At 30.1% G+C, this 230686-nt stretch carries 196 protein-coding genes and 4 pseudogenes (2 of these 200 running past the window's edge); 91 read left to right on the forward strand and 109 right to left on the reverse strand.

Annotated features, from left to right (window positions below; translation table 11 throughout):
• From BLT88_RS06305 to BLT88_RS06320, 4 genes are all read right to left on the reverse strand, one after another.
• Nucleotides 1–87, reverse strand: partial view of a T9SS type B sorting domain-containing protein gene (locus BLT88_RS06305; RefSeq protein ID WP_157691151.1) — the 5' portion only. 4515 nt of this gene lie to the left of the window's left edge; 87 of the gene's 4602 nt are visible here — the first part of the coding sequence; it begins with the start codon at nucleotides 85–87; the stop codon falls past the left edge of the window.
• A 44-nt stretch (nucleotides 88–131) separates the two neighbouring features.
• Complete coding sequence (locus BLT88_RS06310) at nucleotides 132–977, reverse strand: ABC transporter permease (protein ID WP_036785733.1); 846 nt, start codon at nucleotides 975–977, stop codon at nucleotides 132–134.
• A 19-nt stretch (nucleotides 978–996) separates the two neighbouring features.
• Nucleotides 997–1896: an ABC transporter ATP-binding protein gene (locus tag BLT88_RS06315; protein WP_091953729.1), complete on the reverse strand. Its 900-nt coding sequence runs from the start codon at nucleotides 1894–1896 to the stop codon at nucleotides 997–999.
• Between the two features lie 161 nt (nucleotides 1897–2057).
• Nucleotides 2058–2558, reverse strand: a complete 501-nt coding sequence (locus tag BLT88_RS06320) for a hypothetical protein (protein ID WP_091953731.1) — start codon at nucleotides 2556–2558, stop codon at nucleotides 2058–2060.
• A gap of 72 nt (nucleotides 2559–2630) precedes the next feature.
• On the opposite strand from BLT88_RS06320, the gene BLT88_RS06325 reads away from it, so the two are divergent.
• Nucleotides 2631–3047 carry a PaaI family thioesterase gene (locus BLT88_RS06325; protein ID WP_091953732.1) on the forward strand — a complete coding sequence of 139 codons (417 nt, stop codon included), beginning with the start codon at nucleotides 2631–2633 and terminating at the stop codon, nucleotides 3045–3047.
• A 1-nt stretch (nucleotide 3048) separates the two neighbouring features.
• Entirely contained in the window at nucleotides 3049–4107 is a 1059-nt protein-coding gene (locus BLT88_RS06330) for a chorismate-binding protein (protein ID WP_231960105.1), read from the forward strand.
• Between the two features lie 118 nt (nucleotides 4108–4225).
• Here the strand turns inward: BLT88_RS06330 and BLT88_RS06335 are convergent, their stop codons facing one another.
• Both BLT88_RS06335 and BLT88_RS06340 read right to left on the reverse strand, forming a co-directional pair.
• Nucleotides 4226–4588, reverse strand: a complete 363-nt coding sequence (locus BLT88_RS06335; RefSeq protein ID WP_036785745.1) for a PUR family DNA/RNA-binding protein — start codon at nucleotides 4586–4588, stop codon at nucleotides 4226–4228.
• An 80-nt stretch (nucleotides 4589–4668) separates the two neighbouring features.
• The gene (locus tag BLT88_RS06340; RefSeq protein WP_091953734.1) at nucleotides 4669–6423 is read right to left on the reverse strand and encodes an ABC transporter ATP-binding protein; all 1755 of its coding nucleotides are present in this window, start codon (nucleotides 6421–6423) and stop codon (nucleotides 4669–4671) included.
• Between the two features lie 151 nt (nucleotides 6424–6574).
• Between BLT88_RS06340 and nusB the strand changes: the two genes are divergently transcribed.
• The 8 genes from nusB (at nucleotide 6575) to BLT88_RS06380 (ending at nucleotide 13076) form a co-directional block, all read left to right on the forward strand.
• Nucleotides 6575–7513, forward strand: coding sequence for a transcription antitermination factor NusB (gene nusB / locus BLT88_RS06345; protein WP_091953735.1), 939 nt, complete (start codon nucleotides 6575–6577; stop codon nucleotides 7511–7513).
• A 51-nt stretch (nucleotides 7514–7564) separates the two neighbouring features.
• Nucleotides 7565–8041, forward strand: a complete 477-nt coding sequence (locus tag BLT88_RS06350) for a DUF1573 domain-containing protein (RefSeq protein ID WP_036785756.1) — start codon at nucleotides 7565–7567, stop codon at nucleotides 8039–8041.
• Nucleotides 8038–8358 carry a preprotein translocase subunit YajC gene (gene yajC, locus BLT88_RS06355; protein ID WP_036785760.1) on the forward strand — a complete coding sequence of 107 codons (321 nt, stop codon included), beginning with the start codon at nucleotides 8038–8040 and terminating at the stop codon, nucleotides 8356–8358. Before BLT88_RS06350 ends, yajC begins: the two co-directional genes overlap by 4 nt.
• A 103-nt stretch (nucleotides 8359–8461) precedes the next feature.
• Nucleotides 8462–9394 carry a CdaR family protein gene (locus BLT88_RS06360; protein ID WP_091953737.1) on the forward strand — a complete coding sequence of 311 codons (933 nt, stop codon included), beginning with the start codon at nucleotides 8462–8464 and terminating at the stop codon, nucleotides 9392–9394.
• A 3-nt stretch (nucleotides 9395–9397) separates the two neighbouring features.
• On the forward strand, nucleotides 9398–9994 hold the full coding sequence (gene coaE, locus BLT88_RS06365) for a dephospho-CoA kinase (protein WP_091953738.1): 597 nt from the start codon (nucleotides 9398–9400) through the stop codon (nucleotides 9992–9994).
• A gap of 104 nt (nucleotides 9995–10098) precedes the next feature.
• Complete coding sequence (locus tag BLT88_RS06370) at nucleotides 10099–11667, forward strand: sensor histidine kinase KdpD (RefSeq protein WP_091953740.1); 1569 nt, start codon at nucleotides 10099–10101, stop codon at nucleotides 11665–11667.
• A gap of 12 nt (nucleotides 11668–11679) precedes the next feature.
• Nucleotides 11680–12381 carry a response regulator transcription factor gene (locus BLT88_RS06375; RefSeq protein WP_036785771.1) on the forward strand — a complete coding sequence of 234 codons (702 nt, stop codon included), beginning with the start codon at nucleotides 11680–11682 and terminating at the stop codon, nucleotides 12379–12381.
• Between the two features lie 74 nt (nucleotides 12382–12455).
• A complete protein-coding gene (locus tag BLT88_RS06380; protein WP_091953742.1) occupies nucleotides 12456–13076 on the forward strand; it encodes an L-threonylcarbamoyladenylate synthase in 621 nt (206 codons plus the stop codon).
• A gap of 107 nt (nucleotides 13077–13183) precedes the next feature.
• Here BLT88_RS06380 and BLT88_RS06385 read toward each other — a convergent pair whose 3' ends face one another.
• Nucleotides 13184–14182: a glycosyltransferase family 2 protein gene (locus BLT88_RS06385; RefSeq protein ID WP_091953744.1), complete on the reverse strand. Its 999-nt coding sequence runs from the start codon at nucleotides 14180–14182 to the stop codon at nucleotides 13184–13186.
• Nucleotides 14183–14248: 66 nt separating this feature from the next.
• The gene (locus tag BLT88_RS06390) at nucleotides 14249–14692 is read right to left on the reverse strand and encodes a type I restriction enzyme HsdR N-terminal domain-containing protein (protein ID WP_091953745.1); all 444 of its coding nucleotides are present in this window, start codon (nucleotides 14690–14692) and stop codon (nucleotides 14249–14251) included.
• 17 nt (nucleotides 14693–14709) lie between these two features.
• Between BLT88_RS06390 and holA the strand changes: the two genes are divergently transcribed.
• Nucleotides 14710–15711 carry a DNA polymerase III subunit delta gene (gene holA / locus BLT88_RS06395; RefSeq protein WP_091953747.1) on the forward strand — a complete coding sequence of 334 codons (1002 nt, stop codon included), beginning with the start codon at nucleotides 14710–14712 and terminating at the stop codon, nucleotides 15709–15711.
• 72 nt (nucleotides 15712–15783) lie between these two features.
• On the opposite strand, the gene BLT88_RS06400 is transcribed toward holA, so the two are convergent.
• The 3 genes from BLT88_RS06400 to BLT88_RS06410 all read right to left on the reverse strand — a co-directional run bounded on the left by BLT88_RS06400 (nucleotide 15784) and on the right by BLT88_RS06410 (nucleotide 20269).
• Nucleotides 15784–17556: a long-chain fatty acid--CoA ligase gene (locus tag BLT88_RS06400; protein ID WP_036785785.1), complete on the reverse strand. Its 1773-nt coding sequence runs from the start codon at nucleotides 17554–17556 to the stop codon at nucleotides 15784–15786.
• 76 nt (nucleotides 17557–17632) lie between these two features.
• Entirely contained in the window at nucleotides 17633–19396 is a 1764-nt protein-coding gene (locus BLT88_RS06405) for a long-chain fatty acid--CoA ligase (RefSeq protein ID WP_091953748.1), read from the reverse strand.
• A 78-nt stretch (nucleotides 19397–19474) separates the two neighbouring features.
• Nucleotides 19475–20269 carry a pentapeptide repeat-containing protein gene (locus BLT88_RS06410; RefSeq protein ID WP_091953750.1) on the reverse strand — a complete coding sequence of 265 codons (795 nt, stop codon included), beginning with the start codon at nucleotides 20267–20269 and terminating at the stop codon, nucleotides 19475–19477.
• 286 nt (nucleotides 20270–20555) lie between these two features.
• Between BLT88_RS06410 and ppdK the strand changes: the two genes are divergently transcribed.
• The gene (gene ppdK, locus BLT88_RS06415) at nucleotides 20556–23285 is read left to right on the forward strand and encodes a pyruvate, phosphate dikinase (protein WP_091955684.1); all 2730 of its coding nucleotides are present in this window, start codon (nucleotides 20556–20558) and stop codon (nucleotides 23283–23285) included.
• Between the two features lie 260 nt (nucleotides 23286–23545).
• Here ppdK and BLT88_RS06420 read toward each other — a convergent pair whose 3' ends face one another.
• Both BLT88_RS06420 and purL read right to left on the reverse strand, forming a co-directional pair.
• Nucleotides 23546–24349, reverse strand: a complete 804-nt coding sequence (locus BLT88_RS06420) for an AraC family transcriptional regulator (protein WP_091953751.1) — start codon at nucleotides 24347–24349, stop codon at nucleotides 23546–23548.
• Nucleotides 24350–24521: 172 nt separating this feature from the next.
• Nucleotides 24522–28226 carry a phosphoribosylformylglycinamidine synthase gene (gene purL, locus BLT88_RS06425; RefSeq protein WP_091953753.1) on the reverse strand — a complete coding sequence of 1235 codons (3705 nt, stop codon included), beginning with the start codon at nucleotides 28224–28226 and terminating at the stop codon, nucleotides 24522–24524.
• A gap of 195 nt (nucleotides 28227–28421) precedes the next feature.
• Here purL and BLT88_RS06430 point away from each other — a divergent pair, with 195 nt between their 5' ends.
• Nucleotides 28422–29819 (forward strand): cytochrome c peroxidase, encoded by a 1398-nt coding sequence (locus BLT88_RS06430; RefSeq protein ID WP_091953755.1) that lies wholly within the window; start codon nucleotides 28422–28424, stop codon nucleotides 29817–29819.
• An 84-nt stretch (nucleotides 29820–29903) separates the two neighbouring features.
• Here the strand turns inward: BLT88_RS06430 and BLT88_RS06435 are convergent, their stop codons facing one another.
• From BLT88_RS06435 to BLT88_RS06445, 3 genes are all read right to left on the reverse strand, one after another.
• A complete protein-coding gene (locus BLT88_RS06435) occupies nucleotides 29904–31982 on the reverse strand; it encodes an endonuclease (RefSeq protein ID WP_091953756.1) in 2079 nt (692 codons plus the stop codon).
• Nucleotides 31983–31985: 3 nt separating this feature from the next.
• Nucleotides 31986–34175, reverse strand: a complete 2190-nt coding sequence (locus BLT88_RS06440; protein ID WP_091953758.1) for an endonuclease — start codon at nucleotides 34173–34175, stop codon at nucleotides 31986–31988.
• A 79-nt stretch (nucleotides 34176–34254) separates the two neighbouring features.
• Entirely contained in the window at nucleotides 34255–35466 is a 1212-nt protein-coding gene (locus BLT88_RS06445; RefSeq protein ID WP_036785796.1) for an RsmB/NOP family class I SAM-dependent RNA methyltransferase, read from the reverse strand.
• A gap of 76 nt (nucleotides 35467–35542) precedes the next feature.
• Here BLT88_RS06445 and recG point away from each other — a divergent pair, with 76 nt between their 5' ends.
• On the forward strand, nucleotides 35543–37639 hold the full coding sequence (gene recG / locus BLT88_RS06450) for an ATP-dependent DNA helicase RecG (RefSeq protein WP_091953759.1): 2097 nt from the start codon (nucleotides 35543–35545) through the stop codon (nucleotides 37637–37639).
• A 183-nt stretch (nucleotides 37640–37822) separates the two neighbouring features.
• Here the strand turns inward: recG and BLT88_RS06455 are convergent, their stop codons facing one another.
• From BLT88_RS06455 to meaB, 7 genes are all read right to left on the reverse strand, one after another.
• On the reverse strand, nucleotides 37823–38587 hold the full coding sequence (locus BLT88_RS06455; protein ID WP_091953761.1) for a CDP-alcohol phosphatidyltransferase family protein: 765 nt from the start codon (nucleotides 38585–38587) through the stop codon (nucleotides 37823–37825).
• A gap of 459 nt (nucleotides 38588–39046) precedes the next feature.
• Nucleotides 39047–41314, reverse strand: coding sequence for an LruC domain-containing protein (locus tag BLT88_RS06460; protein WP_157691153.1), 2268 nt, complete (start codon nucleotides 41312–41314; stop codon nucleotides 39047–39049).
• 740 nt (nucleotides 41315–42054) lie between these two features.
• Nucleotides 42055–45201 (reverse strand): glycosyl hydrolase, encoded by a 3147-nt coding sequence (locus BLT88_RS06465; RefSeq protein WP_091953764.1) that lies wholly within the window; start codon nucleotides 45199–45201, stop codon nucleotides 42055–42057.
• Nucleotides 45202–45317: 116 nt separating this feature from the next.
• Nucleotides 45318–48455 (reverse strand): glycosyl hydrolase, encoded by a 3138-nt coding sequence (locus tag BLT88_RS06470; RefSeq protein ID WP_091953765.1) that lies wholly within the window; start codon nucleotides 48453–48455, stop codon nucleotides 45318–45320.
• 414 nt (nucleotides 48456–48869) lie between these two features.
• Nucleotides 48870–49157 carry a hypothetical protein gene (locus BLT88_RS06475; protein WP_368086553.1) on the reverse strand — a complete coding sequence of 96 codons (288 nt, stop codon included), beginning with the start codon at nucleotides 49155–49157 and terminating at the stop codon, nucleotides 48870–48872.
• A gap of 282 nt (nucleotides 49158–49439) precedes the next feature.
• On the reverse strand, nucleotides 49440–50306 hold the full coding sequence (locus tag BLT88_RS06480) for a DUF1295 domain-containing protein (protein WP_197675657.1): 867 nt from the start codon (nucleotides 50304–50306) through the stop codon (nucleotides 49440–49442).
• A 689-nt stretch (nucleotides 50307–50995) separates the two neighbouring features.
• Nucleotides 50996–52063, reverse strand: coding sequence for a methylmalonyl Co-A mutase-associated GTPase MeaB (gene meaB, locus BLT88_RS06490; RefSeq protein ID WP_091953768.1), 1068 nt, complete (start codon nucleotides 52061–52063; stop codon nucleotides 50996–50998).
• A 498-nt stretch (nucleotides 52064–52561) separates the two neighbouring features.
• Here meaB and cysS point away from each other — a divergent pair, with 498 nt between their 5' ends.
• The 4 genes from cysS (at nucleotide 52562) to BLT88_RS06510 (ending at nucleotide 55548) form a co-directional block, all read left to right on the forward strand.
• On the forward strand, nucleotides 52562–54040 hold the full coding sequence (cysS, locus tag BLT88_RS06495; protein WP_091953770.1) for a cysteine--tRNA ligase: 1479 nt from the start codon (nucleotides 52562–52564) through the stop codon (nucleotides 54038–54040).
• Between the two features lies 1 nt (nucleotide 54041).
• Nucleotides 54042–54278 (forward strand): membrane protein insertion efficiency factor YidD, encoded by a 237-nt coding sequence (yidD, locus tag BLT88_RS06500; RefSeq protein ID WP_091953771.1) that lies wholly within the window; start codon nucleotides 54042–54044, stop codon nucleotides 54276–54278.
• Nucleotides 54279–54374: 96 nt separating this feature from the next.
• A complete protein-coding gene (gene lgt, locus BLT88_RS06505) occupies nucleotides 54375–55244 on the forward strand; it encodes a prolipoprotein diacylglyceryl transferase (protein WP_091953773.1) in 870 nt (289 codons plus the stop codon).
• Nucleotides 55237–55548, forward strand: coding sequence for a DUF6787 family protein (locus BLT88_RS06510; protein WP_091953774.1), 312 nt, complete (start codon nucleotides 55237–55239; stop codon nucleotides 55546–55548). The genes lgt and BLT88_RS06510 overlap by 8 nt, the downstream gene beginning before the upstream one ends.
• On the opposite strand, the gene BLT88_RS06515 is transcribed toward BLT88_RS06510, so the two are convergent.
• Nucleotides 55545–55826 carry a hypothetical protein gene (locus BLT88_RS06515; RefSeq protein WP_091953776.1) on the reverse strand — a complete coding sequence of 94 codons (282 nt, stop codon included), beginning with the start codon at nucleotides 55824–55826 and terminating at the stop codon, nucleotides 55545–55547. The genes BLT88_RS06510 and BLT88_RS06515 overlap by 4 nt on opposite strands.
• Before the next feature lie 92 nt (nucleotides 55827–55918).
• Here BLT88_RS06515 and BLT88_RS06520 point away from each other — a divergent pair, with 92 nt between their 5' ends.
• Nucleotides 55919–56545 (forward strand): CoA pyrophosphatase, encoded by a 627-nt coding sequence (locus BLT88_RS06520; RefSeq protein WP_091953777.1) that lies wholly within the window; start codon nucleotides 55919–55921, stop codon nucleotides 56543–56545.
• Nucleotides 56546–56602: 57 nt separating this feature from the next.
• The gene (locus BLT88_RS06525) at nucleotides 56603–57421 is read left to right on the forward strand and encodes a 1-acyl-sn-glycerol-3-phosphate acyltransferase (protein WP_036785839.1); all 819 of its coding nucleotides are present in this window, start codon (nucleotides 56603–56605) and stop codon (nucleotides 57419–57421) included.
• A 138-nt stretch (nucleotides 57422–57559) separates the two neighbouring features.
• Here BLT88_RS06525 and BLT88_RS06530 read toward each other — a convergent pair whose 3' ends face one another.
• The 6 genes from BLT88_RS06530 to BLT88_RS06555 form a co-directional block, all read right to left on the reverse strand.
• On the reverse strand, nucleotides 57560–59761 hold the full coding sequence (locus BLT88_RS06530) for a M1 family metallopeptidase (RefSeq protein WP_091953779.1): 2202 nt from the start codon (nucleotides 59759–59761) through the stop codon (nucleotides 57560–57562).
• 152 nt (nucleotides 59762–59913) lie between these two features.
• A complete protein-coding gene (locus tag BLT88_RS06535) occupies nucleotides 59914–62028 on the reverse strand; it encodes a M1 family metallopeptidase (protein WP_091955687.1) in 2115 nt (704 codons plus the stop codon).
• Between the two features lie 25 nt (nucleotides 62029–62053).
• Nucleotides 62054–62554 carry a DUF6702 family protein gene (locus BLT88_RS06540; protein WP_172824266.1) on the reverse strand — a complete coding sequence of 167 codons (501 nt, stop codon included), beginning with the start codon at nucleotides 62552–62554 and terminating at the stop codon, nucleotides 62054–62056.
• Nucleotides 62555–62584: 30 nt separating this feature from the next.
• Nucleotides 62585–63391: a hypothetical protein gene (locus BLT88_RS06545; RefSeq protein WP_091953781.1), complete on the reverse strand. Its 807-nt coding sequence runs from the start codon at nucleotides 63389–63391 to the stop codon at nucleotides 62585–62587.
• Nucleotides 63392–63722: 331 nt separating this feature from the next.
• Complete coding sequence (locus tag BLT88_RS06550) at nucleotides 63723–64100, reverse strand: hypothetical protein (RefSeq protein WP_091953782.1); 378 nt, start codon at nucleotides 64098–64100, stop codon at nucleotides 63723–63725.
• A 265-nt stretch (nucleotides 64101–64365) separates the two neighbouring features.
• Complete coding sequence (locus BLT88_RS06555; protein WP_091953784.1) at nucleotides 64366–64902, reverse strand: hypothetical protein; 537 nt, start codon at nucleotides 64900–64902, stop codon at nucleotides 64366–64368.
• Between the two features lie 87 nt (nucleotides 64903–64989).
• Here BLT88_RS06555 and pepE point away from each other — a divergent pair, with 87 nt between their 5' ends.
• Nucleotides 64990–65700, forward strand: coding sequence for a dipeptidase PepE (pepE, locus tag BLT88_RS06560; RefSeq protein WP_091953785.1), 711 nt, complete (start codon nucleotides 64990–64992; stop codon nucleotides 65698–65700).
• 25 nt (nucleotides 65701–65725) lie between these two features.
• On the opposite strand, the gene ribB is transcribed toward pepE, so the two are convergent.
• The 6 genes from ribB to tpx all read right to left on the reverse strand — a co-directional run bounded on the left by ribB (nucleotide 65726) and on the right by tpx (nucleotide 72397).
• A complete protein-coding gene (gene ribB, locus BLT88_RS06565; RefSeq protein WP_091953787.1) occupies nucleotides 65726–66871 on the reverse strand; it encodes a 3,4-dihydroxy-2-butanone-4-phosphate synthase in 1146 nt (381 codons plus the stop codon).
• Entirely contained in the window at nucleotides 66868–68319 is a 1452-nt protein-coding gene (locus BLT88_RS06570) for an LptF/LptG family permease (RefSeq protein WP_036785862.1), read from the reverse strand. The genes ribB and BLT88_RS06570 overlap by 4 nt, the downstream gene beginning before the upstream one ends.
• Nucleotides 68320–68380: 61 nt before the next feature.
• On the reverse strand, nucleotides 68381–69037 hold the full coding sequence (locus BLT88_RS06575) for an outer membrane lipoprotein carrier protein LolA (RefSeq protein WP_091953788.1): 657 nt from the start codon (nucleotides 69035–69037) through the stop codon (nucleotides 68381–68383).
• A gap of 2 nt (nucleotides 69038–69039) precedes the next feature.
• Nucleotides 69040–71478 (reverse strand): DNA translocase FtsK, encoded by a 2439-nt coding sequence (locus tag BLT88_RS06580; protein WP_091953790.1) that lies wholly within the window; start codon nucleotides 71476–71478, stop codon nucleotides 69040–69042.
• Between the two features lie 39 nt (nucleotides 71479–71517).
• Nucleotides 71518–71898, reverse strand: coding sequence for a diacylglycerol kinase family protein (locus BLT88_RS06585; protein ID WP_091953791.1), 381 nt, complete (start codon nucleotides 71896–71898; stop codon nucleotides 71518–71520).
• A 1-nt stretch (nucleotide 71899) separates the two neighbouring features.
• Nucleotides 71900–72397 (reverse strand): thiol peroxidase, encoded by a 498-nt coding sequence (gene tpx / locus BLT88_RS06590; protein WP_091953793.1) that lies wholly within the window; start codon nucleotides 72395–72397, stop codon nucleotides 71900–71902.
• A 128-nt stretch (nucleotides 72398–72525) separates the two neighbouring features.
• Between tpx and BLT88_RS06595 the strand changes: the two genes are divergently transcribed.
• A complete protein-coding gene (locus tag BLT88_RS06595; RefSeq protein WP_172824268.1) occupies nucleotides 72526–73917 on the forward strand; it encodes an MATE family efflux transporter in 1392 nt (463 codons plus the stop codon).
• A 105-nt stretch (nucleotides 73918–74022) separates the two neighbouring features.
• Nucleotides 74023–74247 carry a hypothetical protein gene (locus tag BLT88_RS06600; RefSeq protein WP_091953794.1) on the forward strand — a complete coding sequence of 75 codons (225 nt, stop codon included), beginning with the start codon at nucleotides 74023–74025 and terminating at the stop codon, nucleotides 74245–74247.
• An 89-nt stretch (nucleotides 74248–74336) separates the two neighbouring features.
• Here BLT88_RS06600 and BLT88_RS06605 read toward each other — a convergent pair whose 3' ends face one another.
• The 5 genes from BLT88_RS06605 to rlmH form a co-directional block, all read right to left on the reverse strand.
• Nucleotides 74337–75392, reverse strand: a complete 1056-nt coding sequence (locus tag BLT88_RS06605; RefSeq protein ID WP_091953796.1) for a M28 family metallopeptidase — start codon at nucleotides 75390–75392, stop codon at nucleotides 74337–74339.
• 70 nt (nucleotides 75393–75462) lie between these two features.
• Nucleotides 75463–76260 carry an ABC transporter ATP-binding protein gene (locus BLT88_RS06610; RefSeq protein WP_091953797.1) on the reverse strand — a complete coding sequence of 266 codons (798 nt, stop codon included), beginning with the start codon at nucleotides 76258–76260 and terminating at the stop codon, nucleotides 75463–75465.
• A 47-nt stretch (nucleotides 76261–76307) separates the two neighbouring features.
• On the reverse strand, nucleotides 76308–77336 hold the full coding sequence (locus BLT88_RS06615) for an iron ABC transporter permease (RefSeq protein WP_091953799.1): 1029 nt from the start codon (nucleotides 77334–77336) through the stop codon (nucleotides 76308–76310).
• Nucleotides 77337–77403: 67 nt separating this feature from the next.
• Nucleotides 77404–77985, reverse strand: coding sequence for a non-canonical purine NTP diphosphatase (locus BLT88_RS06620; protein ID WP_091953801.1), 582 nt, complete (start codon nucleotides 77983–77985; stop codon nucleotides 77404–77406).
• A gap of 56 nt (nucleotides 77986–78041) precedes the next feature.
• A complete protein-coding gene (gene rlmH / locus BLT88_RS06625) occupies nucleotides 78042–78515 on the reverse strand; it encodes a 23S rRNA (pseudouridine(1915)-N(3))-methyltransferase RlmH (protein WP_091953802.1) in 474 nt (157 codons plus the stop codon).
• A gap of 63 nt (nucleotides 78516–78578) precedes the next feature.
• On the opposite strand from rlmH, the gene nadC reads away from it, so the two are divergent.
• The 8 genes from nadC to BLT88_RS06665 all read left to right on the forward strand — a co-directional run bounded on the left by nadC (nucleotide 78579) and on the right by BLT88_RS06665 (nucleotide 91842).
• On the forward strand, nucleotides 78579–79436 hold the full coding sequence (nadC, locus tag BLT88_RS06630; protein ID WP_091953804.1) for a carboxylating nicotinate-nucleotide diphosphorylase: 858 nt from the start codon (nucleotides 78579–78581) through the stop codon (nucleotides 79434–79436).
• Nucleotides 79437–79458: 22 nt separating this feature from the next.
• Nucleotides 79459–80031, forward strand: a complete 573-nt coding sequence (locus tag BLT88_RS06635) for a pentapeptide repeat-containing protein (protein WP_091953805.1) — start codon at nucleotides 79459–79461, stop codon at nucleotides 80029–80031.
• The gene (locus BLT88_RS06640; RefSeq protein WP_091953807.1) at nucleotides 80028–80513 is read left to right on the forward strand and encodes a hypothetical protein; all 486 of its coding nucleotides are present in this window, start codon (nucleotides 80028–80030) and stop codon (nucleotides 80511–80513) included. Before BLT88_RS06635 ends, BLT88_RS06640 begins: the two co-directional genes overlap by 4 nt.
• A 17-nt stretch (nucleotides 80514–80530) precedes the next feature.
• Complete coding sequence (locus BLT88_RS06645) at nucleotides 80531–81478, forward strand: YihY/virulence factor BrkB family protein (RefSeq protein ID WP_036785908.1); 948 nt, start codon at nucleotides 80531–80533, stop codon at nucleotides 81476–81478.
• Between the two features lie 200 nt (nucleotides 81479–81678).
• Nucleotides 81679–83046 carry a histidine--tRNA ligase gene (hisS, locus tag BLT88_RS06650; RefSeq protein WP_091953808.1) on the forward strand — a complete coding sequence of 456 codons (1368 nt, stop codon included), beginning with the start codon at nucleotides 81679–81681 and terminating at the stop codon, nucleotides 83044–83046.
• Between the two features lie 108 nt (nucleotides 83047–83154).
• Entirely contained in the window at nucleotides 83155–83823 is a 669-nt protein-coding gene (gene folE, locus BLT88_RS06655; RefSeq protein WP_231960107.1) for a GTP cyclohydrolase I FolE, read from the forward strand.
• A gap of 151 nt (nucleotides 83824–83974) precedes the next feature.
• Nucleotides 83975–87022: a T9SS type A sorting domain-containing protein gene (locus BLT88_RS06660; RefSeq protein ID WP_091953811.1), complete on the forward strand. Its 3048-nt coding sequence runs from the start codon at nucleotides 83975–83977 to the stop codon at nucleotides 87020–87022.
• 65 nt (nucleotides 87023–87087) lie between these two features.
• Nucleotides 87088–91842, forward strand: a complete 4755-nt coding sequence (locus tag BLT88_RS06665; protein ID WP_091953813.1) for a glycosyl hydrolase — start codon at nucleotides 87088–87090, stop codon at nucleotides 91840–91842.
• A 396-nt stretch (nucleotides 91843–92238) separates the two neighbouring features.
• Here the strand turns inward: BLT88_RS06665 and secA are convergent, their stop codons facing one another.
• The 6 genes from secA to BLT88_RS06700 form a co-directional block, all read right to left on the reverse strand.
• On the reverse strand, nucleotides 92239–95577 hold the full coding sequence (gene secA / locus BLT88_RS06675) for a preprotein translocase subunit SecA (protein WP_091953817.1): 3339 nt from the start codon (nucleotides 95575–95577) through the stop codon (nucleotides 92239–92241).
• 147 nt (nucleotides 95578–95724) lie between these two features.
• Nucleotides 95725–95946, reverse strand: coding sequence for a DUF2795 domain-containing protein (locus tag BLT88_RS06680; protein ID WP_036785931.1), 222 nt, complete (start codon nucleotides 95944–95946; stop codon nucleotides 95725–95727).
• A gap of 167 nt (nucleotides 95947–96113) precedes the next feature.
• Nucleotides 96114–96689 carry a cob(I)yrinic acid a,c-diamide adenosyltransferase gene (locus tag BLT88_RS06685; protein WP_091953819.1) on the reverse strand — a complete coding sequence of 192 codons (576 nt, stop codon included), beginning with the start codon at nucleotides 96687–96689 and terminating at the stop codon, nucleotides 96114–96116.
• Nucleotides 96690–96746: 57 nt separating this feature from the next.
• A complete protein-coding gene (locus BLT88_RS06690) occupies nucleotides 96747–97241 on the reverse strand; it encodes a hypothetical protein (protein WP_036785938.1) in 495 nt (164 codons plus the stop codon).
• Entirely contained in the window at nucleotides 97241–98476 is a 1236-nt protein-coding gene (hutI, locus tag BLT88_RS06695) for an imidazolonepropionase (RefSeq protein ID WP_091953820.1), read from the reverse strand. The genes BLT88_RS06690 and hutI overlap by 1 nt, the downstream gene beginning before the upstream one ends.
• 94 nt (nucleotides 98477–98570) lie before the next feature.
• Nucleotides 98571–99722 (reverse strand): BspA family leucine-rich repeat surface protein, encoded by a 1152-nt coding sequence (locus BLT88_RS06700; protein ID WP_091953822.1) that lies wholly within the window; start codon nucleotides 99720–99722, stop codon nucleotides 98571–98573.
• 57 nt (nucleotides 99723–99779) lie between these two features.
• On the opposite strand from BLT88_RS06700, the gene BLT88_RS06705 reads away from it, so the two are divergent.
• The gene (locus BLT88_RS06705; RefSeq protein ID WP_091953823.1) at nucleotides 99780–100289 is read left to right on the forward strand and encodes a DinB family protein; all 510 of its coding nucleotides are present in this window, start codon (nucleotides 99780–99782) and stop codon (nucleotides 100287–100289) included.
• Nucleotides 100290–100423: 134 nt separating this feature from the next.
• Here BLT88_RS06705 and BLT88_RS06710 read toward each other — a convergent pair whose 3' ends face one another.
• The 6 genes from BLT88_RS06710 to fumC all read right to left on the reverse strand — a co-directional run bounded on the left by BLT88_RS06710 (nucleotide 100424) and on the right by fumC (nucleotide 107906).
• Nucleotides 100424–101584 carry a BspA family leucine-rich repeat surface protein gene (locus tag BLT88_RS06710; protein ID WP_091953825.1) on the reverse strand — a complete coding sequence of 387 codons (1161 nt, stop codon included), beginning with the start codon at nucleotides 101582–101584 and terminating at the stop codon, nucleotides 100424–100426.
• 19 nt (nucleotides 101585–101603) lie between these two features.
• Entirely contained in the window at nucleotides 101604–102749 is a 1146-nt protein-coding gene (locus BLT88_RS06715) for a BspA family leucine-rich repeat surface protein (RefSeq protein ID WP_091953827.1), read from the reverse strand.
• Between the two features lie 19 nt (nucleotides 102750–102768).
• Nucleotides 102769–103914: a BspA family leucine-rich repeat surface protein gene (locus BLT88_RS06720; RefSeq protein WP_091953828.1), complete on the reverse strand. Its 1146-nt coding sequence runs from the start codon at nucleotides 103912–103914 to the stop codon at nucleotides 102769–102771.
• Between the two features lie 19 nt (nucleotides 103915–103933).
• Nucleotides 103934–105079, reverse strand: a complete 1146-nt coding sequence (locus tag BLT88_RS06725) for a BspA family leucine-rich repeat surface protein (protein WP_091953830.1) — start codon at nucleotides 105077–105079, stop codon at nucleotides 103934–103936.
• 866 nt (nucleotides 105080–105945) lie between these two features.
• On the reverse strand, nucleotides 105946–106419 hold the full coding sequence (locus BLT88_RS06735; RefSeq protein ID WP_091953831.1) for a nucleoside deaminase: 474 nt from the start codon (nucleotides 106417–106419) through the stop codon (nucleotides 105946–105948).
• Between the two features lie 89 nt (nucleotides 106420–106508).
• The gene (fumC, locus tag BLT88_RS06740; protein WP_091953833.1) at nucleotides 106509–107906 is read right to left on the reverse strand and encodes a class II fumarate hydratase; all 1398 of its coding nucleotides are present in this window, start codon (nucleotides 107904–107906) and stop codon (nucleotides 106509–106511) included.
• Between the two features lie 160 nt (nucleotides 107907–108066).
• On the opposite strand from fumC, the gene BLT88_RS14240 reads away from it, so the two are divergent.
• Nucleotides 108067–108240 (forward strand): hypothetical protein, encoded by a 174-nt coding sequence (locus BLT88_RS14240; protein WP_036785962.1) that lies wholly within the window; start codon nucleotides 108067–108069, stop codon nucleotides 108238–108240.
• A 238-nt stretch (nucleotides 108241–108478) separates the two neighbouring features.
• Here BLT88_RS14240 and BLT88_RS06745 read toward each other — a convergent pair whose 3' ends face one another.
• From BLT88_RS06745 to prfB, 3 genes are all read right to left on the reverse strand, one after another.
• Entirely contained in the window at nucleotides 108479–110941 is a 2463-nt protein-coding gene (locus BLT88_RS06745) for an outer membrane beta-barrel family protein (RefSeq protein WP_091953834.1), read from the reverse strand.
• Between the two features lie 99 nt (nucleotides 110942–111040).
• Nucleotides 111041–111382 (reverse strand): arsenate reductase (glutaredoxin), encoded by a 342-nt coding sequence (arsC, locus tag BLT88_RS06750; RefSeq protein ID WP_091953836.1) that lies wholly within the window; start codon nucleotides 111380–111382, stop codon nucleotides 111041–111043.
• Between the two features lie 20 nt (nucleotides 111383–111402).
• Nucleotides 111403–112500, reverse strand: a complete 1098-nt coding sequence (gene prfB, locus BLT88_RS06755) for a peptide chain release factor 2 (RefSeq protein ID WP_091953837.1) — start codon at nucleotides 112498–112500, stop codon at nucleotides 111403–111405.
• Nucleotides 112501–112586: 86 nt separating this feature from the next.
• Here prfB and BLT88_RS06760 point away from each other — a divergent pair, with 86 nt between their 5' ends.
• Both BLT88_RS06760 and BLT88_RS06765 read left to right on the forward strand, forming a co-directional pair.
• A complete protein-coding gene (locus tag BLT88_RS06760) occupies nucleotides 112587–115007 on the forward strand; it encodes a zinc-dependent metalloprotease (RefSeq protein ID WP_091953838.1) in 2421 nt (806 codons plus the stop codon).
• 47 nt (nucleotides 115008–115054) lie between these two features.
• A complete protein-coding gene (locus BLT88_RS06765; RefSeq protein WP_091953840.1) occupies nucleotides 115055–116080 on the forward strand; it encodes a low specificity L-threonine aldolase in 1026 nt (341 codons plus the stop codon).
• A gap of 136 nt (nucleotides 116081–116216) precedes the next feature.
• Here BLT88_RS06765 and BLT88_RS06770 read toward each other — a convergent pair whose 3' ends face one another.
• On the reverse strand, nucleotides 116217–116831 hold the full coding sequence (locus BLT88_RS06770; protein ID WP_091953841.1) for a hypothetical protein: 615 nt from the start codon (nucleotides 116829–116831) through the stop codon (nucleotides 116217–116219).
• Nucleotides 116832–116833: 2 nt separating this feature from the next.
• Nucleotides 116834–117328: an RNA polymerase sigma factor gene (locus BLT88_RS06775; protein WP_091953843.1), complete on the reverse strand. Its 495-nt coding sequence runs from the start codon at nucleotides 117326–117328 to the stop codon at nucleotides 116834–116836.
• A gap of 118 nt (nucleotides 117329–117446) precedes the next feature.
• Between BLT88_RS06775 and BLT88_RS06780 the strand changes: the two genes are divergently transcribed.
• From BLT88_RS06780 to BLT88_RS06800, 5 genes are all read left to right on the forward strand, one after another.
• Nucleotides 117447–118340 carry a MerR family transcriptional regulator gene (locus BLT88_RS06780; RefSeq protein ID WP_091953845.1) on the forward strand — a complete coding sequence of 298 codons (894 nt, stop codon included), beginning with the start codon at nucleotides 117447–117449 and terminating at the stop codon, nucleotides 118338–118340.
• A gap of 62 nt (nucleotides 118341–118402) precedes the next feature.
• Complete coding sequence (locus BLT88_RS06785; RefSeq protein ID WP_091953846.1) at nucleotides 118403–119869, forward strand: NAD(P)/FAD-dependent oxidoreductase; 1467 nt, start codon at nucleotides 118403–118405, stop codon at nucleotides 119867–119869.
• A 1-nt stretch (nucleotide 119870) separates the two neighbouring features.
• On the forward strand, nucleotides 119871–120716 hold the full coding sequence (locus BLT88_RS06790) for a phytoene/squalene synthase family protein (RefSeq protein WP_091953848.1): 846 nt from the start codon (nucleotides 119871–119873) through the stop codon (nucleotides 120714–120716).
• Nucleotides 120716–121159, forward strand: coding sequence for a sterol desaturase family protein (locus BLT88_RS06795; RefSeq protein WP_172824270.1), 444 nt, complete (start codon nucleotides 120716–120718; stop codon nucleotides 121157–121159). The genes BLT88_RS06790 and BLT88_RS06795 overlap by 1 nt, the downstream gene beginning before the upstream one ends.
• Nucleotides 121160–121229: 70 nt before the next feature.
• Nucleotides 121230–122369, forward strand: coding sequence for a lycopene cyclase family protein (locus BLT88_RS06800; RefSeq protein WP_091953851.1), 1140 nt, complete (start codon nucleotides 121230–121232; stop codon nucleotides 122367–122369).
• A 27-nt stretch (nucleotides 122370–122396) separates the two neighbouring features.
• Here the strand turns inward: BLT88_RS06800 and BLT88_RS06805 are convergent, their stop codons facing one another.
• Complete coding sequence (locus tag BLT88_RS06805) at nucleotides 122397–123602, reverse strand: NADH:flavin oxidoreductase/NADH oxidase family protein (RefSeq protein WP_091953852.1); 1206 nt, start codon at nucleotides 123600–123602, stop codon at nucleotides 122397–122399.
• 199 nt (nucleotides 123603–123801) lie between these two features.
• On the opposite strand from BLT88_RS06805, the gene BLT88_RS06810 reads away from it, so the two are divergent.
• The gene (locus BLT88_RS06810; RefSeq protein ID WP_091953854.1) at nucleotides 123802–124404 is read left to right on the forward strand and encodes a sugar-binding protein; all 603 of its coding nucleotides are present in this window, start codon (nucleotides 123802–123804) and stop codon (nucleotides 124402–124404) included.
• Between the two features lie 226 nt (nucleotides 124405–124630).
• Here BLT88_RS06810 and BLT88_RS14265 read toward each other — a convergent pair whose 3' ends face one another.
• The 12 genes from BLT88_RS14265 to BLT88_RS06870 all read right to left on the reverse strand — a co-directional run bounded on the left by BLT88_RS14265 (nucleotide 124631) and on the right by BLT88_RS06870 (nucleotide 136053).
• A complete protein-coding gene (locus BLT88_RS14265; RefSeq protein ID WP_197675658.1) occupies nucleotides 124631–124876 on the reverse strand; it encodes a hypothetical protein in 246 nt (81 codons plus the stop codon).
• 287 nt (nucleotides 124877–125163) lie between these two features.
• Nucleotides 125164–126441, reverse strand: a complete 1278-nt coding sequence (gene argH, locus BLT88_RS06820; RefSeq protein WP_091953855.1) for an argininosuccinate lyase — start codon at nucleotides 126439–126441, stop codon at nucleotides 125164–125166.
• A gap of 16 nt (nucleotides 126442–126457) precedes the next feature.
• Nucleotides 126458–127525 (reverse strand): M20 family metallo-hydrolase, encoded by a 1068-nt coding sequence (locus BLT88_RS06825; RefSeq protein WP_091953857.1) that lies wholly within the window; start codon nucleotides 127523–127525, stop codon nucleotides 126458–126460.
• A 1-nt stretch (nucleotide 127526) separates the two neighbouring features.
• Nucleotides 127527–128303 carry an acetylglutamate kinase gene (argB, locus tag BLT88_RS06830; protein WP_091953858.1) on the reverse strand — a complete coding sequence of 259 codons (777 nt, stop codon included), beginning with the start codon at nucleotides 128301–128303 and terminating at the stop codon, nucleotides 127527–127529.
• A 24-nt stretch (nucleotides 128304–128327) separates the two neighbouring features.
• Nucleotides 128328–129266 (reverse strand): acetylornithine carbamoyltransferase, encoded by a 939-nt coding sequence (locus BLT88_RS06835; protein ID WP_091953860.1) that lies wholly within the window; start codon nucleotides 129264–129266, stop codon nucleotides 128328–128330.
• Nucleotides 129267–129272: 6 nt separating this feature from the next.
• Nucleotides 129273–130037 (reverse strand): glutamate 5-kinase, encoded by a 765-nt coding sequence (proB, locus tag BLT88_RS06840; protein WP_091953861.1) that lies wholly within the window; start codon nucleotides 130035–130037, stop codon nucleotides 129273–129275.
• Nucleotide 130038: 1 nt separating this feature from the next.
• Nucleotides 130039–131232: a glutamate-5-semialdehyde dehydrogenase gene (locus BLT88_RS06845; RefSeq protein WP_091953863.1), complete on the reverse strand. Its 1194-nt coding sequence runs from the start codon at nucleotides 131230–131232 to the stop codon at nucleotides 130039–130041.
• Between the two features lie 18 nt (nucleotides 131233–131250).
• Complete coding sequence (locus BLT88_RS06850; protein WP_091953864.1) at nucleotides 131251–132381, reverse strand: aspartate aminotransferase family protein; 1131 nt, start codon at nucleotides 132379–132381, stop codon at nucleotides 131251–131253.
• Between the two features lies 1 nt (nucleotide 132382).
• Entirely contained in the window at nucleotides 132383–133177 is a 795-nt protein-coding gene (gene proC, locus BLT88_RS06855; protein ID WP_091953866.1) for a pyrroline-5-carboxylate reductase, read from the reverse strand.
• 106 nt (nucleotides 133178–133283) lie between these two features.
• On the reverse strand, nucleotides 133284–134261 hold the full coding sequence (gene argC / locus BLT88_RS06860) for an N-acetyl-gamma-glutamyl-phosphate reductase (protein WP_091953868.1): 978 nt from the start codon (nucleotides 134259–134261) through the stop codon (nucleotides 133284–133286).
• A gap of 2 nt (nucleotides 134262–134263) precedes the next feature.
• Nucleotides 134264–135439 carry an argininosuccinate synthase gene (locus tag BLT88_RS06865; RefSeq protein WP_091953869.1) on the reverse strand — a complete coding sequence of 392 codons (1176 nt, stop codon included), beginning with the start codon at nucleotides 135437–135439 and terminating at the stop codon, nucleotides 134264–134266.
• A complete protein-coding gene (locus BLT88_RS06870; protein ID WP_091953871.1) occupies nucleotides 135436–136053 on the reverse strand; it encodes a GNAT family N-acetyltransferase in 618 nt (205 codons plus the stop codon). Before BLT88_RS06870 ends, BLT88_RS06865 begins: the two co-directional genes overlap by 4 nt.
• Nucleotides 136054–136677: 624 nt before the next feature.
• Here BLT88_RS06870 and BLT88_RS06875 point away from each other — a divergent pair.
• The 10 genes and pseudogenes from BLT88_RS06875 to BLT88_RS06920 all read left to right on the forward strand — a co-directional run bounded on the left by BLT88_RS06875 (nucleotide 136678) and on the right by BLT88_RS06920 (nucleotide 142770).
• Nucleotides 136678–137091, forward strand: coding sequence for a DUF2141 domain-containing protein (locus BLT88_RS06875; protein WP_091953872.1), 414 nt, complete (start codon nucleotides 136678–136680; stop codon nucleotides 137089–137091).
• 22 nt (nucleotides 137092–137113) lie between these two features.
• Nucleotides 137114–138475: a 2TM domain-containing protein gene (locus tag BLT88_RS06880; RefSeq protein WP_091953874.1), complete on the forward strand. Its 1362-nt coding sequence runs from the start codon at nucleotides 137114–137116 to the stop codon at nucleotides 138473–138475.
• Nucleotides 138475–138798, forward strand: a complete 324-nt coding sequence (locus BLT88_RS06885) for a 2TM domain-containing protein (protein ID WP_091953875.1) — start codon at nucleotides 138475–138477, stop codon at nucleotides 138796–138798. Before BLT88_RS06880 ends, BLT88_RS06885 begins: the two co-directional genes overlap by 1 nt.
• A gap of 2 nt (nucleotides 138799–138800) precedes the next feature.
• A complete protein-coding gene (locus BLT88_RS06890) occupies nucleotides 138801–139088 on the forward strand; it encodes a 2TM domain-containing protein (protein ID WP_091953877.1) in 288 nt (95 codons plus the stop codon).
• 5 nt (nucleotides 139089–139093) lie between these two features.
• Nucleotides 139094–139405 (forward strand): annotated as a pseudogene (locus tag BLT88_RS06895) (2TM domain-containing protein).
• Nucleotides 139368–139730, forward strand: coding sequence for a 2TM domain-containing protein (locus BLT88_RS06900; protein WP_231959934.1), 363 nt, complete (start codon nucleotides 139368–139370; stop codon nucleotides 139728–139730). The pseudogene BLT88_RS06895 and the gene BLT88_RS06900 overlap by 38 nt, the downstream one beginning before the upstream one ends.
• Nucleotides 139731–139734: 4 nt before the next feature.
• Nucleotides 139735–140046: a 2TM domain-containing protein gene (locus tag BLT88_RS06905; RefSeq protein WP_091953880.1), complete on the forward strand. Its 312-nt coding sequence runs from the start codon at nucleotides 139735–139737 to the stop codon at nucleotides 140044–140046.
• Nucleotides 140047–140120: 74 nt separating this feature from the next.
• Nucleotides 140121–140876 (forward strand): LytTR family DNA-binding domain-containing protein, encoded by a 756-nt coding sequence (locus BLT88_RS06910; protein ID WP_091953881.1) that lies wholly within the window; start codon nucleotides 140121–140123, stop codon nucleotides 140874–140876.
• Between the two features lie 139 nt (nucleotides 140877–141015).
• The gene (locus BLT88_RS06915; protein ID WP_197675640.1) at nucleotides 141016–141444 is read left to right on the forward strand and encodes an MBOAT family O-acyltransferase; all 429 of its coding nucleotides are present in this window, start codon (nucleotides 141016–141018) and stop codon (nucleotides 141442–141444) included.
• A 324-nt stretch (nucleotides 141445–141768) separates the two neighbouring features.
• Entirely contained in the window at nucleotides 141769–142770 is a 1002-nt protein-coding gene (locus tag BLT88_RS06920) for a bifunctional oligoribonuclease/PAP phosphatase NrnA (protein WP_091953883.1), read from the forward strand.
• 88 nt (nucleotides 142771–142858) lie between these two features.
• On the opposite strand, the gene BLT88_RS06925 is transcribed toward BLT88_RS06920, so the two are convergent.
• The 4 genes and pseudogenes from BLT88_RS06925 to BLT88_RS06935 form a co-directional block, all read right to left on the reverse strand.
• The gene (locus BLT88_RS06925; protein WP_091953884.1) at nucleotides 142859–143023 is read right to left on the reverse strand and encodes an Arc family DNA-binding protein; all 165 of its coding nucleotides are present in this window, start codon (nucleotides 143021–143023) and stop codon (nucleotides 142859–142861) included.
• Nucleotides 143024–143101: 78 nt separating this feature from the next.
• Nucleotides 143102–143602 carry a hypothetical protein gene (locus BLT88_RS14245; protein WP_172824272.1) on the reverse strand — a complete coding sequence of 167 codons (501 nt, stop codon included), beginning with the start codon at nucleotides 143600–143602 and terminating at the stop codon, nucleotides 143102–143104.
• Entirely contained in the window at nucleotides 143602–143760 is a 159-nt protein-coding gene (locus BLT88_RS14135) for a DUF4177 domain-containing protein (protein ID WP_157691155.1), read from the reverse strand. The genes BLT88_RS14245 and BLT88_RS14135 overlap by 1 nt, the downstream gene beginning before the upstream one ends.
• 43 nt (nucleotides 143761–143803) lie before the next feature.
• Nucleotides 143804–144664 (reverse strand): annotated as a pseudogene (locus BLT88_RS06935) (SPFH domain-containing protein).
• A gap of 121 nt (nucleotides 144665–144785) precedes the next feature.
• Between BLT88_RS06935 and BLT88_RS06940 the strand changes: the two are divergent.
• The 4 genes from BLT88_RS06940 to BLT88_RS06955 all read left to right on the forward strand — a co-directional run bounded on the left by BLT88_RS06940 (nucleotide 144786) and on the right by BLT88_RS06955 (nucleotide 148885).
• On the forward strand, nucleotides 144786–145568 hold the full coding sequence (locus BLT88_RS06940) for a S1/P1 nuclease (protein ID WP_091953886.1): 783 nt from the start codon (nucleotides 144786–144788) through the stop codon (nucleotides 145566–145568).
• A gap of 110 nt (nucleotides 145569–145678) precedes the next feature.
• Nucleotides 145679–146200, forward strand: a complete 522-nt coding sequence (locus BLT88_RS06945) for a redoxin domain-containing protein (RefSeq protein WP_366132455.1) — start codon at nucleotides 145679–145681, stop codon at nucleotides 146198–146200.
• A gap of 6 nt (nucleotides 146201–146206) precedes the next feature.
• On the forward strand, nucleotides 146207–146821 hold the full coding sequence (locus tag BLT88_RS06950) for a thioredoxin family protein (RefSeq protein WP_091953887.1): 615 nt from the start codon (nucleotides 146207–146209) through the stop codon (nucleotides 146819–146821).
• Between the two features lie 204 nt (nucleotides 146822–147025).
• Nucleotides 147026–148885 carry a radical SAM protein gene (locus tag BLT88_RS06955; protein WP_091953889.1) on the forward strand — a complete coding sequence of 620 codons (1860 nt, stop codon included), beginning with the start codon at nucleotides 147026–147028 and terminating at the stop codon, nucleotides 148883–148885.
• Nucleotides 148886–148888: 3 nt separating this feature from the next.
• On the opposite strand, the gene BLT88_RS06960 is transcribed toward BLT88_RS06955, so the two are convergent.
• On the reverse strand, nucleotides 148889–150745 hold the full coding sequence (locus BLT88_RS06960) for an LTA synthase family protein (RefSeq protein ID WP_091953890.1): 1857 nt from the start codon (nucleotides 150743–150745) through the stop codon (nucleotides 148889–148891).
• Between the two features lie 3 nt (nucleotides 150746–150748).
• Nucleotides 150749–151774 (reverse strand): tRNA (adenosine(37)-N6)-threonylcarbamoyltransferase complex transferase subunit TsaD, encoded by a 1026-nt coding sequence (gene tsaD / locus BLT88_RS06965; RefSeq protein WP_036786075.1) that lies wholly within the window; start codon nucleotides 151772–151774, stop codon nucleotides 150749–150751.
• A gap of 225 nt (nucleotides 151775–151999) precedes the next feature.
• Here tsaD and BLT88_RS06970 point away from each other — a divergent pair, with 225 nt between their 5' ends.
• From BLT88_RS06970 to gap, 3 genes are all read left to right on the forward strand, one after another.
• Complete coding sequence (locus BLT88_RS06970) at nucleotides 152000–156400, forward strand: translocation/assembly module TamB domain-containing protein (RefSeq protein ID WP_091953892.1); 4401 nt, start codon at nucleotides 152000–152002, stop codon at nucleotides 156398–156400.
• Nucleotides 156401–156551: 151 nt separating this feature from the next.
• A complete protein-coding gene (pfkA, locus tag BLT88_RS06975; RefSeq protein ID WP_036786082.1) occupies nucleotides 156552–157538 on the forward strand; it encodes a 6-phosphofructokinase in 987 nt (328 codons plus the stop codon).
• A 20-nt stretch (nucleotides 157539–157558) separates the two neighbouring features.
• Complete coding sequence (gene gap, locus BLT88_RS06980) at nucleotides 157559–158560, forward strand: type I glyceraldehyde-3-phosphate dehydrogenase (RefSeq protein ID WP_036786085.1); 1002 nt, start codon at nucleotides 157559–157561, stop codon at nucleotides 158558–158560.
• 81 nt (nucleotides 158561–158641) lie between these two features.
• On the opposite strand, the gene BLT88_RS06985 is transcribed toward gap, so the two are convergent.
• Complete coding sequence (locus BLT88_RS06985) at nucleotides 158642–159022, reverse strand: Rid family detoxifying hydrolase (RefSeq protein WP_036786087.1); 381 nt, start codon at nucleotides 159020–159022, stop codon at nucleotides 158642–158644.
• A 61-nt stretch (nucleotides 159023–159083) separates the two neighbouring features.
• A complete protein-coding gene (locus BLT88_RS06990) occupies nucleotides 159084–161771 on the reverse strand; it encodes a putative LPS assembly protein LptD (RefSeq protein WP_172824274.1) in 2688 nt (895 codons plus the stop codon).
• A 92-nt stretch (nucleotides 161772–161863) separates the two neighbouring features.
• Here BLT88_RS06990 and BLT88_RS06995 point away from each other — a divergent pair, with 92 nt between their 5' ends.
• From BLT88_RS06995 to BLT88_RS07045, 11 genes are all read left to right on the forward strand, one after another.
• On the forward strand, nucleotides 161864–162961 hold the full coding sequence (locus BLT88_RS06995; RefSeq protein WP_091953893.1) for an N-acetylmuramoyl-L-alanine amidase: 1098 nt from the start codon (nucleotides 161864–161866) through the stop codon (nucleotides 162959–162961).
• A 54-nt stretch (nucleotides 162962–163015) separates the two neighbouring features.
• Nucleotides 163016–163981 carry an MlaD family protein gene (locus tag BLT88_RS07000; protein WP_036786092.1) on the forward strand — a complete coding sequence of 322 codons (966 nt, stop codon included), beginning with the start codon at nucleotides 163016–163018 and terminating at the stop codon, nucleotides 163979–163981.
• A gap of 31 nt (nucleotides 163982–164012) precedes the next feature.
• The gene (locus tag BLT88_RS07005) at nucleotides 164013–165329 is read left to right on the forward strand and encodes a (Fe-S)-binding protein (protein WP_091953895.1); all 1317 of its coding nucleotides are present in this window, start codon (nucleotides 164013–164015) and stop codon (nucleotides 165327–165329) included.
• A 119-nt stretch (nucleotides 165330–165448) separates the two neighbouring features.
• The gene (locus BLT88_RS07010) at nucleotides 165449–166228 is read left to right on the forward strand and encodes a (Fe-S)-binding protein (RefSeq protein ID WP_091953897.1); all 780 of its coding nucleotides are present in this window, start codon (nucleotides 165449–165451) and stop codon (nucleotides 166226–166228) included.
• A gap of 5 nt (nucleotides 166229–166233) precedes the next feature.
• On the forward strand, nucleotides 166234–166743 hold the full coding sequence (locus tag BLT88_RS07015; RefSeq protein WP_091953899.1) for a PH domain-containing protein: 510 nt from the start codon (nucleotides 166234–166236) through the stop codon (nucleotides 166741–166743).
• Entirely contained in the window at nucleotides 166736–168235 is a 1500-nt protein-coding gene (locus BLT88_RS07020; RefSeq protein ID WP_091953900.1) for a PH domain-containing protein, read from the forward strand. Before BLT88_RS07015 ends, BLT88_RS07020 begins: the two co-directional genes overlap by 8 nt.
• Entirely contained in the window at nucleotides 168226–169155 is a 930-nt protein-coding gene (gene menA, locus BLT88_RS07025) for a 1,4-dihydroxy-2-naphthoate octaprenyltransferase (RefSeq protein ID WP_091953902.1), read from the forward strand. Before BLT88_RS07020 ends, menA begins: the two co-directional genes overlap by 10 nt.
• A gap of 9 nt (nucleotides 169156–169164) precedes the next feature.
• Complete coding sequence (locus BLT88_RS07030; RefSeq protein ID WP_091953904.1) at nucleotides 169165–169692, forward strand: SRPBCC family protein; 528 nt, start codon at nucleotides 169165–169167, stop codon at nucleotides 169690–169692.
• Nucleotides 169689–170729, forward strand: a complete 1041-nt coding sequence (locus tag BLT88_RS07035) for an o-succinylbenzoate synthase (protein WP_036786121.1) — start codon at nucleotides 169689–169691, stop codon at nucleotides 170727–170729. Before BLT88_RS07030 ends, BLT88_RS07035 begins: the two co-directional genes overlap by 4 nt.
• A 31-nt stretch (nucleotides 170730–170760) precedes the next feature.
• Nucleotides 170761–171717: a CPBP family intramembrane glutamic endopeptidase gene (locus tag BLT88_RS07040; RefSeq protein ID WP_091953906.1), complete on the forward strand. Its 957-nt coding sequence runs from the start codon at nucleotides 170761–170763 to the stop codon at nucleotides 171715–171717.
• Nucleotides 171718–172761 (forward strand): AMP-binding protein, encoded by a 1044-nt coding sequence (locus BLT88_RS07045; RefSeq protein ID WP_091953908.1) that lies wholly within the window; start codon nucleotides 171718–171720, stop codon nucleotides 172759–172761.
• Nucleotides 172762–172771: 10 nt separating this feature from the next.
• Here the strand turns inward: BLT88_RS07045 and BLT88_RS07050 are convergent, their stop codons facing one another.
• The 3 genes from BLT88_RS07050 to BLT88_RS14510 all read right to left on the reverse strand — a co-directional run bounded on the left by BLT88_RS07050 (nucleotide 172772) and on the right by BLT88_RS14510 (nucleotide 174353).
• Nucleotides 172772–173275: a peptidoglycan-binding protein gene (locus BLT88_RS07050; protein WP_091953909.1), complete on the reverse strand. Its 504-nt coding sequence runs from the start codon at nucleotides 173273–173275 to the stop codon at nucleotides 172772–172774.
• 451 nt (nucleotides 173276–173726) lie between these two features.
• Nucleotides 173727–174041, reverse strand: a complete 315-nt coding sequence (locus tag BLT88_RS14505) for a Crp/Fnr family transcriptional regulator (protein ID WP_368086538.1) — start codon at nucleotides 174039–174041, stop codon at nucleotides 173727–173729.
• Nucleotides 174042–174353: a Crp/Fnr family transcriptional regulator gene (locus tag BLT88_RS14510; protein WP_368086539.1), complete on the reverse strand. Its 312-nt coding sequence runs from the start codon at nucleotides 174351–174353 to the stop codon at nucleotides 174042–174044.
• 104 nt (nucleotides 174354–174457) lie between these two features.
• Here BLT88_RS14510 and BLT88_RS07060 point away from each other — a divergent pair, with 104 nt between their 5' ends.
• From BLT88_RS07060 to BLT88_RS07120, 13 genes and pseudogenes are all read left to right on the forward strand, one after another.
• Nucleotides 174458–176833 carry a heavy metal translocating P-type ATPase metal-binding domain-containing protein gene (locus BLT88_RS07060; protein ID WP_091953911.1) on the forward strand — a complete coding sequence of 792 codons (2376 nt, stop codon included), beginning with the start codon at nucleotides 174458–174460 and terminating at the stop codon, nucleotides 176831–176833.
• Nucleotides 176834–176835: 2 nt separating this feature from the next.
• On the forward strand, nucleotides 176836–177537 hold the full coding sequence (gene deoD, locus BLT88_RS07065; protein ID WP_091953912.1) for a purine-nucleoside phosphorylase: 702 nt from the start codon (nucleotides 176836–176838) through the stop codon (nucleotides 177535–177537).
• A gap of 7 nt (nucleotides 177538–177544) precedes the next feature.
• Nucleotides 177545–178908, forward strand: a pseudogene (gene hemN / locus BLT88_RS07070) (oxygen-independent coproporphyrinogen III oxidase).
• Between the two features lie 161 nt (nucleotides 178909–179069).
• Nucleotides 179070–179237, forward strand: coding sequence for a cbb3-type cytochrome oxidase assembly protein CcoS (gene ccoS, locus BLT88_RS07075; protein WP_081958162.1), 168 nt, complete (start codon nucleotides 179070–179072; stop codon nucleotides 179235–179237).
• An 18-nt stretch (nucleotides 179238–179255) separates the two neighbouring features.
• Nucleotides 179256–181450: pseudogene (ccoN, locus tag BLT88_RS07080) on the forward strand (cytochrome-c oxidase, cbb3-type subunit I).
• Between the two features lie 5 nt (nucleotides 181451–181455).
• Complete coding sequence (locus BLT88_RS14355; RefSeq protein WP_091953914.1) at nucleotides 181456–181623, forward strand: CcoQ/FixQ family Cbb3-type cytochrome c oxidase assembly chaperone; 168 nt, start codon at nucleotides 181456–181458, stop codon at nucleotides 181621–181623.
• A 14-nt stretch (nucleotides 181624–181637) separates the two neighbouring features.
• Complete coding sequence (locus BLT88_RS07090; protein WP_036786145.1) at nucleotides 181638–182495, forward strand: cbb3-type cytochrome c oxidase N-terminal domain-containing protein; 858 nt, start codon at nucleotides 181638–181640, stop codon at nucleotides 182493–182495.
• A gap of 72 nt (nucleotides 182496–182567) precedes the next feature.
• Nucleotides 182568–183989, forward strand: coding sequence for a cytochrome c oxidase accessory protein CcoG (gene ccoG / locus BLT88_RS07095; protein WP_091953915.1), 1422 nt, complete (start codon nucleotides 182568–182570; stop codon nucleotides 183987–183989).
• Nucleotides 183990–184001: 12 nt separating this feature from the next.
• Nucleotides 184002–184448 carry a FixH family protein gene (locus tag BLT88_RS07100; RefSeq protein ID WP_091953917.1) on the forward strand — a complete coding sequence of 149 codons (447 nt, stop codon included), beginning with the start codon at nucleotides 184002–184004 and terminating at the stop codon, nucleotides 184446–184448.
• Nucleotides 184448–185152 carry a sulfite exporter TauE/SafE family protein gene (locus BLT88_RS07105; protein ID WP_091953918.1) on the forward strand — a complete coding sequence of 235 codons (705 nt, stop codon included), beginning with the start codon at nucleotides 184448–184450 and terminating at the stop codon, nucleotides 185150–185152. The genes BLT88_RS07100 and BLT88_RS07105 overlap by 1 nt, the downstream gene beginning before the upstream one ends.
• A 519-nt stretch (nucleotides 185153–185671) precedes the next feature.
• Nucleotides 185672–187384, forward strand: coding sequence for an ATP-binding protein (locus BLT88_RS07110; protein ID WP_091953920.1), 1713 nt, complete (start codon nucleotides 185672–185674; stop codon nucleotides 187382–187384).
• Between the two features lie 157 nt (nucleotides 187385–187541).
• Nucleotides 187542–188243, forward strand: a complete 702-nt coding sequence (locus tag BLT88_RS07115) for a LytTR family DNA-binding domain-containing protein (RefSeq protein WP_036786170.1) — start codon at nucleotides 187542–187544, stop codon at nucleotides 188241–188243.
• Between the two features lie 193 nt (nucleotides 188244–188436).
• Nucleotides 188437–188889, forward strand: a complete 453-nt coding sequence (locus BLT88_RS07120; protein ID WP_091953921.1) for a glycosyltransferase — start codon at nucleotides 188437–188439, stop codon at nucleotides 188887–188889.
• Nucleotides 188890–189148: 259 nt separating this feature from the next.
• On the opposite strand, the gene BLT88_RS07125 is transcribed toward BLT88_RS07120, so the two are convergent.
• The 4 genes from BLT88_RS07125 to mnmE form a co-directional block, all read right to left on the reverse strand.
• On the reverse strand, nucleotides 189149–189658 hold the full coding sequence (locus tag BLT88_RS07125; protein ID WP_143741107.1) for a hypothetical protein: 510 nt from the start codon (nucleotides 189656–189658) through the stop codon (nucleotides 189149–189151).
• A gap of 321 nt (nucleotides 189659–189979) precedes the next feature.
• Complete coding sequence (locus BLT88_RS07130) at nucleotides 189980–190345, reverse strand: YchJ family protein (RefSeq protein ID WP_091953923.1); 366 nt, start codon at nucleotides 190343–190345, stop codon at nucleotides 189980–189982.
• A 2-nt stretch (nucleotides 190346–190347) separates the two neighbouring features.
• Nucleotides 190348–190704 (reverse strand): hypothetical protein, encoded by a 357-nt coding sequence (locus BLT88_RS07135; protein ID WP_091953925.1) that lies wholly within the window; start codon nucleotides 190702–190704, stop codon nucleotides 190348–190350.
• Between the two features lie 224 nt (nucleotides 190705–190928).
• A complete protein-coding gene (gene mnmE / locus BLT88_RS07140) occupies nucleotides 190929–192323 on the reverse strand; it encodes a tRNA uridine-5-carboxymethylaminomethyl(34) synthesis GTPase MnmE (protein ID WP_091953926.1) in 1395 nt (464 codons plus the stop codon).
• 105 nt (nucleotides 192324–192428) lie between these two features.
• Here mnmE and BLT88_RS07145 point away from each other — a divergent pair, with 105 nt between their 5' ends.
• Complete coding sequence (locus tag BLT88_RS07145; protein ID WP_091953928.1) at nucleotides 192429–192767, forward strand: DUF4870 domain-containing protein; 339 nt, start codon at nucleotides 192429–192431, stop codon at nucleotides 192765–192767.
• Between the two features lie 174 nt (nucleotides 192768–192941).
• Here the strand turns inward: BLT88_RS07145 and BLT88_RS07150 are convergent, their stop codons facing one another.
• From BLT88_RS07150 to BLT88_RS07165, 4 genes are read right to left on the reverse strand one after another with little or no spacing between them, the layout of a single operon-like run.
• Nucleotides 192942–193376 (reverse strand): DUF4268 domain-containing protein, encoded by a 435-nt coding sequence (locus BLT88_RS07150; protein ID WP_036786197.1) that lies wholly within the window; start codon nucleotides 193374–193376, stop codon nucleotides 192942–192944.
• Nucleotides 193377–193413: 37 nt separating this feature from the next.
• A complete protein-coding gene (locus tag BLT88_RS07155; RefSeq protein WP_091953929.1) occupies nucleotides 193414–193995 on the reverse strand; it encodes a tRNA-(ms[2]io[6]A)-hydroxylase in 582 nt (193 codons plus the stop codon).
• Nucleotides 193996–194000: 5 nt separating this feature from the next.
• Nucleotides 194001–196190 (reverse strand): SulP family inorganic anion transporter, encoded by a 2190-nt coding sequence (locus BLT88_RS07160; RefSeq protein ID WP_091953931.1) that lies wholly within the window; start codon nucleotides 196188–196190, stop codon nucleotides 194001–194003.
• Nucleotides 196191–197024 (reverse strand): universal stress protein, encoded by an 834-nt coding sequence (locus tag BLT88_RS07165; protein ID WP_036786205.1) that lies wholly within the window; start codon nucleotides 197022–197024, stop codon nucleotides 196191–196193.
• A gap of 128 nt (nucleotides 197025–197152) precedes the next feature.
• Here BLT88_RS07165 and BLT88_RS07170 point away from each other — a divergent pair, with 128 nt between their 5' ends.
• Entirely contained in the window at nucleotides 197153–198973 is a 1821-nt protein-coding gene (locus tag BLT88_RS07170; RefSeq protein ID WP_091953932.1) for a sodium:proton antiporter, read from the forward strand.
• Between the two features lie 183 nt (nucleotides 198974–199156).
• Here BLT88_RS07170 and dnaX read toward each other — a convergent pair whose 3' ends face one another.
• Entirely contained in the window at nucleotides 199157–200845 is a 1689-nt protein-coding gene (gene dnaX / locus BLT88_RS07175) for a DNA polymerase III subunit gamma/tau (RefSeq protein WP_091953934.1), read from the reverse strand.
• Nucleotides 200846–201072: 227 nt separating this feature from the next.
• On the opposite strand from dnaX, the gene msrA reads away from it, so the two are divergent.
• Nucleotides 201073–201723, forward strand: coding sequence for a peptide-methionine (S)-S-oxide reductase MsrA (gene msrA, locus BLT88_RS07180; protein WP_091953936.1), 651 nt, complete (start codon nucleotides 201073–201075; stop codon nucleotides 201721–201723).
• 196 nt (nucleotides 201724–201919) lie between these two features.
• On the opposite strand, the gene BLT88_RS07185 is transcribed toward msrA, so the two are convergent.
• From BLT88_RS07185 to BLT88_RS07225, 9 genes are all read right to left on the reverse strand, one after another.
• Complete coding sequence (locus BLT88_RS07185; RefSeq protein WP_091953937.1) at nucleotides 201920–202786, reverse strand: YkgJ family cysteine cluster protein; 867 nt, start codon at nucleotides 202784–202786, stop codon at nucleotides 201920–201922.
• Nucleotides 202787–202907: 121 nt separating this feature from the next.
• A complete protein-coding gene (locus tag BLT88_RS07190; protein WP_091953939.1) occupies nucleotides 202908–203426 on the reverse strand; it encodes an OmpH family outer membrane protein in 519 nt (172 codons plus the stop codon).
• 59 nt (nucleotides 203427–203485) lie between these two features.
• Nucleotides 203486–204409, reverse strand: coding sequence for a tRNA (adenosine(37)-N6)-dimethylallyltransferase MiaA (gene miaA, locus BLT88_RS07195; protein ID WP_091953940.1), 924 nt, complete (start codon nucleotides 204407–204409; stop codon nucleotides 203486–203488).
• Nucleotides 204406–205233, reverse strand: a complete 828-nt coding sequence (locus BLT88_RS07200) for an ion transporter (protein WP_036786218.1) — start codon at nucleotides 205231–205233, stop codon at nucleotides 204406–204408. The genes miaA and BLT88_RS07200 overlap by 4 nt, the downstream gene beginning before the upstream one ends.
• Before the next feature lie 321 nt (nucleotides 205234–205554).
• Nucleotides 205555–206634, reverse strand: a complete 1080-nt coding sequence (locus BLT88_RS07205; protein ID WP_091953942.1) for an exonuclease domain-containing protein — start codon at nucleotides 206632–206634, stop codon at nucleotides 205555–205557.
• Between the two features lie 24 nt (nucleotides 206635–206658).
• Nucleotides 206659–207333 (reverse strand): YggS family pyridoxal phosphate-dependent enzyme, encoded by a 675-nt coding sequence (locus tag BLT88_RS07210; protein WP_091953943.1) that lies wholly within the window; start codon nucleotides 207331–207333, stop codon nucleotides 206659–206661.
• On the reverse strand, nucleotides 207330–208283 hold the full coding sequence (locus BLT88_RS07215; RefSeq protein ID WP_091953945.1) for a D-2-hydroxyacid dehydrogenase: 954 nt from the start codon (nucleotides 208281–208283) through the stop codon (nucleotides 207330–207332). Before BLT88_RS07215 ends, BLT88_RS07210 begins: the two co-directional genes overlap by 4 nt.
• 92 nt (nucleotides 208284–208375) lie before the next feature.
• The gene (gene serC, locus BLT88_RS07220) at nucleotides 208376–209443 is read right to left on the reverse strand and encodes a 3-phosphoserine/phosphohydroxythreonine transaminase (RefSeq protein ID WP_091953946.1); all 1068 of its coding nucleotides are present in this window, start codon (nucleotides 209441–209443) and stop codon (nucleotides 208376–208378) included.
• Nucleotides 209444–209491: 48 nt separating this feature from the next.
• The gene (locus BLT88_RS07225; protein ID WP_091953948.1) at nucleotides 209492–210553 is read right to left on the reverse strand and encodes an acyl-CoA reductase; all 1062 of its coding nucleotides are present in this window, start codon (nucleotides 210551–210553) and stop codon (nucleotides 209492–209494) included.
• 70 nt (nucleotides 210554–210623) lie between these two features.
• Here BLT88_RS07225 and BLT88_RS07230 point away from each other — a divergent pair, with 70 nt between their 5' ends.
• Nucleotides 210624–210974 (forward strand): 4Fe-4S dicluster domain-containing protein, encoded by a 351-nt coding sequence (locus BLT88_RS07230; protein ID WP_036786232.1) that lies wholly within the window; start codon nucleotides 210624–210626, stop codon nucleotides 210972–210974.
• A gap of 182 nt (nucleotides 210975–211156) precedes the next feature.
• Here BLT88_RS07230 and BLT88_RS07235 read toward each other — a convergent pair whose 3' ends face one another.
• The 4 genes from BLT88_RS07235 to BLT88_RS07250 all read right to left on the reverse strand — a co-directional run bounded on the left by BLT88_RS07235 (nucleotide 211157) and on the right by BLT88_RS07250 (nucleotide 218685).
• Nucleotides 211157–213952 (reverse strand): TonB-dependent receptor, encoded by a 2796-nt coding sequence (locus BLT88_RS07235; RefSeq protein ID WP_091953949.1) that lies wholly within the window; start codon nucleotides 213950–213952, stop codon nucleotides 211157–211159.
• Between the two features lie 154 nt (nucleotides 213953–214106).
• The gene (locus BLT88_RS07240; protein ID WP_091953951.1) at nucleotides 214107–217040 is read right to left on the reverse strand and encodes a TonB-dependent receptor; all 2934 of its coding nucleotides are present in this window, start codon (nucleotides 217038–217040) and stop codon (nucleotides 214107–214109) included.
• Between the two features lie 20 nt (nucleotides 217041–217060).
• On the reverse strand, nucleotides 217061–218050 hold the full coding sequence (locus tag BLT88_RS07245; RefSeq protein ID WP_091953952.1) for a FecR family protein: 990 nt from the start codon (nucleotides 218048–218050) through the stop codon (nucleotides 217061–217063).
• Nucleotides 218051–218121: 71 nt separating this feature from the next.
• Nucleotides 218122–218685, reverse strand: a complete 564-nt coding sequence (locus BLT88_RS07250; protein WP_091953953.1) for an RNA polymerase sigma factor — start codon at nucleotides 218683–218685, stop codon at nucleotides 218122–218124.
• A gap of 126 nt (nucleotides 218686–218811) precedes the next feature.
• On the opposite strand from BLT88_RS07250, the gene ychF reads away from it, so the two are divergent.
• Nucleotides 218812–219903, forward strand: a complete 1092-nt coding sequence (gene ychF, locus BLT88_RS07255) for a redox-regulated ATPase YchF (RefSeq protein ID WP_091953954.1) — start codon at nucleotides 218812–218814, stop codon at nucleotides 219901–219903.
• 139 nt (nucleotides 219904–220042) lie between these two features.
• Here the strand turns inward: ychF and gcvT are convergent, their stop codons facing one another.
• A complete protein-coding gene (gene gcvT / locus BLT88_RS07260) occupies nucleotides 220043–221128 on the reverse strand; it encodes a glycine cleavage system aminomethyltransferase GcvT (RefSeq protein ID WP_091953955.1) in 1086 nt (361 codons plus the stop codon).
• A gap of 196 nt (nucleotides 221129–221324) precedes the next feature.
• Here gcvT and BLT88_RS07265 point away from each other — a divergent pair, with 196 nt between their 5' ends.
• From BLT88_RS07265 to BLT88_RS07275, 3 genes are read left to right on the forward strand one after another with little or no spacing between them, the layout of a single operon-like run.
• Nucleotides 221325–222950 carry an aminopeptidase P N-terminal domain-containing protein gene (locus tag BLT88_RS07265; protein ID WP_091953956.1) on the forward strand — a complete coding sequence of 542 codons (1626 nt, stop codon included), beginning with the start codon at nucleotides 221325–221327 and terminating at the stop codon, nucleotides 222948–222950.
• Nucleotides 222950–223615: an NAD(P)H-binding protein gene (locus tag BLT88_RS07270; RefSeq protein WP_091953957.1), complete on the forward strand. Its 666-nt coding sequence runs from the start codon at nucleotides 222950–222952 to the stop codon at nucleotides 223613–223615. The genes BLT88_RS07265 and BLT88_RS07270 overlap by 1 nt, the downstream gene beginning before the upstream one ends.
• Nucleotides 223616–223837 (forward strand): VF530 family DNA-binding protein, encoded by a 222-nt coding sequence (locus tag BLT88_RS07275; RefSeq protein ID WP_036786248.1) that lies wholly within the window; start codon nucleotides 223616–223618, stop codon nucleotides 223835–223837. It begins immediately after the preceding gene.
• Between the two features lies 1 nt (nucleotide 223838).
• Here the strand turns inward: BLT88_RS07275 and BLT88_RS07280 are convergent, their stop codons facing one another.
• The 4 genes from BLT88_RS07280 to lysA form a co-directional block, all read right to left on the reverse strand.
• Complete coding sequence (locus tag BLT88_RS07280; RefSeq protein WP_091953959.1) at nucleotides 223839–226187, reverse strand: type IA DNA topoisomerase; 2349 nt, start codon at nucleotides 226185–226187, stop codon at nucleotides 223839–223841.
• Between the two features lie 69 nt (nucleotides 226188–226256).
• Nucleotides 226257–228380 (reverse strand): Tex family protein, encoded by a 2124-nt coding sequence (locus BLT88_RS07285; RefSeq protein WP_091953960.1) that lies wholly within the window; start codon nucleotides 228378–228380, stop codon nucleotides 226257–226259.
• 84 nt (nucleotides 228381–228464) lie between these two features.
• Complete coding sequence (locus BLT88_RS07290) at nucleotides 228465–228977, reverse strand: GNAT family N-acetyltransferase (protein ID WP_091953962.1); 513 nt, start codon at nucleotides 228975–228977, stop codon at nucleotides 228465–228467.
• 80 nt (nucleotides 228978–229057) lie between these two features.
• On the reverse strand, nucleotides 229058–230302 hold the full coding sequence (gene lysA / locus BLT88_RS07295) for a diaminopimelate decarboxylase (RefSeq protein ID WP_091953963.1): 1245 nt from the start codon (nucleotides 230300–230302) through the stop codon (nucleotides 229058–229060).
• 223 nt (nucleotides 230303–230525) lie between these two features.
• Between lysA and BLT88_RS07300 the strand changes: the two genes are divergently transcribed.
• Nucleotides 230526–230686, forward strand: the start of a protein-coding gene (locus tag BLT88_RS07300) for a DNA topoisomerase IV subunit B (RefSeq protein ID WP_036786252.1). 1699 nt of this gene lie beyond the right edge of the window; the window shows 161 of its 1860 coding nt (coding positions 1–161); it begins with the start codon at nucleotides 230526–230528; the stop codon falls past the right edge of the window.

A 230686-nucleotide genomic window follows, 5' to 3' on the forward strand; every position in this document is an offset into this window, starting at 1 on the left:
TTCTCCAAAATACCAAAAGTTAGCTTCTTTTTGAGAAAATGTATTTAATGTAAAAAAAATTAGGAATAGCGGTAAAAAATTCTTCATTTGACGTTGTTTCATTACTTAGAGTCAAATATATTTAAAAAGTATTATAAATCCCTCTTTTTTAACAATGCATAAGACAAGTAAATAAATATAAAAGTCCAAACAGCAACTATTGCTATGTTAGAAAACTCTACAGCATAACTTTTTGTAAAAGTTTCACCCATTGTATTTGCTGCAGATCTAACAGCATTTAAGTTAGAAAAAGGTTCTTTTATTAAATTAGACATTGCTTCAAGAGGTAGAAATTGCATAATAGAATCAACCTTATCTCCAGTTTGTTCAGTTCCTTTAAATTGCCAGTATAAATATCCTTTTAGCATATTTTCTCCAATTAACCAAACTAACATTGCACCAACAGCAAAAGCAGATCTCTTTACAAGTATTCCTAGAAATAATCCAAAAGAGAAAAAACCAACAAGTTTAATAAAAAAGGCCAATAGATATTCTAAACCTGATGTAATAATTGATAGTTCATTATAATCAGAATAAGATAATCCTAAGATTAGTGAAACTACAAATACAAAAATAGTGGATATTAAAGCAAAAGCAATTACAGCATAGAATTTGGATAAAATAAATTCTTTTTTACTTAAACCATCTATTAAATTCTGTTTTAATGTTTTAAAACTATACTCATTTGCCATCATAGAAACAATGACTAGTAATAAAAAGAATTTTAAAATAGCAGCTACATAGGTGTTAAAGTGCCAGATATATGGAAAATTAAAAATACCCATTTCTGCTAAATGAAACTTTATTGGGCCAATATCAAACTTTATTGCCGCAATTAATGCAATAGAGGTTAGTAATGTAAAATAGATAATGGATAATACTTTACTGGCAGTATTGTGTTTTAATTTATAAAATTCTATCGTAAGTAGTCTAAACATGACTTTATCTTTTAGTTGATTAGTTGTTGTTGGTTAAATCTAAAAATTGTTGCTCTAAACTTGGTTTACGTTTTACCAAATGAGACAGCACAAATCCTTTATCAAACAAGTATTTATTAATTTCTGTAGATGAAATGTCACTTTTTAAAGTGGCAATTAAGGTTTCAAGCTCTTTAGTAACTTTCCCAATAGCATTATGATTTTCTAATAATTTTATGAGCTCATATTCATTTTCATCAACCTTTAGCTCAAATAAACCATTAGAAGCAGTCATTTCATCAACGCTGCCACTATAAAGTTTTATACCATTTCTAATCACAACAACATGAGAACACACTTTTTCAACTTCATCTAAAAGGTGCGATGCTAATAAAATAGTTGTTCCGCTACTTGCAATTTCTGTTATAATTTGACGAATTTCATGAATCCCTTGCGGATCCAAACCATTTGTAGGCTCATCTAAAATTAAAATTTCTGGGTCATTTAACAATGCAGAAGCAATTGCCAAACGTTGTTTCATTCCTAAAGAGAATGTTCTAAACTTACTATCTCTTCTCTCAAAAAGGTTTACAACTTTTAATTTTTCATCAATTTTATCTGCTGATATTCCTTTAATTTTACAAATTAATCTCAGATTTTGAGCAGCTGTCATGTAAGGATAAAAGTTTGGGCGCTCAATAATGGCTCCAACTTTTTTTAATGCTTCATGGGTAGATAATTTTCCGTCAAACCAAGAAAATTCGCCAGAAGTTTTGTTTACAACATTTAAAATAATACCTAAGGTGGTAGATTTTCCACTTCCATTTGGACCTAGAATTCCATAAACATTTCCTTTTTGTATATCAAAAGAAAGATTGTTTACAGCATGAACTTGTCCAAATTTTTTATCGAGGTTTTTAAGTGATAATATAGTTTCCAATGAAATTGTTTTAGTCAGTTATAAGAAGTAAGACGACTAAGCTACAATTTTGTTACATAAGAAAGTTGAATTGTGCTCAGCTTTAATTGTTAAATTGAAAGAAAAAAAAGTTGAGTAAAAGAGCGTTAAACAATTAAGTAATTTCTGTTTCAACAATTTTATTAATATTCATTATAATCGAAATCATCGAAATGACCAAATTCATCATCAATATCTTCTTCATCACCAAATTCATTATTTAATTTTTCTGCAACAAATTCTTTTTCTGGTGCATCTTCAGGGATTTCGCCTATGGATAAAATGGTTTGGGGCAAATCTTCTCTTTCGTCTAATGAAATCTCTATAATATCTACATAAAAAGTCCACATATTTAAAAAATCATAAACATAAATTAGTTTACTATTTACTTCAGGTAAAGTTTCCTCTAAAATGCAGGTTTGCATTGAAATTTCTTCACCTGCTTCTGCCATGTTAAATAAAGGAATTTCTTCTCCTTGACTCCATTCATTATCGGTTTTGTAAAAAGAAGCCATTTCTTGACCTTTAAAACCAAAAGCTTTTGTGATGATGGTATGTAAATCTTTTAGATTAATACCGTCATCAACTAAAAGAGTTCTAATTACATCTTCTTTGGTATCTAATATAACACGAATTTTATACATAAAAATTGATCAAAATATTGGCGTAAAAGTACAATAAATTATATGTATTTTTACTATTTAAATTTCATGTTGATGGATAAAATAAAAACTTTAGAAACTTTAAACAATCTCAACAAAAATACGTTGATGCAAACTTTAGAAATTGAGTTTGTAGATGTTGGTAATGATTATGTTACAGCAAAAATGCCTGTAAATTTTAGGGTTCATCAACCTTATGGAATTTTGCATGGAGGTGCAACGGCTGCTTTAGCCGAAACAGTAGGTAGTTGTGCTTCTGCTCTTTTTATTGACACAAAAACAAAAATTGTTAAAGGAATTGAGCTAAGTATTAATCACTTAAAAAGTAAAAAGGAGGGAGTTGTTTTTGGTGTTGCAAGACCAATACATAAAGGGAGAACTACACATTTATGGGAAATTAAAATTGTTGATGAGGATGACAATCTAATTTCTATTTGTAAATTAACTAACATTGTTTTAGATAAAAAGTAGCTTGAATATTTTTGAAAAAATAACGAATTCCTATCATAAGAAAACCCCTTTTGTAGCTTATAGAAAACCTAATGAAGCGGTTATCTCTGGTTTTTTTATGGATAATGACTCCTTGTTTTTTGTAGATGATTTTTCTGAAAAAGGATTTGTATTTGCGCCTTTTGATAATCAACAAAAAGCAATTTTATTTCCAATAAATAACTCCGAATTTATTTCGGAAGATCTCTCTTTTGATGCAATTAAATTTAAAGAGAAGGATTTTTGTAATAATGATAGCTCTCAAGAACAACATATAAAATTAGTTGATAAAACGATTGAAGTAATCAGTAATAATGATTTAAAAAAAGTAGTTATTTCTAGAAAAGAAGACTTAGAAATAAGTGATTTCAATCTTATTAAAACCTATCAAAAATTACTGCAAACGTATCAGAATGCATTTGTATACGTTTGGTTTCATCCTAAAATAGGTTTGTGGCTTGGTGCAACTCCAGAAACGCTATTAAATATTGAGAATAACACTTTTAAAACCATGTCTTTGGCAGGGACTCAAGTTTATGAAAATACTAAAAATATCGTTTGGAAAAGTAAAGAATTAGAAGAGCAACAATTGGTTACCGATTTTATTGAAAGTCAATTAACAGGAATTTCATCAAACTTAAAAATTGATAAAAAAGAAACGATAAAAGCCGGTAGCCTATTACATTTAAGAACTAAAGTTACAGGAGAACTAAATGAGAACTCAACATTGAAAACGTTGATTAGAGCTTTGCATCCAACGCCTGCAGTTTGCGGTTTACCAAGGGGAAATGCTAAAAAGTTCATTTTAGCAAATGAGTTTTACAGTAGAAGTTTTTATACTGGTTTTTTGGGTGAATTAAATTTACAAAAGAATAAAATTGAAACTGAAAATTCTTCTTTGTTTGTGAATTTAAGATGTATGAATATTCTTGATGATAATGTTTCACTTTTTGTTGGTGGAGGCATTACAAAAGATAGTAATCCAAAAAATGAATGGGAAGAAACTGTGTCAAAGAGTAAAGTAATGAAACGTGTTTTATAGAAAAAATCGTAAACACCTTAGCTCACGATTTTTTCAATGTAAATTGAATTTGAATTGAAATAGTTTATTTGAATGAAGATATTTTTACTAATAATTCAAATATAATGTTCTAAGATCTTTAGATATCATCAAAAGAAACATCCGTAAAACTGTCTGTTGAAGTTGTTTCTTCTGTAGAGGTTTCTTCTTTCTTATAATCTTTTTGATGACGCTCGCTAATTACTTCGTTTCCTTTTTCGTTAATAATGTAATTGGTAGCTTTACTTAACATTTCATGAAAATCTGTAAAATCTTCTTTGTATAAATAAATTTTATGTTTTTGATAATGGAAAGTACCATCATCATGTGTAAATTTTTTGCTTTCCGTTACTGTCAAGTAATAATCATCTGCTTTTGTTGCTCTAACGTCAAAAAAATAGGTTCTTCTTCCAGCTCTTAATACTTGTGAAAAAATTTCTTCTTGTTCAACTCTCTCTGCCATAATTCTTTTTAATAGTAGTTATAAATTAGTTGTAATACTTAACAAATCTAACAAAATATTTTACGTAGCCATGTTAAAGATTAAAATTCTTTTTCTAAAAGTTGCTGTTCATACAACTCTTTGTAATATCCTTCCTGTGTTATTAATTGATTGTGAGTTCCTTGTTGTGTAATTTCTCCGGCATCTAAAATAATAATTTTATCCGCATTTTTTGCAGATGAAACTCTGTGGCTGATTATAAACGTAGTTTTATTTTTAGAAATATTTTCTAAGTTTGATAGTATTTTTTCTTCAGTTTCTGTGTCTACTGCTGATAAACAATCATCAAAAATTAAAATTTTAGGATTTTTAATAATAGCTCGAGCAATAGAAACTCGTTGTTTTTGACCTCCAGATAATGTTACTCCACGTTCACCAAGAATGGTGTTATAACCATTCGTAAATTCAATAATATTATTATGAACAACAGCATTTTTTGCAGCTGCAATAATTTCTGCATCAGTGGCATCTTCCTTTCCAAATTTAATATTATTACCAATTGTATCAGAAAATAAAAAGGGGTCTTGAGGCACAAAGCCAATCTGGCTTCTAACATCATTTAAGTTAGCCTCTTTAATAGGTTTGTTATCCAATAAAATAAGTCCTTCGGTGGTATCATACAGTCTAGAAATTAGCTCAATAATAGTTGATTTTCCCGAACCTGTTTTTCCTAAAATAGCTAAAGTGTCACCCGAATTTACAGTAAAATTAATGTTTTTTAAAGCCGTAATATTTGTATCATCATACTTAAAAGTAACATTTTTAAAAGTTACTTTACCCTTAATTTCTGTAGATGCAGAGTTGTTATTTTGAATTTCAGGAACTTGTTTTAAAAATTCATTTATTCTTGCTTGTGATGCTTCTGCTTGTTGAACCATAGACGTTACCCAACCAACTACTGCAACTGGCCACGTTAAAATGTTTACATACAGCATAAATTCAACCACTACACCTATCTGGATTTCACCATTGATATATTGATTTCCTCCAATGTAAATAACCAACAAATTACTAATTCCGATTAATAAAAGCATTAAAGGGAAAAAGAGTGCATTAGCCTTGTGTAAATGAATGTTTTTGTCTTTGCTAGCGTCAGAAATTACATCAAAATCTTTAATAATAGAAGCTTCAATTCCGTATGATTTTACAACATTTATTCCAGAGAAAAACTCTTGATTAAAAGTGGTTAATTTTGATAAATACTCTTGAACCACAGTACTTCTTTTATGAATAATTTTACTTAAAATAAAAATGGATATTGATAAAACAGGAAAAGGAATTAGCGTATACAAGGTTAGTTTCAAATCAACCTGAACCATTTGTGAAAAACCAACAGCAAAGAGTACAATCATATTCATGCTATACATCACTGCAGGACCTACATACATTCTAACTTTAGAAACATCTTCACTAATTCTGTTCATTAAATCACCAGTTCTATTTTTTTTATAAAAGTTCAGTGATAATTTTTGATATTGTTGATAGATTTCGTTCTTTAAATCGAACTCAATCAATCTAGAAGTAACAATGATGGTTTGCCTCATTATAAAAGTTAAAACTCCACCCAATAAAGCAATTCCAATAATAATGAGCACATTTATTAGTAGTTGATCTTTAACAACAGCAATATCGGTAACAACATTATTATGATAATCTTCTACTACATTTAAAGAGTCTCTAATTATTTGCGGTATTTTTAAAGACAAAAGTTTAGATAAGATTGTAATTAGCAATCCTATTAAAATGCGCCATTTGTATTTAGAAAAATATTTGTTTAAATATTGTAGTGCTCTCAAAGAAAATTTGAATTAAGAAATAAAGCACGAATATACGAGTTTCATAAAGATAAATTTTCTAAAAAAAAGAATTAAAAAATGCGTGATGAAAAACTAAATTAAGACTACTTTTGCAGTGGAAAAAAAACCCAATTTATCTAAGTTCTTTACCATGATTAACAGAAGACATATTCGAGTTAAAGTAATGCAATCTGTATATGCTATGCAGCAATCTCATAATGACGATATCATTAGAGAAGAAAAATTTTTAAAACATAGTATTTTAAAAATGTTTGATTTGTACGTTTTAAACCTTCAACTTTTGGCTGAAGTTCAAAAATTAGCTGCAAAAAAAATGGCGCTAGCCAAAAATAAAATTCTTGCTACAAAAGAAGATTTAAAACCCAATACTAAATTTATAGATAATAAAGTTATTAATGCAATTGCAGAAAGCATAAGTGTTGAAAGTTATATTGAGATGAATAATCTTAAAAACTGGGAATTAAATGACGAGTATGTGAAAATTATTTTTGAAGAATTACAAAAAAGTGATTTATATAAAAAATATTTAGATACAGTTGAAGATTCTTTTAAGGTAGACAAAGCTTTTGTTATTGATTTCTTTAAAGAAATTGTTGCTCCTAATCAAAAATTAGCAGAGTATTATGAAGGTGAGATGATTTCTTGGGTTGATGATATTCCTTTTGTTAATACTTGGGTTGTGAAATCTTTAAGTAAACATAAAGAAATTGCAATCTTTGTAGTGGGAAGTTTGTATAAAGATAAAAATGATGAAGATTTTGTTTCGGCATTATTTAAGAAAACGGTTTTAAAACAGAAAACTTACGAACAAGATATTGCAGAGAAAACTCCAAATTGGGAAACTGATAGGATTGCGGATATAGACATGATTTTGATTAAAATGGCAATTTCCGAGTTTATTAATTTTCCGTCAATACCAACAAGGGTCACTATTAATGAGTATATAGAAATTTCTAAAGATTACTCTACAGAAAAAAGTAGTTATTTTATTAATGGAGTTTTAGATAAAGTGTCTAAAGAATTTATTAATAATAAAAGAATTGTTAAAATAGGCAGAGGCTTATTGTAAATTATTGTTTTAGTGAATTAATTTAGTATTTTTACCCAAAATTTAAACATCATGAAAAAATTAACGATTTTGTTTGCATTTATTATTTCTGCGAACGTATTTGTCTCTTGTGCCGATGGTAATTCAAAAGCAACAGGAAAAATTAAAAAAGAAAATTTGACTAAAGCCAATTTTAGAGATACAGAAATTAAAAAAGGTACAGCTTCTATTTCTTTTGATAAGGAGGTTTACGATTTTGGTACTGTAAATGAAGGAGACTTTGTAGAAACCGTATTTAAAGTAACCAATTCTGGTAAAACAGATTTAGTCATTACAAACGCAAAAGCATCTTGTGGTTGTACAGTTCCTTTATGGCCCAAAGAACCTATTAAACCAGGAGAAACGGGTGATGTAAAAGTAAGGTTCAATACAAGTGGGAAACCAAATAGACAACAAAAAACGGTAACTTTAACCACAAACACTGAAGCTGGAAGAGAGATTTTGACAATTAAAGGAATGGTTACACCAAAAGGAAAAAGACAAGTATGATTTCAATAATAGTATTGCAATTCGATGCCGGAAGTTTATCTTCTATGTTACCTTTTATAGCAATGATTGGCGTTTTATATTTTTTTATGATACGGCCACAAATGAATCGTCAGAAAAAAGAGAAATCTTTTCAGGCAGAAATAAAAAAAGGAACAAAAATTGTTACTTCTAGTGGTATTCATGGAAAAATTGTAGAATTAAATGCTGGGGATAACACGGTTACTATAGAAACAGGAGCCGGGAAAATAAAATTTGAACGTTCTGCAATTTCAATGGAATTAAGTCAAAAATATGTAGCACCAGCCGTTAAAAAATAAAGTATTTAAAATTTTACTAAGTGAGCTTTTCTTTAATTAGTGAAAGCTCATTTTTTTTGTTTATTACTTTTCATTAGATTGCAGATAAATTCAGAATTATTAGGTGAAAAATTTCAAAAAAATACCAAAAACCTTTATTAGTTTTTTAGTGGCTTCTTTTTTAATTTGGTTTCTAATTACTTTTTCTAAAGAGTACACTACAGTTATTACTTATGCAGTAAATTATAAAAATATTCCTCAAAATAAACTACTGCAAGAAACACCAATTAATAATATAGATATTACTGTAAAAGCATCTGGCTTTAAAATACTTAGATCTAAATTTAAAAATAAAAAGATACAATTAGAAGCCTCTAAATTAAAAAGAAAAGGACATTCTAAATTTTATTTTTTAACTAAGAGTCAAGTGACTAAAATTCAAAAACAATTACTTTTTGGAGTTGAATTGAAAGAGATTTTACAAGATACTATCTATTTAAATCTAGGAGTCTTAACTTCAAAAAGAGTAGCTGTAAAACCAAATTTAGAGATTAATTATCATGTAGGTTATGATCTTTTAAATGAAATAAAAATTTCACCAGATTCAATCGTTATTTCTGGGCCAGAAGCTCAGGTAAAAAAAATTGACTACTTAGAATTAAGTGAGTTAAAGTTAAATGATGTGAAATCTAATTTTTTAGAAGAAGTATCAGTTTTAAAATTAAATAATAATTTTAAGTATAGTGCACAAAAAATAACAATTTCGGGAAATGTAGATAAGTTTACAGAGGGTAAATTACAAATACCCTTTACAACTAAAAATCTTCCAAAAAATATTAATTTAACAACACTTTCTGAAAAAGTAGAAGTTATTTTTGTGGTTGCGTTATCAAATTTTTCAAAAATATCTGAAGCATCTTTTAAGGTAGAATGTGATTACTTAATTTCTGAAAAGAATAACTTAGGGTATTTGATTCCTAAAGTTATTTTAGAACCAGTTTTTATTAAAAGTGTTAAAATTATTCCGAAAAAAATAGACTTCTTAATTCAAAAATAGCTCATGATAGTTGGTTTAACAGGTGGTATAGGAAGTGGGAAAACCACTGTTGCAAAACTCTTTTCAAAATTTAATGATGTAGCAATTTACATTGCTGATATTGAGGCGAAAAAACTAATGAACTCCTCAGAAATTATAAAAAAAAAACTAATCAAACAATTTGGAGAATCCTCTTTTGTAAATCAAAAATTGAATAGAAATTATATTTCTGAAATTGTATTTAATGATAAAGAAAAATTATCAATTTTAAACGCAATTGTTCACCCAGAAGTTAAAAAACACTTTCAAGACTTTATTAAAAAAAATATTGATAAAACATATATTATTTACGAAAATGCCATTCTATTCGAAAGCGGAAGCAATCTACTTTGCGATTATATCATTACGGTTTATGCGAATGTAAATACTAAAATTGAGCGTGTTATTTTACGAGATTCTTCCACAAAAGAAGTAGTTGAAAGCAGAATGAAGAATCAATGGAATGATTCAAAGAAAATAGTACAATCGAACTACATAATTTGTAACGAAAATCTTGATGAAACTAAAACTCAAGTAAATAAAATTCATAATATTTTAACAGAAAAACGTAGTTCTTTTTAAATATCTTCAGTGATTTTGTTAAAAAGGTCTTAAAATTGAAGTAAATTTGCTAATCAACGTAAAAAACGTGAATTTAAAATTCTGAATAGCTTAACTTTGATATTATGGGCAAAAAAATATTTGTTCTTATTGTTTTATTAATGAGCATTTCCTTGATAGGAATTATTGCTGTTCAACTCTATTGGATTAATAATGCAGTAGAAAGTAAGAAAGAACAATTTAAGAATGATGTTCAAAAATCATTGGGAAGTGTTTCGGAAAGAATTAATGAAAAAGAAAGGGATCTTTTCAATAAAAAGTTTGAGGGGATTATTAAAAATGCAGTTTTAGCAAATGATGCTCAAATAAAAAGTTTATTTTTTCAAGAAATTGATACTACGAATAATCAAAAAATTTCTTTTGGTTCTACAATTCTAGAGGAAAATTTTGAAATCCCAGCTGATTTTTTAGGTAGTGATTCTCTTATTTTTAAAAGAGTAACTGGTAAAAAAGATTTTTTTCAATCCAGATTAATTAAAGGTCCAGATAATTTATTTTCTAATGTAGATGAAAAAAGATACTCCTTTACCAAAAGATTAACCAATATTGAAGAAAGTCAGTTTGCAGAATGGTTTAAAGATTATAACAGAATTAATCCAATTCATAAGAGATTAAACAATAGAGAGTTAAATGAGACGATAAAAGATGAATTAAAGAAAAGAGATATCAGTTTGGAGTTTAAATATGGTGTTTATAGTAAAGATGGTTTAGCAACAAAGTTAAAATCGGGTTATTACACAATAAATAAAAAAGATAGTTATCCTTATCCATTATTTTATAATTCATCCAATGAACCAGAATATTTCTTGTATGTAACATTTCCAGAGAAGAATGAGCATATTCTTGGGGGCATTTCAAATATTTTATTGTTGTCGTTATTTTTTATTTTGATAATTATTATTGCCTTTTCAAGTTCATTATACCAACTAATTCAGCAGAAAAAAATATCAGAAATTAAAACTGATTTTATAAATAATATGACGCATGAATTTAAAACGCCTATTGCTACAATTAATTTAGCTATTGATTCTATTAGAAATCCTAAAATTTTGAATAATCAAGAAAAAGTTTTACGGTATATAGAAATGATTCGTGATGAAAATAAAAGGATGCATACACAAGTAGAAAATGTATTGCGTATTTCTAGATTAGAAAAAAATCAATTAGATATCAGTAAAGAAATGATTGATATCCACGACACGATAGAGGATGCGATTAGTCATGTTAGTTTGTTAGTTAATGATAGAAATGGAACTATAGATACCCATTTTGAAGCGATCATTTCAGAGATTTCAGGTAATGAATTTCATTTAACTAATGTAATTGTAAACATGTTAGAAAATGCTATTAAATATTCAAAAGAAAACCCTAGAATTGAAGTGTATACAGAAAGTACGAACAAGTTTTTTATCTTTAAAATTAAAGATAATGGAATTGGTATGGGTAAAGGAGCACTCAAATTAGTTTTCGATAAATTTTATAGAGAACAAAAAGGAAATATACATGATGTAAAAGGTCATGGTTTAGGATTAGCGTACGTAAAAGAAATTGTAGAAAAACATCATGGAACAGTTTTTGTTGAGAGTGAAAAGGGAGCAGGAAGCATATTCACGGTAAAATTACCTTTAATTTAAAAAGTATACAAAATGGGAAGTAAAAAGATTTTATTAGTAGAAGACGATCCAAATTTTGGAACCGTTTTAAAAGATTATTTGGCGTTAAACGATTATAATGTTACACACGCAAAAGATGGCATAGAAGGTTTAATTATGTTTAAAAACAGTGATTATGATTTATGTATTTTAGATGTAATGATGCCTAGAAAAGATGGTTTTTCTTTAGCACAAGATATTAGAGGAACCAATAAAGAGGTACCAATTATTTTTTTAACCGCTAAAACATTAAAAGAAGATGTCTTAAAAGGATATTCTGTAGGTGCTGATGATTATCTAAATAAACCTTTTGACTCTGAAGTTTTATTACATAAAATAAAAGCAATTTTACAGAGAAAAGATAGTGATAAATCTAAAGAATCAGAAGAATTTGAATTTAATATTGGTTCATTTTTCTTCAATTCTAAATTACGTCACTTGTCTATTGGTAAAGATGCAGAACCAATAAAGTTATCACCAAAGGAAAGTAAATTGTTGCGGATGTTAGCGATTCATAAAAATGATTTAATGCCAAGAGAACTAGCATTAACTAAAATTTGGAGAGATGATAACTACTTTACTTCTAGAAGTATGGATGTTTATATCGCAAAGCTTAGAAAGTACTTAAAAGTTGATGAGCATGTTGAAATTTTAAACATTCACGGAGAAGGATTTAGATTGGTAGATAAGTCCTAGTAATTCAAAAATTTCTGTAAAAAAAACTCAACTTAATGTATTTTAAAGTTGAGTTTTTTTTGTATTTTTAAAATATGGCAGAGTTCATAAAACTATATAATGACAACCCAAATCAGAAGCAAATAGATAGGGTTGTTAAAATTTTAAAAAATGGTGGATTAATTATTTATCCAACAGATACTGTTTATGGATTAGGGTGTGATATTACGAACTCAAAGGCCTTAGAAAAAATAGCACTTATTAAACGCGTTAAATTAGAAAAAGCTAATTTCTCTTTTGTTTGCAATGATTTAAGCCATTTGTCTGATTATATAAAACAAATAGATTCGCCAACATTTAAACTTTTAAAGCGTGCTTTACCAGGGCCCTATACCTTTATATTGCCAGGAAGTAACAACCTTCCAAAAGCATTTAAAAAAAGAAAAACTGTGGGAATTCGAATTCCTGATAACAACATCGCAAGAGCTTTAGTACAAAGCTTAGGCAATCCTATCGTCTCGACTTCTATTAGAGATGATGATGATGTTTTAGAATATACCACAGATCCAGAATTAATTTTTGAAAAATGGAATCATTTAGTGGACGTTGTCATTGATGGTGGCTTTGGAGACAATTATGCATCTACAATTATTGATTTAACAGATGGTTATCCAGAGGTAATTAGGGAAGGGAAAGGAAGTTTAGATATCTTATAATTCCAAGAATTAGTATAAAAACTATAATTAAGTCAAAAATTATTTCATTCTTAATTGAATTCATTAGAAGTATAGATTCACAAAAATTTTTCACAAAAAAAAAATAATTACTTCAGATCTTTAAATTTGCTTCTACCTAAAACAAAATATTGCCAAACGACACTTGTATGTAGATTATAATCTTCTTTTTTTAATAATTCTTTACGCTTTATTAGAAAATTATTAAAATTTTTATAAAAGCTAAAATGTGCCTTAATAATGGCCCAAGTGTGAATTGGTCTTAATTCAACTATAAACTTTATTCCGGCAATGCCATCTAAAAGTAAACGTGAAAAAATTACAAATAAAAACCATTTTTTGGGTACATTCTTCACCACATTTAATAAACTATTTCTAAAATTTAAGAATGTTTTATGCGGATTAGCTCCTTGTAAAGTTGCACCTCCAACATGGTAAACAGTAGATTTTCCAACATATTTTATTTTGTGGCCTATATTTTGAGTTCTCCAACATAAATCAATTTCTTCTTGATGTGCAAAATAATCTTCATCAAAACCTTTCAATGTGTGATACACTTGAGAGCGTATAAATAAACAAGCACCAGAAGCCCAGAATATATCTTTTACATCGTTAAATTGACCTTTATCTGTTTCTAAATGATTAAAAACTCGTCCTCTGCAATAAGGATAGCCATATAAATCTATAAAACCACCACCAGCCCCCGCATATTCAAACTTAGTTTTATCTTTAAAGTCTAATATTTTTGGTTGAATAATAGCTACTTTTTCATCAACTTTAAAAACCTCAATAATTGGTTTCAACCAATTTTTTGTAACTTCTATATCTGAATTTAAAAGACAATAAATATCTGCATCAATAGATTTTAAAGCATCATTATAACCTTTTGCATAGCCACCATTTATAGCATTTTCAACAATTTTAATTGATGGAAAGAACGCTCTAACATAATTAATTGACGAATCTGTGGAGGCATTGTCTGCTAAATAAATATCAGCTTCTTGCGAACTAAAGTTTACCACCGATGGCAAGAACTGTTCTAACAGTTTTTGGCCATTCCAATTTAATATGACAATTGCTATTCTCAAGGCCTCAAATTTACATTTTATAAATTAGTTTACGGCTAAAGTTGTCTTAATAAAAAGGATGATTTACTATTTATAATGTGGAATATCTTTTAAGAAAATATAGGTTTCATTTTTAAAATCCATTTTACAGTAAAAATGTTCTAAACCGTTGGTAAGAATCAAATAATTGGCTCTTAATTTTAAATTATAACGAGCAATTTGATCAAAAGTATTTTGAGTTATTTTTATGGAAGGAGCTTTACATTCAACAATAATTTCAGGTTTTCCATCTGTATTAAAAATTAAAATATCACTTCTTTTTTTTAAATTATTGATGGTTAATTGTTTTTCAAGAGCAATTAAGGTAACTGGATATTTCTTTTCTTCAATTAAAAAATAAACAAAATGTTGACGAACCCATTCTTCTGGAGTTAAAACTATATATTTTTTCCTTAATTTATCAAAAATAAGCATCTTATTTTCGCTACTTTTGAGTTTGAAATTATAAGTTGGTAGATTGAGTTTTTGCATCAATCAAAAGTAAGAAAATGAACGAAATTAGAAACATTGTTTCAGAGATAAAGAAGGGAAATATAAAACCTATCTATTTTTTAATGGGTGAAGAACCTTATTACATTGATAAAATTTCTGATTTTATTGAAGAAAATATTTTAGATGAGGCAGAAAAAGGCTTTAATCAGCAGGTTATGTATGGTAGAGATTCTAGTATAGAAGATATTGTTTCTTCCGCTAAACGCTTCCCAATGATGGCGGAAAGACAGGTTTTAATCGTTAAAGAAGCACAGGATTTAAGCAGAAGTATTGAAAAATTAGTTTCGTATGCAGAAAACCCGCAACCAACAACTGTTTTAGTTTTAAATTATAAATATAAAAAACTTGATAAACGTAAAAAATTGCACAAAGCAATTGCAAAATCAGGATTAATTTATGAAAGTAAAAAGTTATACGAGAATCAAGTTTCAGATTGGATCCGAAGAGTTTTAAGTGGAAAAAAATATCAAATTGAATTAAAAGCGGCACAAATGTTAGTGGAGTTTTTAGGAACTGATTTAAGTAAAATTTCTAATGAATTAGACAAGTTAATGTTAATTTTACCGAAAGAAACTATTATTGACGATAAGCATATAGAAGATAATATTGGTATTTCTAAAGACTTTAATAATTTTGAATTGCGAAAAGCAGTAGGAGAGAAGAATATTGTTAAATCGAATAGAATTATTAATTATTTTGCTGAAAACCCTAAGAATAACCCATTGGTAATGACAATTTCTTTGTTAAATAGTTTTTTTACACAACTTTTATTGTTTCATGGATTACAAGATAAATCTAAAAGTTCTGTTGCAAAAACATTGGGTGTAAATCCTTATTTCGTAGATGAGTATTTTTTAGCTGCTAGAAATTATCCAATGCGCAAAGTTGCACAAGTTATTGCTTTTTTAAGAGAAGCAGATATTAAAAGTAAAGGAGTTGGGGCTCATCAATCTCATAAAGATATTTTAAAAGAATTACTTTTTAAAATTTTACATTAAGAGAGTTCTGATAAGAAATCTATAAAAAAAAACTCCCATAAATGGGAGTTAAATTATAAGTTCTGTTATAAATTATATATAAATCTTATCATATAAATCTTGATAAATATTTTTTATAATTGAACGTTTCATTTTCATGGTTGGTGTTAAATGTCCTCCATCAATAGACCATTCCTCTGGTGTTAATTCAAAACGTTTTATTTGTTCCCATTTCCCAAAGTTTTTGTTGCATTTGTCAACTTCTTCTTGAATCCTTTCTATTACAATTTCTGAAGCTATTATTTCGATATTTGTAGAACCAATTTCAATTTGTTTATGCTGAATCCATTCTCTTAAATATTCAAAATTTGGTTGAATAATTGCTGCTGGCATTTTTTCATTTTCACCCACAACCATCACTTGTTCTATAAATAAAGATTGTTTTAACTCACCCTCTAGTAAAGGAGGTATAACGTATTTTCCTCCAGAAGTTTTAAACATTTCTTTAGTTCTTCCAGTAATTTTTAAAAATCCATCGACGTCAAACTCTCCTTTATCACCTGTATGAAAATACCCATCTTTGATAACTTCAGCCGTTTTTGCATCATCTTTGTAATACCCTTGCATTACATTATGACCTTTTACTAAAATTTCACCAGTTTTGGCAATTTTAACATCAATATCTTTGATAATTCTCCCGACAGTTCCTACTCTAAAGCCACCATTATTTTGGTCATTTACGGATATTACTGGGGATGTTTCTGTTAAGCCATAACCTTCCATAATTGGCATTCCCGCAGCAGCAAAAACACGTGTTAATCTTTGTTGTAAAGCAGCACTTCCAGAAACCATTAATTTTAATTCGCCTCCTAAAACAGCTTGCCATTTAGAAAATATAAGTTTACGAGCTATACCCAATTGTTTTTCATACCACCAACCATTTGCACCATAAGGCTCATATTTTAAACCAAGATTTACTGCCCAGAAAAATAATCTCTTTTTTAAACCTGTTAAATCTTCACCTTTTAAAATAATTTTATCGAAGATTTTTTCATATAATCTTGGAACGGCAGTCATTACCTCTGGTTTAACCTCTTGGGCATTTTCGGTAAGTTTTTCTATTGATTCCGCAAAGTAAATTTCTACACCACAATATTGATATAAATACAAAATCATGCGCTCAAAAATATGACAAACAGGTAAAAAACTTAGGGATCTAGTATTACCATAATCTAAAGGAACTCTTTTTTGAGAATATAAAACATTTTGAACAATGTTATTATGAGAGAGCATTACACCCTTTGGTCTTCCTGTGGTTCCAGAGGTGTATATTAAAGTTGCTAAATCTTCTGGTTTTACAGCATCTTTTCTATTTTCAACTTCATTCTGGTTACTAGTGTCTTCGCCTAATTCTAGAATTTCATTCCAGCTTTTCTCATCTTTTACATCATCAAAAGTAAAAACACCTTTCAACTTTGTTTTACTTTTAATTTGATTTAGTTTTTCCAGAATAGTTACATCTGAAACAAAACAATAAATTGCTTCAGAATGGTTTAAAACATACTCATAATCTTCTTTAGAGATGGTTGGGTAAATGGGCACATTTTGTGCACCAGTTTGTAAAATTCCAATATCACAAATGTTCCATTCAGTTCTGTTGGTACTCGAGATAACTGCAATTTTATCGTTTGGTTGTATGCCTAACTTTAGTAACCCTCTACTTAATTGATTAGATTGGTTTACATAATCTTGTGTAGAAATAGATTCCCATTTTTCATTGTGTTTTGTGGAAAATGCTTTTTTAAGATTGTAAGTTTCTAATTGATAATAAGGAAAATCAAATAATCTAGTAATTTCTGTAGGCATAAGTTCTGTTTTTGTAGTATTGCAAAGTAGTACTTTTACATTGATTTTACAAATACTTATGAATAGACTTTAAGTTCTATGAATTATATATTTTTTGATGCAAATTTTTGTATTTTTCTTTAATTACTTTTCTTTTCATTTTCATTGTTGGTGTTAAATGTCCAGCTTCTATAGACCATTCATCCTGAGTAATTTCAAACTTTTTAATTTGCTCCCATTTTCCAAATTTTTGATTATGAAAATCGATTTCTTTTTGAATTCTAGAAATAATTTGTTCATCGGTAGTAACATCTGTAATTTTATATTCATGACGTTCTGCCCATTCTTCTATGAAACTAAAATTAGGCTGAATTAATGCTGCTGGCATTTTTTCTCCTTCACCAATGACCATCACTTGTTCTATAAAACGAGATTGTTTTAGTTCGCTTTCTAAGGCAGCAGGGGCAATATATTTTCCTCCTGAAGTTTTAAAGATTTCTTTTTTTCTATCTGTGATTGTTAAAAATCCTTGCTTATCAATTTCACCAATATCTCCTGTATGCAAATATCCGTCTATAATAGTTTTATTGGTCATTTCTTCATTTTTGTAATAGCCCAACATCACATTATCCCCTTTCATTAAAATCTCTCCATCATCAGCAATTTTAACTTCTATACCGTCTAAAGGTTTACCAACAGTGCCAATTTTTAAACTATTATTTCGTAGGTCATTTAAAGTTCCTCCGGGAGAAGATTCAGTCATTCCATAACCTTCAAAAATATTAATTCCGGCAGCTGTAAAAACTCTGATTAATCGATGTTGAAGAGGAGCGCTTCCTGAAATCATAAACTGTAAATTACCCCCTAAAGCTTCTTGCCATTTAGAAAATATTAATTTTCTTGCAATATTTAATTTAAAGTGATAAAAAGCACTTTTTTTATTATAAGGTTCATATTGCTCTCCCAAAGATACTGCCCAAAAGAAGAGTTGTTTTTTAATACCAGACAATTTACTCCCTTTATCCACTATTTTATCGAAAATTTTTTCCAATAATCTTGGGACCACGGCCAAATAATGAGGTTTAACTTCTCTTATAGTGTCTCCAATTTTTTCTATACTTTCAGCAAAATAGATTTCAAAACCCATGAATAGGTTGTAATAAGAAGCACTTCTTTCAAAAATATGACAAATAGGTAGGTAACTAATAATTCTATTATTTCCTTGAGTTAAATCTATTCCTTTTGCCGTTTTAAAAACGGTAAAAACAATATTTTTATGAGACAGCATAACTCCTTTCGGGGTTCCAGTCGTACCAGAGGTGTAAATAATTGTTGCTAAATCTTCTGGTTTTACATTTTGTTTTAAATCTTCAATTTTATCTTGGTAATTTTCTTTTTCTCCAATTTCCAGAAAAGAATTCCAACTATACGATGTTTGTAAATCCTGAAGAGAAAAAATATTTTTCAATTGGGTTTTACTCGCCACAGATTTAACTTTTTGATACAAGTCATCATCAGAAACAAAACAATATTTAGCATCGGAATGATTTAAAATATAACCGTAATCTTTTTCCGATAAAGTTGCATATAAAGGCACATTTTGTGCACCAATTTGTAAAATACCAATGTCTAAAATATGCCAATTTGGATTATTATTTGAGGTAATTACTGCAATTTTATCATTTGGTTGCACACCTAATTTCAATAAAGAACTACTTACTTTATTTGCATCAGTTATAAATTGTTGTGTGGAAATACTTTTCCAACTATTTCCTTTTTTGTAGTTAAAACATTTTTTTTGTGGGAAATTTTCTAATTGATGGTAACCAAAATCAAAAATTCGAGAAATTTTATGAGACATATTTACAACTTAATTTCTGACAAGTTAGTAAAATGTTGGAACAAAAAAAAAAGCAACGGAAAGTTAACCTTTTTAAACCTATAGTTTTTTACTATTTAATAGGTATTTATTAAAACTTTTTCCGTTAATTTTAGTGTATTTAGATTCAATCTCATAAGCTACTTTCATATTTGTAATGTTAAATTCTCCTGATACTTTCATGTATTTAATATTTAAGTCTTCTTCAAAATTTGTATTTTTAAAAGAAACTCCATTAAAAAAATTAGTATACTTAAATGTTGCAGAGTCTTTAAATACAGCATTAGAGAAGCTTACATTCGTGTTGAATTTGGCATATTTAAAAGTAGCAGTTTTATTAAAATTTGTATCCTTAAAACTAATATTTTCATCAAATTGAGCGTATTTAAATGTGCTGTCATTCATAAAAGAAGAACCAGAAAAATCAGAATTTCGTTCAAAACGGGAGTATTTAAACATTGCTTTTCTTTCGAAAGTACAGTTTTTAAATATAACTTCATCTTCAAAGTTAGCAGTGAATGTATAACCAGAATCTTCATCAGGAATATAAGCCAAAACATCATTTTTAAAAGTACAGTTTGTAAAAGAGACTTTAACTTCAATTAATTTTTTAATTGTATTATTTGAATCGCTATAATTCCACCAGCTGGTTTTTTTCTTTTTAGGAAGTTTCTCAATAGCTTCATCCATAAATGTAAGATCTAGCACACCCACAATAGTTACATTTTGATAAGAAATTATATTACCTGCTTTTATCTCTTGCATTATGTCTGAAGCTTCAATATTTTTTTGAGCAAAGCCCATTGTAGATATCAAAAATAAACCGGATGCTATTAGGATAAATTTATTTTTCATTTTAAAAGTTTTTAATTGGTTTATATAGTAATGACACCTCATTTTTTAAGTTGTGACACAATCTTCCTTATTTTTTACTAAAAAGTAAATTTATATCGATTTTTTGTATTTTATTTTCAGCATAAATTAAAAATGTTTGCAAGATATTTATTGTTAAACAATATTCTTTAATTATTTTGTAAAATGCTTATAACATGATTTTTATCACCTTTAATTATTTGTTTAAAATTTACCTTTAGACATGCTTTTGGTGAAGCATAGTTTAAAATTAATTAAAAATAATATTATGGAAGTATTTCAAAAGGTAAAACCCCGTGTGTATAAATTTGGCGACAAACAAGCTGACGGTAGCAGTGCAATGAAAAACTTATTAGGTGGTAAAGGAGCTAATTTAGCAGAGATGAGTGCCATAGGTATTCCTGTCCCTCCAGGGTTTACCATCACTACTGAAGTTTGTACAGAATATAATTTATTAGGAAAGGAAACCGTTGTTGAGATGATTCGAGAGGAAATGGAAACTTCTATCGAAAATATCGAAACTCTAATGGGAACAAAATTTGGTAATAAAGAGAATCCTCTTTTAGTTTCTGTGCGCTCTGGAGCAAGAGTTTCTATGCCAGGAATGATGGATACTGTCCTGAATCTTGGAATGAATGATGATGTTGTTTTAGGCTTAGCAAAGAAAACAAATAATGAACAATTTGCCTGGGATTCTTATCGTCGTTTTATTCAAATGTATGGTGGTGTGGTTTTAGGAATGAAACCTGCTTCAAAGGATGATATTGATCCTTTTGAGGAGATTATGGAAAATTTAAAAGAAAAAAGAGGTATCGAACTCGATACTGAATTTACAATTAACGATTTAAAGGATTTGGTATTTGATTTTAAAGAGGCGGTTAAAAAAAGAACTGGTCACGATTTCCCAACAAATCCGTGGGATCAACTTTGGGGAGCAATCATAGCAGTATTTAATAGTTGGAATGGTAATAGAGCCGTATATTATAGAAATATGCATGGATATCCTGCAGATTGGGGTACAGCCGTAAATGTGCAAGCAATGGTTTATGGAAATATGGGAGACAATTCTGGTACAGGAGTTTGTTTTACGCGTGATGCTGGTACAGGAGAAAATGTGTTTAATGGTGAGTATTTAATAAATGCACAAGGAGAAGATGTTGTTGCTGGTGTTAGAACTCCTCAACAAATCACAAAATTAGGTTCAGAACGTTGGGCGGAATTAGCAAAAATTGAGGAAGAAGATAGAGTGCAAAATTATCCTTCTTTAGAAGAATTAATGCCTTCAATTTATAATGAACTTAATTCTTATCAAGACATACTAGAAAAACACTATCGTGATATGCAAGATATGGAGTTTACTATGCAAGATGGAAAACTTTGGATATTGCAAACTAGAAATGGAAAACGTACCGGAGCTGCTATGGTTAAAATAGCAATGGATTTATTGAAGGAAGGGATGATAGATGAAAAAGACGCCTTAACTTCAATACAAGCTATTAAACTAGATGAACTTTTACATCCTATTTTTGATCCGAAGGCCCTAAAAAAAGCAAATGTTATTGCCCAAGGTTTACCCGCTTCTCCTGGAGCAGCGACTGGTAAAATTGTGTTTTTTGCTGATGAAGCTAACAAATATAAAAATAGTATTCTAGTAAGAATTGAAACTTCACCCGAAGATTTAGAAGGAATGAATATTGCCAAAGGTATTTTAACGGCACGAGGCGGTATGACATCTCACGCGGCTGTTGTAGCCCGAGGTATGGGGAAATGTTGTATTTCTGGTGCGGGAGCTTTAAAAATAAATTATAAGACTAGAACACTTAAAGTTGGAGGTCATGAATATCATGAGGGAGATTGGATTTCATTGAATGGTTCTACGGGTAATATTATAGAAGGTAAGGTTGCCACGATTGAACCTGAATTAAGTGGTGAATTTGCAGAAGTGATGGAACTTTCGAATAAGTACGCAATAATGAAAGTAAGAACTAATGCAGACAGTCCGAAAGATGCGAAGATAGCGCGTAGTTTTGGAGCACAAGGTATTGGTTTAACAAGAACTGAGCATATGTTTTTTGAAGTGGATAGAATAAAAGCAATGCGCGAAATGATTTTAGCGGAAACTGTTAAAGGTAGAAAAAAGGCATTAAAAGATTTATTACCAATGCAACGAGCAGATTTTGAAGGTATTTTTGAAGCTATGGAAGGTTTACCGGTAACAATTCGTTTATTAGACCCGCCGTTACATGAGTTTGTGCCTCATCAATTGGCTACTCAAAAAGAATTAGCAGATGAAATGCATATTTCATTACAATCAATAAAAAATAAAGTTTCAGAATTGGAAGAATTTAATCCAATGCTTGGGCATAGGGGTTGTAGATTAGGAAATACCTATCCAGAAATTACAGAAATGCAAACGAGAGCTATTATTGAAGCTGCTTTAAATCTAAAAGAAAGGGGTATTCATTCTAAACCAGAAATTATGGTTCCTTTAGTTGGAACTTTTAAGGAATTTGAGTTTCAAGAAGAGATTATTAGAAGTACAGCAAATAAAATTTTTAAAGAAAGAGATAATAAATTGGAGTATTTAGTTGGAACAATGATAGAAATTCCAAGAGCCGCATTAATGGCAGATAAAATTGCGGAAAAAGCAGATTTTTTCTCTTTTGGAACCAATGATTTAACACAAATGACATTTGGTTATTCACGTGATGACGCAGGTAAATTTCTACCTACTTATATTGAAAAAGGGATTTTAAAAGTTGACCCTTTTGAGGTATTGGATCAAGAAGGAGTAGGGCAATTAGTTATAATTGGAACAGAAAGAGGTAGAAGCGTAAAATCTAATTTAAAAGTAGGGATTTGTGGAGAACACGGAGGAGAACCCAGCTCTATCGAGTTTTGTTATAATTCAGGAATGGATTATGTGAGTTGCTCACCATATAGAGTACCAATTGCGAGATTAGTTTCTGCACAAGCAGCTATTAATTCAATTAAATAATATTTATATAATTTAATACGATGATAAAACCCAGAAGTTTAATACTTCTGGGTTTTTTTGCGAAGACTTTTCATCAATCATAAATAATTTTTTTAGTGTTGTAAAAGTAAAAAGACCAAATAGTTAAATTTGGTCTTTTTAAATTTCATAGCAATAAATTTATCAATTAATCCCCTAAAATAAATTAATAATCTATTGATAGATTGTTTCACAAAGATAATACGGCAATAACAAAAAGAATTGTAAAAAAACGTAAAAATTTACTGGTTTAGGTATGATTTTAATAATAAGTAATCTTTTTTTAAAAATGATTTTAAATTTTGCTTCATGAACAATTTAAAATCTTTTGCAAAATGCGAAGAGTCGTAATAGTTATATTTATAAATTAGATCTTTTAGCTCAATATCTCCGGAATAGTATTTTCTCATTAGTTGTTGAAAACGAAATAATCTTATATACCTGCCAGGAGTTAACCCTACTATTTTTTTAAATTGTACTTCCAATGTTTTTTGTGAAGTTGAAATTTCATTTATTATGTCTAATACATTCAATAGGCCCTCTTTTTCTCTAATTAGGTTAATAGCATCATCAATTTGTTTAGTATTTTTATCAATATGAAGAAATGAGTTTAAAAAAAAAGAATTTAAATTTTGAATCAATTCTTCAGGTCCTTTAGATTTTTTGAAAATTGGCAAAAGTTTATTATAAAAAGATTCATTAATTTGTGCTAATGGCAAGTGCCTACTCTTTAATTTAGATACATCAATATTCAATAATTTATGAAGTGCTGTTGGGTGAAAATTAGCTCCGATGGACTCTGTAATAGAAACGGATGAAAAATCATATGACCTAAAGTACTGACCAGTAACCATAAGGTCAGTTAGAAGTGTTTCATTACCCTTAAAAACAATTTTTTGGTTACCATCTGGAATGTATAATAAATGTGTTAATCCAATAGGTAAAATAACAGATTTAAAAGGAATGTCCTCCTCCTCAAAAGAAATGTAGAAGTATTTCTCAATTAAATGAGGAACTTCATTAGATTCAAAAAATTTATTATCCATAGCTTTTCAAATGTAGCTATGAAATTAAATAAATACTTGTAAAAAATCGTAAATAATTAAAATTTAGGCAATATGCTTAGTAGTGCAGGTTTTACAAAATGCTTTGTCATTTTTTGAACATATTTATATCTATCATAATTTTTTAAACTTATTTTTATGAAAATAAGTTGAGCTACTTTTTATTTTCTATCCATACTTTAGCATTCACAAAGGCCTCTAACCAAGGAGAAACTTCATCTTTTCTTCCCATTGGGTAGTTTGCCCAATTCCATTGGAAAGTAGAACGTTCTATATGTGGCATGGTAACCAAATGACGACCTGTTTGATCGCATAGCATTGCCGTGTTAAAATCGGATCCATTGGGATTGTTAGGATAGCCATCATAACCGTATTTCGCCACAATATTGTAATTCTCTTCAGCTTCCGGTAAGTTAAATTTTCCTTCTCCATGAGAAATCCAAACGCCTAATTCGGTGCCTGCTAAAGAAGAAAGCATCACAGAATCATTTTCTTGAATTTTTACAGAAGTAAATGAACTCTCGTGTTTCTGAGAATCATTATGAATTAGTTTTCCATGCACTTTATGTTTTGGATTAATTAGGTCTAATTCCATCCATAATTGTGCTCCGTTACAAATACCTATAGACAATGTATCTTCTCTTTTAAAGAAGTTTTTTAATGCTTTTTTTGCTTTAGGATTGTACAAAAATGCTCCAGCCCAACCTTTAGCAGAACCTAAAACATCTGAATTAGAAAAACCACCAACGGCGCCAATAAACTGAATGTCTTCTAACGTTTCACGACCAGAAATTAAATCTGTCATATGTACATCTTTTACATCAAAACCAGCTAAATACATGGCGTTTGCCATTTCTCGTTCAGAATTTGAACCTTTTTCTCTTATGATTGCAGCTTTTGGTCTTGTTATTTTTGAATTTATTTTCGGTAATTTTCCTTTAAAGTTCTTTGGAAAAACATATTGTAAAGGTTGTTTTTTATAATTATCAAAACGATCTTGTGCTAAGTTGTTAGCAGTTTGCTTTTGATCTAATAAGAAAGAAGTTTTATACCACACATCTCTCATTTCAGCAACATCAAAAGAGAAATTATCTTCATTATTTATAATGTTTACTTTTCCAGAGTTGTTTGAAGTACCAATATTGAAAAATTCAATGTTATTTTCTGATAAAATTGTTTCTACAGAGTCATCAGCTTGAAAAACAATTCCTGAATTTTCAGCAAATAAAACTTTAATAGTGTCTTCTTCATTTAAAGAAGTAATATTGAAATTTGCTCCTAAATTTACATCAGCAAAACACATTTCTAATAAAGTTGTAATGAATCCACCAGAAGCAACATCATGTCCTGCTGTAATTTTATCAGCTTTAATTAATTTTTGAATTGTATTAAAGGTGTTTTTTATAAACGCAGTGTTTTTTACGTCAGGAGCTTCATTTCCAATCGTATTTAAAACTTGGTGGAAAGAACTTCCTCCTAATTTAAATTCATCTTGAGAGATATTGATATAATAGATATTTCCTCCATCAATTTTTAAAATAGGTTCCACAACTTTACTGATTTCATTACAGTTTCCTGCAGCAGAAATAATAACGGTTCCTGGAGCAATTACTTCATCATGAGCATATTTTTGTTTCATTGATAAAGAATCTTTTCCGGTAGGAACATTAATTCCTAAATCAATAGAAAATTCTGAAACTGCTTTTACTGCTTTGTATAAACGAGCATCTTCACCTTCATTTTTACAAGGCCACATCCAGTTAGCAGATAAAGAAATTGAATCTAAATTATCTTTTAAAGGTGCCCAAATAATATTGGTTAAAGATTCAGTAATTGCATTTCTACTTCCTGCTGTAGGATCAATTAATCCTGAAATAGGAGAGTGGCCAATAGCTGTTGCAACTCCTTCTTTTCCATTATAATCCAGTGCCATAACACCAACATTGTTCAACGGAATTTGTAATGGACCCACACATTGTTGTTTGGCTACTTTACCACCAACACATCTATCCACTTTATTAGTTAACCAATCTTTACAAGCGACAGCTTCTAATTGTAAAACTTGTTTTAAATAGATTTGTAAATTTTTCGTTTTATAACGTGGATTTTTATATTTTCTTACAACAGTGTTATCTGTTAATATCGTTTTAGGAGAACTACCAAACATATCTTCTAGAGCTAAATCCATAGGTTTTTTTCCTGTAGATTTAGATTCAAAAGTAAAACGATCATCACCTGTAACTTCACCAACAGTGTACATTGGCGAACGCTCGCGCTCTGCGATTTTTTGTAAGGTATCTATATGTTTTTCAGCAATAACTAATCCCATTCTTTCTTGAGATTCGTTACCAATAATTTCTTTTGCTGATAAAGTAGGATCTCCAATAGGTAGTTTATCTAAATCGATTTTACCACCAGTATCTTCTACTAATTCTGATAAACAATTTAAATGGCCACCAGCACCATGATCATGAATAGAAACAATAAAATTCTCTTCACTTTCTACCATTCCACGAATTGCATTTGCAGCACGTTTTTGCATTTCTGGATTAGAACGTTGTACAGCATTTAATTCAATTCCTGAATCTAAAGCACCTGTATCTGCGGATGAAACTGCAGCGCCACCCATTCCAATTCTGTAGTTTTCACCACCAAGAATAACAATTTTATCACCTTCTTTTGGCGTGTCTTTTAAGGCTTGTTCTGCTTTTCCATAACCAATTCCACCAGCTTGCATAATAACTTTATCATACCCTAGTTTTCTAGGTTTAGATTCACTTGACGAGGAGTTTTCTTCGTGCTCAAAAGTTAATACAGAACCCGTAATTAATGGTTGTCCAAATTTGTTTCCAAAATCTGAAGCACCATTAGAGGCTTTTATTAAAATATCCATTGGAGTTTGGTATAACCAATCTCTTGCTTCAAATTTGTTTTCCCAATATCTTGTATTCTTAACGGCATCTATAGAAGCTTCTAAACGAGAGTAAGAAGTCATGTAAACTGCTGTTCCTGCTAAAGGTAAAGAGCCTTTTCCTCCTGCAAGTCTATCTCTAATTTCTCCGCCAGAACCAGTTGCAGCTCCGTTAAAAGGCTCAACAGTGGTTGGGAAATTATGTGTTTCTGCTTTTATAGAAATTACAGAGTTAAAGTCTTCTGTTTGATAAAAATCAGGCTTTTCGGCTGATTTAGGTGCAAACTGTACAACTTTAGGACCTTTGATAAAAGCGACATTATCTTTATATGCAGAAACAATATCGTTTGGAAATTGTTTAGACGTTTCTTTAATCATTTTAAATAGGGAAGTGGGTTGCTCTTCTCCATCTATCACAAAAGTTCCGTTAAATATTTTATGTCGACAGTGTTCTGAATTTACTTGGCTAAATCCAAATACTTCAGAGTCTGTTAATTTCCTTCCTATTTTTTTAGCAACACTCTCAAGGTAACCAACTTCTTCATCACTTAAAGACAAACCTTCCTGATTATTATATGCAGCGATGTCATCAATAGCCAAAATAGCTTCTGGCTGAATATCGATTGTAAATGATTCTTGATGTAAACCATCGAATTTCTCGGAGATCATTGGATCAAAATCAGTAAAATTTTCAGTAGAGGAAACAAATTCTTCAATTCGGATAATATCTTTGATACCCATATTTTGAGTAATTTCAACTGCATTTGTGCTCCAAGGAGTAATCATAGCCGCTCTTGGCCCCACAAAAAAAGCATCAATTGATACTTCCTCTATTTTTGGTTGATTAGCAAATAACCATGTCAGTTTAGCAATTGTAACTTTCGTTAATTCTTTTGTTGTTTGAACAGCGAATACTTTACTGTTTTTATTTCCAAAGAAATGAATCATTATCGTGTGGTGTTTTCTTGTTGTTGTAAAACGCAAATTTACTTTTTTTCAGTAGTATTTAATCATAATATGTAACTGAAGTTTTAGAGTTATTTACTTCTTTATTAACAAAAAACCTTAAATTGATATTTTATAGTACAAGTTTTCTTAATTTTAAGCATAAAAAAATACAATGAATCAGTCAAAACTATAAAAATGAATAAAAAACTACCGAATTTCGTTGCACTTTTAGGTATGACACTCCTTTTTATTAGTGCAACAATTGATTTAGATAATTTATTCAATTATGCTAATCAATCTAAACCTAATTATATTAATAAAGACAATACTGCAGATGGAAATCAAATAGATGATAAAATTGCAACTTTAGGGAGAGTGTTGTTTTATGATAAAAAATTATCTGCCAATAATACGATTGCATGCGCAAGTTGCCATAAACAAGAAAAAGCGTTTGGTGATGATGCAACTCAGAGTGTTGGTTTAAACGGTAGTTTAACAGGAAGACACTCCATGAGATTAATTAATTCGAGATTTTCTGATGAGAATAAGTTTTTTTGGGATGAAAGAGCTTCCAGTTTAGAAGATCAGACTACAAAACCAATTCAAGATCATGTAGAAATGGGTTTTAGCGGCACTGAAGGAGATCCTGATTTTAATGATTTGATTACAAAACTATCTGCCGTTGATTATTATCAAGAATTATTCAAATTTGCATTTGGTGATGAAACAATTACAGAGCGTAAAATGCAATTAGCTTTAGCACAATTTATAAGGAGTATTCAGTCTTTTGATTCTAAGTTTGATGTGGGTTTAGTTCAAGTAAATAATCCAAATAATGATTTCCCTAATTTCACGGCTCAAGAAAATTTAGGAAAACGATTGTTTAGAGATCCCCCAAACATGAATGGAGCAGGTTGTGCAGGGTGTCATAGAGGCAATGAGTTTGATATAGATCCTAATTCAGGAAATAATGGGATTATTGGTGTTGCAGGAAGCACAACAGAAATAGATTTAACTAATTTACGAGCGCCAACTTTAAGAGATTTGGTAAATCCTGATGGAAATTTAAACGGTCCTTTAATGCATGACGGAAGTATAAAAACATTATTAGACGTAATGAATCATTATGATGCAATACCTAATAATACTGCAAATACAAATCTTGATAATAGGTTAAGACCTCGAGGAACTCCACAAATATTAAATTTAACGAATGATAAAAAAGAAGCTGTAGTAGCTTTCTTAAAAACATTAACGGGTACTGATGTATATACAAATGAAAAATGGTCTAATCCTTTTGATGAAAATGGGAGTATAGTATTAACAGGTAGCGTTTTATCTACAAATGAAGAAGTGTTTGGTCAGAAAGTAAATATCTATCCAAATCCTGTTGAAAACAGGTTGTTTATTGAAATTGCTAAAGGTTCTTATGTAAGTACTGTTTATGATGTTCAAGGTAAAAAAGTGTACACAAAAAACATAAAAGATACTTCAGAACTTGATTTCAGTGCTTTAAATAAAGGTATTTATATGTTAAAAATTACAGATATAATTACTCATAAAAGTTTTGTGAAAAGGCTCATTAAAAAGTAACACTTTCATCTATGCATATAATTTAAAATTAAAAAAGACGCCTAAAATTAAGGCGTCTTTTTTAGTTTGATTAAAAATTAAGATTTAATTTTTAATCAATTTTTTAGTCAATGATATGTTATCGACCGTCATTTTTACAATGTATATGCCTTTCGATAAGTTTGAGATATCTATGTTGTTTTTTTGTGCTGTTATTTCTATAGATTTTACCATTTTACCTAATACATTGTAGATATTAACGTCTGTATTATTTGTTGTTTTAATGTAAATTGTATTTCCGTTTGCAGGATTTGGATAGATTTTAATGTCCGATAATAAATTATCAGCTAAACTGGCGGTAGATCCATTATGAGAACCAATATCATCAACAGTGTTTTGATCAAAAGCTATCCATTCACCTTGTTCGCTATAAACAATGTTTGGCCCTGTAATGTCATTGCTTCTTCTTAAAGTTATATTCGCAGCAAAGTTATCTGTACCATCTAAATCGCCAATAATATCTACTAAAACACCATCTTTAAATAACCCAACTCTGTCATCACCATTAAAAGTCATAGGTGTTGTATTGGCAATTCCTAAATCAGCTTCATCTATTAATTTTTGAATGTTTGCATCACTGTTAATAATTACATACACATCATTAGGTGCAATTGAACCTGTTAAATTTAATGCTGTTTCCCAATTACCTCCTGATTGTCTTGCAACTGAATATGGAGTTAAATCTGCTGTATTACCAGTTATGTTTGCAATTTCAATAGCTTTATTAAAGCTATTACCTTCAACGTATTCTGAGAAAAATAAATCAACTGCATTATTACTACCATCAGTAGTTGTAGCTGTAACTGCTGCAGATTGAGCAGATAAATTATTTGCTTGATCTTTTGCTAAAACACGAACACTATAAGATGTAGAAGCTGTTAAACTTGAAACATTATAGTTTGTATTTGCAGTAGAACCATGAAGAGAGCCATCTATATAAACATCATAACTTGAAACACTAACATTATCTGTTGATGCAGACCAGCTTACCTTAAAACTTGTACCAGTTTCATTTGATATAGTAAGGTTTGTTGGAACAGTTGGTGCAGAAGCATCTGTTAAAGTTGTGCCGCTTGCAGCCGCAGATTGGGCAGATTTATTACCGACTAAATCTTTTGCTAAAACGGTAATACTATAAGTTGTACTAGAGTTTAAGTTTGATAAAGAAAAATTAGTGTTCGCAGTATTTCCACTTAAATTTCCATCTACATAAACATCATAACTAGTAACAGCTATATTATCTGTAGATGCTGTCCAAGAAATATCGAAAGAATTAAAGTTAATATTATTTACAGAAACATTTGCAGGTACAGTAGGTGCTTCATTATCTGTAGATGTATAAATTCCCCATGAATCTATAGCGGCGTCACCTCCCCAAATTCTGGTTGCCAAATAGGCATTGTCTATAAATGGATTTCTGTTTCCTTGTGCATAGGTTTGATTAGAATCATGATAAGTATTTCTTTGTCTTTCAAAATCTGAAACAGGATCTTCTGCGTTCCATTTTAAGAAAAGATCAATCATAGCATCTGGAGTAGCATTAGAGCTTCCAACACCAACCACAGAAGGTAAACATTGATTGCCATAACGTATGTACATATACATCATCATCCTAGCAATATCTCCTTTCCATTCATCCCCTGGGAACCAACCACCTGAGACACTACCTGAGTTACCAGAACCATCTACAAATTTTAAATTACCACGATTGCCATTATAACCTACATCACTTGGTCGCAAATGATGGGCATCTGCTCCAGGACCAGTACTCCCTAAATTTGGATTTCCTAAAGATTTTGGATAGGTGTGTTCTCTATTCCAATCTCCTGTATTGCCACCATTCGAGTTTATATTTCTTGACCTAGCGGCTGTGCCAGAAGCAGCGTATCCATAAACTAATAAAACTTCAGAATTATTTGTAGGATTTAAATCCGTAACTTTTAAAGCTTCCCAAACACCAGGCGTATAGCTTAATAAATTTGTATGTTCATTTATTGTTTTTGTTGCTAATTTATCCTTTAGACTTAATCCTTCCGCAGATAAATCTACATCATTATAATAAACTTCTTGAGCATTACTAAGTGAACTTAAAAATAATGATATTAAAAGTAGTATTTTTTTCATAGTTTAATTTTTTACTAATTTTTTAATTTCAGATTTTTTATCCGAATCTATTTTTACTAAATAAATTCCTTTTGATAATTTAGAAAGATTAATAACATTCTTATTTTTTGTAATTTCTGAAGTGAATACTAATTTTCCTAAAATATTATATATGTTAATTGTTGTAGCTTCTGTTATACGAAAATACACTTGATCTCCATTTGTTGGATTTGGAAACATTTTAAAAGATTCAAAAGTACTATTTTTTGTGCTTAAAGCAGAGGAATGACTCCCAATACCATCAAAACTGTTTGCGCCTAAAATATCCCATTCAGCAGTATCAAATCTCGTATTTGGTTCAGTAATCGATGCTTTTCTTCTATACGTTTTATCTTTGATATGATCGCTAGAATTATCTTCTTCACCAATGATATCAATTAAGACTCCGTTTTTGAAAAAACCGATTGGGTCATTACCATTAAAATTTAAAGGAGATCCAAACCCATAGGGAGAAGTATCAACATTTGGAGGACCTGCTAAATCAGATTCCGCAACTAGAGTAGGGTCAGACACATCAATATGAGTAATAACAAATACTTCACCAGGTATAATATTTACGTCTCCTAAATTATAATCATCAACCCAAGAGCCTCCATTAGACTGTTTTTGAATAGAATACTCTGATAAATTTATAGTAGAACCTGTAAGGTTTACAATTTCAATCGCTTTGTTATTTCCTGAACTCGGTTCTACATATTCAGAAATAAACAACTCGGTAACACCAGTAGAATTGCCTGCAGTAGTTGTCGCGTTTACAGCAGCACTTTTGGAAGATTTATTATTATCGATGTCTTTAGCTAGTATTTCTACGCTATATGTGGTAGAGGTAGAAAGGCCAAATACAGTATAAGAGAGCGCTGTTGTTGTTGCATTCAAATTTCCATCGACAAAAATTTCATAACCACTTACAGCACTGTTGTCTGTTGATGCTGACCAAGAAACTTTAAATGAAGAATCTGTACTATTGCTTACAACCACATCCCCAGGTATTGTTGGTGCTTCTGAATCTTGCAAGGTTGTACCGTTTTTAGCCACACTTGCATTAGACATATTATTAATTAAATCTTTGGCAACAATAGTAAAGCTATAGGTTGTATTTGTATTTAAATCACCAATGGTGATATTTGTACTGGTAGTTTGAGCTTCTAAAACACCATCTACATATACATTATAGCCAGTTACTCCAATATTATCTGTAGAAGCCGACCAAGAAACATTTATAGAGTTTAAACTGATGTTATTCAATGTAACATTAGCTGGAGTAGTAGGTGCTTGTGTATCGCTATTTTTATAAATTCCCCAAGTATCTTCTGCCGAATTTCCTCCCCAAATTCTGGTCGCTAAATACGGGTTGTCTATAAAAGGGTTTCTATTTCCTTGTGCTGCATAATTTGAAGTGTTTTCATGATAGCTATTTCTAGTTTTTTCAACATCCGAAACAGGATCTTCTACATTCCATTGCAAGAATAAATCAATCATCTCGTCCTGGGTAAATTCTTTGCTCCCAACACCAACGGCAGTAGGTAAGCATACAGAACCATAACGCATGTACATATACATAATCATTCTTGCTGCATCACCTTTCCAATCATCTCCCGGATACCAAGCAGCAGTATTTGGGCCGTCTAAACCTTCATGAAAATCTAAAGTTGAATAATTAGAAGTACCAGTACCTCTTCCGTATTTTCTGTTATTTCTAGCTGAATTTCTAGTTCTGTCTGCAGCTCTCAAGTGATGAGCATCTGTAGACGGACCAGGTATATCGGTATCTAATTTTGGATTGGCTAAAGATTTAGGAAAAACATGCTCTCTATTCCAAACATATGTATCTCCGTCTCCAATATCTTGTAATCTGTTATCTCTAGAAATATCATTTGAAATGTCTTGATCAGAACCATTTTCCCAACCATAAAATAAAATTACATCCCCCGAAAGAGCCACATAATCATCGGTTACCTTAGTTGCATCCCAAACATCTGGACCACTACTTGTATATTCTAAGACTCTTTTATGCGTTGCTATTATTTTAGCAGCTAATGCATCTTTAAGTTGCGTTCCGTATAATGTTAAATCTACATCATTATAATATGTCTCTTGAGAGAAAGAGACCGAGTATGAAGCAATAAAAATTAAGATAAGTAGTTTTTTCATCATGTATATTAAAATTAAATTAAAAAATAGATACTCTCTTTTTCTGCAATTGAAACTTTAAATCAGCAATAAAGATAAAGTTTTATTTTCGTTCTAAAAGGGCCATATAAAAACCATCGAATCCAGAAATATGCGCCAATACTTTTTTATCTGACACAAAAGTAAACTCTTTTCCGGCTTCCGATGTTAAGAAAGTTTTAACTTGATTTTGATTTTCTGATGGTAAAATAGAACAAGTTGCGTACACCAATTTTCCACCTGGTTTTACCATCTTAGAATAACTCTGTAATATTTCTTGTTGTATTTTTTTAATATTGTCTATAAATTCAGGTTGTAATTTCCATTTAGAATCTGGATTTCTACGAATAACGCCTAAACCAGAGCAAGGAGCATCAATTAAAACTCTGTCTGCCTTGCCATGTAACTTTTTAATCGGCTTTGTAGAATCGATAACACGCATATCAATATTATGTGCTTTGTTTCTTTTCGCTCTCACTTTAAGTTTACGGAGTTTACTCTCGTAAATATCCATGGCAATAATTTGCCCTTTATTTTCCATCAAAGCGGATAAATGCAATGTTTTACCTCCTGCACCTGCACACGTATCTATTACTTTCATGCCCGGCTTTACATCTAAATAAGCAGCAACTAATTGTGAAGAAGCATCTTGTACTTCAAAAAAGCCATTATGAAAAGCCTCTGTTTTAAACACATTGGCTCTTTCTGGTAATATTAATGCGTCTGGATGCTGCGGAACAAATTCGGTAATTACGTTTTCTGCATGTAACTTTTTTTGAAGAATTTCTCGAGAAACATTTAGTGTATTTGTTCTTAAAATCACTTTAGCTTGCTGATTTAAAGCAGCAATTTCTTTCGTCCAAAGATCTTCTCCTAGTTCAGAGACACACAATTCATCCATCCAATCAGGAATAGATTCTCTATATTTCCTTGTTTTAGACAACTCTGCAAAACGACCTTTGATTCTTCTCGTGGGCACATCACCAACTTGATTCCAATCCGGTAATGCGATGCCTCTTAAAATACACCATACAGAAAACAGTCTCCAGATATTATCTCTATCATAAGGTGCCTTTACTTCGGCAATTTCTGCATACAATCTATTCCATCGTACAATATCGTAAATTGTTTCTGCAACAAACTTACGATCTCTTGCACCCCAACGTTTATCTCGTTTTAGTGCTTTTTCAACAGCTTTATCTGCATAAACGCCTTCGTTAAATATATCTCTAATGCTGTCTATAACTGCAAAAGTTAAATTTCTGTGTAATCTCATTTTTAAATTATAATAGTGGGCAAAGATACGTCAAATAAAAGGTATTTTGTATTTTCGTTATTCATATCTTTTTAAATTGAATTTAAACTATCCAATTACATATATAAAAGGAATTAGTGTACAAAGAGCAACGCTTTTGTATACGGAGTTGGGTATAAAAACATGTAATGATTTACTAAACTTTTTTCCTTTTAGGTATATTGATAAAACTGCTTTTTATAAGATAAATGAGTTGCAACCAAATTCTTCTGAAGTTCAAATTGTTGGAAAAATAACGCATGTAAAATCTGTGGCTCAAAAAAGAGGAAGTCGTCTTGTAGCCTCTTTTCAAGATGCCACTGGAACTATTGAGTTGGTTTGGTTTAGGGGACAGAAATGGATTAAAGATTCACTTAAAATAAATGAGCCATATGTGGTTTATGGTAAGTTGAATCATTATAATGGCAGTTTTAGTATGCCGCATCCTGAAATAGAATTAGTTACAGAATACAAAAAAAAGTTGCAAACTAAAATGCAACCCGTATATCCATCAACAGAAAAATTGACAAATTCTGGTGTTTCTAATAAATTAGTTAGAACATATATTCAGAATTTACTGCAACAATTTTATGATAAAATAGAAGAAACTTTATCAAATGAAATTATTGATGATTTTAAAATGATTTCGAAACGTGATGCTTTGTTAAATGCACATTTCCCTAAAAGCCAAGAAAATTTAGCCAAGGCACAAAACAGATTAAAATTTGAAGAATTATTTTTTATTCAGTTGCAATTATTAAGAAAGAAACTCATCAATAAAACAAAGATTAAAGGATTTGTTTTTGAAAATGTGGGAGAGTCTTTTAATTCATTTTACGGTAATCATTTGCCGTTCGACTTAACGAATGCTCAGAAAAGAGTGTTAAAAGAAATTAGAAAAGATGTTGCCTCTGGTGCACACATGAATCGCCTTTTACAAGGTGATGTTGGCTCTGGGAAAACAATCGTGGCTTTATTATCAATGCTTTTAGCAATTGATAATGGTTTTCAAGCAACCATTATGGCACCAACAGAAATTTTAGCAACACAGCATTTTCACGCAATTTCTGAGATGTTAAAAGACATGAATCTAAAAGTAGATCTGTTAACTGGTTCTGTAAAAATTAAAAAGCGAAGAGAAATTCATAAAAATTTAGAAGATGGCACGCTTCATATTTTGATAGGAACGCATGCTTTGTTAGAAGACAAAGTGAAATTTAAAAATCTTGGAATTGCAATTATCGATGAGCAGCACAGATTCGGAGTTGCGCAAAGATCAAAATTATGGAAAAAGAACACCACTGTTCCTCATATTTTAGTCATGACAGCTACCCCAATTCCCAGAACTTTGGCGATGTCTGTGTATGGCGATTTAGATATTTCAGTGATAGATGAATTACCTCCGGGCAGAAAAGAAGTAAAAACGGTGCATAGGTTTGATAGCAATCGTTTGTCGGTTTTTAAATTTATGAGAGATGAAATTGAAAAAGGAAGACAAGTGTATGTTGTGTATCCTTTAATTCAGGAATCTGAAACGATGGATTATAAAGATTTAATGGATGGTTATGAAAGTATTTCTCGCGAATTTCCGACTCCTAAATATCAAATAAGTATTGTTCACGGAAAAATGAAACCCGCCGATAAAGAGTTCGAAATGCAGCGCTTTGTGAAAGGAGAAACTCAAATTATGGTGGCAACAACAGTCATTGAGGTTGGCGTAAACGTGCCGAATGCAAGTGTAATGGTTATTGAGAGTTCAGAACGATTTGGGCTTTCGCAATTGCATCAATTAAGAGGAAGAGTTGGGCGAGGAGCAGACCAAAGCTATTGTATTTTATTATCGAGCTTTAAATTATCTGCAGAAGGAAAAACTCGTTTAAAAACAATGGTGGATACGACAGATGGATTTAAAATAGCAGAAGTAGATTTAAAATTACGTGGTCCAGGAAACTTAATGGGAACACAACAAAGTGGCGTCTTAAATCTGAAAATTGCAGATGTGGTAAAGGATACAAAAATTTTAGTAGCAGCAAGAAATACGGCAATTAATGTTTTGCAAGAAGATTCTAATTTATCAAACCCAGAAAATATAAACATTAAAAAAGCTTATTTAGAACTCTCTAAGACGTCTAAAATTTGGAGTAATATTAGTTAGAAATGTAAAATTATCCAATGAGTTTAGTTTTTAAAAGAAAGTAGCTTTAGAAGTAGTTATTGTTTTGGATACAGTTGCATGAACTGTTTTTTCATTTAAATGCAGAAGTTTTGGAAAAAAATTAAAAACTTTTGAAGTATTGCCTTACATTCTTGAAAAACACACCAAAGCTATTGTTTTTGTCTAAAAGAAAAATTTTCTGATACCAATAAAAATAAAAATCATAATTGTATAAATTAAGAAGAAAGGTAGAATAAATACTTTTAATCCTGCCACGAGCATAGTCGCGATAATCAATAATTGAAACCCTAAACCAAATGTTGAAATAGCCGTCATTAGCCAATTTGGGAATATTTCACCTTTATCTGCAGTACGATCTAAAGTATAAATAGTTTTATCAAAAACACCATAAAATAGTTTATATAAACGAAAAAGAATATCTACGTGCTTTTGCTTTTCGCCTTCTAAAGCTATTGGTGTTTCGTTCTCGAATACACGACTAGTAGTATCACCGTCAAACTTATTTCTTAAAATAACATAGTAGTAATTGTAAAGGGTTCCTTGCAACTGCAAACCGATGAAGGCCGCAAGGCATATCCAGACGGAACTGCTAGTAATATACCAAATAGCAATAAAAAATAAAGCATTTAGGATAATATCTGCAACAGAGTCTAAATAACGACCTGTATATGAGGGTGTTTTTTTTATGCGAGCTAATTCACCATCTGCGGCATCTAAAATAGACTTAAAGATGAGAAAAAAGGCAGCTAGCCAATAATGACCTTGAATAATACAATAAATAGCAATTAAACCAGATATAATAAAGCTAATAGTTACATGAATAGGAGTGAAAGATGTATTCCTTAAAGAGTTTGCGATAACTTTAGCGATTGGTCTTCCGTAATCAGAAAGATCAATAAATTTATGCTCTTTTGGTAATTTGGACATTTAATATCATAAAAACTGTATTGTGGAATATACCAATTTAAAGTTACACAAATATACAGCTAAATTATATCTTACAACTTTGTTTTAACGGTAACTAAATTAATAATGTTACTAATAAAATGTTTATTTCAATATTCGAAAGTATATTCTGAATTCAATGCATTAATATTTAGTCATTTGTCTTGATCGGGTTGTAAAACTAGGAATAAAATTTTCTAATTATTACAAAAGGTAATTTACAGTATCCGTCTGAATTTTTGTAAAACTAAGTTTATCTAAATTTATTTTAATGGTTTCATTATTTTTAAAGGTTTGTTTTCAGTAGATTTTTTTTAAAGATATTGACTAATTAAATCTTTCGAAATTATTTTTAATTCCATCATTTAATTAAAAAAAAACACTCAATACTATGTAATTACATAATATTGAGTATTTTGTGAACTGAATTATTTTAATTAGTTATTCAATAATTTTGGATGAAACCCTATTCCCATTGATATCTGAATACCAATCTAAACTAGGATCTGAAGTTACAAAATCATCAAAATTTGGGAATGCTTCTAAAATTGAAATACCTTCTTTTGGCCAAGGCATATCGATAGGTAGATCGCTTAACACCCAAGGAAATCCATTAGAATTTACAAAAAGGTTATTAATATCTGAAGATCTATCATCACATCTTAAAAAATTACTATCATCATTAAACTTTGAAGGTGAGTTTAAAGCAGAATAATTGCTATGCAAAGAGTTAAATAAAGGATGAACTTCTTGACCTGGTTCTCCATTTTTACGCATAAACTCGTCGTAAGCTCCATCTATATTCGTTACTGTTCCTGAGATTACCGGAATATCTGAGTAATCTATTCTAACCGTATTAATTAGGCCACCTGAGTTGCTGGTGTATATACTTTTTATATTATTAAAAACAAATAAAGTGGTATTATTCTCACTATCATGCAGTCTCTCTATTTCACTACTAGAATATTTGTCAGAACTATCCAAACTTAAAGTGGCATTATTATCTTGATCTATCACTCGTAAAACAAAGCTGTTATTGAAAGCGGCTCCTATTGCTGGAAATTTATAGTCAAACTTAATTTCAGTTATAAATGTATTTTGTCCATTATTACTAGAACCATTATTAATACCTTCTTGATAACTGTAATTATGCACTAAGTCATTTAAATCATAATCTCCCATACATGGGTATAAATCTTCGTATATCGTTGTATAAAAACTATTTTCTCCTTGAGGAAAATTATAAGAAGCTACATTAGGGTTGTTATCATCAACATCTACACCTGCTATAGAGCCATCGTTATCATTATCAACTACATTATTATACCCAAGAGAACAAGCACTAGATGAAATAAAAGTGTCGCAAGTACTAATAACATCGCTATCACCAATACTGCTGTTATAGCTATTTGAACAAATATCTAATTCTCCTTTAAACTTTTTATTTGATGACCAAAAAGTTATAGAACCAGTTTCTATAATGGAATAACTACTATCTCCCTTTATATTTCCGCCAGATGTAATACTTGCGCATTTAAATATTGAACCTTCTTTAATTTTCACCTCATCAGCGGGATTACTTAAAAAAGATCCAGTGATTGCCGTGTAAGAAGCATTTTTAAATTCTACTTTCTTATTATTTATAAAGTTACCACGAACAATCGTTTTACACTCATTTTTAAATTCACCACTATTAACAGTAAAATTCCCTTCAACGTCAAGTGTAGATCCATCTTTGTTGTGCAGTTTATCTGAAATGGTAACACTTCCACCAACATTTACAGTTCCTCCATCATTATCAAAATGTCCCTCTATCTTCAAAGATCCTGAAATATTACAAGTCCCTCCATAAATATTTATTTCATCAGAAAAGACATCAAGATCTCCATTATTAGACATGGTACCCCAATTGTTAAATTCACTCGCACTTCTGAAGATTATATTTACTCCATTAAAAGTACCCTCGTTATATATGGTAGAATATAATGCTCCATTAAGAGATAAACTCCCCCCACTAGCCACATAGATAGTAAGTTTACCACTCCAATCAGTTAACGAACTTGGTGTCCAAGAGCCTCCACTACAAATATAGATGCTTGTATTCTTATTAACAATGATTGCTTGCGTTGAATTATTTGTTATTTTAAAATTCCCATCGTCATTACCATTAAACTCACTGTAATCGCTGCAATTCCAGCTAGGAGGAGTGTAGGATGAAGATGAACTACTTGTTTTTGCAGAAGTTGAGCTTTTACTTTCGTCTGAATTATCTGTTATTTCATCCTCTATTTTAAAATTTTGTAATTCACTAGGATTTAAAATCCATTCTCTAACTCCTATTGCTAAATCAGCCTTAACAGACAATAAACTTGTATGATTTGGCACTTTAATAATACTACTAATAGACTTTTCTCTACCAATAGAACCATCATACAATAATTTTTGTTCTTCATTCTCAAGTTTAAATATTTTTATTTTCACCAAATCTGCACGAGAATTTTCAGATAAAGATATGTTAGCAGTTTGTAATGAAATTGGCCTTAAATCATGTCCATCCGGAACTACTAAATTAGCAATGCCACCTGAGACATTTTCTGAAATTTCTTCTGAGATTTCTTCCGCTATTTCTTCAATGTCTTTTTGGAATTCTGAGATGCAACTCTGAAATAATGCAAATAGAAAAAGTAGTTTGATAAATTTGATTTTCATTTTTATAGATTTTAAAATAAGAATGTATGAATAATAATTATCTTCAAAAATATGCATGAATCTTCAAAAAAATATTTTATTTGAACTGTTCAACCTTTTTGTGTCGTTCATTGGCTAGTTTGAATGGATTAACTGATTTCATCGACACTAGTTTTTGTATTATACTACTGGAATATAAATAGTTATATTTAAATGTTTAGGATTAAAAACATTGTAGGAATGGGGTTTGAAAGAGAGTTTACTAGAATTTAATAGTAAAATTACTAAAAGCAAAACTTACGTAAGTTTAAAGTAATCAAAGTGCTTTAAATTTTGATATTTTTTTTTAAAAAGAATAATGCTTATAAGCTTATTGATATAAATGTTAAATAATTTAGATCGTTTTTATAGAAGTCTAAAAAAAACTTACTCTTAATAAGTTGGAATGTAATAAATTTTTGGACAAAAAGATCAGTAAGCTTTTTAGAGAATTATTCAAATCAATAACTATTATTGAATTAGTTTAAGAGTGAATATTCTTTTTTAAGTTTCAAATTTTATAATTATACCATTTTATTCAAATTGAGATTTTTTTAAGGCAAAGATTTCACATAAACGTTTAAAAAACAAGATTTTTTGAAACATCCCCATAATTTTTAATACTAGTTTTAATAACTGCTGCGAAACATTTTATATTTAGATATTTAATTTTTTCCATGAGCCATAATTTATAAAAATGTTTAAACATTTAAAAATAGCCTTTATTCTCCATTTCTCATTATAAGCGCAGGGATGTCTAAAGACTTATAAAGTGCATTATAAGCACTCATTTCAGTTTTTATAATGGCATCTCGTTCAGTTTTGTATACTTGCCAGTCTTGCATTAAATCTTTAAACCTTTCTTTAGCTCCTGTGGTAACTTTGGGGTTAGATTGATCTAGATAACTTTTAAGTTGAATAAGTTGCGCATTAAGTTTGTTATTAAAATTAATAACATCTTGAAACGTTTTTTGCTTTGCTTGTATTAGATTTTCTTCCCAGCTATTGATGCGCTTAGTCAAAGCCTCTCCTGTTTCTATCAATGAATCTGCATTCTTTTTGCCTTTTAAAAGCTTGGCATAGTTGGTAAGCTGTGTTTTAGCAGAGCGCATTTGGTTTACAGACTCATGCATTTCTTTGATGGTAGCTTCTATTGTAACTAATATTTTTTGTTGCTCTATAAAATCTTCAGCAGAAGAATCAACTCTAGGATTTGGAAGAATTGTTGCCACGGTTTCAGAAACATCGCTTCCTAATGTCATTCTTAAAGTATAATTTCCTGGAGCAACATTTGAGCCAGCTAAGCCACCAAAAATAAAAACCTGATGTATAGAAGGGAGCGGGTCTCTTCTAAAATCCCAAGTAAAACGATTGTATCCTTTTTTAGAAGGTAAAATTTGAGGTTTAGAAGGGCCGCCAGGCCATGATTTAAGATTAGAATCTTTTTTATTAGTATACGTTCTTATTACTTCAGAGTTCTGTAAAACCTCTAATGTTAGGAGCAAAGAATCTATGTTTTTTTCTAGATAATAATCAAACGTAACACCACTTCTTGGGTTTTGTCCTTGACCAACAGCTTTAGAAGTGCCGCCAAAAATTCTATAGGTATTCTTAGGTTTCACAATTTCAATAGGTTTGTTGAGGCTACTTTTATTTTGCAACGCTCCTAAATCATCTAAAATCCAAAAGCCTCTGCCAGATGTTGCGGCCACTAAGTCGTTGTCTTGTATAATTAAATCGTTGATAGCAACTACTGGTAAGTTTAGTTTTAGTCGTTGCCAATGAGCCCCATCATCATTAGACACATACAAACCTGTTTCTGTTCCCGCATATAATAATCCGGGCTGTTTTTTATCTGCTCTTACCACCCTTGCAAATCCATTAGGATCGTCTAAACCATTCACAATTTTTGTCCAAGTTTGACCATAATCGGTTGTTTTAAAAATATGAGAGTTTAAGTCCATAGATTTGTATCTCATAATTACAACATAAGCAGTGGCTGGATCATGTTGGGAAACATCAATACTATTTATGATACCGTCTTTAATCCCTTCTGGTGTAATATTCTCCCAGCTTTCGCCACCATTTTTTGTGATATGTAAAAGGCCATCATCACTACCGGCATAGAGCACTCCCTTTTCATGAGTTGATTCTACCAAGGCAGTAAGTGTATTATAATTTTCGCCACCAGCGGCTTCATTTGTATACGGGCCACCACCTGGGCCATGTTTGGTAATTTCATTTTTAGTTAAATCTGGACTTATTACTGACCAATTAATTCCCTGATCTATTGTTTTAAAAACCACATTTCCAGCATGATACACTGTAGCTCTATGATGAGGGGAGGTGATAATAGGAGCATTCCAATTATATCTATATTTTGAATCTTTAGGAGCAATACTTAAGCCTAATTCTGGATATTCTTTAATTGATTTTTGTTCTCTTGATTTTCTTGACCAAGTGCTAATATTTCCTTGATAAGTTCCTCCGTAGACTAACTCAGGAGCATCAGGGTCGAAAGCAATAAACGCACTTTCTCCACCAGCTACAGAATACCAATCTTTCCAATCTATTCCGGAATCATTGGTTCTGCTAGCAATACCAATAGCAGAATTATCTTGCTGTCCACCATAGACATTATAGGGCACCAAATTGTCTGTAATTACGCGATAAAATTGAGAGGTTGGTTGATTTTGTTGCGTACTCCAACTCTTACCTCCATTAAAAGAGATATTGGCACCTCCGTCATTTGAATTGATAAGGTTATTGTTGTCTGTTGGATTAATCCACAAATGATGATTATCACCATGCGGTACAGGAATATTAGAAAAACTTTTACCTCCATCTATAGATTTCATTACAGGAGCGTTTAAAACATATACAATATTTTCATTTTGAGGATCGGCAAAAATTTCCATATAATACCAAGAACGTGCAATATTTACACGATTACTATTTATTTGTTTCCATGTTTTTCCTGCATCATCAGAACGATATACACCTCCTTTTTCACCTTTTGCTTCTATCACTGAGAACACACGTTCAGGGTTTGCTCTAGAAACAGAAATTCCAGATTTCCCAAAAGCTTTTGGCAATCCTTTTTTCATTTTATTCCATGTATCTCCTCCATCGATAGATTTAAACAATCCAGAATTTACACCACCAGATTCCATAATCCACGGGTATCTTTGATGCTGCCACATAGCAGCATATAAAATACGAGGATTGGTCATGTCCATAGACATAGAAGAAGCACCAGTATTGTTATTTACAGATAAGATATTTTTCCATGTTTTTCCCCCATTTGTAGTTTTGTAGATACCTCGTTCTTTTGAAGGCGCATACTGCGCTCCTTGAGCAGTAATATAAATGATATCAGAATTGGTTGGGTGAATTACAACATCAGAAATATGACGTGTTTTATCTAAGCCCAAATGCTTCCAAGTTTTTCCGGCATCCATAGATTTATATACGCCATCTCCCATTGAAGTCATAACACCTCTTGCTGCATGTTCTCCCATTCCAACAACAACAATATTAGGATCACTTTCTGAAACAGCTATAGCACCAACAGAGCCCGTTTTAAAGAAACCATCTGAGATATTTTTCCATGTAATCCCATCATCAGTAGTTTTAAAAACTCCACCACCAGTAGCACCCATGTAATAGGTATGAGGTTTTCCTATGACTCCCGTAGAGGTAACGCTTCTACCTCCTCTAAAAGGTCCAATATTTCGCCATTTTAAGCCATGAAATAAGGAGTCTGTAATTGCTATAGCAGGTTCTTTTACTTTCTTTTTTCTTTTTTGAGATTGCAGGGTTAGTGGAAAAAGAAGAAGACAAATAAGGAGCAGTTTGAGTATTTTCATGAGATTTATTTTGGGTAATTATTGTATCAGTCTTTATATAACTAAAGTTTATAATCTATTAATTTGATATTATTTTTAATACTAGGTAATAAGTTGTTTCATATTTTTATCAACTTTTACTCTATGTTAAGAGCTCCAATGCCATGATCCCACAATAGACTATTATAAGCAGGAATAATAGTATTTATAAGTTCTTCTGATCTGCTCTTAAGGATTTTCCATTGTTGGTCCAGTTCCACGCGTCTGTCCTTCGATCCTTGATTGACTATTGGCAAATCACTGTCATTTTGGTTGATGAGGAAGATGTATTCTGCTGTGAATTTATTTGGAAAATTTTCTACATCATCATAAGCTTTCGATTTACGTTGAACCATGTCTTCATCCCAAGATATAAGCTTCTTGAGTATTTTTTCACCTTTAGATCTTACCATGCTATATTTCTTTTCTCTGGGTAAATCTTTCAAAATTATAGCGATCTTATGCTGCATTTTTTTTAATTTATGAACTCTGATGTGCATATCTGTGAGATTTGCCCCAGTTTTCATTTGGAAATCATGAGTTTCTTGATATGCTTCTTTAGTACTATTATATAATGGGTTTGGTAAAATATTAAATGATACTTTAGATGATTGATTGTCTTGTTTTATGGCAGCTGTATATGCATTCGGCATCGCTTTATGACCTCTAAAAGATCCTTCAATGTAAGCAGTGGGCGCTCCAGGTAAATTATTATATCTCATATCCCAAACAAAACGATTAAGTCCAACTTTATTTGATAGTAAAGGCTCAGGTGAAGGGCCTCCCGGATATTTTATATAATTAGGATTTGGTTTCGAGCTAATGGTTCTCACCAAGTTTTCATCTTTATCTGTAATCACTAAAGTTAATTCTTGCTCTTTTGTGGCATTAGGTAAATAATAGTAAAATACAATTCCATTTGCAGGATTAACACCTTGGGAATCATCTGTACCTCGGAAACTATCTGAATTACTATTTAATTGACTTCTCCAGTTTCCGATAACAGCATTCTCTGGCTGAAGTAGCGCGAAAGCTTTATTAGTTCCTTTAAACTGGCGTATTAATCCCAAATCATCTAATATCCAAAAAGATCGACCCATGGTTGCAATGCTTAAGTCGTCATGGCTAACTTTTAAATCTGTGATTGGTGTAATGGGTAAATTTAATTGAAATGATTTCCATTGTTTTCCACCATTCCAAGATATGTACATACCTAATTCTGTGCCAGCAAAAAGTAAGTCTTTTCGCTTAGTGTCTTCTCGAACAACCCTTGTATAGGCTCCTGTTGGAATACCAGAACTGATATTGGTCCATGATTTACCATAGTTTGTAGTTTTATAAATAGAAGGGGTATAGTCGTTAAATTTGAATCGTGTTGTCGCAATATAAGCTGTTGCCTTATCGTGAGGAGAGACTTCAATCGAATTAATTAAAGTCTCGGGAAGACTTTTTGGTGTCACAATCTTCCAAGTTGTTCCGCCATCTTTAGTTAATTGTAAAACACCATCATCAGTTGCAGCCCAAATAACTCCTTTTTCATGAGGTGACTCAACAACATACGCTAATGTGCCATAATTTTCAGCTCCTACGGCTTCGTTTGTATAAGGTCCGCCACCTTTTCCTTGTTTTTTCTTTTCATTGTTGGATAAATCAGGAGAAATTTCTTCCCAATTTAGACCCTTATCTCTCGTCTTTAATAATAGTTGTGCACCATGGTAGTATGTGTCTGTTTCATGCTGTGAACGGACGATTGGTGCATTCCAATTATATCTATATTTCATATCTTTCCCATCTCTGCCCAAATACTGTATGGGAGCAGCCATAATCTGAGTACTGGCTTTAGCTTTGGTATCTAAGATTTCAATGGTTCCCAAATAACTGCCTCCTAACACGTACCTCGGATTATCAGGGTCAAAAGCTAAAAAAGCACTTTCTCCTCCGGCGGATGGAGACCAATTATGCTCATCTATACCACCGCTGCCTAGTGCAAGGCTGCTAATTTTTACGGAAGAATTATCTTGTTGGCCGCCATAAAGATTGTAAGGAAACAAGTTGTCTGTATTGACTCTATAAAACTGTGCTGTTGCCATTCTGTTTTGGGGTGACCATGATTTTGCATAATTATACGATACAGCCGCGCCACCGTCATTCGCAATTATCATATTTTTACTGTTGTTTGGATTAATCCAAAGATCATGGTGATCTCCATGTGTCCCAGTTATTGTTTTCCAAGTTTTTCCGCCATCGATTGACCTTTGAGCACTGGCATTGAGTACATATATTTTTTCATCATCATTAGGGTCAATAAACAACTCTATATAGTACCATGCCCTTTGAATTAGACTATGATCTGAAGAAACTTTAGACCATTTAGCTCCTGCATTGTTAGAAACGAATAATCCACCCAACTCTTTGTCAGAGTCACTCTCAACTAAAGCATACACTTTTTCAGAATTTGAGCGGCTCACGGCGATGGCCATTTTACCTTTCTCTTTTGGCAAGCCTTTGTGAATTTTATTCCAAGTTTTTCCTCCGTCCGTAGTTTTGTAGAGACCACTTCCGACACCTCCACTTATCACTTTCCAAGGCAAGCGCTGATGTTCCCACATTGCAGCATACATTACTAAAGGATTGTTATAGTCCATTGATAATTCTGCACAACCTGTTAAATTATTTACATAAAGTACTTTACTCCAGTTGACGCCGCCATCTACTGATTTAAAAATACCACGATCTTCATTAGGGCCATATAATGCTCCTTGTGCTGCTACGAAAAGGATATTTGGGTTTTTTGGGTGTATTACTATTCTTGATATATGCTGAGTAGCTTTTAGTCCCACATTTTTCCATGTTTTACCGGCATCAGTAGATTTATAAACACCATCTCCATAAGAAGTCATTACGGCTCTGGGAGCATGCTCACCCATTCCCACATAAATTATGTTTGGATTACTTTCAGAAACTGCTATTGCCCCAACTGAACTAGTTTTAAAATAGCCATCTGAAATATTTTTCCAGAGCTGACCACCATCCTCAGTTTTCCAAAGCCCTCCGCCTGTATTCCCCATATAATATGTCATGGGATTTCCAATTACACCAGATCCAGCTACAGATCTACCACCTCTAAAAGGACCAATATTTCTGTATTTGACAGATTTAAAAATAGAATCTATAGATTGTGCGAAGGTTGCCGAAGCTATCAAGAATATTAGAAAAGGAAGCGTAATTTTTTTCATGGTCTTAATTTTAGGTGAAGTCAGTTTTGATTTAAACAAAAGCCCTTTCAAACTTAATAAAAATTATCTAGCCTTTAATCCGAAAGAGTAATAATGTTTTACAACTTTTATTTATAAGGTTGGTAAGACTGTTAAGTTGTTTGTTGAATGCTTCATTTTACTAGTTTAATTATAAATTTCATGAAGTGTTAGCTAGCGTATTGTTTCTGTCTAGTTCAATCTAAATATTATGTACTCTATTATCTAATTTGGCGACACTATTTTAAATTAATGTTCAATTTCCCAATTCCCTTAAGGTCTATTTTATTGAAACACTTTAAGATTTGAAGTTGAAAAGAAGTTTCATGATATTTAAAATAAAACTTTACATAAGTGCTTTTAAAGCAATTGTAATTAGGTATTTATGTTTTTTATTTAATCGCCAGCAAAAGGAGTTTCAAATATGCCAACAGCTAGCTCAATCCAAATTAGTATTAAGATAATAAAAATAGCAGCTATGAGTCCCATTTTGAAATTAATGTTCTTTATTTTTCTCATTACAAATTCAGATATTAATCCCGCTGTCAATAAAAGGCTCCCTGCGATTATAAAATCCATTATTGTCCAGTTAACTTCGTCGGTAAATTGCATTGCTATTAATGGTATTAGCAATAAAGAAAATGAAATCAGCAAAATAAGGATCAATCTTATGTTTTTCATCATATTCAATTTTTTTATCGGTCTTATATTTTCACCATTGTATTTGTAAATGGCTGGTCTCAGGTTTAAAATTCTAATTTAATGAAAAGAACAAACCAAAAAAAACGTAAGATTTTCTCAGTAGACTTAAAAGAAGCAATAGACGATTTACTTTGCTACAGGCCGTCATTTTATAGTTTTGAATCTCTCAAATCATAAAATTAACAAAATTCTTTTCTTTTCCATTGGTTGATTGCATTTCTGTTTTTTGACGAGAACTTTTTTATTTTCCATATTTTATTCTCTTTATTTTCTATTGCGAAATCCAGGAAAAAACATATTTACTCTTTTTGTATAAGACTTGTAATTAGGTCTTTTTTGTAAAGAATAATACTCAGAAGGTATAGCTCCTGTAAGGTATACCAAGGTATTATACATCATTATAGAGACGAATAGCAAAGCAAGTCCCAGTAGAACCCAAATTATTAATGATTCTGAAGATCGCAATGCTAACCAAGACGGTATGGAAATAATTATTAAGGAATTCCAAATCGTCCACTCCGCAAAGTAGTTAGGGTGTCTGGTGTATTTCCATAAGCCTATTTCACAAACTTTATTCTGTAGCTTTTCAGTTTTCATTCGTCTAAGAAATCCTAACTTTTGTTTATCTGCGATGGATTCAAGGATAAATGAAGCTACCCACAATAATAAACCGACTACCTCAAAAACGGATATATTTGGATTAGGGTTAGAAGCAATAATAAAGGCAGGTAAGGCTAAATAGGAAACGTTTGCCAAACCTTGAACTAAAGCATCTATTTGCATAGCTGCTTGAATATTTGTTTTTCCTTTTCTTTCCCATCTTATTCGCTGATATCTGTATCTCGGTAATTCTTTCTGAATATATCCTTTTAACCAAAACTGAATAGCTCCAATACCCATACGAAGTCCCATGAGAATATATAAAGCACCAATACCCCAAACCCGCCACGAGTAACCTTCACCCAAAAATAAGGTCACTAATCCAATACATACTAAGCCCCAAGGCCAGCCTATATCTACATAAGATAAAGTTTCCGTTTTCCAAATGGGATAGAGTACAATTGTTCCAAAAAGAACTAATTGAATACTGCCGCTGATTACTGATATTTCAGCGAAAGATGTTGTAAACATCAAAATAATACAACCGATAATATAGGGGTATAGTGGTTTTATATAATTCATCTAACTATTTTCAGAATTTTAAATATAAGTTATTATAGTAAGACAAAAAAATAGGATAACTTAAATCAAATATTGTTTATGAATTTACTCTTTCGTATGACTGGAAACTTTTAAGTACTTCTATTTTGTTTTTTATAGGAAAAGGTCTTGTGTATAATTTCATTCCGTGAATCAGCAACTAATTGAGAATACAATTACTACTTAGAGTATCTATTCCCAAAGTTTAAGAAAAAAAGGTTATTTTTTAGTTCAGTTCTTGGTTGTAGCTTTTCGTTATTTACTAACGATATTATTCAATTTTTATAAAATTTTGTATTATTCCATTTTCAATTTTAGCAAAGCTTATTATTTTACCTTTTTCTTCATAAAAATTTAATGACAAGGGAGTTTCCTTTATGAAAAATTTATTTTTTTTATAGGGAACTATTTCAGTTTTTCTGGTGCTCTTAATATAAATACGCTTATTTTCTATTATTATATTAAGCACACTACGACCCTCTAAATAATAAGTACCAGTATACTTTTTTAAAATATCTTGTGATAGCTTTATTTGTTTATAATCCTTTTGTGGTTTATTGCTTTTTGAAATAAATTATCAAACGATTTTTTTTTTAACTTATTTATGTAATGTTAGCAGCTTATATATTCAACAATCTTTTTGCAGCGTTAAACGGGGTTGTTTTTCCGTTTTCTAAATTGTTAATTTCTTTTTCTAGTGCTTTTTTAATCTTCTTTTTTTGATAGAAATTGTCTTTTAGTTGTTGTTCTATAGTGGCTAATAACCAATATTTATTTTGGTTATTTCTTTTCAGTGTAAAATAGCCGTTCTCTTTTGTTAAAGAGATATAATCAACAATCATTTTATCAATTTTTGAAATACCTATATGCAGTAATGCACTTGCAGTGATTACTTTCGGCTGCCAGTTGCTTTCTTTTATGGGGTATAAGTGCAAAGCTCTATTAAATTCAACTTTGGCAATTTTAGCGTTCTTTTCATTATCTCCATCAGCTTTGTTAATCACAATAGCATCTGCCATTTCTATAATTCCGCGTTTAATTCCTTGCAATTCATCGCCAGCTCCCGCCAATTTTAATAATAAAAAAAAGTCGACCATGGAGTGCACAACGGTTTCAGATTGCCCAACGCCAACAGTTTCAATTATAATAGTATCAAAACCGGCGGCTTCACATAGAATGATGCTTTCGCGTGTTTTTTGCGCAACTCCGCCCAACGATGTGCCAGAAGGAGAAGGTCTAATAAAAGCATTTTTATCAGTAACCAATTCTTCCATTCTCGTTTTATCTCCTAAAATAGAACCTTTGTTTACAGAGCTACTTGGGTCTACAGCGAGTACAGCGACTTTTTTGCCTTGCGTTGTTAAATGTTTTCCAAAAGCTTCAATAAATGTGCTTTTTCCAACACCTGGAACACCTGTAATACCAATTCTTATGGAATTATTTGCAGAGGGCAAGCAGCGTTCTAAAATTTCATTTGCTTTTTGTTGATGCTTGGCATTGGTACTCTCTACTAACGTAATGGCTCTGCTTAAAAAAGTGATATCTCCTGTTAAGATTTTAGCAACAAATTCATCCACAGAATTTTGTTTAGCTCTACTGGTTTTAATTTTTTCTGCAGCAGATTTACTGGTTGTTTCTGGTTTAGAAATACCTTCTTTTTCATGTAATGCAGACGTTTTTTTAACCATTGTAAAATAAAAAATTCACAGTAAAAATAAACTATTTATAGAATAATAGGAAAGATTTTAGGTCTTAAAAATTTTATCAGCATAAAAACATTTTTAAAGAATATAAAGTCTGCAAAAGAGTCGGTTTCATAATTTTTTAAATAGGGGCGCTCTATTCTAAAATAATATGTTGGCTGCAAATAGAGTATAGGTGCATAATTAAACTAGGAGCACTGCTGTTTTTACTTCTGAATTAGGTATTATAAATAGCAAAAAGTGATGTATACAAAATAAATAAAATGTCTTATTGATAGAGAAATCCAATGTTCGTTATCAGTCAAGTAAATGCGGACTATAAAGAAAGTTGTAATTCAAGGAAAATAAAGTACGATAAACATTAAAAGAAAAAATATGTTGGATAAATAACTACTTTTAAATTTACCAAACTTCTAACAAATTCCATTTCGCTATTCTTTTTAAAGTTCCTATATTTATCCGCTGTAAATAGGCACTTTTTTAATGGAACGCTACAAAGAAAATCAACTTAAAGTATACAACTCTTTAACGAAAAAAAAGGAGAATTTTAAAACCATAACAGACGGATATGTAGGTATGTATGTTTGTGGGCCAACGGTGTATAGCAATGCTCATTTGGGGAATGTAAGAACCTTTATGTTCTTTGATGTTGTCTATAGATATTTATTGCATTTAGACTATAAAGTGCGCTATGTGCGTAATATTACAGATGCTGGTCATTTAGAAAACGATGCTGATGAAGGTGAAGATAGAATTTCTAAAAAAGCACGTATCGAAAAAATTGAACCGATGGAAGTCGTGCAACGTTACACAGTAGACTTTCATGATGTCTTAAAAAACTACAATTTTTTACCACCAAGCATAGAACCAACCGCTACAGGTCATATTGTTGAGCAGATAGAAATGATTAAAGAAATCTTGGAGAAAGGTTTTGCTTATGAAATAAATGGTTCGGTATATTTTGACGTTTTAAAGTATAATGAAAGCAGTCATTATGGTATTCTTTCAGGAAGAAAGGTTGAAGATTTAATTCATAATACTCGTTCACTTGATGGACAATCAGATAAGAAAAATCCGCAAGATTTTGCACTTTGGAAAAAAGCAGATGAGAGACACATTATGCGCTGGCCATCTCCATGGAGTGATGGTTTTCCGGGTTGGCATTTAGAATGTTCTGTAATGAGTACAAAATATTTAGGTGAACAATTTGATATTCATGGAGGTGGAATGGATTTAAAATTTCCACATCACGAATGTGAAATTGCGCAATCACAAACTTGTAGCGGAAAGACTCCAGTAAATTATTGGATGCATACTAATATGTTGTTGTTAAATAGTCAGAAAATGGCGAAATCTACGGGTAATTTTATTTTACCAAACGAGATTTTGTCAGGAGAAAATGAGATTCTTCCGAAACCATTTTCAGCGAGTGTCGTTCGTTTTTTTAATATGCAAGCCAATTATAGAAGCATTTTAGATTTTTCTGGTGAAGCATTAGAAGCCTCCGAAAAAGGACATTCAAAATTAATGGAAGCGGTTCGTCTCTTAGATAAAATTGAAGCTGGAAAAACATCAACGTTTGATGTTAAAAAGTGGAAAAAAGACTGTTATTCAGCAATGAATGATGATTTTAATACACCTGTTTTAATTGCGCATTTATTTGAAGCTGTAAAGGTGATCAATCAAATAAAAGAACAAAAAGCAAGCATAACCACTGAGGATATTTTAGTATTAAAAACAACTATTAATGGGTTTGTTTTTGATGTTTTAGGATTGATGAATGAAAATTCTGAAGACAATTCAAAAAAAATAAATGGTGTAGTAGAATTATTAATTAAGTTAAGAAAAGAAGCACGAGAAAATAAAGATTGGACACTATCAGATCAAATTAGAGATGAATTAATTGAATTGGGAATTCAGTTAAAAGACGGTAAAGAAGGCACAACTTTTTCAATCAATTAAGTTGAAGAAAATACTTTCATATCCATTTATTTTATTGGTGCGGTTTTATCAAAGCGCAATTTCACCATTAACACCAGCAGCTTGCAGATACAGTCCGACGTGTTCACATTACACTATTGAGGCTTTGCAAAAACATGGTTTATTTTCTGGTGGTTGGTTGGCAATAAAAAGAATATTTAGTTGTCATCCTTGGGGTGGAAGTGGTTATGATCCTGTTCCAAAAAAAAAGAATAAATAATTAATATCGGTGCTAGTAAGAAGATTAAAGTAATTTGATTTTTAATCAAAGATCGCCTCAGTACATTTTCAATTAAAAATAGAATATAAATAAAATATGAGTTTTTTAGCAATAGAGTGGGACCCATCCTTAGGCATTGATTTAGGTTTTTTTGTGGTACGTTGGTATAGTTTGATGTTTGTAACAGCATTTTTATTGGGTTTACATCTCATGAAAAAGATATATATCAAAGATGAAATTCCTATTGAAAAATTGGATACGTTATTCATGTACACCTTTATTTCGATGCTCATTGGTATGCGTTTAGGAGATGTGTTTTTTTATAGTTGGGATTATTATCAAAATCATTTACTAGAAATTATTTTACCTTTTAAAAAGCAATTAGGAGAGAGTGCTCTTTTTGGCATCATTAAAGATTGGAAGTTTACAGGTTTTACCGGGTTTGCAAGTCATGGAGCAGCAATCGGTATTATTTTTACCATGTATTTTTATGCAAAAAAACATTTACAGAAATCGTGGTTATTTATTTTGGATAGGTTAGCAATTATGGTCGCTTTGGCCGGTTTTTTTATTAGATCCGGGAATTTCTTTAACTCAGAGATTTATGGAAAAGAAACGGGTTCTAACTTTGGTGTTATATTTAAAGCTGCGGGTGAAACAACAGCAAGACACCCAACGCAGTTATATGAAGCTTTTAGTTATTTAATCTTGTTTTTTGTAATGTGGTATTTGTATTGGAAAACGGATAAAAAACAACAAGAAGGTTTCTTATTTGGATTATTTATGACTGTTTTATGGTCTTTAAGGTTCTTTATAGAATTCTTAAAAGAAGCGCAAGTAGTTGGAAGGGAAGATTGGGTTTTCAATTCTTTGAATACAGGTCAGGTTTTGAGTATTCCATTAGTATTCATAGGAATTTGGTTAATGTTAAAGAAAACAAATAAAGCTAAAGAATTAAATGGATAAATTAAAAGAACGTTGGGATATAGATTCCAATTGGTCCATAATCGCAATTTTTATTGTTTTTGCAATAAACGGTTCCTTTGCTGCTTGGGTAGCAAAGCCAATTACTGAGTTTTTAGGTTTATCTCCAGAAGTAATTTCAGTATGGATTTATTGGCCATTAAGAATACTATTAATATTTCCTATTTATCAACTGACATTGCCAATAGTTGGTTGGTTATTTGGGCAGTTTAAATTCTTTTGGACTTTCGAAAAAAAGTTTTTAAGTAGATTAGGACTTGGTTTTTTGTTTAAAGAAAATAATTAGGTTTTAATAATAATATTCTCTTCTTCTTGAGAATTATCTTTGCTGAAAAGATAGGTATACAACCACATAATTGTAAACGTTGGAATAATATTTGTTATAGGAATTATCTCTTCTAAAAAACTAATAATACCAGCAATTTTACCTTTTTCACCTTTATACATTTTAGTCATTAAATAACCAGAAATTGGCGCCCAAACTAAATCTAAAGGTATAATTGTTAAAAAACCAATTAGATCCAACAAGATACTTAATCCTAATTTTTTATATTTTTTATTCATACTTTTATTTGTAGAACATACGTCAAAATTCTTGCCAAAAAATGTTATTTTGTTATATAAAATTATAAGTTTGTTAAAAGTAGGTATTCAAAATGAATTTTAAAGACTTTACCCAAAAAATAGGGGATCTAAAAACAGAAAAACTCGGAGGATTAGAGGCTCAGTTTAAAATGGCGCCTAAACTTCGCTTTAAATATAATCAAGAGAAAATAGTGGCTAGTAAGCCAAAAAAAGCAGCTGTTTTAGCATTGTTTTATCCGAATATAAAAAATGAAACCTGCTTTCTATTAACAAAAAGAGCCAGTTATAAAGGCACACATTCCGCCCAAATAAGTTTTCCAGGGGGAAAAATAGAAAAATCTGACACCAGTTTACAAAAAACGGCATTAAGAGAAACCTTAGAGGAAGTGGGCGTGCAACCTTCATCTGTAGAAATTATAAGAGAATTAACGGATGTATACATACCACCAAGTAATTTTTTAGCAACTCCTTTTTTAGGTACCATTTGTAAAAAACCAGATTTTATTTTAAACCATGAAGTTGAAAAAGAAATTGAAGTTTTATTAAGTGATTTATTGAATGAAGCAAGTATAACCGCCGTGAATATGAATACTTCTTATATGAATAATATGGAGGTACCGTGCTTCAAATTAAATGATCACATAGTTTGGGGGGCAACCGCAATGATGCTCTCGGAAATTAAAGAACTCTTAAAATAGCATGTTCTTAAATTGTTTTGTAATTTTGTTTGTATAACTATAAAAAAAGCAGTAAAAATGCCTCTATTTAAAAGGAATCCGTTTGGACATTATTTATTTATAAAGAAGTGGATTATTCGCTTTTTCGGGGTTATTTCTCATAGCAGGTATCGTAATTTTAATAACCTTCAAATTGAAGGTTCACAAATATTAAGAGATTTACCAGATAAAAAAGTGCTATTCATTTCTAATCATCAAACTTATTTTGCAGATGTTGCTGCTATGTTTCATGTTTTTAATGCTTCTTTAAAAGGTAGAGAAGACTCTATTAAGAATATTGGTTATATATGGAATCCAAAATTAAATTTTTATTTTGTTGCTGCTGGCGAGACAATGAAAGCTGGCTTGTTGCCTAAAATATTTGCCTATGCGGGTGCTGTCTCTATTGATAGAACTTGGAGAAGTGCAGGCGAAAATGTTAAAAGACAAGTAAAAACTTCAGATATTTCAAATATAGGTAAAGCCATAGATGATGGTTGGGTTGTTACGTTTCCGCAAGGAACAACGACGCCTTTTAAACCGATTAGACGGGGAACTGCACATATCATTAAAACATACAAACCAGTGGTGGTGCCAATTGTTATTGACGGTTTTAGACGCTCTTTTGATAAAAAAGGATTACGTATTAAGAGAAAAAATGTTTTACAATCTATGGTCATAAAAGAACCTTTAGAAATTGATTACGAGAATGAAGATATTTCGGATATTGTAACAAAGATTGAGTTTGCTATTGAACAGCACCCATCATTTCTTAAAGTGTTATCTGTGCAAGAATTAGAAGACCTTAAAAAAGAAGAGGTTGCATTAAATAAAAAGAGAAAATTCTGGACTTCTTAGTTAAATAAGCAGACAGATATATATAAAGTCAATGATGTTTTTTTAGATTTATAAATTATAAAAAGCTTCTTATCATAAAACAAAGAAACCTCATAAATTTATGAGGTTTCTTTGTTTTACTATTTTACTAAAAGTAGTTTATCCTTTTACTTTATTTTTAAATTGGTCAAACTTGTCAGCTTGTTTCTTTGGCCAGCTATTGTTAGAAGTATCTACATCTGCAGTTTCAAAATCTGGATCAACCGTAATACTCTTAATTTCTCTTGTTGAAGCAAATACTCTTTTTACAGTTGTGTCATCTTTCATCCAAATTTGAGCAGGGAAAGTTTGTCTTTCAGTAGAACCATCTTCATAAGTCAACTCTACAATAATTGGCATTACTAAACCTCCTGGCTTCTCAAATTCGACAGAATAAATAAAAGATGGAACTTCCTTACCATTTGCATAGCTGTCCATTGCTGATGCATTGGCATCTTCTTTTTTATCTGTAATATATACTAAGTCTCCTAAACCTTCAAAATACTGCTTGTATTGTTCTTTTAACTTAGTTACTCTTTCACTTGGTTTGTCTGTTAAATATAAACTTTTTACTGCTTTAATTGCAATATCTGTTACATCTGTAGTGTAAAACCATCCTCTCCAAAACCAATCTAAGTCCATTCCTGAGGCATCTTCCATAGATCTAAAGAAATCAGCAGGGGTAGGGTGTTTAAACATCCATCTTTTAGAATACGTTCTAAATGCATGGTCAAATAATTCAGGACCCATAATAGTTTTACGTAACATGTATAAACCAGCGGCTGGTTTTGAGTATGCATTCGGACCAAATTGTTTTACATAATCTCCTTGAGACATGATAGGAGAAATATTACTTTGATCTCCACCCATATATCTTGTAATCTTTTTTGCAGGATTGGTAGCAAATAATTCTGAATCGTATGTTAATTCTGCTAAAATCTCTACAAAAGAGTTTAAACCTTCATCCATCCATGTCCATTGTCTTTCATCAGAATTTACAATCATTGGGAAAAAGTTATGTCCAACTTCATGTATAATTACACCAATCATTCCTTTTTTAGTTCTATCAGAATACGTTCCATCAGCATTTGGACGACCAAAGTTGAAACAAATCATTGGATATTCCATTCCTTGTCTTTCTGAGTGAACAGAAATAGCTTTTGGGTAAGGATAATCAAAAGTTAATTTAGAGTATTCAACAAGGGTATGTGCAACCGCTCTTGTTGAATGCTCTTCCCATAAAGGATTTCCTTCTTTTGGATATAGAGAAACGGCCATTACAGTTTTACCATTTACGTTGGTCGCCATTGCATCCCAAATATATTTTCTTGAAGATGCAAAAGCAAAATCTCTTACTCTTTGAGCTTTAAATTTCCAAGTTTTTGTGCCGCTAGCGCGTACTTTTTCAGCTTTTTCCGCTTCTTCTTGGGTTACAATGAATACTGGGTTATCAAAACTCTTTCTTGCTTTTTCCCAACGTTTGCGTTGTGTTTTAGATAAAACATTTTTTTCATTTTGTAAAACACCGGTAGCATCTACAATATGATCAGCAGGCACTGTTAAGTTTACTTCATAATCTCCAAATTCTAAAGCAAATTCACTTCTTCCCCAGAATTGCATGTTTTGCCATCCTTCTACATTGTCATAAACGGCTAACCTTGGGAAGAACTGAGCAATCGTATAGTTGTTATTTCCATCAGGAAAAGTTTCTAAACCAGAACGTCCACCATCCTTATTAATGTCATTTATTTTATAGTTCCATTTAATTCTAAATTTGAAAGATTCACCAGGAGCTAATGCTTTAGGTAAATTAATACGCATCATTGTTCTGTTGATAAAATGAGATAATGGAGCGTCATTGGTTTCTACTTTTTCAATGTTAAAACCAAAACCTTTACCTTCTTTCATGTAGGTGCTTTGAAAGTTGTTAGGTGTTATAAATGCAGCAGCACCTCCAGAAGTAGCTAAAGGAGTTTTAGAATCATCTGCTCTCATATTTTGATCTAATTGTACCCATAAATACTCTAAATGGTCTTTAGAGTTATTTTGATAGGTAATCTTTTCATCACCATAAATTATGTTCGTGCTTTCTTCTAAGCGAATATTCATTAAATAATCAACTTTTTGTTGAGAATATTGATGGCCAGGAGCACCAGAAGCTGTGTGCTGGTCATTTGGGGTTGCCAAAACATCTTTCATTTGTCTGAATTTGTTTTGATCAATGTGGCCTTGTTGTGTTTTCTTTGCTTCTTTTTTTTCTTGAGCAAAATTTGTAAACACCACAAAGAATAAAGAGAATACTAATGGGAAGATTTTTTTCATTTTGATTTAATTTTATTTGATTTAAAAATGACCTCGAAATTAACGATAACTCTTTACATACGTTAAAGAATGTTTAGGTTTTAACATATTTTTATCATAAAAAAAAGACAATCTGAATTTAGATTGCCTTTTTAGCTAATTTTCAATAAAATTTATCCTTTTATATTCTTTTTAAATTTTTCAAATTTATTTGATTTCTCTTTTGGGAAACTATTATTTGAAATATCAACATCGGCAGTCTCTAAATCTGGATCAATCTTCATACTTTCAACTTCTTTTGATGATGAAAATACTTTAGTAACTTCTCTGTCATTATATCGCCAAATTTGCGCAGGATATGTTTTTCTTTCTTTTGTGCCATCTTTATAAGTAAATTCTATAATAATTGGCATCACTAATCCACCTGGCTTATTGTAAGTAATTTCATAATGATATTTTGAATTTTCAACTTTTTTTGTAAAGCCTAAACCTTCCGATGTATCTTCAATAAATTCCACAGAACTATCTGTAGAATTTGTTTGATATTTCTTCACACCTTTTATGCCTATATCTGTAACATCTGTCGTGTAAAACCATCCTCTCCAAAACCAATCTAAATCTACACCAGAGGCATCTTCCATCGTTCTAAAGAAATCTGCTGGAGAAGGATGTTTAAACATCCATCTTTGAGAATAGGTTCTAAAAGCATGGTCAAATAATTCTTTACCCATAATAGTTTCACGTAAAATCCATAAAGCAGTTGCGGGCTTGCCATAAGCATTACTTCCAAAACTATATACATTATCTCCTTTAGACATAATTGGCGCAATTTTGGACTGATCTCCACCCATATATTTAATAATATTTTTAGGATAGCCTCTTGTAATTGGGAAATTAGGATCGTAAGCTAATTCGGCTAACATTTCCATATAAGAATTTAAACCTTCATCCATCCAAGTCCATTGTCTTTCGTCAGAATTTACAATCATAGGGAAGTAGTTATGCCCCACTTCGTGAATGGTAACTTTAATCATTCTATACTTCATTCTATCGGAATAACCACCATTTGGCAAATCTGGTCTACCTGGGTTAAAACAAATTTGTGGGTATTCCATGCCCATTTGGCCATCGACAGAAATTGCTTTGTGATACGGGTAATCAAAAGTGTATTTAGAATATGTTTTTAAAGTTTGCGCAACTGCTTTTGTAGAATGATCTCCATACAAAGGATTTGCTTCTTTAGAATATAAAGAATATGCCATTACAGTTTTGCCATTAATGTCGACAGCCATCGCATCCCAGATAAATTTTCTGGAAGTTGCAAAGGCATAATCACGCACGTTTTTAGCAACAAATTTCCAAGTTTTCGTTTTTTTAGAACGAGCTTTTTCAATCTTTTCTGCTTCTTCTTGTGTTCTAATTATTACAGGACTATCGAAAGTTTGTCTCGCTTTCGCTAATCGTTTTAGTTCTTTTCTTGATAAAACTTCTTTTTCATTTTGCAAAACTCCAGTGGCTCCTAACATGTGATCTTCTGGAACGGTAATATTTACTGTAAAATCTCCAAACTCCAAAGCGAATTCACTTCTTCCCCAAAATTGATCGTTCTGCCAACCTTCTACATTATCATACACACACAGTCTTGGATAAAATTGTGCAATTACATAATTATTATTGCCATTTTCTGTAAAATGCTCATAACCAGATCTACCACCTTGTGTTCTATGATTGTTGATGTTATACCACCATTTTATATTGAATTTAAACGTTTCTCCGGAAGCCAAAGGCTTTACAAGATTGATGCGCATCATCGTTTGGTTTAGGGTGTAAGATAATTTACTACCATCTTTATTTGTAACGCTCATAATATTAAAACCACCATCAAAACGTTCTTCAGGAAAATTTCTTTTAAAACGACGTATACTCATTTTTTTAGAAATAGAGCTTGGAGAAATATCTGGAGTTTTGGAATCTGCAGCTCTCATATTCTGGTCTAACTGAACCCATAGATAGGACAAATCATCAGCTGAATTATTATGATACGTAATAATTTCTGAACCTGTTATTTTGGTTTTATCATCATCTAAAATGATGTCCATAACATAATCAACTTTCTGTTGCGTGTATGCTTTACCTGGAGCTCCAGAGGCCGTCCTTTCTGCATTTGGCGTTGGTAGTTCTTGTTTTAATTGTTTAAATTTATTTTGATTAGTGTGGCCTTGTTTTGCTTGAGCAAAAGAGTTTGTTATTAGAACAAGGGAAAAAAGGAAAATTCCAATTTTTTTCATAAATCTGTTGTTTTGAGTGGAGTGACTATTCATATTTAAATTTAGCTAAATTTTCTTTTTTGGTCAGTAATATACTTTTGTGTTTATCTCCAAGTTTACACTTTGTTAAATTTTGTTGTTCTGGAAAATGTTTTGTGAGTATATTATTAGTAAGATCTATAGTTTTTAATTGATTGATGTTTTCTATTTCTAGATAGAAATAAACTAAATCTCCATCATATTCTTTACCTATATACTTGAATTCTTTAGGAATATTATCAACTTTAAAATGTATTTTTTCTTTTAAATACCTCTTAAAATAACTATCATTATTCTTGAATTCATTTTTTGTGGTCAATTGTAAATTAATTTTGTAATCGCTATTTAATGCGGTTTCAATATCATCCATAAAAACATTGATTACAATTTGAATAGATTTCGACTCACTTTTGTAATTTATTTGTGTTAAACTTAAATAATTCTTGTGTGCAGTAAAAGATAAAAAGGGAATGATAAATAGCAGTAAAAATGTTTTCTTAAATTTCATGAAATTATTAAAATCAAATATGAGACCAAATTACTGTTTTTTTATCATTTTAAGGTAAGACACCTTTTCTGTTCGTAAAATTTTTATCACCTCCAAAAGATTTCCATCTTTATGAAAATCTTCTATACCTAACGGATTGCAATATTCCAGAAAATGAAAGTATTTATCAATAGGAATTTCTAATTCATCAAAGAAAAATTTCTCTCCAAGTGTGGATAAAATTTTATACGGAAAAGCTTTTTTTTGAGCTAAATTTCTGCGCAAAGCCCATAAACGCGCTGAACTTTTAAAAGGCATAATTATGCCGCCACCAACACCTGCAAATTTTGCTGTTGGATCTGTTTCATTTATATGTGGTCGAACTCTACTATCGATATAATCATCGGCTTCAACAACTTGCATGTTAATTTTAGAAAAATTCATAACATTTTTTAAAAGAGAATCTCTTTTATTCGTGGGCACAGTTTTTGTGTCAACACTCAATCTACCTATTAAATTATGCCTTTTTAGTTCAAATTCATCTAAAGAATATATGTTGTATTTTATGCGTATATTCATTTTTCTGTTTTCAATAATATTTTTAGTAATGATTACTTTTTTTGAAATATGTTGAATGGAAGAAAGGCTCAAAGTGTCACCTTCAGAAACGAAAATTCGAAAAATTCCATTGTCGTTAGAAAAAGTTCCTTGATTTGTTTTTAGGTTGATGACGTTTGCATTTTTAACAATCCCTAAAGAATCTAATATTTTTCCAGTAATAATTTTATTTTTTTCTTGAGAAAAAGTGCTGAGCATACTGATAAAAAAGACGAATAATATAAGAATTTTTTTTATCATGGCTTTTTTTTAACTTTTACAAATTAAGTATTTTCTCTTTAAATTTGATGAAAATAATTTTAAAGTTCTGTTAAAAAAAGTCCCTATTTGCTAAATAATGAGGCACTGTAAGCATTTATTTTTTTTGGAAATACTCTGCTCTCGTCTATTAAAAATTTTGTGAGTATGATGTTCTTTTTTCTTATAAAATGATAAATGATATTTTTTTGAATACAATAATTTAAAAATGGGTTTACATACTCTTTTTTAATTTGTAAATCTGTAATAAAAAAATCATCTGTAAAGTATTTTCTAATTTTAGAAAGAACAATATTTTCTTGTGTAATTTTAATTAGTTCTTTTTTACGTTTAAAGAACTAATTAAATTATCAATACTTATTGCGGCATTAGATTTGAAGTTTATGACAGAATTATTAATCTTAGGTTTTGCATTTAAAGTGAGTGATTTCAGTATTTGTGGGTCGATATAAAAAATACTTTTGGGATTTTTTAGAGTAAAACTGTCTAAAGAATATGTGTTTTCTTCAAGTACTATTTTAATATTTCTTTCAGTGAAATTTTCTTTTGTTATTATAAATTGCTTACTTTTTATCTTGATGCGGGAAAACTGCAAACTATCACCCATAATAGCCGAAATGTCAAACCAACCTTTATCATTCGAAATGGTTCCTTTCTGTGTTTTTTTGTTAATTATATGCAAATCAGACATGACCGTTTCGTTAAAAAAACTTTCTCCCTAATTAGTATTCTTTTTTCCTGACGATAAGATAAAAAGGTAAAAATTAGAAAGAATAGTATTGGTTTATTTTTCATGTCAACAAAGAAAAGAGTAGACCTTCTTAAAACTATTTTAATAGAATTGTAAACTTCTGTCAAAAACCTTTTCTATGCTATGAACTTATTAGAGTAAATATTTTGTTTTTGGCTTAATAAGAAATACCTCATAAATATCCCTAATTATAAAGAAAAGTAAACTATTGCTTTTCTAAGGTTACAATAGACTTACCAAAAACATTCGAAGTGATACCGTTAATGGTTACGGTCTCATTTACATCTAATTCTATTTTCATAAAATCTCCAGTGAAATCAATAATATCAAGATCCAAACTAAGTCCACCATGCATTAAGCTCAATACATTGTCACTATAGTTCCATGCGCTTGAAGTAAAACCAAAAATATCGTTAAATATAAAAGCGTCTAAAGTATAGATGTCAACGTTAGTTTGATTATAACTTATTTCAAGCGTAAAATCTCCAGTAACATTAGCAATATCTGGATTTTCAGAAAAATTAATAAAAGCATTATAATTACTTCCACGAACATCTGCAATTATCGTTTGAGTGGGAGCAGGGTTTGTTACAAGCACTGTAGCACTCTCCATTTCAAAATTAGCCAATGCCCATGTACCTGCTAAGTCTGATTTTGTAATTTTAAAATCAGAGTCATTATTGATTATACATGAATAAAAAACTGAAATCATTAGTATTAATATTGAAATTTTGGTTTTCATAAGATTTTTTTTCTGAAGTAAGATATTAAAAGCTTTTCTTTGCTAATTTAGAAAAAATAACATTTAGTTTCTATTATTTTTTGAGATATGAAAAAATTAATCATTGCAAGTACGTCAACGATTCATGGAAGTGGCTATTTAGAATATTTATTACCTACATTAACTACTTTTTTTGTGGATGTAAAAACGGTACTTTTTATTCCTTATGCGAGACCAGGTGGTATTTCTTATAATGAATACACTAAAACTGCAGAAAAAGCATTTGCAAAAATAAATATTGGTGTTACAGGAATTCATCAATTTGAAAACCCAAAAGAAGCCATACAAAAAGCGGAAGCTATTTTTACAGGAGGAGGAAATACCTTCGAGCTTGTGAATAAATTATATAAGAATGATATAATTTACGCCTTAAAACAAGCTTTAGAGACTGGTACTCCGTATTTAGGTACGAGTGCTGGAAGCAATATTTGTGGCGTTAATATGAAAAACACGAATGATATGCCAATTGTATATCCGCCAAGTTTTACCACTTTAGGAATTATTCCTTTTAACATTAATGCACATTTTTTAGATCCTATAAAAGGCTCTAAACATATGGGAGAAACTAGAGAAACAAGAATAAAAGAGTTTCATGTGTTTAATGAAGTTGCTGTTTTGGGTTTACGTGAAGGAAGTTGGCTTGAAGTTTTCGGTGATAATATCTCTTTAAAAGGAAAGCATACAGCAAGGTTGTTTCAACAAAATTTGGAAGCAATAGAGTTAGAGAAAGGTAGTTTGAAGTGGGAAGCAGGAAAATAATTCTTCTAATTTATCACTCTAAATTTTAGTACGTTACATAATCTATAATTTCCAATCCGTACCCAATCATACCCACTCTTTTCGTTTGTTGTGTGTTGGTTACTAATTTTAATTTGCTAATGTTTAAATCATGTAAAATTTGTGCACCAATTCCAAAATCTCTTTGATCCATTGCTATTGCTGGTGCTTTTAATTCTCCTTTTTTCTGATTTTCTTTTAAAACAGATAGTCTGTTTAATAAGTTTTTGTATTGATTTTGTTGGTTGATAAATAATATAGCCCCTTTTCCCTCATCATTGATCACTTGAAACATTTGATCTAACTTCTTATCAGCATTATTCGTTAAGGTTCCCAAAATATCATTATTTACTAATGTAGAATTAATTCTTGTTAAAACGCCTTCTTCATTTGTCCAAGAACCTTTTGTTAATGCAATATGTACTTGATTATTTGTAGTTTGTTGATACGCTCTTAATCTAAAATTTCCAAAACGAGTTTCTAGCTCAAAATCATCTTTCTTTTCGATTAAGGAATCATGTTCCATTCTGTAAGCAACTAAATCTTCAATAGAAACAATTTTAATATCAAACTTTTTTGCAACTAGTAGAAGTTCTGGTAAACGCGCCATGGACCCATCTTCATTCATGATTTCTACAATAACACCCGCAGGTTTTAAGCCTGCTAAACGTGCAAAATCGATTGCAGCTTCTGTGTGTCCAGTTCTACGTAAAACACCACCTTCTTTTGCTCTTAAAGGAAAAATATGACCAGGCCTTGCCAAATCAAAAGGTTTTGTTTCAGCATCAATTAAAGCATTAATGGTGAGTGCTCTATCTGAAGCAGAAATACCAGTTGTAACACCTTTTCCACGTAAATCGACAGAAACAGTAAAACCAGTTTCCATAGGATCTGTATTGTTATTCACCATCATTCCTAAGTCTAACTCTTTACAACGTTTTTCAGTTAATGGTGCACAAATTAATCCACGACCATGCGTTGCCATAAAGTTCACCATTTCTGGAGTTACTTTTTCAGCAGCAGCTAAAAAGTCACCTTCATTTTCTCTATTTTCATCGTCAACGACAATGATAATTTTACCATTTCTAATATCGTTAATAGCAGCTTCGATTGTATTTAATTGGGTACTTTTCTGTGAAGTTTGTGTTGTCATATTTTTTTACCTTTTTTTGGTGCTAAATTTTTAAAAAAATTGGTAATAGGTTGTAAGAATGAATCTATATTAAATATTCCTTTGTCTTTGGTGGCCCTCCTGGTTAATAATATGGCAACAGGTATCATAATAATGGCAGAAATCCATGAGCCTAAAAATGCCGAAATAGTACTTTCTTCAGCTAAGTTTTTACCAAATGTATTTGCAAAAAAGTAAATAACATAAACCGCAATTGCTAATATCATGGGCATTCCAAAACCTCCTTTTCTAATGATGGAACCCAATGGAGCACCAATAAAAAATAAGATTACACAAGATAAAGAAAAAGCAAGTCTATTGTAATACTCTGTATCATAAAAATTAAGTATCTTTCTTCTCCATTTTATGGATGCAGTATTGTTTTTTAAAGTATTAAAAACTCTGCTCGTTTTTGCTATGGCAGAATTTAAAATTGTAATTTTTTCTTTCAATTGGAAGTTTTGAAGTGTGATACTATCTAAATTCTTCTTTTTTAATGAATCGGAATATGAATATAATTTTTTTGCCTTTGTGCTTATAAAAATATTTTTTGCTCTTAAATCTAGACTTTCATAATAGGTTTCTTTTAACTTTGGAATAGTATCCTTTATCTCCTTTAAACTATACATCATAGGATATCCTTTGTTGCTCAGGGAATCTAGTTTTCCTTCATCGAAACTATTACCAATATCAATATTAAATTCATATTCCTTAAAAGTAGCATTAGAAGCTGCCATTTTTTTTCGTTTTGCAGTTGTTCTTGCATTTTTTACATGTTCCTCATAGTAATTACCATCATATAAAATAAACGTCATATATCTACTACCTTCTTCAGTAACTATTTTACCTCTGTCTGCAGTAATTACTTTTTGATTTCCTCTATTACTTTTTAAATCATAAATTAAAACTTTCTTTAAAAGGTTTTCTTGTTCCCCGTATTTTTCCTCAAATTTAATTTGATAACCAGGTAAATCTGCATTAAAACTTCCAGGCACTAATGCCATTGCTGGTTGCTTTTTTTTAATATTTTGTTTTAAATTTATTTGTTTAAAAACCGCATAAGGATATACATTGTTTAAAAATAAAAAGTTAATTCCGCTTAAAAGAATGGCTAAAATACCAATAGGTCTAACCAAACGTTGCAAGGAAATACCTGCAGATTTAGCAGCAGCAAATTCGTAGTTTTCACCTAAATTCCCTAATGCCATAATAGATGATAATAACACACCTATTGGCAATGCTTGTGGAATTATCATTAAAGTTGTGTAGTAAAGAAATTTTAGTATAAAAATGAGGCTAATACCTTTACCGGCAATGTTTTCAAATGCCTGCCATAAAGCCTGCATAACTAGCACAAATAGTACAATTACAAAAGTGGCTACAAAAGGTTTAAAAAAACTTTTTAAGAGGTATTTATCTAAAATTTTCATAAAAAGCAAAAATAGCATCTTAAATATTAAGATGCTACTAATTTTCTGTTAATTGAAAGAATTAATCAATGGTATAATTTTGACTTAAGTATTTTTGTTTATCAAATTTAAAAAAGTTTTCAGACAATACTTGATTACTCTTAAATGTGGTAATAGTGAATGTTGTTTTAGAGCTATTAGAGCCAGTTTGTACTAACTTATAAATATGTTTTGTTTTTGCATCAATACCTAATTCAACTTTAACAATATCTGAATTACTATCGATAGGATTTAAGGTGACAAACTGTATTTTTCTCCCATTGATATTTTGTAGTTTTCCCATATCAAAATTGTAACCATCTTTGTAAAAAGTTAATAATTTTGATGGATAAATAAAACCATCATCACCATCTAAATCACCTTCAGTAATTGAAATTTCTTTTTCATCATTATTGATTACATATAATTTGTTGCCATCATAAATGAATTTATTACCCAAGTAATTTAAGCTATATTTTTCTTTTTGTAAATTAATGACTCCTCTTATGGGAGGTTCATCATCTTCATTAATTCCGGCATCTTCATTACTTAAAGTTTGACTAAAACCTAAATACATGTTTTCGTAAGCTCCCATTTTTGTAGAAACTTCATCTAATAAAGATTTTGCTTCTTCTGAATTCTGAGAGAAGACTATGGATGTAATACTTAAGCTTAAAAATAAAAGTATTGTTTTTTTCATTTCTATTGATTCTTTTCGTTTTCTAATAATTGTTCTAATGCCAAAAAATCGGTTACTAAAACTTGTCTTGCTTTGCTTCCTTCAAAACCACCAACAATACCGGCTGCTTCTAATTGATCTATCAATCTTCCGGCTCTGTTATACCCTAACTTTAATTTTCTTTGCAATAAAGAAGCAGAACCTTGTTGCGCGATTACTATAATTTCTGCTGCTTCTTTAAAAAGTTTATCTCTGTCTTCAATATTATTATCAATACTTGTGCCACTTTCATCATCTATATATTCGGGTAATAAATAAGCTTCAGGATATGCTTTCTGAGAACCAATATAATCTGTTATTTTTTCTACTTCAGGTGTATCAACAAAGGCACATTGTATCCTATTAATTTCATTTCCAGCAGTATATAATAAATCCCCACGTCCGATTAATTGATCTGCTCCTCCAGCATCTAAAATCGTTCTAGAATCTATTTTAGAAGTTACTCTAAATGCAATTCTTGCTGGAAAATTTGCTTTAATAATACCTGTAATTACGTTTACAGAAGGTCTTTGTGTAGCTACAATTAAGTGAATGCCAATGGCCCTAGCTAGCTGAGCTAAACGTGCAATTGGAGTTTCCACTTCTTTACCAGCGGTCATAATTAAATCTGCAAATTCATCAATAACTAAAACAATATAAGGTAAAAATCGATGTCCATCATTAGGATTTAATTTACGCTTTTTAAACTTAATATTGTATTCTTTTATATTTCTAACCATAGCTGCCTTTAGTAAGTCATACCTGGTATCCATTTCAATACATAAAGAATTTAATGTATGCACAACTTTGGTTGTATCTGTTATAATTGCTTCTTCTACATCTGGCAATTTTGCTAAATAGTGTCGTTCAATTTTATTGAATAATGTTAATTCTACTTTTTTGGGATCTACTAGAATAAACTTTACTTCTGCGGGATGTTTCTTATAAAGTAAAGATGTTAAAACCGCATTTAAACCAACAGATTTTCCTTGACCAGTTGCACCTGCCATTAAGAGGTGAGGCATTTTTGCCAAATCAACCACAAAAGTTTCATTAGAAATAGTTTTACCCAAGGCTATTGGTAACTCCATCGATGATTCTTGGAATTTCTTTGAGGAAATAACGGAATGCATCGAAACTATTGTTGATTTTTTATTAGGCACCTCAATACCAATGGTGCCTTTTCCTGGAATAGGCGCAATAATTCTAATTCCGAGAGCAGATAAAGATAAAGCAATATCGTCTTCTAGATTCTTAATTTTAGAAATTCTAATTCCAGCTTCTGGTACAATTTCATACAACGTAATTGTAGGGCCCACGGTAGCTTTTATTTCTGCAATACCAATTTTGTAGTTTTTCAATGTTTCTACAATTCTATTTTTGTTAGCCTCTAATTCTTCTGGATCTATAGAAATAGTTTCATTGTATTGTTTTAATAAATTGAAAGTTGGGAACTTAAATTTTGATAACTCTAAAGTAGGATCAAACTCACCAAAATCTTTTAATATTTTATTAGATAAATTTTCAGTAGAATGTTCTTCCTCTTCAACTTCATCAACATCAATTTCTAAATCTTCAATAACTTCTTCAACTTTTAATTCAGGTTCAGGTTCTTTTTCTATTTTTAAACTGATTTCCTGTTTATTTGATGAAACATCAGAATGTTTAGAAATGGTAGGTTTTAAATTTTCTACTGATAATTCAAATTCTGATTTTTCTTTTTTATTAGGAGTACTGGTTTCAGGTAGCATTTCATTAAGCTCTGTTACTTCTAAGACACTATCTGTTTTTTTTGCTTCAATATTTGCTGCTTTTCTCGCTAACCTTTCTTGTTTTGTTTTTTCAATGAAAGTATCTAAAGAAACTTTGTATCGAATAATTAAATAGGCAAAAAGCGAAAAAATTAAAACGATGGTTAATCCTATTTTTCCAATAAAAGTTTGTAGATAGCTATTTATTTCAAAGCCCACAACACCGGCTAAAAGAGCATGTTTTTTATTTAAAAAACCAAAAATTAAAGAAACCCATAACATGGAAATCAGACCCCAATTCCAGCTGATAATAATTTTTGAAAATTTCTTTTGAATCAGCAGGTAAAACCCCGTTAAAAAAACCTGGAAACAAATGATAAAGGAAGCCAAACCAAAACCGTCATATATAAAAAAGTGACTTAAATTAGCCCCAATTTTGCCTAAAAGGTTTTTACTTTTTACAGCTCTATCCGTTAAATGATTAAGCGTGCTTTGATCTTCCTGCCAGTTAAAGAAAAACGAAATAAAAGCAATGCATAAAAAAACAGCAAATAACATTAAAAATATTGAGAAAAGCGATTTTGCTTGTCTCGTTTTTAAGAAGGAAAAAACACTAATTTTTTCTTCTTTTTGTAAAGATGCTTGTTTGATGCTTATTCTTTTTTTGGCCATTAAATTGCAAAGTACTTAATTTAGTAAATATATTGATGTTTAAAATAATAATAAAATTTTTGGCACGTAGATGATACCTGCAACAATCAAAGATGTAAAAGCGGCAAAACTTGGTATACCTGCTGCGATATCTTTGATCAAACCTATTTTTTCATGATACTCTGGGTGAATAAAATCGGCAACTTCTTCTATCGCTGTATTTGCAGCTTCAGCGACCAAAACCAAACCAATTATAATAAATTGAATAGCCCATTCTGTAGCATTAATATTAAAATAAAACCCTAAAATAGTGGCGATTAAAGCAAAAAATAATTGGGCTTTAATACTGTCTTCAGTAGTAATTAAAATCCACATCCCTCTGAAAGCAAACTTTAAACTTCGCATTCTTCCTATTAAAAAACCATCTTTAGGATTTTTCATCTTAGATAGCTTTTAAGGCAGCATCGTAATTAGGTTCATCTACAATTTCAGAAACTTGTTCGGTATAAACTACATTTCCATTTTCATCAATGATAACAATTGCTCTAGAGTGCAAGTGGGTTAGTGGACCATTTATAATTTCTAATTGATAATCTTTACCAAATTTACCAGTAGCAAAATCAGAGAGCATTAACACATTTTCTATCCCTTCAGCCCCACAAAAACGAGCCTGTGCAAACGGTAAATCTCTTGAAATACACAATACAACTGTGTTTTCTAATTCTGCTGATTTTTTATTAAATTCTCTAACGGACGTCGCACAAGTTCCGGTATCTATACTTGGAAAAATATTTAAAATAATTTTCTTTCCTTTAAAATCTGACAAACTTTTTTCTGATAAATCTAAAGTTGTTAGTTTGAAATTGGGAGCTTTATTTCCAGTTTTTGGTAAATTACCTAATGTATTTATCGAATTTCCTTTTAATGTAATATTTGCCATTTTTTGTTTTTTTGTAAATCAAAAGTAATTAATTTTATGATAAAAAGGTAAGAAAAATTGATAAGTTCTAAAGTTATGCTTCATCTTGTAATATGTATCTTCGCAATTTAAAAAACTAAATTTAATTAGTGAACATTACGCAATATACATCAGAATTTAAATATAATTGGAAACTTGCAGCCCCTGTTATGTTAGGTATGTTAGGTCATACTTTTGTGTCTTTTGTTGATAATATTATGGTTGGTCAAATCGGAACTGCAGAATTGGCAGCAGTTTCTTTAGGAAACAGTTTTATGTTTATCGCCATGTCAATAGGTATTGGGTTTTCTACGGCCATTACACCTTTAATAGCAGAAGCAGATTCTTCAGATAATTTACAACAAGCAAGGTCTGCATACAAACATGGGTTATTTTTATGCACAGTATTAGGAATTGCTTTGTTTTTAGGAGTCTATTTTTCGAAACCAATAATGTACCTAATGAAACAACCAAAAGAAGTTGTGGAATTGGCAATTCCGTATTTAGATTTGGTCGCTTTTTCCTTAATTCCTTTAGTTATTTTTCAAGCAATAAAACAATTTAGTGATGGTATGTCTATGACTAAATATCCAATGTATGCAACATTACTTGCTAATATTGTGAATATTGTTTTCAATTATATTCTCATCTTTGGAAAATTTGGATTTCCTGAAATGGGTATTGTTGGGGCAGCATATGGTACGCTAGCTTCTAGAATTATAATGGTTATTTATTTATGGCTATTATTACGATACAAAAAGCGTTCAGCACAAATTGTTAAAAATATAAAATTCTTTATTTTAGATATTTTAATGATGAAAAGAATCATCAATTTAGGTTCTTTAAGTGCGATGCAAATGTTTTTTGAAGTTGCTATTTTTACAGCTGCAATTTGGTTGAGTGGTCTTTTGGGTAAAAATCCGCAAGCAGCAAATCAAATTGCATTAAATTTATCTTCCATGACATTCATGGTAGCTATGGGGTTAAGCGTAGCTTCTATGATAAGGGTAGGTAATCAAAAAGGATTACAAAATTATAAAGAATTACGAAGAATAGCATTTTCAATATTTTTTTTAGGAATTATTTTAGCAGTTGTTTTCGCCATTCTATTTTTTGTTTTCCATAAAATTATGCCAACGATTTATGTTGATCTGAATGACAAAACTAATTATGTGGATAATATGGAAGTAGTTTCTATTGCTTCAAAATTACTCCTTGCTGCCGCATTCTTTCAAATTTCGGATAGCATTCAAGTATTGGTTTTAGGAGCTTTACGCGGTTTACAAGATGTTAAAATCCCCACTATTCTTACTTTTATTTCTTATTGGGTGGTAGGTTTTCCTGTTTCATATTTCTTAGGAAAAGAGGAAGTGTATGGTAGTTTTGGCATTTGGTTAGGTTTGTTAGCAGGCTTAACAACAGCATCAATTTTATTATTTATCAGATTTAATAAGTTAACTTTAAAATTGATAAAAGAGAAAGAAAAATTAATATTAGAATAAACGTCAAACTTAAAATAAGTTTGAGAAACAATTAAGAGCTCATATTTTTAAAATGAGATTCTTTTGTCATTCTTCAATTAGAATGTCAAATAAAAAATAAACAAAATGGATTTACCTAAATTTTTATTAGCTGATAACAGCAAATTCCCAGAAGATATTTTTGTGTTGCATACAGAATTTCCACGTTTTATAATTAATTTAAAAGACGATTCAGTTGAGTGGTTTGAAGACTTAACTGGGGAAAGTGAAGAAGATATCGCAACAGAATTAGCTGGTTTAATGGATAAAGCAGGCGAGTTTTACGACGAAGAGATGAAAGAGTATAATTAAGTCATCCGGCTTTAATAATGTTGTATTTTTCATTCTATTAACTAAGCAATTAAATTGCTTAGTTAATAGATATCTATTTTAGATATTTTTTATTTACTAGTTTCTTCTTTTTTAACTTCTACTTTATCTGCAGTAATCCTTGTTTCTCTGTTAGCAACTTCCCAAGCTGTATGAAAAACCAAGCGGGTTCTGTTTTCTAACAATTCGTAGTTAATTTTGTCCGGAGTATCACTTGGTCTGTGATAATCAGCATGTGTGCCGTTAAAATAGAAAATAATTGGAATGTTGTGTTTTGCAAAGTTATAATGATCTGATCTGTAGTAAAACCGATTAGGATCATTTTCATCATTATATTTATAATCTATATTAATGTTGGTGTATTTTTTATTTATTTCTTCAGATAAAGTATGTAATTCTGTACTTAACTTATCAGAACCTATTAAATACACATAATTTGGGTCTTCTTTATGTCTATCATCAATTCTTCCAACCATATCAATATTTAAATCACAAACAGTATTTGCTAAAGGATACAAAGGGTTTTCAGTATAATATTTAGAACCTAACAATCCTTTTTCTTCACCTGTAACATGTAAAAATAAAACTGAACGTTTTGGACCTTTTCCTGCTTTAGCGGCCATTTGAAAAGCTTCAGCAATTTCTAAAATAGCAACAGTTCCTGAACCATCATCATCTGCACCATTATAAATTTCTCCATTTTTTATTCCTTCATGATCTAAATGCGCAGAGATAACCACAATTTCATCTGGTTTTTCTCTACCTTTAATAAAAGCAACAACGTTCTCAGAATCTTTTAAAGGTGTTTTTCTTATACGTTTGTTTAAAAAATCTGCAGGTACTCCCTGAAAATAATCATCACTACCTATGGCGGGAGCAATTCCTTGTTTTACATAAAATTTTTTTAAATATTCTACTGCTTTCTTCTGGCCAAGTTCACCTGTATTTCTTCCTTCAAATTCATCTGAAGCATAAATAAACAAATGCGTTCCTAAATCTTTTGCAGTAATTGAAGCAGCATATTTTAAAGCTTGATCTACATTTGAAGCTTCGCTATTTGAAGCATCTTTACCAGAACCACAAGCTGTAAATACGAATATACTAGCTATAAAAAATATTTTTTTCATCGATTAAAAAATTATTTAAATTAATTTAATGTTATACCAAAAGTACTAAAAAGTTGAAGGTTACTCAAAATTACTTTTTGTTTATGATAAACTGCTTTAAATTCCTGTTAAAATTAATAATTTCACTAGGAAATAAGTTGTCGAAAGAATTGTTATTTATTAATTCGTTTGGAGTTCCTGTGTAAATTTTAGCGTCTGTGAATAAAATGATTTCATCTGCAAATTTTATTGATAAATTTACTTCATGAGAAGACATAATAATGGTCTTTGAAGTTTTTTCTGTCAATTTTTTTAACAAAGAAAAAATTTTAATCGTATGATGTAAATCTAAATGCGCCGTTGGTTCATCCAAAATAATAATTTCAGTGTCTTGTGCCAAAGCTCTTGCAATTAAAACTCTTTGCAGCTGACCATCACTTAATTCGTAAAAACGTTTGTGTTTTAAATGATGAATTTCTGTTTCATCAAGAGCCCAATTTACTTTTTCCAAATCAATATCGGATAATTTATCAATCCAATTTGTATAAGGTTGCCTGCCAAGAGCAACGAGTTCAAACACGGTTAATTGACTTTCGGGAAGCCTTTCAGTTAAAACCATGCTCAAAGCGGTTGCTAGTTCTTGATACGCATATGTTTCTAAGTTCTTATTATTGATAAAAACATTACCGTTTAAAGGTTTTTGAACTTTGGCAATGGTTCTTAATAAAGTAGATTTTCCAATTCCATTTTTACCTAAAACTGTAACTAATTTTCCTTTTTCAATGGATAAATCAATATCAGAAGCTACAATATGATGTGCTTTCTTAGTTCGATAACCAATGGATAGGTTTTCAGTTGTAAGTACTTTATTTTTAGATTGGGTTTTCACGAATTAACTATTATAATATTCAATCATTTTTTAAATTAAATATTTCTTTAAACAAATATTGTCTTTTTTCTGATTAATAACCAAATAACAATAGGAGCGCCAAATAAGGACGTAATTGCATTTATCGGAAGCGTAAATTCGCTTGTTGGTAATTGTGCAATTGAATCGCAAATTAATAAAACGATTGCTCCAATAATAGCTGTTGATGGAATTAATATTTTATGGTTTGAGCTTGAAAACAACATTCTTGCGATGTGTGGTACGGCTAAACCAACAAATGCAATAGGGCCTGAAAAAGCAGTAATAACTCCTGTTAATAAACTGGTTATGAGTAAAATAATATTTCTACTTTTTTTTATATTAATACCTAAACTCATTGCATAATTTTCACCTAGTAAAAAACTATTTAAAGGCTTAATAACAGTGATTGCTCCTATAATTCCTACAAAATAAATGAGACTAAAAACAAGTAACTCATTCCAAGTTAAGTTGCCTAAACTACCAAAACTCCAAAATAAATATTGCTGAATTTGATTAGCTTCAGAAAAATAGGCTAAAACACTAATAACAGCTGATGTTAAACTACCAAACATTAATCCAATAATTAAAATTGACATGGTATTTCTAACTTTATTTGCAGCAATAATTACAGCTGATAATACTAAAAACGCACCTAAACTTGCCGCAATTGGTAAAGACCAATTGGAAAGTGAAGAGGATAATAAACAGCCTCCAAAAACAGATGAACCTAAAATTAAAATGGCAACTCCTAAACTTGCACCAGAAGAAATACCTAAAACAAATGGTCCTGCCAAAGGGTTTCTAAAGAGCGTTTGCATTAACAAACCACAAATAGACAAACCAGAACCAACTAAAATTGCTGTAATTGCCTTCGGTAACCTAAAATTTAGAATGATAGTTTCCCAACTTTCTTTGGGTGGCGTTCCACCAATTAAAGTAGTAAAGATTTCGCTAAAAGGAATTGAAACAGAACCCAAACTAATATTTACAAAAAACAAAATTATCAGCAAAAGTGAGAGGAAAATAAAGTGTTTTGTATAGCTTATTTGTTTCATTTATGATTATCAGGTTAAGAATGTTTGAAACCTTTATTATGTTTATGATGAGTTTAAAAAGATAAACTTATGAATAATTTTTATCCAAAAAAGACACTAACTTTTGCATTGCAATTCCTCTATGAGAAATCTTATTTTTTTCTTGTGATGTCATTTCTGCAAAAGATTTATTAAAACCTTCAGGTTTAAAGATTGGATCGTAACCAAAACCTTTTCCCCCTTGTTTTTCTTTTAAAATTTCTCCTTTACAAACCCCTTCAAAAAGGAACTTTTTTCCGTCTAAATTTAAGCAAATTGATGTTCTAAATTGTGCTTTTCTGTTTTCTAGGTCTTTTAAAACTGATAATAATTTTTCCATATTATTTTCAGAATTGCTAGGTTCTCCTGCAAATCTGGCTGAATAAACTCCAGGTTTACCATTTAAACTTTCTACCTCTAAACCTGTGTCATCAGCAAAACAATTGTATTTGAATTTCTGAGTGATATAAGCTGCTTTTAATTTTGCATTTCCCTCTAAAGTAGATTCAGTTTCTTCAATTTCATCAAAACAATTAATGTCTTTTAAAGAAAGCAATTCGATTGTATTAGAAAGCATTTTTTGAACTTCGGCAACTTTATTCGGATTATTGGTAGCAAAAACTAATTTCATTTAGCGAAAATAATCATTTTTCTAATCAGAATAGCATAATATTTAAATCAGCTCTTTTATTCATGATGATAAGGTTCATTCCGTAAAATTGAAAATCCTCTGTACAATTGTTCAACAATAAAAAGACGAATCATTTGGTGAGAAAAAGTCATTTTGGATAATGATATTTTTCCAGTTGACTTTTTATAAACGGCTTCAGAGAATCCATATGGTCCGCCAATTACCAAAACTAATTGTTTGATACCAGCATTCATTTTCTTTTGTAAATATTTAGAAAACTCAACAGAGGTATAGTGTTTTCCTTTATCATCTAGTAAAACTAAGCAATCTGTGTTTTGTAGTTTAGCTAAAATCAATTCCCCCTCTTTTTCTTTTTGTTGATGCTCACTTAAATTCTTCACATTTTTAATATCTTGAATGATCTCTAACTCAAACTTTATATAATGTTTTAGTCGGTTTTGATATTCATCAATTAACTGAATTAAATTTTTATTATCAGTTTTACCAATGGCGAGTAATTTAATTTTCATTTCGTAAAATTACGAATTATGAATTATGAATTACTATTTTTACACTAGAATAAAGTTTACGAAATGATATCAAAAGAACAATTTGAAAAAGAGTTAAAAATCATTATTGCAAATGCAATTAGAGAAGATATTGGAGATGGAGATCACACATCTCTTTCATGCATTCCTGCTGATGCTGTAGGAAAAGCAAAATTGTTGGTAAAAGACGAAGGAATTATTGCGGGTGTTGAATTTGCGAAACAAGTTTTTAATTATGTTGATGCAGACTTACATGTAGAAACTTTTATAAATGATGGAGAAAAAGTAAAATATGGAGATATTGTTTTTCATGTTTCTGGAAAATCTCAATCAATTTTAATGGCAGAAAGATTGGTGTTAAATGCGATGCAAAGAATGAGCGCCATTGCTACAAAAACTGCTTCTTTTGCGGATTTATTAAAAGGAACAAAGACAAAAGTGCTAGATACAAGAAAAACTACCCCAGGTATTAGAGCTTTAGAAAAATGGGCTGTAAAAATTGGAGGAGGAGAAAATCACAGATTTGCATTGTATGATATGATAATGATTAAAGATAATCACATTGATTTTGCTGGTGGAATTACAGCTGCAATTACAAAAACAAAGAAATATTTAGCAGCTAAACAACTAGATATTAAGATAATTGTGGAAGCAAGAAGTTTACAAGAAATTAAAGAGATTCTTTCAAATGAAGGTGTTTATAGAATTTTAATTGATAACTTTAATTATGCAGATACTAGAAAAGCGGTTGCTTTAATTGGTAATACTTGTTTAACAGAATCTTCTGGCGGAATTAACGAGAACACAATTAGAAGGTATGCTGATTGTGGTGTCGACTTTATTTCATCCGGCGCATTAACGCATTCGGTCTATAATTTAGATTTAAGTCTAAAAGCTTTTTAGAGTTTTAAATGCATAAAATGATATGACAGATAATTATTTTGATAGCGAAGAATATTCAAAAATTGATTTTACTAAAACCAAAATCAAGAAAGGAGAATATGATAATTGTACATTTCTAAATTGTAATTTTGAGGGAATTCACGCTTCTAATATTCAGTTTGTAGAATGTGAATTTATAGATTGTAATTTTAGTAATACTATCGTTAAGGATACTGCTTTTAAGGATGTAGATTTTATCAATTGTAAGATGATTGGTCTAAAATTTAATGAAGTAAATTTGTTTTTATTGCAAATGTCATTCAAAGATTGTCAGTTAAATTTTTCATCTTTTTATCAATTAAAAATATCAAAAACAACATTCACTAATTGTAATTTGCAAGAGGTAGATTTTACAGAAACCATTGCAACGAGTTGTTTATTTGACAATACAGATTTAAAAGGCGCTATTTTTGAGGATACGAATTTAGACAACTCAGATTTTAGAACAGCGTTTAATTTTAATATTAATCCAGAGAAGAATCATTTAAAACAGGCAAAGTTTAGCAGAGAAAATCTTTATGGATTGCTATCGGATTATAAAATTATTATTGAATGAAAAAGGTAGTTTTCTTTTCGTTATTATTAATTTTTTCATTTATTTCCTGTGATAAAATGGAAAAGAATATTCCTATTTACAGCCATTCATTGCAGACGGACAGCGTTGCAAAATTCACTTTAAATAGTGCTGAAAAAGAAGGGTTTATTATTTTTGAATACAGAAATCAAATAGATTCTCTCCTGAATTTAGATTTAAAATATAATTTAGAGGGAAATTTTTTGATATCAGATTTTGATACATTTTTAGCAACAGAAAAAGTATACAAGGCTAAAAGGTTAGCATTTCAACTACATCAAAATAAAGAAATTAAAGGCCATACTAGAACTTTGTTTTTTAATACTAAATATGGTCTTTTATCAAGTATAACTTTTGGTGGAGATTATCTTTTTTTGAAAGATTCTATTGCATTAAACACAAAAGAGTTAATTTTTAAAGAGTTATTTCTAAATTTGAATAAAATAAATATTAAGGATTTCTAATTTTTGAAAAGAAATTAATGACAAAAGAAATAGAAGACAAATTAGAAAAAGTACCCATTGTAAAAGTCTTTGTAAAATTTGGGAAGAAAATAAAAGTACCAGGTTTAGAAGGGATGTCTTTGTATGATGTTCTAGAGATGTATATTATTGGAATTGTTGAAGGTGCTTTAACCACAAGAGCAGGAGGTATTGCATTTAGTTTTTTTATGGCCATTTTTCCTTTTATGCTGTTCATACTAACCTTAATACCATACATACCAATTGAAGGCTTTCAAGATGGATTATTTTCTTTTATTAAAGATATTTTGCCACCTCAAACTTTCGAAGCTGTTAATTTTGTAATCGGCGATATTATTAATAATCAATATGGAGGCTTGTTATCTTTTGGTTTTATAGTGTCTATATTTTTAATGACAAATGGTGTCAATGCAATCTTTGGTGGATTTGAATATTCTTATCATGTAAAAGAAATACGAAATGTTTTTAGAACCTATTTTATCTCTTTAGGGGTTTCTTTATTGACGTCACTTTTTTTAATAATTACCATTACTCTAGTCATTTTGTATCAAGTAGCATTGACTAAAATAGATGAAACAGGATGGTTACATACAGACGATTTGAACTTGTTTTATTATGGTAGAGGTATTTTGTTTTTAATCATGATTTTTACGATTGTTTCACTACTTTTTAGATATGGAACAAAGCAAGGGAAAGAAATTAAGTTTTTTTCTGCGGGTGCAATACTTACAACATTACTATCATTGTGCACTTTTTATTTATTTGGAATTTACGTAGTTAAATTTGCCCAATACAATCAATTATACGGATCTATTGGTACACTTTTAATATTGATGTTATTTGTTTGGTTAAATGCCATTATACTTTTGTTAGGGTTCGAATTAAATGCTTCTTTATATAGTTTAAGGCGCAGAAATAAAAAGGATACAACACTTAAAAATTTATAACTTTTTCACGATATTTGTCCGCGCAGCGAATTTTGGAATTTTACTTTAATGAAAAATTAGCTCGTTGTGTAGTTTGCCATTTCCTAATATAAATGATGAAGAGTCTTATTTCTCTTTAATAGAGTTATCAATAAAATGAGTTTTTGTTTAAGTTTACCAGAGGTGGGAATATAAAAAAGTAATAAAAGAAAACACTAAAAATGAAACCAAGCATCCCAAAAGGAACTAGAGATTTTTCGCCTACAGAGGTAGCCAATAGATCGTATATCATGAATACGATTAAAACCGCTTTTGAAGTATTCGGATTTCAACCGATTGAAACTCCTAGTTTTGAAAATTCATCAACTTTAATGGGTAAATATGGTGAGGAAGGTGATAGACTTATTTTTAAAATTTTAAATTCTGGGGATTTTTTAGCAAAGGCAGATAAGAAGTTGTTAGAAGAAAAAAATAGCTTAAAATTAACTTCTCAAATTTCTGAAAAAGCATTGCGTTACGACTTAACAGTTCCTTTTGCAAGGTATGTTGTGCAACACCAAAATGAAATTACATTTCCTTTTAAACGGTATCAAGTGCAACCCGTTTGGAGAGCAGATAGACCACAAAAAGGACGTTTTAGAGAGTTTTTTCAATGTGATGCAGATGTTGTTGGCAGTAAATCTTTATGGCAAGAAGTCGAATTTATTCAATTATACGATACCGTTTTCACCAAATTAGGTTTGGAAGGGACAACCATCAAAATGAATAATAGAAAAATACTTTCTGGTATTGCAGAAGTTATTGGCGCGCAAGATAAATTAATCGATTTTACCGTCGCTTTAGATAAGTTAGATAAAATCGGTAGCGAAGGAGTCATTAAAGAATTGTTAGCAAAAGGAATAACAGAAGAAGCCATCGGAAAATTAACACCATTATTTGATTTTTCTGGTTCTAATGCAGACAAGTTAGCTTCTTTAGAAAATATGTTACAAACATCAAAGGAAGGAAGTAGTGGAGTAGAAGAGTTACGATTTGTAATTAACGCTATTGATGAATTAGGTTTAGAGTCTTCAACATTAGCAATAGATGTAACATTGGCAAGAGGTTTAAACTATTACACCGGAGCAATTTTTGAGGTCGCTGCTCCAGAATCGGTAAAAATGGGTTCTATTGGGGGTGGTGGAAGATATGATGATTTAACAGGTATCTTTGGTTTAAAAGATGTTTCTGGAGTAGGAATTTCTTTTGGATTGGATAGAATTTATTTGGTTTTAGAAGAATTAAGCTTGTTTAAGGAGGTTGCTTTACCAAAACCGAAAGTTATTTTTCTAAATTTTGATTCGGCTACAGATGCTGTTAAAATGAAAGCAATTAAAAGCTTGAGAGAACATGCTATAAAATCTGAGTATTATCCTGATTTAGGTGAAAGTAATAAACAGCAAAAACGACAATGGAAGTACATAACTAATAGAGAAATTGAATTCGTAGTTTCTAAAGTAGAAAATGATGTTTTTACTTTAAAAAATATGAATTCAGCAAAGCAAATAAATTGCTCTTTATCCGAAATGATAAATATGTTGAAAGCATAAAAAATTATAGTTTGATAGTTATAATTTATTATTAAACTGAAATAATACGTTGTAAACGCTTAAATTTGCATCCTAATTAAGATTGAAATGTTTGAATTGAACAGCAAGATGAATGAAGAAAGAATTGAAGAAATAGGAGAGAACCATATAGGTACATCAGCCAAAACTCCATTGAGAGCAGACGCTTTTAATATTTCTGACGAAGAAAAAATAGAAAGGATTCAAGAAAGTGTAAAAGATATTTTAAACACTTTAGGAATGGATTTAACAGATGACAGTTTACAAGGGACTCCTAAAAGAGTAGCAAAAGCTTTTGTAAATGAAATTTTTATGGGGTTAAATCCTAAAAATATGCCAAAGCCATCAACATTCGACAATAATTACAATTATGGTGAAATGTTGGTAGAGAAGAATATAGTAGTGTATTCTACTTGCGAACATCATTTATTACCAATAATCGGTAGAGCACATGTTGCCTATATTTCTGATGGGAAAGTAATTGGTCTTTCTAAGATGAATAGAATTGTAGAGTATTTTTCAAAAAGACCGCAAGTCCAAGAACGTTTAACAATGCAGGTGGTTCAGGCGATGCAAGAAGCTTTAGGAACGCAAGATGTTGCTTGCATTATAGATGCAAAACATTTGTGTGTAAATTCTAGAGGAATTAAAGACATAGAAAGTTCTACGGTCACTGCAGAATTTGGAGGGAAGTTTAAAGAAAAAAATACGAAAAGAGAATTTTTAGATTATCTAAAAATGAATACAAGTTTTGATTGATTTTTTCTAAAAAAGTATAAATATGAAAACTGTATATTTTTAATATACAGTTTTTTTAGATTATAAGAATTTGTTGTGTTTTTGTATAGGTGGAACTGTGTGGTTTATGGTATAAAGAAATTAGGTTTGTAACTTCTAAAAAACTAACTTCATGAATAAACTTTTTAAATACTTAATTTTTACTTATTTTTTTATTTCAAGCTTTTCTTTATTTTCACAAGCACCAACATCAAACGCACCAATACCAATAGATCGTGAAACTTTAGACGTTATTTCTATCTTTAGTGATTCCTATGATAATATAACTGGAGCAAATTACAATCCAGATTGGCAACAAAGTGGTCTTACCACAGCAGATACTGATTTTCAACCAACGGGTTCTGGAAATTCAGTTTTGGCTTATACAAACTTTAATTATCAAGGAATAGAATTTAATTCAGTTCAAGATTTAACTTCTATGGAATATTTACATTTAGATATTTGGACTGTAAACGGAGTAATTCCTAGTATAACGGTTATAAGTTCAGGAGCAGAAATTCCTCATACACTTTCAAATAAAGATGGTGAGTGGCAAAGTCTTGAAGTACCTGTTGTTGGTATTACAGGTGATATTTCAAAAGCAATTCAATTAAAATTTACGGGTGGTAATGGAGTTACTATGGATATATATATTGATAATATATATTTTTATAAAAATGCAACAGAAGAAGGAAAAGATGCTACTTTAAGTGCTTTAGAAGTAAATGGAACTTCAGTTGCAGATTTTTCTCCTAATACTGAATCTTATTTGATGGCTTTACCAGGAGGAACAACTCAGGTGCCCCAAATTACTTTGGCAACAACAACAGATGCCTCAGCTTCAATAGTAATTGCACAGGCATCTTCTATTCCTGATGAAGCTAGTGTTATAGTAACATCACAAGATGGTTCAACTACTAAAACGTATAATGTATCTTTCCATATTGGAGCACCAAACACAAATGCACCAACGCCACCAGATCGTGAAACTTTGGATGTCATTTCAATTTTTAGTGATTCTTATGAAAATATAACTGGTGCAAATTACAATCCATATTGGCAACAAAATGGTTTTAATACAGCAAATTCTAATTTTCAACCTTCAGGTTCTGGAAATGCAGTGCTTGCATACACTAACTTTAATTATCAAGGAATAGAATTTAATTCAGTTCAAGATTTAACTTCTATGGAGTTTTTACACCTAGATATTTGGACTGTAAATGGCGTAGCCCCAAGCATAACCGTTATTAGTTCAGGAGCAGAAATTCCTCATTCAATGCCAAATGGAGATGGTAAATGGCAAAGCATAGATATTCCAATAGGTGGTATTACTGGAAATATTACTAGAGCAATTCAATTAAAATTTACTGGAGGTAATGGTTTTACTACTGAAATTTATGTTGATAACATATATTTTTATAAAAGACCTACGGCTAATGGAAAGGATGCTACTCTTAGTGCGTTAAAAGTAAATGGAACTTCAGTTACTGGATTTTCACCAAACTCCGAAGCATATTTAATGGCATTACCTGGAGGTACAACTCAAATACCTCAAGTTACTTTAGCAACAACTGCAGATACAGCAGCTTCTAAAGTAATTACACAAGCACCTTCTATTCCTGGTGATGCTACGATTTTAGTAACATCGCAAGATGGTTCAACTTCTAAAACTTATAAAGTTTCCTTTTTTATTGGAGCACCACATATTAATGCACCAATCCCACCTGTTCGTAATTCTTTAGATGTAATTTCAGTCTTTAGTGATGCTTACAATAATATAACTGGTGCAAATTACAATCCAGATTGGCAACAAACAGGTTTTATTTCTGCAAATACTAATTTTCAACCTACTGGTTCAGGAAATGCCGTTTTGTCTTATACAAATTTTAATTATCAAGGAATAGAATTGAATTCGGTTCAAGATTTAACAGGTATGGAGTTTTTACATATAGATATGTGGACTGTGAAAGAGGTACAACCAACTGTTGCAGTTTTAAGCTCCGGAACAGAAATTCCTCATTCAATTTCAAATGGAGATGGTAAATGGCAAAGTATAGATATCCCAGTTGCGGGTATTACAGGTGATATTACAAGAGCTGTTCATTTAATGTTTAATGGAGGTGATGGTTCACCCAGTGCTATTTATGTAGATAATATATATTTTTATAAAAGTCCAACAGCAGCTGGAAAAGATGCAACTTTAAGTGCGTTAAACGTAAATGGTAGTTCAGTTTCAGGATTTAAACCAAATTCAGAATCTTATTTGATGGCTTTACCTGGAGGAACAACGCAAGTACCTCAAATTACGTTGGCAGCAACAGCAGATGCTTCCGCTTCAAAAGTAATTTCACAAGCTTCTTCAATTCCTGGTGATGCAACTGTTGTAGTAACATCGCAAGATGGTTCTGCTACAAAAACGTATAAAGTATCTTTTTATATTGGAGCACCAAATATAAATGCACCAACCCCACTAGTTCGAAATGCTTTGGATGTAATTTCTGTTTATAGTGATGCTTACAACAATATATCTGGTGCAAATTATAATCCAGATTGGCAACAAAGTGGTTTTAATTCCGCAAAAGCAGATTTTCAACCTACAGGCTCTGGAAATGCAGTACTTGCATACACAAATTTTAGTTATCAAGGTATAGAATTTAATTCTGTTCAAGATTTAACTTCTATGGAATTTTTACACTTAGATATATGGACTGTAAATGGAGTAATTCCGAGTATAGCTGTCCTAAGTTCAGGTACAGAAATTCCTCATAAAATACAAAACGGAGATGGTGAATGGCAAAGCATAGATATCCCTGTTGCAGGTATAACAGCCGATATTACAAAAGCTGTTCATTTAAAATTCATTGGAGGTAATGGTTTTTCAAATGATATTTATGTAGACAATATATATTTCTGGAAAGCATCATCACTCGGAACAGATGATGTTGAAATTTTAAACTTTAAAGCTTTTCCTAATCCTTCTCAGAATAGTTGGACAATAAAAACTGATATTGGGAATATTACATCTATTAAAGTATTTGACTTGCAAGGTAAAAATGTGTTTTCATCAATACCTAATAAAATCACAGCTGTTATAGATGGATCTAATTTAAAAAGTGGACTTTATTTTGCTCAAATAAAAACATTATATAGTGTTAAGCTCATTAAGCTTATTAAAAAGTAGATTACTTAATTAAACGTATAATACTAATTTTATTTCAAGAAAATTAAATTAAAAACATAACATTTATGAATCAAATAGTTAGAAAAATAGTTTTTATTTTTGTAGTATTATTTTATGCTTTTTCCTTTTTAGCGCAAACAACTCAAGTTGGTAGCGCTAGCTATACCAATTCACATCCAGGGGCAGATGCCGCGGGTAGAAATGGTTTTCCATCAGGATCACCTCAATTAAGCGGAAATGCTATTGGTAAACCAGTTCCTACCAACGATTGGTGGTCTAAATTGGTTAAAGAAAATCATGCAGATAATTTATTTAATTATCCCATGACTATGAAAACTACTAATACGGGTTTAATTGTTACATACATCCCATTTGGTGTCATCGGAGATTCAGCTCCAATAGAGGTAGGTATTACAGGTTTAAATACCAGTAAAGCTTCGGTTTCAGATTATTCAGACTGGACTGTCTCTATGAATTGGAAGGATTCAAACCACGAGTTAAAAGCTACTTCAGGAATTGGAATGCCTTTTTTATATTTTGAAAAAGATGCGGATGATATCGTAGAAATTAAAGTAAATTCAGGATCAGCTAGTATTTCAAACGAAATTTTAATTATAGAAAATGCAACAAGTGGCGCAGATTTTGTTTTTTATGCGCCTTTTGGAAGCACTTGGTCACAATCCGGAAAAATTTATACTTCGATCTTAAATGGTAAAGATTATTGGTCTATGGCAATGTTACCACAAAATACAAGTAATGTAAGTGTTGTAGCTCAAGACTTTAAGAAATATGCGTATATATTTCCTTCAAAAAGTTCAACATCTTGGAGTTATGATGAAAATAATGCAAAAGTAACAACTACATTCTCCGTAGATACAGATATAAAAGAAGGTACGAATTCTAATATGCTGCTAGGATTATTGCCTCATCAGTGGAATAATTTAAGTTCTAATTCACCAACACCTAATACATATGCATATAGTTCTGTAAGAGGAGCGTTAAACATGCTAGATGGTAATACTTTTACTGTAGAAAATACCTATAAAGGTATTTTACCGACAATTCCTTACCTGGCAAATTATAGCGCAGGTTTTAGTCCATCTGATTTAGATGCTAAAATTTCTCAAATAGAGAATGATGGTTTAGCAACTTGGACAGATTCTTATAATGAAGGACAAGTAATGAATAGACTAATTCAAACCGCAAGAATAGCAGATCAAACAGGTGATATTGCAGCAAGAAATAAAATGATCGCTACAGTAAAAGAAAGATTAGAAGATTGGTTAACTTATGAGTCAGGAGAGGTAGCTTTCTTATTTTATTATAATACTAATTGGTCTGCATTGTTAGGCTATCCTGCAGGTCATGGACAAGATAATAATATTAATGATCACCATTTTCATTGGGGATATTTTATTCATGCTGCCGCTTTTATGGAGCAATTTGAGCCGGGGTGGTCTACAAAGTGGGGAGACATGATTAATATTCTAATCAGAGATGCAGCTTCAATCGATAGAAATGATACACAATTTCCATTTTTAAGAAATTTTAGTCCTTATGCAGGTCATAGTTGGGCAAATGGATTTGCAACTTTTCCACAAGGAAATGATCAAGAATCTACTTCAGAAAGTATGCAATTTGCCTCTTCATTAATTCATTGGGGAACTATCACAGAAAATAATAGTATAAGAGATTTGGGAATTTATATTTATACGACAGAACAAACGGCCATAGAAGAATATTGGTTTGACGTTTATGAACGGAATTTTCAAGCAAATCAGCAATACAGTTTGGTGTCAAGAGTTTGGGGAAATTCTTATGATAATGGAACATTTTGGACGGCAGATATAGCTGCAGCTTATGGTATAGAAATGTATCCCATTCATGGAGGTTCTTTTTATTTAGGACACAATCAAGAATATTCTAAAAAGCTTTGGACAGAAATTGCATCAAATACAGGTGTTTTAAGTAAAGAGGATAATGATAATTTATGGCATGATACCTACTGGAAATATTTATCATTTACAAATCCTCAAGCCGCAGTTGATTTATATAATGCATATCCAGAAAGAAATTTAAAGTTTGGTATTTCTGATGCTCAAACGTATCATTGGTTGCACGGTGTTAATGCTATGGGTGTAGTAGATGCCTCAATTACGGCAAATTATCCTATTGCTTTGGTTTTTAATCAAAACGGAGAAAATACATATGTGGCACACAATTATTCAGATTCCGAAATTACTGTTTCATTTTCTGATGGTTTTCAATTGACGGTTCCCGCAAATCAAATGAGAACAAATAGAGATGTTGATGCAAGTGGAGTTTTGTCCTCAGACTTCGACCAAGCTTTTCCTAACGGTAGTGTAAATTTATCTGTAACCACCTCTGGAAATGGTATTACTAAAGTAGCCTTTTATGACGGTGAAAATTTAATTGCAGAAGATACAGCTGCACCTTTTGCTATAAAAGCTGCAGATTTAACATTGGGTGTTCACGGTTTTTATGCTAAAATTTATGTTGATAATCAGTTTAATGTCTCAAATATTATAAACGTTCAAGTGGGTGAGCAGATTCCTTATTCAGGAAGTGCTATTTCAATTCCAGGTACTATTGAAGCTGGTTTTTACGATAAATTTGAAGGAGGAATAGGACAAAACATATCATATATAGATAACTCTATTGGAAATAATGGAGATTTTAGAACTGGAGAAAATGTGGATGCTATTTCCGTAAATGGAGAAGGCGCAACAGTCGGTTGGACTGGTGCTGGTGAATGGATGGAGTACACGGTTAATGTTGAAACAGCTGGTCTTTATGACCTAAGTTATAGAGCTGCCTCTGGTAATTCTAATGGAGGAGGCCCATTCTATTTTGAAATAGAAGGAAAGAAAGTAAGTCCAAGTATTTCAGTTCCAAATTCTAACGACTGGGAAAATTGGACAACAAATAGTGCTTCTAATATTGCATTAACAAAAGGTGAGCATGTGCTGCGCTTATTTATTGAAAGTGGAGAATTTAATTTAGGTAAAATGACTTTTAGCTATAAAGAATCATTACCATTCGTACCTCCAGTTGCTGATGCAGGCACAAATGTTTCTGTAATATTGCCAAATTCAACAGGAATTTTAGATGGTTCCTCAAGTTATGACCTAGAAGGCGAAACTATTACCTATAAATGGGAACAGATATACGGCCCCTCAATTATAAATTTTGATAATACCACAATTGCATCCCCAAATATTTCTAATTTAGAAGATGGCGTGTATAAGTTAAAATTAACTGTTAGTGATGGTACTTACACCGATTTTGATGAGGTTTTAATTCTTGTTTCTGCAGAAGGGAATCTAAGCCCTTCAATTTCGATAACTTCACCAAGCAATGAATCTTCTTTTAAAGAAGGGCAGGATATCAATATAACAACAATTGCTACCGATTTAGATGGCAGTATTATAATAGTAGAGTTTTTTGATGGCTCTCAAAAAATAGGAGAAGATACAACTGCTCCTTTTAGTTTAGTTTGGCCTACTGCCGCTATTGGAAATCATGAAATTACTGCGGTAGCCACTGATAATATGGCTGCTAAAACAACATCTGCAGCAGTAAATATTACCGTTTCTGAAGAAAAATTATGCTCTGAAACTTCTACTGAAGCGCAGCAGGGAAGTTTTTCACAAGGGTATGAGGTGACTTTTGAGACTGTGGGTTCAAGCGTAACAATTACATTTAAATTGTTAGATAATAACAAAGCGGGGGTTATTGCGTATTTATGGAAGCAATCTCCTTTCTCTGAAACTCAATTAGCAGAGGTTGGTGATTTAACTTTTTCTAAGACCATTAGTGGTTTTACAACAGGAGAAACATTAAGTTATGCTTGTAAATTTGCTTATGCAGGAGGTTTAGCCGCTACAAAATATTTTAATTATGTAGTAGGAGATAATTGTTCAGGCAGTGCCTCTGATGTAACGGCTCCAGAAAATTTTACAGCTTCTCTTGGAAACATAACTGCTAATAGTGTTGAATTATTATTAAAGGCTTCAGACGGTTCAGGTAAGGTAATTTATGATATTTCTTACGGCAGTTCCTCAGAATCAATAAGCGGAGATTCAGGGGTTCAAAAAGCTTATATTGTAAATAGTTTGACGCCAGAAACATTGTATTCTTTCGCTATTTCGGCAAAAGATTTGTCTGGGAACATCGCTTTAAATAATCCATTAAACTTGCAAGCAACAACCCTGGGGAGTTCTAATTCTCAATGTATTGGAACTGATAGTGATGCAACTCAGGGGTCTTTTTCAATAGGCTATAATTATGAATTTGAAACCAATGGCACAGATGTTACAATTACATTTGAGTTATTAGATACAGATAAATCTGATGTTGGTGCTTATTTATGGGAAGAGTCACCATTTTCGGAAACTACCATGAATGCCGTTTCTGGGAAAAAGTTTTCCAAAACAATTACTGGTTTAACGAACGGACAAACTATCAGCTATGCTTGTAAATTTGCTTTTGCCGGAGGTCTAGCGGTAACTAAATATTTATCATATACGGTTGGAAATAATTGTGCTTTAAATGTTGAAAATAATAAGTGGACACAAGCTGTTCATTTATATCCTAATCCGGTTAAAAATGTGCTGCGTATTGTTTCACCAATTAAGACAATAATTAAAGTTGAAATTTATTCAGTAGTCGGAAAAAAGGAACTAGAGTTCAATAGAAATCAAGAAAAATTGAATATTGAAGAATTATCCAGCGGATTGTATTTGATAAAAATTTCATCTATTGAAGGAAGTTTTACAACAAAATTTATCAAAGAATAATCCTAGAAGTAAAATGTAAAGAACCGTTTATAATTAATTTTTAAACGGTTTTTTTATTGGTGTTAATTTTTTTTATTTTTAAGATAATTCTTTACTTGAATTAAAAAGGTGGTTGGAGTCCCAATAATCATATTTTTGGTCATTATATATTTCTTCTGAAATAGTGTTTTCATAAAAAGATGAGCACTTGATAAAATGAGTAAAAAAGCAGTACCAAACCAGGTACCAAGAAAAATTGAAAGTGTTTTCCCAAAAGGATTTAAAATAGGGTTATCCATCCTTGTTTTCTAAAATACAAAATCCGTTTAGAAATTTTCTAAACGGATTTATTACTTATCGTTAGTTCGAGATAATTTCTTTTTTAAAGAAACTTATTTCGAGAACTTTTGGCACTAATTATTTATTAACTAAAACAAATTCACCTTTTTCTAGTAAAGGAATCGCTTGTTTGTATTTTACTTCTTTTTCTTCACCACTCATTACATTTTTAATAGTAACACGTTCATTTCTACCAATTTTTGGTTGTTCACGAACAACAGTTTCAACAGGTTCAGATTGCTGACGAGAATTTTGAATAGCTTGCTCAGTAGAGTTTTGAACATCTGCTTTACTTGTATTTAAACGTTCTCTTTTTTGCTGACGTGCCTCAGAAATTTGGTTTGTATCTTGAGAAGGTAATTCTCCTTTGAATAAGAAAGACAATACTTCTTTATTAATTTCATCTACTGTTTTCTTGAATAATTCAAATGCCTCAAACTTGTAGATTAATAAAGGATCTTTCTGCTCATAAGATGCATTCTGCACTGAATGCTTTAACTCATCCATTTTACGTAGATGATCTTTCCAGTTTTCATCAATAATTGCTAACGTAATATTTTTTTCGAAATCTGTTATTAAGCTTTTTCCTTCACTTTCATACGCTTCTTTTAAGTTCGTAACAACTTGTAAAGATTTAATTCCATCTGTGAAAGGAACTACAATTCTTTCATACCTATCTCCTTCATTCTCAAACACACCTTTAATAACAGGAAAAGCCAAAATAGCATTTCTTTCAATTTTACTTTTGTAGTGTTTAGAAACTATTTCATATAATTGATCAGCCAATTCCTTCTCAGAAAGTTTCTCGAAGTCCTCTTCAGAAAAAGGCGAAGTCATTGAAGAAAACTTAATCAATTCAAACTCGAAATTCTGAAAATCTTTAACTGCTTTATTACTATTAATAATCGATTCACAAGTATCATAAATCATATTTGCAATATCCACTTGCAAACGTTTTCCATCCAATGCATTGCGTCTTCTTTTATAAACAAACTCACGTTGAGCGTTCATAATATCGTCATATTCTAATAAACGTTTTCTGATTCCGAAGTTATTTTCCTCTACTTTCTTTTGTGCTCTTTCAATAGATTTAGTAATCATAGAATGCTGAATTACTTCACCTTCCTTTAAACCCATTCTATCCATCATTTTGGCAATTCTATCAGAACCAAATAAACGCATTAAATTGTCATCTAGAGCAACATAAAATTGTGTTGACCCAACATCACCTTGTCTTCCTGCACGTCCTCTTAGCTGTCTATCCACACGTCTAGAATCATGTCTTTCCGTACCAATAATTGCTAAACCACCAGATACTTTTACCTCTTCAGAAAGTTTAATATCTGTTCCACGTCCAGCCATGTTTGTAGCAATAGTCACAATACCAGGTTTACCAGCTTCTGCAACAACATCAGCTTCACGCTTGTGTAATTTTGCATTTAAAATATTATGAGGAATTTTACGCATCTGTAACATTCTTCCTAATAGTTCTGATATTTCAACAGAAGTTGTTCCTACCAAAACTGGTCGTTTTTGCTCAACTAATTTTACAATATCTTCAATAACTGCATTGTATTTTTCACGAGCAGTTTTATAAACTAGATCTTCTTGATCATCCCTTTGAATCGGTTTGTTTGTAGGTATTTCCACTACATCTAATTTGTAGATTTCCCATAATTCACCAGCTTCTGTAATTGCTGTTCCTGTCATTCCAGACAGTTTTCTGTACATTCTAAAGTAATTCTGTAATGTTACCGTTGCAAAAGTTTGAGTAGCATCCTCAATTTTTACATTTTCTTTGGCTTCAATTGCTTGATGTAATCCATCTGAATAACGACGACCATCCATGATACGTCCAGTTTGTTCATCAACAATCATTACTTTATTTTCCATCACAACATATTCAACATCTTTCTCAAAAACAGTGTATGCTTTTAACAGTTGATTCATTGTATGAATACGTTCACTTTTGATACTAAAATCTTTATATAATTCTTCTTTTTGAGAAACCTTTTCTTCAGAAGTAGTCTCTGCAGTATCAATTTCACCAATCTTTACACCAATATCTGGTAATACAAAGAAGTTGTCATTTTGAGTCTTTTTTGATAAGTGCGCTATTCCTTTATCCGTTAAATCAATTTGATTATTTTTTTCTTCAACAACAAACCATAAATCTTCATCAATTTCTGGCATCAACTTATTGTTGTCTGCCATGTAATAATTTTCTGTTTTTTGTAAAATTTGTTTAATCCCTTCTTGTGATAAAAATTTAATTAAGGCTTTATTTTTTGGCAAACCTCTGTAAACTCTTAACAATGAGAATCCACCATCTTTGGTGTTACCATCAGCAATTAATTTTTTAGCTTCTGCTAAAACACTAACTAGATGTTGTTTTTGTAAAGAAACTAAATCGGCCACTAGTGGTTTTAGATCATTAAATTCATGTCTATCTCCTTGTGGTACTGGGCCCGAAATAATTAACGGAGTTCTAGCATCATCAATTAAAACAGAATCTACTTCATCAATAATGGCATAATTTGGGGCTCTTTGCACTAAATCATCTTTAGAACTGGCCATATTATCACGTAAATAATCAAATCCAAATTCGTTATTTGTTCCGTAAGTAATATCTGCATTATACGCTTGTCTTCTTTCGTTAGAGTTGGGTTGGTAATAATCTACACAGTCTGTAGAAAGTCCGTGAAACTCAAAAATTGGTCCCATCCAAGCTTTATCCCGTTTTGCTAAATAATCGTTTACGGTAACTACGTGAACTCCATTTCCGGTTAAAGCATTTAAATAAACAGGTAAAGTTGACACTAATGTTTTTCCCTCACCAGTCATCATTTCTGCAATTTTACCTTGATGTAAAACAGAGCCACCAATTAATTGAACATCATAATGAACCATATCCCAAGTAACAGGTTTACCAGCAGCATCCCAAGAGTTTGACCAAAAAGCCTTATCATCTTCTAGAGAAATATGATCTCTTTCAGCAGATAATTCTCTATCAAAGGCAGTAGCAGTAACCTCTACTTCTTCATTTTCTACAAAACGTTTTGCAGTTTCTTTGATGACTGCAAAAGCTTCTGGCATAAGTTGTAATAAAGTTTCTTCAGAAATTTTGTAAGCTTCATCTTTTAAAGAATCAATTTCTACATAAATATCTTCTTGTCTATCAATATTTGCATTTTTTGCTTCTTCTTCTAGGGTCTCAATTTTATCATCAAACTCTTTCGTAGCAGCTTTAATTTTATCTTTAAACTCTTGTGTTTTAGCTCTTAAACCATCATGAGAAAGTTGAGCAATTTCTGCTTCAAACTTTTTAACATCTTCAACAACTGGTTGTAAAATTTTTAAATCTTTTTGTTGTTTATCTCCTACAAAAAGTTTGATTACCGAATTTAAAATACTCATTCTTTATATGTTTTTATTAGCTACATTTTTAGCTATATTATTTAGTTGTGAATCAGGTTTTTATCTATCTTAAAAAAGCTATTTTCTTGGCTAAAAGAAAACAAAAAAAAAGCCTCTTTAGAGACTTTTTATATTAGATTATTTTATTTAGTATTCATCCTCGTTCCAAAGATAATCATCTTCTGTAGGATAATCTGGCCAAATTTCAATAATTGAGTCATATGAATCACCTTCATCCTCTATATCTTGTAGATTTTCTACTACTTCTAAAGGAGCTCCAGTTCTAATAGCATAATCTATTAACTCATCTTTGGTTGCTGGCCAAGGTGCATCTGCTAAATAAGATGCTAATTCTAATGTCCAATACATTTCTTAATATTTAATTTTGTGCAAAAATAATTTTTTTACGCAGTTATGCAAGTCTTTTTTAAGAAATATACTTTGAAGTTATTACTTTTTTTTATGAATACCTATAAATCAGTTATTTATAATTTAAATAAAAGTAAAGTTCACTTCAAAATCGATAAAAAAAGAACTTAACTATTTTTTTTAGGAATCCACTTGATTTCCTCTACTAGTAACTCTTTAGACAACATTCGTGCCAACACAAAAAGAAAGTCAGAAAGTCGGTTTAAGTATTTTATAATGTCATTATGTATATTTTCTTGGTCGTTTAATTCTACAGATAATCGTTCTGCTCTTCTGCAAACACATCTGGCAATATGACAAAATGACACTGATTGATGGCCTCCAGGAAGTATAAAATGGGTCATTTGTGGAAGCAATGCATCCATTTTATCTATTTCGTTTTCTAAAAACAAGATAGAATCACTATCAATTTTAGGAATATTCAATCGTTCTTTTCCTGATTTTAAAGTCTCTTTTTCAGGAGGAGTTGCCAACATAGCGCCTAAAGTGAATAAATCATTTTGAACTTTTAATAAAGATTCTTTGATGTAACTGCTGATTTCTTGGTCTTTTATCAAGCCAATGTAAGAATTTAATTCATCTACAGTACCATAGCTTTCAATACGTAAATTATATTTTTTAACTCTTGTTCCACCGAATAAAGCAGTAGTTCCTTTATCTCCAGTTTTTGTATATATTTTCATTTTATTTAATTGCTCGATATAAAGACCAAAGTTACAAAGTTTATCTTTTAGAAAGTGTTAAACTCTAATATTAAAATGTTCTTTAGCTTGTTCTTTTCTGAAAAAAATGATTCCGAAATAAAATAAATCAATAGTTACAATATCTTCTGTTTTTTTGATGATTTCTAACCACTTTAATTTTGTTTTTTTATCCTTATAAATTCCATGAACAACCACAAAATGTTTTGAGTTTAACTTTTTTAATTCATCTAATATTAACTCTTTTGAGAGTTTTATATATAGTAATTTGTATTTATTATTTAAGTTTTTATTTAAACTTACAAGGTCAAAATGGATGGTGCTAATATTAAAATAGTGTATAATTTTTGAAAGAATCCTTTCTTCTTTTTTTGTAAGTGATTTTAATGCTGGATATTTTTCAGGAATATTATTGATTATCTTTTTATGATACAATCCTTTTGTAACAAAATCAAAAACAAAAGGAGAATGCACTCCATGTTGATTTGTAGATTCTAAAAGAAATTTGAAGTAGGAGATCTTTCTGAAAAACATTATTTAAGATTTCCGTTAATATAGACTTCATCAATTAAATTAGAACCAAAACTGTAAGGTAAAAAACCATAAGAAGGAATTTCTTTTGTAATGATAAAATTAGCTAATTTTCCTTTTGTAATAGAGCCTAGAGTGTTCTCTAAGTTCATAGCAAAAGCTCCATTTATAGTAGCTGCATTTATGGCTTCTTTAGGTGTCATTTTCATCTTTATACAAGCAGTAGCAACCACAAAATTCATGTTTCCAGAAGGTGTTGATCCAGGGTTATAGTCAGTTGCAATAGCTAATGCTAAACCACTATCTATTATTTTCCTTGCTGGAGTATATGGAATGCCTAAGAAAAAAGAACAGGAGGGAAGTGCCACCGGCATGGTTTCAGAAGCTTTTAAACTTGCAATATCGTCATCATTTAAAACTTCTAAATGGTCTACAGAAAGTGCATTGTGTTTTGTTGAAACTTGAATTCCGCCAATAACATTAAACTGATTTACATGCACTTTCGGAATTAAGCCATGTTTTTTTCCAGCAGATAAAATTTTGTTTGTCTCATCCACAGAAAAATAGCCAACCTCGCAAAAAACATCTATAAAATCAGCTAAATTTTCTTCAACTATTTTAGGGATCATCTCTTCAATAATTAAATTGATGTAGCCTTCTTTGTTATTTATAAATTCTGTTGGAACTGCATGAGCCCCTAAAAAGGTGGCTTTGATAGGAATGTTATAATGCTCTTTGAGTTTTTTGATAACTCGTAACATTTTTAATTCAGCTTCAATTGTTAATCCGTAACCAGATTTTATTTCTACAGCTCCAGTGCCTAAGGCAATTACCTCTTCTAATCTTTTTGCAGATTGTGTGTATAAATCATCAAAAGAAGTCTCTTGTAATTTTTTGGCAGAGTTTAAAATTCCTCCACCATTATTGGCAATTTCCTCATAAGACAACCCGTTAATTCTATCTACAAATTCTTGCTCTCTATTGCCAGCAAATACGATATGGGTATGAGAATCGCACCAAGTTGGAAGTATCATTTTACCCTTACAATCTATAGTATTGGCAACTGATCGGTTTGGTAATTGTTCCATCTTACCAAAATCTATGATCCTATCGTTTTCAATTAATAAAAAAGCATTTTTAATAGTAGGCAAACTATTCATAGCTTTACCGGATACTTTTTTTACACCAGTATCCCTAACCTGAATGAGTTCTTTTATATTTACAAAAAGTGTTTTCATAGAAAAGTAAAGATAATACATTATCTATGTGTAAATAAATAAAAAAACCGATGCAATTCGCAACGGTTTTAAAGTCTAAATATTTTTTTGTCAATTAATTACAGCCTCCTTGTAGGCTTGGAATATAATTTAATTCTAATCCAGAGTTTTCAGAAAAGTAAAAACATTCAGTAACATTGCTAACATCCCAATCAGAAATATTTTGGTTAAAACTTTCTGCTGCACTAAACATATAACTCATATCAGTTACATTGCTTACATCCCAACCAGAAATATTTTGATTAAAGCTTTCTGCACCTACAAACATACCATGCATACTAATCACTTTATTAACATCCCAACTAGAAATATCTTGGTTAAAGTTTCTGCATTCAGCAAAAACACCAGTCATATTAATTACATTACTAACATCCCAATTAGAAATATTATTGTTAAATTTAGAATTAAAAAACATACTATTCATAGCAGTTACATTACTTACATCCCAGCTAGAAATATCTTGATTAAATGCTCTGGTATTTGTAAACATAAAAGCCATATTAGTTACATTGCTTACATCCCAATTAGAAATATCTTGATTAAAAAGGTGGTTACTTGAAAACATGAAAGCCATATTTGTCACACTACTAACATCCCAACTAGAAATATCGCCATTAAAGTTTCTAGCCCCTGAAAACATTTCATTCATATCAGTTACATTACTTAAGTCCCAATCAGAAACGCCATATTCTAGCATCCAACAAGCTTTAAACATGGAACTCATGTCTTTTACCTTCTTTAGGTTAGGGTTGTCTTTTGCATTTATTTCAAGTGCCTTACAATAATTAAACGCATGATTAAATGATGACCATTCTATATTACCCCATTGTTCTATTGAAATTATTTTATCATTATCTAAATATGGACTACTAAATTTAATTTGATGAAAAGCAGGGGTTCCACCACTTATGCTAACTTTGTAGATTCCAGCTTTTGGAAATGTTATAGTATGAGAATTAGTTGCTGTTTCTAAACCATTATTATTTGGATTACCTACTTCTTCCCAAAATATTTTATAATTTGTTCCTGAGCCTGGTATTTCTATTTGATTGTCTTCTGTATATCCTTCAGGTTCATCAGTTTTCCAGATGGTTACAAACGCATTTGGACTGTTTCCATACAATTCTCTAATTGAAGTGGTGTCATCATTGTTACAAGCATTAAAACAAAGAATGCTTGTCAAGGTAAATAATAAAATTTTTTTCATGTTTTTTTTGTAAATATAAAAAAATAAGTTATTTTTTGCTAACTTAAACCTTTATTAATGATTCCTAAAAACGAATATGCTCCTTATTTTGAACAATACATGCAACTGGTTTCTAAAGATGAGAAATCAATTATAGAAAATTTAGTAGCTTCTCAAAAAGTATTTGATGATGTATTAAGAAATTTACCAGTAGAAAAGCACAATTTTTCTTATGCTGAAGGCAAATGGACGATCAAAGAATTGATTCAGCACATTATTGATACAGAACGGGTTTTTTCTTATAGAGCTTTATGTTTTGCTAGAAATGATAATACTTCTTTGCCTGGATTTGATCAAGATGTTTTTGTTGAGAATGACAATGCAAACGATAGAAACTATTATGATTTATTAAATGAAATGGAGGTGTTAAGAAAATCTTCAATTCAATTATTTAAAAGCTTTTCTGATGAAGCTTTGTTAAGAGTAGGTGTTGCTTCGAATAATAAAATATCTGTAAGAGCTTTAGGATATTTATTTTCAGGGCATCAAATGCATCATTTGAATATTATAAAAGAAAGATATTTATAATAAAAAAACCGAAGTTTTAGCTTCGGTTTAATATCACTTAATAATTATTGAGTAACTTAATTACAGCCTGCAGACAGGATTGGTAAGTATATAGGATTTAAACCATCTTTTTCATTATTTTTGATTTTTAGTGTTTAATTGCAGTTTGCTGGAAAATTAGGTAATTTACTATCATCTAGATTAGAAAATTTTGCGAATTCAGAACAACGAGTCACATTGCTGACATCCCAATTAGAAATATCTTGATTAAAATTATCAGAACTAAAAAACATATTATTCATATCTATTACACTGCTCACATCCCAATTAGAAATATCTTGATTAAAAGAAACTGCACTCGAAAACATGAAACTCATCTTAGTTACATTTCTCACATCCCAACTAGAAATATCTTGATTAAATTTCGATAAGCCAGAAAACATACTCCCCATATCAGTTACGTTACTCACATCCCAATTAGAAATATCTTGATTAAAAGAAAATGCAAACGAAAACATACCCCCCATATCAGTTACGTTACTCACATTCCAATTGGAAATATCTTGATTAAAATTATAAGAACCCCAAAACATACTACCCATATTAGTTACATTGCTTACATCCCAATTAGAAATATCTTGATTAAAGTTTTCACAGCCAGAAAACATATAACTCATATCAGTTACATTACTTACATCCCAATTAAAAATATCTTGATTAAAACTATTTAAATCATAAAACATAGCACTCATATCGGTTACATTACTTACATCCCAATTAGAAATAGATTCGTTTATATTTTTTACTTTAAAAAACATATAATTCATACTTTCTACATTTTTTAAATTAGGGGCGTCTGTAGCATTAATTTCTAGATTTTCACAATTCTTAAAAGCATTTTCAAATGATACCCATTCTATGTTGCCCCATTGTTCAATAGAAATTAATTTTTTATTATCTCTTTTGCTCTCAAGGTCAAAGAGACTGATTCTATTGAAGGGATAATTACTTGTATTAAATATAGCAACTTTATACATTCCTACTTTAGGAAACGTAACTGTATGAATATCCGTAGCTATTTCTCTTCTATTATTTTCAGGGTTTCCTATTTCTTCCCAAAATACAGTATACTGGTGTCCGGAACCTGGTATTTCAATTTGATTATCTTCAGATATTCCTTGGTTATCGCTTTTCCAAATGGTTATAAATGCATCTGGATTGTTTACATAAAATTCTCTATATGAAGGGATGTCATCTTTGTTACAAGCACTAAAATAAAAAATACATGTTAAGGTTAATAAAAAAATCTTTTTCATTATTTTTGATTTTTAGTGTTTAATTGCAGTTTGCTGGAAAATTAGGTAATTGGCTATCATCTAGATTAGAGCCATCTGCGAAAGAATTACATCTTTGTACATTGCTAACATCCCAATCAGAAATATCTTGACTAAAATTTGTTGCATTTAAAAATGTCCAATCCATTCGAGTGACGTTGCTAACATCCCAACCAGAAATATCTTGGTTAAAACTTGATGCACCCCAAAAAGCATAAGCTATGGTTTTCATATTTCTTACATCCCAACTAGAGATATCTTGATTAAAACTTTTTGCTCCGCTGAACATATGGCTTATTCTAATTACCTTACTTACATCCCAATTTGAAATATCTTGATTAAAACTTAATGCTGCGCCAAACATATCAGCCATATCAAATACCTTACTTACATCCCAAGAACCTATATCTTGATTAAAATTAATTGCAGCATAAAACATCGCACTCATAGCAGTTACATTACTTACATCCCAGCTAGAAATATCTTGATTAAAGCTTTCTGCTTCTCTAAACATAGTATGCATATTTGTCACTTTACTTACATCCCAACTTGAAATATCTTGGTTAAAGCTTTTACAAACAGCAAAAACACCATGCATATTAGTTATATTGCTAACGTCCCAGTCAGATATATTTCCATTAAAATTTTCACAATAAGTAAACATATCCCTCATATTCTGTACATTTTTTAAGTCAGGAGTGTCTGTAGCACTAGAATTAAGGTTTCTACATCCCCAAAATGCTTCTCTAAAAGAAGACCATTCTATTGAACCCCATTGTTCTATTGAAATTATTTTTTTAGAATTTGAACTACTAAATTTAATCCGATGAAAAGCAGGTGCTCCGCCACTGATACTAACTTTGTAGGTTCCAGCTTTTGGAAATGTTATAATACGAGAATTAGTTGCTGTTACTAAACCACTATTACTAGGGTTCCCTACTTCTTCCCAAAATATTTTGTATTTTGTTCCTGAGCCAGGTATTTCAATTTGATTGTCTTCTGAATCTCCTGGATTATCAGTTTTCCAAATGGTTATAAATGCATCTGGATTGTTTGCATACAAATCTCTATTTGAAGGGGTGTCATCCTTGTTACAAGCGCTAAAACAAAGAATGCATGTTAAGGTTATTAAGAAAATTTTTTTCATTATTTTTGATTTTTAGTGTTTAATTGCAGTTTGCTGGAAAATTAGGTAATTGGCTATCATCTAGATTAGAGCCATTTGCGAAAGAATTGCATCTTTGTACATTGCTAACATCCCAATCAGAAATATCTTGACTAAAATTTGTGGCATTTAAAAATGTCCAAGCCATTTGAGTGACGTTGCTAACATCCCAACCAGAAATATCTTGGTTAAAACTTGATGCACCCCAAAAAACATAAGACATACTTTTCACATTACTTACATCCCAACTAGACATATCTTGGTTGAATTTTTTGGCATTTGTAAACATATAATTCATTCTAATTAAGTTACTTACATCCCAATTTGAAATATCTTGATTAAAACTTAATGCTCCGCCAAACATATCATTCATATGAGTCACCTTACTTACATCCCAAGAACCTATATCTTGATTAAAATTAATTGCAGCATTAAACATCGCACTCATAGCAGTTACATTACTTACATCCCAGCTAGAAATATCTTGATTAAAGCTTTCTGCTCCTCTAAACATAGTATGCATATTTGTCACTTTACTTACATCCCAACTTGAAATATCTTGGTTAAAGCTTTTACAAACAGCAAAAACACCATGCATATTAGTTATATTGCTAACGTCCCAGTCAGATATATTTCCATTAAAATTTTCACAATAAGTAAACATATCCCTCATATTCTGTACATTTTTTAAGTCAGGAGTGTCTGTAGCACTAGAATTAAGGTTTCTACATCCCCAAAATGCTTCTCTAAAAGAAGACCATTCTATTGAACCCCATTGTTCTATTGAAATTATTTTTTTAGAATTTGAACTACTAAATTTAATCCGATGAAAAGCAGGTGCTCCGCCACTGATACTAACTTTGTAGGTTCCAGCTTTTGGAAATGTTATAATACGAGAATTAGTTGCTGTTACTAAACCACTATTACTAGGGTTCCCTACTTCTTCCCAAAATATTTTGTATTTTGTTCCTGAGCCAGGTATTTCAATTTGATTGTCTTCTGAATCTCCTGGATTATCAGTTTTCCAAATGGTTATAAATGCATCTGGATTGTTTGCATACAAATCTCTATTTGAAGGGGTGTCATCCTTGTTACAAGCGCTAAAACAAAGAATGCATGTTAAGGTTATTAAGAAAATTTTTTTCATTATTTTTGATTTTTAGTGTTTAATTGCAGTTTGCTGGAAAATTAGGTAATTGGCTATCATCTAGATTAGAGCCATCTGCGAAAGAATTACATCTTTGTACATTGCTAACATCCCAATCAGAAATATCTTGACTAAAATTTGTTGCATTTAAAAATGTCCAAGCCATTTGAGTGACGTTGCTAACATCCCAACCAGAAATATCTTGGTTAAAACTTGATGCACCCCAAAAAGCAAAAGCTATGCTTTTCACATTACTTACATCCCAACTAGAGATATCTTGATTAAAACTTTTTGCTCCGCTGAACATATGGCTTATTCTAATTACCTTACTTACATCCCAATTTGAAATATCTTGATTAAAACTTAATGCTGCTTCAAACATATCAGCCATATCAGTCACCTTACTTACATCCCAAGAACCTATTTCTTGATTAAAATTAATTGCAGCATAAAACATCGCACTCATAGCAGTTACATTACTTACATCCCAGCTAGAAATATCTTGATTAAAGCTTTCTGCTTCTCTAAACATAGTATGCATATTTGTCACTTTACTAACATCCCAACTTGAAATATCTTGGTTAAAGCTTTTACAAACAGCAAAAACACCACCCATATTAGTTATATTACTAACGTCCCAGTCAGATATATTTCCATTAAAATTTTCACAATAAGTAAACATATCCCTCATATTCTGTACATTTTTTAAGTCAGGAGTGTCTGTAGCACTAGAATTAAGGTTTCTACATCCCCAAAATGCTTCTCTAAAAGAAGACCATTCTATTGAACCCCATTGTTCTATTGAAATTATTTTTTTAGAATTTGAACTACTAAATTTAATCCGATGAAAAGCAGGTGCTCCGCCACTGATACTAACTTTGTAGGTTCCAGTTTTTGGAAATGTTATAATACGAGAATTAGTTGCTGTTACTAAACCACTATTACTAGGGTTCCCTACTTCTTCCCAAAATATTTTGTATTTTGTTCCTGAGCCAGGTATTTCAATTTGATTGTCTTCTGAATCTCCTGGATTATCAGTTTTCCAAATGGTTATAAATGCATCTGGATTGTTTGCATACAAATCTCTATTTGAAGGGGTGTCATCCTTGTTGCAAGCACTAAAACAAAGAATACATGTTAAGGTTAATAAAAAAATCTTTTTCATATTTATTTGAGGTTTTAAATTATATATTTTGATAAAAATGCGAATTAAACATTAATTTTTAATTAATTTTTGATTAATTAATTCATCACGTTGTTGCTAAAAAATAACTTTTTCGTAATGCTATAATTATAAATTTTTATTGAAATAAAAGAAACTATTTGATTATTAAATTCGCTTCAATAAACATAAATAATTCTATTATATCGATTCCTAAAGAGTATGCTACTTATTTTGAACAATACATACAACTGGTTTCTAAAAACGAGAAAACAATTACATAAAATTTAGTAGCTTGTCAAAAAGAATTTAATTATGTATTTAGAAAATTATTCATAGCAAAAAGAATTTTTATTGTGACGATTTCAAATATAGAAATTTAATAGCAAATAATTTTCACGCCTAGGCGTGAAAACTCAATAACAAATAATTTTCACGCCTAGGCGTGAAAATTATTTGCCATTTTATTTTTTTTATGCTGAAGGTAAATGGACGATGAAAGAATTGATTCAGCACATTATTGATACGGAACGGGTTTTTTCTTATGTAGCTTTGTGCTTTGCTAGAAAAGATAAAACTTCTTTGCCAGGTTTTGATTAAGATCTTTTTGTTGAGAACGACAATGCTAATGATAGCAGTTATTATGATTTATTGGATGAAATGGAGGTGTTAAGAAAGTCTTCAATTCAATTATTTAAAAGCTTTTCTGATGAAGCTTTGTTAAGAGTAGGAGTTTTTCAAATAATAAAATGTCTGTAAGAGCTTTAGGATATTTATTTTCAGGTCATCAAAGTCATCATTTGAATATTATAAAAGAAAGGTGTTTTTAAGAGAAAAACCGAAGTTTTAGCTTCGGTTTTAGTATGAATTTAATATTCAGTTTTATCTTGTTTTTCTGCCCACTTGTTAAACGGTTCTAGTGCAATTTCTCTTCCAATTTGTTCAAAAGGAATACTTCTTTTTTCATAGGGTAAAGGAATTTCTTTATAGATGAATTCATCATCAAAACCAATGTTTGCGGCATCTTGCTGATTGCTTCCATAATACACTTTATCTGGTCTAGCCCAATAAATGGCTCCTAAACACATTGGGCACGGTTCGCAAGAAGTATACACAATACACCCGTCTAATTGAAAAGAGCCAATATTTTTACAAGCATCTCTAATTGCTGTAACTTCTGCATGTGCTGTAGGATCGTTGGTAGAAGTAACTTTATTATTTCCTCGACCAATAACTAATCCGTCTTTGACAACAACACAGCCAAAAGGTCCACCTTCGTTATTATTCATTCCTTTTAATGCTGCTTTTACAGCGCCACTCATAAATTCTTCGTGTTTGTTCATCTGCCTTTTCTATTATTATGATTATTTTATTGAGCTAAAAAAAGCTGCATGTAGTATGCAGCTTTTAAGAGATTTTAAAATTAATATTTTTATTTTAAACCACCAGTCATTTCTTCTGGTTTTACCCATTCATCATATTGTTCTGGAGTAACATATCCTAAACGCACCGCTTCTACTTTTAAAGAAGTTCCGTTTGCATGCGCAGTATTTGCAATTTCTGCAGCTTTGTAATAGCCTATTTTAGTATTTAAAGCAGTAACTAACATTAAAGAGTTATTTACTAATTCAGTAATTCTTGCATGATTTGGTTCTATACCTGAAGCACAATGTAAATCAAAAGAAACGCAGGCATCACCAATTAATTGCGCAGATTGCAGAACGTTTGCAGCCATCATAGGTTTAAAAACGTTTAGTTCATAATGCCCCTGAGTTCCGCCAACAGTAACTGCAACATCATTACCCATTACTTGCGCACAAACCATAGTCATTGCTTCTGCTTGCGTAGGATTTACTTTACCTGGCATAATTGATGAGCCTGGTTCGTTTGCAGGAATTATTAATTCTCCAATTCCTGATCTTGGACCTGAAGCCATCATTCTAATATCATTTGCAATTTTATTTAAAGAAACGGCCACTTGTTTTAAGGCTCCGTGTGTTTCCACTAAAGCATCATGTGCAGCCAACGCTTCAAATTTATTTTCTGCAGTAATAAAAGGCATTTCAGTAAATTGGGCAATATATTTTGCTACTAAAACATCATAACCTGCAGGTGTATTTAATCCTGTACCTACTGCAGTTCCTCCTAAAGCTAATTGAGACAAATGTTCTAATGTATTATTTAAGGCTTTTAAACCAAAGTTTAATTGTGCTACATAACCAGAAAATTCCTGACCTAATGTAAGTGGAGTCGCATCCATTAAATGTGTTCGACCTATCTTTACAACATCCTTAAACGCTTCAGATTTAGTTTTTAAGGTATCTCTTAATTGCTCAATCCCAGGAATTGTAGTTTCTACAATTTTCTTATAGGCTGCAATATGCATTCCTGTTGGAAATGTATCATTAGAAGATTGCGATTTGTTTACATCGTCATTTGGTTGAATCGTCTTTTCTCCTTCACCAATAACTTTTCCTGCAATTTCATGGGCTCTGTTCGCAATCACTTCGTTCACATTCATGTTAGATTGTGTACCTGAACCCGTTTGCCAAATTACTAAAGGAAATTGGTTATCTAGTTTTCCTGCTAAAATTTCATCACAAACTTTTGCTATTAGATCTCTCTTTTCAGTGGTTAAAACACCGAGCTCTTCGTTTGTATAAGCGGCAGCTTTTTTAAGATACGCAAAACCATATACAATTTCCATAGGCATAGAAGCTGAAGCCCCAATTTTAAAATTATTGCGCGAACGTTCTGTTTGTGCCCCCCAGTATTTATCTGCAGGAACTTTTACGTTTCCCATGGTATCTTTTTCGATTCTATATTTCATAATTATGATATAAATTTTGGATACAACAAAATTACAAAAAAGTATGATTACATAAAGTTGATAATTATCATTTTTAGATAACTAAAAAAAATATTTTTTTGATTGGTGTTTTTTGAAAATAAGTCTTATTTTTGCTTCATTAATTTTTCAAAATATTTCAATGTTAGATTTTTCACAATTTTCAGGATTAGTTTTATTTATGTTTGTTTTTACAGCTGGTTTTTGGTTGTTAATATTCTTATTAACATTTGTTGTTCCTTATTGGATTGGCGGAACTATCTGGGAAAATATGAAATTAAAGAAAGAAGCTAAAAAGGCTGCTGAAGGCAAGTAAGCTTTAAAATAAATGATAAAAAAAACTCGTTCAAGAAATTGAACGAGTTTTTTTATGAGTTTTATTGATATTTAAGTATTGAAATAAAAACCTCTTATATTCTATTTAAATAGCTTAAAAGGGAGTTAATGCAGTAATTTTTTAATTATGATAAAGTTATTGTCTAAAACAAAAAAAGTAGTTTTGTAATAGAAGTAATAAAAAGATATTATTTCAAACCCTTTTGTAATTCAAAAGGTTAACCTTCAAATTCTTCTCCACCACCATTTTGTCTTCCACCTTTTTGTTTTTGATTTTTTTGTTGATTAAATCTGTAAGTAAAGTTTAAAGATATTTGACGAACGCGCCATTGAAAAGTTTGGTCAGAAATATTGGTTGGATTCTCTCTGTTTGGCGTGTAGTTGGTAGAATTTCTTTTTCTAGAATTAAAAAGATCACTTACATTTAAAATCAACGTTCCTTTTTCTTTTAACACATCTTTACTGAATGCCAAGTTGGCTGAAAAAATTCCATCACTTTCGCTTTGTGCACTTTCGCTTGGACCTCTGTAAGATAACCTTGTTTGCCATTCTATTTTATATGGTAAAGTTACTCTTGCGTTAAAACGTGCTCTCCAGCTTGAGTTACTGTTACTTAAATCCTCTGAAATTGTATTTGTAATATTCGTAGTTGGGTCTAAAAAGTCATAGGTATAAATTCCCTCTGTTTTAGAATTGAATACATTAAAACTTCCATCAAATTTTACTGTTTTCGCTGCATTATAATTGGCAGTAAACTCAAATCCATACCTATCTTCTGAAGCTAAATTGATTGGTTCTCTAATTAAAACAGATTCGTTATTACCATTAATTTCTCTAATTTCTTGCCTTGTAACTCTACTAATATTGTTTGTTGAATATTGATAATAAATAGATGAACTTACTGTTAATTTACCAATTTTATTTAGATAGCCTAAATCATAAGAGTTCGTAAAGGTTGGTATTAAAGCAGGATTTCCTTTAAAAATAATGTTCTGACTATTTCTTGATTCAAACGGATTTAAATACCAAAACCTTGGTCTTCTTAAGCGTCGACTATACCCTAAAGTAAAGCTTTGTTTTTCTGTTACTTCATAACCAATATTTAATGTGGGGAATAATTCTGTATAACTAAAATCGTTATTTTCATTCGTATTTAATAATCTTACTTTTACATCTGTAGTTTCTAAACGCAACCCTAAAAGAAAAGAAAATTTGTTAAATTTATTTCCGTATTGTGAATAAAACGCATGAATATTTTGACCAAATTCTAAGTTATTTGATGGGTCAAAATTTGGATCTGTTACCGGAGTTACTAAAAAATCTGAAGTTAAATCTTGAAAATCACCACGGTATCCCGCTTCAAACTGAGTGTTTTCGCCAATTGGTAGTACATAATCTGCTTGTAATAAAGTGTTTTTAGATGATTCGTTTGTAATGTTTGTTTCGTTTGTAAAACCAGTTTCGATATTGACAGCTTCTTCATTCTCTTTACTATCACTATACTGAAAATCTAAAGTTAATTTATGACCTTTTTTATTAAAATTGTTTGAGTAGTTTAACGAATATTGTATCGTTTCATCATCAGAATTTTCATCCTGTATTCTTATAATATTATCTGTTAATGCATTATTTTGGTCAAATTCTTTAATATCATTTGTAGAAAAATTCCCACCTTTTGTATTTCGGTAAAAAATGTTACCAGTTAAAGAGCTTTTTTTAGTTAAAAAATATTCTAAGCCAACATTTGCGTTAAAACTATTTCTATTTCTTGACCAATCTCTATCTTCAATTCTAGAACTTGTAACAGCACCATTTGTAAGATTTTTTAAATTTGTAAAAAAGTTTCCAGGACCTTTTCTATAGCTATATCCGAAATTAGAAAATAAGTTCGTTTTCTTTCCTCTTTGGTTTAAATTGGTTGCTAATTGAAACTGATCTGGTGTTCCAACTGTTGTGTTTACAGAACCATTAAAACCTAAAGCTTTTCCTTTTCTAAGAATAATATTTAAAATCCCGGCGGTTCCTTCTGCATCATACCTTGCAGACGGAGAGGTTATTACTTCAACTCTTTCTATAGCATCTGCAGGTAATTGTCTTAATGCATCTGTACCACTTAAGCCTACAAGAGCAGATGGTTTTCCGTCAATTAAAATCCGCACATTTTCATTTCCTCTTAAACTTACATTTCCTTCTACATCTACACTTACAGAGGGCACATTATCTAGAACATCAGATGCTGTTCCTCCTTTTAACGTCATGTCTTTTCCAACATTATAAATACGTTTGTCTAAACGAATATCTACTGTAGATTTTTCTGCAATAATTATTACTTCACCCAAACTACTTGCGTCTTCAGAAAGTTTTATGATTCCAAAATCTTTATTTGTGTTTAAGGTTTGCTTTGGTAGTTTTATACTTTTAAAAGAAATATATTCAATACTAATATCATAATTTCCTTTGGGAGTTATGATACTAAAAATTCCTTTTTCATTAGTAATTCCACCAGAAACTTTTTTTGTTTCAGTCTCTTTTAAAACGATGGTAGCATATTCTAACGGTTCTTTAGTATCTGCATCAATAACTTTACCGATTAAGGTAATACTGTTAGTGCTAGACGGCTTTTGTGCGATTAGAAATAGTGAAGTGAATAAACAGAATACTAGTAGTGTAATTTTTTTCATTAGTTAGTTGGATATTTATTCATTTTAAAACAACAAAGAACTAATTAAGTTTGAGAGTTAATAGTTAAAAAAAAGTTAAAGAAATTATATGAATAGAATTTAAATAATAGCTGCTATTTTTTCTGGTGGTCTACCAATAACTGCTTTGTTATTATTGATTACAATTGGTCTTTCAATCAATTTAGGGTTTTCTACCATTGCAATAATAATTTCTTTATCAGAGAGTTCTTTTCCTTTGTAATTCTCTTTCCATATTTTTTCATTTTTACGAACTAAATCAATAGGAGAGATGTTTAAAAATTTTATTAACTCGTTTAATTCTTCTTCGGATAAAGTATGATCTAAATATTTTATAACTTCAAACTCTTTTTTAGAATCTTCTAAAATCGCTAAACCTTGTCTAGATTTTGAACAACGTGGATTGTGGTATATTTTTATCATTTTTATTTAAGTTTTAAATATTACGAACTCTTTTTCTGCCCATTTAACATTAAGTAAGACTTTAAAAACGGATTTATATCTCCATTCATTACATTATCTATATTCCCTGTTTCGTAACCTGTTCTTACATCTTTCACCAATTTGTAAGGATGCATTACATAATTTCTTATCTGGCTTCCCCATTCGTTTTTCATTTTATTGGCCTCAATATCATCTCTAGCTGCTTGTTGTTTTTGCAATTCAATCTCGTATAATTGAGATTTTAACATTTTCATTGCAGTTGCTCTATTATCATGCTGAGAGCGAGAATTAGAACAGGAAATTTGAATTCCAGTAGGTTTATGCGTTAGTTGAACTTTTGTTTCAACTTTGTTTACATTTTGGCCTCCAGCTCCGCTAGATCTTGCAGTTACAATTTCTATATCAGCTGGGTTTACATCTATTTCTATAGAATCATCTGCCACAGGAAAAACGTATACAGATCCAAAAGTTGTATGTCGCTTTCCATTAGAGTCAAAAGGTGAAATTCGTACCAATCTATGAACACCATTTTCTCCTTTTAACCACCCAAAAGCATAATCGCCTTCAATTTCTATCGTAATCGTTTTTATTCCTACAACATCTCCCGCTTGATAATTTAATGTTTTTAGTTTAAAACCTTGCTTTTCTGCCCACATCGTGTACATTCTAGATAACATTTCTACCCAATCACAACTTTCTGTTCCTCCAGCACCTGCTGTAATTTGTATAGTTGCAGATAAAGAATCTCCTTCTTCAGAAAGCATATTCTTAAACTCTAAATCTTCTAAAAAAGAACTTGTCTTTTCAAACTGTTCTATAACTTCATCTTCTTCAACTTCACCTTCTTTGTAAAATTCATATAACACATTTACATCTTCATTTAAACTGATTGTTTTCTTGTAATCTTCAACCCATTTTTTCTTAAAACGAAGTTCTTTCATTATAATTTCTGCTTGTTTTGGATTGTTCCAAAAATCTGGATTTACAGTTTTTTCTTCTTCGTTCGAAATTTCAATCAGCTTTTTATCAATCTCTAAATAAGATTTTAATTTTTCAATTCTTGAAGCAATATCTTTAAGTTGGTCTTGTGTAATCATAAGTCAAACAAAAATAAATTAATTTTTAAGATTTCTTGTTTTAAAACTGATCCTTATTTTATAGATTTATACAAAATATATCAAACATGAAAAAATTACTACTTATCCTTTTTTTTATAGCTGTCTCTTTTGATGGATTTTCTCAATTTTTTACAGAGAAAACAGCAAATAAATTGCAAAAAGGAATTACAAAATATGAAGGCTATTTTACATTTTATTATGATGAAAATTCTGATAAAATATTTCTTCAAATTGACCAATTAGATACTGACTTTCTTTATTTTCGTTCGCTTTCAGAAGGAATTGGTTCTAATGATATTGGTTTAGATAGAGGTCAGTTAGGAGCAGGTGTTGTAGTTCATTTTAAAAAAGCAGGTAATAAATTAATGCTGATTCAACCGAATCAAGATTATAGGGCAATTACAGATAATGTAGAAGAAAAAAAATCAGTACGAGAAGCGTTTGCAAAATCTGTTTTGCATGGTTTTGTGATCAAAAAAGAAAGAAAAGGCATCTATTTAGTGGATGCAACTGATTTTTTTATGAGAGATGCTCATGGAGTAAGTAGCACTTTAGCAAGAAATAAGGAAGGAACTTACAGTTTAGACGAAAGTAAATCTGCTTTTCATTTGGATAGAACAAAAGCATTTCCAAAAAACGTTGAGTTTGATTTGATGCTGACGTTTAAAGGTTCTCCGAAAGGATCAAATCTTAGAAGCGTGTCTCCCAATGGGTTTTTGGTTACCGTCCATCAGCATCATTCTTTTGTAGAATTACCAGATAATAATTACAAACCAAGAAAGTTTGATCCACGTTCAGGAGGTTACCCAATGTCATATTTAGATTACGCAACGCCGGTTAATCAATCAATAAAAAAGAGATTTATTTATAGACATCGATTAGAAAAGAAAAATCCAGAGGCAGAAATTTCTGAAGCTAAAGAACCAATTATTTATTATTTAGATAGAGGAACTCCAGAACCAGTGCGTTCTGCTTTATTAGAAGGTGGAAGTTGGTGGAATCAAGCTTTTGAGGCTATTGGTTACAAAGAAGCCTTTCAAATGAAAATGTTACCGGTAGGCGCAGATCCTTTAGATGTTCGTTATAATATGGTGCAGTGGGTGCACAGATCTACAAGAGGTTGGAGTTACGGCAGCAGTATTTCTGACCCAAGGACAGGAGAAATTATAAAAGGTCATGTTAGTTTAGGGAGTTTACGTATTCGTCAAGATTTTTTAATTGCTCAGGCTTTGCAAGCTCCTTACAAAAAGGATGCTGTAGACGATGATTTTGCTTTGCAAATGGCAATTGCAAGAATTAGACAATTATCTGCACACGAAATTGGACATACGTTAGGTTTTGCGCACAATTTTGCTGCAAGTACAAACGGAAGGGCTTCTGTGATGGATTATCCGCATCCAAAATTTAGTTTAAAAGAGAATAAAATTGATTTTTCTAATGCTTACGATACTAAAATTGGAGTATGGGATAAAGTTACTGTCGCTTATTTTTATCAAGAATTTGAGAAAGATGAAGAGAATGAGTTGCATAAAATTTTAGAAGATGCATTTGCAAGTGGATTAAAATATTTGTCCGATGCTGATGCAAGGTCTCAAGGAAGTGCAAGTAGTTCTGCGCATCTGTGGGATAATGGTTCAAATATTCATGATGAGTTGTATAATATTCTTAAAATTAGAAGAACTGCTATCGAAAATTTTTCAAAAGATAATATTAAAACTAAGCAGCCTTATTCTGCTTTAGAAGATGTGTTTGTTCCCTTGTATTTTTTTCATAGATTTCAAACGGAAGCTGCGGTCAAATTAATTGGCGGTTTGGAATATAGTTACGCCGTAAAAGGAGGTAATCAAACGATCGTAAAAAGAGTTTCAGGAACAACTGAAAGAATTGCTTTACAAGCAGTTTTAAAAACGATTGCTGTAGATGAAATTGCAATCCCGAAAGAAAAGTTAGCACTATTTCCGCCAAGGGCCATGGGGTTTGGAAGAACAAGAGAATCTTTTAAAAGTGATTTAGGAGTAGAGTTTGATGCATTTGGAGCTGTAGAAACAGCTAGTGAAATGACATTAAATTTATTATTAAACCCACAAAGGGCATCGAGGTTAATTGCGCATAAAAGTTTAAATAAAAGACAGCTAGGTTTAGTCGAGTTACTCGATGAGTTGATAACAAAAACTATAAAAAAAACACATAAAGATTCTTATTATCAAGAACTACAAAGTGTCATAAATACAGCGGTATTAGAACAACTATTTTATCTAGCAGCATATAAAAATCAGTACAAACAAGTAAATGCAATTGTGATGCATAAATTATCTGAAATCAAAACAATTTTACAAAATAAAAAACTAGAAGGAATTCAGAAAATATATAATTTAGCAATGATAAAAATGATTGAAGATTTTGTTAAAAATCCTACATCATTTAAAAAATCAAACGCCCCTAAAATTCCAGATGGATCGCCAATTGGAAATGATTATAAATATTAATTTATAAAATATAGTGTTTACCAAAATCGTGACATAAAAACCTAAATATGATAATAGACCTAATATCAGATACAGTAACTAGGCCTACAACTGGAATGTTGGAGGCGATAATGCATGCAAAAGTTGGTGACGATGTTTTTAAAATGGATCCAACAGTCAATGCTCTGCAAGAAAAAGCGGCTGCTATGTTTGGAATGGAGGATGCATTATTTTTTCCTTCAGGAACGATGGCAAACCAAACAGCGATAAAATTGCACACGCAACCTGGAGATAAATTAATTTGTGATAAATATGCACATGTTTATAATTATGAAGGTGGAGGAGCTGCATTTAATTCTGGGGTAACCTGCAAATTAATTGATGGAAATAGAGGTATGTTTACCGCCGAGCAATTGCAAGAAGCGGTTGCTGGTAGATCAGATATTCATGTTCCGTATTCTAGATTAGTTTGTATTGAGAATACAACAAATAAAGGTGGAGGAGCTTGTTGGGATTTTTCTGAACTAAAAAAGCTTCAAAAAATTTCTACAGACAATAATTTGGCTTTTCATTTAGATGGAGCACGTTTATTTAATGCTTTGGTAGCAAAAAACGAAACTCCGCAACAATATGGACATTTATTTGATACTATTTCTATATGTTTATCAAAAGGTTTGGCGGCTCCCGTTGGTTCAATTTTACTAGGCTCTAAAGAGCATATAGCAAAAGCTTTAAGAATTAGAAAACTTTTAGGTGGAGCTATGAGACAAGTTGGTCTTTTAGCAGCAGCAGGTATTTATGCATTGGATAATCACATAGAAAGATTAGCTGAAGATCATCAAAAAGCAAAAGAAATTGGAGAAGTTCTAGAGTCTGTTGCTTATGCAACAAAAGTAGAAACGATAGAGACCAATATCATTATTTTTTATGTTGACGAAAAAATAGGCGCAGATAATTTTATTCAGAAAATGAAAACTAAAAATATTCTTTTAACCCCAATGGGTGAAGGTAGAATTAGAATTGTTACCCATTTAGATTACACGAATGAAATGCATGAAATTTTAATAAAAGAGCTAAAAGAGTTTTTAAAATAAAACCGTAGAACTGGAAAAAAAACAAGAAATAAAATGATTTCTAAATCTTTTATTATTCCAAAAGATTCTGAATTTACTGAGAAACAATTTTAACACAAATACTTTAAAATAAAAGGAGTTTTTTTATGAAAATATCTTAATTGGAGTCATTTACTTTAGCTAATTCTTTATAATTTCTATTTAATTTTCTTAATAAAATGCCATATAATAATTGATAGAAAAGCCATAAAACCCCTAGAATTAATAATGTAGCAATTAGAGTAGCGATTATTATTAAAATAATTTGCTTGTTGTTTAAATCCTTAAAATTAGTATTTATGGATGCTATGGTAACAGCAATCATAACTAATGCCATATAACTTAAATTAAACAACACATAATTACGAACTGTTTTCCTAGTTTTTATTATTTTTTTCATCAATGTTTTTGTTGAATCTGTAGTAGAAATTCTTTTGTAATTTAAATAGAACATTACTAAAAAATAAAACAATATCACATAAGCTACAATTTGCGAATAGAAAATAAAGTTTTTTAAACCCATTTTTTCGTATTCAGTATAAACCTCCTCCATGTCGAATACAAAGTATAGTGAGTTTAAAATCACAAATTCTAAAACACCAATAATAAAAATCCACTTTACAATTGATGATGATTTGGAGTGCGCTAACTTATAAATTTCTAAGGCAGAAAACTGTTTAGTCTCGTCAGGTTGATTATCCCAGGTTTTTTTATATTTCTCTAATAAATCCATAATTATGGGTTTAATATATTTTTTAATTTCTCTTTTGCTCTGCTCATTTTTACTCTTGCATTCACAGAAGATATTCCTAATGTTTCAGAAATCTCACGGTAAGGTTTGTCTTCTAGATATAAAAATATTAAAGCTTTATCAATATCATTTAATTTATGAATTGCTGTATACAAAGCTTTTAATTGTAATTCTTCTGTATTATCATAATCTGTGGCTTTAATTTTGTAGGTAAAATCACTAATGTCTTGTGTTTTTATGGTTCTGGTTGATTTTCTATATAAGGAAATTGCAGTATTTAAAGCAACTCTATACATCCAAGTACTAAATTTAGAGTCTCCTCTAAACTTTGAGTAATTTTTCCATAGTTGTATCGTTATTTCTTGAAATAAATCATTGTGAGCATCTTGATTTGTTGTGTAAATTCTACAAATTTTATGTGCTATATTTTGATTGCTTTCAAAGTCTGATAAAAATTTAGTTTCTAAATCTTTTTGCACCCGATAATAAGTTAGTTTGGTTATAAGTAGTGTAAAAGTATAAAATGTTACAATTTTCTAAAAAAATATTTACAGTTAATTATTTTTGTTAAATTTGTTCACCGCAAAATGTATAAAATTGAACAATATTAAACAAGATTTTACAATTAAAGACCTTGAGAATATTTCAGGAATTAAAGCACATACCATTAGAATATGGGAAAAACGTTATAATTTATTAAAACCTAAAAGAACAGAAACAAATATTAGGTTGTACACTCCGGGGGACTTAACTAAACTTTTAAATATTGTTCTATTAAACAATAATAATTTTAAGATTTCTAAAATAGCAGAACTCTCCGATGAAGAGATCACCCTTCAATCAAGAGAATTAGCTTTTAATACTGCAATTAATGATGAGGCTATAAATACTTTTAAGTTAGCCATGTTTCAATTTGATAAAGTTCTTTTTAATAACGCTTATAATACTTTACTGCATAAAAAAACATTTAGAGAGGTATTTAAAGATGTTTTTATTCCTTTTTTAGAAAATATAGGGTTACTATGGCAGACCGAAACTTTACTGCCTGCCCACGAGCATTTCATTTCGAATCTAATTGCTCAAAAGATTCAATCTAACACCGAAAAATTACAATATAATATTAATGATACCAGTAAAACATATGTATTGTTTTTGCCTGAAAATGAAATTCACGAACTAGGACTTTTATACTTGAACTATGAATTAGTTCTTAGAGGATTTCACACCATATATTTAGGACAAAGTTTACCTTTAAATAATTTAAATTATTTTTTGGAAAGTGAAAGAGAAATATGTTTTATAACCTCTTTAACTATTCAGCCCTATGATGATAAAATTGTAGATTATTTTAATGAGATTAATGCAGTTATGGGTATTACTAAAAATGAGTTTATAGCAACAGGGAGGAAAGTGAATAAAGTAAAGCATCTCAAATTGAATCCAAATATTCAATTATATGATTCTATTCCAGATTTGTTAAAAGTACTATAAAATTGCATTCTTTTGCACTTAATTGTTCAATTAATAAATATATTTGTTAAACAAAATAAATAATGAATAAGAATATACATATTATAGGTTCAGGTTTTTCGGCTTTAGCATCTTCTTGTTATCTTGCAAAACAAGGATATAGTGTTACTGTTTTAGAAAAAAATGATACATTAGGTGGCAGAGCAAGACAGTTTAAAAAGGATGGTTTTACGTTCGATATCGGACCTTCTTGGTATTGGATGCCAGACGTTTTTGAGCGTTTTTTCGCTGATTTCGGTAAAAAACCTTCGGATTATTACACGTTGGATAAATTGAGTCCGGGTTATGAAGTTTACTTTGGTGAAAAATCTTCTTTAAAGATCTCTGAAAATCTAGAAGATATTTATAAAATGTTTGAAGAAGAAGAGAAAGGAAGTGCAAAACATTTAAAATCGTTTTTAGATTCTGCAAAATCTAATTATGATACCGCTATAAAAGATTTAGTCTATAAACCTGGGGTTTCGCCGTTAGAGTTGGTAAATACAACAACGATAGCAAGAGTTACACAGTTTTTTTCTACGATAAGAAAACATGTTAGAAAAAATATAAAGAATCCTAAATTAATAAAGATTTTAGAATTTCCTGTATTATTTTTAGGAGCAAAACCCAGTAATACACCTGCATTTTACAATTTTATGAATTATGCAGATTTTGGTCTAGGAACATGGCATCCAAGAGGAGGTATGTATACCGTTATAGAAGGTATGGTTTCTTTAGCCCAAAGTTTAGGCGTAAATTTTAAAACCAATTCTAACGTTGAAAAAATTATTACAGATACATCAAAAAATGTTGTTGGATTATTGGTGAATGGCGAGAAAATCGAGACAACTTTAGTTTTAAGTGGTGCAGATTATCATCATACAGAAACTTTATTAGATAAAAATCTAAGACAATATTCAGAAAATTATTGGGACAAAAAAACGTTTGCACCTTCATCACTTTTATTCTATGTTGGTTTTAATAAAAAGATAGAAAACGTAAGTCATCATACCTTGTTTTTTGATACCGATTTTGATGCTCATGCAAAAGAAATATATGATAATCCGCAATGGCCGTCAGATCCTCTTTTCTATGCAAATTTTACTTCAATAACAGATAAAACATCTGCACCTGAAGGCAAAGAAGCAGGATTTTTCTTAATTCCATTAGCACCAGGAATTGAAGATACCTCAGAGCTAAGAGAAGAATATTTTCATAAAATAATGGATAGATTTGAAAAATTAACAAATCAAAAAGTTAAAAAACATGTGTTGTTTAACAGATCTTTTTGTGTAAATGATTTTAAAGAAGAATACAATTCTTATAAAGGAAATGCTTACGGTATGGCAAATACACTTTTACAAACTGCTTTTTTAAGGCCAAAAATAAAGAGTAGTAAAGTAAATAATTTGTATTTTACGGGCCAATTAACAGTTCCTGGTCCAGGTGTTCCACCTGCATTGATTTCAGGAAAGATAGCATCAGAATTAATCTGTAAAAATCAATTATAAAATGAAAGACTTATTTGATCGAGTTTCTAATGATTGTAGTAAACTAGTTACAAAAAGTTATAGTACATCTTTTTCTTTAGCTGTAAATATGTTGTCTCCAATTATTAGATCAGATATTTATAATATTTATGGTTTTGTCCGTTTTGCTGATGAGATTGTAGATACTTTTCATGATTACGACAAAGAAAAATTAATGGAGCATTTTGAAAGAGATTATTACCTTTCAAAAGAGTTTGGTATTAGTTTAAACCCAATTTTAAATTCATTTCAGCAAACGGTGAATAAGTATAAGATTCCTGATGAAATGGTGCAGGCTTTTTTAAAAAGTATGAAAGCTGATTTATTTAAAACTGAATATCAAACAAAAGCGGAATATGACGAATATATTTATGGTTCTGCAGATGTTGTAGGATTAATGTGTTTAAAAGTATTCGTAAACGGAAATGACGAAATGTATGAAGCATTAAAAGATGCGGCAATGCGTTTAGGTTCTGCATTTCAAAAAGTGAATTTTTTACGTGATCTCAAAGATGATTATGAGGTTTTAAATCGTTCCTACTTTCCAAATATAAATTTGGGAGAACTAAATGCAGCTTCAAAACAAATTATTATTGATGAAATTGAAGATGATTTTGATTTTGCTTACAAAAATGGGATTCTAAAATTACCTGTTGAAGCAAAATTTGGAGTGTATATGGCGTATAGATATTACAGACGATTGTTAAAAAAATTAAAAGCAGTGCCCTCAGAAAAAATCATGGATACTCGTATTCGTATTTCAGATCCAATGAAAATAAACTTATTGGCAAGAAGTTATGTGAAATATAAATTAAATATCATAAAATAATGTTCGGACTAATTACTCTTGTTGTTTTTTTATTGATGGAAGGCATCACTTGGTGTACACATAAATTTGTAATGCATGGTTTTGGATGGTATTTGCATGAAGATCATCATAAACCAAAATATCAAGGTTTTGAGAAAAATGATGCTTTTTTTGTTGTTTTTGCCATCCCTAGTATTGCTTTATTCTATTATGGTACATATACAGAACATACCTATTTATTTTTTATAGGATTAGGTATTTTATGCTATGGATTGGCCTACTTTTTGGTACATGATGTATTAATTCATCAACGTTTTAAATGGTTTAAAAACACCAACAACTTTTATTTGAGAGGATTAAGAAAGGCGCACAAGATTCATCACAAAAATATGAGAAAAGAAGATAGCCAATGTTTTGGAATGTTATTTGTACCCTTTAAATATTTTCAAAAACCTAAAATTTAAACATTAAATTTAAAGGATACTTTACTATATCCTTAACTCTTTATTTAAATATTAAGCTCATTTAACCCAAATGAATTATTACGATTACATAATTGTTGGTGGAGGTGCTTCTGGCTTAATGATGGCGTACAGAATGTCTAAAGATGCTTTTTTTGATGATAAATCAATCCTAATTTTAGATAGAGAAAAGAAAAATGCAAACGATAGAACTTGGTGTTATTGGGAAACTGATAATGATGAGTGGAATGGAATTGTAAGTGCATCTTGGAAAAATATTATTTTTAAAAGTAAATTGTATGCTACGAAAGAAAATATTGCTCCTTATCAATATAAAATGATTCGTAGTAAAGATTTTTATTCAAAAATCTGGTCTCATTTAGAAACAAAATCAAATATTACTTTTCAAACAGCAAATGTTGTAAGCCTTCATCAGGGAGTTGAGGAAGCAGAAGTAATTACTGCTGGTACAATTTTTAAAACAAAGACAATTTTAAACAGTATTTTGTTTACTGATGCGTATAAGAAACAAACCAAATTTCCTGTTTTGCAGCAGCATTTTGTTGGTTTTTTTATACAAACGAAGAAAGATTTTTTTGATGATAGTGCTGCCACTTTTATGGATTTTACAGTGGCTCAAAAAGAAAATACCCGTTTTATGTATATTTTGCCTTATGCTAAAAATGAAGCTTTATTTGAATATACCTTGTTTTCAAAAGATATACTGCCTTATGAAGACTACAAATTAGAAATTGAAAAATATTTAGAGGAGAGAAATATTACAGATTATGAAATTGTAGAAAAGGAGCAAGGTTCCATACCTATGACATGTTATAAATTTTGGAAACACAATTCTAAAAACATCATCAATATTGGTACAGCAGGAGGTTGGTCTAAAGCAAGTACGGGTTTTACCTTTAAAAATACCACTAGAAAAACGGCAAAACTCATTACGCATATAAAACAGGATAAACCATTAACAGAATTTCATAAAATTGATAAATTTTGGTTTTACGACCTATTGTTGTTAGATATTCTCTCTAAAAAAAACCATTTAGGAGCTTCCATTTTTGCGAAAATGTTTCAAAAAAATCATCCAAAAAAAATATTAAAGTTTTTAGATGAAGAGACTTCTTTATTGGAAGATTTACAAATTGAATTAAAAATGCCTCCAATTAATTTTATCAAAGCACTTTTTCAGAGAGTTTTTTAGGCTTCTCTATAGATTGGATAAAAGGATTTAAAATACAGTTTTTTTTATAAAATGAAACAAAACAGACCAAACACTCAATTTAGGATTTGGCAAATTACCTTTACCCATCATTTTCATTTGATGAGAGAAATAAGAAATATCCAAGAAACCCATTTTATCAATAAATTTTAAACCTGTCTTCACAGGTGGAATATGTACTTCTGTTCTTGTTCCTTCAAAAAATTCTTTAGAAAGGTAAGGGAATACAGCAAAAGGACGCGCTAAACCAACAAAATCCAATTCGTTATTCTCTATAGCTTTAGCCATTACATCTAAGGTTCTAAAACCTCCAGTTAATAATAAAGGCGCTTTTGTTTTTGCTCTCGCTTTCTGAATAAAATCTGCAAAATAAGCTTCTCTCTTTTTTGTGCTTTCTTTTACTTTTTTACCTGCACCCATCATTGCAGCTTTTTCGTAAGTACCGCCAGAAACTTCAATCATGTCCATACCTTCAGCAGAAAGCATATCTATTACTTCTAGAGATTCTTCTTCTGTAAATGCGCCTCGTTGAAAATCTGCAGAGTTAATTTTAATTCCAATAGGAAAACCAGCGCCAACTTTCTTTCTCATATTTCTGTAAATCTCCAAAGCAAAACGAGCTCTATTTTCTAAAGAACCTCCCCATTGATCTGTTCGTAAATTGGTCAGTGCAGAAAGAAACTGACTTACTAAATATCCATGAGCTCCATGTATTTGTACACCTTTCCAACCTGCTTTTTTAGCAATTAAAGCACAATCTCCAAAACCATCTATTGTTTTCCAAATTTCCTCTTCTGTCATTGGGCGAGGTTTTGGAAATATTGATTTCATAGGCAGTTGAACATCAGAAGCACTTACTACATCTTTGTTAAATTTGGGTGATTGTCTTCCAGGGTGATTAATTTGCATCCAAAGATGGCTTCCATGCTTTTGTGAAACATCAGCCCATTCTTTTAGTTCAGCCATATATTTCTCATCTTCTACAACAACATTTCTTGGTTCATTTAAAGCTTTACTATCCATCATTACATTTCCAGAAATCAAAATTCCTGTACCACCTTCTCCCCAAGTTTTATACAATTTTATAATTCGCTCAGAAGGTTTTCCACCTTTATCAGCATTGTTTTCACTCATGGCAGATTTTACCATTCTATTCGGTAAAATAACTCCACAAGGTAAAGTAAAGGCTTGTTGTAAGATATTTGCTGATTTCATTATGAATATGGATTTTTTGTGAAAGTAAATTTTGAAAGTGCAAATTAACTTTTATTAATGGATATTTAAAGCTTAATTGTTACATATAGTAAATATATAAAATGGGTATTTTCCCTATAAATTTTAACTTGATTTTCTTATACAAAAACACTAAATTCGTTAAAGACTGATATGAGCGTACGTTATCTTTAATCTAAAAATGAAAAAATTCTTAATTAAGAAGTTGATCGATTTTACTAGTTGGGAGAAAGTTACAAAATTAGATGACTTTTCTTATCCATGGCAAAGCGAAAAATCCCCTGTTACTAGTTTTAGTGCATATTATGATGAAAATCATATCTATTTTCGTTTTGTTGCTTACGGTTCTAAACCTCTGGTTTATATAGAGGATAATAGCAAACTGGAAGTAATGCACTCTGAACGCGTAGAAATATTCTTTCGTAGTAATCAAAAAATGAGCCCTTATTACTGCTTAGAAATGGATCCGCATGGTCGTGTGCTTGATTACAGAGCTAATTTATATCGAAAATTTGACAGAGATTGGCAATGGCCTGAATCTTTATCGATTAAATCAAAAATTAATGAAGAAAACTATACAGTGGAAGGTAAAATAAGCTTGTCTATTCTTAATGAATTAGGTCTTATAAATAATAATAATATACAAATAGGATTATTTAGAGGTCATTGTACCAACTTGGTGGGCAAGGTCGCATTATTGAAATGGATTAGCTGGGTAGATTTTAAAACACAAGATGCAGATTTTCATGTACCGTCTGCATTTGGAATTCTTAAACTTTGTTAGTTTGGAAACTGAAGATAACTATGGCTATAAGTAATTGCTAATTATGGCCCACTACTGAAATTTCCTAAAGGTTTTCTGATAGGTGTGTTCTTGTAAATTTAATTACTAAAGTGCACAACTACTTATAGTCGAAACCGTCAATGAATCTTCAATTTTCATTAATTTTTTTCTTAAATGCACTATTCATATAGAAACCTATCTTTAGTATTTGTAGATAAATATTCTACTAATTCCCATTTAAAACCAGCACTATCATAATAATAAATTCTTTTTCTAAAAGTTCTTTTGAAGTGTCAATTCCTTTCTTATAACCAGCTTCTTTTAATTGTTTTTCAATGTTATCAATAGTATTCGCAATTAAACCAATATGGTTAAATCCATAATTTATATAGGTTTGATTTAGTTTTTTCGGTTCAGTTTCTAATGGAGATTCTTGTAAAGTAAAATAGAATTCTTTATTGCCATTGTGCATCTATCTTTTATCATTTATAGATTTTTGTTCATTTCTAATTTTAAAATCTGGAGGAACAATTTTACAGAAGTTTACAGCTGCATTAATGTATTGAACTGTAATATTTTAGTGTTCAATTTTTGTCATCATCATTTATCTTTTCAATTAATAGATACAATATGATTTGATGCAAACAGTGATTGTGATTTCTGCTATTTCTATTTGTCAATACTTTTTTTGTCATTCCTACTTTCGAAGGAATTGCGAACTGATAAAGATTAGTGAAAATTAGTGGAATTCGTGTTTTATTAGTTTTTAGGATATTTTGCTGCAATCTTATCTAAACTTAAATTATGAATACTACCAACATGTGAATGTTGTTTTCCTAAATCGGGTTTATACGTCCCTTCTTGAACCTGGCCTCCAATTTTTTGATATGCTTCTCGAAAAGACATGCCTCCAACCACTAAATTATTGATGCTATCGACTGTAAATAAGTATTGATATTTTTCATCATTCAAATCGATATCTTTTACAATGACTTGTTGAATAGCATAATTTAAAATGTCTAAAATATCTTTTACATCTTCAAAAGCACTGATAATATTTTCTTTTAATAATTGAAAATCTCTATGGTAACCTGATGGCAAATTATTGGTGATCATGACCATTTCTGTATGTAAAGCCTGAATTTTATTGCATTTTCCGCGAATCAATTCAAAAACATCAGGATTTTTCTTGTGTGGCATAATGCTACTTCCAGTAGTTAACGCATCAGGAAAAGAAATAAAATTAAAATTTTGACTCATATATAAACAAACGTCCATTGCAAATCGAGACATTGTATTACACAATCCGCCTAAAGCTGAAGCAATAGAACGCTCACTTTTTCCTCTACTTAATTGAGCTGCAACAACATTATATTTTAAAGTAGCAAAATCTAATTCTTTCGTCGTTAATTCTCTGTCGATAGGGAAGGAACTTCCATAACCGGCAGCAGAGCCTAAGGGATTTTGATCTACAATTTTAGAGACTGCATTTAGCATATATACGTCATCAATTAGTAATTCTGCATACGCAGAAAACCACAATCCAAAGGAGGATGGCATTGCTACTTGCAAATGGGTATAACCAGGTAATAAACTTTCTTTGTGTATTTCTGCTAAACCTATAAGTGTATTAAAAAGTGTTTTTGTTTTATCATTTATAATCGCTAAATTTTCTTTATAGTACAGTTGCAACGACACTAAAACTTGATCGTTTCTTGAACGAGCAGTGTGAATTTTCTTACCAACCTCACCTAATTTATCGGTCAGTTCCCATTCAATTTTAGAATGTACATCTTCAAAAGAAGGTTCAATTACAAATGTTCCGTTTTCTATATCTGAAGCTAATTTTTGCAAACCTCTTTTAAGATCTGATAACTCATTTGCAGTAATTATTCCAATAGATTCTAACATTATTGCATGTGCTAAAGAAGCTTGTACGTCATATTTTGCAATATGAATGTCAATTTCTCTATCATTGCCAACTGTAAAATTTTCTATTTGTTTGTCTATTGAAAATCCTTTATCCCAAAGTTTCATATTTCTTTTTTTGTAATTAAACGATTACTTTATTTAATAATTCTACGTAAATCTGTATTCCTTCTTGAATTTCAGCTAAGTAGATAAATTCATTGGCAGAATGAGAACGAGTGCTATCTCCAGGTCCTAATTTTAAAGATTGGCAACTTAAAGCAGATTGATCTGATAAAGTTGGTGATCCATAAGTTTCTCTACCCATTGCAATTCCTGCTTTCACCAAATTATGATTTAAAGAAATAGAGGAGGAGTTTAATCGTAAACTTCTTGGAGCTATTTTACTGCAAGGAGATTGTTCTTGTAAAATATTATCAATTTCTTGATTAGAATAGGCATCATTTACGCGAACATCAATCACTAAATCTACGTGACCAGGAACTACATTATGTTGTGAACCAGCATTTATTTGAGTTACTGTCATTTTTACATCACCTAAAGCATCTGAAGATTTATCAAACTTAAAATCTTTAAACCATTGCAAAACTTCAATGGTATTATAAATTGAATTATTATCATTTGGATGAGCTGCATGACTTGGAGTACCGTCTATAACTGCATCAAAAACAACTAAACCTTTTTCTGCAACTGCAAGATTCATTAAAGTTGGCTCACCAATAATAGCCACATCTATATGTGGAATGATTGGTAACATAGAGTTTAAACCATTTTGTCCACTGTTTTCTTCTTCAGCTGATGCTACAATTACCAAATTGTATTTTAGATTTTCAACATCATAAAATTTTGTAAAAGTTGCCATTAAAGAAACCAAACAACCACCTGCATCATTACTTCCTAAACCAAATAATTTTCCATCTTTTACAAAGGCCTCAAAAGGATCGTTTGTGTATTTTGAATTTGGACGAACAGTATCATGATGAGAGTTTAATAATAATGTTGGTTTACTTTCATCAAAATATTTATTTGTCGCCCAAATATTATTTTTTGTTCTTTTAAATGATATTTGATATTCACTGAACCATCCTTCAATTAATAGAGCAGTATTTTCTTCTTCTTCAGAAAAAGATTGGGTTTCAATCAATTTTTTTAAAAGTGAAATTGCATTTTCTGTTAATTTTTCAATACCCATCTTATAATGTAATTGTAGTAAAAATGTTATTTTCTTTAGTTAACATGCTTGTGTTTCCAATGTGTACTTTTTGAACACCATTATTTAGTGCATCAAAACAATTATCCAATTTAGGAATCATGCCATCAGAAATAATCCCTTCTTTTAATAATTTTTGATAGTTTTCTGAATTGATCTTTTTAATTATTGATTCTTTATCATTAAAATCTTCTAAAACACCATTAAATTCAAAACAATAGTATATTGATGTATCATAAATCTCACTCATTCCAACTGCAATTTTACTAGCAATAGTATCTGCATTTGTGTTTAATAATTGTCCATTACCATCGTGCGTTATGGCACAAAAAACAGGTGTAAAATCAGCTTTCAATAATTTATTAATTGATTTGGATGCTACTTTTTTCACATCACCAACAAAGCCAAAGTCAATATCTTTAACAGGTCTTTTATCAGATTGAATGCTGTTGATGTCTGCACCCGTTAAACCAATGGCATCAGTACCTAAAGCTTGTAATTTAGCCACAACATTTTTGTTTACTAAACCACCATAAACCATAGTAATAACTTCCAAAGTTTCAGGATCAGTTACGCGTCTTCCCTTTACCATTTTAGATTCAATACCTAATTTTGATGCAATATGAGTAGCTCTTTTTCCTCCTCCATGAACCAAAATCTTATTTCCTTCTAAATTTGAAAATAATTTTAAAAATTTGTTTAGAGAAATTTCATCTTCTATGATGTTACCGCCTATTTTTATAATTGAAAGTTTTTCCATTTTAATTAATAACTAAAAGTTATTTTACAAGTCTTCTAATATTTTTTTCAATACTAATTGCGCTGCATATGTTCTATTATTGGCTTGTTCAATAACTAAAGAGTTATTCGAATCTAAAACAGCATCTGCTACCACAACATTTCTTCTTACAGGCAAACAATGCATAAATTTTGCATTTTTTAGTTTTTCTTCTGTGATCATCCATTGTTCATTACCACCTAAATTTTGGCCATAATTATCGTAAGAACTCCAGTTTTTAGTGTAGACAAAATCTGCATCTTTAAATGCTGCTGCTTGATTATTATAAATAGGGGTGTCTTTTGTGATTTCTGGACTTAAATTATATCCTTCTGGGTTTGTAATTACAAAATCAACATCCATTTTTTGCATAGCTTGTACAAAACTATTTCCAACTGCATGAGGTAAAGATTTTAAATGGGGCGCCCAACTTAAAACTACTTTTGGTTTCTTTTTTGTGGAGTTTTCAGAAATGGTTATTGCATCTGTTAAACCTTGTAAAGGATGACCAGTGGCGCTTTCCATACTTACAATGGGTGTTGAAGCAAATTTAACAAAGGACTCTAGAACGTGTTCAGATTCGTCTTTTTCTTTGTCTGTTAATGTTGGAAATGCTCTTACAGCAATTATATCACAATATTGAGAAACAACAGCAGCAGCTTCTTTAATATGTTCTGCGGTGTTTCCATTCATAATCGTTCCATCTCCAAATTCAATTCCCCAAGCATCGTCAGAAACATTCATAACAATAGGGTTCATGCCTAAATTTAAAGCTGCTTTTTGAGTGCTTAAACGTGTACGTAAACTTGAATTAAAAAACAGTAACCCTAATGTTTTGTTTTTTCCTAATTCAATATTTGCAAGTGGATTTGCTTTAATTTCTTTCGCCTCTTTGATCCAAGTAGCAATATTATCAATGTCGTTTATGGAGGTGTAATTCTTCATAGTCTGTTATTTAATTTTCGTAAAAGGAACTTTATTGTCAAACGCATTGCAGATAAAATTATCTACTAAGCCATTGACAATCCATGTTTCTATATTAGCTTTTTTGGCAACTTCAGCAGCTTCAATTTTAGATTGCATTCCTCCACTTCCATGACTAGATTTGGAGTTCACAATTTCATTCTTTAAATCATCAAAATTGATAACTTCTTCAATGGTTTTTGGAACTTTATTTTGGATGGATTCTTTAGTGTAAATACCATTAGTATTAGTTGCTATTATCAATAAATCAACTTCTAATAATGATGCTGTTAGCGCTGCTAATTTATCATTATCACCAAATTTTATTTCATCTGTGGCAACTGTATCATTCTCATTTATGATTGGAATATAATTGTTATTTACCAACACTTTTATAGTATTGGTAATATTGGTTTTACTTTCGTCTTTTTCAAAATCAGAATAGGAGAGAAGGCATTGAGAACTTAATAAACCATATTCTCTAAAAATCTCTTGATAAATTCTAATTAAATGAGGCTGACCAATTGAAGCTAATGCTTGTTTTACAAATACATCTTTTTGCTTACTTTCTAGTTTTACAAATTGTTTTGCAACGGCAATTGCGCCAGAACTAACAATTATAAATTCATAAGTTTCCTTGAGTTTTGCAATTTGACTTGCAATATCTTCAATTTTTCCTCTTGAAATATTATCTGTTTCTTTGGTAAGTGTATTCGAACCAATTTTTAGTAAAATGCGTTTCTTTTTTTGCATATTATCTTATTTGTCCGTTTCCGTGAACATACCATTTGTTTGTTACCAAATGTTGTAACCCTATAGGTCCACGTTGATGTAATTTATCTGTACTTATAGCTAATTCTCCACCCAATCCTAATTGACCTCCATCTGTAAAACGTGTAGATGCATTATGATATACGGCAGCTGTATCAACATTTGCCATAAATAATTTAGCTTCCGCTGTATTCTTGGTAATAATTGCTGAGGAGTGGCCGCCAGAATAGTTATTAATCATTGCAATCGCGTCTTTATTCGATGGAATTTCTCCAATTACAATTTTGTAATCTAAAAATTCTTTGTACCAAACATCATTTGATGAAATTTCTTCAACTTTATCAAATTTTGAAATTATTGTATCCCCTAAAACATCAATTTTAAACTCTTTTAACTTTGATAATAAACGATTAATAAAAGCTGTTTTATTTGGAAGGTTTTTGTCAATTAAAACTTTATCGACCGCATTACAAGCAGAAATTTTGGATTTTCCATTTAAAATAATCTCAATTGCAATAGCTGTATCTGCTTCTTTATGAACAAAAACAAAGTTATTACCACGTCCGCTAATAATTATAGGACACGTAGCGTGTTTTTTTACAAACGCAATCAAACGTTCACCGCCTCTTGGAATAATTAAATCGACTTTTTGGGATGGTCTTTCTAAAAAAGCTTGCGTTTCAGTTCTATCAAATTGTAGGTAGGCAATCCAATCATTAGAAGCATAGTGCTGGTTTAAAGCTTGATGCCATAAGTCCACAATTTTTAAGTTCGATTGTAAAGATTCTTTACCTCCTTTTAAAAGTATTTTATTTCCAGATTTAAATGCAATTCCAGCAGCTTCAACCGTTACATCTGGTCTAGATTCATAAATGATTAATATTGTGCCAAAAGAAGCGGTTTTATTATAAACCTGCATTCCGTTATCATGTCTAAAGCTAAATCGTTCTAAACCAACAGGATCTTCTTGAGTTGCCAAGTGTAAACAAGCTGCAATCATTTCATGAACTTTTGCTTCATCAACTTTTAATCGATCGAACATAGAAATATCATCACCCTTGTAAGCTTCTAAATCTTTTTTGTTTATGCTAATAATAGCTTCTTTTTCTCGATCAAGAAGTGAGGCCATTGTGCGTAAAACATTATTTCTAGTTTTTATGGATAATAACGTATTCATTTATTTTCTTATTTTTTTCTAGGAATCTAAAGCATTAACCAAAGCTTTAAAAAACTGATTTATATGCTCTTTTTTCACGTTTAATGAGGGTAAAATTCTTAATAGTTTTTTATTAGCCGCTCCACCTGTAAAAATATGATACTCGTAGATTAATTTTTTTCTTAAATCGCTTACTTCATAATCGAATTCTAGACCTAGCATTAAGCCTCTTCCTTTAATGTTTTTTATCTGGGGAATTGTTCTAGCAATTTTAATAAAGTATTGAGATATTTCATTGACATTGTGCATTAAATTATCTTCTTCAATTACGTTTAAAACCGATAAACCTGCAACACAAGCTAAATGATTTCCGCCAAAAGTAGTGCCTAACATTCCGAACTTTGCTTCAATGGAGGGGTGAATAAAAATTCCTCCAATAGGAAAACCATTTCCCATTCCTTTTGCGATAGAAATAATATCTGGAGTAACCTTATAATGTTGAAATGCAAAAAACTTTCCTGATCGGCCATATCCAGACTGCACTTCATCGGCAATAAAAAAGGTATTGTTCGCTTTACAAAGTACATCGACTTTTTCAAAAAATTTAGCAGTGGCCTGATCTAATCCTCCAACACCCTGAATAAATTCTATAATTATAGCACAAACATCTCCCTTTTCGAGTTCTCTTTGAACTCTTTCAATATCATTTAGCTCTAATATTGTAACCTTTTGTTGTGCGTTTATTGGCGCAATAATACTGGTATTATCCGTGGCAGCAACAGCCGCAGACGTACGACCATGAAAACCATTTTTAAAAGCGATTACTCTGGATTTACCTGTTTTAAAAGAAGCTAGTTTTAAGGCATTTTCATTCGCTTCTGCGCCCGAATTACATAAAAACAATTGGTACTCTTTACAGCCAGAAAGAGTTTCTAATTTGTCAGTTAATTCTTTTTGTAATGGATTTTGAATTGCATTTGAATAAAAACCTAATTTAGCAACTTGATTTGTAATTGCTTCTACATATTTTGGATGTCCATGCCCAATAGAAATTACTGCATGACCTCCATACAAATCTAAATATGCAGTATTATTTTCATCATATACATACATGCCTTTTGCTGAAACTGGAGTAACATCATATAAAGGATAAACATTAAATAAAGGCATTTTAATTTGTTTTAATTTGGTTTATTTTTTCAAAAGAAGCGTTAATTCCTTTTATCAAAGAAGAGCTTAATCCTTGATGTTCCATTTCATTTAATCCCTCAATGGTGCATCCTCCAGGAGTGGTTACCCTATCTATTTCTTCCTCGGGATGATTGCCAGATTCTTTTAATAGGGTTGCAGCTCCAAAGCAAGTTTGCATTGCTAATTCGTGTGCTTCGTGCGCTTCGAAACCTAATTGAATAGCCCCTTGGGTTGTCGCTCGAATTAAACGCATCCAAAAAGCAATTCCGCTTGCACAAATAACTGTTGCTGCTTGCAGTTGATCTTCAGGAATTACCATAGAACGTCCTAAGCTATTAAAAATAGTCTTTGCTAATTCAACTTTTTCCTTTCCTTTTGCATTTGTAGAGAGGCATGTCATAGATTGTCCTACAGATGCGGCTGTATTTGGCATTGCACGAATTATATAATGCTTTCCACCAATTACATTTTCAATTTTTCCTAACGAAAAACCGGTAATCGCAGAAATTAGTATTTGCTCTTTACTGAGTTTGTATTTTAAATTTTCTAAAATATCTCTTAGATGTCTTGGTTGTACTGCAAATATTATAATATCAGAATTTTTAACTGCTTCTTCATTATTAGTAGTTAAGGTTACTGCCTTGTATCTATTAAATTCCTTTATAGAATCTGTGTTTCTTTTTGTAAGATATAAAGAACTTACAACTTTATTTTTCAACAATCCTTTTGCAATCGATTGCCCTAAACTTCCTGCTCCAATTATTGCTACTTTCATACTTTATTATTTTTTGGGCGTTACCTGCAGGTCACGCTTTACACTATATCTTTTTTTCGTTCCTCAAAAAGGATGTCATTTCACTCGTTAACGCAGCTAATTGCTACTAAAAATAATTTGCTTTTAAATTTAAACCTAAAGTTTCTTCAAATCCGTACATTAAATTCATATTCTGAATTGCTTGACCAGAGGCTCCTTTTAATAAATTGTCTATTACGCTTGTTATTAGTAATTTATTGTCATGTTTTGCTATATGGATTAAACATTTATTTGTGTTTACAACTTGTTTTAAATGTATATCGGTATCAGAAATAAATATAAATGCTGCATCTTTATAAAATACTTGATACATTTCTTTTGCTTCTGCTATACTGCCTTTAAATTTTGTGTAAGTGGTAGCAAAAATTCCTCTTGAAAAGTTTCCTCTATTTGGCATAAAGTTTATTTCAGAATCAAAATTAGGCTGTAACTGATTTACAGTTTGATGTATTTCTCCTAAATGTTGATGATTAAAAGCTTTATAATGCGAAAAATTATTATCTCTCCAAGTAAAATGTGTGGTTGTAGACAAAGAAGTTCCTGCTCCAGTTGCACCAGTAACGGCATTAATATGAATATCGTTCTGCAGTAATCCTTTTGCAGCCAGTGGTAGAATAGCCAATTGTAAAGCAGTTGCAAAACAACCAGGATTTGCAATACATTTTGCTTCTTTTATAGCATCTCTTTGTAATTCTGGTAAACCATAGACAAATTCTTTTTCTTCGAAATTTTTATCCTTGAATAGTCTAAAATCATTACTTAAATCAATAATTTTCATGTGATCAGAAAAACTATTGTTTTCTAAAAAAGTAGTTGAATTGCCATGACCCAAGCACAAAAATAATACATCAATTTCTGTATTAATTTTATTAGTAAAACTTATTTCAGTCGAACCAATTAAATCTTGATGCACTTGATACAATTTGTTGCCAGCATTAGAAGTGCTGTAAACAAAATTGATATTTGTTTTAGGGTGATTCAGCAACAATCTTATTAATTCCCCCGCGGTATAACCTGCACCACCTATAATTCCTACTTCTAACATCCTTAAGAATTTACTTGTTGATATATTTTATTCTGATTCCCTAAAATTTTAATAAAACCTTTTGCATCGTCTGCTGACCATGCTTTATTTTCTTCACCATACGTACTAAATTTACTAGACATTAAATCGTGATCAGAAATAATTCCATCTAAAGAAAAATGATACGGTTTTAAAGAAACCACAACATTACCAGAAACCATTTTTTGAGAACTTTGTAAAAAAGCTTCCGTATCTCGCATTACAGGATCTAAATATTGCCCTTCATGCAAATGCATTCCATAGAAACTAGCTAAATATTCTTTATGTTGTAATTGCCATTTTGTCAAGGTATGTTTCTCTAATAAGTGATGTGCCTTTATTGTTATTAAAGCAGCTGCTGCTTCGAATCCAACTCTTCCTTTCGTACCAACTATGGTATCACCAACATGAATATCTCTTCCAATGGCGTATGCAGCAGCAATGTCATTTAATTTTTCAATATTTATTTCTGGCAAATTTTCTTTTCCATTTAAACCAATAAATTCGCCCTTTTTAAAAGTTAGTGTAACTTTTTGTTCTACTTCTTTTTCTAATTGAGAAGGATACGCTTCACTAGGTAATGGTTTTTCAGAATTTAAAGTTTCTACACCTCCAACACTTGTTCCCCAAAGGCCCTTATTAACGGAGTATTTTGATTTTTCCCAAGACATATCAATTCCCTCGGATTTTAAATAATCTATTTCTTCCTGTCTTGTTAATTTTTTATCTCTAATTGGAGTTATAATATTGATTCCTGGAGCCAACGTTTGAAAAATCATATCAAAACGTACTTGATCATTTCCTGCACCTGTGCTTCCGTGTGCAATATATTCAGCTCCAATACTTTTTGCGTACTCAACAATTTCTATCGCTTGTATAATTCTTTCTGCACTTACAGAGAGTGGATAGGTACTGTTTTTTAAGACATTTCCAAAAATTAAATACTTTACTACTTTATTGTAAAAAGTAGCAACTGCATCAATATTTTTATATGTAGCAACGCCCATTTTATAGGCGTTATTTTCTATATGTTTGATTTCTTCTTTTGTAAATCCACCAGTATTAACACTTACCGCATGAACATCATATTTTTTTGATAAACTTACAGCACAATAAGAGGTGTCTAAACCGCCACTATATGCAATTACTAATTTTTTCATTTTTTATCTTTTTTTAGAAACAAGTTCTGTTTAATATTTTTTAATTTTTTGAAAACGCTTTCTTTCACTTCTTCAGAGGCTTCTTTATTATTGTTTTTTGGATCGAATAACATACCAGTACACAAGCACATTTTTCTATCTGTTCTTGTCAAAACATCAAAGTTTCTGCAAGTTTGACAACCATCCCAAAAGCTTTGGTCGTCGGTTAGCTCCGAGAAAGTAACAGGTTTATAACCTAAATCGCTATTTAGTTTCATAACAGGTAACCCAGTTGTAATACTAAATACTTTTGCCTCTGGAAATTTAGTTCTTGAGTGCTTGAAAATAACTTGTTTAATTTGTTTAGCTAACCCTATATTTCTATAATTTGGATGTACAATTAACCCTGAATTAGCAACAAATTTCCCATGTCCCCATTTTTCTATATAGCAGAATCCAGCAAATTTTCCATCATCTAAAGCAATTACGGCATTACCATTCTCCATCTTAGTGGCAATGTATGCTGGTTTTCTTTTTGCAATACCCGTTCCCCTAACTTTTGCAGCTTCAGCAATAGTATTACAGATAATGTCAGCGTAAACGATATGAGATTTATTAGCAATTACAATTTCCATTGCATTGTATTTTTATTTGATAAAACTTGTTGTTTGTTGTTTTCTGAATGTAGAACTGGACTCACCTAAATTCCATAAATAAATTTTACCCCAAAGGGCGAAACTCGAAACTGCGGCAAAAATTTATTTGGCTATCGTTTAAAATAACTAAAATTTGTAAGTATGTTTTGTAAGAAAGGTTCACGATAAAAAAATAAATAATTAAAAACTATAAGAGTGTGATAAGAGGATTAATTGCTAATAAAAAATACTAGCGACGACGATTGCGCAGGCGCAAACTGGGAGCTATTGTAGTACATAATTTATTGTTTCTAATAGTAATCATGATGCTAATGTATATGTTTTTTGAAAGCAATCATTAAAAATGAATCGCTTTTTTATCAGTTTTATGAAATTTAAACAAAATTGGATTTTGAGTTATAAATTCATTAAAATAATACTTAAATATTCCCTTTTTGACAATTCTTTAATTGACATTTCAAGTAAAATCTTATTAAATCTAATATTATTCTTAATGAATAATACAGTTCATCCTTAAATTAATACAACTCAGTATTTTTTAATTTAATAAACTTTAAATCTATTTCATATTTGTAGCATAATAAACAATTAAAACTTAAAATTATGAAACTTATCGTAGCCTTTTTAACAACACTAATATTATTAATTACAAGTACAATAGCTGCACAAAATCACACAATTACAGCAACAGTTGTAAATGTAACCTCGGATTCAGGAAAAGTAGGATTTGCTCTATATAACAAAACTAATTTTAGAATGCAACCAATTAAAGGGTTAGAATCTAAAATTTTAGACGGAAAAAGTATTGCCATATTTGAAAACATCTCAGCAGGAGAATATGCAATCATTTGTTATCACGACAAAAATGATAATAATAAAATGGATTTTCAATCTAATGGAATGCCCAAAGAGGATTATGGATCATCTAACAATGTAATGAATTTTGGACCTCCAAAATTTGAAGATGCAAAATTTGTTGTTATTGATAAAAATGTATCTTTAGATATTAAATTTTAATAATTTAAGCATAGAAGTAGAAATGAAAAAAATAACAACGTTTTCTGTAGTAAAACTAAAAAAAAGTATTTTTCTTACTTTAAAAATTGCACTAATTTTTACCCTGATTTTTGTAGTTTTTAAACAGCAATTTAATTTAAAAGGAATCGCCTATATTTTTTTGATTTCTTGCTTGTATTCTTTTGGACTCGGTTTTGGAAACGCTCTTATAAACGATTTTCTTAATAAAAAGTGGAGTTGGATAGCAGAAACAAATCAGAGAGTTTGGGCGGGAGTTGTTACAACTGTAGTGTATACAATTATAGCAGTATTAGTAATTAATTATATACAATTTATAGTTTTACAAGGCTTGAAGGTGGAAAGTTTTTTTACTGGCTTTCTACTTTATGTACACATTTTTACTGTTATTATTTCCTTAGGAGTTGCTACTTTTTTTCATGCACGTGGTTTTATGATTAATTGGAAAGCATCTGTAAGTCAAGAAACTACAAGACAAGAGATTGTTGCAAAAACAGAAACGGCAAAATTCGAGTCTTTAAAAAATCAACTAGATCCACATTTTTTATTTAATAGTTTAAATGTGTTAACGAGTTTAATTGGCGAAAATCCATATCAGGCAGAGAAATTTACCACAAAATTATCTAAAGTATATCGATACGTTTTAGAGCAACGAAATAAAGATTTAGTACCAATTGAAGAAGAATTAAAGTTTGCAAAAACGTATATGCAATTATTAGAAATGCGTTTTGAAGATGCAGTAAAATTTAATATTCCAGATTCTATAAGTAATAATGAGTTAAAAATTGTGCCACTTTCTTTACAACTCTTATTAGAAAATGCAGTAAAACATAATGTGGTTTCTCCTTCTAAACCTTTAATAGTAAGTATTTATCAAGAAGATAATTATTTAATTATAGAAAACAATATCAACCCGAAAGAAACAATAGGAAAAAGTACTAAAGTTGGTTTACAAAACATCGCGGATAGATATGGGTTAATTACACAAAAGGGTGTTAAAATAGAAAATAATAACAAAACTTTTAAGGTGAGTTTACCTCTCCTTTATAAAATGGATAACAGTATGTACACAGAAGATATAGAAAACAGTAAATACGTAAAAGCAGTTGAAAGAGTAGAGAAATTAAAAGAGTTTTATCAAAATTTAGTTTCGTATTGCTTAGTAATTCCCTTTTTAATTTTTATCAATTTAAGATTTTCACCAGGTTTTCACTGGTTTTGGTTTCCAATATTTGGATGGGGTTTAGGATTAACTTTTCACTTTTTAGAAGTGAATAATTACAATATTTTCTTGGGCAAAAACTGGGAAGATAAAAAGATTAAAGAAATGATGAATAAAGAGAGACAACATAAAAGAACAAGATAATGGAAAAGAGAAATACACAAGAACAAAAATATATTTTAGCTCGTAAAAAAGTAGAAAGGATAGGTAAGTTTTATAAACATTTAGTGTCTTATGTTGTTGTAAATATATTTCTAACGGCTATTTTTATAGCGGGTGACATGAATGATGGAGATACTCTTAAGGAAGCTTTTTTGGATTATCATAATTATAAAATTTGGTTGTATTGGGGAATAGGAATTGTTTTTCAAGCATTAAATATTTTTGGTTTGAATCTGTTTATGAGCAAAGACTGGGAAGAGAAAAAGATTAAAAAATATATGGATCAACAAGATAATAGAAGGTAATAATGGAATCTGATCAGACACTACGACAGCGTTATTATAAAGCGCAAAAAAGAGTAAAAGACATTAAAGGATTTTACACACATTTAACAATTTATTGTTTAGTGATACCCATAATTATTTTTGTAAACCTAAAATTTGAACCCCAATTTCATTGGTTTTGGTTTTCTGCTTTAGGCTGGGGAACAGGACTTTTCATGCATTGGTTATCAGTTTTCGGATTTAGGTTATTAGGTTTGGGAAAAAACTGGGAAGAGAAAAAGATTAAAGAATTTATGAATGAGAATAATTAGATAATATGGTGTCAAATTTTATAAAAGAACAAGAATATATTAAAGCTAAAAAGAAAGTAAAAGAGATTAAAGGATTTTACATTCATTTATTTCTTTACATCGCTACAATGCCTATAATAGTTGGTGTTAATTTAGTATTTGTTCCCGGTTTTCATTGGTTTTGATTTTCGTTACTTGGCTGGGGAATTGGTATTTTCTTTCATTGGTTAGCCGTTTTTGGATTTAATAAAATAGGTTTTGGAAAAGATTGGGAAGAAAAGAAGATTAAAGAGTTAATGAATGAGCAAAATATTAAATACAAGAATCATGGAAAATAATTTTATATCAGAGAATCGTTTTATTAGAGCAAAAAAGAGAGTGAAAGAGATAAAAGGATTTTATATCCATTTAATAGTGTACGTATTGGTAAATCTTTTTCTTAGTGGCATTATTATTTTTGGATTAACACAAAGTGGTGATAGTTTTGATGAAATTCTTTCGAACTTTGGTGTTTATTCTACTTGGATTTTTTGGGGAATAGGAATATTTTTTCATTGGTTAGGAGTTTTTGGTTTTAAATCTTTAGGATTTGGAAGCGATTGGGAAGAGAAGAAAATTAAAGAATTGATGGATAAAGAAGAAGAAAATAGTAAGAAATTTTAAAGAGATGGAAAACTTAAATGAGAAAAAATTATTAAAAGCAAAATTAAGAATAGCAGAAATTAAAAAGTTCTATGAACATGTTGTAATTTATATTTTGGTAAATTTGTTTTTAACATTTATTTGGAGTTTTTCTTTTAAACTTATAGGAAATTTTATAGCAAGTAATCAGTTTGATGTTGGTGATTTTACGCATATACCTATTTGGTTAATTTGGGGAATATTTTTAGGACTTCATGCTTTAAAGACTTTTGGTTTTTCTCATATACTTGGTAAAGATTGGGAAGAAAGAAAGATTGATGAATTTATGAAAAAGTGAAATTAATTTCAAGTTTGTAAAGTTTCTTTTATTATTATCACTTTATAAAGAGAAATCTAAAAACCTATCAGAAAATGAATGTATTAATTATAGAGGACGAAAAGCCAGCAGCAAGGAGGTTAAATAGAATGTTAGCTTTGCTTAATATAGATGTTCAGCAAATGTTACATTCTGTAGAAGAGTCTTTAAATTGGTTGCAAAACAATGAACATCCAGAGTTAATATTTTTAGATATTCAACTTTCTGATGGATTGTCTTTTGAGATTTTTGAAGAAATTGAAGTAAAATCTGCTATTATTTTTACCACTGCGTATGATGAATATGCATTAAAAGCATTTAAACTCAATAGCATAGATTATTTGTTAAAACCTTTAGATGAAGATGAGTTAAAAGTAGCTGTAGATAAGTTTAAGGAGAATCGACCAAAACAAACAGATGTTCAGGTAAATATTGATGACATTCGTAAATTATTGATAAATCCGGTTGATCGTAAATTCAAAAAAAGGCTGACAATTAAAGTTGGGCAACATATCAAAATTATTCATATCGATGAAGTAGAATGTTTTTACAGTGAAAATAAATCAACGTACATTCATACAAAAGTAAATAGAAATTATCTCTTGGATAGTTCTCTAGAACATTGGCAAGAACAATTAGATCCAGAAGATTTTTTTAGAGTGAACCGAACGTTTATAGTTCACATAAATGCGATAAAAGACATTATTTCATATTCTAATTCACGTTTAAAATTAGTTTTACATTCGCATAACGAATCAGAAATTATTGTGAGTAGAGAGCGCGTAAAAGATTTTAAAAATTGGATTGATTGATGAGCCAGATTTATAATTTAGTTTGTTTTTAAAAGAGTAAAATTTGAACTTCGCTAAGTACGAATATAAAAGATCGAAATACTTTATACTCTTAGTAACGGTGTAATTAATTAAACTCAACAAAACAATAACTTAAAATTTGAATTTATCTGATTATATAAAAAAAAGAAACGGTGTTCCGCTAGGAGCAAGTAATTCACTTCGCAATATGATGATTCGTTCTTTGGGAGCTGGAAAATTTTCAAAATTTTGGAAATATTGGAATCCTATTTGGAGTTATTATTTGGGAAAATATATTTTTAAACCGCTTAAAATCATCTTTCCTCCGGCTTTGTCTCTTTTAGTCACATTTGCATTCTGTGGTTTTTTACATGATTTAGTAATAATGATAGTAAGATGGGATTTTGCATTAGTATTAACTCCTTGGTTTTTATTAATGGGTTTTTGTGTGATCATAGGTGATTATGCAAAAATTGACTATTCAAAATTCACTTGGACAATTCGAGCTCTTATAAACATATTAATCATTTCAAGCTGTTTACTTGTAACGTATCAAGTGCAAATCTGATTGTAAACAAGAATTATTGAATTGAATGAAACAAATTACAATAATGGCTAAAAAAAATTGCTAAACGATGCTAAATGCGAAAATTCGATTAAGTTTATATGGCAAAACTAACAGCGGAAAATTACAGTTTACCAACCGCAACATTTCTTAGCCTAAACGTAGCGAAGTATCTAAATTTTTTTCTCAAAAAAAAATCTTTAAATAATTTCACCTTCATTAAACTTCAATTACTTCTTATCATTACCCAATAATAAACCTAACTTTACATCCTTTTAAAAAAAGATAGAATTGTCAGTTTATTGGCAATTGTCCAAAATACAATCCATGAATATTTACAAACAAATTGAAGCAGAAATTCAAGAGGCTTCTCATATTGTTATTACAGCGCACAAATCTGCAGATGGAGATTCCATTGGTTCTTCATTAGGTTTGCTTCATTTTATAGAAAAACTAGGTAAAAAAGCAGTTGTTTGTCATCCAGACAAAGCTCCAGGTTTTTTATATTGGTTAGATACTTCGTCTATTATTTTGATGGAAGAAAATCCTGAACAAGTAACATTAGAAATGCAAAAAGCAGATTTAATTTTTTGTTTAGATTACAATGCTACGAATCGTGTAGGGCCAGAAATGCAAGCCTTATTAGAAGAAGCAACTTGTAAGAAAGTTATGATAGATCATCATTTGAATCCTGAAGAATTTCCTACAATAACAGTTTCTGAAACAACGGCATCTTCTACGTCTCAATTAATTGTAGATTTAATAGAGCAATCTGGACATTTAGAGTTAATAGATGAAAAAATTGGTACACCTTTATACTTAGGTATTTTAACAGATACTGGTAGTTTTAGATTCAACTCTGTGAAACCACACACACATGAAGTTTTAGCTAAAATTCTAGCTGCAGGAGTGCAACATCATTTAATTCATGAAAAGTTAAGTGATAATAATACAGAAAACCGTTTGCGTTTGCAAGGCTATGCAATGAGTGAAAAACTAGAAATTTTACACGATAATAATGTTGGTATTATTTCTTTATCAAAAGAAGAACTGGCGAAGTACAAGTATAAAAAAGGAGATACAGATAGTTTAGCGAATTTGGTTTTATCTATAAAAGGAATGAAAGCTGCTATTGTTTTTACAGAACGAGATGGAATTATGAAAATTTCTTTCCGTTCTAAAGGTGCAGAAAACCCGGTAAATGTTTTGGCAAAAGAGCACTTTAATGGAGGTGGACATGCAAACGCTTCTGGTGGCATGAGTGATTTAACGGTCTCTGAAACATTAGAGAAATTAAAAGAATTGATTCCTAAGTATTTTCAAAAATAAATAGAATTATTTTAAATAATAACGTATTCACATCAGGAGGTTTTGAGTTTAAGTAAAAGTTATGGCCTCTTTTTTATTTGGCTAAATTTTACTCATCCTTATTTTTAGGCTCTCTTTTAGCCTCTTTTAATGCTTGCATTAGCATCCATTCAATTTGACCATTTGTGGATCGAAATTCATCCGCAGCCCATTTTTCAATGGATTTCATCATATCTTCATTTAAGCGTAACGCAAAAGCTTTTTTCTTTGCCATGTTATTTTTTTACAATTGCTTGAGCAAAAGAGATTACAATTCCAAAAACAGAAGCCATTAAATAAGAGATAATTCGTATCATATAATTTTATTTTTATATGTGCCTAGAACTCTTTTCGCTTCAGATTCTTTCTGAGTTCCTATCAATAATTTTTTACCGTTTTTTAGTGTTAATTGAATACCAATATCACCAGAAATATTGATGGCTTTCCCTTTAGATTTATTCCAAAAAGAACCACCTTTTAGACCCCAGCCTCCATATTCACCAATAGGATCATAAGTTCTAACCTTTGCAGAATTGATTTCTAACCAATTAATAGTTCTTAAAGAAAAATGAAATGGAAAAAATTGATAATGAATTCCTTTTTCGTCAATTCTAGTGGTTAGTTTAAAAAAGAAAATAAATAAGACTGAAACTAAAACACCTACTAAAGTCAGTACAAATTCATTGGTGGTCATTTTAGTATTTTCTTTCGCATATTCTTGTATTGTAATTCCAATGGGAACTATGATACTCATGGCTAAAAGAACTATTAACCAAGTTTGCGTAAAACGTTGCTCCTCTTTAAAAATTTTCATTATCTATTTTTATCTCTTTCTAAAATAATACTAGACCAATGTTCACCGATATTCTTAACAATCCAACCCTCTCTTGCATGTTGATTTAATAAAACTTCCATTTTTTCAAATCTGTTTCTTATTCCTAGCTTTGGTTGTATAACTTTATATTCTTTCATTTTTTATTATTATTCGTTTTTATTTACTCAGAGCTAATAAAAATTAATGACTTAAAGTACCTGTATTTACGACTGGTGAAGCTTCTTTGTCTCCACATAAAATAACCAATAAATTACTAACCATTGCGGCTTTTCGTTCATCGTCTAACTCAACTATTTTCTTTTCACTTAACTCATGTAAAGCCATTTCTACCATTTCAACAGCACCTTGTACAATTTTATGTCTAGCAGCTACAATTGCTGTTGCTTGTTGTCTTTTTAACATAGCACTTGCAATTTCTTGTGCATAGGCTAGATAACCAATTCTTGCTTCTAAAACTTCAATTCCTGCTATAGATAAACGCTCGTCTATTTCTTTCTCTAAAGCTTCAGAAACTTCATTTACACTAGACCGTAATGTAATGTCTTCGTCAGAACCTTCATCTGCAAAATTATCATATGGATACATACTAGCTAATTTTCTAACCGCAGCATCTGTTTGAACGCGTACAAAGTTTTCGTAATTATCCACATCAAAAGCAGCTTTGTACGTATTTGTAACTCTCCAAACCAAAATGGTAGAAATCATTATTGGGTTTCCAAGTTTATCATTTACTTTTAAACGTTCACTATCAAAGTTACTAGCTCTTAAGGATATTTTCTTTTTTGTAAAAAAAGGATTTGCCTAATACAAACCATTTTCTTTGATCGTACCAACATATTTACCAAAAAGTAAAATAACCTTTGATGTATTTGGATTCACTAAAATAAATCCAAAAAAGCCTATAAAACCAAACAATGTAGGTATTAAATACATAGAACTTTCTTGCATAATTACTAAAACTATGCCTCCAAAAAATAATAATAAAACGACTAATAACATTAAATAACCATTTGCTGGTTTAATTATTTTTTCCACTTTCATAAGATAAATTTATATTGATATTAATTTGATATCATAAAGGTATGGTTATTTTTTCTAATTTAACAAATAATTCAGTAATTATTTTTATACTTTAGCTGCAAATTAAATTCAAACGATTCAAATGAAAATTAAGTTATTAGTATTAATTCCTTTTCTTTTTTTTATGAAAAATTCTTCTGATGAAGCAGTTTTTTGGGGAAAAAATGGACATAGAGTAACGGGTAAAATAGCAGAAAAACATCTTACTAGAAAAGCTAAAAGAAGTATAGATAAATTATTGAAAGGACAAAGTTTAGCATTTGTTTCCACCTATGCAGATGAGATAAAATCAGACAAGAAGTATAATAAGTATTATTCTTGGCATTACGTAAATATGAATTTGGATCAGAATTATGAAGAAGCAGAGAAAAATCCAAAAGGAGATTTAGTTACAGGAATTGATGCTTGCATAGGTGTTTTAAAAAATAAAATGAGTTCTGAAGAAGAGAAAGTGTTTCATTTAAAAATGTTAGTTCATTTGATTGGAGATTTACATCAACCAATGCATATTGGAAGAAAAGAAGATAAAGGAGGAAATAACATACAAGTTGAGTGGTTTGGAAGAGGAACAAATTTACACAGAGTTTGGGACACAAACATGATCGATGATTGGGAGATGAGTTATATTGAATTGGCTGATAACGCAGATGATTTATCAAAAAGACAAAAAGAATCTATAGAAAAAGGAACCGTTATTGATTGGGTCAATGAAGTACATGAAGTAACAAATGAAGTTTATAATTCAGTGAAAAAAGGAGAGAATTTACGCTACAGATATTCTTACAATCATTTTGGAACCGTAAGAACGCAATTACAAAAAGGTGGAATTCGTTTGGCAAAAGTGTTGAATGATATTTTTGATTAACGAGCTGTAAAAGATAATTCGAAAACCTCATAAACTCCTTTTTTGAAGTTTTTTTGTTAACAATCAAATAATTATCTTCTATTAAAATTTAAAATAGGTATTTTTATAAAATGATTAAAAAATTACTCGTTATATTATTGATTTCTTTAGGATTTATTTCTTGCAAAAAAGAGGTTGTTAAAGAAACTTCTAAAGAAAAAAACCTTCAAGTATCATCCGTTAAAACATATACTTATAGTGAGTTAAAACCATTATTAGAGAAGAATGATGGTAAGACTTATATTGTTAATTTTTGGGCAACTTGGTGTGCACCTTGTGTAAAAGAGTTACCCTATTTCGAAAAAATAAAAAAAGAGTATGATGATAAAAATGTAGAAGTTTTGTTGGTGAGTTTAGATTTTCCGAAACAAGTTGAAAAGAAATTAATACCTTTTATTAATAAGCGTAAATTAAATTCCAAAGTAGTTTTATTAGATGATATTAATGAAGATGTTTGGATTAAAGCGATTGATGAAAATTGGAGTGGGGCTATCCCTGCAACATTGATTTACAATAAAAATAAACGTAAGTTTTATGAGCATTCCTTTGATTATGAAACATTAGAAAAAGAGTTACAAACTTTTATTAATTAGCATATTATGAAAACAATTAAAATAGTATTATTGATAGCAGTTGTTACTTTTTCAGCAGTTTCCTTTACTTTAAAAACTGAAAAAGGTTATAGAATAGGAGATATCATCGAAGATTTTACTTTGAAAAATATTGATGATACCATGGTTTCTTTGTCTGATTATAAAGAGGCAAAAGGATTTATTATCATTTTTACGTGTAATATGTGTCCTTATTCAGTAGCGAATGAAGATAGAATTATAGCTTTGGATGCAAAATATAAATCAAAAGGATATCCTATTATTGCCATAAACCCTAATGACCCGAAGGCTTCTAAAGGAGATAGTTTTGATGACATGAAAGTTAGAGCAGCAGAAAAAGGATTTACGTTTCCATATTTGTTTGATGCTGGTCAAAAAGTATATCCAAAATTTGGAGCATCAAAAACACCACATGTTTATATTGTGAACAAAAAGAATATGAAAGTTGAATATATTGGCGCTATTGATAACAGCTCTCGAAACCCTGATGCAGTAACAGAAAAGTATGTTGAAAATGCTGTGGATTCTTTACTAACTGGCGATAAAGTTGAAAAGACAGAAACTAGAGCAATTGGTTGTTCTATAAAGGTTGATAGAAATTAAACTTGTTAAAAAAATAAACTTCTTCAAGATAATTTCTTCATTTTTACGATTAGGAGAACTTAAATTTATTTAATTTTCACTAATGACACTTTGATAACTAGCTTTTTATATGTTACATAAAAAGCAATGACAATTTAAAGAGTTTTATTAATTCAGCTTAAAAGTTACTGTCTTAAGAGTATATTTGCTGTCTATTTATTACATATGTCTATCCATACTCTTTTAATTACTCCACCTTTTACCCAGTTTAATACGGCTTATCCGGCAACTGCATATATCAAAGGGTTTTTAGAGTCTAAGCAGGTAAAAGCAACGCAAATGGATTTAAGTATCGAGCTTTTTACAGCAGTCTTTACCAAAGAGTTTATACATGCTATTTTTAAACAAGCAGATATGTTGGGTAACAAAGACTTTCCTTTGGTGTATCAGCAAAAGCAACAGTATATAAATAAAGTAGACTCTGTAATGAATTATTTACGAGCACAAGAAGTTACCGCTGCTTATCAAATAGTGCATAAAGATTACTTGCCTCATGGTCATAGGCGTATTAAATTAGATAACGATTTAACCACTGAGTTTGGCAAATTAGGAATTTTAGATAAAGCCAAGCATATAGCGACCTTGTTTGTTGAAGAATTAGGAGATTTTATTAATGCGAATGTGGATGAATTTTTTTCCTTTACACGCTATGCCGAACAAATAGCAAGAACAGCCTCTAGTTTTGATACTATTGATAGCTATTTGCAATACGAAACTACTTTAATAGAGGATGAAATGTTGTATTTGTTAGATGAAAAATTACAACAACACACCTATGATTTAGTTTGTTTTACAGTTCCTTTTCCAGGTAATTTATTTTCGGCTTTACGATGCGCTCAATTTATAAAAAAACAATATCCAGGACTTAAAATAGCCATGGGAGGTGGATACTGTAATACCGAGTTAAGACGATTATCTGACCCCCGAATTTTTAATTTTGTTGATTTTATTTCTTTAGATGATGGAGAAGGACCTTTATTAAAAATAACCGAATTTTTAGCGGGTAAAATAGCGGAAGATTTACTTGAAAGAACTTATCTCCTATTAAATAATAAAGTTGTGTACGCTAATAAAATACCGAATACTATATTCCATCACAAAAATTTACCTGCTCCGAGTTATGCTGGACTTCCAACAAATAAATATTTATCTTTTTTAGATGTTATGAATCCGATGCACAGAATGTGGTCTGATGGAAAATGGAATAAATTAACAATTTCTCGGGGATGCTACTGGAAACAATGTTCTTTCTGTGATGTTACTTTGGACTATATTGGTAACTACGAAAATACTACAGCGACCGATTTGGTTAATAAAATTGAAAAAATAATATCAGAAACAGGTATTACTGGTTTTCATTTTGTTGATGAAGCTGCTCCACCTAAAATGCTAAGAGCTTTAGCAAATACCTTAATTGAAAGAGAGGTGTATATTACCTGGTGGACCAACATTAGATTTGAAAAAACTTTTACAGCTGAGCTTTGTTCTTTATTGTCAAAATCAGGATGTATTGCTGTAACCGGTGGTTTAGAAGTTGCTTCAGATAGATTATTGGCTAAAATGAAAAAGGGGGTAGATATAGCACAAGTAGCGAGAGTAACCAAAGCTTTTTCTGATGAAAATATTATGGTACATGCGTATTTAATGTTTGGTTTTCCTACAGAAACAGAACAAGAAACAATTGATTCTTTAGAGGTTGTTAGACAATTATTTCAACACAATTGTATCCAATCCGCTTTTTGGCATCAGTTTGCTTGCACTAGTCATAGTCCTGTGGGTAAAAACCCTGAAGAATTTCAGATTAAGATTACAGGACCAAAATTTGACGGCTTTGCTGAGAATGATTTGTACCATGAAGATCTAAAAGGAGCAAAGCACCACTTATATAGCCAAGGATTAAATACTGCCTTAAATAATTATTTAAATTACAAAGGATTTGATATTCCTTTGCAGAAATACTTCGACTTTAAAGTACCCAGTACAAAGCAACAAAGTGGTTTGATAAAGAGTTACCTAAAAACATAAATATTATTTCCTTTGTAAAAAATCCTCATACGAGTTTTGGGTAATAGCTTTTCCCAGAGAATCTAGTTTTTTTGAATTCTCACCGGTTTCTAAAATTGATTTTTTACTCACATAATCATACAGAAAAAGACTATTCTTTGTGAGTGTGCCAAAGCCTTTATTAAAAGTATAATGAGCAAACTGTGCATCGGAAGTATTAAAGATGTTTTTTCCGAAAATAAAATCTTTGTTGTCTTCTTTTAATAAGTCTAACAGGGTGTAAGAAAAGTCCACTTGACTGGCAATTGTATGTATCTCTTTATGCTGCTTATTGATTGCACCACCTAGCCATAACATCGGAATTCTAAATTTTTTAGGAGAAAAATAAGGACCTACATGTTTTGGAGAACTGTGTCCATGATCAGACATAATAACGATTAATGTGTTTTTATACCAATCTTGTTTTTTTGCAAACTTTATGAAATCACCAATTACTTGATCGGTATAATGATGTGCACTTCTAAATTTATTATCTTCCGTGTCTTTCCCGAATTTGTACTTGCCTTTAATTTCATAAGGTTCATGACTCGTTAAAGTAAGAGCTATTTTAAAAAAAGGTGTTGCTTGTTTGGTTGATAAATCTTTTGCAAATCGTTTCATGAAAACATGGTCATACGCTCCCCATTTTGAGTTCCAATCTTTTTTATCAAATTCATTTCCGTCAACAAAATCGGTAATTCCTGCATTTCTTAAATATGTGTTCATATTGCCGAAATTTAAATCTCCTCCATAATAAAAAGAGGTTTTATACCCTAAATCTATCATCTTCTTCGGTAACATTGGCAAGCTTCTAGTTTTATTAGGCATGCGCATAATTCTTCTTACCGGTGGTGGATAGTAACCACTTAAAACAGCAGGAATTCCTTTATCGGTTCTATCTCCATTTGCATAAAAATTAGTAAATAAAATTCCTTCTTTGGAGAATTTATTTAAATTAGGAGTTACATCCGGTTCCCCGCCTAAAGCGCCAACAATTTTTGCAGGTAAACTTTCCCAAAGAATTAAAATGACATTAGGTCTAGAGGTATTTAAAATTGAATCTGTATTTGCTGTTAAGAGCTGATTTTTTGTTTTGTTGATAATGTTAATCGCAGTGTCATCATCAAAATATTTATAAAGATTTGTGCCGTCAGATTTGTGCGTAAGTGTGTTAAAAAAGTTCCAAATAAAATTTACTGAAGCATGATTTGCAAACATTTTATTAGAAAAATATACATTACTTTGATTTACAGGGATGGTTTGAAACCCGCCTCTCAAGGGAATAATTAAAGCTGCTGTGATTAGCAAAAAAAGTGGAATTTCTAACCAACTTCCAAAGTTGATTTTTTTACTATTTTTATTTTGTATTTTTTCAAATAATTTGATAAAAGTATAGGATATCAAAATCCAAGAAAGTCCGCCAGAAATCAACTGAAAAGTTGATGCTGAAGAAATCATTAATTGAGGTGTATTTAAATAGGGTAAAAGTGATGTGTCGACACGAACGCCCCATGCCTGATATAATCCAGCATCAATTAATAACATTAAATTAATGAATAATAGGACGAGAATGGTGTACCACTTTATAATTTTGAAGATAATTTTGGCTTCAATAATTATTGAGGAGCATATTAGTAAAAAAGGAACAAAAGAGATATAAGCTGCAAATGAAGCGTCTAATTGTAAACCATAAAAGAAGGTTTTTATAGTTGTTGTTAAACCAAGATCTTGTGATTTTTCAAAATAATAAACTAGAAAAAATAATCTTGCAAAAATAAAATATACGATCCAAAAAAGAAAGTAATATAAGTTAGATAATAGTCTGTTCTGTAAATTTCTCATAAATTACTCTGTAACTTTTAAACGTGCTTTTGCAGTTACAGAAACATCAGCATAATTTTGATTTAAATATTTTAAATATCCAGTAATAGCAATCATTGCAGCATTGTCTGTTGTGAATTCAAATTTAGGGATATAGGTTGTCCATCCAAAATGTTTTTCGGCTAATTTTAGTCTGCTTCTAATTTCTGAATTTGCCGAAACACCGCCAGCTATAGCAATCTGTTTTATACCTGTATGTTTTACCGCATTTTTTAATTTATCCATCAAAATTTCTACAATTGTATCTTGGATAGAAGCACAAATATCGCCCAAGTTTTCTTCAATAAATTTCGGATTTATTCTTTGTTGTTTTTGTATAAAATAGAGAATTCCTGTTTTTAAACCACTAAAACTAAAATCTAAATCGCCTACTTTGGGCTTGGTAAATTTATATGCTTTCGAGTTTCCTAATTTCGCATATTTATCTATTAAAGGACCTCCAGGATAGGGTAGTCCTAAAATTTTTGCTGATTTATCAAAAGCTTCACCAACGGCATCATCAATAGTTTCTCCTAAAATTTCCATTTTAAAATGATCAGAAACTTTTACAATTTGTGTATGCCCTCCGCTAATGGTTAAACATATAAAAGGAAAAACAGGAATTTTATTTTGCTCGTCATTTATAAAATGTGCTAAAATGTGAGCTTGCATATGATTTACGTCTATGAGAGGAATTTTTAAACCTAATGCTAAAGATTTTGCAAAGGATGTACCAACCAGCAAAGACCCCATTAAACCTGGGCCTTTCGTAAATGCAATCGCAGATAATTTTTCTTTCTTAATATTAGCTTGTTCTAAAGCTTGTTGTACAACGGGGACAATATTTTGTTGATGGGCTCTAGAGGCTAATTCTGGGACTACTCCTCCATATTTAGAGTGCACTTCTTGATTTGCAACAACATTGCTTAATACTTTTCCATTGTAAATTACCGAAGCGCTTGTGTCATCACAAGAAGATTCTATTCCTAAAATATAAACTGATTTTTCCATTAAAGAGCTATAGATGATCGCGAAATTAAGTATAATTTTATCCACGTTCCATTTTTTTAAGATTAGAAATTTAAATATTTATTAAATTTGCACGTTCTTTGTAATGAATGGTAACATTTTTGATTATCATAGAATATGTTTTGCATCTATTTTAAATAAAAAATCATCAAAAAAGCAGGAAAAAAAATACTAACGTGGCTAGGGTACATTGCACTCTTCTTACTGTTGATTAGTATTTTACTTTCCATACCTGCAGTGCAAACTAAAATAGGAAATTATGTAACCAAAAGAATCAACAAAAATTTGGGTACAAATCTCAATATTGAAAAAATAGATTTATCTTTTTTGGGAAGTGTGCAATTAAAAGGCGTTGAAATAAGAGATCATCATAAGGACACTTTGATTTTTGTAAAAAGATTAAGTACTTCACTTTTAAACGCAAAAAAAATTATAGAAAATGAAGTAAACTTAGAAAGTGTTTCTCTAGATGGTGCAAATTACCATATGAAAACCTACAAGGGTGAAGAAGACGATAATATGTCAATATTTATTGCTTCTTTTGACGATGGTACCCTGAAAGACTCTTTAAGTAACCCCTTTATTTTAAGGGCATCAAATGTGTATGTGAATGAATTAAATTTCAAAATAATTAATGCGAATAATAAAGATTCTATAAATTATGCTGTTAAAAATATTGGAGGAAATTTACAAAATTTAGCAATTGTTGGACCTAGTGTTGCAATAGATATTCGAGGTTTATATTTTTCTGATTTATTCGGGTTAGAAGTTACTAATTTAACTACAAACTTCTCTTATTCCCCTAATGCAATGCATTTTAAAAATACGAGACTTCAAACAAAAAAAACAAATATTAAGGGAAATATTGATTTCATTTACAAAAGAGAAGATTTAAAATACTTTAATGATAAAGTAAAGATTAAAGCTCGTTTTGGTAAAAGTAAAATTGCAATAGAAGACATTCAGAAATTTTACAAAGAACTAAGTGGAAATGATATTTTAGATTTTCAAGGAAATGTTACTGGTCAGCTAAATAATTTTGACTTAACAAAGCTTAACATCTCTTCTAGAAGTGGAATAAAAGTTCAAGGAAAGTTATCATTTGTAAATTCGATAGCAAATGAAAGAGGTTTTGTTTTTGATGGGGATTTAACCAATTTAACAGCAACTTATAAAGAGTTGAAAAATATTTTACCAAACGTTTTAGGTCAAAATTTACCAACAGAATTTGATAAATTTGGTAAATTTACCTTAAAAGGAAAAGTAAGAGTTACCCCAGATAAAATGCAGGCAACTGTAAATGTAAGTTCAGAAATTGGCGCTGCCATTGCTGATTTACAAATTTCCAATGTTGGAGATATAGATTATGCAAAATATAATGGTGAAATAGAATTAAATAATTTTGATCTTGGATACTTTTTTAATGATCCGTTGTTTGGCACTATTTCTTTAAAAGGTGATGTAATTGGGAGTGGTTTTAAGATAGATAATATCATGACTTCGTTTATTGGTGAAGTTTCTGAATTTCAATTTAAAAATTATACTTACAAGAATATTGCGGCTAATGGGCAGTATCAAAACAATAAATTTGATGGAGACTTAATTATTGCAGATGACAATTTTAAAATGAATTTTAAAGGGTTAGCAGATTTGTCCTCTGCAATTCATAAATTCGATTTTAGGTCGGATATTGAATATTTAAACCTTAGAGAAACAAATCTTTTTATTAGAGATAGTATTGCTGAATTAAAAGGTAAAATTGAGCTGGATATAGAAGGTAATACTTTTGATGACATTATTGGAAATGCTATTTTTAAAAATGTTTTTTATACGAATCAAAAAAAAGAATTTAGTTTTAAAGAATTTAAAGTTTCCTCTTCTCTAAAAGATAGTATAAAAAGAATTGATGTTGAATCGAAAGATATTGCAAATGGATACATAACAGGTAAGTTTACCTTTTCGGAATTACCAAAAGTTGCACAAAATGCTTTGGGTAGTATTTATTCGAATTATCAAAGTTTTGAGGTTGCTCCAAATCAGTTTTTAGATTTTAATTTTACAGTTTACAATCAAATCGTAAATGTGTTTTTTCCAGAAATTTATATCGATGATAAAACTAAAATTAAAGGAAAAGTTAAATCGAATAAAAATCAATTAAAACTAACATTTTTATCACCTAGAATAGATTTATATGGTAATGAATTGAAAGATGTTTTATTAAGGACAGACAATCAAAATCCTCTCTATAATTCGCATTTAACAGCATCAGAGTTTAATACTAAATATTATAATGTATCTAAGTTAAATTTATTAAATTTAACTCAAAATGATACCTTATTTTTTAAATCTGTATTTACTGGAGGAAAAACGAAAAATGAAAACTTTAACTTGGATTTTTTCTATACGATCAATCCAGAAGCAAAATCCGTAATTGGGTTTCAAAAATCAACTTTTGTTTTTAAAAATAATGCTTGGGAAATTAATCCCAATAAAGAAAATCCGGATAAAATTATTTTTGATTTAAAAAAGAATGAATTTAATTTCAGCAAATTTAAATTAGTTTCAGGAGAGCAAAAAGTCGAATTTACAGGAAAGTTGAAAGGGGATTCAGAAAAGATGTTATTAGCCGATTTTACAAAAGTAAAATTACAAAGCTTTTTGCCAGAAATTGATAGTTTGTCTTTAAAAGGAAAAGTTTCTGGGAACATAGATTTTGTTCAAAAAGATAAGGTCTATAATCCTGAAGCAGTTTTAGTTATAAAGGATTTTGAGGTAAATGATTTTAAACAAGGAGAATTAGCAATCAATATTAAAGGAGATAATTCTTTTGAGGAGTACAATGTAGATTTATTTATTAATAATGATAAAGTAAAAAGTATTGCAGCTACTGGAGCTATAGATTTCTCTAATTCAAGACCGCTAATAGATTTAGATGTTTATTTAGAAGAATATGCTTTAGAAGCCTTTAGTCCTTTAGGAAAAGATGTAATTTCATCTATAAGAGGAAGTGTTTCAGGGAATTTTAATCTAAAAGGGTTTTTAAGAAACCCGGATATGGAAGGAACTTTACGTCTTAAAAATGCAGGTTTAAAATTTCCTTATTTAAATATAGATTATGATTTTGAAGGTGAATCCATTATTTCTTTGATGCAGCAATCTTTTATTTTAGAAGACATAAAATTACAAGATATAAAGCATAAAACTAAAGGTAGATTATTGGGTAGTATTTCTCATCAAAATTTTGAAAAGTGGTTTTTAGATTTAGAAATTGATACGAATAATTTATTGGTTTTGGATACACAAGACAAAGAAGAAGCTAGCTATTTTGGGACAGCTTTTATGAATGGAACGGCAAGTATTTCTGGCTTAACAGATCAATTAACTATAGATATAAATGCGAAAACTAATCCAGGAACTAAGTTTGTAGTGCCTTTAAAAGATATTGAGACAGTAAATAGTTACAAGTTAATTTATTTTAAGTCCAATAAAATATTAGTTGAAGATAAGCAAAGAGAGATAGCTCAAGAAGCCTTAAAAGGCTTGTCTTTAAATATTGATATAGAAGTAACAAAGGATGCGGAAGCACAAGTTGTAATTGATGAGATTAATGGAAGCCAGTTAACGGGAAGAGGCTCTGGTAATTTACAAATAAGAATTAATACTAGAGGGAAGTTTAATATGTTTGGAGACTATACTATAAATAGTGGTGTATATGATTTTAAATATGGAGGTATCATTAATAAGCCTTTTGTAATTCAAAAAGGAGGAACAGTCTCTTGGAACGGAGATCCTTATGAAGCTAATTTGGATGTTACAGCAATTTATAAGGCCAAAGCAAACCCTGCAATCTTATTAGAAAATTTTAGCTCAAATAGAAAGGAAGAAATAGATTTAGTAACTAAAATTACGGGAGGTTTATTTAGTTCTAAACAAGAATTAGATATCGAATTAACAAATGTAGATCCAACAATTGCAAGTGAATTAGAGTTTATTTTAAATGATAATGATGTAAATGAAAAAACTACTCAATTTATTTCGTTATTAGCTTTTGGAACATTTAGAAATCCTGATGTAGTCAATTTTGATGTAAATAACACCTTAACAAGCACAGCCTCAAGTGCAATTGCTGCAGCATTTTCTAGTTTATTAAATAGTCCAGATAGTAAATTTCAACTAGGGGTGGATTATCAGCAAGGAGAAAGAGGAAATGATGTTGATCGTTTAAATATAGACAATCAAGTAGATGTGTCTGTAAGTACTCAAGTTAGTGATAGGGTAATTATTAATGGTAAAGTTGGAGTGCCCGTTGGAGCACAAACACAGTCTAGTGTTGTAGGTGAAGTAAAAGTTGAAGTATTACTAAATAAAGAAGGTAATTTTAGAGGAACCATTTTTAATCGTCAGAATGAAATACAATACTCGGCAGAAGAAGAGGGTTACACACAAGGTGTTGGTTTATCTTATCAAGTAAATTTCAATAATTTATCTGGATTATTTACTAAAATTGGTTTGAGGAATAAATCAAAGAATAAAAAGATTAAAAAATTAAAAAAAGATTCCTTAAACCTCAAAGCAAATAAGTTAATTAATTTAAACAAAAATAATTAACTTATTTTCCTTTTAATTTTTATTTGAAAGAAACGAAAACCTTGTCGATTTAATAACTCTATTTCCCTTTTAAATTGAGGGTTTAAGGCTAAAACGATTTCGTAGTTTTATTATTTTAAATCACTAAAAAGAGTTAATTTTACACCGTTAAATTATGAAGAAAATTAGAAAAATAGGAGTCATGACTTCTGGAGGAGACTCTCCTGGAATGAATGCAGCAATTAGGTCTGTTGTAAGAACATGTGCTTTTTATGGTATAGAATGTGCAGGTATTTATCGAGGATACCAAGGAATGATTGAAGGTGATTTTATAGAATTAAATGCGCGTAGTGTAAAAGGTATTATTAATAAAGGAGGAACTTTTTTGAAATCTGCAAGATCAAAGGATTTTAGAACCAAAGAAGGTAGAGAAGAAGCACACAAGCAATTAAAAAAAGCGAATATAGATGCTTTAGTTGTTATTGGTGGAGATGGAAGTTTTACTGGGGGATTAGTATTTAACCAAGAATTTGGTTTCCCGGTCATGGGAATTCCAGGAACTATTGATAATGACATTGCAGGAACTTCTCATACATTAGGTTATGACACAACTTTAAATACAGTTGTAGATGTAATTGACAAAATTAGAGATACAGCATCATCTCACAATAGATTGTTTTTTGTAGAGGTAATGGGCAGAGATGTAGGTCACATTGCATTAAATGTTGGTGTAGGAGCTGGAGCAGAAGAAATTTTAATTCCAGAAGAAGATTTAGGCTTAGAACGTTTGTTAGAGTCTTTAAGAAGAAGTAAAGAATCTGGAAAGTCTTCTAGTATTGTTATTGTTGCTGAAGGAGATAGAATTGGTAAAAACGTTTTTGAATTAAAAGATTACGTAGAAGAAAATTTGCCAGAATACGAAGTTAGGGTTTCTGTTTTAGGACATATGCAAAGAGGGGGTTCTCCTTCTTGTTTTGATAGAGTCCTTGCCAGTAGAATGGGAGTAAAAGCAGTAGAAAGTTTGTTAGAAGGTAAATCAAATTTAATGGTTGGTTTAATAAATGATAAAATTACTGTGACGCCCTTAGAAAAAGCAATAAAAGGACAATCAAAAATAAATAAAGAATTAATAAGAGTTTCAGATATAATGTCTGTTTAGAAAAAATAAATATAAATAATATGATTAAAGTAGGAATTAACGGATTTGGAAGAATAGGAAGATTAGCATTTAGATCTTCTGTTTTAAGAGATAATGTTCAGGTAGTAGCGATAAATGATTTATTGGATGTAGATTATTTAGCTTACATGCTAAAATACGATTCAGTTCACGGTAAATTTGATGGAACTGTTGAAGTAAAAGATGGTAAATTAGTTGTAAACGGAAATGAAATCAGAATTACAGCAGAAAGAGATCCAGCAAATTTAAAATGGGATGAAATTGGTGCTGAATACGTAATTGAATCTACCGGGTTTTTCTTAACAGAAGAAACTGCAGGGAAACATTTACAAGCTGGTGCTAAGAAAGTAGTATTATCTGCTCCTTCTAAAGATCACACACCAATGTTTGTAATGGGTGTAAATAATACAGAATTAACAGCCGATCAACAAATTTTCTCTAATGCGTCTTGTACCACAAATTGTTTATCTCCTATTGCTAAAGTACTGAATGACAATTGGGGAATTTCTGAAGGTTTGATGACAACTGTTCACGCTGCTACGGCAACTCAAAAAACAGTCGATGGTCCTTCTATGAAAGATTGGAGAGGTGGACGTTCTGCTATACATAACATTATTCCTTCTTCTACTGGAGCTGCCAAAGCCGTAGGTAAAGTAATTCCAGCTTTAAATGGGAAATTAACAGGTATGGCGTTTAGAGTTCCAACTATGGATGTTTCTGTTGTAGATTTAACAGTTAAATTAGAAAAACCAGCTACTTATGCAGAGATTTGTGCAGCAATGAAAGCAGCTTCTGAAAGTGGTTCTATGAAGGGTGTTTTGGGGTATACTGAAGAGTTAGTAGTTTCTCAAGATTTTGTTGGAGATACTCGTACTTCAATTTTTGACGCTAATGCAGGAATTGCATTAAACGAAAACTTTGTAAAAATTGTTTCTTGGTACGATAATGAAATGGGTTATTCAACTAAAATCGTTGATTTAATTGAATATTCTGCTTCTTTGTAATAAAAAAAGTAATTCGAATGAATAAAAAACCTGATAGCATCAAAGTTATCAGGTTTTTACTTTTGTATTAAATTCATAAGCCTACTTAATTGCTATAGCGCTAATTTCTACATTTACAAATTTAGGTAAGTTTGCTACTTCTACGGTTTCTCTTGCAGGCGCTGTTTCTTCATTAAAATAACTTCCATAGACAGCATTTATCTCTGAAAAATTATTCATATCTGAAATAAAGATAGAGGTTTTTATAACATTTTCAAAAGTCATTTCTGCAGCCGCTAAAACTTCTTTCATATTTTCCATCACTTGTTTTGTTTCAACTTTAATAGAATCTAAAACCAACTCTCCATTTTCAGGGTTAATTGCAATTTGTCCAGAAGTGTATAAAGTATTTCCGCTTAAAACTGCTTGATTATAAGGTCCAATTGGGGCCGGTGCCTTTGCCGTTGTTATTATTTTTTTCATGTAATTTCAAAGTTTCAGAGTTATTATTTTTTCATTCTATTAATAGTCAATAGTTATAGAGTTAAAACAGCCTTCTATCTGGTGGTTTATTTTTGTCCCACTTTAAATCAGCTAAAGTTGAAGATTTAACACCTATAAAGAATGTGTAAGAGGAGTTTCTACCAAAAGGAACCCAATTAAAATTGAATTGCCAGCTATCCAAATCCCTTGTAAAGTTAAATCTTGAGAAGGAAAAAGCTCCGGATTTAACATCATAGCCTGAAGAATAACCAACTTTCCATTTAGGAGATAACTCAATATTTCCGCTAAAGCCCAAGGTATGCACTCCAATTTCTCCAGGTTCAACTCCATTATTCCTATAATTTGCAGAATATACTAAATTTACAGACCATGGTATTTTAGCTTTATATAAATCGGTTTTTGAAGTTTTACTTTTAGTCTGGGTGTTTTGTACTCCTCGTCTATTTGTAGGATCAATATTGGCACCCATTACATCTGGAGGATTATTAGCACCATTTCCATTTTGTCTATCATCGTTATCTTTCCCGTCTTCTTTGTTTTTATCAAAATCGGTACTAGAAATAGAATAGTTTGCAGTTAGGTTTGCATTGGTTAGCCTAAAAATATTAGGATTAAATTTATCAATTCTTCTTCCTTCATCATTAACTTGATAAGGATCTAAAGACCCATTAAAATTTAATGCTAATTTGTCATTAAGTAATCTTGTCCCAGCTGAAAAACTTACATTAGACCAACGTAAACTATCTGCAGCAATGTTGTAGGAAGAATTAAAATTTAAGTTGTTTAAAAGCATTATTTTTTCATCTTCTTCATCACTATCAGGATCTTTAGGTGCAACTTTAGCTTCTAGAACATTGTTTAAAGAAATACCTATAGAATTGCTTAACCCAGCTGACGGAGAACCATAAATTCCTTGATCAAAAATAGTATATTGTTTTAGGTCCGAAGCAAGGGCGCTTTGCTGCACCTCTTTAATATATTTATCTTTAAAATCTGGTCTATAAGAATAAGATACAGTTGGTCTAAAAGTATGTCTTATGGCTTTTAATCTTCCTTTGTTAAAGTTAAAAGTACCGTAAATATTTGTTGATAAACTTACACCCATATTATACTCTCTGTAGGTTTTAAATCCTCTTAAAGTATCCGTTACAATAACATTATCAGTAATATCATATTCTTTATTGATGTAATCAAATTGCCAAGTTTCTTCATAATTGGCAGTTGGTGATAATGTAAAATATTTAAAAGCTTTTATATTTGTACTTGTACTTGTTCTATGTTGCATTCCAGATCTTGCAGTTTCAAACATTTTACTTGTAAAGAACTCGTCATCCGTAGTATTAATCAAATACTGACCTTGCATGTTGTAATTGAATCCTAACTTTTGAATTGGATTCTTTTTAACACCACCTTTACCTGCAAAAGGATAAACTCTATTCATATTTAAGGTTAATGAAGGCAAGGTCATTGTAATAGTTTCTGTATTTGTGTTTTGCTGATGAGATGCCGTTACAGCCATGTTAAAGGGAGTGTCAACAAAAGTTTTACTGTAATTTATGGATGAGTTAAAGGTGTTATTTTGTGTTTGTGCAACATTAAATTGATTGAGTGACTCTCTAAAGAAGCTACTACTACCTAAATTAACAGAAGCTGTAAACCTTGAGTTCGGACTTGCTTTTGAATCTTGACTATGAGACCATCTAATATTAAAATTATTTGCTTTACTGTAATTGTCAAAACCTCTAATACCTTTAATAATGTTTTCAAAATTAAAACTAAAAGCACCATTAAAATGGTAGCGTTTTTTATAATTTGATGATATTCTTGAACCCCAGCTACCATTGGAATATACATCACCTAAAACAGTTAAATCTGCATAATCACTTAAGGCAAAATAATATCCTCCATTTTGAAAACCAATTCCTCTACTACTACTTCCCGTATCAAAAGATGGAATTAAAAATCCAGAAACACTCGTTTCTGTCATTGGAAAATAAGCAAAAGGCAAAAATAATGGCGTGGGAACATCTGCTAAAACTAAATTACTGATACCAACAATAATTTTTTTACCGGGCACTAATTTTGCTTTGTCTGTTGATATATAATAATCAGGATTTTTTTTATCGGAAGTTGTAAATCTTATTTTTCTAATATAGACGGTTGAATCATTTACACGTTTTGTTTTTTTACCGTATGTATACATTTCGCCTTGTTTGGTTTTTAAACCGTAAATTATAGCACGTTTACTTTTGAAGTTATAAATCATTGAATCTTGTTCAGATTCTTCATTTCCTTGCTTAAATATAGGTCTTTGAGCATAGCCTGTACTATCTTTAATTCCTTTGGCAAAAAGTGTATTTTTCTTGTAATCAATAATTATAATTCCTGCTTTTAAATCAATATCTGTATATTTTATATTTGCTTCATTATACAGGGTAACAGTCTTATCTCTTGCGTTTTGTATTTTATAGTCTTTGGCAACATGGGTTATAATGTCTTCAACACTCTCTTTAGGTTTTATGGAATCAATAGAAACTGTATCCTTGTTTCTAAGAAGTAAGCTGTCTTTTTTAGAACTATATAAAGAATCCTTTTTCTTTAAAAATATAGTGTCTTTTTTTGGTAATGCTATAATAGTTTTTTCTTTAGACTTTATATCCTGGGAAAAACTTGTCTTTATAAAAAAGAAACTGCAAAATAAAAGTATGTATGATAGGTTTGTTTGCAATGCTATAAATACTATTTTTGTAATAAAGTAAAAGTATGGCTCAATATTTGGCCTACCAAATTAAAGTTGCCAAAATTAGTTAAATTTTATTGATGAATTTTCTACAAATGGATAAATTTGATACCAAAGTGAAAAACTTGTTTTTTTTAATATTTTTTATATCATTTTTCTTTTTTTCATCAACATTTGTTTATGCGCAAAAAAGTTACACAATTGTTTTGGATGCGGGTCATGGTGGCAAAGACCCAGGCAATGAAGGGAATGGTTACAAAGAAAAAAATATTGCTCTAAAAGTAGCTTTAATTGTTGGTGATGAATTAAAAAATGATAAAGCTATTAATGTAATTTATACCAGAAGTAAAGATCTTTTTATTGATTTATGGAAAAGAGGAGATATTGCGAATACGGCAAAAGCAGATTTGTTTGTATCCATTCATTGTGATTCTCATACATCTAATGCCTATGGAGCAGGAACTTTTGTTCTGGGTTTAAGAGGAAATAAAAAGAATTTAGAAATTGCGAAAAGAGAAAATGCTGTAATACTTTTAGAAGATAATTATAAAGAAAAATATAAAGGATTTGATCCAAATTCTGCAGAATCTGTGATCGGTTTATCATTGCTGCAAGAAGAAAATTTAGATAAAAGTTTAGAAATTGCAAGTTTAATTCAAACAAATTTCACTAAGAGTTTAAAAAGGTTAGATAGAAAAGTGAAGCAAGATAATTTTCAAGTTTTACGAGAAACTATCATGCCAAGTGTTTTGATAGAATTAGGTTTTTTAACAAATAAAAACGAAGGTAGATATCTTAACTCTAAGGCAGGACAGCAAAAAATGGGGAAAGCTATTACGAATGCGATTAAAAATTATGTAAACCATTTAAAATTAAACACGGTTGTTGAAGTTTTAAAGGATGAAGAAAATTTTAAAAATAATGTTGAGTATAAAATTCAAATTGCATCTGGAAAAAATAAAATTTCAACAAAACCATATAATTTTAAAAATCTTAAACAAGTTCAAGTAGTTAAAGTTGGTTCATATTATAAATATTATTACGGTAATGCCTATGAATATAAAGAAGTTTTAAAAGCTTTAAAAATTGCCAAAGAAAAAGGGTATTCATCCGCATTTATTGTTGCTTTTAAAAGCGGAGAAAAAATCTCTGTTAAAGAAGCAAAGAAAATGCAGTAGTTTTGGTAGCCTCAACCAAAAATTATTAGTAATTTTGTTGTAAAATCTCTCTAAATGTCTAAAGAATTAAAAACAGGAATTGTTCTAATTATTATTATTGTTGGTTTTATATGGGGATTTAATTTTCTTAAAGGACAAGATTTTTTCAAACCGAATAAGAGGTTCTATAATGTAGAATACACGAATGTTGGTGGTTTAACAGAGGCTAGTTTAGTTACTATAAATGGATTAAAAGTAGGTAAAGTTGAAGATATAGATTTTAACGACAAGATAGAAAAAAGAGGTCATTTAGTTGTTCGGTTTTCGTTAGAAAATGATTTTGAGTTTTCTCAAAATAGTGTCGTAAAAATTTATTCTCCTAATCCATTATCCGGTTCTAATTTAGCTATTATTCCTAATTTTACCGGTGAACCAGCAGTTTCTGGTGATTTTTTAAAGGGAGAAATAGAATCAAGTTTATTTACTTCTATTGGAGAAAAATTAGATCCTATTCAAGCAAAATTAGAAAATGTAATTGTAAGTGCAGACACACTTTTTAAAAGAATTAATAGTGTTTTAGATAAGAGAACATCAGAAAGCATTAAAAGATCTGTAAAAGGTTTAGAGTTTACAATTGTTGATATTAGAAAAACACTCAGTTCTGTAAATTCAATGATAGATTCATCTTCTGTTAGTTTTAAAGAAACTTTGGTTAACACAAAAAATATAACTGAAAATTTATTAAAAGTAACAGATACTTTAGCGAACTCAAATATTGGAGAAATTATAAGGAAAGCAGAAATTTCACTGACATCTGTAAATTCTTTATTAAAAGGTATGGATGAAGGAAAAGGTACTTTGGGTAAACTGATTAATGATGATGCTATGTACAACAACCTAACAAATGTTTCTAAAGAATTGGAATATTTGCTAAGAGAAATAAAGCTGAATCCAAAGAGGTTTGTGCATTTTTCTTTATTTGGTAAAAGAGCAAAATCTTTTAACGAAGAGAATAATAAAAATAACAAAACCAATCAATAAGATTCGTTTCAAAAAATATATTTAAAACATTATGCAATATTTACCAAACATTCTCTTTGCAATCGCATTAACCGCTGGTATCAGTTTTTTTGTGATGAATATTCGTAAAATTTTTAGAAATATAAAGCTAGGAAAAGATATAGATAGGACAAATAATAAGTCAGAACGTTTAAAAAACATGATGAGGATTGCTCTTGGGCAATCTAAAATGGTGAAAAGACCAGTTTCGGGATTTCTCCATATTATAGTGTATGTTGGTTTTGTCATCATTAATATTGAAGTTTTAGAAATTATTATTGATGGTTTATTTGGAACGCATAGGATTTTTAAAGATATTTTAGGTGATGGATTTTATGGGTTTTTAATAAGTTTTTTTGAGATATTAGCAGCTTTAGTCTTTGTAGCTGTTGTAATTTTTTGGTTGCGTAGAAATCTCGCAAACATTAAAAGATTTTTGAGCAAAGAAATGAAAGGTTGGCCTAAAATGGATGGAAATATAATTTTATATTTCGAAATGGTTTTAATGACACTTTTTTTAGTGATGAATACTACTGACACTCCATTTCAAGAGGCAGGAGTGGGAAATGTTATAAGTCAATTTATTGTCCCATTATTTGATGGGTTTTCTCCGGAAACATTGCATGCAATAGAAAGAACTTCTTGGTGGATTCACATTTTAGGCATTCTAGTTTTCTTAAACTACTTATTTTATTCAAAACATTTGCACATTTTGTTAGCATTCCCAAACACATTTTTTGCAAACTTAAATCCAAAAGGACAATTCACAAATTTAGAATCTGTTACCAATGAGGTAAAATTAATGATGGATCCAGATGCAGATCCTTATGCAATGCCAGAAGAAGGAACAGAAGAAACTGTGACCGAAAAATTTGGTGCAAGTGACGTTGCTGATTTAAATTGGGTTCAATTATTAAATGCATATACGTGTACAGAGTGTGGAAGGTGCACATCAGCTTGTCCTGCAAACTTAACGGGTAAAGAGCTTTCTCCAAGAAAAATCATGATGGATACACGGGATAGATTGGAGGAAGTTGGTAGAAATATCGATGCAAATAAAGGGACTTATGTTGATGATGGAAAGCAATTATTAAACGATTATATTTCACCAGAGGAATTATGGGCATGTACAAGTTGTAATGCTTGTGTAGAAGAATGTCCGGTAAATATAGATCCATTATCCATAATCATGGATATGAGAAGGTATTTAGTGATGGAAGAAAGTGCCGCACCCCAAGAATTAAATATGATGATGACCAACATCGAAAATAATGGTGCTCCATGGCCATACAATCAGCAAGATAGATTGAATTGGGCAAATGAAGAGTAGTAGTATATATTGCAGCTTTTAAAGCTGTATTTATCATGCAGTAACTGATTTAAAAATAAGATAAATTAGAGTCAAAAGAAGTATAACATCAACATATAAACAATTTAAACATCAAAATTATGAACGTACCAACAATGGCAGACATGATGGGGAAAGGTAAACAACCAGAAGTGTTGTTTTGGGTTGGCGCAGCTGGAAGTTATGATGATAGAGCAAAAAAAATATCGAGAGCATTCGTAAAGATATTGAATCAAGCAAATGTAGATTTTGCAGTTTTGGGAACTGAAGAATCATCTACAGGTGATGCGGCAAAAAGAGCAGGAAACGAATTTTTGTTTCAGATGCAAGCAATGATGAATATTGAAGTTTTAAATGGGTATGAAGTTAAGAAAATTGTTACTTGCGATCCTCACTCATTTAATACCTTAAAAAACGAATATCCAAGTTTAGGAGGTAAGTATGAAGTTTTTCATCATACGCAGTTTATACAAAATTTAATTTCTGAAGGTCGTATAAAAATTGATGACGATACTCTCAAGGGAAAAAGAGTGACTTTTCATGATCCTTGTTATTTAGGAAGAGCCAATGAGGTATATGAGTCTCCAAGAGAGTTAATAAAAAGGTTGGGTGTGAATCTTACAGAGATGAAACGGAATAAAGCGACAGCTTTATGCTGCGGTGCAGGAGGTGCTCAAATGTTTAAAGACGCGGAGAAAGGTGATAAAGAAATTAATGTTTTAAGAACAGAAGATGCTCTAAAAACCAAACCAAACATTATTGTAACCGGCTGTCCTTACTGCAATACAATGATGACCGACGGAATTAAATTTAAAGAAAAGGAAGCTGAAGTTTTAGTAAAAGATATTGCAGAGTTAATAGCTGAAGCTAATAAATTGTAAATACAATGGCAGCTTTTTTTAACAATATAGTTTTAGAATTACCTGACATTACTAAAATTGAGTTTAAAAAGATCGATAGAAAATATTTTAAGGTAATCCTTGTTGTTTATTTTCTATTTTTCATATCACTTTTTATAGGTTTAGTTTTACTGCATCAATTTTTGTTTTTGGATGAGTTGAAAGCATACACAATTCTTTTGTATACATTTTTTATAATTATTTTTGGATTTATTTTTTTGTATTTAAAGCTAGGTTTTCCAATGAAAAAATATGCATTAAGAGAAAGAGATATTTCTTATAAATCAGGATTGTTAATTAAGAAAATAACAACAGTACCTTTTTCAAGAATACAACATGTAGAAATTGATGAAAAACCTATTTCACGTCTCTTTGGATTAGCATCTTTAAGTGTTTACACTGCTGGAGATAGTAGTGATGATTTAGTTGTTAAAGGACTAAAAAAAGAGGTTGCAATTCAGCTTAAAGAATTCATTATTACAAAAATTGATGAATAATTCCTTTGATTTTTCTAGCTTTTCAAAACAATCTCCTAAAGGAATTTTTGTTATTTACATTAATTCAATTATAAAATGTATAAAGGTAACTTGGATTCTCTTATTTCTTATTTTAAAAGATTTTTCAGAAATTTCTGATGGTAGATTAAATTATATGTATGCTGGTGTAGTACTCATTTTAGTTTTTCTTTTAATAAGAGCTTATTTGGTTTTTAAAAACTTTCAATTTAAAATTGCAGAAGAACATTTTATCTTGAAGCAAGGAATTCTAAAAAAAACCAATACGTCTATTCCTTTAGAAAGAATACAGAATGTAAATTTTAAACAGAATATTATTCAGCAAGTTATTGATGTTTTTGAAGTAAGTTTAGAAACAGCAGGTTCTAGTAAGACAGAGATTGCAATCAGAGCAGTATCTCTGGAAAAGGCAAAGGCATTGAAAGAAATTATAACAGAAGTTTCTAAAAAAAATGAAGAGATAGATTGTACAAAAGAGTCAAAACCTTTAATTCATGTCAGTTTTTTAGCGCTTTTAAAAGTGAGTTTAACTCAAAATCACTTGCAAAGTTTATTTTTATTTTTAGCGATTGTTTTAGGTTTTTTTCAACAAATTCAGCAAATTTTTGATAGTTTAGGTAATAGGGATTTATTGGACGGATTTATAGATAAAAATACAAATACTATTTCTAGCAGTATTTTAATTATTATAATTTGTATAATTATTTTAACTATAAGTGCATTAATAAGTTCTTTTGTTCGAGTATTTCTTATTCATTTTAATTTAGTTGCATATCTAAAAAAGGATGCTTTCGAAATTAATCAAGGTTTATTAACAAAGAAATCTATAGTTTTAAAAAAACAGAAAGTACAAAGTATTACCATTTCTACAAATCCTATTAAAAGACTTTTTGGCATTTCGTTTATTACTTTCAAACAAGCTGTTAGTGGTAAAATAAATGTTAAAAAAAATAAACTCATTAGAATTGTGGGTTGCAAACGAAATCAAGTAGAAACTGTTAAATCAAGCTTATTTAACACAGCTCAGCTTGAAAATTCTGAAAAGAAACGAACAGATAACTATTATAAAAAACGATTGTTTTTTATACTTTCATTTTTTACAATCACTTTATATACAGTTTTAGTCTATGTTGTTGATTCTTTAGAAGTTTTGTATTCTGTAGTTGTGATCGCACCTCTAATTATATTTTTGATACTTAAAAAAGTGGAAAAGCGTTATTATAAAATTTCGGAATCAATGCTCCTCGTGGGAAGTGGTCTATTAGAAACTCATTTAACTTATTTAGAAATTTTTAAGGTTCAGAATATTAAGATGAAACAAAATATTTTTCAAGAAAGAAGTAATGTTGCAGATCTTATTCTACAGACTGCTTCAGGGAAAATTAAAATTCCTTGTATTCATTTTAACGATGCAATACAAATTTATAATCATACTTTATTTAAAGTTGAAACAAGCAAAAGTTTATGGATGTAAAAAGTTTTATAAAAGCAGCACGTTTAAGAACTTTGCCTTTATCTGTTTCTGGAATTATTGTTGGAAGTATTCTTGGCAATCAATTAAGTCATAATCATTCAGTATTAAATGATGCACCTTCTGTCTTATTATCTAGCACTTTCTGGTTGGCCATTTTAACAACAATGGGTTTTCAAATATTATCAAATTTTGCCAACGATTATGGAGATGGAATAAAAGGTTCGGATAAAAATAGAACTGGAGAAGCAAGAATGGTGGCATCAGGAGCAATTGCACCAATGCAAATGAAAACTGCGATGATACTGACTACAATTATTACTTTAATAATGGCATTATTACTTATTTATGTAGCTTTAGGAAAAGAAAATTTCGGATATTCCATTTTGTTTTTCGGCTTAGGAATTATATCAATTACAGCAGCTATAAAGTATACAGTTGGTAATTCAGCTTATGGTTACAGTGGTTTTGGAGATGTCTTTGTGTTTCTATTTTTTGGATTATTAAGTGTTGTAGGAAGCTATTTTCTATTCACAAAACATATTAATATAGCCATATTTTTGCCTGGAATTTCAATAGGAATGTTAAGTACTGCGGTGTTAAATTTAAACAACTTAAGAGATAGAGAAGAAGATAAAAAGAATAACAAAAATACGTTAGTTGTTAAATTTGGAAGTGACAAGGCAAAAAAATATCATTATTTTTTAATAATAGGAGCTTTAGCATCAGCTTTACTGTATGTCTTTTTAGATTTTAAATCGTTGTATCAACTAATTTTTTTGGTTTCTTTTGTTCCTTTAATTAAAAATATTAAGACAGTGGCACAAAATAAAGTTCCTGCGAAATTAGATAGTGAACTTAAAAAAGTAGCATTAAGTACATTTTTATTTGCTGTTCTTTTTGGAATTGGCCAAATTTTTTAATCCATAATTATGAAAACAATAAAAATAATTTTAGGTATAATTACAGCGGTAATTGTTGTTTTTCTTGCGACAGGTCTGTTCATAAAAGAAACAACTTACACAACTCAAGTTACTGTAAATAAATCTATTGAAGATGTTTTTCAAATATTTAATAACTCAGAAAATATTAAAAATTGGATTCCGGAAATAAAATCTTTTACTATTATTAAAGAGAACGTGGGTAAAACCGGAAGTCTTTATAAAATGGTGGTAGACAATCAAGGGCAAGAAATTACCATGACACAAAAAATAATTGCTTACGTCCCAAATGAAAAAGTAACGTTATTTTTTGATGCTGAAAATATGTTGAAAAGGGACGATTATATTTTTACAAAAAAAGGTGGGTTCACATATATTACTTTAAACTCTAGTTGTCGAAGTGAATCTTATTTAATGGCGTGCATGTTTCCATATTTTAAAGGAACCTTCAAAAAACAAGATCAAACTTATTTGAATAATTTTAAAACATTCGCGGAAAAAACCAATCTTGAATTTTGATAAAAGCTAATTACAAAAAATATATTCTCAATTTTAAAAATCCAAGTGGTACTTCACGTGGAGTTTTAAGAACTAAAGAAACCTGGTTTATCATTTTAGATAAAAAAGGTAAAAAAGGTATTGGAGAAACAGGTTTGTTTAGGGGTTTAAGCATAGATGATTTTTCGAATTATGAGGAAAAATTGAGTTGGGCTTGTCAAAATATTAATCTTGGTTTAGATTTTTTACTAAAAGAACTATGGGCGTTTCCATCAATTCAATTTGGATTAGAACAAGCTTTTTTATCCCTGAAGTCTGAAACTTCATTTGAGTTGTTTCCATCCCAATTTACCAAAGGAAAAAAATCAATTCCTATTAATGGTTTAGTTTGGATGGGAGAGAAGAAGTTTATGAAAAATCAAATTAAGGAAAAATTAGAAACTGGTTTTTCTTGTATTAAAATGAAAATTGGTGCTATCGATTTTAAGGCGGAACTGGAGCTCCTAAAATCTATCCGGAAGGAATTTTCATCCAATGAGATTGAATTAAGGGTTGATGCTAATGGTGCTTTTAACTCAAAAAATGCGTTAGAGAAATTAAATAGATTATCGGAGTTAGAAATACACTCTATCGAACAGCCAATTAAACAAGGTCAGGTTCAAGAAATGGCAGAATTATGTTCTAAAACACCTTTGCCAATTGCACTAGATGAGGAGTTAATTGGTGTATTTTTTAAGAAAGAGAAAAATATATTATTAGAGACGATAAAACCACAATATATTATTTTAAAGCCAAGTTTAATTGGTGGTTTTGCTGGTAGTAAAGAATGGATTAGACTTGCAGAGCAAAATAAATGTGATTGGTGGATTACTTCTGCTTTAGAAAGCAATATAGGCTTAAGTGCAATTGCACAATTTACGTATACATTGCAAAGCACTTTACCTCAAGGTTTAGGAACAGGTAGTTTGTTTACCAATAATTTTATAAGTCCATTAAAAGTAAAAAATGGAACGATACAATACAACCCAAGTATAAATTGGGACTTTAATATAACGTAGTTTTGAATAAATTTTTGAATTATAAAATAAAATGAATTATATACAACAAGGTTTTACAGGAAAGAATGAATGGTATCATTGGGTTTTAACTATTATTTTAGTTTTTGTTGGATGGCAAATTATTGGAGTAGTTCCTTTAATAATTTCGGCTGCAGTATATTCAGAAAATATCACAGAGTTTTTAAATGCTGCTGCAGATAATTTTATGACTTTAGGTATGAACAAAAATTTATTTTTGTTTTTAATGCTTATTATGTTTGCTGTAGGCCTGTTTTTTTTAATTATTGCGATTAAATATATTCATAAAAGAACTGTAACATCTATTGTTACCAGTCGAAAAAATATTGATTGGAAGCGTTTTTGGTTTGGTTTTTTAAGCTGGGGAACTATAGTCGTTTTGCTTTCAATTATAGGTGTTTTATTAGCTCCAGAAAATTATACTTATAATTTTAATGCAAAACCTTTTTTCATTTTAGTGGCAATTTCAATTATATTTATTCCTTTGCAAACGAGTCTTGAAGAGTTGCTGTTTAGGGGTTATTTTATGCAAGGAATTGGAGTTTTAGCAAAAAACAAGTGGGCTCCGCTAATCATCACATCAGTTTGTTTTGGCTTATTACATGGTGCAAATCCAGAAGTCCAAAAGTTAGGTAGTATAACGATGGTTTTTTATATTGGTACTGGTTTTTTCTATGGAATTACAACTTTAATGGATGAAGGCACAGAATTAGCGCTAGGCCTGCACGCCTCAAATAATATGTTTGCAGCTTTTTTAATAACTACCGATTGGACAGTTTTTCAAACTGACGCGCTTTTTATAGACACCTCAGAACCCTCTTTAACTTGGGAAATGTTTTTACCTGTTTTTGTTTTGTATCCCTTAATATTATTGTTGTTTGCTAAAAAATATGGATGGAAAAACTGGTTAGAAAAACTAACTGGTAAAGTTGTTAAACCAGTAAATTTTGAAGAAATTATAGCTGATTAGATGAAATTAGAACAAAATAAATTTCATAAAAGTTTTAAATTAAATGGAGTCTCTTTTTCTTCTGTTGATGAAATTTTCGATTATACAATAGGTTTGTCAGATGAAATACACGAATTCTTACAAAGTTGGTTCTCTGCTGATAAAAGTATAACCGTTCAAACTTCGGGTTCTACAGGAATTCCTAAATCAATTTTGTTGAAAAAGGAGCATATTCTGAATTCTGCAAAAGCTACAGGGAACTATTTCGGTTTACAAGAGAATACAACAGCTTTATTGTGTTTGTCAGTAAAATACATTGCTGGTAAATTAATGTTGATTAGAGCGATTACTTTAGGCTGGGAATTGGATGTTATTGAATCAACTTCTAACCCTTTAGAAAAAGTTAGTAGGCAATATGATTTTTCTGCCATGGTTCCTTTACAACTTGAAAATTCTTTGTCTAAAATTAATTTGATAAAAAAAATGGTTGTAGGAGGAGGAGTCGTATCAAAAGTATTAGAGCGTAAATTAAAGAATGTTGAAACGGTTATTTATGCTACTTATGGTATGACAGAAACCATAACTCATATTGCAGTAAAAAAGTTAAATAGGATTAATGTAATTCCTAATTTCTATGAATTATTACCAGATGTTCAAATTTATGTAGATGCTAGAAATTGTTTAGTTATTAAAGCATTAAAAGTTGCTGATGAAATTGTTTTCACAAATGATGTAGTACAAATTGTTTCAGACACACAATTTGAGTGGTTAGGTCGTTTTGATAATGTAATTAATTCAGGAGGAATTAAATTACATCCAGAAAAAATAGAGAAGGCGCTTTCAAAAATTATTAGTAATCGATTTTTTGTTGCAGGAAAACTTGATGAAACCCTAGGCGAAAAATTAATTTTGATTATTGAAGGAAATCGAAAAAACCTCAATTTTAATGTATCTGAACTTTTAAAGTTTGAGATTCCAAAAGAAATTTATTTTGTAGAGAAGTTTTTAGAGACTGAAACAAAAAAAATCCAACGTAGAAAAACATTGGATTTAATAAAGATATAAATTATTGAATCTATTTAAACAGCAATTCTAAAGATAAAGCATCGATATAACCATCCGCTAAAAGATTATTTTTTTCTTCAAAAGTTTTAATAGCCTTTAAAGTTTCTATTCTGTACACACCATCAATAGTAATATTATAACCAAGTGTTACCAATCTTTTTTGTACTTCAAAAATTATTGCATTTTTTTCACCTTTGTACAAATTTATGTTTGGGTCGAATAAACTTTGAATTTTTAAAAATTTTTCTCGATTTCTATACGTTTCTATATCAACTCCATTTTCTTCCAAGAATTTTATTTCTTTATTCGAAAGACCTTTTTCTTTATGTTTAAACGAGTTTACAAGCCTAGCTTCATAGTAATTTACTTTTGCTAATTTTTTTGAATAGTTCTTAACGGCCGTTTTTGTTTGGATATCATCATTTTCTGGAGCTCTTACATCGATATCCTTTGCAGACCATTCTAACATAATATAGCTATCTAATTCTTCAACAGCTTCATAATAATTTAGCACTAGATCTTGGTTATAATATTCTAGATCTAGCTTTTTGTCATCAATTTTAATTTACTTCAGGGGAATGATACCTTTTGTATTGATTGTATTTTCCAAAACCAATAATAAATAAAATTATTACCAATAAAAAAATAATTAGCTTCTTCATAATTTATATGTGTATGCTACAAAGATAATGTAAGTAAAACTTTTAAAAAATTATAAATGATAAGAGCAATACAAAAAAGAAATAAATTAAAATTGATGATAAAAAAATAGATTTCTAAGTAGTTTATATAATTTTGTATAAAATAATTAAAAATCTAAAAAACAACGCTTTATGGGGAGTAATAAATTTTAAGAAGTTTAAAACTTAAAATTATAAAAAATGAAGATTTAAAATTAATAATCGGAAAAACCTTGAGCTATTTTTTCCAGTTTAATTTTATTAACGATAATAATATCTTTTCCTTTAAATGCAATAATTTCTTTTTTTTTTAAAATCTGACAATAATCGAATTGCAGATTCAGTTGCCGTGCCAATAATATTTGCAATATCTTCTCTGGAAAGATGAATGTTTATAGCATTCTCTTGGTTTGTCTTAAATTCTGAATGCAAGTTTAAAAGTGTTTCAGCTAATCGTTGTTTCACATTTTTTTGTGCCATGTTTACAACTGAATTTTCAGATTTTTTTAAAGAATTAGCCATAGTTTTTAGAATATCCATAGTAAAGTCAGGGTTTTTTTCTAAATCCTTTATTATTTCATCTTTAGGTATAAAACACACTTACATAATATTTAAGGCAAAGGCACTTAGATTAGAAACTTCATCAGAAACTAAACTTCTTTCACCTATTAAATCTCCACGTTTTACCAAACTTACAATTTGATTCTTTCCGTTTTCACTCATTTTGGAGACTTTACAAATTCCTTTTTTAATGCAGAAAACACCATTAATATGCTCACCTTCCTCAAAAATAGGTTGGCCTTTTTTAATGATTTTAGATGTTTTACAAGCCGCCATCCTCAGTAACTCGTCCTTAGAAAGGTGTTTTAGAGAATTAAGTCTACGTACTATGCATTGTTCACAGTTTTTCATTGACTGAAGGTCTTTATTATTGTTCCAAATATATTCAAAAACTGACAAAAATCATATTTTAAACTCAAATCTTATCAGAAATTTGTTTAGGCAAAAGAGTAAATATGAAGACTACACATTGTTATCATTGTGGAGATTCTTGTAAGAATGCTGATATTCAGTTAGATTATAAGTTTTTCTGTTGTAATGGTTGTAAAACAGTTTATGAAATTTTTTTTGAAAATGATTTAACATGCTATTACGATTTTCAAGATACTCCAGGAGCAATTCCTTCTGAAATTGAAGGGAAGTATGACTTTCTTGAAAATAACAGTATACAGGAAAAACTATTAGATTTTATTGACGGAAATAAGGCAATAGTAACCTTATACATTCCTCACATTCATTGTAGTTCTTGTATTTGGGTATTGGAAAATTTACATAAATTAAATACAAAAATTTCTTCTTCACAAGTAAATTTTCTGAAGAAAACTGTAAGGATTTCTTTTAACTCAGAAACAATATCTCTTAAAGTAATTGTCCTTTTATTGACTGCTATTGGTTATGATCCCTATATTAGTTTAGAAGATTATGAGACAGGCAGAAAGGATGTAGATAGAAGTTTAATTTATAAATTAGGAATTGCAGGTTTTGCTTTTGGAAATGTTATGTTTTTATCATTTCCAGAATATTTTCAAGTGGATGGTTTTTGGATAGAAAAATATAAAAATATTTTTAGATGGTTAATGTTTTTCTTTTCACTACCAGTAGTTTTTTATGCGGCAAATGATTATTTTATTTCGGCTTATAAAGGTCTAAATTCTAAAATATTAAATATTGATGTACCTATTGCTCTAGGAGTTTCTGTATTGTTTATTAGAAGTTCGATTGAAATAATTTTTGATTTAGGAACTGGCTTTTTTGATAGCTTAACAGGTTTAGTTTTCTTTCTTCTTTTAGGAAAATATTTTCAACAAAAAACTTATAATTTCTTGTCTTTTGAACGTGATTATAAATCCTATTTTCCAATTGCAGTAACCAAAATTATATCAAATCAAAAAGAGGAAAATATACAAATCTATGAAGTTGAAAAAGGTGATAGATTATTGATTAGGAATCAAGAATTAATTCCTGTTGATAGTGTTCTTATCAATGGAAAAGCACAAATAGATTACAGTTTTGTGACAGGTGAAGCTGTGCCTGTTTCTAAAAAATCTGGAGATAAATTATTTGCTGGTGGTAAACAACTTTCAGGAGTTTTAGAAATAGAAGCTTTAGCATCAGTTTCTCAAAGTTATTTAACACAACTCTGGAGTAATGATGTTTTTAATAAAGACAAATCTTCTTCCTTTAAAACATTAACAGATAAAATCAGTAAAAATTTTACAATTTTTGTTTTAAGTATTGCTTTTTTGTCAACTCTATTTTGGCTGTTTTATGATGCTTCAAAAGCATTAAATGTATTTACAGCAGTTTTAATTATTGCTTGTCCTTGCGCAATTGCATTAGCAGCTCCTTTTACTTTAGGAAATCTTTTACGCATTTTTGGAAAGAAAAAATTCTACTTAAAAAATGCAACTGTTATTGAACAATTGGCAAGTATAAATTCTATAATATTTGATAAAACAGGAACGTTAACAACTAGTAAAGAAGAAACAATTTCTTATAATGGAACTGCTTTGGATCATCAAGAAAAAACCATTTTAAAAAGTGCTTTAAGAGCTTCTAATCACCCTTTGAGCAGAGCTTTATATAAGACTTTTGCTGAAGTAGAAACAATTGCAATCTCTAATTATAAAGAAGTTGTTGGTCACGGAATTGAAGTTAAGTATAAAGAAGATAAATTAAAATTAGGTTCAAGTTCATTTGTCAATAATGATCATGAAATTAAGTCTTTAGACACCTCAGTGCATATCAGTTTTAATAATATTTATAACGGTAAATTCACTTTTAAAAATTCATACAGAAAAGGAGTGAATTCACTATTTAGATCCTTAAATAATGAATATGATTTAGCTGTACTATCTGGAGATAATGAAGGAGAAAAAGATTTTTTACAAGAAAACTTCCCAAAAGAAACCAAATTATTGTTTAACCAGAAACCAAATGATAAATTAGAGGTGGTTGCTGCATTTCAAAAAGAAAATAAAAATGTAGCTATGATTGGTGATGGTTTAAATGATGCAGGAGCTCTTGCACAAAGTAATGTAGGTATTTCTTTATCAGAAAATATCAATGTTTTTTCCCCAGCATGTGATGCTATCTTAGATGCTTCACAATTTGATAAAATTGAAGATTTTTTTAAGGCATCAAAAAAAGCAATGACAATTATAAAATATTGCTTTTTATTATCACTTTGTTACAATGTTGTTGGATTGTACTTTGCGGTAACAAGTCAGTTAAGACCGGTGGTAGCGGCAATTTTAATGCCTTTAAGCTCCATAAGTGTTGTTGTCTTCACAACAATTTCAACTAATTTAATAGGAAATAAAATCAAATAATTATGAGCGTACATATAGAAGCCAAAAAAGGAGAAATTGCTGAAACAGTTTTATTACCAGGAGATCCTATGAGAGCGAAATGGATTGCAGAAACTTTTCTGGAAGATAGCTTTCAATACAATGATGTAAGAGGAATGTTAGGTTTTACAGGAACTTATAAAGGTAAAAAAATATCTATTCAAGGCACAGGGATGGGGATTCCATCCACCTTAATTTATTGCCATGAACTTATTAATGAATATGGAGTCAAAAATTTGATTAGAGTAGGTTCTGCCGGCTCATATCAAAAAGAAGTTAAGATTAGAGATATCGTTTTGGCTATGGCAACTTCTACGAACTCAGGATTAAATACCATTCGTTTTAGTGGAGCAGATTTTGCACCAACAGCAAGTTTTAAATTACTTCAAAAAGCGATTGAAGTTGCGAAAGAAAAAAATATTCCTATTAAAGCTGGAGGTGTTTTAAGTTCTGATGAGTTTTATGCCGATGATTTTGAAAGTTATAAAAAATGGGCAGATTACGGAGTTTTATGTGTAGAAATGGAAACATCTGGTTTGTATACAGTTGCAGCAAAACATAATGTTAATGCATTATCAATTTTAACAATTTCTGATAGTTTGGTTACCAAAGAAAGAACTACCTCAGAAGAAAGAGAACATACTTTTAAAGAAATGATTGAAATTGCCTTAGAACTTACGGAATAATATAAAAATGATAAAATCACTAATTCAAAAATATAATATTCCAGGTCCAAGGTATACTAGTTATCCTACAGTTCCTTTTTGGGACGAAGCAACGTTCACAAAAAAAAATGGATTAAAACATTTAGAGATTCTTTTAATGAGAGCAATAAATTAGAGGGTATTAGTCTTTATATTCATTTACCTTTTTGTGAGAGTTTGTGTACATTTTGTGCTTGCCATAAACACATTACAAAACGTCATGAAGTAGAGGAGGAGTATATCAAAACGGTTTTAAAAGAATGGAAATTATATGTTGATTTGGTTGATGAAGTACCCATTGTTAAAGAGTTGCATTTAGGAGGAGGGACACCTACTTTTTTTTCTAAAGAGAATTTAAAAGTTTTAATTGATGGAGTGTTTAAAGATGCAATAAAACATGCAGAATCAGAATTTAGTTTTGAAGGACATCCAAGTAATACAACTAAAGAACAGTTGCAAACTTTGTTTGATGTTGGGTTTACGAGAGTCAGTTTTGGCGTACAAGATTATAATGAGAAGGTTCAGAAAGCAATTCATAGAATTCAACCTTTTGAAGTTGTAGAACGAGTTACAAAATGGGCTAGAGAAATTGGCTACACATCAGTAAGTCACGATTTAATTTTTGGTTTGCCCTTTCAAACCAAAGAAAACGTTATTTATACAATCGATAAAACAAAAGAATTAAAGCCAGATAGAATTTCCTTTTATAGTTATGCTCATGTGCCTTGGGTAAAAGGTGTAGGTCAAAGAGGATTTAATGAAAACGATTTACCAAAAAATGAAGAAAAAAGAGAGTTATATGAAATTGGAAAACAACTATTTTCTGAATTGCAGTATGAAGAAATTGGTATGGATCATTTTGCGTTAAAGACCGATAGTTTATATCAGGCGACAATCAACAAAACATTGCATAGAAATTTTATGGGGTACACATCCAACAAAACTCAATTAATGATTGGTTTAGGAATGTCAGCAATTTCTGATTCTTGGTATGGATTTGCACAAAATGTAAAAACGGTTAAAGAATACCAACAAATTGTAAATTTAGGAGAAATTGCAGTTTATAGAGGACATCTATTATCCGTGGAAGATCAAATTATAAGAAGGCATATTTTAAATATAATGTGTCATTTTGCTACTTCTTGGGAAGAAAAATCAACTCAAATCAAAAATATTGAAATGCACTTAGGTCTTTTACAAGAACTGCAAAAAGATGGTTTGGTGAAAATTGAAGAAAACTCTCTCTCAATTCCAGGACATGCTAGACCTTTTGTAAGAAATATTTGCATGGCTTTTGATAAAAGGTTGCAAGAAAAAGAACCGGCAACAAAACTATTTTCAATGACAATTTAAAGTGTTTAAAACAATTTTATAGAAACTTTTTTTTACCAAAATAAACAACAATATTATTAATCTTCTTGATTTTTTTTTGTTAAAAACTCAAATATGATAAAAGTCATATATTAAGAATTGTATCAAAACTATTTTTGAAATATTAAATTATCAGGCAAGATATGAGCGTAATATATTTACTACTTACCTTAAGTATTTTAGTGGCATTAATATTTTTTATAGCATTTATTTATTCAGTAAAAAGAGGGCAATATGATGACTCATATACGCCATCTGTTCGCATGCTATTTGATGATGAACTCGTAAAGAAAAACAAGAAAATTAACTAAATATTAATACATTAAATTATGGAGATGCAACAATTTTATTACGATAATAAAATCGTAAAAAAATTCATTTATGCGACATTACTATGGGGAATAGTAGGGTTTAGTATAGGTTTACTATTAGCTTTTATGTTTTTATTTCCAAATCTTACAGACGGCATATCCTGGCTAAGTTTTGGACGTTTAAGACCTTTACATACTAATGCTGTAATTTTTGCTTTTGTAGGAAATGCAATTTATGCAGGAGTTTATTATTCACTTCAGCGATTGTTAAAAGCGAGGATGGCAAGTAATTTTTTAAGTAATTTTAATTTTTGGGGTTGGCAATTAATCATTGTTGCAGCCGCAATTACTCTTCCTTTGGGGTACACTAGCTCAAAAGAATATGCAGAGTTAGAATGGCCAATAGACATCTTAATAGCGTTAGTTTGGGTTGCATTCGGTGTAAATATGATTTGGACAATTTTACAACGAAGACAACGTCATTTATATGTTGCTATTTGGTTTTATTTAGGAACATTTGTTACTGTAGCTGTGCTTCATATTTTTAATAGTTTAGCATTACCAGTAAGTTTTTTAAAAAGTTATTCTGTTTATGCTGGCGTTCAAGATGCTCTTGTGCAATGGTGGTATGGTCATAATGCAGTTGCATTTTTTTTAACAACACCATTTTTAGGTTTGATGTACTATTTTGTTCCAAAAGCTGCAAATAGACCTGTTTATTCTTATCGATTATCAATAGTGCACTTTTGGTCTTTAATTTTTATATATATCTGGGCAGGACCGCACCATTTATTATACACCTCATTACCAGATTGGGCTCAGAATTTAGGAGTTGCATTTTCTGTTATGTTAATTGCTCCTTCTTGGGGGGGATGATAAACGGCTTATTGACTTTAAGAGGTGCTTGGGACAAAGTTAGAACAGATCCTGTTTTAAAGTTTATGGTGGTTGCAATTACAGGTTATGGTATGGCAACTTTTGAAGGCCCAATGTTATCGCTTAAAAATGTAAATGCAATAGCACACTTTTCTGATTGGATTATTGCACACGTTCACGTTGGTGCACTAGCATGGAATGGATTCTTCACTTTTGGAATGCTGTATTGGCTAATACCAAGAATGTTTAAATCAAAATTATATTCAGTGCCATTAGCAAACTTCCATTTTTGGATAGGAACTTTAGGAATTATATTATACACTTTACCAATGTATGTTGCCGGTTTCGTGCAAGCTTCTATGTGGAAACAGTTTAATCCTGATGGATCTCTTACGTATGGAAACTTCTTAGAAACAGTTAATGAGATTATTCCGATGTATTGGATGCGGGCAATAGGAGGAACTATGTTTATAATAGGTGTAATTGTAATGTTATACAATGTTGTACAAACTGTAAAGTCAGGCAGTGGAGTAGAAGATGAGCTAGCAGAAGCAGCGGCTTTAGCCAAGGTTTCTAAATATAGAACAAAAGGTGAAGGTTGGCATACTTGGTTAGAAAGAAAGCCAATTAAATTAACAATTTTTGCAACAGTTGCAATCCTAATTGGAGGTGTTGTTCAAATTATACCAACATTATTAGTGAAGTCTAATATACCAACAATTAGTAGCGTAAAACCATACACTCCTTTAGAGTTAGAAGGAAGAGATTTATACATAAGGGAAGGTTGCGTAGGCTGTCACTCTCAGATGATAAGGCCTTTTAGAAGTGAAGTAGAGCGTTATGGTGAATATTCTAAAGCTGGTGAGTTCGTGTATGACCATCCATTTTTATGGGGGAGTAAACGTACCGGACCAGATTTACACAGAATTGGTGCAAAATATTCTGATAGTTGGCATTTAAACCATATGTACGATCCACAAAGTACATCTCCAGGGTCAATTATGCCATCTTACAAATGGATGATTAGGAATGTCCTTGATAAATCTGATACAGAAGGTAAAATGAAAGCTATGGTTGCTTTAGGAGTTCCTTATTCAGAAGAAGAAATAGCAAATGCACAAGTTGCAATGGATGTTCAAGGAAAAGAAATTGAAGACAATTTACATCAAGATTTAGATTTTGCTAAGAATTATGCAGATGATAAAAAGTATGCAAAGGAAAATGGAGAAGAGTTTGTTGAAATGAAGAATAGAGAAATCGTTGCTATCATAGCTTACATTCAAAGACTTGGAACAGATATTAAAGTTAAAGACGAGCAAAAAACCGATAAAAATTAGAAAATATGTTAAAATTTGTAAAAAATCATATGGAGAGTATCACCGGTATAGAAATATATCCAATGATATCACTAATAATATTTTTCACTTTTTTTGTAGCCTTATTTTGGTGGGTTTTTACAGCAAAAAAGGAGTATATAAATACCGTAAGTAATTTACCGTTAGATCATTAGTAAAATAAATAAAAATGAAAAAATATTTTCAATCCACAGTATATGTAATTTTTGTAATAGTTACGTTTATAGCACTTGCGAAATCTTTTATGGTGTATGAGAACCCCTTTGATCTTTATGAAAACCCTCTTGTCTGGTTGGCATTAATAGGATTAATTTTAGTAGTCGCTTTAAAAGAAATTGTAAATATTATTGCAGTAACTAAGGTAAGACAATTTCAAAATGAAAAAGAGGGTATTGTGCCAGAAGCAGCAGATGCCTGGATTCAAAAGCTAATAAAATCTTGGACAAAAGTAAAACCGATAGAACAAGAGCAAGAAATTATTTTAGACCATAATTACGATGGTATTAGAGAATTAGACAATTCTCTTCCACCTTGGTGGGTGTATATGTTTTATGCAACTATTGTTTTTGCAGTTGTTTATTTAATAAGGTTTGAGGTTTTAGACGGAGATAATCAAATTATGGAATATGAAAAGGCAGTAGCAGCGGCAAGAACGGAAATAGATAAATACAAATCTACGGCTACAGATTTAATTACAGCTGAAAACGTAACTCTACTGACAGAAAGTAAAGATTTAAAAAGAGGTAAAGCTGTTTTTAATTTAAACTGTGCATCTTGTCATTTGTCAGATGGAGGTGGATCTATAGGTCCAAATTTAACAGATGAATTTTGGTTTCTTGGTGGTGGTGTTAAAAATGTTTTTATGACTATTTCTAATGGAGGTAGAGATGGAAAAGGAATGATTGCCTGGAATAAAACTTTAAAAGCAGCAGACATAGCTAAAGTTTCTAGTTATGTAATTTCATTGCAAGGAACTACTCCAGCAAAAGCAAAAATAGCTCAAGGGGAAAAATGGGTTCAAGAATAATAAAGTGTAAAAGAAAAAAGTTTAACAAATAAAGTTAAAAAGAATAATTGGTTAGGTTTTTATAGAAATACCATGGAAATACCCAACAAAGAAAGTTTTAGAGATAGCATTGGTACCATGAATTCAGATGGGAAACGATCTTGGGTATTTCCAAAAAAACCAAGTGGCAGGTTTTATAAATATAGAAGCTATGTAAGTTATTTTCTTTTGATTTTTTTTCTTTTTTCACCATTTTTAAAAATTAAAGGAAATCAGTTTTTACTATTTAATGTCTTAGAACGTAAGTTTAATATTTTTGGATTTCAATTTTGGCCCCAAGATTTCTATTTATTGGTAATTTCAATGATCGTAGGTGTCGTCTTTATAATTCTTTTTACAGTTGTTTTTGGTCGAATTTTTTGCGGGTGGATTTGTCCACAAACTATTTTTTTAGAAATGGTTTTCAGAAAAATTGAACATTTGATTGATGGTAATCGAGGAAAACAAATAAGGCTCAGTAAACAACCTTGGAATGCAGAAAAAATAAGAAAACGAATTCTAAAATGGTCTATTTTTTTTATCATTTCTTTCATTATTGCCAATGTTTTTTTAGCTTATTTAATTGGAGGTGATACAGTTATAGGTTTTATTAAAGGAAACCCCTTAGATAATATTAGAACACTTATATCTCTTATGATTTTTACTTGTGTATTCTATTTTGTTTTTGCTTGGTTTAGAGAGCAAGTATGTATTATAGCCTGTCCTTATGGCCGATTGCAAGGAGTTTTATTAGACAACAAAACTATAAATGTAGCGTATGATTACAAAAGGGGAGAAGGAGAAAATGGAAGAGCTAAATTTAGAAAAAATGAAGACAGAACAGTCGCAGGAAAAGGAGATTGTATAGATTGTAAACAATGCGTGGTAGTTTGTCCGACTGGTATTGATATTAGAAATGGTACGCAATTAGAGTGTATAAATTGTACAGCTTGCATAGATGAATGTGATCATATGATGGAAAACATAGGTTTGCCTAAAGGATTAATTAGATATGCAAGTGAAGATAATATTGCTAAAAAGAAAACATTTAAGTTTTCAGCAAGAATGAAAAGCTATTCAGCCGTATTATTCATACTATTAGGTATTTTAATAGGAATGTTGTTTTTAAGAAATGAAGTAGAGGCTAACATTTTAAGATTACCAGGACAATTATATGAACACAAAGAAAATAATATTATTAGTAATGTGTATACCTACAAAGTTATCAATAAAACAATAAAAGATATTCAAGATGTGAATTATAAAATTTTGTCTCATACAGGTAAAATAAAACTAGTTTCAAATCATAACTTTATAATTCCAAAACAAAGTTTAGCAGAAGGAACTTTATTTATAGAGTTAAATACTTCAGCTATAAAAAAGGATAAAATAAAATTAGAAATAGGAGTTTTTAGTGGAACTAGACTAATAGAAACCACCTTTACAAATTTTCTAGGACCAAGAAGTTACAGATAAAAGAATAGAATTATGAAAATAAATTGGGGTACAGGTATCGTTATTGTTATTGCGGCGTTTATAAGTTTTATTATGTATTTTGTAATTACTATGAGTACAAATAATAAATACAGTTATGATTTAGTAACTGATATCTATTATCAGCAAGAATTACAATACCAAAAACAAATTGAAGCTGAGAAAAATGCAAAAAATTTAATAGAGAATGTAAAACTAAAACATTCTGAATTCGGACTAACCGTAAATTTTCCGAAAGATTTAGATTATAAAATGATTAATGGAAAAGTGTTCCTATACAGACCATCTAATAAACAATTAGATTTTGAAATACCTATTTCAATCTCTAAACCATATTTGCTCGTGCCTGAGAAACGTTTATTAGATGGTCGTTGGAACATTATTGTGTCTTGGACTTATGAGAAAAAAGATTATTTATTTAAAAAAGAATTAAACTTATAATGTTTTTATCTGCAATCATATTTGGTGTATTCGGGAGTTTTCATTGCATAGGAATGTGTGGTCCAATAGCTTTTATGCTGCCGGTAGACAGACAGAAACCGTTAAAAACTTTTTTCCAAATTTTAAGTTATCATTTTGGAAGGTTATTAACTTATAGCTTCATTGGTTTGCTTTTTGGTATTTTAGGCAAAGGTTTTTATTTCTTTGGATTTCAGCAGCAATTATCGATTATTACAGGTGTTTTAATGATTTTTATAATTCTTTTTCCTAGAATATTTAAAAAATTCAGTTTTTCTAAAAATATAAGTACCATCATTTTCAGAATAAAAAATAGCTTAGGAAAAGAGTTGAAAAAGAAAGGAAATGACACTTTTTTTACCATTGGATTTTTAAATGGTTTTTTACCTTGTGGTTTGGTATATATGGCTATTTTTGGAGCAATAGCAGCTTCTAATCCACTGTCAGGCAGTTTATATATGTTTTTATTTGGTTTAGGTACCATTCCGTTAATGACAGCGGTGGTTTATTTAGGCCGCTTTACCAAAGGTAACTTCAGAAAAAATATTCAAAAAGCAATTCCAATTTTTGTTGTTTTTATTGGCACTTTATTTATTTTAAGAGGTTTGGGTTTAGGCATACCTTTTATTTCTCCATTAGAACCTATTTTATCTTCTGCTGGAAGCAGTGCACGAAGTTGTTTTTAAGATAAATTTATTTTCTGATTTTGTATTCTATTAATTCATCTATATTTAATTGAATTTTATCTATAGAAGTATAACTATTAATCAATTATAAAATACCGTAATCATAAAATGACATAATTTAGTTTTAGTGAATTTATTTTAAATTTCTTAAATGAGCTATGCTCTTTTTACTTGAATAATTTTAAAATAAAGTTATTTAACTAAATATTTCAGTTTTGTAGAATTAAATGATGAGAAAATTACCTTCATTAAAATGGAAATAAATTAGTTTAGTTAAAGAGTCTTAATTATTTATTATCAATAGTTGTTCATATGAAAAAATTTATGGAATTTACTTTTAAATAATGTTAAGAGTATTAAAAAAATGGTTCGAGGGACTTCAAAGAGTGATAATGAAGTGTATTCTATATTATTTAGATAGGATTACCATTTTTAATGTCTAATATTATAAATTATAAAATCAAAATTATTGTTACCTTGCGTTACTAGATTCCAAACAAATTTATACTCAATTAAAGTTTGATAAAAAAAGAAATCTTTCAAAGAGAATTAGAGCGTCAAAAGAAAGCTAGAGCGTTAGCTGAAGAAATTCTCGAGAGTAAGTCTTTAGAACTATATAATACTGCTGAAGAATTAAAAAAAGTTAATAAAAAACTAGAAGACCTTTTAGTAGAAAAAAACTCTCAATTACAAGGTGTTTTTGAGAATATAAATGATGCCTACATTGCAATGGATTTGGAAGGTAATGTGTTGAAAATAAATGATATTGCTGAAAGTTTTTTTGGTTATAATTTTAGAAAAGAAGCTATAAATGTTTTAGATCTTATTTATGAAGAGGACTATACTTATGCAATGGAATCATTTGCAGAGTTAATAAAAAAAGGTTATTTTTATCAATATACTGCAAGAATTATTACAAAAAGTAAAAAAATAAAATGGGTTCAAATTAATGCAAGTATTATTTTTGATAATTCTAATAATGCCATTGGAGCCCAAGGAATTATAAGAGATATAACGGAAGAAAGAGAGAAGAAAATAATATTAGACTTAAATAACAACATAGCAAAATCTATTTTAGGAAAAGAAAATATAACTGAAATAGCTTGGTTAATTTCTAATCAAATTGCTAGCTATTTAGGAACGAATGATTGCGTAATTTATTTAGTTGATGATTGCACAAATACTTTAGAACAAATAGCTGCATCAGGAAATAAATTATCTCCAAATAAAGAGATATTAAATAAAATAGTTATACCAATAGGAAAAGGTATTGTTGGTGAAGTTGCAAATACTGGGAAGTATGAAATAATAAATGATACCAGTAAGGATGAGAGATATATAATAGATGATGAATTTAGATTTTCCGAAATTACGGTGCCTATAATAAGTGATGGTCATATTATTGGTGTTATTGATGCCGAACATAAAGAAAAGAATTATTTTAAAAAAGAACATGTAACTGCATTAGAAAGTACAGCCGTTATAGTTGCATTGCAATTTAAAAGTGCCCTAAATTTAAGGGAAAGAAAAGAGGCTGAAACAAAAAATATAGAACTTTTAAGAAAATTAGAAAAAAGTAATCAGGAATTACAGGAGTACGCGCACATAGTTTCTCATGATTTAAAATCTCCATTAAGAAGTATTACAGCTTTAATATCATGGATAAAAACAGACAATATAAATGTATTTGATGAGGAGAGTTTACAAAATTTTCAAGATTTAGATTTAACTTTAGAAACCATGGATAATCTAATTACTGATGTTTTAAAGTACGCTAGTTTAGATGCAAATGTTTCGAATGATGAATATGTGAAATTAGACCCACTAATAAGAAACTTAATTAATGTTTTATACATACCTAAAAATATTTCTATTAATATTTTAAATAAGCTACCATCTATAAAAGGTGATAAAACAAAGTTTCAACAATTATTTCAAAATTTAATTGGAAATGCAATTAAGTTTAGTAACAAAAAAGAAGGATTTATAAATATTGACGTGGAAGATTTTCATTCTTTTTACAAGTTTTCAATTAAAGATAATGGCATTGGTATTGAAAAAAGACATTTTGAACGTATTTTCAAAATATTTCAATCACTTGAAAAATCAAAAGATTCATCAGGTATAGGCTTATCAATAGTTAAAAAAATTGTAGATATCTATAAAGGTGAAGTTTGGCTTGAATCTGAAATAGATAAAGGAACCATTTTTTATTTTACATTAAAAAAATAAAAACTCTTTAAGTGTTATTCTTATAAAAAAATAGTATTTTAGTTCTTTTAACAGTTGTTATGGCTATTAAATTTGAAAACCCCCAGTTTTTATAGGTTTGCATTATTTTTTTAATATACCAACAACGATATCAATTATGGAAAAATAATTATTTTACATGGAGTGTATTATTATTGATGATGAAAAAATGGCAAGAGTTATTACTCGAACTTTAAGTGAAGAAATTTCAGAGTTAAAGGTTGTTGATGAGTTCTCGAATGCCATACAGGCTATTAAATTTTTGAATGAAAATCAAATAGATTTAATTTTTTTAGATTTGCATATGCCAGATTTTAATGGTTTAGATTTCATGAAAACATTAAAAAATCCTCCAAAAATTATATTAACAACTTCAGATCCTAATTTTGCTATAGAAGCATTTGAATATGATTTTATTATAGATTACCTCCTTAAACCATTAGAACTATCACGCTTTAAAAAAGCAGTTCAAAAAGCTCAAAAAAATAAAATTGAGTCAATAAAAGAAAATAACACAAAAGAAGATAATTCAAACGATTTCTATATTAATATTGATAGACGGTTAATAAAAATTGATTTACCTAGTATATATTTAATTGAGGCCAGAGGAGATTATATTCAAATAAAAACTGAAGATAAAAATTATATTGTACACTCAACATTAAAGAAAATAGAAGAAAAACTTCCAGATTCGTTATTTTTAAAAATTCATCGTTCTTATGTTATTAATATCAAAAAAATTATTGATATCGAAGATAATAGTGTTTTAATTAAAAAGGATGTAATTCCGGTTAGTAGGTCTAAAAGACCAGAATTAATGAAGCGATTAGATTTACTTTAAATTTTCGTCTTAATAAAACATGCATTTCGTCTACATATATCGTTTAAAGAGCGAAAAATAAAAATTTTACTTCAATAAGTTACTAATTTCGTTACTTAGAGATTATCATGAAAAAAATGATAATTTTAAGGTCATATGCTGTAAGAGATTTACAAGCAAAGCCTTTTAAATAATTTCAAAAAACATCTTTTTAATGAACTCAGGAGTCATTATTATATTTTTAAATAACGAAAAAGAAATTGAAAATAACGAAATAGAAAAATTATTAGATTTAGATGCCTACAACGTATGTTTTGTAAACAATGGTAGTACTGACAATACACTTCATTTACTACAAGATATAAAATTTAAATTAAGAAATAAAATTTCAATAGTTGACATAAAGCATGAAAAGGGATTAAAGTCAGCTATAAAGGCAGGTGCAAGAAGTTTAAGAAGTGAATCATCTGAATACGATTTTATTGTATATTTAAATTCAAATATGCTAGATTATTTAGAATCCTTAAATGATTATTTTACCAATATTAAAGCAAATAGGAAAGAATTAACTCCCATGCCAAGCAGATCTCAAAGGAATGTTTTGAAAGATGTTTTTTCAATAAGCGAACTCTTAAAAAATTCAAATGCTAATGAATTCAATGTATAAGTTCAATTAATATATAAACACCCAAATAATAAATACTTCAATTTATTTAAATTTAAAAGTTTTTACTAGTCAAAAATTTCTTCACTTTTTTTTTAGTTGTTCTAACGCTATAATCCTGATTTAGCTTTTATAGCATTGAAAAAATAGTTAGAATTTATTATTATATTACTTTATAAAGATTTATTTATAAACAGAAGCATGATTTATTTATTAACCTATTGAAATTCGCGGAAATATACTCTTCTGTTTTAAAGGATTATTAAAAACGTTTACCAATTCCAATACCAATAGACCAAGTGCCAAAATTATTTGAACGATAATCATAAAAAATAGTGGGAGCAACATCCCAATGATTTCCAAATTCTACTTCATATTCTAAGCCAGCTCTAATTATAAAAAGATTCTCCGCTTTTTCAATTTCAACACCAGTACCAAAAACTAAAATCCATTCTTTAAAGAACTTCCAAAGTGCATCAAAAGTTAAAACTACAGGAAACTCTTTTTCAATAAAGAATTGTTGATCTTTTTCTATTTCAAAACTTTCGAGTTCTAAATCATTATGGAAACCAATTCCCCATTTTTTATTAAACCAATATTCTATATCTAGACCAATTGAAGGCACAATAACGGTTTTATCACCATCATTGGTTGCCTTAGGAATGTATGTGTGACTTAAAACGGGACTAATTCTCACATTTCTAAAATGTTCTTGTGAGTTTATAATATAGCTATTCAATAAGAATAATAGTACAAGGATCTTTTTCTTCAAAATTATTTTAATTTTCAATTAAATTCAAGGCAAATTTAAGGTGTCTTTTTTTTTTGAAATATGATAAATGTTAATTATTATTCGAAAAGAAAGCTTATCTAAAAAAAACTAAAATCTTAGTATAGATTTATTTTAAATGTGTTCTGACAAAAAAAATAAATGAATAAGTTTGTTTAAATTAAATTTTTTTGACGTTTGATTTTTGACTGTTATTAAGTGCTTTTTAAGTTATTTTAATGAGTAAATAATGGAGATTAAGGCAATATAATAGCTTTTGGAATACTCCATTAAAAAGAGAAATTATAGTATTGAAAATTAAAATTATTTAGCATTTAGATATACCCAATAATTATTTTCTTTACAAAAAACAGAGTTTTCTTGAATAATATCAAAACTTCCATTCTCTATAAAGGTTGCTTTAAATTCAACAAAGTATTCTTTAGAATTTAGTATTTCTAATTTAACCCATCTCACAGACCTTGCCCATAGTTCTAATTCTTTGTATTCTTTTTTCGAAGGACGTGTTGAGCTATGATGACTTTTATTTAAATATTTTATATCCGCCAAGACGAAAGCACTATATCTAGAACGCATTAATTGTTCTGCAGAAATAACTTTTTTTATGTTTTTGTGAGCTTTCTGGCAACAATCTTTGTACAATCGATTTGGATTACAGGGACAATTCATAATTAATTTATAAGTCTATTTTTTTTGATACGAAAGCAATTTTCAGATCCAATAAATTTAGGATTTCCTTTCTCTTCAGACCAAAAGCCTTCTAAAATATCTTTGTTTAAACATTTATAAACTACAACACCTTTATAGATTTTTTTTTCTTCACATTTATAATTAAAGTTGATTACTAGAATATTGTTTTTAAAAAAACCAGTCCCAAATTGTTCTTGTGTTTTGTTGATAATCCATTTTGCAAGAATTCTATTGTTAAGATCTAAAGATAAATGGAGTTCCCCTTTATATGCGTTTTCTAAAGCATCTTGATTACTTCCAATAATGGAATATGTACCAACTAAATCTTGAGCTTTCATTTTATTTTTCTGATATAATTTATAATTTGTCTTTTAAATATAGGGTGAAATTTTACTTGCTTTTAATTCATGTCTCCTCATAAAACCCACAAAGGAAAATGCTAAATGTATTTTAAAATGGACAAACGTTATTTAAATAAAAGTAAAAAAAAAGAAATACTTTAACTCGATTTTATTATCAAAGAAAACAAAGATCTATCAAAAGAAGCTATTAGTAATACAAATTATTTACCAATACAAAAATTACTAAAAATATGTCCAAGAATATCTTTGTCAACATCATATTCTCCCGTAATGTTACCCAAATGACGCAAACACTCTCTAATATCAATTGAAAATAAATCGGTTGATATTTCTATATCAATTCCTTGTTGTACAGAGGTAATAGCAATTAATGCATTATTTAGAGCTTCAAAATGACGAGAATTGGTTACAATAGTTTCATTATTACTTAAAGCTCCAATATTAACAAGAGAAGTCAATTCTTGTTTTAAACCATCTATTCCTGTTTTATTTTTTGCTGATAAAAGAATTAAGTTTTCAATTTCTGATTGTAATATAGAAGAGTCGTAACATGACAAAGTATCAACTTTATTCGCAATTACAAGTAATCTCTTGTTTGGAAATCGATCTTTGATTATTTTAATTTCATGTAAAAAATCTTCACTTGAATAAGCAAATTTATTCGAATCAATCAAGAAAATAATCAACTGAGCATTTTCTGCTTTTTCATATGCTTTTTTAATCCCGATGCTTTCAATAACATCTTCAGTTTCTCTAATTCCTGCGGTATCAATAAAACGAAAAGCAACACCATCAATAATTAATTCATCTTCAATAGCATCTCTAGTAGTGCCGGCAATATCAGAAACAATCGCTTTTTCTTCATTTAAAAGTGCGTTTAAAAGTGTAGATTTCCCCACATTTGGCTCGCCTATAATGGCAACAGGAATTCCATTTTTCATAGCATTTCCAAAAGAAAAAGAATCAATTAAACGTTTTAAAACAAATGTGATTTTTGAAACTAGTTCTTTAAACTTAGTTCTATCAGCAAATTCAACATCTTCACCAGCAAAATCTAATTCAAGTTCTATTAAAGCTGCAAAATTTAATAATTGAGTACGTAATTCTTTTAGTTCATTCGTAATTCCTCCACGCATTTGCTGAATTGCCATTTGATGACTCGCAGCAGAATTAGATGAAATCACATCTGCAACAGCTTCAGCTTGAGACAAATCCATCTTCCCATTTAAAAAAGCTCGCATTGTAAACTCACCATTATCAGCCATTCTACAACCGTTTTGAAGGAATAACTGGATAATTTCTTGCTGAATAAAACTAGAACCATGACAAGAAATTTCAACTACATTTTCTCCAGTATAAGAACGAGGGTTTTTAAAAACAGACACTAAAACTTCATCTAAAATCGTATCTTTATTTATAATATGACCTAAAAGAATAGTATGAGATTTTTGATCTTTTAAAAGCTTAGATTTATTTATAGCTCTAAAATTGACGTCAACAATATCAATAGCTTTTTCACCAGAAAGTCTAATTATAGAAATTGCACCAACTCCAGCAGGAGTTGCTAAAGCTATAATAGTATCTTGTTGAATCATTTTGTAAATATACGGAGGTTAATTTAGATTTTTAAAGTAAAAATTGTAACATAACAAGCAAATTTTCGTCTAGTATATAGACAACCACAAAGCATAAAAAGAATTATGAAAGAAAATAAACAACTTTTAGTACTAACACATTTAAGTCAATTATTAGATTTTGTAACAGGAATTGGAGGCTTTATAGTGCCTTTAGTTTTATGGCTCACAAAAAAAGACGAAATAATAGGAATGAACTTGCATGGAAAATCAATTATAAATTTTAGAATTTCTATTTTTATTTATATTTTATTGTGTATTCCACTAATATTATTATTAGGTTTAGGAATTATAGGAATCATAGCAGTTGTTGTATTCTCTTTTATTTTCCCGATTATTAATGCAATTAAAGCAAGTAATAATGAAGCACCCTATTATCCTTTTAGTATTACTTTTATTCAATAGAAAAATAATTCATATAATTTAAGTTGTTCTTTTTGGTTGATTTTTGTAGCATTACTAAATCCTGAATTATTCATAACCAATTTAAGCTTGTGATTACATGTTTTTTCAAAAAAAAAAGGAATCTGGCTTCAAACCTTAACGTAACTTAATAATAAGATTTAGCGCAAGAATTATTTAGGTAGCTTGTTTAATAAAATCTTCATATTCATAGAAAAAGAGTTCAAATTTAGGCATTGTTTCTACAAAAAACTCATAGCAATCTCTCCAAGTATTTTTATTATGAATGCTAAATTTTCCATCAAAAGGAACATAAATTCTATGAATTATTTTTCTACTTTCTAGCTCATAAGAATTATCAAAAATAACTTCAGGCATTTCAGCTTCTAACAAAACTTTTAAAGAAATCATTTGATCATACAACAATTCATTCGCAATTTCTTCTGGGTGTTCAATATCTAAGCTAACCATTGCTTTCTTTCTATCAGCAACAAATTTAAAAGAGAAGCCCTTAATTTTAGTGTTATATAACAACCATTTCCTTGGAAAAGACTTTCCAAAACTTGTCCAGAATTCTTTACGCAATAATGCAGCTTCTTCTTTAGAGAACATATTTTTAAATTAATTAAAATTAACTTGTTTAACGCTGTTATCCGTGAATTTTAGCTAATCTTCCTCGCTCTTTCATCATATCTGCTTCAAAGTTAACCAATGCACTCCATTTTGCGTCAACAATTTCTCTGTCTTGATATTTACGAGCAAATTGTAAAAAAGTAGTGTAATGGCTCGCTTCAGAAATCATTAGGTTGTTATAGAATTTAGCCAATTCTTGATCTTCCATGTTTTCAGAAAATACTTTAAAACGTTCACAACTCCTTGCTTCAATTAAAGCAGCAATTAGTAACCGCTGCACTAGAGCATTCGTTCGATCTTTTGTTTTAGTAAAAAATTTTTGTAATCTAATGGCATAATCATTCTTTTGTTCTCTCCCTAAAACCATTCCACGTTTTACCATTAATAAATGTACCATTTTAAAATGTTGCATTTCTTCAATGGCAATGTTGCTCATTTCTTTTACTAATTCAGTTTCTTCAGAATAATTAATAATAATAGAAACCGCGTTTGAAGCAGCTTTTTGTTCTAAAAAAGCGTGGTCTGTTAATATCTGTTGTAAGTTATCTTTGGCTATTGTTGCCCAAGAAGTTTCTGTCTCAAATTGTAATCCTAACATTATAATTAAATTATTTTTTGCAGCCCAATTCCAAAATAGGCTAGAGCTTTCATTTCTTTTACACTAGAAAAACGTTCATTTCCGATAATTAAGAGTCCGTTTTCTGAAGCTTCAATATGATATTGTTTATTACTTTCAAAGAACAAAATTAATTCATCAGTAAAAAAGATTCTTATTTTTTTTTGATTTTTCCCAGATAAATAAAATCGTTTGCTAAAATCTGGATGGTCATCGATATCAATATCTTTATAACCAGCAAAGTCCATAATATATTCAAAAATACCTTCCTTATCCAAAGTAAAAAAAGGAATGTCTTTTTTTGTGTGAATATGCAGCATTGTAGACTTAATTACTTGTTTGGCAATCATTTCACCTTCGGAAAATTGTACATCGAAAATAGTGCAGTCCCCGTTAGAAAGTACGTTAGAAACTTTGTTTATCCTTCTATTTTTAAAATATCCAAAAGTGGGTAATTCTTTCATTTCTTGCTCAGAAAAAGCATCGTATTTCCAATGCATTTCTAAACTAATTTTTTCTATTGATTTTTGCCTTTTCGTTAAAACTTTATTTATTTTCTGTATTTGTTTAGGGATAATTTTGCGCAAAGCAAATGGATGATCACTTGCAGGTTTAGAGTCATCTAAACCAATTACTTCAAAATGACCTCCTTTTCGGGCAAAGGTTTCTGCGAAATTGTTCATGTTTTCCATTACGGAATCATCCACAAAATCACACATAGAAAAATCGATAATTGCTTCTTCTGTTTCTGGAATTTGATTTAATTTCGATTTTAGTTTGGTATAGTTTAGGAAGCTAGAAAAATGTTTCACACTTACATAATATTTTTGATCTTCTTTAAACATTAATACATTTGGTTTTAAAATGTTTTTAAAGAATAAACTTGCTTTTTTGTTGATGATAATATGAATGATTAAAGTAATCAAAATTCCTACTAAAATACCTGTAATTAGACTCGTTGCAATTGTTGTGAACAGCGTTACTAAAAAAATAATTAATTGTTCTTTACCAACTTTAAAAACCTTTCTAATGTTTTCTGGGGAAGCTAGTTTATACCCTGTAAAAACCAAAATTGCAGCTAAAGCGGGCAATGGTATTTTGCGTAATTCCGTTGCAAATAATAAAATAAAAGCCAACAAAAAGCCTGCATGAAAAAAGTTAGCAGATCTGTTAGAACCGTTATTATTTACATTTACAGAACTTCTCGCAATTACAGTTACAACATTTAAACCTCCTAAAAAGCCACTAATGACAGTAGCCAATCCTAAAGCTCTAATATCTTTGTTTACATTAGAACGTCTTTTTAAAGGATCTAATTTATCAACAGCTTTAATACTGAGTAAACTTTCTATACTAGCAATTAATGTAATTCCAATTACAGCATTTATAAAGCTAAGCTCGTACACTTTACTAAAATCTGGAAAAGCAAAATTTGATAAAATATCATTCGGTAAACTAATTAATAAGCTTTTATGAATCGGATAATCTGAGCTTGAAAAAACATCAAAATAATAGTACATACCCACACATAAAACTACAATCCACATAGGAGCAGGAACTAATTGAAAATATCTATTTCTAATTTTTCCATAAAATATCATAATCAGTAAGCTCACAATTCCCACTAAACCAGCATAAAACATGCTAGAGTTTTCAGTATTGATAAGATTTATTATTCCCTCAGGGAGCTGAATAAGTAACTCAATAATACTACCCTTTGTAGCAGTATTGCCCAACATTACATGTATCTGTTTTGCGAATATACCAATACCGATGGCAGCCAACATTCCTTGAATTGCTGAGGATGGAAAGAAATCACCTAAAGACCCCATTCTTAAAAAACCTAAAATAATCATTATTATTCCAGAAATTACAATGGCAGCCAAAGTGTATAAAAAGCCTTGGTGCATATCTCCATTCCCAAGTGTTGTTATAGCCGCTAATATTACGACTACTAAACCATTACCTGGACCTGTAATTGTCACATTAGAACCACCAATTAAAGAAACTACTGTTCCACCAACAATGGCAGCAATGATTCCAGAAATAGGAGGAGCACCAGATGCCAAAGCCAAACCTAAACCCAAGGGTAGTGCAATTAAAGAAACTACAAAACCAGCAAATAGATTCTGTGGAATTTCAGATATAAATGTTTTAAATATACTTTGTTTTTTCATTTATTTTACAATTAAAACATCTGTGGGTAATTCTGATAAAATATATTCAATATCATGAGGGAAAATTCTGTCTAATACACTTAATTTAGAAGGAGCATTCATCACTAATAAATCAGCTCTTTTAAGTTTCGCATAATGACCAATAGAATAACCTCTTTTACCAAAGATACTTTGAGTCTTTACAGATAGATTAGAACAATCTATATCCTTTAAAATACTTTTTACACGTCTATCTTCTCTTGTTTTAATTCGTTCCTTAGCAATAGTGGCTCTTCTTAAAGAAATATCATCATTAACTTTCACGTGTAACTCTTCTTGTTTAATTTCCTCAACGATGGTAATTTTTTTACAATTTAATTTTTTGGTTATAAAAAAAGAAGTTTTAATAGTTTCTTCTGTTCTATTGTCGCTTAAACCATTAACTACTATGTGTTTACAGGAAACTCTTTCAACCGATGGTTTTATTAGTAAAAGAACAGAGCAAGGTGCTTTTCTCGTAATCTTTCTAGCAATAGAACCTACATAATATTTAAATAAATTTTCTCTTTGAAGGGCTCCAAGAATTAGTAAATCAATATTTTCGTTAGAAGATGTTTGTAAAATTACATCTACTGGTTTTCCTTCTTGCCAGATTACTTTAAAATTTTTATTTAAAGAGTCTGCTTCTTCTAAAAGAGCATTTAAATCAGTAATTTTTTTGTCAGTTTTTTTGCCTACATGCACTCCTACTAATTCAGCATCAAACATATTAGCTAATCTTACCGCTTCAAAAATGTTTGGTTTTAAGTTTGGAGAAAAAGCAACACCAATAAGTATTTTGTCTATCTTTTGCAATAGGAAGTCTTTAAAAATCGTTTATTGGCACAATATAAGGAACTTTGTAAGAAAGAAAAAAACTATAAATTTAATTTTTATGATGAATAAAGATTGTTAAATTTACAATTAAAAGCACACATTGATTTATGTTAGAGTTAGCAGGAATTATAATTTTAGGAATATTGGCTCAATGGTTTGCTTGGAAGTTTAAAATCCCAGCAATTTTGCCTTTAATATTAATAGGTTTATTAGTAGGACCAATCGCTGCAGCATATTTAAGTGAAGATGGTTCTAAATGGATAGAACCCATTTGGAATGGTGAAAAAGGATTATTCCCTGGAGATAATCTATATTATTTTGTATCTCTCTCGATAAGTATTATCCTTTTTGAAGGTGGACTTACGCTTAAAAGGAATGAAATTATAAATGTAGGCCCTGTAATCACAAAGCTTATCACTTTAGGTTCTGCAATTACATTTTTTGGAGCAGGAATTGTTGCACATTTTATTTTTGGTTTAGGTTGGGATTTATCGTTTTTATTTTCAGGATTAATCATTGTTACCGGGCCAACCGTGATTACTCCAATTTTAAGAAATATTCCTCTAAAAAAGGATATTTCTACAGTTCTAAAATGGGAAGGAATTTTAATAGATCCAATAGGAGCATTAGTTGCTGTATTGGTTTTTGAGTTTATTAGTGTTGGAGGAGGAGGAGGATTTACTAAAACTGCATTAATGGAATTTGGAAAAATTTTATTATTTGGTACTAGTTTTGGATTTACATTTGCGCATGCATTAGCTTATGTTATCAACAAAAAATTAATTCCACATTATTTATTAAATGTTGTTTCTTTATCAACGGTATTACTAGTATTTGTAGAATCAGAAGTATTTGCTCATGAATCAGGTCTTTTAGCTGTTGTTGTAATGGGCATGGTTTTAGGAAATGGAAAACTTAAGAATATAAAAGAATTACTTTATTTTAAAGAATCTTTGAGTGTTTTGCTAATTTCTATGTTATTTATCTTGTTATCTGCAAATATTAATATCGAAGATTTAATGTTATTGTATACATGGAAAACAGTCTTGTTATTTGCAATCGTTGTTTTTGTAATTAGACCTCTGGCGGTATTTGCAAGTACTTATAAATCAAATCTAGAATTTAAAGAAAAATTATTTATTAGTTGGGTAGGGCCGAGAGGAATTGTAGCTGCAGGAATTGCTTCTTTATTTGGAAGTAAGTTATTGAAAGAAGGAGTGGAAGGTGCAGAATATATTACACCGTTGGTTTTTATGATTGTGCTAGGAACTGTGCTTTTAAATGCTACTACAGCAAGATTATTTGCAAAAATGATAGGGGTATTTCTAAAAAGTTCTGAGTCGATTCTTATTGTTGGTGCTTCAAGTCCATCAAGATTAATTGCTCGTTTTTTAAGAGATAAAGGGAAAAGAGTAGTATTGATTGATGCAAATAAAAACTTTATTGAAGAGGCTCTAAATGATGGTTTAGAAGCCTTTAATGTTAATGTTTACCAAGATAATTTAACCGATAATATAGAATTAAATGATGTTGGTTACCTAATAGCAATTACTGGTAGTGATGCTGTTAATAAACAAGCGCTAACTAATTTTTCTAAGATTTTTGGAGAACATGGCTCCTACAAAATAGCTTCTTCTGTTGAAACTAAAAATGCAACTATTGAAGAAAGAAAAAACTTTTTCACGCCTAATGATGATTTTATTAATTTATGTGAGGCTTATAGAGAGAATCCTATAATTAATGAAGTTAAAATAATTTCAGAGAAAGAATATTATAAAACATTAGATTTATTGGCTTTGGAGGAAAAATCAATTCCATTATTTATTGAAAAAGATAAAGGCTTGTATTTGGTTCCAGAATTTCAGAAAACAACAGAAGAAAGAAAAGAATTAGTGCTATCTTATTTAGGGAAAAAATTAGTGACTTAGCAAAAACAATTAGTTTCTATTTGACTAGAGCTTTTGTTAACTTGTTACTACTATCAATGAATTTTTATATACTAAGAGCATTTCTTGTAATTACCTTCTACTTTTAATCTAGCAATCTTTTTGTAATCATTTGAGTAGAAATTATATTCTGTAAGAATTGGGTCTTTAAAATCGAATTTATGGCTACATATCTAATTCAAAAGATTGGCGTAGTTTTTCTAAAAGTGGGTTTTTCTCTTTCAATTTGTTAAATTTCTCCAAAGGCGTATAAGCAAACTTTTTTTCTACTGTTTCGTTTAAAATAGCATCAATTTTAATTCCATAATTATTTAGTTTTTCCCTTAAAAAGTTTAATAGTTTTGGTCTTCCTTTTTTAAATTGATCTTGCATTAATTTATTAGGAACCGTAAAAGAAATTTTGAAATGTTGTTTTAGTCTAGGAACATCAGTACCTACAATCGAAGCCATACTTCGTTCTCCTTTTTTATTCAATAAATCCACATACTCTTTCCAGAATTGTTGTAATAATTTTTCTGTAAAAATAGTTTTTGGGTGGTTATCGAAATTTTCTTCAACAACTAATTTTTTTTCTTGTTTTTTCTGATGGATACTCTTTAAAGAAAGAGAAGAAGAACGTTTTTCTGCAGACTTTAAAACAGGTGTTTTAACTTTTGGCTTTGGTTCTTCTAATTTTTGAGACTGAACGGCTTCAGGTTTTTTCTGAATTGGTTTCGATATTTCTTTTGCAGCTGGCGAAAGTGCTTGGAAAAAAGTAGCAGGAATTATGTAGTTAGCTGACTTTTTTTTTTCTCCATCAAAAGTGATAGAGGCAATTTGCATTAAGGTTAATTCTACCAGTAATCGCTGATTTTTACTAGATCTGTAGTTTAAATCACAATCATTTGCTTTGCTAATGGATTGCATTAAAAAAGGAATACTCGCTTTGGTAGCTTGCTCTAAATACTTCTTTTTTGCTGTGTCACCTACCTCTAACAAGGCCAATGTTGCTTTGTCTTTGGCAACTAACAAATCTCTAAAATGACTTGCTAATCCATTTATAAAATGATGTCCTTCAAATCCTTTTCCTAAAATAGTATTAAACGCATTTAATACATCTGGTATTTTGTTTTCTAATAACAAACCTGTCATATTAAAATAAGTATCATAATCTAATACATTCAGGTTTTCTGTAACGGCTTCACGTGTTAAGTTTTTTCCAGAAAAGCTAACCACTCGATCAAAAATTGATAAAGCATCTCTCATGGCTCCATCTGCCTTTTGAGCGATAATGTGCAGAGCATCATCATCCGCTGTTATATTTTCTTTTCCACAAATTATTTTTAGATAATTTTTAGCATCTAAAACTCCAATTCTTTTGAAATCAAAAATTTGACAACGTGATAAAATAGTCGGAATTATTTTATGCTTTTCTGTGGTCGCTAAAATAAAAATAGTATGTGCAGGAGGCTCTTCTAATGTCTTTAAAAAAGCATTAAAAGCTGCTTGCGAAAGCATGTGAACTTCATCAATAATATATACCTTATATTTTCCTGTTTGAGGCGGAATTCTAACTTGGTCTGTTAAACTTCTAATATCATCTACAGAATTGTTAGAGGCGGCATCCAGTTCAAAAATATTAAAAGCAAAATCTTCATCTCCAGAAATTTCAACATTGTGTTGATTTATTTTTTTTGCTAAGATTCTTGCACAAGAAGTTTTACCTACACCTCTTGGTCCTGTAAATAAAAGAGCCTGTGCTAAATGATTGTTTTTTATAGCATTTTCTAACGTATTTGTTATGGCTTGTTGGCCAACAACATCCTCGAAATTTTTAGGACGATATTTACGTGCAGAAACTATAAAATGCTCCATTAATATTTTTTATTATTGAATAACAAAAGTAATTATCTATTAGGATTCGTACAACCCGGTTTCTTAACAAAATGCTAAAGTTGTAAACAAATTGTATGAAGTTTTAATTTAATACGACTTTATTGTTAATAGTATTTTTTTATCAAATTAAAAGTTACGAAATTTACATTGAAGACTATTTCATGGTCTTTTCAAAAATTTCAATTATAGTAACATAAAATTAACATATGAAAATTATTAAATCAGTTTTTACTTTTACGGCCATTTTTTTTCTAATTTCTTGTTTGGGTTTTTCCAAGAAGGAAGAAGTTACGAAAACAACTTTTATACAAACTAAAGAAACCAAAGTTGCTTATTTTGCTAGTGGTTGTTTTTGGTGTGTAGAAGCTATTTTTGAGAGTGTAAAAGGAGTAGAGGAAGCAGTTTCTGGTTATGCTGGAGGACATACATTAAATCCTACATACAAATCAATAGGAACTGGGAACACAGGACATTCAGAAACAGTTGCTGTATATTACAACCCCACAAAAGTAAGTTTTGAAACCTTGGTTACAGTTTATTTTGGCTCTCACGATCCAACAACTGTAAATGGGCAACATCCAGATTATGGATCACAATATAGATCCATTGCTTTTTATTCAAATGATAAAGAAAAAAACATTATTGAAAACACAATCTATAAATTAAACAAAGACATCTATAAGGGTAAAATCGCTACAGAAGTTATTCAACATACAAAGTTTTATGAGGCAGAGGAATACCATCAAGATTTTGAGAGAAGAAATCCCAACCAAGGATATGTAAAAGCTGTTTCTGTGCCAAGATTAAATAAATTTAAAAAGAAGTTTCCTGAGCTATTGAAAAAAAATGGACATTAATTTATTTATTCAGGGTTTTATAATTATTTATTTTGATCTATTTGAGAACATTTGTTATTTAATATAAATATTAACTTCTTAGGTTATAGACATTTTTATTCCTTAGCTTTTGTAAAGTCAACTCAAAATATATTATTCTTATTTACTTAGGTTACTAATAATAGGTGATTATGTGTTTTTTTTACAATAATTAAAACTATTCCTTTGCTCCATGGCTTTTTGCAATTTCTATCCAATGTTCAGAAATTCCTTTTGTATCAGCACCTATACCTCTAGATAAATGCAATGCCACGCTCATTATTATCACTGAGGCTTCATGAAGTTCTTGATATGATTGTAGAGCTCCAAATTTTTCTTCTACTTTTGATAGTAATAGTTCATTGTGTTTATGAGCAAAAATTACAGGGTTTTTAATATCATCTTTAATTTGAGGTAACATCAAAATATTTAACCATTCTTCCCCAATTCTTTTTGCTAACATTTCAGAATCTTCGTCACCTAATTTTCTCCATGCTGCAAGTGTATTTGTATCTCCAGAAGCGGCTAAACCAGAATCTAATAATAATTCAAAAGCAATATCAGCAATGTTTTGCATTATGATTAAATATTCATCTTGTGCTTTTTCAAATGAATCTGCTTGTTGGCCTTTAAGATATTCACCTACACTAAGTTTTGGTAATTTTAAAACTTCTGAACAATCAGTTAAACAAGGAAAAGTTTTACCTTCATGAATATAGTGCGACTTATCAAATTGTATTTGACGGCCTAAAGGATATAATCTGCAGGCTAATGGACGACCTTGATGAACGCTGCATCCAAATCCATCTATATATTGACTGCATGCTTGTTGTCCTTTTTTATCTGTTTTTCCGTCAAAACGTAATTGAATACCTCCAAAGTTAGTGTACAAATCACGAAATTGTTTTGGACTAATTTCTTTCTCTTTACTGAATCTGTATAATTCCCAGGGATTTAACATAACAGCTTTACCAAAACAACAGCTTCCGGAACGAGAACAGGTTAGAGGTAAAATACTTTTTGTGGTAAGTTTAGTAGTTTGCATTCTTTTGTTTCAATTATAAAAGTTAACCTGGTATCTTGTAAAACGATTCGAAAATGAGTCACGTTCTTTAAGTAAAAAACCTCACAAAAAGTGAGGTTTTAAATTTAGAATTTAAAATAAATTACTTTTTGATTTCCTGTTTTTGAATACCTAATTCTGCAATTACTAATTTTGTTACGTCAAATTTTTCATCGATGTAAGCAAACTGATTCCCTTTAGTTGTTAATATCTGTGTATAACCATTCTTTTTAGCAACCGTATTTATTGCATTATTTAATATTTTATACAATGGACGCATTAACTCATTTTTTTTTAATTGCATTAATTTATTACCATTGCTTTGATATTTTTTGATATCTTCTTCTAGGGCAGAAATTTCTTTAATTATTGTTTTTTTCATTAATTCTCCCATTTCTTCTTCTTTATTTTTAAAATTCTGAACTTTAGCCTGAAAATCCTGTGTTTTAAGAGAAAAGGAAGAATCTAATTTTGCTCCATAGGCTTGGGATCTTTCGAAAACCACTTTGGCTTCTGGCATTAAACTCATAATATAATCGCTATCAATTGTACCAACTTTTGTTTGTGCAATAGAAATGGTGCTTAGTAAAGCGATAAAAAGAACTGTGATTTTTGATTTCATGATATAGGTTTAGTTAAGCAAAGATATAAAAGTAGCCGAATTACAAAAACTAAGAAGTGCTAAATAGCGTTAATTTTATCAGAAATGTTCTTAATTATTTCCTGGCTGTTTTTTTGATAATCAAACCATAAAATTTCTTGATCTTTTCGAAACCATGTGAGTTGTCTTTTTGCAAAACGCCTTGTATTCTTTTTGATTTCAGAGATTGCAAAATCTTTTGTGAAATCACCATCAAAAAAAGAAAATAATTCTCTGTAACCTACAGTTTGTAAAGCGTTTAATTTTTTATTTGAGTGTAACTTTTTTGCTTCTTCTAACAAACCATTTGCTATCATATTGTCCACTCTTAGGTTTATTCTGTTGTAAATGATTTCTCTGTCCGCATTTAAGCCAATTTTAATTGAATTAAAGTTTCTAGGACATTTTGGTTTGTTTTTAAAAGAAGAATAGGGCTTATTACTGCCAATACAAATTTCTAAAGCCCTCATAATTCTATGAGGATTATCGATAGCAATGTTATTGTAGGTTTCTATGTCTAATTCTTTCAATTTTTCTTGGAGGTGTTCAATTCCTTTTTCTTGCAATTGGGTGGTTAATTCTTCTCTAATTTTTACATCAACTTCTGGGAAATAATCCAACCCTTTTAAAACAGCATCTACATATAATCCACTACCACCGACCATAATTTGAACGGGATTTACTTCAAACAAATCATCTAACTTTTGAAGTGCATCTCTTTCGAAAGAACCGACATTATACTCTTCAAAAATACTTCTATTTTGAATAAAATGATGATGTGCCGCTGCTAATTCAGCAGTTTCAGGAACAGCAGTGCCAATGGTCATTTCTTTGTAGAATTGTCTAGAGTCACAAGAAATTATATCAGCGTTAAAGTGCTTTGCGAGTTTTATACTCAAAGCAGTTTTTCCAATTGCAGTAGGACCAACAATAGTAATTAAAGTATTTCTTTCTATGTGTTTCATGCATTTAATTCACTTCCACAATGATAGCAATATGCTGCTTTATCTTTATGATTTTCTGTGGCACAACTTTTACACGATTGCGTATTAGAGTCTAATTCAGTGTGATTTTTAGTCATTTCTGAACTTACGATACCTGTTGGGATTGCAATAATAGAGTATCCTAAAATCATAATAACACTCGCAATTAATTGGCCTAAAGGAGTTTGAGGAGCAATATCTCCGAAACCAACTGTAGTTAATGTTACAATGGCCCAATATATACTTTTTGGGATGTTTGTAAATCCATTTTCTTCTCCTTCTACCATATACATTATGGTTCCTAAAATAATACAAACGATGACTACAAAAAAAAGAAAAACAGCAATCTTGGCTCTACTGGCTCTTAAAGCGACCAGCAATTTATTAGAAGCTCCTACGTATCTTGCTAATTTTAAAATCCTAAAAACCCTTAATAAACGCAATGCTCTTAAAGCGACTAGACTATGAGAACCTACTAAAATAAATGACAGGTATTTGGGAATTGTTGAGAGTAAATCTATAATTCCGTAAAAGCTAAAAATATATTTTAATGGTTTTTTAATAGAAACAACTCTTAAAATATATTCAATTGAAAAAAGGATAGTGATTATCCATTCAGAAACGTTTAAAAAATAATGATATTTTTCATCAAAACTTTCTATACTTTCCAACATGACCAGAACTATACTGGCGATAATAGCAAAAAGTAAAACAACATCAAAAAGTTTACCTTCCTTAGTATCTGCTTCATAAATGATTTCATGAAGTTTTTCTTTCCAATTTAAATTTTTACTAGATTTTTCCAACTTTCATTTTTATTTATTCTTACAATACTACAAATATTTTTATTACTAAAAATTTTCCTTTATTAAGAAGCAAGAGATCTTCAACTGAAAGCTTTTGATTTTAGTAATAAGAATTTCTTTGATTTTTTATTATTGAACTTAGAGCTTATTATTTTATTCTTTACGAGGTAAATTAAATATAGAAAATTTGATTAATATTGAATTGACTCTGGTTAAAAACTACACAATGGTATTTAAACTTTAATTTTCATCCAAAATCTTCTTGAAATTTTATAAACGTGTAAAAAAATTACAAGGAAAAACTAAAATTATTATTACCATTCACAACCTAATAATTTTCTGCACCTTATTTTTATTAATATAATTTTTTATAATATTTTTAGCCTTTATTTTGTTTGCAATAGGTGTTAATATAGATTTTAATATATCTAATCTATTTTCTTGAAACTTTAAGTTTGTATAGCCATATCCCAAAACTTCATTTCTTTCTACTAAAATTATGGCATGTTCTTCAACTTCTCTTCCCTTTTCAACAATTATAAAATCTTCATTATTAAAATCTTTGTTTATTTTCTTATGTTTCTTTTTAAAATTAAATTTTGGAGATAAAACTTCTAATTCTATTTCGTATTTTAAATTTGTAAAAAGATCATTACCTGTTTTGTCAAAGGAAATAGTTTCCACCCTTTCTTGGATTTTAACAGCTCGAGTCGTTACTTTTAAAAAAAGTTTGTTTACTTCCGCCTTAATGTTTTTACCTCTTCCTAAATAAATAACTTTTCCATTGATATCATGAATATAAAAGAGCCCCTGAATATTAGGAGTTTCCTCTATTAAAGTTTTTAATTTTTGTTTCTGAAGTCTTCTATCAAAATATTTTATTGAATTTTGTATAATTGCTTTATTAACATCTTTTTCTAAAAGTAATTTAAATAATTGAACAGTAGCCAAAGCATCACCTGAAGCTCTATGTCTATCAGTCATAGGAATTCCCAATGATTTTGTAAGTTTTCCTAAGCTATACGATGGTTGATTTAAAATTAATTTCTGACTTAATTCTACTGTACATAAAGTATTTCTATTAAAATCATAACCTAACCTATTAAATTCGGTACTTAGAATTCGATAATCAAAAGTGGTATTGTGCGCAACTAGAATACAATCTGATGTAATTTCTATAATTCGTTTGGCAGCTTCAAAGAATTTGGGTGCATTCTTGAGCATCTTATTGTTAATACCTGTAAGTTGTACAACAAATTCTTGTATGGGTTTTTCAGGGTTCACTAAAGATATAAATTGATCTACAATATCATGACCATCAAATTTATAGATAGCAATTTCGGTAATACCCTCCTCATTAAATTTACCTCCTGTAGTTTCTATATCTAAAATTGCGTACAAATTCTTTTCTTTAATATAAAATTACTAATAATAATTACGATTGCCAAATATAGAACTACCAACTCTAATCATGGTACTACCATTTTCAATGGCTAATGGATAGTCCCCACTCATCCCCATTGATAATATTTTTAGTTCACAGTTACTCGCTAGAGCTCTCAATTTTTGAGTATCAAAAAATGATTTAAGGGATAAAAACTCTTTTTTTAATTGCTCTTGATTATCTGTAAATGTTGCCATACCCATAAAACCAACAATCTTTATGTTTTCTAAGTCAGAGATTTTTTCTGATCCTATAACAGCTTCAATCTCATCAAAAGAGAGACCAAATTTAGTATCTTCTTTAGCTATTTTAGCTTGCAATAAACAATTGATAATTCTATTATGCTTTTTTGCCTGTTTATTAATCTCTTTTAAGGTTTTTAATTTATCAACTCCATGAATTAAATCAACGAAATGAGCCATGTATTTTACCTTATTACTTTGCAGATGACCAATCATATGCCATTGAATATCTTTCGGTAAAGCATCAAATTTTTCAGCCATTTCCTGAATTTTATTCTCGCCAAAAATACGTTGACCGGCATCATATGCTTCCTGTAAGTCAGCTATCGGTTTCGTTTTAGAAACCGCAACTAGCGTTATATTTTTAGGAATGGATTTTTGTATTCGAAGTAAATTTGCTTTTATTATATTCATGAACCTAAAAGTTCTATTATCTGTTTTGCTAACTCTAAACCAATTCTGTCTTGTGCTTCTTTTGTGGCAGCACCAATATGGGGTGTTAAAGAAATTTCAGGATTCATTAACAATTGAACCGCAGGAGTTGGTTCTGTTTCGAAGACATCTAAACCTGCAAATTGTATTTTTCCACTCGAGATGGCAGATACTAAATCCACTTCATGCAAAAGACCTCCTCTTGCTGTATTTATAATGCCTACACCATCTTTCATTTGTTCAAATTCATTTTTTGAAATGATATAATCATCCTGGGAGGGAACATGTAAAGTGATAAAATCTGAATCTTTTAACAATACTTCTTTTTGGACAGTATCGATTGTAAAAGTAGTTTTTTGTCCGTTAAAAAACTCCAAAGTAATTGCTGCACTTTTTATTTGTTCATCTATGGCTAAAATTTTCATACCTAGCCCAATAGCAATTTTAGCAACTTCTTGTCCTATTCGGCCAAAACCAATAATACCAATTGTTTTACCTCTTAATTCTGTGCCTTGAGAGTAGGCTTTCTTTAATTCTTTAAAACGAGAATCTCCTTCTAAAGGCATTTCTCTATTTGATGAATGAAGAAACCTTACCATTCCGAAAAGATGTGAAAAAACTAATTCTGCTACAGAACTAGAGGATGCTGAAGGTGTGTTTATAACATGTAAGCCATTATCTTCGGCATAATCAACATCAATATTATCGAGACCAACTCCTCCGCGTCCAATTAATTTTAAACTTGGACAAGCTTCAATTAGTTCTTGTCGAACCTGTGTAGCACTGCGAACTAAAATTGCGTCAATATTATGTTTATTAATATAATTTTCTAACTGATTCTGAGCTACTTTAACAGTAATTACTTCAAAACCTCCTTTTTCTAAAGCGTCAATTCCGCTTTTAGAAATTCCATCATTTGCTAATATTTTCATTTATAATGTTGTAGGTCACTACTTGGATTAAAACAACGTGGAAATCTCATTATTAAGATTCCTTTATTTCAATCGGAATGACAATTTATATTCTATTTTTGAGTTTTTTCGAAAGCCTGCATTACATCCACTAATACTTGCACACTATATAGGGGCAAAGCATTATACATACTAGCTCTATAACCACCGACACTTCTATGACCATTTATTCCACTAATTCCTGCATCTTTCCACATTGTATTAAAAGTTTCAGTTAAACCATCATCCGTTAAAATAAAAGTAGCATTCATAGTACTTCTATCTTCTTTGGCTACAATTCCCTTAAAAAATGGATTTCTATCAATTTCATCGTATAATAACGCTGCTTTCTTATTGTTTACTTCTTCAATAAATGGAATTCCGCCTAAATCTTTTAACCACTCCAAAGTAAGCATAGAGACATAAACAGAAAAAACAGATGGCGTATTAAACATACTGTCTTTATCAATATGTATTTGATAATTCAGCATAGAAGGAATGTATCTTTCAACTTTGCCTAAAATATCTTCCTTAATGATTACCAAGGTTGTTCCAGCAGGACCCATGTTTTTTTGAGCACCAGCATAGATTAAATCAAATTTCTCAAACTCTAATTGACGAGAAAAAATATCTGAACTCATATCACAAACCATACTAACATTGGTTTCAGGAAATTCTTTAATTTGAGTTCCTGCAACAGTATTATTACTTGTACAATGAAAATAATCTGCATCTTGAGGAATTGAATATCCTTTTGGGATGTAATTATAACCTTTATCCTTAGAGGATCCAACTTCTGACATTTCGCCAAAAGCTTTTGCTTCTTTTATTGCCTTGTCAGACCAGGTGCCTGTGTTTAAATAGGCTGCTTTTTTATTTAATAAATTGTAAGCAACCATTAAAAACTCTAAACTAGCACCGCCATGGAGAAATAAAGCTTTGTATCCTTTATTCTCTAGCCCTAACAATTCTAAGGCTAAAGAACGTGCTTTTTCCATAACAGCTACAAAAGATTTACTTCTGTGAGAAATTTCTATTAATGATAAATTATCATCATTAAAATTCAGAATGGCCTCTGATGCTTTTTTAAGGACTTCATCAGGTAAAATACAAGGGCCTGCGCTAAAATTATGTTTTTTCATTTTGCTATTGTTTTAATTTGGTTTGAACAACAATTAAAAACCCTGTTGTCATATTTTTGTTAAAAATTCTAAAGTATTCACTCCATCTGCATAATCTGTTAACTTTGGAGATTGTGTTTGTCCAAAACCAACTTCATTTTCAATAAAGTCTTTAGCAACAATACATTGAATTTTTTCCTTGTCTTGATGTAATTTTATTTTTAAATCTATTTCATTCTCGTAATATTCATAGAAAATGGTCGCAATAGGAGAGGAGTAGCTTTTATCTTCTTTAATCATGAGAAAACCGTTTTCTAGCAAATCATAAAGACTCATCAAATATACTGCTTTATTATAATCATAATTATTAGCATATTTCGCATTATGAATCATATCTTTCTTTGAATACATTCCCGCAAAGAACATATCGAAATTGTAGTCTTTTGGTACATATAATTTTGAAACGCTTCTGCAGCCTAAACCAAAATATTGAAAAACATCATCAGATAATTTTATAAAATCTTGCTCCGTTTCTTTACCAGTGATAATTGCCACCGAATTTCTGCTTTTTCTGATAATATTTGGTTTATTCTTAAAATAAAATTCAAAATAACGAGCTGTATTATCACTTCCTGTAGCGATTACTGCATCAAAATCAGTTAACTTTTCTTCTGTAAAAGTAATTTTCCCTTTAAAGTTCTCTTCAATGTGCTCTAAATATTTTGCTAAAAAGGGTAATAAATGTTTGTCATTAGATGATTGCTTTACCAAGACAGAATGACCTGAAATTAAGACTGATAAAAAATCATGAAAGCCCACTAACGGAATATTTCCAGCCATGATAACCGCTACTTTTTTAGATGAAATAATATTTAAATTAACACTTTCTACAAATACATATAAACTATTGTAAGTTAGTGACTTACTTATGCTATTTAAAGCGAATAAAATGTTATTTTTTGTAAACCAAGAATTGCTTTCTTGAGCTATTTTAATCTGGTGTAAAAAGCCTTCAAAGAAGAGTTCATTATGTTCAATATTATCTCTTTTTTCTACTTTTTCTATAGAAAACTGACCTAAAAAGTCTCCTAGTTTTACAAGTGCAGTAATTCTGTTTTGAATACTAATCATTTATTTTGGTTGTCTGTAATTTTGGCTTTATTTTTGCAATTGCAAAGGTACAAAAACAGAAGAGAAAATTATGGCAATTATAATAACAGATGAATGTATAAATTGTGGGGCTTGTGAACCAGAATGTCCTAACACGGCAATTTATGAAGGAGCAGATGATTGGAAGTATTCAGATGGAACAGATTTAAAAGGAAATGCAGTTTTGCCAAATGGTAATTCTGTGAATGCGGATGAAGATCAGGAACCAATCTCAGATGAAATTTATTACATCGTGGCAGATAAGTGCACAGAATGTAAAGGTTTTCATGAAGAGCCTCAATGTGCTGCAGTTTGTCCTGTAGATTGTTGTGTGCCAGATGACGAAAATGTGGAGACTGAAGAAGAATTGCTGGAGAAGCAACGATTCATGCATCAGAAGTAATTTCTTGACTAAATAGTAAAAAAAAAATCCTGAATATTTTCAGGATTTTTTTTTAAGCTATTTTTGAATATTTTTATTTGAAGAATATATTATAAATTAATTTCAATAAAAAACACCCAACTGATAACAGTTGGGTGTTTTATTCATTCAAATAATAAAACTGGTATAAATTGTTTTAAGTATTAGAATTGGTAGTTTAATGATAAATTAAACATCGTACCTAATTGACTAAAGTGGTAACCATCATATGTCATTTGAGAATAACGTTGGTTAAAAGTAATTAAGTTAGATTGCTCTTGTATTGGAGTAACACCAGCACCGTTAAGTGTAGTATTATCAATTAAAGCTTGTCCTGCAGCATTTTCTGCTTTAAACGACCATTCAGGTAATACATTCAATAAGTTATTAACATTTAAAGCAATGGTTAATTTATCAGTTGCATTATAGTTAATTCCTAAATCTGTAACAATTTTTGGAGTAAATTCTGTTCTTAAATCAGTACTCATACCTTGTTGTTTGAAAGTAGTTTTTCCAAAGTAAGTATTGTTTAAAGACCATCCCCATTTACCAATATCGTAAGTCGATCCTAAAATCCACTTTGTTTTTGGTCTAGAGGTAAAGAATAAAGCTTCTTGAGTTGCATTAACTACAGATTGGCCAGCATTAGAAACTAATGTTGGATTTTTAACATCCCCATCTCTCTCATTTTGAATTGTATAGTTTCCAGATAAGTTAAAGCCTAATTTTCCTTCACCAACGTCTAAGTTACCATAGCTTAAAACTACATCTAATCCTGAAGTTTTAGTATCTAAGGCGTTTACAAAGAAACTTACATCAGATAGGTTATTAGCAGATAATACTTGATCCAAAGGCGTATTTCCTGCAGCAGTAGCACCGATTTCAGTACTTAAAACAATTCTATCCTCAACGTTGATACTATAATAATCTACAGTAAAGCTTAAATTTCTATTTACTTTTCCTCCAAGACCAAATGTAAAGTTAGTAGAAGTTTCTTCTTTTAATTTAGGAATACCTAATAAACCTGCTTGAGAAGAAACATTATTTACTAAACCACCAACTTGAATTCCTTGTCCCGGAACAAAGCTATACTGCGCTTTTTGTGTGTAAATTTGGTGCAACGTTGGAGCTCTAAATCCTGTTGATAAAGATCCTCTTAAGGTATACTTGTCATTTATAGTATAAGCAGAACTTAATTTCCAAACAAATGCATTTCCAAAGTCAGAATAGTTTTCACTTCTAATTGTACCATCTAAAGTTAAATTTTCTGAAGGGTTCCAATTTAAAGAAGCATATCCACCAAAGTTATAACGTGTAAAAACTCCTGAGTTCTCTGGGCTATTTCCAGAAAATGAATCTGCACCACCACCATCATAAGAACCTAATTCACCTTCTATAACCTCAAAAGTTTCGTATCTAAACTCTGAACCAAATGCAAAACTTAAATTATCTGATAAAATTTTAGAAACATCAATATTTCCTACGTTATGAGAAAAACGAGTTCCACCTGGATCAAAAGACTGTTTTGAATTTTCTCTGTAAATAGAAGTCGCATCAAATTCTCCAGTTGTTTCATTGTATGTTGGAACGTATACAAAGTTTCTGTTGTGAGATTGATTTACTTTATATGTTTGAGCATTTCCACCAGTAGTAAAACTTGCATCTACATTCCAATCATTAATTACAGATTTAAATCCTACTGTAGCATTGTAATCATTCAAGTCTCCTTCAAATGTAGGAACATACCCATCATACCCTCCAGCATTTGTTGGGTGATCGCCAGGGAAAAAATCAGCTAAATAAGGAAAGCTATCTACTGTTCTCCAATATGGAGTTCTGTAGTTTGCAAAAGAATTTACTTTTTTATTGATAAAAGCAGCATTGAAATAGACTTTAGATTCTTCACTTAAGTTATAAGCACCATTCAATAAAAATTTAGCAGCAGCAGTTTCTGGAGATCCATTGATATTTCCAGCATCTGGTTTTCTCGATAAAAACTCTTCAACAAATCCTAAACTAGCTCCAAAGTCAGCAGCTTCTCCTCTTGCATTTACTGTACCAGGTCTGTTAGCTAAGCTTGTTTTAGAAAAGTCTACTGTATAATTAACAAAGCCATCGCCGTTTCCAATAGTAGAACCATTGTTAACAGAAACACCAAACATTTCACCATCTCCTTCAGAAGTCATACCAGTTCTTAAAGTAGCAGAACCACCATTAGGGCTGTCTTTTAAGATAATATTCATAACTCCAGCAATGGCATCAGAACCATACTGAGCAGAAGCTCCATCTCTTAAAATCTCAATAGATTTAATTGCGTCTGTAGGTATACCTGAAATATCAGCACCTGTTTCTCCACGTCCTGGTGAAGTTTGAGTGTATAATAAAGCACTTAAGTTCTTACGTTTCCCATTAATTAAGATTAATGTTCTACTTGGTCCCATATTTCTAATTTCATATGGATCTAATAAAGAAGTCGCATCATTTACTGGTGTTTGAACTGTATTAAATGATGGAATCTTGTATTGTAAAGCCTTGTCAAAAGAAGTCTGTCCTGTTGAAATTAAATCTTTAGCAGATACAACATCAATTGGTAATGGACTTTTAGTATTAGATCTTGCTGGTGTTCTAGAACCTGTTACAACAACCTCATCTAAAGCATTATCTTCATTAACAACAATTGTTAAATAAGAAGGCTGAATTACTTTAACATTTTTAGTCTCAAAACCCATAGAAGAAACTACTAAAGTTGTAGGTAAACTCTTTACATTAATAGAGAACTCTCCATTATCGTCAGAAATAACTCCATTAGAAGTGTTTCCTTTTTCAACAACATTCATATATGGCAAACCTTCGCCAGATGAATCTGTTACTTTACCTTTTATAGTTTGCGCCATTAATCCTAAAGGAAGCATAAACATAAAAGCAATTGTACAAAATTTTAATAAATACTTTTGTTTCATAAATAAATTATTAGTTAATAAATGTGTTTATTGAGCTGATATATTGTTTAAATAAAAAGCTCTCTGTTTGTAAAAGAAAGAAAAAGAAAAAATATACTCTAAAAAAAATGATTTTTTTTTAAGAAAAATATAAAAATAATTATTAGCGCAAGATTTACAGTTTTAAATTCAACTTTGTATAGTAAAATGAACCGTTTGTTCCCATTTGTGTAGCATCCCATAATCCTCCACTGTCAGTATAACTATTTTGTATTGTAGGGTAAATATTGAACAAATTATTGGCACCAAATTGTAGATTAATTAGAGTATTTATTTGATAACTTAAATGCAAATCTGTTGTTATTTTTGGTCGATAAATGTCTGTTGCTGCTTCTAATCGTTCTAACTCAGAATTATTAAAATTAGATACATCTTGGCTAAGTTGCCAATCAATTAAAGTAATTTTACTAAATCTGGTAAAATTTAATGAAGTTTTAATTTTTTTATATTGATAGTTTAAACCAAGATTAAATTTGCTTTTTGGTGCTGATGCTAATAAAAATTGTTGATCTCTTTTTCCGAAAAAAGTTTCTTGGTCTAATATTTTATTTTTGATATCTGAAATACTCATATAATTTATGTTTCCAGAAAAATCAATAGAAAAAGTTTTATTACCAATACTTTTGTTCCAGTTTAAAACCAAATCAATACCAGTTGTTTTCGTATCTACTCCATTAGCAAAAAATTGAACATTATCTAATCCTAGGCCTAAATTTGAGGCATCAAAATTACCACTTAAAATAATTCTATCTTTAATAAAAACAGAGTAGGTGTCTACGGTTGCATTAAAATTTGAACTTAATTTTGCAGTAAAACCGAAACTAAAATTTCTAGCCTTTTCTTCTCTTAATTTGTCAATATTAAATCTCCGAGCAATAGGGCTATTATTTGCTATTAAAAATGATTCTGAAGGAGTATTTCCAATAAAATTTGTGAATGTTAAATTGTAATAACTTTGAGCTAAAGACGGGGCTCTAAAACCTGTACTAAAAGAACCTCTTAGATTAAATTTTCTGTTAATTTTATACCTAGATGCAAGTTTGTAATTTAATGTACTTCCAAAATCACTATAATATTCGTAACGTAAAGCGGAACCGATCATGAATTTCTCTGAAAAATCTATTTCTGTATCAATATAAATACTAAGATTTGATCTATTTCGATCTACTTCATTTTCTGGGGAATATCCAGGAAATCCCTGAGATCCACCCGGTCTTATTGCTCCATTATAATTTTTATAATCTGAAACCGGAGTTTTTGAGTTGACTAAATCTCCATTAATATCGTAGGAACCATATGAGGCTTCTTCACCAGAAAATATTTTGTATTTGTCTAATCGATATTCCAGTCCTAGAGCGATATTAAACCCATAAGAGGTCGCTGTAAAGTATTTTGAAAAATCAATACTTGTGGTATTTTGTATTAATTGATGACCACCAGCATCAAATTCTGTTGGAGAATTATCTTCAAGCGTAGCATTCAATGTGTTTTTAATGAAGTAGTGAAAGTTATTTCTTCCAAAAGTATTATTAACATCAACATTCCATTCTTTGAAATTTGTAAGCATTCCAATGGAGAATGAATTATCTAAAATATTCGAAGTAATCAGTGGATTAAATCCATTTGGGTAAATATTAAGAACATTTCTTTCGCTATCAGATTTTCGAGTAAAAGCAAAGGCTTCCGTGTTTTTATAATTAAAACCTCCATTAAAGTACAGCTTGGTGTTCTCATAAATAGGAACTTCTGAGTTTAAAAAAATACTGACATTTTTTACTGCTGCTTGTCCAAATTTTTCTCTTGCTGCAGTTCCTGGTCTTATTGTATTATCCGCGGACAAGGCTTCAACAGTAAAATTTATAAAACCTCCCTTATTTATCTTTGTTCCATAGTTTAAACCTAATTTATAGGTAAATCCATCAGCACTATTCGGGAAGACAGTATTATTATTTGCGTTATGAAAACCTAAAGTCGAAGTGACGTTTAATTCGTTATCCGAATCTTTTAAAACAATATTTAGAACGCCTGCAATGGCGTCAGAGCCATATTGGGCTGATGCACCATCGCGTAATAATTCTATTCTTTTTATCGCAGAGATGGGAATTGCATTTAAATCGGTTCCAGAATTCCCTCTTCCTCGAGTTCCGTATAAATTGATTAAAGATGCTTGGTGTCTTCTTTTACCATTAATTAACACTAAAGTTTGGTCTGGGCCTAAACCTCGTATAGTTGCAGGATCTATATGGTCTGCACCGTCAGCACCAGATTGTTTTGTGGCATTAAACGAAGGTATTACATATTGTAAAAATTGATTTACTTCTACCTGTATACTTTTGCTTGAAGTTTCTTGTATATCTATAAAATCAATGGCAACCGGTGTGTCATTAGCCACCCTATTCTTATTTCTAGAACCGACTATTTGTACTTCTTCTAATTCTTGTCCAGATAATAAAGTAATTGACTGAAATATATTTGGTTTTAGGCTAATAGTTTTAGAATTATGTCCTAAAAAACTTATTGTAATGTTGTTTTCTTTTTGAGTTTCAAATTCAAAAGTTCCATCTCTATTTGTCGTGGTCCCCTCTAAAGATTCTTTTTCTTGCAAAGTTGCTCCACCAAGTGGAGTATTGTCTGAACTTAAAACGATTCCTCGAACAATTATCTTATTGCTCTTAAAAGTACTATCAATAAAAATATCTCTAGACAAAATATTTTTATTTTTCGCGAGAAATTTCTTTTTATCGTTTTCTTTTTTAGGATAAATTACATAATAACTATTTCCTAAATCATCAAAAAGAAAGGGTGTAATTTTTTGTAATAAAAAAATAGATTCTTTTAAACTTAGGTCTTTAAATCCTTTTTCTTGAATAAATTTATTTTTAAGAAGATTAGCACTATAAGTAAAGAATACTTTGTAATCATTACTCATTTTATCTAGTAATGTTGTTAAAGGAATTGTATTGTTTTTAAACTCTTGAGCAGTTGTGTTTTGAAAATAAAAAGTTACAAAAACAATTAATATAAGTTTTATTACTAATTTTTGAACCATTCAATAATTTAAAATTACACCTATTTTTTGCTTATAATTAAATTATTTTCTTTTTTAATTATAAGTACATTAACTGACTTTTCAATAGCCTTTATACAAATGTCGATATTTGTAATAGGAACTGCACCTGTTATTAAAGTGTTTTTACTGATATCATCTTTAAAAACTGCAGAATAACCATAAGTTTCTTCTATTTTTTCCATCGCTTTTTCCAAAGATAGGTTTTCAAAGAGTAACGAACCATCTTTCCAAGAAGTTTTTATAACAGGATTAAAAATATTTTTATCTTCTAATACTTCATTTCTTTCTGATGAATAAGAAATATAATTTCCTGGAATCATTTTTTTATTCACTCCATTATTTAATTTTAACCAAATTTTCCCTTCCTCTAAAAAAACATCTGTTTTTTTCTTTTTTGTGCTTACATTGAAAGAAGTTCCAAAAACCTCAACAGACAAATCTTTTGTTACCACCCAAAATTTTGCATTTGAAGCTATTTTTTTTTCAACTTGAAAAAAAGCCTCACCTGTTAACCAAACTTTTCTACTATCAGTTTTATAATAAGACAGACTGGAATTTGAGTTTAGAGTAACAGTACTACCATCTTGTAGCTTTAAATTTAAGATCTCTCCATAATTTGTTTTATGGATAATTTTATTATTAAAATTTAAAAAGTAAACTCCAAAAGAAATCAATAAAACAATAGAAGCTGCTATGCTAAATGGTTTTAAATATTTTAATCCTCTTTTATGAACAAGTTTTTTTGCTTGAATTTTAGATTCTAACTTTTGCCATTCTAAAGTTATTTTTTCTTTACTGACAAATTTTTGATCAAAGGAAACACCTAAAACTAGGGCTTTAGCGTTTTCTACCAATTCTTTTTTGTCGGGATTATTTTCAATCCAAAAATCCCAATAACCAATATCAGTGCCATTATTTTGATGCACCCAATTTGTAAATGAGATATCATCTAAAAAATCATAAATTGTAGTATACTTTTTCTTAATCATTCTTCTTAATCTTTCAATCTAATATAATAAGAGTATTTTAACTTTTATATACTCTATATTTTCCATAAATTTTATTTGAATAAATTTAGTATCGAAACTTCTTCTTTTAAATTTTTAATAGCTTTATGTAATATATTTACCACACTTTGGTAATTTATATCCATAATTTCAGCTATTTCTGTAGCTTTTAAACCACTATAATATTTTAAATAAATGGCTTCTTTTTGTCTTTTTGGTAATTTATTTAAAAGAGTAGGAATGTTTTTTGTTCTAAAATTACCCGTTTCTTTATTTGTAATGAGTTCTTCTGCATTAAACTGAATATCTAATACATCTTCTTGAGAAAAGTCTGTTTTGGTTATTTTTTTCTCTTTTTTTATCACATTAATTAAAAAACGTTTATAAGCAGTAAAGAGATATGGTGCAATTTTGTCTAAATCACTCAGATTTTCTCTATGGTCGTAGATATACAAGAAAAAATCTTGTAAAGAATCCTCTGTTATGGAAATATCTTTAGATATTTTTAAACCATAACTGTATAGTTGCGGATAATAGATTTCAAAAAGTGTTGAAAATGCTCTAAGATCTCCTTCCTTTAGGGCTTTCCAAATAAATTGATCTGTAATTTTGTTCATTTAAAACTTTTGATACTAAAATATTTTCTAAAAATAAATAAAATTGATGGTTATACGCTTTCTTTATTGATTTAATTCAATTTTCATGAAAGTTCTACTATATTTGCAATCGCAAAATTTATAGAAATGAAAGCCGGAATTGTAGGATTACCAAACGTAGGGAAATCAACCTTATTTAATTGTTTATCAAACGCAAAAGCGCAAAGTGCTAACTTTCCGTTTTGTACTATTGAACCAAATCTTGGAGTTGTAAATGTACCAGATAAAAGAATTGAAAAATTAGAAGAATTGGTGAATCCAGAACGTGTGATGCCTGCAACTGTAGAGATTGTAGATATTGCTGGTTTGGTAAAAGGAGCGAGTAAAGGTGAAGGTTTAGGAAATCAGTTTTTGGCAAATATTAGAGAAACGGATGCTATTTTACATGTAGTTCGTTGTTTTGATAATGACAATATTATTCATGTAGATGAATCTATAGACCCAGTTAGAGATAAAGAAACCATTGATATTGAGTTACAGTTAAAAGATCTAGAAACTGTTGAAAAACGTTTAGAGCGAGTTAAAAGAACTGCAAAAACCGGCAACAAAGAGGCACAAGCTGAATTAATAGTACTTCTAAAAATTGAAGAAACTTTATTAAAAGGAATTTCAGTGAGGGCATTAGATTTTTCGGAAAAAGAAATGGAGTTCGTTCAATCTTTACAATTTATTACTGCAAAACCAGTATTGTATGTTTGTAATGTGGATGAAGATTCAGCAGTTTCAGGAAATGAATATGTAGAAAGAGTAAGAGAAGCTGTAAAAGATGAAAATGCTGAAGTAATTGTTTTAGCAGTGGGAACAGAAGCAGATATTGCAGAGTTAGACGATTACGAAGAACGACAAATGTTTTTAGCAGATATTGGTTTAGAAGAAGCTGGTGTTGCTAGGTTAGTTCGTTCTGCGTATAAATTATTAAAATTACAGACTTACTTTACAGCAGGGGTTAAAGAAGTAAGAGCTTGGACAATACCTATTGGCTCCACAGCGCCGCAGGCTGCAGGCGTAATTCATACAGATTTTGAAAAAGGTTTTATTAGAGCAGAAACTATTGCTTACAAAGATTACATTACTTTCGGTTCTGAATCAAAAGTAAAAGAAGCTGGAAAAATGAGAGTAGAAGGTAAGGAATACATTGTTAAAGATGGGGATGTAATGCATTTTCGTTTTAACGTCTAGATTTTTAAAATAAATAAATAAAAAACCCCAATGAATTTCATTGGGGTTTTTACATTTAATAACCTTTCTTTTAAGTTCCTCGATATGTAATTTTCCGATTTTTTTGAAAAAGAATTCTTGAGAAAATATTTTTTAAAATTTATTCTTTATAGAAAGGTAATTTCACCACAGTTGCGGGTATTGCTTTTTTACGCACTTGTATCTGAATTTGTGTTCCAGCTTTGGATAATATTCTAGGCACATATCCTAATCCAATACCTTTTCCTAAACATGGGCTCATAGTTCCGGATGTAACGTTTCCGATTACATTTCCATTTCCGTCAACAATATCATAACCATGTCTTGGTATACCTCTTTCATCCAGCTCAAAAGCAACCAAACGTTTTTCAGGTTTTAACTCTTTTTGTTTTGCTAATGCCTCATGGTTTACAAATTCTTTGGTAAATTTTGTTATCCAACCTAAACCAGCTTCAATTGGCGAAGTTGTATCATCAATATCATTTCCATACAAGCAATATCCCATTTCTAAGCGCAATGTATCTCTTGCAGCCAAACCAATTGGCTTAATTCCAAATTCTGCCCCAGCTTCAAAAACTTTGTTCCAAATTTGAGTTGCTTCATTGTTTTTACAATAAATTTCAAATCCTCCTGAACCAGTATAACCAGTAGCAGAAATAATTACGTTCTCAACTCCTGCAAAATCTCCTATTTTAAATTTATAAAAATGAATATCAGCTAAATCTAAAGAAGATAAAGATTGCATTGCTTCAACTGCTTTTGGTCCTTGAATTGCTAATAAAGAATAATCTTCAGACAAATCTTTTAATTCTGCTCCAAACTCATCATTATATGAAGAAATCCAATTCCAATCTTTTTGGATATTAGAGGCATTTACAACTAATAAATATTGATTCTCCTTAATTTTATAACAAATTAAATCATCTACAATTCCATTATCTTCATTTGGGAAACAACTGTATTGAGCATCGCCAATTTCTAGTTTAGAAACATCATTAGAAGTAACTTTCTGCAGTAAAGCTAGCGCATTTTTTCCGCTAACTAAAAATTCACCCATATGGCTGACATCAAAAACACCCACAGACTCTCTAACTGTATGATGTTCTGCGGTTACTCCTTCATATTGCACGGGCATATTATAACCTGCAAAAGGGACCATTTTTGCTCCTAGACTTTTATGAATTGTATGTAATGCTATATTTTTCATTATATAATATTTAGAAATTTTAATTAAAGAAAAAATTTAAAAAAAGACCAAATTTAGTTGTCGTTTAAAGAATTCTTAAATTTCGTGCTAAATTATTTAAAAATCCGCAATAAACAATCACTAATATTCTGTTAATATTTTTAAATCAAAAATAAATAATGTTACATTTGATTCTGCAACTTATACATTGTTTTTTATGAATTTTTTTAAACTTCAAATTGTCCTGGTTTTAGCATTTTCTTTAAACGGATTTTCGCAGTTGCCAAAAGATTTTTTATCAAAAGATTTCCATAAAGATAGACGTGAAGTTTTACGTTCTAAAATGCCTTTAAACTCAGTAACAGTTTTATTTGCAAATCCAATTAGAAACAGAGCTAATGATGTGGATTATGTTTTTCATCAAGATCCAAATTTTTATTATTTAACAGGGTACAGAGAACCAAATGCTGTTTTAATACTTTTTTCCGAAAATCAAATGGATGAAAATGGAAGTTTTTATAATGAGATTTTATACGTTCAAAAAAGAGATAAAAGAGCAGAACAATGGAACGGAAAAAGGTTAGGAATTGAAGGAGCCAAAATGGAACTTGGTTTTAAAAAGGCAATGAATGGTGAAGATTTTATAAAGACAACAATCGATTTTAAAAAGTTTGATAAAGTTTTTATTGAAAAATTTAACGATGATTATAGAAATTTAAGCGATACTGCAGATATTTTTGATTTGGTAAAAGAGTTTAAAATTAAAGCAGGTTATGTTCCAAAAATATATTTATCTGGAGTAAAAGAATATGTGTATAATAATATTGCAGAAACCCCAATAAAAAGGAGTGCGAATGTAATTCAACTTATAAATCAAGTGGAAGGTCGTTATGCTGAAATTAAAGAAGACCAATTAATTAAAGAATATAAAATTGCTAAAACAGATGCATTAAAAAAAGAAATTAAACAAAAAATTACTTTTGCTTTAGAGTCAAAAACAAATATTGATATAAAATTTTTATCAGCAAACTTAGCCACAATGCGCGAAGTAAAAACAGCTGAAGAATTAATATTATTAACCAAGGCAGTAAGAATTTCTGCCATTGGTCAAATAGAGGTAATGAAAGCAATGAAGCCTCATATGTCTGAAACTGAGTTACAAGGAATTCATGAGTTTGTGTATAAAAAATACGGAGCAGAGTATGAGGGGTATCCTTCAATTGTTGGTGCAGGTAATAATGGTTGTATTTTGCATTATATAGAAAACAACAGAACCAAAGTTGGTAATGACTTGGTATTAATGGATTTAGGTGCTGAGTATAGAGGTTTTACAGCAGACGTTACTCGTACAATTCCGGCTAATGGGAAATTTACAAAAGCACAAAAACAGATTTACGACTTAGTTTATGAAGCGCAAGAAGCAGGTATTGCTTTATACACAATCGGTACAAGTATGCAAGCTCCAAATCAAGCAGCAATAAAAATAATAAATAACGGTTTATTTAAACTAGGAATCATAAAATCTGCGGATGAAAAGCACCCTTATTTTCCGCACGGAACTTCACATCATATCGGTTTGGATGTTCATGATCCAGGAAATTATGGAGATTTTGAAGAGAATATGGTGGTAACCATGGAACCTGGAATTTATATTCCGAATGGAAGTAATTGTGATGAAAAATATTGGGGAATAGGAATTAGAATTGAAGATGATATTTTAGTAACTAAAAATGGACCAGTAAATTTATCTAGTGAAGCACCGAGAACAACCAAAGAAATAGAAGAGATGATGGCAAAAAAATCTATTTTAGATGAATTTGTATTACCAAATTTAGATGAATAATGAGTAAAACAGCTATAATTTTAGGAGCAACTGGTCTAACGGGAGGTATACTTTTAAAAAACCTAATTGCAGATAAAACGTATACAAAAATTAAAATTTTCTCTAGAAACCCTATAGATATTCAGTCAGATAAAATCGAGGAATATATTATAGACTTATTTCAATTAAATAAGTTTGAAGAAAACTTTGCAGCAGATGTGTTATTTTGTTGTATCGGAACAACAGCTGCTAAAACAAAAGATAAAGAATCATACAAAACTATTGATTATGGAATTCCTCTAAGCGCAGCAAAAATGGCAAAAAAAAAGGATATAAAAACATTTGTAGTAATCTCCTCAATGGGAGCAAATGCATCAAGTTCTGTTTTTTATAATAGAACAAAGGGCGAAATGGAACGTGATGTTTTAGGACAAAACATCAAAAACACTTTCATTTTAAGACCTTCTTTAATTGGAGGTAATCGTGATGAAGTAAGAGTAGGAGAAAGAATTGTCAAAGGAATAATGAGTTTATTAAATCCTTTGTTTTTAGGGAGTTTAAAAAAGTATAAAATGATTTCTCCTGAAAAAATCGCAACTTGTATGCAGAAACTTGCTGATAGCAAATCACATCAATCTATATTTAGTTCTGATGAAATAGTAGAAATAGCGAATTCGAGAAAATAAATGAGCAAAGAACAACCCAATAATCCTTTACACGGAATAAAGTTAGCAACCATGTTAGAACAATTGTTTCTAGAATATGGTTGGAAAGAATTAGGAGATATTTTGAATATTAATGCTTTTAAAAATAACCCTACTTATAAATCGAGTCTAAAGTTTTTAAGAACAACCCCTTGGGCAAGAGAAAAAGTAGAGCAGTTATATCTGAAAACAATGATAAAATAATTTATTTAGAAATTATATCTAATACCAATTCTTTTGACAATGTTCTTCCATTGGCAATTCTTTTGATGTTTTCAAATGTAAAAACAAAATTGCAACCCTTTTTATAATCTGAGCAACCATACGCAGATTTTCCTTTTAAAATTTTTCCGTTATTACATTTTGGACATGAAATTTTTTCTGATTGCTGCGTGTTTGAATAAATAGATTTATTCGTTTCAACCTTAATAATATTATGTTTTCGTTCTAATTTCAATCTAAAATTCTCATCAAATCTAATTAAGCCTTCAATAGCTTCTGAATTTCTTTTAAAACCTTTTAAATTGGTTGTACATTTTTTGTCAATCAATCTTATGAGTTGATTTTCAGAAACTTTCTTTCCGAAAATTTCAAATGGAATCTTTAAATCACAACTATTCTTGTATTCAGAACATCCATAAGCAGAAGAACCTTTTATTATATTTCCTTTTTTACATTTTGGACAGGTTTTTCCTACAATTTGTTTTTTTGATGTAGTCCCTTTTTTTACTGATTTTTTCTTTATGGGACTGAGTTCTGTATCAGAACTAGCGGAAGAAATTCTTTTTTTAATGGTATTCGAACGAACTTCATAAACTAAATCATCCACCATTTTTTTCATATTATTGATGAATGTTCCTGCATTAAATTCACCTCTTTCAATTTCTTTTAAACGTTTCTCCCAGCGTCCAGTTAATTCCGCAGATTTTAATAATTCGTTGTCAATAATATTAATTAAATCGATTCCTGTTTGAGTTGGTAAAACTAACTTTTTCTTACGCTCAATATATTTTCTACGGAATAAAGTCTCAATAATACTTGCTCTGGTAGAGGGTCTTCCAATACCATTTTCTTTCATTAACTCACGCATTTCATCATCATCCACTTGCTTTCCAGCAGTTTCCATAGCTCTTAATAAACTGGCTTCTGTAAAGTTTCTTGGTGGTTTTGTTTCTTTTTCTAAAAACGAAGGTTCATGAGGTCCTTTTTCACCTTTTACAAAAGAAGGCAAAGTCATTTGCTCATTTAATTCTTTTTTAATTTTACTTTCTTCAGTTTCAAAAACTACTCTCCAACCTTTATTAATAATTTCTTTTCCAGTAGTTTTAAATGGAACTTCTGCAGCTTTTCCGAGCACTGAAGTATTAGATACATCAGAATCTGGATAAAAAACAGCAATAAAACGTTTGGTAATAATATCATACACTTGCTGCTGATTATATTGCAAATTCGTTTGTATTCCTGTAGGTATAATTGCATGGTGATCAGTTACTTTTTTATCATCAAAAATACGTTTGGTTTTTTTTATTTTCTTACCTAAAAGTGGTTGTGTTAATGAACTATAATTAGTCAGTTTCGATAAAATTCCATGTACTTTTGGATATACATCATTAGGTAAAAAAGTAGTATCAACTCTTGGATACGTAACTACTTTCATTTCGTATAACTTTTGCACCATTTTTAAGGTTTCATCCGCAGAAAAACCAAATTTATTATTACAATAAACTTGTAAACCTGTTAAGTCAAAAAGTTTAGGAGCATATTCTTTTCCTTTCTTTTTGTTAACAGAAACAATTTCAAAATCAGATTCTTTAACTTTATTAGCTAAAATTTGTCCGTCTTCTTGTTTTAAAAAACGTCCATCTTCATAATTAAAAAGTGTATTTCTATATGTAGTTTGTAACTCCCAATAAGGTTGTGGTTTAAAATTCTGAATCTCTACAAAACGATTTACCAACATTGCTAGGGTAGGAGTTTGTACTCTTCCAACAGACAAAACTTGTTTGTATCCACCATATTTTACCGTATATAAACGTGTTGCGTTTAAACCTAATAACCAATCTCCAATTGCTCTGGAAAATCCTGCATAATAGAGATTATCATAGTTTTCTGAAGGTTTTAAATTCTTAAATCCTTCTTTAATAGCTTCCTCAGTAAGAGAAGAAATCCATAATCGTTGTACTTTTCCTTTATAATTACATTGATTAATGACCCATCTTTGAATGAGTTCTCCTTCTGTTCCTGCATCCCCACAATTGATAACAACAGCGGCTTTATCGAATAGAGATTTTACAATATTGAACTGTTTTTTAATTCCATCATTGCTTGTCACTTTAGTGTCAAAACGTTCTGGAAGCATTGGTAAATTGTTTAAATCCCAACTTTTCCAATGTGGTTTGTAATCTTTAGGTTCTAAAAGTGTACATAAATGCCCAAACGTATAGGTTACTGCATAGCCATTTCCTTCGAAGAAACCATCGCGTTTTGTGTTGGCTCCTAGAATAGAGGCAATTTCTCTTGCAACACTTGGTTTTTCAGCAATACAGACTTTCATTGAATAGTTTTGATGGTTGAAAAGTAAGAAAATATTTAGGATTTTATAGTAAAGTTATTAATTAAAAACCTACTTCACCAAAGCCAATTGAATTCTCTTCCGATCAACATCAACTTCTAACACTTTTATTGAAATTTGTTGATTTAAAGCCACAATTGCGTTCACATCTTTCACAAAAGTATCAGATAAATTAGAAACGTGAATTAAACCACTTTCTTTGATTCCGATGTTTACAAAACAACCAAAATTGGTAATGTTGTTTACAATTCCTGGTAATAATTGTCCTGTTCTTAAATCTGAAATTGTTTTAATATTTTGGTCAAAAGAAAACGCTTTTGCTTTTGCTCTTGGATCAACTCCAGGTTTTTCTAATTCTTTAAAAATATCTTCTAATGTAGGTAAACCAACAGTTTCAGAAATATATTTTTTCAAATTAATCTGTTGTAGAACTTCCTTATTTCCAATAAAATCGGCAACTTTCTTTTTGTTGTCTTTTGCCATTTTATCAACTAAAGCATAACTTTCTGGATGCACACCAGAATTATCTAACGGATTCTTTGCATTCTTAATTCGTAAAAAACCAGCAGCTTGTTCAAACGCTTTTCCGCCTAAACGAGGCACTTTTTTTATAGCAGTTCTAGAAGTAAAAGAACCATTTTTATTTCTATAATTTACAATGTTTTCTGCAATTTTTGGCCCAATTCCAGAAACATAACTCAACAAAGATTCACTAGCTGTATTTATATTTACACCCACTGTATTTACACAACTCACAACAACAGCGTCTAAAGATTTTTTTAGTTTTGATTGATCTACATCATGCTGATATTGGCCAACTCCAATTGATTTTGCATCAATCTTTACCAATTCAGCCAAAGGATCAGCTAATCTTCTACCAATAGAAACGGAACCACGCACTGTAACATCGTAATTAGGGAATTCATCTCTCGCAATTTTGGAAGCGGAATAAATAGACGCTCCAGCCTCACTTACAACAAAAATTTCAACTTCATTTTTAAACTGAATTTTTTTAACAATTTGTTCAGTTTCTCTTGAGGCTGTTCCGTTTCCAATAGCAATCGCTTCAATTTTATAAGCATCCGTTAAAGAACTAATTTTTTTAATCGCTTCAATTTTTTGATTTTGAGGAGGGTGAGGAAAAATAGTTTCATTATGTAATAAATCTCCTTGTTTACTTAAGCAAACAACTTTACAACCTGATTTAAATCCAGGATCAATTGCCAAAACTCTTTTCTCTCCCAAAGGGGCGCCTAATAATAATTGTTTTAAGTTTTTTGCAAAAACAGAAATTGCCGCATCATCTGCTTTTTCTTTTGCAACGGACAAAGCTTCATTTGATAAAGATGGAAATAATAAACGTTTATAGGCATCTTGAATAGCTAATTTTATTTGATCTGAACACTCGTTTTGAGAGCGAATTATTCGATTTTCCATTTTCTGAAGTATTCTCTCTTTGTCAATTTCAATTTTCACACGAATAAAACCTTCACTTTCTGCGCGTAAAATAGCCAATAATCTGTGGGATGGAATTCTACTTAAAGATTCACTCCAATCAAAATAATCTTTAAATTTTTGTGCTTTTTCAATATCAATTTTTACTTTAATTGCTTTAGATAAAATGATCGAAAAACGCTGGATTTGATGTCTAATATTGTCTCTAATATCTTTACGTTCGTTAATCCATTCTGCAATTATAAAGCGAGCGCCTTCTAGAGCATCTTCAATCGTTTCAACTTCGTTGGAAGTATATTTTGAAGCAGTAACTTCTAAATTATTTACACGCTGACTCATTATCATTTTAGCCAAAGGTTCTAAACCTTGTAAACGTGCAGTTTCTGCTTTGGTTTTACGTTTCTTTTTAAAAGGTAAATATAAATCTTCTAAAGAAGTTAAATGTCTCGAACTGTTTACTTTTTGTGTTAATTCAATTGTTAAAACATTTTGATCTTCTAATGCTTTTAAGATGGTTTTTTTTCGCTTTTCTAACGCTTCATAAATTTCTTTAAATTTTACGATTTCACCAATTTGAACTTCATCTAAATTATCAGTCATTTCCTTTCTATATCTAGATATAAAAGGAATTGTAGCATCTTCATTTAATAATAAAATAGTATTCTTTAAAGATTTTTCTGATAGTTGCGTTTGTTTTTGTAAGTATGAGAGTAGTTGCATTTTTATTTTTATAAAATCGACTAAAAAAATAACCTCATAAAAATGATTTTATGAGGTTGCTAATATACTTTTTAAATTGTTTTATCAATCTATAATTTTTTCAAAAGCCAATCTTTTAGCGTCATAATTGGTATAGATAATACCACAATATTGATAGCCTAATTTTTTTATTAAAGATTGCATTCCAAGATTATCTTCATGTGTGTCAATTTTTAAACTTTCTATATTTTTTTCTTTTAATTGTTGGTGAAATTCATCAAAAAGAAAAGTTGCTAAACCTAATTTTCTAAATTCTTTTTTAATTGCCATTCTATGAATTACACCATAAACTTTAGATTCATTAATTATCCATTTCCCATCAATAACCTTGTAAGTTGGTTCAGGATTTATAGTAAACATAGAAGTTGCTATTACTTTATTTTCATCATTTAAAACAATATAACTTTCTCCATTCAAAATATCTTGTTCAACTTGTGCTTCATTTGGGTAACCATTTTGCCATTGATCAATTTTTAAAGATGCTAAAAGTTCTTTTGCATCATCTATTATTTGCATAATTTTAGAAATATTTTCTGAAGTAGAAAGTTGTAATTTCATAATATCTATTTTAAATAAAAAAGCCACGAAAAGACAAAATTAATATTTGTGATTTCGTGGCTAAATTTACTTTTTTATTTTTAAACAGGAATTTCCGTTCTCGTATTCTTTTCAATTTTAGAAAATTCAACAATTTCTTGATTGTTTAAAATATCTTTAATGGTTTGTCTTTTTCTAATTAAATAGTCTTTTCCTTTATATAACATGACTTCCGCAGGTAAATAACGGGAGTTGTAGTTTGAGGCCATTGAGAAACAATAAGCACCAGCATTATGGAAACATAACACATCTTCTTCAGAAATTTCTGCTATTCTTCTGTTCGATCCAAAAGTATCTGTTTCACAAATATAACCGACAACAGAATAGTAACGATCTCTTCCTTCGGGATTAGATATGTTTGTAATATGATGATAAGAGTCATACATCATTGGTCTTACTAAATGATTAAAACCAGAATCTACATGAGCAAAAACGGTAGAAGTTGTTTGTTTTACCACATTTACTTTTGCTAGAAAAACACCTGCGTCAGAAACTAAAAATTTTCCAGGTTCAAACATTAGTGTAATTTCTTTTCCATATTCCACACAAAATTCATTAAATCTTTCCGATAATTGTAATCCTAATTGCTCAATATCTGTAGAAATATCTCCTTCTTTATAAGGAACTTTAAATCCACTTCCGAAATCAATAAAATCTATGTTATCAAACTGTTTTGCAACATCAAACAAAATTTCTGTAGCACGCAAAAAAGTATCGATATCTAAAATATCCGAACCTGTATGCATGTGAATTCCGTTGATATTCATACCTGTATTTTCTACAACACGCTTAATGTGAGGTACTTGATGTATTGAGATTCCGAATTTTGAATCAATATGTCCTACAGAAATTTTGGAATTTCCACCTGCCATAATATGTGGGTTGATGCGTATACAAACCGGAATTTCAGGATGTTTTTGTCCGAATAATTCTAAAATAGAAAGATTATCAATATTAATTTGAACACCTAATTTAGCAACTTCTTCAATCTCATTTAAAGAAACCCCATTTGGTGTAAATATTATTTTCTTTGGATCAATTCCCGTTGTTAAACCTAACTGCACTTCTTGAATAGAAACAGTGTCTAAACCCGCACCAATATTTTTAAAAAACTTTAAAATATTAATATTACTTAGTGCTTTTACTGCATAATTTAATTTTAAGTTTTTAACACTGCTAAAGGCATCAGTTAATCTGTTGTATTGCGATTCAATTTTATCTGTATCATAAACATATAAGGGACTACCGTATTTATTCGCTATGTTTAAAAGTTGTGTTCTTTCCAATGTGTTTTTATTTAATTTCTGATGCCAAAAGTACTTAAATTGTGTAATAAAAAATGATTTGTTTAAAAATATAACATATTGTTTTTATTTGTGATTTTTACCTTGAACTTATTGATTTATTTGGTTGAAATCCTGTTGATAACTAATTATCAGCGCTGTTTTATTTTTGTTAGTTTAATGCTATTTTAGCAAGGCTTCAAGCTTAACAACAGCAAGACATTTCATGAGTCAAGAAACAAAATATACAGAAGATAATATCAGGTCTTTAGATTGGAAAGAGCATATTAGAATGCGTCCAGGAATGTACATTGGTAAATTAGGAGACGGTTCTTCTCCAGATGATGGAATTTACATACTCGTAAAAGAAGTTTTAGATAATTCTAT

Source organism: Polaribacter sp. Hel1_33_78 (assembly GCF_900106075.1).
Taxonomy (GTDB): Bacteria; Bacteroidota; Bacteroidia; order Flavobacteriales; family Flavobacteriaceae; genus Polaribacter.

Bases quoted from the DNA above. Each gene is read 5' to 3' on its own strand.
- deoD (WP_091953912.1), top strand. From the start codon at position 176,836: ATGAGCGTACATATAGAAGCCAAAAAAGGAGAAATTGCTGAAACAGTT.
- lgt (WP_091953773.1), top strand. From the start codon at position 54,375: ATGAGTTTTTTAGCAATAGAGTGGGACCCATCCTTAGGCATTGATTTA.
- argC (WP_091953868.1), bottom strand. From the start codon at position 134,261: ATGTTAGAAGTAGGAATTATAGGTGGTGCAGGTTATACCGCGGGGGAA.
- BLT88_RS07100 (WP_091953917.1), top strand. From the start codon at position 184,002: ATGAAAATAAATTGGGGTACAGGTATCGTTATTGTTATTGCGGCGTTT.
- BLT88_RS06555 (WP_091953784.1), bottom strand. From the start codon at position 64,902: ATGAAAACCAAAATTTCAATATTAATACTAATGATTTCAGTTTTTTAT.
- BLT88_RS07150 (WP_036786197.1), bottom strand. From the start codon at position 193,376: ATGTTCTCTAAAGAAGAAGCTGCATTATTGCGTAAAGAATTCTGGACA.
- serC (WP_091953946.1), bottom strand. From the start codon at position 209,443: ATGAAAAAACATAATTTTAGCGCAGGCCCTTGTATTTTACCTGATGAA.
- BLT88_RS07010 (WP_091953897.1), top strand. From the start codon at position 165,449: ATGAACGTACCAACAATGGCAGACATGATGGGGAAAGGTAAACAACCA.
- menA (WP_091953902.1), top strand. From the start codon at position 168,226: ATGGATGTAAAAAGTTTTATAAAAGCAGCACGTTTAAGAACTTTGCCT.
- BLT88_RS06370 (WP_091953740.1), top strand. From the start codon at position 10,099: ATGGGCAAAAAAATATTTGTTCTTATTGTTTTATTAATGAGCATTTCC.
- BLT88_RS06575 (WP_091953788.1), bottom strand. From the start codon at position 69,037: ATGAAAAAAACAATACTTTTATTTTTAAGCTTAAGTATTACATCCATA.
- BLT88_RS06350 (WP_036785756.1), top strand. From the start codon at position 7,565: ATGAAAAAATTAACGATTTTGTTTGCATTTATTATTTCTGCGAACGTA.
- BLT88_RS07215 (WP_091953945.1), bottom strand. From the start codon at position 208,283: ATGAAAATATTAGCAAATGATGGAATTTCTAAAAGCGGAATTGACGCT.
- BLT88_RS14265 (WP_197675658.1), bottom strand. From the start codon at position 124,876: ATGCACAATGGCAATAAAGAATTCTATTTTACTTTACAAGAATCTCCA.
- BLT88_RS06770 (WP_091953841.1), bottom strand. From the start codon at position 116,831: ATGGATTTATTAGAGAAATATAAAAAAACCTGGGATAATCAACCTGAC.
- hutI (WP_091953820.1), bottom strand. From the start codon at position 98,476: ATGAAAACACTTTTTGTAAATATAAAAGAACTCATTCAGGTTAGGGAT.
- BLT88_RS07030 (WP_091953904.1), top strand. From the start codon at position 169,165: ATGAAAACAATAAAAATAATTTTAGGTATAATTACAGCGGTAATTGTT.
- BLT88_RS06745 (WP_091953834.1), bottom strand. From the start codon at position 110,941: ATGAAAAAAATTACACTACTAGTATTCTGTTTATTCACTTCACTATTT.
- BLT88_RS06510 (WP_091953774.1), top strand. From the start codon at position 55,237: ATGGATAAATTAAAAGAACGTTGGGATATAGATTCCAATTGGTCCATA.
- BLT88_RS06660 (WP_091953811.1), top strand. From the start codon at position 83,975: ATGAATAAACTTTTTAAATACTTAATTTTTACTTATTTTTTTATTTCA.
- proC (WP_091953866.1), bottom strand. From the start codon at position 133,177: ATGAAAGTAGCAATAATTGGAGCAGGAAGTTTAGGGCAATCGATTGCA.
- BLT88_RS06825 (WP_091953857.1), bottom strand. From the start codon at position 127,525: ATGGGTATTGAAAAATTAACAGAAAATGCAATTTCACTTTTAAAAAAA.
- prfB (WP_091953837.1), bottom strand. From the start codon at position 112,500: ATGATTACACAAGACCAACTTAAAGATATTGCTTCAAGAATTGAAAAA.
- cysS (WP_091953770.1), top strand. From the start codon at position 52,562: ATGGAACGCTACAAAGAAAATCAACTTAAAGTATACAACTCTTTAACG.
- BLT88_RS06530 (WP_091953779.1), bottom strand. From the start codon at position 59,761: ATGAAAAAAATCTTCCCATTAGTATTCTCTTTATTCTTTGTGGTGTTT.
- BLT88_RS07250 (WP_091953953.1), bottom strand. From the start codon at position 218,685: ATGAACAAAATTACAGATCAATTTATTTGGAAAGCCCTAAAGGAAGGA.
- BLT88_RS06940 (WP_091953886.1), top strand. From the start codon at position 144,786: ATGAAAATTAAGTTATTAGTATTAATTCCTTTTCTTTTTTTTATGAAA.
- meaB (WP_091953768.1), bottom strand. From the start codon at position 52,063: ATGGTTAAAAAAACGTCTGCATTACATGAAAAAGAAGGTATTTCTAAA.
- BLT88_RS06435 (WP_091953756.1), bottom strand. From the start codon at position 31,982: ATGAAAAAAATACTACTTTTAATATCATTATTTTTAAGTTCACTTAGT.
- BLT88_RS14355 (WP_091953914.1), top strand. From the start codon at position 181,456: ATGTTAAAATTTGTAAAAAATCATATGGAGAGTATCACCGGTATAGAA.
- BLT88_RS06920 (WP_091953883.1), top strand. From the start codon at position 141,769: ATGAATATTTACAAACAAATTGAAGCAGAAATTCAAGAGGCTTCTCAT.
- BLT88_RS06880 (WP_091953874.1), top strand. From the start codon at position 137,114: ATGAAAAAAATAACAACGTTTTCTGTAGTAAAACTAAAAAAAAGTATT.
- BLT88_RS06870 (WP_091953871.1), bottom strand. From the start codon at position 136,053: ATGGAAATTGTAATTGCTAATAAATCTCATATCGTTTACGCTGACATT.
- BLT88_RS07020 (WP_091953900.1), top strand. From the start codon at position 166,736: ATGAATAATTCCTTTGATTTTTCTAGCTTTTCAAAACAATCTCCTAAA.
- BLT88_RS06875 (WP_091953872.1), top strand. From the start codon at position 136,678: ATGAAACTTATCGTAGCCTTTTTAACAACACTAATATTATTAATTACA.
- BLT88_RS07235 (WP_091953949.1), bottom strand. From the start codon at position 213,952: ATGAAACAAAAGTATTTATTAAAATTTTGTACAATTGCTTTTATGTTT.
- BLT88_RS06535 (WP_091955687.1), bottom strand. From the start codon at position 62,028: ATGAAAAAAATTGGAATTTTCCTTTTTTCCCTTGTTCTAATAACAAAC.
- BLT88_RS06690 (WP_036785938.1), bottom strand. From the start codon at position 97,241: ATGTTTTTCAGAAAGATCTCCTACTTCAAATTTCTTTTAGAATCTACA.
- BLT88_RS06335 (WP_036785745.1), bottom strand. From the start codon at position 4,588: ATGGCAGAGAGAGTTGAACAAGAAGAAATTTTTTCACAAGTATTAAGA.
- BLT88_RS07225 (WP_091953948.1), bottom strand. From the start codon at position 210,553: ATGATTAGTATTCAAAACAGAATTACTGCACTTGTAAAACTAGGAGAC.
- BLT88_RS07190 (WP_091953939.1), bottom strand. From the start codon at position 203,426: ATGAAATCAAAAATCACAGTTCTTTTTATCGCTTTACTAAGCACCATT.
- BLT88_RS06850 (WP_091953864.1), bottom strand. From the start codon at position 132,381: ATGCCTTTATTTAATGTTTATCCTTTATATGATGTTACTCCAGTTTCA.
- BLT88_RS06460 (WP_157691153.1), bottom strand. From the start codon at position 41,314: ATGAAAATCAAATTTATCAAACTACTTTTTCTATTTGCATTATTTCAG.
- BLT88_RS06795 (WP_172824270.1), top strand. From the start codon at position 120,716: ATGTTCGGACTAATTACTCTTGTTGTTTTTTTATTGATGGAAGGCATC.
- BLT88_RS06600 (WP_091953794.1), top strand. From the start codon at position 74,023: ATGGATTTACCTAAATTTTTATTAGCTGATAACAGCAAATTCCCAGAA.
- BLT88_RS07265 (WP_091953956.1), top strand. From the start codon at position 221,325: ATGAATTTTTTTAAACTTCAAATTGTCCTGGTTTTAGCATTTTCTTTA.
- ribB (WP_091953787.1), bottom strand. From the start codon at position 66,871: ATGACAACACAAACTTCACAGAAAAGTACCCAATTAAATACAATCGAA.
- BLT88_RS06475 (WP_368086553.1), bottom strand. From the start codon at position 49,157: ATGATGAAAAACATAAGATTGATCCTTATTTTGCTGATTTCATTTTCT.
- holA (WP_091953747.1), top strand. From the start codon at position 14,710: ATGAACGAAATTAGAAACATTGTTTCAGAGATAAAGAAGGGAAATATA.
- BLT88_RS07245 (WP_091953952.1), bottom strand. From the start codon at position 218,050: ATGATTAAGAAAAAGTATACTACAATTTATGATTTTTTAGATGATATC.
- BLT88_RS06430 (WP_091953755.1), top strand. From the start codon at position 28,422: ATGAATAAAAAACTACCGAATTTCGTTGCACTTTTAGGTATGACACTC.
- BLT88_RS06380 (WP_091953742.1), top strand. From the start codon at position 12,456: ATGGCAGAGTTCATAAAACTATATAATGACAACCCAAATCAGAAGCAA.
- BLT88_RS06810 (WP_091953854.1), top strand. From the start codon at position 123,802: ATGAAAAAATTCTTAATTAAGAAGTTGATCGATTTTACTAGTTGGGAG.
- BLT88_RS06550 (WP_091953782.1), bottom strand. From the start codon at position 64,100: ATGTCTGATTTGCATATAATTAACAAAAAAACACAGAAAGGAACCATT.
- BLT88_RS06635 (WP_091953805.1), top strand. From the start codon at position 79,459: ATGACAGATAATTATTTTGATAGCGAAGAATATTCAAAAATTGATTTT.
- ychF (WP_091953954.1), top strand. From the start codon at position 218,812: ATGAAAGCCGGAATTGTAGGATTACCAAACGTAGGGAAATCAACCTTA.
- BLT88_RS06605 (WP_091953796.1), bottom strand. From the start codon at position 75,392: ATGAAAAAAATATTTTTTATAGCTAGTATATTCGTATTTACAGCTTGT.
- BLT88_RS06680 (WP_036785931.1), bottom strand. From the start codon at position 95,946: ATGTATTGGACATTAGAATTAGCATCTTATTTAGCAGATGCACCTTGG.
- BLT88_RS06890 (WP_091953877.1), top strand. From the start codon at position 138,801: ATGGAATCTGATCAGACACTACGACAGCGTTATTATAAAGCGCAAAAA.
- BLT88_RS06310 (WP_036785733.1), bottom strand. From the start codon at position 977: ATGTTTAGACTACTTACGATAGAATTTTATAAATTAAAACACAATACT.
- BLT88_RS06790 (WP_091953848.1), top strand. From the start codon at position 119,871: ATGAAAGACTTATTTGATCGAGTTTCTAATGATTGTAGTAAACTAGTT.
- BLT88_RS06725 (WP_091953830.1), bottom strand. From the start codon at position 105,079: ATGAAAAAGATTTTTTTATTAACCTTAACATGTATTCTTTGTTTTAGT.
- BLT88_RS07270 (WP_091953957.1), top strand. From the start codon at position 222,950: ATGAGTAAAACAGCTATAATTTTAGGAGCAACTGGTCTAACGGGAGGT.
- BLT88_RS07185 (WP_091953937.1), bottom strand. From the start codon at position 202,786: ATGCAAACTACTAAACTTACCACAAAAAGTATTTTACCTCTAACCTGT.
- BLT88_RS06375 (WP_036785771.1), top strand. From the start codon at position 11,680: ATGGGAAGTAAAAAGATTTTATTAGTAGAAGACGATCCAAATTTTGGA.
- arsC (WP_091953836.1), bottom strand. From the start codon at position 111,382: ATGATAAAAATATACCACAATCCACGTTGTTCAAAATCTAGACAAGGT.
- BLT88_RS07210 (WP_091953943.1), bottom strand. From the start codon at position 207,333: ATGAATATAATAAAAGCAAATTTACTTCGAATACAAAAATCCATTCCT.
- BLT88_RS06995 (WP_091953893.1), top strand. From the start codon at position 161,864: ATGAATTTTCTACAAATGGATAAATTTGATACCAAAGTGAAAAACTTG.
- BLT88_RS07040 (WP_091953906.1), top strand. From the start codon at position 170,761: ATGAATTATATACAACAAGGTTTTACAGGAAAGAATGAATGGTATCAT.
- BLT88_RS06735 (WP_091953831.1), bottom strand. From the start codon at position 106,419: ATGAACAAACACGAAGAATTTATGAGTGGCGCTGTAAAAGCAGCATTA.
- ccoS (WP_081958162.1), top strand. From the start codon at position 179,070: ATGAGCGTAATATATTTACTACTTACCTTAAGTATTTTAGTGGCATTA.
- BLT88_RS06515 (WP_091953776.1), bottom strand. From the start codon at position 55,826: ATGAATAAAAAATATAAAAAATTAGGATTAAGTATCTTGTTGGATCTA.
- BLT88_RS07090 (WP_036786145.1), top strand. From the start codon at position 181,638: ATGAAAAAATATTTTCAATCCACAGTATATGTAATTTTTGTAATAGTT.
- proB (WP_091953861.1), bottom strand. From the start codon at position 130,037: ATGCAAAAAAAGAAACGCATTTTACTAAAAATTGGTTCGAATACACTT.
- BLT88_RS14510 (WP_368086539.1), bottom strand. From the start codon at position 174,353: ATGAAAAACTGTGAACAATGCATAGTACGTAGACTTAATTCTCTAAAA.
- BLT88_RS07285 (WP_091953960.1), bottom strand. From the start codon at position 228,380: ATGCAACTACTCTCATACTTACAAAAACAAACGCAACTATCAGAAAAA.
- folE (WP_231960107.1), top strand. From the start codon at position 83,155: ATGAATGAAGAAAGAATTGAAGAAATAGGAGAGAACCATATAGGTACA.
- mnmE (WP_091953926.1), bottom strand. From the start codon at position 192,323: ATGATTCAACAAGATACTATTATAGCTTTAGCAACTCCTGCTGGAGTT.
- BLT88_RS06545 (WP_091953781.1), bottom strand. From the start codon at position 63,391: ATGATAAAAAAAATTCTTATATTATTCGTCTTTTTTATCAGTATGCTC.
- BLT88_RS07005 (WP_091953895.1), top strand. From the start codon at position 164,013: ATGCAATATTTACCAAACATTCTCTTTGCAATCGCATTAACCGCTGGT.
- BLT88_RS06785 (WP_091953846.1), top strand. From the start codon at position 118,403: ATGAATAAGAATATACATATTATAGGTTCAGGTTTTTCGGCTTTAGCA.
- BLT88_RS07000 (WP_036786092.1), top strand. From the start codon at position 163,016: ATGTCTAAAGAATTAAAAACAGGAATTGTTCTAATTATTATTATTGTT.
- ppdK (WP_091955684.1), top strand. From the start codon at position 20,556: ATGGAAGTATTTCAAAAGGTAAAACCCCGTGTGTATAAATTTGGCGAC.
- rlmH (WP_091953802.1), bottom strand. From the start codon at position 78,515: ATGAAAATTAAATTACTCGCCATTGGTAAAACTGATAATAAAAATTTA.
- yajC (WP_036785760.1), top strand. From the start codon at position 8,038: ATGATTTCAATAATAGTATTGCAATTCGATGCCGGAAGTTTATCTTCT.
- BLT88_RS06525 (WP_036785839.1), top strand. From the start codon at position 56,603: ATGCCTCTATTTAAAAGGAATCCGTTTGGACATTATTTATTTATAAAG.
- BLT88_RS07015 (WP_091953899.1), top strand. From the start codon at position 166,234: ATGGCAGCTTTTTTTAACAATATAGTTTTAGAATTACCTGACATTACT.
- BLT88_RS06405 (WP_091953748.1), bottom strand. From the start codon at position 19,396: ATGTCTCATAAAATTTCTCGAATTTTTGATTTTGGTTACCATCAATTA.
- BLT88_RS06445 (WP_036785796.1), bottom strand. From the start codon at position 35,466: ATGAGATTACACAGAAATTTAACTTTTGCAGTTATAGACAGCATTAGA.
- secA (WP_091953817.1), bottom strand. From the start codon at position 95,577: ATGAGTATTTTAAATTCGGTAATCAAACTTTTTGTAGGAGATAAACAA.
- BLT88_RS07230 (WP_036786232.1), top strand. From the start codon at position 210,624: ATGGCAATTATAATAACAGATGAATGTATAAATTGTGGGGCTTGTGAA.
- BLT88_RS06585 (WP_091953791.1), bottom strand. From the start codon at position 71,898: ATGAAAAATCCTAAAGATGGTTTTTTAATAGGAAGAATGCGAAGTTTA.
- BLT88_RS06845 (WP_091953863.1), bottom strand. From the start codon at position 131,232: ATGAATACGTTATTATCCATAAAAACTAGAAATAATGTTTTACGCACA.
- tsaD (WP_036786075.1), bottom strand. From the start codon at position 151,774: ATGGAAAAATCAGTTTATATTTTAGGAATAGAATCTTCTTGTGATGAC.
- BLT88_RS06960 (WP_091953890.1), bottom strand. From the start codon at position 150,745: ATGAGAAATTTACAGAACAGACTATTATCTAACTTATATTACTTTCTT.
- BLT88_RS06620 (WP_091953801.1), bottom strand. From the start codon at position 77,985: ATGAAATTAGTTTTTGCTACCAATAATCCGAATAAAGTTGCCGAAGTT.
- BLT88_RS06465 (WP_091953764.1), bottom strand. From the start codon at position 45,201: ATGAAAATACTCAAACTGCTCCTTATTTGTCTTCTTCTTTTTCCACTA.
- BLT88_RS06925 (WP_091953884.1), bottom strand. From the start codon at position 143,023: ATGGCAAAGAAAAAAGCTTTTGCGTTACGCTTAAATGAAGATATGATG.
- hisS (WP_091953808.1), top strand. From the start codon at position 81,679: ATGAAACCAAGCATCCCAAAAGGAACTAGAGATTTTTCGCCTACAGAG.
- BLT88_RS06640 (WP_091953807.1), top strand. From the start codon at position 80,028: ATGAAAAAGGTAGTTTTCTTTTCGTTATTATTAATTTTTTCATTTATT.
- BLT88_RS06540 (WP_172824266.1), bottom strand. From the start codon at position 62,554: ATGAAATTTAAGAAAACATTTTTACTGCTATTTATCATTCCCTTTTTA.
- BLT88_RS06885 (WP_091953875.1), top strand. From the start codon at position 138,475: ATGGAAAAGAGAAATACACAAGAACAAAAATATATTTTAGCTCGTAAA.
- BLT88_RS06325 (WP_091953732.1), top strand. From the start codon at position 2,631: ATGGATAAAATAAAAACTTTAGAAACTTTAAACAATCTCAACAAAAAT.
- BLT88_RS07155 (WP_091953929.1), bottom strand. From the start codon at position 193,995: ATGTTAGGATTACAATTTGAGACAGAAACTTCTTGGGCAACAATAGCC.
- BLT88_RS06765 (WP_091953840.1), top strand. From the start codon at position 115,055: ATGATAATAGACCTAATATCAGATACAGTAACTAGGCCTACAACTGGA.
- BLT88_RS06420 (WP_091953751.1), bottom strand. From the start codon at position 24,349: ATGGATAATAAATTTTTTGAATCTAATGAAGTTCCTCATTTAATTGAG.
- argB (WP_091953858.1), bottom strand. From the start codon at position 128,303: ATGGAAAAACTTTCAATTATAAAAATAGGCGGTAACATCATAGAAGAT.
- gap (WP_036786085.1), top strand. From the start codon at position 157,559: ATGATTAAAGTAGGAATTAACGGATTTGGAAGAATAGGAAGATTAGCA.
- dnaX (WP_091953934.1), bottom strand. From the start codon at position 200,845: ATGGAGCATTTTATAGTTTCTGCACGTAAATATCGTCCTAAAAATTTC.
- ccoG (WP_091953915.1), top strand. From the start codon at position 182,568: ATGGAAATACCCAACAAAGAAAGTTTTAGAGATAGCATTGGTACCATG.
- BLT88_RS06905 (WP_091953880.1), top strand. From the start codon at position 139,735: ATGGAAAACTTAAATGAGAAAAAATTATTAAAAGCAAAATTAAGAATA.
- nusB (WP_091953735.1), top strand. From the start codon at position 6,575: ATGATTAACAGAAGACATATTCGAGTTAAAGTAATGCAATCTGTATAT.
- BLT88_RS07290 (WP_091953962.1), bottom strand. From the start codon at position 228,977: ATGAAATTACAACTTTCTACTTCAGAAAATATTTCTAAAATTATGCAA.
- BLT88_RS06945 (WP_366132455.1), top strand. From the start codon at position 145,679: ATGATTAAAAAATTACTCGTTATATTATTGATTTCTTTAGGATTTATT.
- BLT88_RS06710 (WP_091953825.1), bottom strand. From the start codon at position 101,584: ATGAAAAAGATTTTTTTATTAACCTTAACATGTATTTTTTATTTTAGT.
- BLT88_RS06700 (WP_091953822.1), bottom strand. From the start codon at position 99,722: ATGAAAAAAATTTTATTATTTACCTTGACAAGCATTCTTTGTTTTAAT.
- BLT88_RS06665 (WP_091953813.1), top strand. From the start codon at position 87,088: ATGAATCAAATAGTTAGAAAAATAGTTTTTATTTTTGTAGTATTATTT.
- coaE (WP_091953738.1), top strand. From the start codon at position 9,398: ATGATAGTTGGTTTAACAGGTGGTATAGGAAGTGGGAAAACCACTGTT.
- argH (WP_091953855.1), bottom strand. From the start codon at position 126,441: ATGAAACTTTGGGATAAAGGATTTTCAATAGACAAACAAATAGAAAAT.
- BLT88_RS06900 (WP_231959934.1), top strand. From the start codon at position 139,368: ATGAGCAAAATATTAAATACAAGAATCATGGAAAATAATTTTATATCA.
- BLT88_RS07105 (WP_091953918.1), top strand. From the start codon at position 184,448: ATGTTTTTATCTGCAATCATATTTGGTGTATTCGGGAGTTTTCATTGC.
- BLT88_RS07115 (WP_036786170.1), top strand. From the start codon at position 187,542: ATGGAGTGTATTATTATTGATGATGAAAAAATGGCAAGAGTTATTACT.
- BLT88_RS06410 (WP_091953750.1), bottom strand. From the start codon at position 20,269: ATGAAAAATAAATTTATCCTAATAGCATCCGGTTTATTTTTGATATCT.
- BLT88_RS06910 (WP_091953881.1), top strand. From the start codon at position 140,121: ATGAATGTATTAATTATAGAGGACGAAAAGCCAGCAGCAAGGAGGTTA.
- BLT88_RS07280 (WP_091953959.1), bottom strand. From the start codon at position 226,187: ATGAAAGTCTGTATTGCTGAAAAACCAAGTGTTGCAAGAGAAATTGCC.
- BLT88_RS06705 (WP_091953823.1), top strand. From the start codon at position 99,780: ATGATTCCTAAAAACGAATATGCTCCTTATTTTGAACAATACATGCAA.
- BLT88_RS06715 (WP_091953827.1), bottom strand. From the start codon at position 102,749: ATGAAAAAAATTTTCTTAATAACCTTAACATGCATTCTTTGTTTTAGC.
- BLT88_RS06520 (WP_091953777.1), top strand. From the start codon at position 55,919: ATGAATTTTAAAGACTTTACCCAAAAAATAGGGGATCTAAAAACAGAA.
- BLT88_RS06570 (WP_036785862.1), bottom strand. From the start codon at position 68,319: ATGAAAATTTTAGATAAATACCTCTTAAAAAGTTTTTTTAAACCTTTT.
- BLT88_RS06985 (WP_036786087.1), bottom strand. From the start codon at position 159,022: ATGAAAAAAATAATAACAACGGCAAAGGCACCGGCCCCAATTGGACCT.
- BLT88_RS06580 (WP_091953790.1), bottom strand. From the start codon at position 71,478: ATGGCCAAAAAAAGAATAAGCATCAAACAAGCATCTTTACAAAAAGAA.
- msrA (WP_091953936.1), top strand. From the start codon at position 201,073: ATGAAAATTATTAAATCAGTTTTTACTTTTACGGCCATTTTTTTTCTA.
- BLT88_RS07240 (WP_091953951.1), bottom strand. From the start codon at position 217,040: ATGGTTCAAAAATTAGTAATAAAACTTATATTAATTGTTTTTGTAACT.
- BLT88_RS07145 (WP_091953928.1), top strand. From the start codon at position 192,429: ATGAAAGAAAATAAACAACTTTTAGTACTAACACATTTAAGTCAATTA.
- BLT88_RS06955 (WP_091953889.1), top strand. From the start codon at position 147,026: ATGTCTATCCATACTCTTTTAATTACTCCACCTTTTACCCAGTTTAAT.
- BLT88_RS06760 (WP_091953838.1), top strand. From the start codon at position 112,587: ATGAAAAAATTACTACTTATCCTTTTTTTTATAGCTGTCTCTTTTGAT.
- pepE (WP_091953785.1), top strand. From the start codon at position 64,990: ATGAAAAAATTAATCATTGCAAGTACGTCAACGATTCATGGAAGTGGC.
- BLT88_RS06455 (WP_091953761.1), bottom strand. From the start codon at position 38,587: ATGTCCAAATTACCAAAAGAGCATAAATTTATTGATCTTTCTGATTAC.
- BLT88_RS06685 (WP_091953819.1), bottom strand. From the start codon at position 96,689: ATGAAAATATATACAAAAACTGGAGATAAAGGAACTACTGCTTTATTC.
- tpx (WP_091953793.1), bottom strand. From the start codon at position 72,397: ATGGCAAATATTACATTAAAAGGAAATTCGATAAATACATTAGGTAAT.
- BLT88_RS07160 (WP_091953931.1), bottom strand. From the start codon at position 196,190: ATGAAAAAACAAAGTATATTTAAAACATTTATATCTGAAATTCCACAG.
- BLT88_RS07170 (WP_091953932.1), top strand. From the start codon at position 197,153: ATGTTAGAGTTAGCAGGAATTATAATTTTAGGAATATTGGCTCAATGG.
- BLT88_RS06835 (WP_091953860.1), bottom strand. From the start codon at position 129,266: ATGAAGAATTACACCTCCATAAACGACATTGATAATATTGCTACTTGG.
- miaA (WP_091953940.1), bottom strand. From the start codon at position 204,409: ATGAAACACATAGAAAGAAATACTTTAATTACTATTGTTGGTCCTACT.
- BLT88_RS07135 (WP_091953925.1), bottom strand. From the start codon at position 190,704: ATGAAAGCTCAAGATTTAGTTGGTACATATTCCATTATTGGAAGTAAT.
- BLT88_RS07045 (WP_091953908.1), top strand. From the start codon at position 171,718: ATGAAATTAGAACAAAATAAATTTCATAAAAGTTTTAAATTAAATGGA.
- BLT88_RS07130 (WP_091953923.1), bottom strand. From the start codon at position 190,345: ATGAATTGTCCCTGTAATCCAAATCGATTGTACAAAGATTGTTGCCAG.
- BLT88_RS06480 (WP_197675657.1), bottom strand. From the start codon at position 50,306: ATGTTTACAACATCTTTCGCTGAAATATCAGTAATCAGCGGCAGTATT.
- purL (WP_091953753.1), bottom strand. From the start codon at position 28,226: ATGATTCATTTCTTTGGAAATAAAAACAGTAAAGTATTCGCTGTTCAA.
- BLT88_RS06645 (WP_036785908.1), top strand. From the start codon at position 80,531: ATGACAAAAGAAATAGAAGACAAATTAGAAAAAGTACCCATTGTAAAA.
- BLT88_RS06720 (WP_091953828.1), bottom strand. From the start codon at position 103,914: ATGAAAAAAATTTTCTTAATAACCTTAACATGCATTCTTTGTTTTAGC.
- fumC (WP_091953833.1), bottom strand. From the start codon at position 107,906: ATGAAATATAGAATCGAAAAAGATACCATGGGAAACGTAAAAGTTCCT.
- BLT88_RS06440 (WP_091953758.1), bottom strand. From the start codon at position 34,175: ATGATGAAAAAACTACTTATCTTAATTTTTATTGCTTCATACTCGGTC.
- BLT88_RS06865 (WP_091953869.1), bottom strand. From the start codon at position 135,439: ATGAAAAAATTAGTAATTGCATATAGTGGCGGTTTAGACACCTCTTAT.
- gcvT (WP_091953955.1), bottom strand. From the start codon at position 221,128: ATGAAAAATATAGCATTACATACAATTCATAAAAGTCTAGGAGCAAAA.
- nadC (WP_091953804.1), top strand. From the start codon at position 78,579: ATGATATCAAAAGAACAATTTGAAAAAGAGTTAAAAATCATTATTGCA.
- BLT88_RS07120 (WP_091953921.1), top strand. From the start codon at position 188,437: ATGAACTCAGGAGTCATTATTATATTTTTAAATAACGAAAAAGAAATT.
- BLT88_RS14245 (WP_172824272.1), bottom strand. From the start codon at position 143,602: ATGAAAATTTTTAAAGAGGAGCAACGTTTTACGCAAACTTGGTTAATA.
- BLT88_RS06470 (WP_091953765.1), bottom strand. From the start codon at position 48,455: ATGAAAAAAATTACGCTTCCTTTTCTAATATTCTTGATAGCTTCGGCA.
- BLT88_RS06320 (WP_091953731.1), bottom strand. From the start codon at position 2,558: ATGTATAAAATTCGTGTTATATTAGATACCAAAGAAGATGTAATTAGA.
- BLT88_RS06800 (WP_091953851.1), top strand. From the start codon at position 121,230: ATGAATTATTACGATTACATAATTGTTGGTGGAGGTGCTTCTGGCTTA.
- BLT88_RS14135 (WP_157691155.1), bottom strand. From the start codon at position 143,760: ATGAAAGAATATAAAGTTATACAACCAAAGCTAGGAATAAGAAACAGA.
- BLT88_RS06805 (WP_091953852.1), bottom strand. From the start codon at position 123,602: ATGAAATCAGCAAATATCTTACAACAAGCCTTTACTTTACCTTGTGGA.
- BLT88_RS06400 (WP_036785785.1), bottom strand. From the start codon at position 17,556: ATGCCTACAGAAATTACTAGATTATTTGATTTTCCTTATTATCAATTA.
- BLT88_RS06615 (WP_091953799.1), bottom strand. From the start codon at position 77,336: ATGAAACAAATAAGCTATACAAAACACTTTATTTTCCTCTCACTTTTG.
- BLT88_RS06950 (WP_091953887.1), top strand. From the start codon at position 146,207: ATGAAAACAATTAAAATAGTATTATTGATAGCAGTTGTTACTTTTTCA.
- BLT88_RS07060 (WP_091953911.1), top strand. From the start codon at position 174,458: ATGAAGACTACACATTGTTATCATTGTGGAGATTCTTGTAAGAATGCT.
- BLT88_RS06390 (WP_091953745.1), bottom strand. From the start codon at position 14,692: ATGCAAAAACTCAATCTACCAACTTATAATTTCAAACTCAAAAGTAGC.
- BLT88_RS14240 (WP_036785962.1), top strand. From the start codon at position 108,067: ATGTTAGATTTTTCACAATTTTCAGGATTAGTTTTATTTATGTTTGTT.
- BLT88_RS07275 (WP_036786248.1), top strand. From the start codon at position 223,616: ATGAGCAAAGAACAACCCAATAATCCTTTACACGGAATAAAGTTAGCA.